This is a genomic window from Anaerovirgula multivorans, from assembly GCF_900188145.1.
Taxonomy (GTDB): domain Bacteria; phylum Bacillota; class Clostridia; order Peptostreptococcales; family Natronincolaceae; genus Anaerovirgula; species Anaerovirgula multivorans.
Genome location: NZ_FZOJ01000004.1, coordinates 1 through 230686, shown reverse-complemented (window position 1 = coordinate 230686; position 230686 = coordinate 1). Strand labels below are relative to the sequence as shown.

The window sequence follows — 230686 nt, the reverse complement described above, 5'->3', positions numbered from 1 at the left end:
AAATGGATTCACAAAAAAGGGGTTTTTATCAGTATCATGCTAGGGTTATGGAATCATGGGATGGCCCAGCCACTGTTGTATTTACTGATGGAAGAAAAATAGGTGCAACCCTAGATAGAAATGGACTTCGACCAGCCCGTTATTTGATAACGAAAGACGGTTTGTTTGTAATGGCTTCGGAAACAGGTGTAATAGAGGCAGAACCAGATAATGTGTTAAAAAAAGGTAGCTTGAAACCAAATGAAATGATTATCGTAGATATGGAAGAGGGCAAAATTCGGTTCGACGAGGAAATCAAGAATCAAATTGTAACCGCTAAGGATTACAATAACTGGATTAATGAGAATAAGGTATCTTTAGATGACTTTGAAGATTACGGAGAATTAAGAAAGATGAATAAAGACATCTTACTTAAAAATCAAATGGTTTTTGGATATACAGAAGAGGAATTGAGACATGTTATTGCCAGCATGGTAGATAACAAAGAAGAAACCATAAGTGCTATGGGAACAGATACACCGATAGCTGCATTATCAGATAGGCCACAACTATTATTTAACTACTTTAAACAGAAGTTTGCTCAAGTTACCAATCCTCCAATTGATCCCATTCGTGAAAAAAGTGTAATGTCATTAATACAGTTTATAGGCCAACATGGTCAGCTATTAGATGAAGTCGAAACAAAAAAAAGGAAAGCTTTTATTCAATTAGAACAGCCTATCTTAAAAAATCATAACCTTGAAAAGCTGAGAAACATTTATACAGAAGACTTCAAGGCGGTTACTCTACCTATTACCTTTGAAATCGATAAAGGGGAGAAGGGGCTACAGGGGGCATTAGATTATCTTTGTAAAAGAGCAGTTGATAATATTAAGCAGGGATACAACATTTTAGTGTTGAGTGACAGGAATATTGATAGATACAATGCACCTATTCCGAGTCTATTAGCATTAGGGGCAGTACATCATCATTTGATTAGTGAAAAGCTAAGAACCCACGTAGATATTATTATGGAGTGTGGAGATGCAAGGGATGTAATGCATATTGCTCTATTAATTGGCTACGGTGCAAAAGCTATCAATCCCTACATGGCCTTTGAGTCTATTTGGCACATGGTAAGGGAGGGAAAATATATTCAAGAAACCGATACGGAAAAAGCCTATGATCATTACTGTGAAGCTGTTGAAAAAGGGCTATTAAAAGTAATTTCAAAAATGGGGATATCAACTCTACAGAGCTATCATGGAGCTCAAATTTTTGAAGTTTTGGGAATTCATGAAGATGTAGTGGAAAAGTACTTTACAGGTACAACCTCGAGACTTTCTGGTATTGGCTTAGATGTTATTGCTGGAGAAGTAATAGCAAGACATACTCTAGGAAACAAAGGATTTCAAGCCCATAATGAAAAGTTAGATGTTGGAGGAGAACTTTTCTGGAGAGAAGGAGGGGAATATCATGTCTTTACTCCCAGACGGGTTGAAACTCTTCGGGCAGCATGTCGAACAAAAAATGATAGTGCCTATAAGGACTTTGTGCAGGATATCCATGGTAATGAAGAAGAGATCAATACGATACGAAGTCTATTGAAGTTTAAGACAGGTAAGGCCATAGACATAGATGAAGTTGAGCCATTGGAAGAAATATTAAAGCGCTTTACTACAGGTGCCATATCTTTTGGTTCCATTAGTAAGGAATGCCACGAGACAATGGCAATAGCTATGAATAAGCTTGGAGGAAAAAGCAATAGTGGAGAAGGAGGAGAAGATGCTAAAAGGTATTATTCCGATATTAATGGTAATGTACGGAAAAGCTCTGTAAAACAAATAGCCTCTGGAAGATTTGGTGTCACTGCTGACTACCTTGTAAACTGTGAAGAAATTCAAATTAAGATGGCCCAGGGTGCAAAGCCTGGGGAAGGCGGTCATCTGCCAGGAAGTAAGGTGACAGAAGAGATTGCCAGAGTTCGTCATTCGTTGCCAGGAATCGATTTGATTTCTCCACCGCCGCATCATGATATTTATTCGATAGAAGATTTAGCACAGCTTATTTTTGACTTGAAAAATGCCAATGAAGACGCTAGAATCAGTGTAAAGCTAGCGGCAGAAGCTGGTATTGGTACCATTGCTGCAGGGGTTGCTAAAGGTCATGCTGATGCTGTGTTGATTAGTGGGCATGATGGTGGGACTGGTGCGGCACCTATCAGCTCTATGAAGTATGCAGGGGTACCTTGGGAATTGGGCTTGGCGGAAGCACAGCAAACACTGCTTTTAAATAACTTAAGAAGTCGTATAACTTTACAGGTAGATGGAAAAATGACAACAGGACGAGATGTTGTTGTAGCTGCACTATTAGGGGCAGAAGAATATGGCTTTTCCACAGCTGCACTTGTAGTTAGTGGATGCATCATGTGCAGAAGGTGTCATCTAAATAAATGTCCGGTAGGTATTGCTACCCAAGATCCTATGCTTCGACAGAGATTTAAGGGGAAACCAGAGGACTTAATAGCATACTTTATCTTTGTAGCTGAGGAAGTTCGAGAAATTATGGCGGAGCTAGGCTTTAGAAAGGTTGAAGAAATGATTGGGAGAGTAGATATGCTGGAAGTAAGAAGGATACAAAATCATAAGGCGATGTATCTTGATCTCAGCTCTATTCTATATAGACCAGAATTGCCTTCTAGAATCGAAGGAAGATGTACCATGAAGCAGGAACATCCAACTGGTGATGTGTTAGATAAAAAGCTTATAGAGACTGCTAAGGATGCATTATCAAAAAGAAATTCAGTAAAGAAAACCTTTGAAATATTTAATACAAACCGTGCAGTTGGCACGATGCTAAGTGGAAAGATTGCAAAGCAATATGGAGAAAAGGGTTTGGAAGAAGATACGATACAATTCAAATTTGTTGGTTCTGCTGGACAAAGCTTTGGAGCTTTTGCTGCAAGTGGCTTAACTCTTCATTTAGAGGGAGATGCCAATGACTATTTAGGAAAGGGATTATCGGGGGGGAAAATTATTGTGACACCTCCGAAAAAAAGCACCTTTGATTCTAGTCACAATGTAATTGCTGGTAATACGTTACTTTATGGAGCCACCTCTGGAGAAGCTTATATCTCCGGTACTGTTGGGGAACGCTTTGCTGTTAGAAACAGTGGAGCTGTTGCAGTGGTAGAGGGAATTGGAAACCATGGATGCCAATATATGACAGATGGCGTTGTGGTGATCTTAGGTAGAACTGGCAAAAACTTTGGTGCTGGTATGAGTGGAGGAATTGCCTATGTACTGGAGGAGGAAGGCTTTATAGATCGAGTCAATCATGAAAGGGTAGAGGTGGAAGCTTTAAATAATAACGAAGATATAAGAGTGGTGAAAAGCCTAATTGAAAAACATTACAAATATACCAATAGTCAGAAGGCAAAAGTAATTTTAGATAACTGGAGTATTTATATAACTAAGATTGTGAAGGTTAGCTCTCCTGCTTATCGTGATATATTGAAAAAAGAAGGACAAATTACTGCATAAAATCGTATTTTCAAAAAATTATAGGGATAGCTCTATCTGTTGATATACAGTAGGGAGCTATCCCTATAATAATGCTCCAATTTTCAGTATGCAGAGGATTTTATTAGTAGAAATATGTGATAATGTAGAGGATTTTACAAAATTTTGAAAAAATAATTAATATATAAGTTCTGTGTATCCCTAGAACCCTTTAAAAGTGACAAATATGTCTTGGAATATATTGGTAGGTACACTCACGATGCTATTCGCCGCCACAGTTAAAAGAAAGAATAGCATAATTAAAAAACAATTAGAACTACCAAGGGATAAGAATGTGCTTTTTTAATAGAAGTAACTGAAAAATCAATAAAAATGGGAAAAAGTGTAATAAATTGAAGGAATTACAGGAGAAAAATAGAAATTATTATTTAAGTTATTAAAAGAAATCTATTAATTATATAACATTATTAGGAATTAAAAAGGGAATGGGGAAGATTGAAATCTCATAGGAGAGTGCTAAGGCGCTTCCGTCTAACTAGATCACATCTGAAATTGAAAGAGAAATAGTGATAAATAATGTTGTTATTACCCGAAGAAAAGTAATTATAGAAGGGTTAACTTATTATTCTTTCAACTTCAGATGCGATCCTAATCGTTATCTGACATTGCGCGCTATAAAAGTATTATGAATTAAAGGTTGTAGAAAGGAGAAATTCAATGAATAATATATCTAATATTAATAATATACCCAAGGAATATATGTATGACCCGGATTTTCAATCTAAAATGAAAACAGTATTAATAGGTGATGCCATTGGCTGTGAAAAAATTTATGTGAACATAGACTATGTAAAACCTGGTGCTGAAAGTGTAAAGTATCATTCGCATTCAAAGCAAGAAGAGTTTTTTCTTATAATAAGTGGAAAAGGTATTTTGAGAATAAACGGTGAAGAAATATCGATAATGGCAGGTGATGTAATTTCAAAACCTGCTGGTAAAGATATCGCACATCAGTTCATAAATAACAGTTCAGAAATATTACAAATACTTGATGTAGGAACTCGTGAAAATGATGATATTACAACATATCCAGATGAAAATGTAATGTATATAAAAAACAAAGGATTAGTTTTTAATATTAGCGATAATGTTAAAGGTTGGACTTCGGAACCAAATGAATAACTTATAGCTATAGAAAGTGTCTGCGCGCAACATCAGATAACAGGTTGTTGCCAACATTCATCAGCTTCTAGGGTAACAAATTCGTAAGAAACAGAGCTGATGAACATCGGCAACAACGAAATCGTTAAGTGACACCCCAATATCGGAGCAGGGCGCTGGGGTCAATTGATTTGTCTGATGTTGCTGAATATCAGATGAATTATGTGCAACATGGATTCTGTAGGAGTAGGTCTCCGTATCTACCCGCTGGTTTGATGAATAATATTCCTAAATAAGGTGATTTTATGAAGGAATTACCAAAAAGAAAGAAAATAAGGTTAAAGGATTATGAGTATAGGCAAAATGGTATATACTTTATTACTGTTTGTACCAAAGGCAGACAAAATTTATTATGGTGCATTAGAAAGTGCAGAGCCGACGGGACAGCATATAACAGAGGTTTAGCAGACATCAAATCATACTCTACGATTCTAAACAGGTTAAGAAATTATACGAATTAACATATAAAGCCAAAGCTAACATTGAAGAAATGAACAAAAAATATGATGACATGACAAAGATATCTAATGAGGATAGATTAGTTCAAGAAGAAATTAATGCTGAGTCTAATAATATACAATCAAAAGGTAAAATTATCGAAGAAAAAATAATGATGAAAAAATAATTATAGAGAATATATTTAATGAATTGAATCAGCTAGAAGGAAATTTTGTTGAACCACCTAAAACAGAAGAGATTATCGGTATTGTTTATCTAGATGATGATAAAGAATCCCCTTTTTATGCTAATGTAGATGATTCTTATTACAGAGATTTTTTGATTTTAGAAGACAATTATATTGCAGTTCCCTAATTAATGGAGGCTTCAAATGTGACAAAATTACAAATTAGATATCTCAAAGCTAAAATGTCTAGCGAGTTATCATTGACGCTTGAAAATCCTTTGAAATAATAAAAGGTACATTTAATTAAAGCGAAGGGAGAGTTTTTTATGACATGGTGTCCAAAATGCAAGGCAGAATATAGAGAAGAATTTAATATTTGTAGTGAATGTAATGTTGCATTGGCATCTGAATTACAGGTTGATCGAGAAGTGGACTACGACAAAGAAGCATTTTTAATAGCGGTTAATAGTGATCTTGAGGCACAAGTCCTAGAATCTCTTTTACTATCTAATGGAATTCCTGTTTTAAAAAAGTACAATCAAGCAGGTGGATATTTAAAGATATATATGGGGGCAACGAATTTTGGAGTTAATCTGTATGTCCCTTCAAGATTATTGAAAAAGGCACAAGAGATAGTAGATACTCAAAATGAAGTGGATATGGAGGGAACTAGCATTTCTGATGAAGAAAATATGACGGACTTAGAAAAGGCGTATCAAAAGCAAAGACGTATAAAGACATGGATTATCGTTCTGTTTATCATGCCAGGCTTTTTGTGGATCTACATTACGGTAGTTTGGACGCTAATGAAGCATATTTTTGGATGAAAAGTAATTTTATCGAGACGCAAGGATGCGGCGTTCTGCCGCAGATTCACGAAAGTTAGTCTCTACCGTAGAGGTTTGCTGAATAAAGTAAGTCTAAAATTAGGAGGAGTTGAGAAAATGGTTCAATCAATTGTTCATATAGCTCTAGTTGTGAAAGATTATGATGAGGCAATAGAGTTTTATACAAAGAAGCTTAATTTTACATTAGTTGAAGATACTTATCAGCCCGAACAAGATAAAAGGTGGGTCGTAGTATCGCCTCCCGGGTCAGTCGGTACCACAATATTACTTGCAAGAGCATCTAAACCTGAACAAAAATCATTTATAGGTAACCAGTCAGGTGGTAGGGTTTTTCTATTTTTAAACACTGATGATTTTTGGAGAGACTATAATGAAATGATCTCAAAGGGAGTAGAATTTGTGAGAGAGCCAAAAAATCAATCCTATGGAATGGTGGCCGTATTTAAAGATTTATATGGGAACTTATGGGATTTACTAGAACTGAAAGAAGATCATCCCATTATGAAACGAATTAAGTAGTTAATTGAGTTCATCGGAATAGAATACAGGCAACAGTAAACCTGTATAATATGGGTATGTCCTTCTTAAGCATGGTATTAGTTTCTTAAAGGGATTAGTTTAATAATTCACTGAAAAAATAAGAACTATCAGCGGCATTAGTTATTTGATATCTAATGGATTCACTACAATAGAATTCATTGGACTAATAATTGGGAATATATTAATGGCATGGGCTTGCTACTATATTCACACACTTTTTTCATGATTTATCTCCAAAGTGCCCCCAAAAACTACCAATTGTTTCGTAATAATATAATGAAACCTAAAAGAAGAAAAATTATTTAAGGAGGTTATAAAGCATGAAAAAAGTATTAGCAGGTATTTTAGTATTGATGATGTTCTTCACCTTGGCGTTATCAGCAGTAGGAGCCTTCGTGCCACCAGGATTGGCGAAAAAGGGAGGTTTACCTCCGGGGATTCAGAAACGATTTAGTTTAGAAGAAATAGAAGGAGACAATAGAATTATCAATGGAGAATATGAAACAGTAGTGAAAGAGATAGACTTAAATAAGAGAAGAATTACCATTGAAGAAGGAGAAGCTATTATTTCCTTATTGGTAGCCAATAGGGCTGAAATAAAATTAGATGACAAAGATGCTGTCTTAAAAGATATAAAAAAAGGCTACGAAGTCTACTTGGAATTAGACAAAGATAATGTTATCACCAAGATTATAGGAAAAACTGGGGATGTAGTGGAAGATGAAACTTGGAGTATTAGAGGAGCTACAGTTTATTCAATCAATGAAAAAGATCAAAAGATAGCATTATCCTACGACAACAAAAGAGAGACTTATTATGTAAATAGGAATACTGTTATAGAAATCAACGGAAATAAAAAGACATTTGATGATCTTTCAGTCAACATGAAGGTAAATGTAACCATTAAAGACGAAACTATCCTAAAGTTGACGGTAGTGAGTGAGACGACTAGACATGAAGGGGTATTGCTAGGAACTTTTAAAGACAATGATGGTCCCTACATCATATTGAATAAAGATGGGGCCCATTCGATTTTCGATGTTAAAGCAGGATTAGATATACCTGATAGTTACGTAAACCGAGAAGTTTATATAGAGGTCCAAAATGGATTAGTTACTGATATTTGGAGAAAATAGTAATGAAGCATCCCATGATTGTACAGCTATGGGATGCTGTTCTATTTAAAAAGTTTTTATTAGGAATATATAAAATTATCAATAAATTACAAAAAAACTCTTGACAGTTTCATGCATAAAAAATATAATTATTTTCAATAATAATTTTTAACGCTAGTATATGTTAAAGACGATGAAAAGAAGAGTAGATATGCGGGATAGTCAAAGCGAGTTGGTGATGGTGAGAGACCAATACGAAGACCATATCGAAGAACATCTTTGAGTTTCTAACCGAAATCCATTTGGAGAGTAGATTTAGACGGCACCAAACCGTTAACCTTGGAGGGTATCGAATAGATTTAGATTTATTCCGTGCTTACTGAGGAGAACTAATTGATTTAGTTAATTTGGGTGGTACCGCGAGAGATAACCTTTCGTCCCTTTTATATAGGGATGAAGGGTTTTTTTAATTTAAAAAATCATAAAAAAGGAGTGAAAGGAATGAAAAGAGTATTAGCAGCTGAATTAACTGAGATAATGGATGACTTGGTTTTATTAAAGGGATGGATTCATAAGATGAAAAGCTTTGGTAAATTTGCCTTTGTCTTTTTAAGGGATAAGTCAGGGGTTATACAACTGGTAATTGAGGATGAAAAAATTCTTAGTCAGTTAAAGCTAGAAATGTCCGTAGAGGTCAAGGGGATTCCAGTAAAAAATGGAAAAGCTCCTGGTGGTATAGAGGTACAGGTAAAGGAAATAGAAATCATCGGAAAAACCTATTATGATCTACTACCCTTCAGCATCAATCAAAAAAAGGTGGAGGCTACATTAGAGACAGAATTAGATTATCGATACATTAGTTTAAGAAGACCTGATCGAAGAGCAATTTTTAAAATACAAGCAGAAATTGTAGAAGCCTTTAAGGGGTATTTTAAAGAGCAAGGGTTTCATGAAATACATACCCCGAAAATCATCGCCTCGGGGACAGAGGGTGGCTCAGAGATGTTTACTGTAAATTATTTTGATAGAAGAGCCTTTTTAGCCCAAAGTCCTCAGTTTTATAAACAAATGATGGTGGGAGCAGGGTTTGAATCAGTATTTGAGATAGGTCATGCCTATAGAGCAGAGCTTCATAATACATGGAGGCATCTTAACGAATATGTCAGCCTTGATATTGAAACTGCTTTTATCAAGGATGAATATGATTTAATGGAATTTGAAATAGGCTTTTTAAAGCATTTATTTCAGCATTTAGAGGAAAACTGTAAAAAAGAACTGGAGATGTATAATGTTGTACTGCCGAAGATTAAGGAGATACCAAAAATTCCATTGTTTGAAGCACAAAAGATTCTACTAGAGAAATATGATAAAAAATCTCCATTGGGCAATATAGATGCAGAGGGAGAAATACTATTCTCGAAGTATATTCAAGAAGAATACAACAGTGATTTTGTTTTTTTAACAAAATACCCTGCATCTAAGCGACCAGTTTATACAATGCCAGATGACCAATATGAGGGAGCAACCAAAAGCTTTGATTTGATCTATAAGGGTTTAGAGATTACTACTGGTGGCCAGAGAATTCATGATTATGAAATGTTGAGGGACAATATGATAAAATTTGGCTTGAAGCCTGAGGATTTTGGATTCTATTTAGATAGCTTCAAATATGGTATGCCCCCCCATGGAGGCTTTGCTATAGGACTTGAAAGAATAACAATGAAGCTGTTAGGGCTAGACAATATTAGAGAATCAACCCTACTACCTAGGGATATGAACAGAATAACACCATAGGAGGAATATAGGATGAAGATAACCAGTGAGGAGATTCAATACATTGCCAAATTAGCAAAACTAGATTTTACTGAGGAGGAAGCTGTTGTCTTTGCAAAGGAGTTTGATAGTATTTTATCCCACTTTGATAATCTTGATAGAGAAGACTACACAAATACTGATATGAGGGAAAGAGAAAATGCTATCTCGGTATTTAGAGATGACGAAGTTCAACCTTTTAAAGATCAGGAGGAATTGTTCCAAAACGCTAAGAGTAAAAGAGAAAGTTACTTGGAACTTCCAAAGATTGTAGAATAGGAGTGATAAGATGAAGGTAGAAGCCATGAGAATACAAGATATACAAAAGGGATATAAAGAGAAGAACTTCTCAGCTATAGAAATAACAAAAGATTATTTAGATAGAGCAAGGAAGTTTGATGGTAGTATAAAAGCCTTTATTAGTTTAAATGAAGATGCCGCTTTACGGGATGCAGAGGCTATAGATGCAAGGATGCTAAAGGGAGAAGAAGTAGGACTACTGGCAGGGATTCCAATTGCCATCAAGGACAATATTTGTACTAGAGGCATGAAAACCACCTGTGCATCTAAAATGCTTGAGGATTTTGTACCTCCCTATGATGCAACAGTAGTGAAAAAACTAAAGGAGGCTGGAGCTATAATTATTGGGAAAACCAATATGGATGAATTTGCTATGGGCTCCTCTACGGAAAACTCCGCCTTTACTGCTACTAAAAATCCTTGGGATACGACGAAGGTACCAGGAGGTTCATCTGGTGGGTCAGCAGCCGCTGTGGCAGCAGGATTTGCTCCTCTCGCCTTTGGCTCTGATACTGGAGGTTCTATAAGACAGCCCGCCTCCTTTTGTGGACTTGTTGGGTTAAAGCCAACCTATGGTTTGGTATCAAGATATGGGTTGATTGCTTTTGGATCTTCCCTGGACCAAATCGGCCCCTTCACTAGAACTGTTGAGGACTGTGCTCTAAGTCTACAGGCAATTCAGGGACAGGATAGCATGGATACCACCAGCTATAAAGGAAAAATTGAAGGTCAATATGTATCAGAATTACAGGAGGATATAAAAGGATTAAGAATAGGTATACCAAAGGAATTTTTTCAAGCTGGACTAAATCCAGAGATTGCTAAGGCAATGAAGGATTCTATGGAAGTCTTAGAAAAAATGGGGGCTATATTAGAGGAATTCTCTTTGCCAATTATGGATTCTGCTTTATCAGCTTACTATATTATTTCTTCAGCAGAGGCTAGCTCTAATCTTGCCAGGTATGATGGGGTTCGTTATGGCTATCGATCTAATAGCTTTGAAGGAATAAACGAATTGATTGTAAACAGCCGTACAGAGGCATTTGGAAAGGAAGTAAAGAGAAGAATTATGATGGGGACCTATGTTCTATCCTCGGGATACTATGATGCCTATTACAAAAAGGCGATGCTACTGCGAAGTAAGATAAAGGATAGCTTTGCAAACGCCTTCGAAAGCTATGATATTATATTGAGCCCTACTTCTCCCATACTACCCTTTAACATTGGAGAAAAGCTAGAAGATCCATTACAAATGTATTTAGCAGACATTTACACAGTAAGCATCAATATTGCAGGGGTTCCTGCCATCTCCATACCTTGTGGGTTTAGTAGATCTAAGTTGCCAATAGGACTACAGTTTATTGGCAATCATTTTTCAGAAAAGCAATTATTGAAGGCAGCCTACAGTTTAGAGCAACAGCTAGGCATTCACCAAGTAATGCCAGTTTTAAAGGAGGTATAGTTATGGTATTTGAAACGATTATAGGTTTAGAAATACATGTTGAGTTAGCTACAAAGTCTAAGATTTTTTGCTCCTGTCCAACAACCTTTGGGAGTTCCCCAAATGAAAACACTTGTCCAGTTTGTACTGGCATGCCTGGAACCCTACCTGTTCTAAATGAAGAAGTGGTGACCTTAGCGGTGAAGGCAGGAACTGCTTTGAGTTGTGAGATAAATAGAATTAATAAATTTGATAGAAAAAACTACTTCTATCCAGATTTACCTAAGGCTTATCAAATTTCTCAGTTCGATTTACCCATTTGTAGTAAGGGTTATGTAGATGTAGCATTAGGTGAAAAAAGTAAACGAATCAACATTACTAGGATTCATTTAGAAGAGGATGCAGGAAAGCTTATTCATCTAGAGGATGAACCTATTAGTTTAGTGGATTACAATAGGACGGGCGTGCCTCTGATTGAGATTGTAACAGAACCAGATTTAAGATCGCCTGAAGAAGCTGTGGCTTTTTTGAAAACTTTAAAGTCCATATTACAGTATGCTGAAATTTCTGATTGCAAAATGGAACAGGGCTCCTTAAGATGCGATGCCAACATTTCCATTAGAGAGATTGGAACAGAAGTTTTAAATACAAGGGTAGAGATTAAAAACCTAAACTCCTTTAAAGAAGTTTTAAAGGCATTAGAAAAAGAAGAAAAAAGACAAAGAGAATTATATCAATACAAGGAAGAATACAAAATTCAGCAGGAAACCAGAAAGTGGGATGCTGCAAAAGGGAAGACCATACCTATGCGATCTAAGGAGGAATCCCATGATTACAGATATTTTCCCGAACCAGATTTAAAACCAGTTTTGATTGAAGAGGACTTCTTAAAAAGAGCTATTGAAAATATTCCAGAGCTTCCAGAGGAAAGAAAAAGAAGGATTATACAACAACATGGAGTAAAGGAAATGCAGGTAGATATCTTAATAGGACAAAAAGAACTGGCAGATTACTTTGAGGAGGTATTATCCTGTGGTGCTAACCCTATAGAAGCTGCTAACTGGATAACAGTGGACTTATTAAGAGTTTTAAAAGATATAGACATTAGTGAAGAAGGAGTACCAATAAAGGCAAACTATTTAGCGAAGCTAATAGAGCTAGTTCAGACAGGAAAAATCAGTCGCACCGCCGGTAAAGAGATCTTTGATGAGATGGTGCGTACAGATAAGTCCCCAGAGGCACTGGTGGAGGAGAAGGGTTTAAGTCAGATCAGTAATACAAGTGAGTTGGAAAAAATAGCAGCGGAGGTTCTATCACAAAATCTACAAGCTATAGAAGATTATAAAAATGGTAAACCTCAAGCAATAGGATATATTATGGGGCAAACCATGAAAGCCACAAAAGGAAAAGCCAATCCTCAGATAGTAAAGGAAATTATTGAAGAAAAATTAAAAAAAGTGCAAATTTAGGGTTGCATAATTTTCATTTTTATCATATAATCATTATCATAAAAAAATATATTTATTTCGGGCAAAGGCGTCCGCATCAAAAAGGAATCAAGTATCCCTTCTGTTGTGGTCGCTTTTTTTATTTTTATTATTAATAATATTAAGGAGGTCACTGTGATGAAAAAGAATTATAGTAAAGAAGAACTTTTAAAACATGCAGAGGAATTAGGGGTAGAATTCATTCATTTGCAATTTACAGATATTATGGGAGTAATGAAAAATGTCTCCATTACCATTGAGGAATTAGGAAAGGCATTAGATAATGAAATTATGTTTGATGGTTCCTCTATAGATGGATTTGTAAGAATTGAAGAGTCTGATATGTATCTTCGGCCAGACTTATCAACCTTTACAGTGTTTCCCTGGAGTGGGCAAGTCAAGGAAGCAAGATTGGTTTGCGATGTCTACAGACCTGACGGCACTCCCTTTGATGGATGTCCAAGAAATGCTCTTAAGAAGGTGCTTAAAGAAGCCGAAGAAATGGGCTATATTATGAATGTAGGTCCAGAATGTGAATTTTTCTTATTCAATACCAATGAAAAAGGAGAGCCTACCCTTGAAACCCATGACAATGCAGGATACTTTGACTTAGCACCAATAGACTTAGGTGGTAATGCCAGAATAGATATGGTGGCGACCTTAAAGCAAATGGGCTTTAATATAGAAGCTTCACATCATGAGGTAGCACAAGGACAACATGAAATAGATTTCCAATATGCAGATGCTTTAAAAACAGCGGACAATATTATGACCTTTAAAATGGCAGTAAGAATTATTGCTCAAAGACATGGATTGCATGCTACCTTCATGCCGAAGCCTAAGTTCGGTATCAATGGTTCTGGAATGCATGTAAATATGTCATTAGCAACATTAGAGGGTAAAAATGCCTTCTATGATGAGAATGATCCAATGAAGCTTTCAGAAACGGCGTATTATTATCTGGCAGGAGTATTAAAACACGCCAAAAGTTTTGCTGCTATAACGAATCCAACAATAAACTCCTATAAAAGACTTGTTCCAGGATATGAGGCGCCAGTGCTTATCGCTTGGTCAGCCAGTAACAGAAGTCCATTGATTAGAATACCTGCTAAGAGAGGAAATTCTACAAGAGTTGAATTAAGAAATCCAGATCCATCTGCAAATCCATACCTAGCATTAGCAGCAGTCTTAAAGGCTGGATTAGATGGAATAAAAAATAAATTGACTCCACCACCAGCTGTTAATAGCAATGTGTATCATATGAGTGAAGAAGAAATGAAGGAAAAGGGTATTGTAGGATTACCTGGCAATTTATACGAAGCCGTGCAAGAATTAGAAAAAGATGAAGTTGTGAAAGAAGCATTAGGTAAACATATTAGCAATAAGTTTGTGGATGCAGCATTGTATGAATGGAAGGAATATTCCAAGTATGTGACACAATGGGAATTAGATAGATATTTAAGAAAATTTTAGTGAAGAAGGGTGCCATTTATGGTACCCTTCTTGTCAAAATAGGTGTATAATAGATATTAAAACATTTGGTTAGTGCCCTGCATCATTTAAAAAATGCTGTAAGCTCTGAGGAAAATTTTCATAGAGCAAGGCGGAGGATTGAGAAATACCGTTGTTGTATTCCGATTGACGACAACGCAGTTATATGGAAATATAACCAGAGATTACACATAATTTTAGGTGACGCAGGGTACTAGGACTGAGGTGGTAACATGGACAATTACCGTATTGTTGTGGCGGACAGTGGTTCTACATCACGAAAGCAAATTTGTAATATATTAGCTCAAAAAGGATATAAAATCTATGAAGCCACTGATGGGTCAGGGGTGCTAAGAATTGCTCGAAAGATACTACCTCACCTTGTACTAATTGATGTAAACATATGGGGTATTAACGCTTATGAATTGGGGCGGATTATCGAAGGTGATGGTATATCAACGGTAGTCTTTATTACAGGTAATCCAGACAAAAGCTTTTATGAAATATTAGGAAACATGAGTATTTTTGCTTATATTACTAAACCGGTAAATGCAATTCATCTACATCAGATTATCGAATTTGCTCTAGCTAATCTCAAAAAAATTACTATGTTAGAGGCAAAGGTAAAAAAATTAGAAAAAACCTTGTCAGCTAGAAAAAAAGTAGATAAAGCAAAGGGAATATTAATGAAAAAAATGAATCTTTCAGAAGAGGAAGCATACCAATATCTTCGAAAAAAAAGTATGGATGAATGTACTACGATAGAAAAAATTGCAGAAAATATTATTTAAGCAGATATTTAATATCTGTCTTTTTTTGCTTTATAGAGTTTTTTATAATTATTCGGTTTAAAATATATGTTGATAATTATATTATAGCTATATAGACATATGCCTTTAGACTTAAAATTTAATATACACGGTTTACGGTTTCGCCCTTGATAGAACATGCGAAATAGAAATCATTGTTCGATGTTGTAGGGGCGACCTGTGGTCGCCAGGTCTTATTCATATTTAGGCGACCATAGATCGCCCCTACATTAATACATTGCTGTTTCAACGTTGTTGCACATAATCTTTCTTATAAGTACATACCCATAGAAAGCAAGATATAAAAAAATTTGAACTTTTTATATAGATAAACACTCTTATAAGTAGCAAAGGAGGGTGAAGGGTGGAAATCAATGAACTAGTAAAAAAAGCAAAGTCAGGGGATCAAGATGCATTGGTACAAATTATTATGGGTAAGAAGGAAGAGTATTATAAACTAGCCTATACTTATACCCAAAATCGTGAAGATGCCCTAGATGCCCTTGAAGATATGATCGTCATATTATATAAAAAGATAAAAACTTTAAAAAAAGAAGAAGCTTTTTATAGCTGGAGTAAAACCATATTAGTAAACAAATGTAGAGATTTGATAAGAAAAAGAAAGAAAGTAATACATTTAGAACAATGGGAAGTTGCTGATGAGAAGGATAGTATTAGGAATCGTGAAGAAGCGATGGATTTGGAGCAAGAATTAAAGAAGCTAAATATCAAACAGCAGGAGGCTATCAAGCTAAGATATTATATGGACTATGACTATGAAACCATTGCTGAGATCACCAATGCTCCATTAGGCACGGTAAAATCAAGGATATTTACAGGGATTGAGAAATTGAAGGTAGCACTAGGAGGTGGCAAAAGATAATGGACATAGAAAAAATGTTGCAGGAAAAGAAAAAAGAATACGATCATATAGAAGCTCCTATGGAGATGGAGGAGAGATTAAGAAGTGCACTGAAAAGGCAACAGTACAAAAAGAGATTTACATGGAATAGCAAGGCTATAGCAGTTGTATTAGTATTCTTTCTTTTTGTAGGGTATCACTTTGACACCTTTGCTTATTATGGCAAAAAAATCATGGGATATGATTCAGTTATGTCAGAAAGTTTAAAGGATTTAAATCAAATGGGAAAAGGCCAAGAGATAGGTCAATCCCATACCTTTGAAAATGGCATAGAGGTTATCTTAGATGGGATTATGATGGATGATAATCAAATGCTGGCCTTTTATAGGGTGAAGAATCTAGAGGAACATCTTCACAACTATCATGATCATATGGAATTTAAAGGATTGTTCAAGAGTTATTGGATGAAGAGTGGTATGGGAAATTATATAGATGATAATCAAGAGGAGATTGTATACATTGCAGCCTTTGACACTCCATGGATGTTTGAAAGAAAATTAACCTTCCAATATACCTTGGGTAAAGATGATTTTCAAGAAACTGCATCCCTTTCTTTTACATTGGATAGAAACAAAGCTATGGGACATACTATCAAACAAAACATAAACAAGACAATAGAAGTTGAAGAGATACAGGTGAAGTTCGAAAAGATAACAGCTACCCCTACTCAAACCTTGATAGAGGGAAGCATCAATAATCTATTGGAACTTGTTAAAGAACAGATGACAGGAGATCTAACTAGGATTGGCGATATGAATATAAAGCTTCTGGCCAATGGTAGGGAGATAAGAAATCAAGGTGCTGGTATGGGTATGAGTACGAATATGAAGGGCTATACCTTTAGATTGGCTTTTGAACCTCTACCACAGAATATGGAGAAGCTAGAAATTCAACTTGAGGGGTTATCGGTTCTGCGAAGACCGAATATGACTATAGATCTATTAGAAGTCGAACTTCCTCAAGTGATTGAATATGATCATCGAGAAATTAAAATAGAAAATATCAGAGTGGAGAAGGGCAACACCTATATAACTATTGAGACGGAAGAGGATATGACCCTGTTGGATGTTGACTTAAAAGGAGATAATAAGAGTTTGAAATTTATTAGAACAGATACGATAGACTATGATAAAAAGTTAGATGGAACCATTACCCATAGAAGAGATATAATCTTTGAAGGAGTAGAGGAAAATCTACAATTAAAAATAGGGCAAATTGTATATACAGCTAAGCTGCAGGATAATATTATTTCTGTAGAAATAAAATAGAGTAAGGGAGAGTCAATGGGACTCTCCCTTACTCTATGGAGTAAAGAGAAATACATTACAATATTATGATAATTGCTTTTATTGTTATTTGTATAGGTTTATTTGAAGTGTTAAAAAGAAGCACCTTAAGAAGGTTTAGGACCTTCAAACGGTAAAATAGTAAAATTATATAGAAAATTATGTCGAAAAAGCTTGTCATATAGAGTACACTATGGTATTATAATATCAATAATTTAATATAATTACACAACGGTGTGTAATGTTAATGAAGCGATGAAGCTTGCAAGAAAGAAAACACTTTTTTCTTTGCAGGCTTTTCTATATTTTTGCACTAAGATTATGAAGGGAGTGACTTGATGGCCGTAGAAGAAAAACAAAGAGTGGTTCAGGAATATGTACCAGGAAAGCAAGTCACATTAGCCCATTTAATTGCCCATCCTGAGCACAGTATTTATAAAAAGCTTGGGCTAACAGAAGATCGGTACAATGCCATAGGGATTTTAACCATAACACCTAGTGAGGCTGCCATCATAGCAGCTGATGTGGCTACTAAATCTGCCAGTGTGGAAATCGGTTTCCTAGATCGTTTTAGTGGTTCTTTAGTTATTACAGGGGATGTTTCTAGTGTAGAATCTGCTTTGATTGGAGTTATAGACATCTTGACTAACACACTAAATTTTACCCCTGCAAAATTAACTCGATCTTAGGAGGAATCTAGATGAAGAAAATTATTTTAATAGGAAGAAGCGGTAATGGGAAAACTTCCCTTAGCCAAAAATTAAATCAGCAAGAACTCAGTTATAAGAAAACCCAAACAATGGAATTTTCTAATCATGTTTTAGATACTCCAGGGGAATATATCGAAAATAGAAGGTACTATCATGCTATTATAAGTGCTTCTGTAGATTGTGATGTTATAGGTCTTCTGCAAGCTGCTAATGAATGTGATTGTATTTTCCCTCCTGGTTTTGGAAGCTTTTTTAATAAGTCTGTAATAGGTATTATTACTAAAATAGATTTAGAAAAAGATACTTCAGTTGTTGAAAAAATCTTATATGCTGCGGGAGCTCAGAGGATTTTTAAAGTAAGCTCTGTAACTGCGGAAGGGTTAAAGGAAATAAAAACTTATCTTGAAAAAAAGGAAACTAAAATTCAATAAAAAACGTCCTAGACACCTTAAATTAATTGTATAATCTAGAATAAAGGTGTAAGTAATCAACGGAGATTATGAAAGTATCAAAGGAGGAAGATGCCATGAAAGGGCGAGTAGTAATAGCCGACGACGAGCCTATTACTAGAATGGATATATTAGAAATGTTACATGAAGAAGGCTACGATGTTGTAGGAGAAGCCTCAGATGGATTTGATGCGATTGAGCTGTGCAAGAAGTATAAACCTGATTTAGTATTGCTAGATGTTAAGATGCCTTTGTTAAATGGTTTAAAGGCTGCTAAAATAATTAATCAAGATGAACTAGCAGAATGTATTGTATTGGTAACTGCTTATAGTAGTAGGGAATTTGTAGAAGAAGCTAAAAAAGCAGGAGCTATGGGATATGTTGTTAAACCAATTAATGAAAAGAACTTACTGCCTACCCTAGAGGTTGCGATATCTACAAGTAAAGAATTTAATGAAATGAAAAAAGAAGTAAAAAAAGCTCAAACCCAGCTAGAGGACAGAAAGCAGATTGAAAGAGCAAAGGGAGTTCTGATGAAAAATGAAGGACTTTCAGAGGAAGAAGCCTACAGCAAAATAAGAACATTAAGTATGTCTAAAAGGCGTTCTATGGGGGAAATAGCGAAGATAATTACAATGAATCAATAGAAGATGCTAAGGGGTGAAAGGATGTTAAGGGAGCTTTGTGAAACCTATACAAAATTATCCGACACAGATATTCTTATTCTAGAAAACCTAAAGCAAATGTTACCATTAATTGCGAGAGCTATTAAAGCTGATGTCTTCATTGATTGTCTAACCAATATCCCCAATATCGCTATTGTTGTAGCAGAAGCTAAACAAAGTCAAGAAGAGTCCATGTATCAGTATTCAGTTGTTGGAAAATTTGCTTTGGGAGAAAATGAACCTGCTGCTTTACGGACACTAGAAACTGGTGTTTCCTCTAGAGATTTAAAGGCACTAACACAGGAGAATAAGACAGTAAGACAAAATGTGGAGCCTATAAAGAATAAGAAAGGTCAAGTGATTGGTGTTTTGATTATTGAACAAGATATTACAAAGGACATTAAGCGAGACAAGGAAATGGAAGATTTATTAGAAATAACGGAAAAATTAACAGAAACCTTAAGCACTTTAAAAAGAGCAGAGAATACAATTATTCATCATGTCAATGAAGCCATTATTATGTTTAATAGTAAAGGCATTGCTACTTATTGCAATCCTGAGGCTTCCCAGCTTTATAAAAAGCTGGGGTATCAAGATGAAATCATTGGATTATCTTTTAATAACTTAACCCTAGGTGGTATGAGCTTCTCTGGTGTTATTCATAAAGATGTTGTTAATGTGGTGGAAGTAAAGATAGGAAAACTATCCCTTCGAGTAAAATATGTGGCTATGGAAGATGAAAATGAAGTTATTGGATTTATTATGATTATCAAAGACGTTACAGAGGTAAAAGAGAAAGAAATGGAACTGGTTTCAAAATCTGTTGCTATTAGCGAAATACACCATCGGGTTAAAAATAATTTACAGACAATCGCCAGCTTATTGAGGTTGCAGTCCCGGCGAATTCATGATGGTAAAGCAAAGCAAGCTTTTAATGAAAGTATTAGCAGAATTTTAAGTATTGCCATTACTCACGAATTACTAGCCCAGAAGGGACTAGATGATGTTGATTTACGAACCATTTTAGAAAAAATAAAGGAAAGTATCATGAGTTATGTACTATCTCCAGAGAAAAATATCCGTATTCATATAGAAGGAGATCCTATCATTGTAAACTCAGATAAGGCTACATCTATTGCACTAGTGGTTAATGAGCTTTTGCAAAATTCCTTAGAACATGGCTTTGATGGAAGGGAAGAAGGCAACATCCAAATTAGTATCCAAAAGGGGGAAGTTTATACCCAGGTTACTGTTATAGACAATGGCGTAGGCTTTGATACAAAAACAGTGAAAAGAAAAAGCTTGGGGTTAAGTATTGTTAAAAGTATTGTCCGAGAAAGACTTTATGGTAATCTTCAAATGAACTCTAATGAGGATGGAACAGAAATACGTTTTAATTTTAAAAATGAATAAAACAAAGCACAATGGCGTGTTTTTAAAAGGCAATGGGGCCAAGAATCTATACAATATATAGATCCTTGGCCCCATTGTCTTTATAGAGGAAGGAGGGGAAGCTTTGAGAGAAAATATTTTTAGTGTAGGAATTGACATTGGTACTTCAACAACTCAGTTAGTATTTAGTAAACTTATCATCGAAAATACAGCTTCCATAATGGCCATTCCAAGGATACAAATTATTGATAAAGAAGTTGTCTATAGAAGCGACATACATTTTACACCTTTATTATCAGAAACACAAATCGATGGAGAGGCTATCCGGAAAATTATCGAATTAGAATATAGAAAAGCAGAGATTCCCTTTGAAAGAATTGATACAGGGGCAGTAATTATAACTGGAGAGACTGCGAGAAAGGAAAATGCCAACGAAATCATTAACACCCTTAGTGGTTTAGCAGGTGACTTCGTTGTAGCTACCGCAGGGCCAGATTTAGAAGGTATTATTGCAGGTAAAGGCGCGGGGGCTGCAAAATTTTCAAAAGAAAGAAGCTGCACCGTCGTTAACTTGGATATTGGCGGAGGAACAACCAACATAGCTATCTTCAAAAATGGGGAAGTTGTTGACACTGCTTGTCTTGATATTGGGGGTCGGTTGATCAAGTTTGAAGATGATCAATTGAAGGTGGCCTATGCTTCTAATAAAATTAAAATTTTAGCTAAAGACATAGGCGTTGATATTCAAGTAGGCAAGAGATTATCAGTAGATGAGGTAGAAGGTCTATGTAAAAGAATGGGAGATATCTTAGCTGAGAGTTTAGGGATGATTCCCCAGACAACTTTACTCCAAGAAATGTTAACTGGAACACCTTTAAAATGGAAACAGAAGATTGATTATATTTCCTTTTCTGGAGGCGTAGCAGATTACATGTTTAACAAGAGTAGTGCATCTCTATTTAAATATGGTGACATCGGTATCCTTCTTGGGAAATCCATTGGATCCTCCTCTTGGTTAGAAAGCTCCAAGGTGATACAAGCTAGTGAGACTATTGGAGCAACTGTTGTAGGGGCAGGAACCCATACAACGGAGATCAGTGGGAGCACTATTACGATTGAATCATCAATCTTACCTATAAAAAACATTCCCATTCTACGGGTAAATCCAGAAGATGAAGAACTTGTGAGTGATCAGTTAAGCTGTAAAATTGCTGAAAGATTAGATTGGTTTCGACTAGAGAATGATCAGCAGTTGGTAGCTTTGGCCATGAAGGGACTTAAGAATCCAAGTTTTCAGCAAATACAACAATTAGCAAAAGCCATTATTAGAGGAGTAGAAGAGAAATTAAGAGATGGGGAACCCCTCATTATTGTGGTTGAAAATGATATGGCTAAGATATTAGGGCAGGGAATCCATGCTCACTTGGTTAGTAAAAGAGATGTAATTTGTATTGACTCCATCAAAGTGGATAATGGGGATTATATTGACATTGGCAAGCCTTTAGCCAATGGGAAGGTAGTACCTGTTATTATAAAAACCTTGGTATTTAATTATTGAGATAGAAGGGAGATAGGACATGATATTAAAAACAAAATTATTTGGGACAGTTTATCAATTCAAAAGCTTAAATGAAGTGATGGCCAAGGCCAATGAGGAAAGATCAGGAGACAAACTGGCTGGACTGGCAGCAACCTCCATCACAGAAATGGTGGCAGCGAAGGAAGTATTAAGTAATCTAACACTAAAGGACATAAGAAACAATCCAGCTGTACCTTATGAAACAGATGAGGTAACAAGAATTATTCAAGATGGGGTCAATGAAAAAATCTACAGTGAGATTCAAAACTGGACAGTCTCTGAACTAAGAGAATGGATTTTAAACAGTGAAACCACCGGCAGCGATATTAGAAGAATCAGCAGAGGACTAACTAGCGAGATGGTGGCAGCGGTTGCTAAGCTCATGTCTAATCTAGACTTGGTATATGGAGCAAAAAAAATCGTTGTTACTGCCCACTGTAACACTACTATTGGACAAGCAGAAACCTTAGCTTATAGACTTCAGCCTAATCATACAACTGATAATATAGAAGGCATCAAAGTATCTCTTTTTGAAGGTTTAAGTTATGGGGCAGGGGATGCGGTATTGGGTTTAAATCCTGTAAGTGACACAGTGAATAGCGTGAAAAATGTATTAAAATTATTTGAAGAAGTAAAGCAAAAATGGCAGATTCCAACACAAATTTGTGTACTGGCCCATGTAACAACACAAATGGAGGCTATTAGACAAGGGGCACCTTCAGACTTGATCTTCCAAAGTATAGCAGGAACAGAGAAAGGAAATGAAGCCTTTGGTGTAAATGATAGAATTTTATCTGAAGCTAGAGAACTTGTATTAAAGGAAGGAACTTCTACTGGACCAAATGTTATGTATTTTGAAACAGGGCAAGGCTCTGAGCTTTCTTCGGATGCTCACATGGGTGTTGATCAAGTCACTTTAGAAGCTAGGTGCTATGGATTAGCTAAAAAATACAGCCCATTCCTGGTAAATACTGTTGTTGGATTTATTGGACCTGAATATTTGTATAATAGCAAACAGGTAATTAGAGCAGGGCTTGAGGATCATTTTATGGGTAAGCTATCGGGCATTCCAATGGGGGTAGATGTATGCTATACCAATCATATGAAGGCTGACCAAAATGATATTGAAAACTTAAGTATTCTACTAGCTAGCGCTGGATGCAATTTCTTAATTGGAACGCCTGCAGGAGATGACATTATGCTTAACTACCAAAGCTCAAGCTTCCATGACGCTGCTACCTTAAGAGAATTATTGAATTTAACACCAATCCCTGAATTTCAAAAGTGGTTAGAAAAAATGGGAATTTATGAAAATGGCAGGTTATCAAAAAGAGCTGGAGATGCATCGATTTTTTTAAAATAAATAGAGAAAAAAGAAAAAGGAGGGCATTGGATTGATTTCAGAACAGGTAATCAAAGATATGGTTCAGCAAATTGTAGAGAAAATGGTCATGGATAAAAAGCAAAGTGACGAAGAAAATTATTTTACAGAAACAGACACAAATTCACAACCAAGAGGATGTATGGATGATGAGAAGTTAAAGGATTTAACAGAGATTAAAATACAAGATTATTTTACAGTATCTAATCCAGAGAACAAAGAAGCCTATTTACAACTTAAGGAAAGTACGCCTGCTAGAGTTGGAATTTGGCGGACAGGACCTCGTTATCTTACAGATACATTGTTGAGATTCAGAGCTGATCATGCTGTTGCTATGGATGCTGTTTTCACTTATGTTTCAGAAGAATTGCTAGAGGAAATGGGCTTGTTTTCAGTAAATACCTTATGTCATGATAAGGATGAATATATGACAAGACCTGATTTAGGCAGAAAATTTAGTGAAGAAAGTATTGAGAGAATAAAAGAAAAATGTATAAAAAGTCCTCAAGTACAAATTTATGTCTCTGATGGTTTGAGTTCAACTGCTATTGAGGCTAATATTAAGGATATTTTACCCTCCATTATGCAGGGATTGAAAAACTATGGATTGAAGATAGGAACACCATTTTTCGTGAAACATGGTAGGGTGCCAGCTATGGACGTTATTTCAGAAGTTCTTGATGCCGAAGTAACAGTGGTACTGATTGGCGAAAGACCAGGATTAGCTACGGGAGAAAGTATGAGCTGCTACATGGCTTATCGTGGAAAGGTAGGTATGCCTGAATCTAGGAGAACAGTTATATCTAACATCCATAAGGGTGGTACCTCTGCTACAGAAGCAGGTGCGCATATAGCTCAAATTGTTAAGGAAATGATAGAGCAAAAAGCAAGTGGTTTAGATCTTAAGTTATAAATAATAGAAATGGAGTGAAAAACATGAAAAATGATGCATTGCGTGCTTCTGTCCTAAGTGCAAAAATCATTCCTAATGTGAGCCTTGATATGGCAAAGGAACTGAAGTTAGAGGAGGGATATAGAAGTATTGGAATTGTTACTGCTGATAGTGATGACGTGACCTACACAGCCCTAGATGAGGCTACAAAAAAAGCGGATGTTAGAGTAGCGTATGCAAAGTCCTTTTATGGTGGAACTGCTAATGCCAATACGAAGCTGGCGGGAGAGGTAATTGGTATTATTTCTGGACCGAATCCAGCAGAAGTAAGAAGTGGGCTTGATGCAGTAGCTGATTTTATCGAAAATGATGCTTGTTTTTATAGTGCAAATGATGATGATTCCATAGCTTATTATGCCCATTGCATCTCTAGAACAGGATCCTATTTATCAGAAATGGCAGGAGTTAAAGAAGGAGAAGCTTTAGCTTATGTAATAGCGCCCCCTCTAGAGGCAATGTATGCCTTAGATGCTGCTATGAAAGCTGCTGATGTACAAATGGTATGCTTCTATGGTCCTCCAACTGAAACCAACTTTGGCGGTGGATTATTAACTGGAAGTCAGTCGGCATGTAAAGCTGCATGTGATGCTTTTGCCGAAGCTGTGAAGTTCGTGGCAGATAACCCTACAAAATACTAAAGTGAGTTGAGTTAATTATGAGGTATAATACACTGGGACTATTAGAGACCTATGGCTATATTCCAGCAATTGTAGCTTTGGATACTGCCTTGAAAACAGCAAATGTTACGCTAAAGGATCTTCAGATTACTGGAGGTGGTTTGGTGACCATCATGGTAGAAGGAGATGTGGCGGCTGTTCAGGCGGCAATTGAAGCTGGGGGTACTGCTGCAGAAACAGTAGGTTATGTTGTTTCTCAACATGTAATACCGAGGTCTGATCTTCAACTAAAGCTTTTCTTTGAGGCGGATGAAGACAACGGTCAACAGACAATAGAAGAATCCCCTTCTAGCAATTTAGCGGAAGCAGCTGATAAAGTAGAAGAAATAGAAGAAGCACAAGAAATCCTAGAAGTGCCAAAAGATCAAAAAGAGCTGGTACAAAGTAAAACTAAGGCTCTAGTGATTGAGCATAATGGAAAAGAGATCAGAATTACATCGAAAAAAGATCTCCATAGAATGAAGGTAGTAGAGCTTAGAAAAATCGCTAGGGGATTGGCAGGCTTTTCGATGGAAACAAAAAAAATCAAGTTTGCTAATAAATCAGAACTAGTACAGGCTATATTAAATTACACAAAAATGGAGGTGGAATAAGTGGAGCTACAGGATAAAGATTTAGTATCCATTCAAGAGGTAAGACATATGGTATCAAAAGCTAATGAAGCCCAGAAGAAATTTGCTAAATTTAGTCAAGAAACTATTGATAAAATCGTCTATGCTATGAAGGACGCCACCTATCCACAGGCAGAATTTCTTGGACAACTTGCCTCTGAAGAAACAGGATTTGGTAAGTGGCAAGATAAAAAAGTAAAAAATCAAATTGCCAGTGAGGGTGTATACAATCATATTAAAGGCATGAAAACAATTGGAATCATTCATGAGGACGAGGAAAAAAAGATTGTGGAAATTGGAACGCCAGTTGGTACGATTGCTGCTTTAATTCCTTCTACCAATCCAACATCTACTGTAATCTATAAAACATTAATTGCTCTAAAAGCTGGGAATGCCATTATTTTTAGTCCTCATCCAAGTGCATTAAAGAGTATTTTAAAAACAGTAGAAATTTTAAATAAAGCAGCTGTGGAGGCAGGGGCACCAGAAGGACTAATCCATTGTATGACTCAGCCCACCATGGAGGGAACCAGTGAGCTTATGAAACACAAAGGAATAGACTTGATTTTAGCCACTGGAGGATCTGCCATGGTGAAGGCAGCCTATAGTTCAGGAACACCAGCTCTAGGGGTTGGTCCTGGTAATGTTCCTGCATTTATTGAAAGAAGTGCTAACATAAAAGAAGCAATAGAAAAGATAGTTTCAAGTAAAACCTTTGATCATGGAACCGTTTGTGCATCAGAGCAGGCTATTGTGACAGAGAGATGTATTGCTGAAAAAGTGAAGGAAGAAATAAAATACCAAGGTGGTTACTTTTTAGTTGGAGAGCAGCTAGAGAAGGTGACAGCAATTATGGAGACGGTAACAGGAGGAATGAACCCTAGAATTGTAGGGAAATCTGCTCAGGACATTGCTAGAATGGCCGGGATTGAAATTCCCCAGGAGGTCAAAATACTTCTTTGCGAAGAAAAAAATGTTGGAAAAAATGCTCCTTTTTCTAAGGAAAAGCTCACTGCCCTCCTAGCATTTTATACGGTTGAAGATTGGCAAGAAGCTTGTGAGCTTTGCTATGCTCTATTGGAGAATGGTGGATTGGGACATACCTTAGCCATTCATTCTCAGGATGAAGCGATTATTAGAGAGTTTGCCCTAAAAAAGCCGGTTTCTAGATTTTTAGTAAATACACCATCAACCCAAGGAGCTATTGGGCTTACTACAAACCTTGCACCATCCTTTACTTTAGGGTGTGGAGCTATTGGCGGAAGTGCTACATCTGACAATGTAGGGCCCATGCATCTGATCAATATTAGAAGAATGGCCTATGGAATAGATGACTGTAAAAGAACTGGAGAGACAGCAGAATTAAGTAATATAGACATTGAAACAATTACTCGATTGGTAATGGAAAGCTTAAAAAATAAATTTAATTAATTTAAGGAGGAATTTTAAATGGCAACTTTAAACGCATTAGGAATGATTGAAACAAAAGGATTAGTAGGTGCAATTGAGGCAGCAGATGCAATGGTAAAGGCTGCAAATGTAACACTATTAGGTAAAGAACATGTTGGTGGCGGATTAGTAACAGTAATGGTAAGAGGAGATGTTGGAGCAGTTAAAGCTGCAACTGATGCTGGAGCAGCTGCAGCAGAAAGAGTTGGAGAATTAGTATCTGTACATGTTATTCCAAGACCTCATGGTGAAGTAGAAATCATCCTTCCACAAATAAAAGAATAAATAAAATCTCCCTCCTGGATCAATATTTGATCTGGGAGGGTTAATTGATAAAAGGGAGGGATCCTATGAAGGTTTTGACAGAAACGGGGCTTCGTTCGGAGTTTAAAAACAAGTTTCCGAAAACCTACTCAGTTAATTCTCAAGTGCTAATTACACCCTCAGCAAAGCAATACTTAAAGGAAAAGAAGATAGAGTTAATATTTGAAAAAGAAGATATAGAAAAATCAAATACAGTATCAAGAGAGTCTGTGGAAATAAAAGAAGATGAGAAAAATCCAGTAGAGCCTAAATATAAGTGTTATTATAGCGGAGGGCTTTTTGAGAGTAAGCCTGAGCATATGACACAGCTTTATGGAAACTTCCTAGTTAACAAGGATCATCCTAGAATTCAATTAAGAGGGAAGTTGGATAGCTTTCAGGCTCAAATCTTAGAGATGCAAGTATTTTTAGATCATCGAAAAGAGAAAAAACTTTTAGAAGATTTAACAGAAGTTCTCACCTTTGTCAGAAATCTTTTAAGGGCAGAAGTATTAGAGGAACCTTTTAACCATTACAAAATATTAGGATTAGATGAGGGACAATTGAGAAAAATGTCACATAATCCAGAAAAGTTTTTTGGGGTAAAGCATTTTTTGCCAGAGTATTCTATGGGAGCAATATTAATAAAATTAAATTCTTTAAGAAGTGCTGCCAGGGAAATGGAAATCGTTGGGATAAAAGCCTTTACTGGCAGTAATGGTGCAATAGAAAGACTAGATATCATTCAAGCCCTCAACCGATTAAGCAGCTGTCTATATATCATGATGTGCCGATGGCAAGGTGGTACTACAAATAGGGGGTGCAGAAGTTAAAAGTGAAGGAAGAGCTCATTAAACAAATAGTAGAAAAGGTCATGGAGAATATTGAAGGATGTCAGGAGAATTCAATAGAAATTCCAGTAGAGGTTTCTGCCAGACATATTCATTTAAGTAAAGAACATATGGAGTTTCTATTTGATAGTGAGGATCAATTGAAGGTTTTGAAGGAATTATCTCAGCCTGGCCAGTTTGTATACGATAAAAGAGTAACATTAATGGGACCTAAGGGAGTCATTAGTAATGTAGCAATCCTAGGGCCAGCTAGAAGGGATACGCAGGTAGAAATATCCTATACAGATGCTAGAACGTTAGGTGTTAACCCTCCTATTAGAGAATCTGGTGCTTTAGAAAATACAGAAGGCCTTATTATTGCTGCGGGGGTTAGGGCTATTAATTTAGACCAAGGGGTAATTATCGCAAAGAGACATATTCATATGACTCCCAAAGAGGCTGAAGCTTTACATGTAAAGGATGGACAGCATGTTAAGGTAAGAATTAAAAGCCAACGACCTGTTATTTTAGAAGAGGTTTTAGTAAGAGTTAGTGAAAAATATAAACTTAGTATGCATATTGATCATGATGAAGGCAACGCTGCTGCCTATCAAACAGGAACTGTTGGGGAAATTATAACTAAATTAAGATGTTCCCCGCCTCTATAGGCGGCGGGTTCCACTTAATTTTTCAGTGGGAGTTCAATCTCCCACTGAAAACGTTAAATGACGGGCAAAGCCCTTATTGAAGATAACAGGAGGATTTAAAAGTGGATTTCACACAGGTAGATCATATAGTTAGTCAAGTTGAAAAATCTATTTATGAAACCTTTCCTTTTGATCCTAAGAGTGAACTCCTGATAGGGGTTGATTTAGGAACAGCTTATGTGGTCATGGTGGTATTAGATCAAAAAAACAATCCAATTGCCTGTGAAATGGAGTTTGCTCAAGTAGTAAAGGATGGTTTGGTGGTGGACTATATAGGTGCTACCCAAATTGTACGGAGACTTAAGGAAAAACTAGAACAACGACTTGGACAGTCCTTACTAAGAGCAGCTATTGCTGTCCCTCCAGGGACTGGAGCAAAGGATAGCCAAACCCATCGTTATGTGGTAGAAGGAGCGGGATTAGAGGTGATATCCATCTTGGATGAGCCTACTGCTGCTAATGCTGTCCTGCAAGTAAACAATGGGGTAATTGTTGATATTGGTGGAGGCACTACCGGCTTATCTATTATAAAAAACGGTGAGGTAATTTACACTGCTGATGAGGCCACAGGAGGTACGCATCTGAGCTTAGTACTAGCCGGTAACTATCGTGTAAAGTTTGAAGAAGCAGAAAACATTAAAAAAGATCCTGCACAGAAAAAAGAAGTACTAGCCGTCGTCAGGCCTGTCATTCAAAAAATGGCATCTATTATTGAAACCCATATAGCTGATTTTGATGTAGATAGGATCTATTTAGTGGGGGGAACCTGTTGTTTAGAAGGTTTTGAAGATGTAGTTGAAAAAGAGATAGGTATTGCAACACAAAAACCCCATAATCCTTTTTTGGTGACCCCCTTAGGCATCGCTATGAATTGTAGAGAAGAGGAAGTGATTCAATGGAGATAGAAGCATTGGTTAAAAGCATAACAGAAGAAGTGATGAAACAGCTTCAGGAAAGAGAAACAAGTGAAAAGCTTCAATCCTCAAAGAAAGCACTAGTACTTTCTTATAGAGAACAAGTCAACAGGCAAGATATAAAGCAGTTGGAAACAATGGGAGTAGAATGTGTATTTTTAGAGGAATGTATTGAAGAGGAGATAAAGAATGTAGATTGTATCGTCTTACTTGCCTTGTCTTTATCCAGTTTGGCTTATATTGCCATGGGTATTGAAGGGGACGAAGTTTCTAAAAGAACAATCAGAGGGTTGTTATATGGAAAAGAAATTTTTGTTTTAAGTAAAGGGCTGGAACATCGAAATTTTGAGAAAACCAGTCATCCCCATTTTTATCAAACATATATGAATTATGAAAAGAAGCTTCAAAGTTTTGGTATGAAAATAGGAGATTTAAAAGAAATTTTTTCTCAATCCAATCAACAGATAAAACTGCCTCAAGTATCTATAGAGGAAAAGAATCAGATTGAGGAAACTTTCATAAGCAATAAAGTAATCACTGAAAAGGGTTTAAGGGAAATGGGCTGTGGAGAAAACAGCAGAATTTGTATAGGAGCAAAGGCAATCATTACGCCTATGGCAACGGACTATATAAGAACGAAGAAAATACAAGCAGTTAGAATCTAGTGAGGAAGGAAGATCAAATTGATTATTGGCAAAGTAATCGGTAATGTATGGGCCACTAGAAAAGATGAAACATTAAATGGATTAAAGCTGTTGGTAATTGAGGCTATAGATTACGAAAGTAATCAAAAAAAGGGGTCCTTTGTGGCAGTAGACAGTGTAGGTGCAGGTATTGGAGATCAAGTGTTGGTAGTAAAGGGAAACGCCGCAAGGAAAGCGCTTCAAAGAGAGGAAGCAGCTGTAGATGCTACAGTAGTAGGTATCATAGATGAAGTAGAAGTGAAAGCATAAAATAAAAGGTAGCAAGGGGAGGTAAAATGGATATTTTACAAAAAATATTTCAAGCTGGCGTTGTTGGTGCTGGTGGAGCAGGTTTTCCAACCCATATAAAATTTAATGGTGTGGCAGAATATCTATTGGTCAATGCAGTGGAGTGTGAACCCTTACTAGAAACTGACAAATTTTTAATACGGCATAAGAGCAAAGAAATCATTAAAACTCTAGAAATCTTAGCAAGACAGATGAAAGCAAAAAAAATTATTATTGGGTTGAAGAAAAAAAATACGAGGGAATTCAGAGCACTGAGTCAGGCAATTGAAGCTCTAAATTCTAGAGCAGAGCTTCATTTAATTGACAATTTCTACCCTGCAGGGGATGAACAAATATTAGTATATGAGCTGACCAACAGACAAATCCCCCCAGGAGGAATCCCAAAGGATGTTGGTGTTGTGGTGTGTAATGTAGGCACAGTCGTAAATGTTTACGAAGCCCTCAATGAAAAATCTGTTACTGATAAATTCATTACAATCCTAGGAGAAGTTCAAAATCCTTCTGTTCTTTATGCACCCATTGGTACTTCTATTGAGGCGTGTATTGAAATGGCAGGCGGAGCAACAATAGAGGATTATAACATTATTCTAGGAGGGCCTATGATGGGGGGAGTCATAGAAAAAAGCCAATTGAATGAGGCGGTAGTGACAAAAACAACAGGGGCTGTAATCCTTCTTCCACAGAATCATGTTATTTTCAAAAATAAACAACAAGATTTAGTACAAATGATTAACAGAAGTCGTTCAGCTTGTATCCAGTGCTCTCTTTGTACAGATTTATGTCCAAGAAACTTAATTGGGCATCCTCTACGACCCCATCGAATTATGAGAACCTTATCAATAGATAGACAGCAGTATGAAGTATTAAAGGAAGCCCTTTTATGCTGTGAGTGCGGTGTATGTGAGCTTTATGCTTGTCCTATGGGGCTATCCCCGAAAACCATTAATGGAGAAATTAAAAATCTTCTTCGTAAAGAAGGCGTAAAATATTCAAATTTGCCTATGCAAAAAGAAGTACATGAAATGCGAGAGTATAGAAAAGTACCAGCTGAAAGACTTCTTTGCAGGTTAGATCTTGCTGGATATTCAGATAAGATCAATGAGGATTATATCACTATTGAACCTCAAAGTGTGAAAATACCCCTGAGACAGCATATTGGTAAAGCAGCAACATCTATTGTAGAAGTTGGAGATGTGGTGGAGAAAGGGCAATTGATTGCAAGTGTAAATGAAGGCGATTTAGGAGCCAATATCCATGCTAGTATAAAGGGTATGATTAAAGAAGTAAATGGCTTTATTTGGATTGAGGCTGGAGAAAAGGTGGTGATGGAATGATAAGAACGATAGGATTTATAGAATTAAACAGTATTGCTAAGGGAATTGAAACAGCAGATACCATGGTTAAGGCGGCAGATGTACAGCTATTAAAGGCTCATTCTGTCTGTCCTGGTAAGTATATTATATTGATATGTGGAGACGTAGCAGCTGTTGAAGCCGCCATAAATACAGGAATAGAAATTGGTAGGTCCTATGTTGTTGATCAGCTAGTTCTGCCAAGTATTCATCCTCAATTAATTGAGGCAATTCATGCCACAAATAATGTACAAGAAGTGAATGCCCTTGGCGTGTTGGAATTTTTTAATATTGCTACAGCCATTGTAGCGGCAGATGCTGCAGCAAAGACTGCTGCAGTTACTCTTATTGAAGTCCGCTTAGGTCTTTCGATAGGGGGTAAATCCTTTATCATCCTATGTGGAGATATCAGTTCTGTTCAAGAAGCAGTGGAAGCTGGAGCAAACATTGGTAAGGAAAAAGGCATGCTGGTAGAAAAAACTGTAATTCCATCTCCACGGAAAGAGTTATTCGAAAAATTATTATAGAAGAAAACAGCTTGTATGTCTAAATTTAGGGGAATTTATTTGAAAATTTAAAGGAAGAGGTGTATTTGATGAATATCAATGAAATTATTGTTTATATTATGGTGGCTTTTATGGTATTAGGAGCTCTAGATAAAATCATAGGGAACAAATACGGCTTAGGAGAAAAATTTGACGAGGGTATCATTGCAATGGGTTCTTTAGCTGTTGCGATGGTGGGGGTTGTATCCTTAGCCCCTGTACTGGCCACAATTCTTGAGCCTATCGTTGTACCGGTTTATGCATTTTTAGGTGCAGATCCTTCTATGTTTGCAACCACGTTATTGGCTAACGACATGGGGGGATATCCTCTAGCTATGCAGTTGGCCCAAAGTCAGGAAGCAGGATTGTTTGCTGGGTTGATTTTAGGCGCTATGATGGGGCCCACCATTGTTTTTACAATCCCGGTAGCCTTAGGGATTATTAAAAAAGAAGATCATAAATATTTAGCAACAGGGGTTCTGGCAGGGATGATTACTATTCCAATTGGTTCATTTGTTGGTGGGATGGTAGCTGGCTTTGATATCTCCATGATTTTAAGTAATTTAGTACCAATTATTTTGGTATCCTTATTACTTTCCCTTGGATTATGGAAAATACCTGAGAAAATGATTAAAGGGTTCACTATTTTTGGTAAGGGTGTTGTAGTGGTTATTACAATAGGATTAGCAGCTATTATTGTAGAAACCTTAACAGGAATTGTGATTATTCCTGGGATGGCTCCAGTGACAGAGGGGATCGAAATCGTAGGGGAGATTGCGATTATGCTGGCAGGAGCTTTCCCAATGGTTTACTTTGTAACCAAGGTATTTAATAAACCTTTAATGAAGCTGGGAAAATTATTAGGAATAGGAGATGTAGCAGCTGCAGGAATGGTAGCTACTCTAGCCAATAATATTCCTATGTTTGGATTAATGAAGGATATGGATCATCGTGGAAAAATCATTAATGTTGCCTTTGCAGTTAGTGCTTCCTTTGTTTTAGGAGATCACCTTGGATTTACTGCTGGTGTAAATCAAGATATGATTTTTCCAATGGTGGCAGGAAAAATAGTAGGTGGTATTACGGCGGTGATGGTAGCTATAGTTATTGCTAATAAGAGTGCTGCCAGAGAAAACACAGCAAAACAACACTAAAAGCTATTTCTATTTATCCTTCGGTGTATAGAGGTAAAACTTATAACCAAATTAAGATGTTCCCCGCCTCTATACGGCGGGTTCCACTTAATTTTTTCAGTGGGAGTTCAATCTCCTGCTAAAAACGGTGAATGACGGGCAAAGCCCTTATTGAAATTATACTGGAAGAAGCAGGTGGTTTCTTGAAAAGCTTTAAAGAAATGACAGAGATTATTCATGGGATGAATGCAATAAAATATTTAGAAAAATTTAAAGGGAAAAGGGCATGCATTGTTACAGACCCCACAATGCTCCAATTAAAGATGATTGATAATCTAACGGAGATTTTTGATAGAAACAATGTACATTATGAGGTGTTTTCTGAGGTGGAAGCAGATCCTTCCTTTGAAGTGATCTACAAAGGATTAAATCATATTATTAAAAATAAGCCCCAAGTGCTTATTGCTATAGGGGGAGGCTCTGCCATTGATGCGGCAAAGGCTATCATGTATTTTTGCATCAAAATTAAAGAAGGTCTGATAAATACTCATGAAATACCTAAACCTTTTTTTATAGCAATACCAACTACCAGTGGAACTGGTTCGGAAGTGACAGCTTATTCTGTCATAACAGATAAAGAAAAAAATATGAAAATACCTATTGTTGATCCTTTAATGGTGCCAGACGTAGCCATCCTAGATCCTCAGTTCACCAAAAGTATACCATCACATATTACAGCAGATACAGGGATTGATATTTTAACCCACTGCATTGAGGCTTATGTTTCTAAGGGAGCATCAGACTTTACTGATGCTTTAGTAGAAAAATCTATAGCTCAAGTTTTTCAGTATTTATTGAAAGCCTATGAGGATGGGGCCAACATGGTGGCTAGAGAAAAGCTTCATAATGCCTCTTGTATGGCTGGAATCGCCTTTACTAATGCTGGTCTGGGCATTAATCATAGCATGGCCCATAGCTTAGGAAGCTTTTTTAAAATTCCTCATGGCCGTAGCAATGCTATATTGATGCCCTATGTCATTGCTTTTAATAGCAAAGAGCAGGGCAAGAAAGACTATAATCAAGCAGCAATCAAATACGTCCAATTGGCAGAACATTTAGGACTTCCTAGTGTAACGATTGAAAAAGGAGTATTGAGTTTGATTGAGGCCATAAAAGTGATGAAAATGGCTATGAAGATGCCTGCAACTATAAAAGAAGCAGGTGTAGATCGGGAAATCTTCATGAATGCATTAGAGGAAATGTCTACCATAGCATTAAAAGATATGTGCACTAGTGGTAATCCCAAAGAAGTTACAAAGGAAGACATCAAAAATATTTATTTAGAGGCATATGGTCATTGATATAACACAAGTTGAATAGATTTATAGGATTAAAAAATAAATGTCCCTCTAGCTAGAACAAAGAAAAATTCAAGCTAAAGGGACATTTGTATTTAGTGCAAAGAATTTCCAGAAGGACTTTTAGTTGTTGGGGCTCTTCCATACTCGAGAAGTAGTTTGGTTTAAATCTACTTCCTTTGATCTTAGATAAAGAAAGTTAAAGATAGGAATGAGATATAGATAAAATGCATAGGGAATAAATGCTGTGCTACTGACCATTAAGGTGGTAGTTGGAACAAAAGAGGCTATATTCCAAGGAATAAGTGGAGCTAAAACAACTGAGGTGTTCTCGATATCTACCGCCTGTTGATACTGATCAACATGATTTTCCCTATAGGAATTCTTTAAAAGGTGTGTAGTTAATACAATAGATATTGTCTGATTACATCCAAAGGCAGCCGTTATTAGTGCAGTGATACAGGTAAAAAAGAATAAGTGAAATCTGGGTTTTGCTTTTGAAAACACCCCTTCTAAGCCTTTTAACATCCCAGTTCCATCAAGAAGACCCGATAGAGAACTGGAAACAAATACAATGATAGCAGCTTTCCCCATCGAAAGGATACCACCTCCGTTGATAATCTCTCCTAGAGAACCAGCTGTATCAAGTCGAAAACCAAAAATAATATATCCTAAAACCTCATTAATCTTATATTGCTGTAAAACAACTGCTAAGATTGTAGCAGTTATAATACTTAAAAGCATGGATAGCTTTACATCTAATCGAAGTGTAGCCAAGATCAAGATTACCACAGCCGGCAGCAATGTTCTCCAATCTACTATGAAAGTATTGATAATCTCCCTATCCATATTGCTTTCTACTAGATTTAGAGGTTGGTGAATAGATAATAGGCCATACAGGATCACTGCAATAGAAAAAGGAATCGCTGCTGTTTTAAACATATTTTTAATGTTCCTATAAAGCTGGGTTTCAGTTAAGGTCGCTACTAGATTGGCGCTAGACGACATGGGTGAGGATCTATCTCCAAAATAGGCTCCAGCGATAATAGCACCAGCTGCTAAATTGACATTTACTCCTCCGCCCTTAGCCATAACAATTAAGGCTACCCCAACGGTACTGACAGTGCCAAAGGAGGTACCTAATAGAAAAGAGACAAAAACACAGATTAAAAAGGCATACAAAATGAAGAATCTAGGATGCATCAGCTGTATACCGTAATACACAATACCAGTCACGGTGCCAGAAGCCATCCAAGAAGCAGTAATAGCTCCTATTAAGAGGAAGATTCTTAATACAAGAAATACTTTTTTTCCGCCACCATAGGATGATTTGAGAATATTCTTTATGGCAAAGCCTCTCTTTAAGGCTAATAAAACAAAAAGAAGAAAACATACAATCAAGGCATAGCCTATAAAAATTTCCTTGTAAATACTAAAAACCAACAGAAAAAAAGATACTGCCAACGTAATAATAATACCCATAATTGTCCTCCTTATCCAGGAAAGTGTAACTATTCAATCCTATCATAACACGAAAGTAGCTTAATCGTATAGAGGAGGATAATATCTTCTGGAAGTAGTAAAACTAATGATAGGGCTTTTATATACTTGCATTTCTAGATATAATAGTATTAAATATGGATGTTTAGGAGGATTTTGCATATGAAGATTTTAAAAAATGATTGGGCACCTTTACTGGAAGAAGAGTTTGAAAAACCTTATTATTTGAAGCTGCGACAATTTCTTACAGAGGAGTATAACAGTAAGATAATCTACCCTGATAAATATGATATATACAATTCATTACACCTAACCCCTTACAATGAAACAAAAGTGGTGATTCTAGGTCAGGACCCTTACCATGGACCGGGACAAGCCCATGGTCTAAGCTTTTCTGTAAAGCCAGGAATACCGCTACCTCCATCTCTCCAGAACATATTTAAAGAGCTTAAGGAGGATGCTAACTGCTATATACCTAACAATGGATATCTCGTTGAGTGGGCAAAACAAGGGGTATTGATGTTAAATGCTGTTTTAACCGTTAGAAAAGGAGAACCTAACTCCCATAAAGGTGCTGGCTGGGAAATCTTTACGGATCGAGTAATACAACTGTTGAATGAAAGGGAAAAACCCATTGTTTTTATTTTATGGGGGAAAAATGCTCAAGAGAAGGAGAGTTATATTACTTCCCCCAATCATTATATTATCAAGGCGCCTCATCCCAGCCCCTTTTCTGCAAACAGAGGTTTTTTTGGCAGTAAGCCCTTTTCTAAAACCAATACGTTTCTTAGAAAGATAGGTAGTGAAGAAATCAATTGGCAGATTCCTAACCTTTAGAAATACACCGAAGGAAAAAAGGAGACAATAATGAAGAAACGAAACGAAATCATCAATCCAGCAAAAGTTATAGAAATGCAAGAAAAACTTATTGATTGGTATGAGAAAAATCATCGGCAGCTACCGTGGAGAGAGACACGGAACCCTTATTATATTTGGATATCAGAAGTAATGTTGCAGCAAACTAGGGTAGACACGGTAATCGACTACTATAACCGATTCATTCATCAATTTCCTACAATCAAGGATTTAGCAGAATCTCATGAAGAAGTGGTGCTGAAATCTTGGGCGGGTTTAGGGTATTATAGTAGAGCAAAACGTATCCACCAGACAGCAAAAATTATTTTGGAAAAGTACAAAGGACGATTCCCCCAAAATTACGAGGACATTCTTGCTTTACCAGGGATAGGCCCCTATACAGCTGGAGCCATTGCTAGTATTGCCTTCCATCAACCAGTGCCAGCGGTTGATGGGAATGTAATGCGGGTATTTTCTAGAGTATTCTATATAAGAGAGGACATTGTACTAGGCAGTACTCAAAGGCATATGCAGGAAATCGGGAGACAAGTTGTATCACAAAAGAATCCTTCATTTTATAATCAAGGCCTGATGGAGCTAGGTGCACTGATCTGCACTCCTATTTCGCCTAAATGTCTCGCTTGTCCTTTGTTTGATTTATGCAGTGCTAGAGAATTGGGAGTTCAAGAGGAATTACCTATAAAACAGAAGAAGCCAAAGCAAAAAAAAATAGCTATGGAAATGGCTTTAGTCTACAAAGGAGAAAAAATTCTGATAACTAAAAGACCAAGGGACGGCTTGTTAGCAGATTTATGGGCATTACCTTCTATAGAAAAAGAGGAGAGCTTTCAACCAGGAAAAACGATCCAGATAGAGTTGCAGGAAACCTATGGAATGCAGGTGACTAAGAGTACTTATCTTTTAGAAAAGCCCCATGTTTTTACTCATATAAAGTGGCATATGAGGCTTTATAAAATGAAGTTACTAAATGAAAGAGAAATTGATTATCCACAAATACAGTGGGTGGATAAATCCCAATTAAACGAATATCCTATAGCTAAAGCGTTTACGAAACTAATATTGCCTTCATAGCTAAATATTGATAATTTTTAATTTTATAACAATATATACTGAAATAGGTTATAATAGAAATCGAAAGCATATTTGTTAAGCATGTCACCTAAAAATAATGCGATATCTGTTCTAGTGATACTATAAGTAATGAAAAGGGGGAGGCAGTATGCATCATTTGTTTTTAGAAAAGGAAATGGGAGAACTGATAAATCAGGCAGATAAAATAGATCATAAGACACTCATGGCATATAACAAAATGATTGGCAACCCTAAAAAAGTAGGAGAATTTATAAAAATATTTCAAGAGGCTATAGAGAAAGGGACTTCATCTCAAACTATATGCTTTAAAATTATTGAAAAAGTTAGAGCAAAGAATTTTTTCTCTTTTGTCATGGACACTGTAAAAAACTCTACCAATGTTATTCAAATACAAACCATTTTTAAATCCACAGTGGCTTTACCAGATGAAGTGGAGGTGGTTAGAGAATATATTCCCATTATAGCAGACATGATGAAACGGAATATTGACACTGAAGTAATCTACCATGGAGTATGTCTTTTTTATAGAATAATTACTAAATATCCTGAATTGCATGAGGAACTGGAAAAAATCAATCTCACTTTAAACCACGATAATCTACAAAGTCTTTTAAGAAAGTTTGATATCCTTGATAAATGGGAAACAGAAGGCCACAGAGGGAAATCTAAACCTGGATATTTTCAAGATAAAACACTCTTTATCAATTTTGCGATGAAATTCATCAAATTTCAATAACATATTATTAAAATTCATGGATCTCCTGAATAAAATTATTATTGTTAAGCACACTAAATGTAGGAGGTGTTTTGAATGAATATACAATTAACACAAAAAGAAACAATGCTTTTACAAGATCAAAAAAGTCATGAGGAGATGTGTATTAAAAAGTATAATAATTATGCAAATCAGGCTCAAGATCCTCAGCTGAAACAACTTTTTAAGTTCCATGCATCTCAGGAACAGCAGCACCTTGATACCATCAATCAGCTTCTTAATGGGCAGCTACCAAATACAAATCAACAACAAAATCAACAACAAAATCAAATGCAAAGTAATGTGAATAGTAATGACAGTGATTTATGTCAAGATCTATTAATGACAGAAAAATATGTATCAGGTACCTATAATACAGTTATTTTTGAGTTTACCAATACAAATGCACGACAGGTATTAAATCATATTCAAAAAGAAGAACAGCAGCATGGAGAAGATATTTTTAATTATATGCAACAAAACGGCATGTATCAAGTACAATAGGATAGCTGTATGTACATATAAAATAGCGGAGAAAATTTTCTCCGCTATTAATCTTCCACAATATCCTGCAATTCTATAATGATTTCTCCTAAAGCTTCATATCTATCTTGATCTATACCTGTATCCTCTCTTGCTCTTTCGATTTCTTTTATACATTCAATTAAATTAGCTCTCCAAATATCCATTATAACATTCCTCCGAAAAATATTGATAGTATTAGAGTATCCTGGTTTCTATTTATTATGCAGTATTTTAGTAGATGCATCTGAATTAATCATTAAATTTTTTAGAAAAATAATGATTTTAGAGCAAGAATTAAATTGGATGGAGATATTATATCTACAAGGATATTAGAAAAGAAAGGGAAAGTGAAGTAACAAGTATATTTCTGAAGAATCGAATATATTATCATTTCATATAAAAAGGGAATAAAATTCTATTAAATAGAGTTTATTCCCTTTTTATATGTTATATAGTGAAAATAGTGCTATTTTTTTAATATGCCGAATGGCTTTCCAACAGGTAAAAACTCTCTATTAAAGTGAGCATTTAAAACAGAAGCAGCAAAACCATAAAAAGCAACAAGTGATATTAATAGTTCTGAATAACCTGCTAGCGCGTGTGAAAAGTGGGGTGCGATTCCAAAAGTACTAAGAGATAATCCAATGAACAAAAAGTCAATTAAAACAAAAATTGTAAATAATACTTTATGAGTTTCCATTGCTCCAATGGTCATGAAAACAGAAAAAACAAGGTATCCTACAAAAGCTACGCCTAATTGTCTTCCATCTGCTTCAGCCGCCATGGCCGCCCCAAAAACCCCCAGCTTAATTGCCCATGAGATTGCCATTGCAAACCAGAAAAAGGCATAACCTCCAAAGGCAGTAGTTCCAAAAATGTTATTACGTTTTGAATCATTAATACATGCAAATAGCTGAGCAAAAGCACCTAGAAAAATTGCCCATGGAATAATGAATGATGACCCTTGAGTAATCCCTAGCTTTTGTGAAGATGCTACCAATGTTACCATCGCTAGACCAAACAATCCTAAAGCTGAAGGATCTGCATTTGTTATTTTTATACTTTGTGTTTTAGATGTCTCAGTAGACTGAATTTCAGCTGTTTCAATAAGCCTAATCTCATTTGTTGTCATAAATATCCTCCTTAAAATATAGTTCCATATGTTAATATAAAACTTTTTGGAGTAATTGTCAATAGGTATTGAAAAAGCGGTGACAAGATAGGATGTTATTATTTCTTTATTTTCGCAATTGGCAAATTATGGAACATAATTTCTGCTAAGATGGAAAATTACTAGGAATCAGTCCAAAAACTAATATGTATCCTAAGAAATCCTTAGAAGTAGAAGGAAATATTTGAATAGTAGAGAATTCTAAATAATAAGAAGAAGATTAACATCATATTTATTATTGTGCAGACATAATCCTGGCCTCGTTACTGTAATTGATAAATAAATTTTTAAAATATGTATTAATCTAATGATAAAGTTATACAAACACAGTATAGAAGAAGTATTAATGATAGGGGGCAAGTACAATGGAGGAAATTAAAAAGGTAGCTATTGCAGGACTTGGAGCTATAGGAGCTATCTATGGCAGTAAGATTTATGAAATGAACCCACAGGGTTTCACAGTTATTGCTAACAAAGAAAGGGCAGAAAAATATAATAAAGAAGGATTAATAATTAATGGTAAAACCTATCACTTTAAATGCATTGATCCAGAGGAAAAGGTGGAAGCAGCGGATTTAGTCTTAGTAGCAGTCAAGTATCATCATCTTCCTCAAACTATAAAGGATATAAGAAATCATGTTGGACCTAATACGATTATTTTATCTTTAATGAATGGGATTTCAAGTGAAGAGATATTGGGTAGGGCATATGGAATAGAAAAAATGCTTTATGGTATATGTGTAGGTATTGATGCCGTTAGAACAGAAACTGAGATTCAATGCAGCACTATAGGTGAAATCCATTTTGGAGAAAGGAACAATAAGATATATACTCCTAGGGTAGAGGCAGTAAAGAATCTCTTAGAAAAAGCCAGTATACCCTATGTTATCCCAGAAGATATGTTAAGAGCCTTATGGTGGAAATTCATGGTAAACGTAGGTGTTAATCAAACTTCGGCTGTATTAAATGCACCTTATAAGGTTTTTCAGGAGATACAGGAAGCCAATGGGTTGATGGAGGCTGCTATGAAGGAAGTAATCCTTTTATCTCAAAAGGAAGGAACTAATTTAACAAATGAAGATATTCATACCTTTAATACGATCTTAAAAAAGCTTGCTCCTGAAGGCAAAACTTCTATGCTACAGGATATAGAAGCTGGAAGAAAAACAGAGGTAGAAATGTTTGCCGGCACTATTTGCCAATTAGGGAAAAAGCATGGGATAGATACTCCAATGAATAGAACATTGTTAAATATGATTAGAACATTAGAACAAATGAATCAATAAACTGGATTCAGTAATAATAGAAGTCTTTAAACAATAGGTAATAGAACTACTCTTAGATGTAAGTATGTGACTGAGAAATCCAACCTAGGAATGGTCATACACTCTTCCCTATGCAATTAAACCTTGTAGCAGGGAAGGGTTTACCACCATTTCTGGAAATGTTAGCATTTTCAATCACATATTTGTGTTGCTGATAAGAGTAGTTTTTATTTTAAAAAAATTTAAAAAATTATCAAAAATGTATTTTAAAAATACTAAAATTTTGATATAATTAATTCAATAACTGGAAACGTTACCGGAAACGTTACCATAAACGTTACCTAAGGAGCGGTGGATATGAAAAACGTAAATATAAAAGATATAGCCCAGATGGCGGGAGTTGGAGTAAGTACAGTATCTCGAGTCCTAAATGATCATCCAGATGTGAAAGAAGAGACCAAGGAAAAAATACTAAGTATTATACAAAAATATAACTATATTCCTAATAACAGTGCTAGAAATCTAAAGAGGAATGACTCTAAAAATATAGGTGTCTTAGTAAAGGGTATTTATAATCCCTTTTTCTCAAAGATTATCCAATCCATTGAAGAAAAAATCGATGCAGAAGGATATTCTATGATCATTCACTATAATGATGATAATGCAAATGATATAGAGGAAGCTATTGAATTGATAAAAGAAAAGAAATTAAAAGGGCTGATTTGTTTAGGGGGAGATTTTGACAATATAGATGAAGAACAGTTAATGGATTTAGGTACGCCTATTGTTCTTTCTTCTACAAATATTGTGGAAAACGTTAACAAAGAAATATTCTCCAGCGTCATTATAGAAAATGAAAGAGCCGCCTTTGGTGCAGTGAATTATCTATGTGGTTTAGGTCATAGAAGAATAGGAATGATTGCAACTGGGGAAGAAGATAGAAGTATAGGGACCCTGCGGATAAAGGGATATAAAAAGGCGTTAGAGGCAAACAAAATTCATTACAAAGAAGAATTCTTAGAAATTGGAGAATATACCTTTCCATCAGCCTTTGCAGCAATGAATAGGCTATTAGATAAACAACTGGAACTAACAGCGATATTCGCCACCTCTGATATTATGGCGATAGGTGCCGCAAAGGCAATACTCAGTAGAGGGTTGAAAATTCCTGAGGACATGTCCATTATAGGGTTCGATGGAATCGAGTTTTCTGAATTTTTTCATCCTTCAATTACTACAGTAAAACAGCCGGGAGAAGAAATGGGATATAAAAGTGTAGATATTTTATTTGATTTAATAAAAAAGAAGAAGAAGCATCAGCATCTGGTTTTGGAAACGGAACTGTTAAAAAGAGAATCATGTGTAGGAATCGATGAGGAGAAAAGACAGGATAATCATATAGCAGAATGCTATTAGATGGTAGTGGTCAAGTAAGCTTATAGTAGGTTCTAGCGGTTCTTTATCAGTAAAGCTTGTTGAAAAAGAATCGTTTAAAAAGATACAGGTGATTCTATTTAAAAGTAGATGACCAAAATCTTTGATTTGGTGTCAGTCACTTTCGCAGAGTGCAATAAGAGGGGGGTGGAATTTACATATCATCAAATTTAGCTGAGAGGGTTAGACACCCTATATAAACAAAAAAGTGGGGTTACATTAGACTTCGGGATATAAGACTGAAAAAAGCAAGCGCGTTATCGGTTTTAAAAATCAGTATTAAGGGGGAGAAATATAATGAGATTAAAAAGAAAACTAGTGTTAGGTATAGCTATGATGTTAGTACTTTCTACATTGCTGTTGGCGGCATGCTCGTCAAATCAGCAAGAAGCAGGTAGTAGAGAAGAAGTTGAAGAACAGGTGCAAGTAGATGTATTTCAATTTAAGGTGGAAATCGTAAAGGAATTAGAGGAAGCAGCAAGAGCCTATGAAGATGAGAATCCAAATGTAAAAATAAATATCCAAACAGTAGGGGGAGGAGATGATTACGGAGCGGCTTTAAGAGCTATATTCCAATCGGGAAATGAACCAACAATATTCAATATTGGCGGGCCTCAAGATGTGGAAGATTGGATGAGTAAGTTAGAAGATCTATCAGATCAACCATGGGTAGATTTAGCCTTGGATGGAATGTTATCTGGTGCTACAGTGGATGGCAAAGTCTACGCTCTTCCTTTTAACATAGAAGGCTATGGACTAGTTTATAATAAAGGGATTTTTGAAGAAGCAGGTATTGACGGATCTAAAATTGTAGATTTCGCTAGCTTAGAAGAAGCAGCAAAAACATTGGATGCTAAGATCAAGGCTGGAGAGTTAAAGGATCAATATCCTTTATTAGAAGCGGTATTTGAATATGCAGCCAGAGAAACTTGGTTAACAGGACTTCATACTTCTAATGCTTTCTTAGGTCAAGAGTTTGATAGTTCTATAGATAGCTATGATGCAAAAACAATTGAATTTAAATATGCAGACCAATTAAAGCAGCTAATTGATCTACAAGCCAATTACTCTTCTAACGCTAATTCCAAAAGAAACTTAAATACAGTAGATTATACAACACAGGTTGAAGAAGGCATAGCTATTGAACGTGTTGCTATTATCCAACAAGGAAACTGGATTTATGGTGGCGTGCAAGGTGTAGATCCAGAAGTAGCTGACAACTTAGACATATTACCAATACCGGTAATTGGTGCAAAGGAAAATTCGATTCCTGTTGGCGTTCCAATGCATTGGTCAATAAACAAAGGTGCAGGGGATACAGAAAAAGAAGCTGCTAAAGATTTCTTAAACTGGTTATATACATCTGATACAGGAAAAGATTTTATTGTTAATAAATTCTATTTTATACCACCATTAAAAGGTTTTGATAACTTCGAGCCTCAAGACTCCTTAGGCAGGGCAGTTAAGAGATATGCTGAAGCAGGAAATACAATTCCATGGGTATTCATGGGTTATCCAACAGGTTGGGGAATGGAGATTTTAGGAAGTAATATTCAAAAATATTATGATGGCTCTTTTACATGGGAAGAAGTAATTTCACACGCTAAAACGCAATGGGAGGATATGAGGTAAGTTTAAAGGGCACTAGGGGAGGATATTCCTCCCCCAGTTGTATAAGGAGGTCAACATGAAAAATTCAAAATTATCTTTTACCTTTTTTGTAGGGCCTATCTTACTATCTTTTGTTGTGGTGGTTATTATACCGATATTGATGGGAATATATTTTTCCTTTACCAATTGGAACGGCATCAATAACAATGCAGATTGGATAGGATTAAGGAATTATATCAATGTATTTACTAGAGACAAAGAGTTTTTAAATGCATTCAAATTCACCGCTAAGTTTGCCTTTGTATCTGTTATTACCATTAACGCAATGGGGTTTGGTTTAGCTTTATTAGTAACAAAAGGATTAAAAATCAGCAATTTTTTACGAAGTATATTTTTTATGCCCAATTTAATTGGAGGACTTATTCTAGGCTTTATTTGGCAATTTATTTTTACAAGAGCATTTCATTCCTTAGGAGTAAGATGGGGAATATCCTTTTTACAGGGATGGTTGGCTACCACAAGCACAGGGTTTTGGGGGCTAGTCATACTGATGTCATGGCAGATGGCTGGATATATGATGGTGATTTATATTGCCGCCATAGAAAATATACCTAAATCAATGTATGAAGCTGCGGAAATCGATGGTGCCAACAAACTACAAACCCTTAGGCATATAACCGTTCCTTTAGTAGCACCAGCCTTTACAGTAGGAATTTTTCTAACGCTATCTAACTCTTTTAAATTATACGATCAAAACCTTTCTTTAACAAGAGGAAACCCTTACAATTCTACACAAATGATAGCAATGAATATTTACAATACTGCTTTTACATTTAATAACTTTGGCTTAGCTCAAGCAAAGGCTGTTATTTTTCTTATTTCAGTAGCCGCCATAACTTTAACACAAATTTATTATAGTAAGAAAAAGGAGGTAGAAATGTAATGGAAACTAAAAGAATAGCTAAAACCGGTAATGTTTTTCCCCCAAAAGAGATAAAACCTGTTAAAAGTTCTAAAAAGAAAAATCAGTTAAAATTAAGCATATTCAGTATAGTTATAGCGATATTATTTCTATCTCCTTTTTATATTGTCTTAACAAACTCCTTTAAGACACAAAAAGGAATATTTACAAATGTTATCAACCTTCCCTTTGGGGAGCATTTCAGTAGTACCAACTATGTAGAAGCTTTCCATGAGTTAAATTTTATACGTGCCTTTACCAATTCATTGTTGATTACAGTCACTAGTACAATTATTATTATTGTTTTTGCTTCAATGGCAGCGTGGATGTTAGTAAGAACAAAGACAAAACTAAGCATATTTTTCTTTTTCTTATTTGCAGCGGCTATGCTGGTACCCTTTCAATCAGTTATGCTACCACTAGTGTTTATTATGGGTAAGCTGGGGTTTTTAAACCCTTATGGTCTGATCTTTATGTATTTAGGGTTTGGTTCTAGTTTAGCCATTATCCTATATCATGGATTTATTAAAAGTATACCTGTAGAGTTGGAAGAGGCTGCAACCATAGACGGATGTAATAAATTTCAAGTGTTTTGGTATATTATCTTTCCATTATTAAAGCCTATAACCGTGACAGTAAGTATTTTAAACGCAATGTGGATTTGGAATGACTTTCTATTACCCCAGTTGGTAATCAATAAGCCTCAATGGCATACTATACCATTAAGAATGTTTTATTTCTTTGGACAGTACTCTAAGAAGTGGCATCTAGCTTTAGCGGGATTGGTTTTAGGGATGATACCAATTATATTATTCTACTTCTTTGCACAAAAACATATTATTAAAGGTGTTACAGATGGCTCTATAAAATAGCTAGAAAATACACAAAAGGGTGATATATTTTGAAGACATATAAAGTAAATGAATTTATTATGAGATATAGCATAGGAAATCCCTTTGCTACAGAAGTAGTTGTCAATAAGGGAGAGGAAATAAATAGAAAAGATATAGACTATTTTCAAATAGACGAAAAGAAGGGCTTTCGATTTAGCCACAAGATGGATCCCAGAGATATCGTATGGGGTTTAGGAGAAAACCAAAGGGGAATGAATAAACGGGGAGGCATCTATATATCTTACTGTACCGATGATTCTCAGCATACGCCTGATAAAAAGTCTCTGTATGGAGCACATAACTTTTTGATCGTAGATGGAGAAGTAAAATTTGGAGTATTTGTTGATTATCCAAGCAAAGTAACCTTTGACATTGGATTTACTCATTCCGATGTCTTAGATATAGTCATTGATGGAGAAGATTTTGATTTATACATAGTAGAAGGAGTTTCTCTAAAGGAAATTACAGGTCAATTTTTAAATATGATTGGGGAAGGTTACGCTCCTCCTAAATGGGCCTTTGGTTACCAACAAAGTAGATGGAGCTATAAAAATGCTGAAGAAATTGAAAAAATTGTAGACAGCTTTTTACACTATGATATACCCTGTGATACTGTCTACTTAGATATAGATTACATGGAGAGATTTAAGGACTTCACAATAGATGAAGAAAGCTTTCCTCATATCGAAGGCTTTGTGAAAAGAATAAAAAATAAAGGTTTTAGACTAATTCCTATTATTGATGCTGGAGTGAAAATTGAAAAAGATTATGACATCTATGAGGAAGGCATAGCTAACGATCATTTTTGTGTTAATGAGGAAGGGAAACCTTTTGTAGCAGCGGTATGGCCTGGGAGAGTCCATTTCCCTGACTTTCTAAGGCCAGAGACCAGAAAATGGTTTGGATTAAAGTACAGCAGACTAATTGATTGGGGCATTGAGGGTTTTTGGAATGATATGAATGAACCAGCAATTTTCTATAGTAACAAGGGATTACAAAAGGCTGTGGAAAAAGCAAAAGCTTCAGAAAATGAAAATTTAGATATTTATAGTTATTTTGAGCTTAGGGACACCTTTGTAGGGTTATTGAATAAACTAGAGGATCATAAGGATTTTTATCATAGGGTGGAGGGTAAGCTTGTAAGGCATGATTTGCTACATAACCTTTATGGCTATAACATGACTAGGGCCGCGGCAGAAGGCTTTGAAGAAATACAACCAAACAAAAGATTTCTTCTGTTTTCTAGAGCCTCCTACGTAGGAGGCCATCGCTACGGGGGCATATGGACGGGGGATAATCATTCCTGGTGGCAGCATCTTTTATTGAACATCAAAATGATGGTTTCCTTAAACATGTGTGGTTTTCTTTACAGTGGTGCTGACACCGGTGGTTTTAGTGGAGATGTGAATGCTCAGTTAATGATAAGGTGGATGCAATTTAGCTTGTTCACACCATTATTTAGAAATCACTCTGCCATGGGAACTAGAAGACAGGAACCCTTTGCCTTTGATGAAGGAACACTGCATATCCTTAGAAATACCATAAGGATTAGATATGCTCTGATACCCTATATTTATTCCGAATATATGAAGGCACTGATTCATAAAAATGTATATATTGCTTCTCTTGCCTTTGAGTACGATGATACAAGGTCAAGAACAGTAGAGGATCAGCTGTTGATAGGAGATTCTTTAATGATTGCACCTATCTATGAAGAAAATGCTGTAGGTAGATATATATGGCTTCCAGAGGATATGCTTCTTTGGAAGGCAGAGGATTATAGGAATAGAAGCTACGAAATCTACAAAAAAGGAAACATCTATTTAGAGGTAGATATTCAAGAGATACCTATTTTTGTTAGAAAAAATAAAATAGTGCTTTTAGGAAAGCACGGCAGCAGTGTGGAAAATCTCTGCCATGATGAATTGGAGGCTATTGCATTTGTTGATGATAAGGCTGCCTATGTTTATTATGACGATGATGGCACCACAAAGAATTATAAAAATAAAAAGTATAATGAAGTATTCATTGAGATCGAAAAGGTAAAGAATGATTTTGAAATTACTATTACCAATAGGGGCAATGATACATTGAAAAAAATAAACTTTGAAATCCTCGATATACAAGGGAATGTCAACAAGAAAACAGTAGAGGTTTCATAGTAGGACTAGAATTATTCAAAAAGGGGAAGAGAACATGGAAAGAAGCAGTGGCATCTTAATGCATATTACATCTTTGCCTAGTCCTTATGGTATTGGTACCTTTGGAAAAGAGGCTTATAGATTTGTAGATTTTTTAGAAAAGTCAGGACAAAAATACTGGCAGCTGTTACCTATTGGTTCTACAGGATATGGGGATTCTCCCTATCAATCCTTTTCGAATTTTGCTGGAAATCCCTATTTTATCGACCTTGACTTGTTAGTTAAAGAAGGGCTCTTAGAGAAATCAGATTTTGATCAATTGGATTTTGGCAGTGATCCAGAAAAGGTGGATTATGAAAAGATTTTTATAAATAAATTACCTGTTTTAAAGGTAGCCTATCATAAAGGAAGGGAAAAGCATCAAGGAGACATTGAGAAGTTTAAGGAAGAAAATACTTTATGGTTAGAGGACTATGGGCTTTATATGGCATTGAAATTTGAATTTGGCTTGATATCATGGCAGGAATGGCCTGAAGCTATAAAACTACGTAAAGAGAATGCTATGAATTATTATAAAGAAAAGCTAAAGGAAGAAATCGAATACTGGATTTTTTTACAATTCCTGTTTTTTACCCAGTGGAAAGAATTAAAGCAATATGCTAATGAAAAGAATATAAAAATCATAGGGGATATTCCTATTTATGTGGCAGAGGACAGTGTGGATACATGGGGAAACAGCGAAATATTTCTATTAGATGAAAACAAGAGACCAATTCAGGTGGCAGGATGTCCTCCAGACGCCTTTTCTAAAACCGGCCAATTATGGGGGAATCCAATATATCGGTGGGATTTACTGGAATCGACAGGATTTGACTGGTGGATAGAAAGAATAGAAGGGTGTATTAAGCTATACGATATGATAAGGATTGATCATTTTAGAGGATTAGAGTCCTACTGGGCGGTACCCTATGAAGAAGAAACTGCTGTCAATGGAAAGTGGATTAAGGGTCCAGGGATGAAGCTGTTTGATGCCCTCAAAGAAAAATTAGGGGATGTAAATATTATAGCAGAGGATTTAGGGTACCTGACACCTGAGGTAATAGATCTAAGGGAAAATACAGGTTACTCAGGGATGAAGGTACTGCAATTTGCCTTTGATACACGGGAAGAAAGCGATTATTTACCTCATAACTATGATAAAAACTGTGTTGTTTATACTGGAACCCACGATAATGATACTGTCAATGGATGGCTTTTAAATGAGAAAAAATCAGACGTTGATTTTGCTGTTAAATATTTGAAATTAACCGAAGAAGAGGGCTATAATTGGGGCTTTATAAGAGGTGCTTGGAGTTCCGTAGGGAAGCTAGCCATAGCACAAATGCAGGATTTCTTAAGTCTAGGAAGTGAAGCCCGAATGAATATTCCTTCGACTATTGGTGGGAATTGGCTATGGAGAGTAAAAAGAGAAGATCTTACTGAAGCATTAGCCAAGAAAATCTATACAATAACAAAGCTATATGGAAGGTAGGTATCTAGATGTTTGATAGAGAAAAGTTTAAAGAAAGTGTCATTAGAAATCTTAAAATAGAATTTGGAAAGACGCTGGAAAAATCCAATAAGCATGAGAAATACTATGGTGTTTCTAAAGCTATTATGGAACAAATCATCGATCATTGGAACAGAACAGAAGAAACCTATAAAAAAGGAAAGCAGGCATATTATCTTTCAGCGGAATTTTTGATGGGAAGAGCTCTAGGAAACAACTTGTTAAACTTAGGAATTCAGGATGAAATAGAAAAAAGCCTAAAAGACCTAGGCATTGATGTCAATATGATCGAAGAAATAGAAGAGGATGCTGGTTTAGGAAATGGTGGATTGGGAAGACTTGCCGCCTGCTTTTTAGACTCCTGTGCCACTATGAATTTACCAGTTGTTGGATATGGACTTCGCTACCGGTATGGGATTTTTAAACAAAAATTCGTAGATGGGTACCAAGTTGAAGAAGGAGATCACTGGCTAAAATATGGAGATCCTTGGTCCATAAGACGAGCTGAAGATATTGTTATGGTAGAATTTGCTGATGAAGAGGTGAAGGCGGTTCCCTATGATACTCCAATTATCGGTTATAAGACGAAAAATGTTAATACATTAAGACTATGGCAAGCAGAAGCTTTAGAGGATTTTGACTTCAATTTGTTCAATGAACAACGATATGATGAGGCAGTAAGAGAAAAAAACCGAGCAGAGGACATATCAAGGGTGTTATATCCAAACGATTCTAAAAGAGAAGGACAGATTTTGAGACTTAAGCAACAATACTTTTTTGTTTCAGCTTCTCTACAGGATATGGTGAAAAAGTATAAAGAGAGAATTGAAGAGGGTTTTGAAGTTTTTTCTCAGTACCATGCAGTTCAATTAAATGATACGCATCCAGTAGTGGCCATTCCGGAGTTAATGAGACTATTGATTGACCAAGAAGGATTAACATGGGAAAAAGCTTGGGAGATCGCCAAAAAAACCTTTGCCTATACCAATCATACCATTATGGCAGAGGCTTTAGAAAAGTGGGATATCGATCTATATGAAGAATTTTTGCCTAGAGTCTATGAAATCATTGTAAAAATTCATAAACAGTTTATTGAGGAGTTAAAAAGAAAGAACTATACTAAGGAAATTATGAATAAGGTTCAAATTATATCTGATCATAGTATCCATATGGCGTGGCTGGCCATCTATGGGAGTCATACCATCAACGGTGTAGCAGAACTCCATACGGAAATCCTTAAAAATCAAGAGCTGAAGGATTGGTATGACTTATATCCACATAAATTTCAAAACAAAACCAATGGGATTACCTTTAGAAGATGGTTAGCCCTCTCTAATAAAGAATTAACTCAGCTAATTACTGAATTATTGGAAACAGAAGAGTGGATTACTGATTCCAATAGGATGAAGGAGTTAGAAAAGTATGCAGAGAATGAAGTGGTTTTAAAAAAATTTCTACAAATAAAATTATTAAAGAAAAAGGAATTGGCAGCTTATATCTATAAAAAGGAAGGCATTGAGATTAATACTGATTCCATCTTTGATATTCAAATAAAAAGGCTTCATGAATATAAAAGACAGCTATTAAATGCTTTGTATATTGTTGATTTATATTATCGTTTAAAAGAAAATCCAGCTATAGATATTGTTCCTCGCACCTTTGTTTTTGGTGCTAAGGCAGCCCCTGGCTATGTAAGAGCTAAAGCTATCATAAAGTATATTAATGAAATAGCTAGGATGATTAATCATGACGAAGAAGTAAAAGGAAAAATTCAGGTTGTCTTTGTAACAAATTACAATGTATCCTATGGAGAAAAGCTTTTCTCGGCAGCTGATGTCTCTCAACAGATATCTACTGCTGGTAAAGAAGCTTCAGGCACAGGGAATATGAAGTTTATGTTAAATGGTACGCCTACCCTAGGAACCTATGATGGAGCAAACGTAGAAATTGTCCAAGAGGCAGGAAAGGAAAACAACTTTATATTCGGTGCTAGAGTAGAAGAACTTGAAGTCATAAAAGATAGCTATCATCCAAAAGAATACTATGAAAAGGTGCCAGGACTGAAAAGAGCAGTAGATACGTTAATGAATGGTACCTTTGATGATGGAGGTACTGGTATGTTTGAAGAATTATATAATGCTCTGCTAGAAGGCAGTGATTGGCATCAAGCAGATAATTACTTCCTTTTAAGAGATTTTGAAGAATATAGAGAAGCACAACAAAGGGTAGATAGAGCCTATAGAGATAGACTGGGGTGGGCAAGAAAGTGTTGGATAAATCTAGCCAATGCAGGGAAATTTAGCAGTGATAGAACTATAGAAGAATATGCAAAAGAAATTTGGAATATTGAACCCCCAAAATATAATAGCTGATTCCCCTATATATAATAAAAATTGGTACAACACTTTAAGTGTCGTACCAATTTTTATTCAGACTGTTGAGAGACCACCATTTTCTTCGGTATTTCGAAAAAACTAGCACCCTTACGTATTTACGTATACGCTGTGGGTGCTGGTTTATTTGCACTTCGAATCTGAAGGCTTTTGAACAGTCTGAATTTTGTTGACTATTTCAACAACCTCAGCAATCTTAAAGATTGCTCCAATTTCCATTTTTAAAGATAGATTCAATTTTACCATCGGAGGTTTCTCCCAGCACATCCATTTCAGCAGATCCTATCATAAAGTCTACGTGTACCAAGCTGGTGTTAACACCATTTTTTGCTAGTTGCTCCTTATCCATTTTAGTACCACCCTCTATGCAAATAGGATAGGCGGAGCCTAGGGCAAAGTGACTAGAGGCATTTTCATCGAATAAAGTATTGTAAAAAATAATATTGGTATCAGAAACCGGAGATTTATGGGGTACTAGAGCTACCTCACCTAAATAATGAGCTCCCTCATCGGTTTCAATTAGCTTTTTCAAAGTATCATAGCCATTTTCCGCAGTAAAGTCTACAATTTTTCCTTCTTTAAAGGTTAATGTAAAGTTTTCAATGAGATTACCACTATAGTTTAGAGGCTTTGTACTAGCCACTACACCATTTATCCCATCCTTTAAGGGCATACTGAAAACCTCTTCTGTAGGCATATTAGGCACAAATTCTATACCTCTTTCAGATGCTAATCCACCACCAACCCATATATGGCCATTAGGAAGCTCCATGGTTAAATCTGTACCAGGGCCCTTAAAATGTAGCTTTCTAAACTTCTTACTGTTTAAATAATCTAGTTTGTTTTTTAGATTTTGAACATGTTGATTCCATGCTTCAACAGGATTTTCTTCATCTACTCTCGTTACTTTAAAAATATTCTCCCATAATTTTTCTACACTTGCTTCTTCACTTAATCCTGGAAACACTTTTGCTGCCCATTCCTTTGTGGGGACAGAAACAATATTCCAGTTGACACGGGCATTTTGAACATATTTTTTAAAGTTCTCCATAGCGGTAGCAGTGGTTTTATTGGATAAAGCGACTCTCTCAGCATCAGCATTCTTTAAAAGATCGGGGTTAGAGGCAGAGATAGATAAAAATGCTTCACCTTTTTCTGCCATCTCTTCAAATCCCTTCGCCCTCCAGAGGGGAAATTCCTTTAAACCCTCCTCGGGAGCATGCAATAGCTTAATTAATGTGATTTCTTCATCTGCCCATTCTACATGTACGTTCTTTGCCCCTAGTTCATAGGCCTTCTTAGCCAATCTTCTAACAAAGTCAGCAGAAGTAATAGGAGCATTAATCACCAGGGTCTGATTTTCTTGTAAGTTAACACCTACTTTTAAAGCCACTTCTGCATAGTTTTCAAGCTTTTTTTCAAAGTTCTCCATTTTGTAAACCTCCTAATTAATTTAGTGTAAGTTGTTTTGTATACATATGGAAGCACAACTTAAAAAAGTACTAAGGATATAGTTTAGTCTCTGATATTATATTTCCTATTCTACCAGAAATATTCAAAAAAGGAAATAAAAGGAGCGTGTCAACTCCTTTTAAATAGATCTATAATTCAATTTTTTTGTCATAGATCATGGCAGTTAGGAAAAACAGACCTGTAGAAATCAGTAGAATGATAGTTAACTGCAATAAAAAGAATTGAGTAGTTAAACCGCTTTCTACAAGGAATTGACCATCAAAATTTGTACTACCAATGATGCTAAGATGTCTATCAACAGGAGCTATCAATGCTTTTAGAAGGAATTCATTGATTTTTCCTATGAAAATATTGGTAAAGATAAAGGTGAAGAAAGTAATAAGCCATGAAAATTTCTTAAAGGCTCTTCCCACCATGGTGCTGAAAAAGGCTACCAGAATGATCTGAATGATTCCAAAGAATAAAAGGATGATTCCCATAACCAAAACCTTCAGCAGTTGATGCGTGGAGAAAAAACCAAAAACCTGTGCTATAATGTCAGCTCCTAAAAAATAGGAAGATAATAAGGATCCTACTAAGATACTAGCCCCGCCCAAAATAACTAATTGAGTCATCACAGCCAAAAGCTTTGAAAGAAAAATTTTCTTTCCCGAAACAGGTAAGGACATCACTAGATAGATGGTGTTATTACTCCATTCTCGACTGACAGAAGTAAAGGTACCTATGAAGATAACAAACATAACAATGAAAAAGATGGTACTAGTAACACCTAGAATAGTAGGCTCAGGCCATCCAGTCAAAATTTTATAGCTAAAATACAAATGACCTAAAAAGATTGTTGCTAAAATCATCAGGCTTTCAAATTTCACAGATAGTAAATCTTTTTTATATAAAGAGAAAAGAGTGTTTCCATTAGATGGTTTCATGAGTATATACCTCCTTCATTATTTCCACAAGAGATGCTTGACGTTGATATCTAAGCTCTTCGACATTGCCTTCAAGAGCAATCTGTCCACGACGGATAAAGATGACTTCGTCCAATATCCCCTCTACTTCTCGAACTTCATGGGTAGTGATCAAGATGCTTTGATCTCCAGCTCTATAGTCACGAATGATGGTTTCAATAATTTTGTCTCTGGTTAAAATATCAATACCGGAAAGGGGCTCATCTAGTAAAATCAGTTTAGCATTTCTAGAGAAGGACAGTAATAGTTTTGCCTTGGCTCGCATTCCCTTTGACACCTTCTTGATCACCATAGAAGGTTGAAGCTCCAAGAATTCTACTAATTCCTTATACTTATTCTCATCCCAATCTTCATAGAAACTCTTAACAAAATCCGCTGCCTGTTGTATGGTCATCCAAGGATATAAGTAATCTATTTCCGGCAAGTAGGATATGAAGCTTTTCGTTTGAACACCAATCTGTTGACCATTAATGAAGATGTTTCCATGATTGGGCTTATTTAACCCAACAAGCATTTTTAATAAGGTAGATTTTCCCGACCCGTTAGGTCCTAATATACCAATAATTTTGCCTTCTGGAATATTGATAGAAACATTATCTAATGCAATAGTGCTTCCAAAGGTTTTTGTTACACCTTTTAATTCAATCATTTTATTTCCTCCTTTAAATCCTGCTGATATTTTTCTACAAGTCCTAAAATTTCCTGATCATCATATCCTAAGGACTGCATTTCTAAAATAAAATTTTTTAGTAAAGTACCTGCCATTTCTCCTTGCAACTCCTTCAACAGCTCCCCTCTTTTAACAATAAATGTTCCTTGACCTCGAATGGTCTCTGCTAACTGCATGTTCTCCATTTCTCGATAGGCTCGTTGGACAGTATTAGGATTCACCTTCAATTGTTGAGCAAGCTCTCTTTGAGATGGAACCTTGTCGCCTATCTTCAGATTTCTCGTAATGATTTGCTTTTTTATATAATCAATAATTTGTAGATAAATAGGCCTACCATGATCAAAATCCAAAATCAGCACCTCCAGACTATAATAGTGCACTAATTAACTAGTGCACTATTATAATAATACTTTTACTTTAGATAGTCAAGGGATATTTAAAAAACTTATAAATTATTTATAGTATATGGATTTTAGTGGAAAATACTTGGCATAAATGTTGTTTATGTTCTATAAGAGTTTATTTATACTGCTATAAGAGAGGAAAAATTATAAAATCCATAAGTTGTGAAAAATGAAGGGTCCTATAAAAATTTAATAAAAAGCATAAAGAGTAGTTAAGTAATAGAAGTAAATAAGTGTGAATATTCAGAAAATACGCCTGGTGACGGTTTTTATTTGGAATGGTATAATTTTATCAAACTTAGTTAAATAAATATTCAAGGAGGAATGTAGAATGTTTGGTAAATTAGGTCCAACAGAATTAATATTAATATTAGTTATAGCTCTTGTGGTTTTCGGACCCAGCAAGCTTCCAGAAATAGGGAAAGCTTTGGGAAAAGGTGTAAAGGAATTTAAAGCCCATACCGCTAATATAACTTCTGAGATTACTGGTGAAGTTGATAAAAAAGATTAAGATGAGAAAATTGAGCTAAGCTGGTGATTATAAAATGAATGAAAAAAAACTTACATTAGTAGGACATTTAGAAGAGTTAAGAAAAAGAATCATATTCATTGCGCTGGTTGTAGTTATTGGAAGTGCTGTTAGCTATTTTTATGTTGACATAATTGTTGACTTCATTATACAGCCAGCTAAAGATTTGCATTTTATCTATTTGAGTCCAGCAGATTTGTTTTTGGCTTATATTAAAATATCATTGGTTTCGGGAACAATTGTAACTTTGCCAATAATACTGTACCATGTATGGCGATTTATACTGCCTGGAATGGCTTTAAAGCAAAAGATATATATCATATTGGCAAATTTTATGTCCATGATTTTCTTTATTGCAGGTGCTTCTTTTGCTTATTATTTAATTGTTCCTCTTACTATTCAGTTTTTCACCAAAATGTCTCGACAAGAAATTGAGCCTCTTTTTTCCTTTGCAAGTTATACAAGTTTTATGAGCTCAATACTACTATCCTTTGGGATAACCTTTCAGCTACCCATATTGATTTTGCTGTTAACTCAATTTAATTTAATAACACCGGCGTTTTTAAAAAAATCTAGAAAGATATTTATACTATTAATATTTATTGCAGCTGCTATACTTACACCACCGGATATAGTTTCACAGATATTACTGGCAGCACCAATGATACTGTTATTGGAACTAAGTATAATTATTTCCTCGGCCATCTATAAAAGAAAAAAATCATAAACTAATTTGGTCGCATAAAGCACTTTGATGAGCTGATTCAAAGGTCTCCTATAAGGGAATCGATAAGACAAATCAGGATAAATGAGTGCTTTTTTATGATATAATTATTGTAATATAATTAACTATTGATAAAGATATTGAAAAAATACTATTATAGATTAATTGAAACTACAGTATATGAGGGAGTGATTCAATGACATCTAGTAGGATTGAGGCTTTGAAGAAACAAAAACAAATGGAAATTAGAAAAAAAAATAACCAAATGCACTATGCTGTTTTGGGAACTACTATCACATTTATGATATATTTTATGCTTATTAATTATCATCTTCGTTTAAGTAGCTTCTGGATTATTGGTATTTTATTAGGAATTACCATGCAGCGCTCTAGATTTTGCTTTGCTTCTAGCTTTAGAGATCCTATTATGGTGGGAAGCACCTCTCTTTTAAAAGCAGTACTTTTAGCTTTTATCATATCAACTATAGGTTTTTTTATTATACAATACAAGACCATAGTCTTGAATCCTGATTATCTGATTACAGAAATTCCAGGGCAGCTAAGTCCTGTGGGAATCCATACTGCTATTGGAGCTGTTCTATTTGGAGTAGGAATGGTAGTGGCTGGAGGATGTGCTTCTGGAACGCTAATACGAATAGGGGAAGGCTATATGATGCAGTTGGTGGTTTTGATAGGTTTTATTATTGGGAGCACTCTTGGAGCTAAACATTTTGTTTTCTGGGATAAAACACTAATATCTAAAGCCCCGATTATATACTTTCCTAAGTATTTGGGATTTTTTCCTTCATTGATTTTACAATTAATATTGCTTTGTAGTTTATACTATATTGCTGATTGGTATGACAAAAAGAACAACATTACGATAACTATGTAGGAGGAAAATTATGGTCGAGTACAAATTGGATTGTTTATATGAAGCTTGTCCAATCCCCTTACTAAAGGCATTGAAGCAATTAGAGAAAATGAAGATTGGTGATATTTTAATTATGCATACAGATCATAACTGCTCTATTGTCAATGTAGTTGAATGGACAAAAAAGCAGGGACATTACATTGATTATGTTGAGATTGTAGAAGGTGAGTGGGAGATTTATATTGAGAAGGCTAGATAGTCTTGAAGAAGAGGGAGGAGAACATGAGGCTGTATGATAAAATAGTAAAAAAACCATGGCCATATTGGATAGGAGGTAGTATACTAGCAGTATTAAATGTTTCTTTACTGATTGCTACGGACTCTGTTTGGAAGATTACTACTGGTTTCTTATATTGGGGGGCAGCGGTTTTAGAAAAACTTGGATATAATTCTGCTGATTGGTATTATTTTAGTGCATACGACCATGGATTAAAGGAGAGCGAAACCTTTTTTAACAATTCTTATACAGTGCTAAATATTGCAGTTATCGTGGGAGCGCTTTTGGCGGTTTTATGGGCTAATGAGTTCAAATGGAAAAAGATTAAAAATACAAGGCAATTCTTTTTTGCCTTAATTGGTGGAGTTCTTATGGGCTACGGTACAAGATTAAGCTTTGGTTGCAATATCGGAGCTTATTTCAGTGCAATTCCATCTTTCTCATTGCATGGCTGGATATTTGCTGTTTTTATGTTTGCTGGAGCTTGGTTAGGTAGCAAAATATTATTCAAATATATTTTATAACTAATAGAAAACTTTAAACCTTATTAAGTAGACAACTATATTTAAATCTTCCAAAAGGAGAAATTTATTCTAGATGATAAACTGCATTATAATATTGAAAAAAGCAGCTTCTAATATTACTTAGAAGCTGCTTTTTTCAACAAAATCCACGCTTAGAGGATTTAATAAAGTCAATAAATTCCCTCTCGAAACTGGTAAACTGGTAATCTTTTCGATATGCTATATAAAAGTCACTTTTCATGGTGATATTTTCAATTTCTATTTCCCGCAGAACTTTATCTCTAAGCTCCCTCTTAATCGTTAATTCTGGAATGAAGGAGATCCCTTTACCTGATATAACAGAGGTTTTGATAGCCTCCATGGAATTCAATTCATAAATAATATTTAAATCTTCGATTTTTATATGATGGGGCTTTAAATGCTGTTGAATGGTTGCCCTTGTTCCAGAACCCTCTTCTCTAAATATCAGTGGTAGCATTTTAAGTTCATCTAGCGTAATTTTATTTTTCAAAACAGGTAAAGAGGTAACAAGTATTAATCTATCAGAAGTTATCTTTTCAGTCGTTATATTCTTTCGTTCTATGTAACTATGAATAATACCTAGATTAATTGTTCTATCGGAAAGATTATTCATGACTCCTTGAGAATTTGTTATATTATAGCTAATGTCCACATCTCTGTTATCTTGCTTATATATATAAATACTACAAGGAAGAGCATACTCACCTACAGCTTTACAAGAGCCAATTAATAAATCCTTCTTATTAGTTTTAAGATTCTGTAGGTCTCGTTCGATATTGTCCTGCATAGAAAGGATGGTATTAGCATAGTCAAAGACTACTGTTCCCGCCTCTGTAAGCTCTACCCCTTTATTACTTCTGGTCAGGAGAGTAACTCCAAGATCCTTTTCTAGAGATTGTATTTGCATACTAAGACCTGGCTGGGTTAAATGGAGTTCCTTTGCTGCTTTGGAAATACTGTTTAGTTTTACTGTAACATAAAAAGCTTTTAGATATTGAAGGTTCACGGATTTCTCTCCCTTAGATTAATCATCTGTGTATTAAAAACTATATTATGACATAACCAGTAGCAAGTTTTAAACTATAAGATAAACCAATAGTTCTAATTATTATTATATCATGAAATACTTTTTAGGGTAAATTTAATTTCGTTCAATATTAACAGTAAAATCTTGTTAATTAATAGACAAATATAAATCATTATTATGCATCATAAACAACTCTTATTATTGATGTAAGCTAATCTATAATATAATGATTACTAAGGCAAAGCAGTTATTCAATGATGGGTTACTATGTTAAGTTATTATCATTCAGTACATAAAGGAGGAAGATGAATCAATGACAATTGAAAAGAAAGACAAAGAAATATCAAGGAAAGATTTCTTAAAGGGTGTAGGAGTATCTCTTGCTGGAGTAACACTTCTTGGTGGAGTTGGAGGTGTTTTGACTGCCTGTTCAGATCAAGCTACAGCTGCTCCAGAGCCAATAGCAGGAGAATCTGAAAAGCCTCAATGGCCTTTTACTTATGTTAAGGTTGATCCTGATAAAGCGGCAATAAGAGGATACGATGCTTATAAAACAGGTGCTGGCTGAGGCTATGGCGTAGCCGAAGGGTTCTTCGGTACATTGGCAGACGAAATAGGATATCCCTTTAACCAAATACCACCAGAAGCATTTACTGTTGCAGCTGGAGGTTATGCGGGTCAAGCGACTCTATGCGGAGCGTTAGGGGTAGCTTCTACATGTATTGGTATGGTATGTGATGCTGATACTCAAAAAAAATTAGTAGGCGACCTATGGAGTTGGTATAGGGAAGAGCCATTTCCACAAATTCAGCCAGCTGGATTAGACCTAACTACTACTGTTGCAGAGTCTGTACTATGCATTGACTCAGTAGGTAAATTCATGGAAGCTCAAGGTTGTGCATATGGTGACCCTGAACGTAAAGAGCGTTGTGCTGGGGTTGCAGCAGAGGTAGTTAAGAAAATGGTGGAGATGTTAAACGAAACATTGTAGTACCTAAAATAGTAAAAATAATAGAAAAGTAAAAAGCAAAATATAAATGGATTCAATGATAAGGCAAATAGTGTCCTATATGTTTAGTATTAAATGAATTAGGAGGGATTATGAATGAAAAGAAAATTAGCTTTATTACTAATTCCCTTGCTTATAAGTGGACTATTAGCAGGGTGTGGTAACGGAGAAGTGGTTGCTAGTGAAGAATCCACAGAATCAACGACTGGAATGTATACAGATGGAATATATGAAGGCATCGGTACGGGATTTAAAGGAGATATTAAACTAAGTGTAAAAGTAGAAAATGGGAATGTTACCGAAATTGAAATAATAGAAATGAATGAAACTGCTAGTATTGGAGATGTAGCGATAGAACAAGTGATTGAAAAAATTATTGAGGCTCAATCTACAGATGTGGATGTTGTATCTGGAGCTACAATGTCAAGCCAAGGTACCATCAATGCGATTGAAAAGGCTTTAGAACAAGCAAAATAGTAGGTTGTAATGAATTAGCAGCAGAAGATTGGTTTTAAGAGAAACAACATAAAATAGTTTATATCTTCTTTCATAGGCGTTAACTTAACCCATGTTATTCCAAGGTAAAAATTACATTGAAAAACAACGCTGGAAATTTTGCAGGAGTACTTTTTGATCGAAAATAATTTCCAAAATATAGCTTAGGTTAACGCTTATGTATAAAATATATAACCTGAATAAGTAAATCTAAAAGTCACTTTCTTTACCTTGAGAAAGTGACTTTTGTCAGTAAATAAGGTAAGAAAGTATGAGAGATCAGTCTTGAAATATTCCTTTATTAGCAATATATTAAAACTGAGGAGTTGATTCATGATAAGAAAACCACGGATAGAGTACTGGATTTCATTTACCATGTAATGAGATCCAGTAATAATGGCAAAATAACAATACTCTAGCTGTTGTTCGTAGCATATATATTATATAGCAAATCCGATATTAAATTCTATTTTACCTGATTGTGTTTCAAAATCAATTGCCAGTGTTTCTAAAGGGTTTATATCAGAAGGCTTAAGCAGCACAGTGGGAGGACTAATCTGTAATGTTACCCCTAAAGGGGTTAACATTGCAGAAGCACCCCCAGCAATCATGCTTGATAATTCTCCAATAGCACTTTTTACCATATCGTCAATAACAGGAACAGCCATATCCATCATCATGGTAGAGGCTAATTGTTTAGCTGTATCCTGGGGCATGGATAACGCCATGTTTCCTTGAATCCCGCCTTTTAAGCATATGACCGTAGACACATCTAAATCAACATAAAATTTACTTTTCTTTTTAACGTTCCCTCTTTTTATATCCTTAACTCCTAACTGTTCTAATGTTCTTGTGAAAGCTTCTAGAAAGGGATTAATATATTTTACATCCATAAATTTCTCCAATCTACTACATATTCAGGAACCCACTGTCCTCCAAATAGTTGGATGCTAAATTCTTGAAATATAATATGTTTTTCAGTATTTTCAAATAAGTATTCAATATAAAACAGAAATTTTATGTAGGTTGAAATGAAATTCTTATCTAAGTTAGGTAACTGCAATTATTCCTTTGTATGATTAAAATAGCTTTCCTTGTGGTGTAAATCATCAATTAGCTGTAGGATTTTTATTTTCTGATAAGTTAAATACTGTACTTCTTTTAAATCAATAATATCCTTATTTTCTTCAATTGTAGTATCGAGATTATTAACCACCGCCAGTAAATCATTAACTGTCTGCATGCTTAACATTTTTTCATCTCCTTCCATCTTTATCTTTATCTTATTTCGCCATTTTTGATACACATCTTAATGCTTTTAGTTCAATGTTACTATTAAAAATGAGTATATAGATCTATGACGACACTGCCTTGCTTTCAAAAGTTTCAAAAACCATAACCAGTCTATAGACCCTCGGAACTATTTTCTGAGGGTCTAAGTTTTTTTAAAAATAGAATAGCTATAAAGTTATGGAAAAGAATAGAAGGGAGATATCAAATGGATTGGTAGATAGGAATAAATATTGTAAAATAGTAACTTAAACAAAAAAAGTTTATGTCTTAGAGACTTACTAAAGAAGATGGTTTTTCATTTTATAGAGGAGCATCTGTTAGAATCCTGTTAGAGGACTTTGATATAATAAAAAAATTAAATATATTGTATGAATTTGGTAGGTTGTATCTTTGTACCTCTTAGTTTTAGCAGTGTGGTACTAGGATGGAGTATGATCAAATAACAAAAGAGATTACGATTATTAAATAAGAGGCTTTTAATCAATAGGACTGGAGAGACATGGCAACGAACCAGACTCTCCAGTCCCTATTGTTTCCACTATATTTTTAACTCTGTTTAAAAATGTTTTGCTCTCTATTACATTATCAGTAGGCAAAGTGATTTCAAAAGAGTCCAAGGATTTAGTGGTTTCTTCCATAATAAAATTAAATGCCAGTTTTTCTATACCATCACTAACATCTATGTTTAAATCTATTGCAGTTTATAAAATTGAAGATAAATCTACCTTATAGTACTCACCTTCGAACCAAGCAATCTTTAAAACATCATCATATAAAATAACATTCTCAAGCAAAATAGCAACTTCCAAAGAATTAGTATTTGAAGGCTGATTTTTAAGGGAAAAGGCATAATAGTTTATATCTTTTTTAGTAATATTTTGGTTATCCTTTACTCTCGCCTCAAAGCTGGAAACAACATCGCTATCTGGAACAATTATATTGTCTTCTTGGATACTATCTAAAAGAAATTGAAAGTTTCCTAGAGGAATACGGTTTACTTGATTTGAATTTCCATCAATCAGACTGGTATGAAGGACTTCCGCTGAAGTGAAATTGGTTAAGTTACTTAGTTGAGCATCTATGTCTCCCAGTACTGTTTCCAATTCAGCTCCTTTATATAGAAGGCGTCCTTGGTGTGATGCAGATTCTTCAAACCCATTATCTCTCCAGCTCAATATTTTAGAATACCATTTTCCTGTGGAACGATAGTCAATCCATATAGTGCCTTGATGCCTGTTAGGCATATTCTGGGATTGATCAGATACTTCTACTAATTCTAACTGCCGAAGGGCTGCTCCAAACTGGTCCAATAACACTTCTTCATTTTGAACCCTTATATTTTTACCAAATGAAGTGCTAGATGAACCCCCGTGGTCTTCAGTAATGAGAAAGCTAACCCTTGGTTCTTCAAAATGAAGATCAAAACCCGTAGGATTAGCGGCTTCTGCAGTTCTCACATAATTAACTGCTTGAATACGAAAACTGACTATAGTGATAAGAGGTAATAATAACAAAGCTGTAATCCCTAAAGCATATTGTTTTTTGCATTTTTTGATGGAACATTTCTCGATAAACTTTGTATAAAGTAAATAACCTATTGAAGCTCCTATAATAGCTCCCATGATGGCAGTATAGAATGTAGGCAAGTGACGAGTATTGATAGGTGGTAACGCCCACAATAACATGTTCCACAGTATCCCACGAAACATAGATAATCCTAAATAATATCCTAATAATCCACTTCCACCTAAAGCAACGATTTTATCAATTTTTATCTTCATTATTTGATCCCTCCCCATACTTCCATAAGATGTGATAGTGTATCATCTGATAGCTGATGATATCGACGATTACGCATAAACATAGTTCCAGTGTCCATATCTACGTGGGCAATTACTTCCCCGCCCCCCTGGAACTGAATCAATAGCTCTAGGCCTTCTTTATGATTCATAGAAGGATAAGAATCTAAAGGAGTCGCTTCGGAAAGACCGGAAATAATACTATGATATCTTGCTTCATGGATGTTGTACGGGTCAATTTTTAATATCCAACTGCTGCTGTATTCTTTCTTTTCGTAGATGATAACAGATTTAATTCCTTCTAGGTTTTCTATTTTCGCAAGGGTATTACTATAGACACCATATATAGTACCAAACCAAAGGGCAAAGATGATTGCAGCAGATAGAATGAACCTAAGAATTTTCTTCCGCTGAAAAACCCTCTTGTCACTAGTCAGATAACCAATTCCCATGGCAAGAAACATAGCTACTAATGCTGGTGTCACCAGTTCCACAATAAGACCTAATATAGGATGATGAGTGAAATAGCCCATTCCTCTTTGAAAGTGATAATGCATTGAATCCCATTGATTTAATTTATTTCCTGAGAAAAAGATCCCTAGCATAAACTCAGCTAGCTTATAGGGTAAAGCCATAATAGCCTTCGTTACAATAAAGCTATCAGAGGTATATTTAAGTGAAAATAAACCCAATAAAAATCCTAAGAAACCATAGGCATAAATTCGCCGGACACCTTTACGATGGGATTTGATTTTCTCTACCAATACTTCATCGTCAATTTCTACAGATTGCTGTTGTAGTTGAAAAGAATTATTTAGCAGTTGATCCAGCTGTTGCTGACAATCATGGCACATATCGATATGATCCTCCATCTTTTTCATTTCTTCAGAGGAAAGTGTTTCTTCTAAATAATCCTGCATTTGATTCTCATGTGGACAAGTCATCTGTTATCCCTCCAATTCCTTGTAAATTTTTTGAAATTCGCTTCTAGCACGATAAATATTCACCTTCACTGTATTGATTTTCACATCAGTAATTTCACTAATTTCTTGATAGGATAAGTTCTGTATATCCCTTAGGATAATAAAGCTTCTATACTTTTCAGTCATATTATTTAAGGTTCTTTGAATTCGATAATGATTTTCCATGTTGAGAAGATAACTTTCAGGAATTGATTCACCATTGGTATTTTCTCGTTCTAACACACTGGCCTCACAGGTTAATACCTCTCTTTTATTTTTTCTTTTAAACTCTAGGAAGGTATTTTTAGCGATACGGTAAATCCAGGTTTTAAAGCTTGAGCGACCCTCAAACTTATCAATATTTAAATATACCTTCAAGAATACATCCTGACAGATTTCCTCTGCTTCCGCATGATTCGTTGAAAGATAATATATATAAGAGAAAATGGGTTCTTTATATTTTTGATATAACAATGTAAAATCCTTATCCACTATTACCGATCCCTTCTATTTTGCTGGCCAGCAAATGTAGTTCCATAGTATAGACTAAAAACAAGAAAATATGTTACAAAAAAATAAATTTTCTTTTTCCACTATTTATACAATGACATAGAAAAACCCTCTAGCTATATCAGAAAATATAGTAGAGGGTTCTTTTACTTTATATTATTTAATCCAGCGGCCTTAGCAGTCTCCATGGCATACTTGAGTTCTTCTCTTGTAATTCTTTTACTTAATGCTTCATATTCATAGGCCTTATAGGCAGGATAGTATTGTCCCATGATGTTGACATAGGTATCCGTTGAAAGCTCTTTTGCAATAAATTTCATGATTTTTTCAGTGCCAGCAAGATTTTGAGGTATCACTAAATGACGAATCAGCAACCCCCTATAAGCAATATGATTTTCATCAGTTTTTAGATCTCCCACCTGACGATACATTTCCTTCACAGCATTTTTAGTAACTGTATAATACTGTTTTACCTTTAAATATTTTTCAGCGACAGCATCATCAGCAAACTTTATATCTGGCATATAGATATCAACAATACCCTCTAACAATCTAAGTGTATCGGTTAAATCATAGCCATTGGTGTTATAGACTATGGGGATAGACAAGCCTTCTTTAGCAGCAATATAAATGGCCTCTACAATTTGAGGGATGATGTGTCCAGGGGAGACTAGATTAATATTATGACATCCACGTTTTTGTAGGGATAGCATTATTTCAGCTAAACTCTCAATTGTAAATTCATGACCTTCTCCACAATGGCTGATTTCATAGTTTTGACAAAAAACACATTTTAAATTGCAATGGGAAAAGAAAATGGTACCGGATCCATGACGACCTACAAGTTCCTTCTCTTCACCGAAATGAGCTTCAGCCCCTGATACTACTACATGATCTAAGGTTTTACAATATCCCCTTTCTCCTGCTAATCTATTCACCTCACACTGATGGGGACATAGAACACAATTTTTTAACATTTTCCTTAGTATATTTACTCTATTCTCTAGTGCTCCATTTTCTAATAATTGTAGATAAGTTGGTTTAAACATTTTTCACCTCTCTTTCTTAGGAAACATATACTTATTATTTACAGAGAAGAGCCATAGCATGATGACTATTTTAAATTGTCGATGAAAAATAGATAAATTTATCAGTAACTAAAAAATAACAAATGTTGTTCAAAAAATAGAATAAAGGAAATTGTAGAAATATGTAGAAATATGTAGAAACGCGGAAAAATATAGTGTATGAACTAGTGAAATATGTTATTGTTTAATTGATTAAATTTTAATAATAATTATACTTTCGAATTTATTCTTAAAACAAAACTACATTTTTCAAGATAACAGAGCAGACATATTTTTCAAAAAACAACTTATAGGGAGGAGTTAAAAATGAAAAGCATTAAAATGAAACTTATTGTCTATTTTTCCATCAGTCTATTGATAGTATCATCGGTGATGGGAGGAATATCCTATGTGCTGGCATCAAGGGCTGTTATCAATGAAGCAGAAGAAGCGCTAGAGTTACTGGCCCAAGAGGGTGCAAAGTTAGTGGAAAGTCGTACTGAAATAGGCAAAACAGCATTAATGTCATTAGCAATAGATAAAGATGTTGAAGGTATGGATTGGGAGCTGCAGCAATTGGTTTTGGAACATGAAAGAGAAGCTTTAGGTTTCTTAGCCCTTGCAGTGGTTTATCCTGATGGTACAGCCTATTACAGTGATGGTACAACAGCGGAACTAGGAGATAGAGATTATGTTAAAAGAGCTTTTAATGGAGAGGTAAATATATCTGATATCATTATTAGCCGAGTGACTAATCAAGCGGTAGTCATGTATGCCGCGCCTATTAAAAGTGGGAGTCAAGTAGTAGGTGTACTTATAGGTAGGAGAGATGGAAATGCGTTAAGTGACATTATTGATGATATGGGTTATGGTGAATATGGTTATGCTTATATGATTAATGGAGAGGGTACTGTTATTGCCCATGAAGATAGAGAGCTGGTATTGGATCAATTCAATCCTATAAAGGAATTAAATGATGATACTAGTTTAGCATCATTAGCTGAACAGTTTGAGACAATTATAACAGAGGAAAAGGGGATAGGTAGGTACCAGTTTAATGGTGAAAGGCTCTATATTGGGTTTACAGAGGTTAAGGATTCGGAATGGTCTATAGCTATTACTGCAACGGAAGCTGAGGTGCTAAGTGCTTTACCTACACTACAAAAAGCCATGGGAGGTGCTGCTTTAGTTATTATATTATTAGGAATACTACTGGCCTATGTTATAGGTAACTCCATAGGAAAGCCTATTAAATTAGCAGCTGAGCAATGTGAAGAAATAGCTAAGGGTGATTTTACAAAACTCTTAGAAGAAGAATGGACAGGTAAAAAGGATGAAATCGGTGCGCTAGCCCGTGGATTTAATGCTATTAGCCAAAGTATGTCTCAAATGATTAGAAAAATAATGGAGTCATCAGAGCAGGTGGCGACCTCTTCTGAAGAGCTAACTGCTATATCTCAGCAGTCAGCAGTGGCCTCTGATGAGGTAGCAAAAACCATCGAAGAAATAGCTAAAAGTGCAAATCAGCAAGCTCAAGAAACGGAAAAAGGAACAGTGGAAACCAATGAATTAGCAGGAATTATGAATAAGAACCAATTACACATAAAAGAGTTAAATGAGGCATCAGATCAAGTAATGAAACTGAAGGAAGAGGGCTTTGATATTATTAAATATTTGATAGAAAAAACAGCAGAGAGCAACGATGCTACTAAGGAAATCCACGAAGGAATTATTGAAACCAATAATAGTACTGTAAAAATTGATGCCGCCAGCAAAGTTATTCAAGGGATTGCAGAGCAAACCAACCTATTGGCTCTAAATGCAGCCATTGAGGCAGCGAGAGCTGGAGAAGCGGGTAAGGGATTTGCCGTAGTTGCAGAGGAAATTCGGAAGCTTGCTGAGCAGTCCAGTAAGTCTACTCAAGAGATAGAAGCAGTAGTGAGGGAATTACAAGCAAGGTCTGAGAACGATGTACAGATGGTTCAGAAGGTTATGGAAATCGTAATGGAACAGTCTAATAATGTGGAGCTGACTCAAAAAAAATTTCAGGGGATTGCTGAAGCCATTGAAGCTACAAAGAAAGTAATTGAGCTATTGAATCTTTCGGGTATGGAGATAGAAGAAAAGAAGAATGCGATGATAGATATTATACAAAGCTTATCGGCTATTGCTGAAGAGAATGCTGCTGGCACCGAGGAAGCTTCTGCTTCTACGGAGGAACAAACAGCCTCCATGGAGGAAATAGCTAGTTCAAGCGAAAATCTATCTCAGCTGGCACAAGAGCTACAGGAGGAAGTAAGCAAGTTTAAGATTCAGTAAAAAAAGCATAGTCACCCATAATAGAATACCCCCACATTAATTAAACTGTGGGGATATTCTATCTATATAAACTTTAAGGTTCAAAAGTCTTATAGGCTTCTTTTTTTGCACCACATATGGGACACTGATCTGGTAGACCATCAGTAGTAGTATGACCACATATATCGCAAACATAGATAGTACCTACATCCATATCTTTTCCTTGTCTTGCTATATCTTGAGCTTTTTGAAAGAGGGTAGCGTGTACTTTTTCAGCCTCTAATGCATAGTGAAAGGCTCTTTCAGCTCCCTTCTCTTTTTGGAAACGGGCGGTTTCTAAATATACAGGATACATTTGCTCAATTTCATGAAGCTCTCCATCAATTCCCCCTTGAAGATTTTCTACCGTATTTCCTACACCAAAGATCGCTCCGGCGGGAACTGTAAAATCTCCCTTCTTGTCCTTTAGCTCTCTAAAATGATTGTCTGCATGGGCGTATTCAGCATAGGCGATAGCTCTAAAGAGTCTACCTATATTTGGCATATTCTCTTTATTTGCAACATTTGACCAGATGAGATAACGCATATGAGCCATGCTTTCTCCACCATAGGCAGAACGTAAAAAATCAGCTGTCATAGCATTTTGTACTGACATCAACAACTTCCTCCTTAATAATAATATTTTTTCGGATTATTAACGTAACTGTCTCTTTTTATACTTAAAAGGAATTCCTTACTGAGAAAATCAACTTTCCCTTATACTTCCAGGAAAAACTATAGAGTTAGATGAATTCTTAGATAATATAGACATCTATATTCTTGATTGACATTTGATTTTTAAGGATATAAAATAACTATTATTGAATAAATATTTATTTGCAACTAATATTTATAACTAAGTATAATTAGTACAAAAAATGAATATTGTATTACGAAATCAAAGTGATGAGGAGTTGGGAAGATGCTAACGGTAAAATTACCTCAATATACAATTGGAGAAAATATCCTAATGGAATTAGGAAGTATTGCTACAAAATACGGTAAAAGAGTTTTAATTGTAGGAGGAAAGCAGGCTTTAGCAATAACGAAGGCTACTATAGAAAAATCATTAAAGGAAAAGGGAATAAGTATGATTGATTGCCTATGGTATGGCGGAGAGTGCAGCTATAAAAATATAGAGATAATTTGTGAACAAATAAAAGCCAATGATGTAGACTTAATCATCGGTGTGGGTGGGGGAAAGGCACTAGATACAGCAAAGGCTTCTGCTGCCAAGATGGAGATACCAGTTATCACTGTTCCCACTATTGCATCTACCTGTGCTGCAACTACTTCTCTATCGATAATTTATACAGATCAAGGAGATTATGAAACAATTTATTTATATGAAGAAACACCCCCAGCACATATTTTTATCAGTATAGATATATTGGCAGAGGCACCAATAAAATACTTATGGGCTGGTATTGGAGATACTATATCAAAATACTATGAAGTAGATATTGCTTCTAGGGGAGCTAGGCTATCCCATAGTGAGGCGATGGGTAAGAAACTCAGTGTATTATGCGCTGAACCTCTAATTAGTTATGGAGCTAAGGCTTTGGAGGATAATCAACAAGCAATTGTTTCCTTTGAGTTGCAGGAGGTTGTATTAAATATTATTATTACTACTGGCATTGTTTCCATGTTAGTGGGGGAGAACTACGTTTCTGCTTGTGCTCATGGTCTCTTTTATGGATTAACGATATTAGAGGAGATAGAAAAGTATCATCTACATGGGGAAGTGGTGGCCTATGGAGTATTAGTATTATTAATGCTGGATGAGCAGCATAAGGAAGTAGAGGGACTAATGTCCTTCTATAGAAAAGTCGAATTGCCAACATCCTTAAAAGATATGAATATAGAAAATAATAAAGAAATATTAGATGGTGTTTTAGACAAGGCAGTTAGTACAGAAGATCATCAAAAAATGCCTTATGAGGTTAGTAAAGATATGTTTTATCAAGCTATTCAAAAGGTAGAGATATTAAACAAATAAAAGTGAGGAGGATGATTATGAATACAGATTTTACGACAAAAAAGAAGAATGGAACAGCAGTAGAAATTAATAGCAGTACTGTCATGAAGTTTTTAATCCCGTCATTATTTGGTATTATTATGTTCTTATTCCCAGTGCCCTATGGAGGAGCCATCAGTACACCTGTTGGAGTGGTTTCAGAGTGGTTGGCAGGAGCTTTAAAGGCTTATCTTCCTTACGCAGTAGTGGCTATCACCAGTATTTCAGCTACTATGTCTGTTGTAGGTACATTGTTGAAGCCAGATTTTGTTATGAACAATCGTTTATTAAAGGCGAATTTTACCCCAAGCAATTTCTATTTATTTTGGAGAATTATTGGGGCAATTATAGCGATTCTTGTCTTAAATAAAGCAGGCTCTGAAATGATTTATTCAATTGATACAGGTGGTACCATGATGTCTTTAATGGCAACTTTGATTGTATGGTTTTTTGCAGCATCCTATTTAATGCCTTTTTTAATGAATTATGGGGCAATGGATTATACAGGTACTATTTTGAGAGGATTTGTAAAGCCATTATTTAAATTGCCAGGTCGTTCAGCGGTGGATTTGGTAACCTCATGGGTAGGTAATGTAAACGTAGGAGTTGTTTTAACAAGAACTCAATATAATACAGGATATTACACAGGAAGAGAAGCTGCTGTTATTGCCACCTGTTTCTCAGCAGTATCCTTACCCTTTTGTCTAGTGATAGCTGCTATGTTGGGCTTAGATGCAATGTTTGTTCCCTTTTATTTGACTGTTATGGTGGCAGGTATCATTAGTGCTATCATTATGTGTAGAATACCACCTTTGAGCACATTACCTGATGTGTATCATCCAGCAGTTGGTAAGCAAATTGATGAAATGGAGCCAGAAGGTATGAGCAAATCCCAATGGGCATTGCAAAAAGCTGTACAAAAGGCACATCTTACAGGTGGCATGCAAGAACAATTTCAAAGTGGTACAGATATATTTTTAGGTATCATATTTAGTTTAGTTCCAATTGTTATGGCATGGGGAACCCTGGCTTTAATGGTGGCTACCTATACACCGATTTTCACATGGATATCCTATCCATTCGCTTATTATCTACATTTTATGGGAGTTCCAGAAGCATTTGAAGCTGCCCCAGCTACGGTAGTAGGCTTTGCAGATATGTTTATCCCCGCTATTTTAGCATCAGGTTTAACCTCTATTAAAACAAAGTTTATTATTGGGGTTTTATCTTTAGTACAAATTGTATATATGACAGAAGTAGGTACATTATTGATTACGTCTGATATACCAGTGAACTTTAAGCATTTAGTATTGGTATTTATAGAAAAGACCATTATTGCGTTACCAATCATAGTAATTATGGCAAATATATTGTTATAAAAGAATTAGAGATACTTCTATTTTTAGTTTTCTGATACAATGCATATCAAAGAAGAATATTAAAAATGGGAAAAGGTAGGTGTCATAAAATGAAGCATCGATTTTTGTCTAAAAGGTATTGGAATGCCATTTCTACCCCTATGGGGGAAAGTGGAGATCTTACAAGAAAATATGAAGACCTTATCAACTTTAGTTTAGGGGATCCTGATTATACAACTGATGAAAGAATTATTGAGGCTGCTTTTCAGGATGCTAAAAATGGTCACACCCATTATACAGACTTTCAAGGAGATATAGAGCTGAGAGAGGAAATTACTAAGTATTATAAAGAGGTTTATGATTATGGTATTCAGCTAGAAGCGTGTATGGTTACTACCAGTGGCTGTCATGCTATGTGGCTGGTACTAGAATCTATACTAGATGACGATGATGAAGTAATTATTCATGAGCCCTATTTTACCCCCTACCCACAACAGGTTCGGCTAACAAGGGGAAAGCCAGTGATTCTAAAGACCTATGAAGAGGAAAACTTTCAGGTGGAGGTAGATAGGCTTAAAAACCTTATCACCAATAGAACAAAGGCCATTATTATTAATACTCCTAATAATCCAACGGGAACCTGTTTTACAGAAAAGACATTAAAGGCTATAGCGAAGGTTGCAATAGAATATGATTTAATTGTGATAGCCGATGATATTTATACTGCCTTTAGCTATGCTGAACCTTTTATCCCTATAACTACTTTAGCAGGGATGAAGGAGAGAACCATTACCATAGGCAGTTTTTCAAAGGACTACGCCATGACAGGTTGGCGGATAGGCTATGTATTAGCACCCACCTTTGTGATTCAAACCATGAAGGACGTAAATGAAAACAATGTTTTTACTGCTCCTTCTATTTCCCAAAGGGCAGCCCTGCATGCCCTGAAGATAAGGAAAGTTGTTCAGCCTCCTATGATTGAAGAATATAAAAAACGTATTTATTATGCTTATGATAGAATAAAATCTATCCCTAACATGTCGGTATTACCTCCTAGAGGGAGTCTGTACATGTTTATCAATATCAAAAACACAGGTTTAACCTCAAAAGAAGTAACCGAGAGGTTATTGGAGGAGGCCCATGTTTTGGTGTTGCCAGGTAATGCCTTTGGGGATTGTGGTGAGGGTTATATCCGAATTGCCTTAACAGTAGGAGTTGACAAACTAAAGGAAGCCTTTGATAGAATAGAAAAATTAAAGATATTTACTGAAATAAAATAGGGGAGACTTTGTCTCCCCTATTAATTAATAGATAAGCTTTGCAAGTTCTTCGAAGGAAGAAAAGTCTTCTAAAAGAAAATCCTGTTGGGTATCTTGAAATTTACTGTTATTATGTTTATTCCAATTAGTAATTCTTTGGTTATAGTTTACTCCAACGATTTGTGTATTTTCCCAAACCTGCTGCATCTCATTCTTTGTATGGTCGGTGGTATTAGCTAAAGGTATGGTTACTGTTTGGGTATATAAATCATTGCCTATTTTTACAGCATAGGTATATTGATTGCTTATAGAGTTATAGTCATATGACTTGGTTTCATCTGCCTTAGCAAACTGATTTATAGCATCTAAATCATACTCTGTGATAATCCTATAGATGTTCACGGTACCGACAGTAGCAGATGATACCTCAATATTTGCCAGACCGATTCTTACCTCATCTGTTTCTAGTAGGGCTTGAACATAATTTTTAATAATGTCATCGAAGTTTCTAGTGTCAAAGCCTGCCATCATCATTAGATTCATGTTATTGTCTTTTTGATAGGCTGAAACACTTTCTTGATTACTCATTCCTGAGTAATAATAAGTATCATAATAATAGTAATCATCATAGTACCCATAACCACCACTGTAAAAGCTGTCGTAGGTATGCCAATTCTTTGTTAAGTTTGCGTTGAAATTATATTTTTTTGTTTTAATCTCCTTTGAATCATTCCAATTAATTAAACTTGTTGGATCTAATATTTTTCCTAAGTATTTGCTCCTTTGATTTGTCAATTTGAAGGATTTTAACATGGTCTCAAAGGCTTCTCTAGTTTTAGCTTCATTATATTTCTTAACAGGTATATTGGCAACCACACTGTACTTATATCCGTTACCTATAACGTATAAAGTATCAACAATATAAGGGTTTTTAGGTACAGTATTGTACTTCACTTTTACACGATAAGCATCCATATTTCCTAAGTTCATTTTTTCCGATATAAGTACCTCATATACTTTATCATTATAGTTTTGCTGCAACTTTTCTATTTCTTCCTGTGCCCAATCTTCAGAGGTTTCTGTTGGGAGAGCAGAGCTTACTAAGCTAACAGTAATTCCCTCTCTAAAGGATTGATAGTTGTTGAAGTCAGCTTCCTTTTCATTGTCAGATTCATCGCTGCCATAAATTTCTTCATGACTATAGACGGCAGTAAAATGCTGTACTCTAGCGTTGGATATACCTTCTTCCTTCCAATAAGGGTTCACTGTAATCCTCCAGCCATAGCTGGTGTTCTCGTAATCACGGTGTTCACTGACAGAGTCAGAGAGCTCTTTAAGATAGGGATTATTTTCATCATAGTCTAGTATCAAAGAAGAAACCAATTTCCTAAACATTTCTGGATTTTCACGATAATATTTACCCTCCATACTTATTTCTAAGTTGTAAATATAATCATTTTTAATATAAATACGATTTTCGATATAAGAGCTGAATTCTTCAGCCGCATCATCTACAAGATAATAATCATAAAATGGATCCATCTTTACAATACGAATATATTTTTCTCCTTGTGCATCCTGTTCTATATTAAAAGTAAACTCTTTTTGAGAAAAATACCAATAATAAGAGTCTGGGTTATTCATTTGCTTGCTGTAAAGAATATCTTCTAAAGTATACTTCTGTTCATTTTTAATGACTTCTAAAGAAACACTAGATCGATAGCTTTCTGTGTACATGTTAAAATAATTTACTTTATCGGATTTATATACGATAGCATCATCGGGGAGGTGCATAGACCATTTAAAGATACGACTCCCTACTTCTGTTTTCATTCTGTCTTTTTTGTTGGAGAAAACTTCATATAAATCAATGGTTCCATCATCCTTTAAAGCTAATGCATAGGATGGGATAGATGCCGTAAAAACTAATAAGCAAGCTACTAAAATAATACATAGTCTTTTATATTTCAATGTTTTCAACTCCATTCCTATAATAATATTAGTCTAATAACGTTCCTTTAAGGTTACTTTTATATCAAAGTCCTCATTGTCTCTAGAAAAGGTGAGTGTTACTTGATTACCAGGAAGATGCCTTTTTAATATTTCATTATAAGCAGCTATAGAAGAGGTTTTTACTCCATCAATAGCTTCCAGTATATCTCCCTCTTGCAGCTGGTCAGAAGTCACTACTGCATCCTCTCTGAGGGTAACAACTCTAAGGCCTTGATCCGTTGGTATTCCCAACATAGCAGCCCAGTTTTCTTCGAATTGTATACCAGTGTAGCATCTTCGAATTCTACCAAATTGGTTATAATGATCTAAAAAGTAAGAAACATTTTCCACAGGAATGGCAAAGTTCATACCGGAATAAAACATGTATCCTAAAGTATTAATTCCAACAAGCTTTCCTGACATGTTGATTAAGGGCCCTCCACTATTACCGGGGTTGATAGAAGCATCAGTTTGAAGGTAGGTATAGGTTTGGTCCACAGGACGATTTAACCCACTGATAATTCCCTTGCTGGCACTATTACGATAGCCAAAATATAAAGGGGTTCCTATGGCGATAACAGTATTACCTACTTTAACGTTATCAGCTGTTTCTAGCTCAACTGGTTTCAATTCACTACGATTAATCTTAATTAGTGCCAAATCAATTTCTTCATCATTGTATAACAACTGTGCGCTATAAGCTTTACCGTCATACATAACTACATAGATTTCTTCCATATCCTTAACAACATGGTTGTTAGTAATAATCTGACCGTTAGAGGTAATCACTACACCAGAGCCATGTTGTAGATTGCTCGGCATTTTCGAATAAACATAATCCTGCTCTCTGTAGGATTTGTTTCTACCTATGATTGCCACCACCGATTGATTAATTTCATCAACCAGTTTTGCAACCTGTTGGTCTTCTTTTCCTTGATTCAACATTTCTTCGATGATGTCTTTCACCAATGCTTCAACATTCTTTTGAGTCCCTACAGCAGTATCTTCTGCAAAGACAGCCAATGGTTGGACAAAAACTACAGTGATAATCATAAGAAGTGCAATAAACTTTTTCAAAAAAATACCCCCTAATGAAAATATTAATAAATATTGTGTATGTTTCCAATGTATACCAATATTGATATAAAGTCAATTTGAAAAGATGTCATTATTTAAATATGCTGTGGATACAAACAATATGTATAAAGTATAACAGAAGAAGAAAGGCTGTTGGAAAAAGGAATTTTCCTATAGAGTATAGAATAACTTCCTTAGTTTTTAAGTTAGGACTTTGGTTCTAAAACATCTATATTTGTATTAGGAGGGGTTCTTATGAAGGTATTTGACGGTTACCCAGATATTTTGATAGATGTAGTTAGTAAAAGATTAATGGGAAAAGGAGATATTTTAAGGAAATACCATTAGAGAAGTATTGATGTAAAATTTATAAGAAGTGTTAGTACAAAAAGTACAAAGACCAGTAGAGGGGGAAACACTACTGGTCTTTAAGTATGCTATAAATCTGTAGCCACAGATTGGCCAGCTAATCTACCAAATACGATTAAATCAGTTAAAGCATTACCACCTAGTCTGTTACCACCGTGGATACCACCTGTTACCTCACCAGCGGCATACAAACCAGTAATTGGATTACCATCTTCAGTTAAAACCTGTCCTTTTGTGTTGATTTTCAAACCACCCATTGTATGATGAACAGCAGGACCTACTTCAATAGCATAATATTTAGCTGTTTCTAGGCTTCTTGGCATATCATCTCTACCAAAATCTTTATCATTATTTTCACCTACAAAGCCGTTATAAGTCTCAACTGTAGCAATTAAATTGTCAGCATCGATTTCTAACGCTTCTGCTAATGCTTCAAGACTATCTGCCTCAGTAACCAATCCTTGACGAATATATCCATCGATTGCACTTAGGCTTTCCTTGATTCCTTCATCAAAGAATAGGAATGAAGTTTCGCCTTCTTGCTCTAATGTAGCTTCGGAAACAACATCTCTTGTTCCTAATTCATTTACAAAACGCTTACCATCTCTATTGATTAGAATAGCACCATTACCTCTCACAGCTTCAGTAATCATATAACCATTACTTGGCACTACTGTTGGATGAGTTTGGATTTCCAGCATATCTACAAGATCAGCACCAACGGCTACTGCCATGGTGATGCCATCACCAGTAGCTCCAGAATGGTTTGTTGTACCAAATCCATCTAAGCTGACATCATATTCTGTTACCATGGTTATGTTTGCTCCAAAGCCACCAGTTGCAACAATAACAGCTTCTGCTTCAATGGTAAACTCATTGTCACTTTTATCTTTAGCAATAATTCCTGTTACTACGCCATCTTCAGCTAAAATTTCTAGTGCAGTCGTCTCTATAAGAATTTCAACACCTTTTTCTTCAGCAGATGCTTTTAAAACCTGTACAAGATGAGCGCCCACAGGAGCACCACCAGTAGGTCTATGGGATCGATCCTGGCTTGCTCCCGCCATTCTGCCTACATCGCTTAAATCTGCACCAAGTCCGATTAACCACTCAACAGCGTCTGCTGCTTGTGAAGTTAATACTTCTACTAAAGCGGGGTCGTTTTTATCATATCCACCCTTCATTGTATCTGTATAGTGAGATTCAGCGCTGTCTTCTATTCCTAAAGCAGCCTGGGAAGAAGTACCAGCAGCATTTAATCCTCCTGTAGCTCTAAGGGTATTTCCACCAACCATTGGCATTTTTTCTACAATAAGAACTTCTTTGCCAGCATCCCTCGCTTCAATGGCAGCAGCCAAGCCTGCACCACCAGAACCGATAACAACTACATCTACCACTTTATCACCAGTGGATTCAGAAACGGATTCATTTGCTTCTTGACTTGAACAACCAATAAAGGTAGTTAAAGTAAGGGCAAATATAAGAATCAATGTTACAAATTTTATAGATTTTCTCATGAATAAACCTCCTTGTTTGTATATTAATTAACAGGTTTAATCCTATCACATGACAAGGCGGTTGTTAACTTTTTGTTAATTTTGTTGATTTTGTTCATATTGGTCTTTTCAAAAAATATCGATGTTGGGGACGTCCTACAGTACCATATTGGATTTCTACCTCAGCTTCTCCAATTTCCACCAAATGCTCTAGGTAACGGCGGACGGTAACCCGTGCTAATCCTAAAGCTTCAGCAACTTCCAGAGCGGATTTAGCTTCAACATCTTGTAGAAGACAGGTTTTTATCTTTTCCATAGTCTTTTGATGCATTCCTTTATCTAAATCAAGGTGAGTAGATTTGATTTTCTTACCTAGAATAATTTGATCAATATCCTCTTGAGCTATCCTTTCCTTCTTTGAAAGCTGCAATTTTCTATTTTTATAATCCTCTAGAGCGGTTCTAAACCTAGCTAATTCAAAGGGTTTTACTAAATAATCCACTACTCCCCATTTAAAGCCCTCTTCAATACTAGACAAATCCTTTGCGGCTGTGACCAGTATGACATCAACCGCTAGATCTTCTTTTCGAATGTTTTTTAATAGCTGTAAACCATTGAGTTTTGGCATATAGATATCTAGAACAAGTAAATTAGGTTTAGTAGACTTTATCAATTTGAGAGCCTCTTCGCCGTTGGAGGCGGTTCCCACTACTTGAAAGCCTTCTACAGCTTTAATACATTTTCTATTGATTTGTGCCACCATTGGATCATCTTCAGCAATTAAAACTTTAATCATCAGTTCACCTCTAAATATTTAGGGATTCTTACAATAAAATGATATCTCTATTGTTTTCCTTTATTAAAATATCTACCCATTTTTTTTCTTCCATACCCTGCAGAGCATCAAAGGCATTCTCGATTAAGTTACCAAGAACAGTAATTATCAGGTTACTGGGAATTCTATCTGATAATTTACTTATAAAGCTTGCAGGATGAATATTCATATGGATGCCTAATTCCTTAGCTATACTAGACTTTCCTATTAGAAGGGCGGCTATATTGGTATCCTTAATGTTTTTAGAAAGGAGAATGATTTTTGTTTTAAGTTTCATTTTATTATGATTTACAAATAACATAAATTATCTCCATTAAGCGATAAGCGTTTGTCTGTCTATCATTTATTAGTATATGCTATATTAAGATAGGAAAAAAGTAAAAGTTTGCAATACACTTTTTATATTCGTATATCATAAAATATAATGGATGTACTTTTATTATGTTCTTTTGCAGGATTTAGAGAAGAACGATAGAATTTCTATATAGATAGCTAAGAAATAATAAAAGATAAGCAAATGGAATAAACTACATTATCATCTATTTATACATAGAAAGGGGATAGAAAAGTGAATTATAAAATCATTGGTAGCACCATGCCTCTATTACAGATAACTCTTGGCAAAGGAGAAGTCATCAAATGTCAAGCAGGAGCAATGAAATGGATGGATGCAACAGTAGAAATGAAGACAGAGATGGATGGAGGGATTGGGGGCTTCTTTAAGAGAAAGATAATGGGAGAGAGCGGATTTATGAACTTTTTTAGGGCTGAAAGAGATGGAGATAGAATTGCCTTTGGACATACCTTTCCTGGGTACATTATCCCTATTGATGTTACTCAAAGGTCTATTATTTGTCAAAAGAGGGCTTTCTTATGTGCTACAGAAGCTGTTGAATTAGAAATAGCCTTTCAAAAACGATTAGGCTCTGGTTTTTTTGGCGGAGAAGGGTTTATTATGCAGGAATTGAAGGGTAGTGGCATGGCATTTGTAGAAATTGATGGAGAAGCCGTGGAGATAGAATTAGAAAGGGGACAATCCATTAAAGTAGAAACCGGAGCAGTAGGAATGTATGAATCTACTGTGAACATGAGTATTGAGATGGTAAAGGGATTCAGCAATATCCTATTTGGAGGGGAAGGTCTATTCCTCACAACCTTGACAGGTCCAGGAAAAGTATGGCTCCAAACAATGTCAATTCAGAGCATGGCGGGTGAGATTTTCCCATTTTTACCGACACCATCTAAATAGGAGAGAGTAACCTCTAGTTAATAGAACTGGAGGCTATTTTTGCACTCTGTGAAAGTGACTGACACCAAATCAAAGATTTGGGTCATCTATTTTTAGACATAAGAACAAATGTTTGCTATACTAGAAATGATAGGAAAACAGGATATAACTTTAGCAGAGCGGGAGAAATGAGTGATGGAGAGGAAAATTATACATGTGGATATGGATGCCTTCTTTGCAGCAGTGGAACAAAGAGATCATCCTCATTTTAAGGGGAAACCTGTGATCGTAGGAGGAAGTAGTAAAAGAGGGATTGTTGCCACCTGCTCCTATGAAGCTAGAAGGTATGGGATTCATTCTGCTATGCCGATTTTTATGGCAGAGGAAAAATGTCCTCATGGTATCTATTTACCAGTAAGGTATAGTCGATATAAGGAGGTTTCTAGAGAAATCTTTAATATTTTTTATGATATTACTGATTTGGTAGAGCCTTTATCTATTGATGAAGCCTATCTAGATATAACTGATGTGAAAAAAGAAGCCATTGAAGTAGCACATTATATAAAAAGAGAAGTGATGAACAGAACTGGATTAACCCTTTCTGTAGGAATTTCTTATAATAAATTTTTAGCCAAGCTGGCCTCCGACTGGAATAAGCCAAATGGCATTAAAATTATTACAAAGGATATGATTCCTGAACTATTAAAACCGTTATCTATCAATAAGGTATATGGCATAGGGAAAAAATCCGCTAAGAAACTAAATGCAATTGGTATATTTACTATAGAAGATATGATGGACTTGACAGAGGAATATTTAGTACATTTTTTAGGGAAGATGGGAACTGAGGTTTATCATATGATTCGAGGTGTGGACAATCGACAGATACAGACAGGTAGAGAAATAAAATCTATTGGTAGAGAAACAACATTGCAAAAGGATACTAGAGATAAGGAATACTTAAAAGAAATATTACTAGTTTTTGCTAAGGATGTAGCAAACTCACTGGATAAAAGAAACCTATCGACAAAAACGATTACCATAAAAATGAAGGAAGCTGATTTTATCAATCATACCAAAAGTAGAACCCTTAACTATCATCTTGATGCAGTGGAGGACATATATAAGGTAGCATGTGACATTTTAGATGAGCTGGTCTTGGAGAAGGATCTAAGACTAATAGGACTTTCCGTATCAAACTTTGGTGAAGAAGAAATGCAGCAGTTAAGTTTTTTTGAATAATAGAAGTCTATTAATTAGGCTCACTTGAGTTATTAGAATACTAAGTGATAAGTGAAGGATTCATTAGAGATTTTCTTGGAAAAAGAAGACCTAAGCATTAGTTGATGACTAATGTTTAGGTCTTAAAATTTTTAAAATACATATTAAAAATTTTGCGTTATCTAGAATTAAGACTGGCACAATTATAAAAAAACTCCTGAAAAGCTGATAAATTTGAACTTAACATATTAGGTATTGACTCAATACAAAAAAAATAATATAATAAAAATAGCGCACAAATTTAAAAGATCGCATTAATATCCTAATTAATTATAACACAAATATAAAAATAAGTCAATATTTTTGTGAATTCATTGTGAAATGGAGGTATTTTTATGGGTTTTCTTGATATTATTCCTAAAATGGAGTTATCTTTTATTGAAGATGGGGCTCATGAGATCATGCTTACAAATGAGATTTCAAAAACTTTTGGATTAAATCTCTCATCCCAGGATTCGCGGGAAATTATCATTGCTAGGAATACTACTTTAAAAGACTATGGACGGATTGAAGTGGACACTGAAATCACTCGTAAAATAATTATGCAGTTTTGTTCATCTCCATATATTCAACAGGATGATTACATGGAGACAATAATAGAGATTCAGGATTTGTTTCATTATATTAAGAATGAGCTAGATGATAATATAGGAGATGATGAACTGATTGAAAAACTTGCGGATTTATATAACTATAAATGTTTTGGGGTGTTCGAACTATTAGAAGGAAGGGAAACGGAAAATATCATTAGACAATACAAATTTGGAGATGATTATGATCAAGAGTTAAAGGAAGAAATAGATGAGCTTAATTAGGAGAATAAAAAAAGTTTGGAGGGTTAATTATGAAATCGATAATTGGAATAAATAAAGAAGCATTAGATCAAAACCAGTATTTAGCTTCGCTTATAAATGAAGGAATGGCGGCGGGACTAGTAGGTGTAGAATTTAGTAAAAGCATCTCTTTTGATTTGATGGAAATTTTTAAAGAAGTTATGAGGATGTATACAAGGGGAGAAAGTACTACTTTAAAAGCTGAAACAGCGGAGGGGTTAATGCAATCCATTGTATATTCTCTCGATCTTTATTTAATGAAGTATAGTGCTCCAGAGGATGCCATACTTCATTTAAGGTCATCCAATACGAACATGTTCTATAAAGAGGCGATAGAGTATGTAAAACACTACATCGAAGAGACGAAAAATCTATACAGAGCAATTGAAACCAAACGGATAATTATACCAAATGTGGTCTATAACGAAACCTTTACAAAAGCAATACCAGATTTCTTTGCAAATTATGATGTGATTTTCTCTGCTCAAGATACGTCAACAGATATAGATTATCCTTTGGTTTTTGACGATATGTCTATAAAGGGGATAATGTACATCAGAAGATATCTTGAAGCTTTTCAATTAGAAAATGAATTTTGCCGTAAATTCAATCCCTCAAATATAACTGCTTTACTTGAAGCTTATGGAAAGTTTAATAGACTAAACTATGAACAATCTCCCATAAACATATTTGAGTTGATATTCAATAATATTGTTTTTTTAACATTGCTAGATAAAAATAAAAGCTATGAAAATCTTTTTATTTCGGCTATAGAATTTGAAATGATTGAAGAACAACTAAATAGATTAGAGAAATCTGAGATAAAAAATCTCATTTCGGAAGGCATAAACAGAGTCATGCATAACTTAGAGATTAATAGTGGTAACCTTAGGGATTTAATCTATAGGTATTCTGATTCTATGATGATCCGTTTAGAAAATGCATTAGAACACGGCAACCTTAGAAATATGGTTATTTTAGAAGTGGTAACGCAGTATAAAGAGCAGACAGTTTTAGAAATAGGATATAGAATGGATAATAAGGCCTTTAGGTTTGTCTATAGAAAAATAATGGATTGTTCTACCGCTGAAGATAAAATGATTTTGTTGGCGAAGTACGTCCATTCTTTAGGTGATTTTGTTGATTTGTTAAAAGCCGACTGCTTTTATGAAAAAGAATATGACTATGTCTTTGGAAGTTTAGGAAATTTAGAGCTAAGCACGTTAATTACTAGTGAGCTAAAGGAATATATACTAAGAGGTGAAGATAAGCTTTCAGTGCTATTTTCTAATACTATAGTTTACAAATATGCTTGGGAAAAAGCTTTGATTGATTGGTTAAGAGCTGTAGATAAAAGTCGTCTGCAAGATATTGAATTATTGGTTCATAAAAACCTAGTTAATGAGATTGTTTAGATGGAATTAGTGGAGAAACTTGGACTAACATAAAAGTTAAAGAACAAACATTGAGTTATCTACTTATAAATTAAGCTTCACTTTATAAACATATGTTTATAAGAAAATTCAACATCAATTTACAAAATTTCCACTAGAAAAATCATAATAAATAAAAGGATTTAAGAGAAATTTGTCTAATTTTAAGTAATAGATAAATTTTGTTGATAGAAAAGCTATCTTTGGGGAGGATACATTGTTGAAAAAGATATTAACCATTACTTTAATACTTACTGCACTAATTATTGCTTCAACCTTAGGATTTGCAAAATACATAGGCAACACCTATGTTTACGGCAAATCAGCTGCTATGGATACTTTGTTGAACTTTTTAAGGATTACCCATGCAATGCAGCTAGAACCATTAGAGGAAGAGGAACTAAAAGCGCTAGCAATCATCGCCGATGAAATGAAAAAGTTGGCCTATAGTGAAGATACAGATTCGTTTCAAGTATCTTATATGGAGAAAAAATACAATAACATCATAAGAAGCGTTCCAGTGAAAGAAGGAGATAAAGCGGAAGCTATTCCTGTCTTGATGTATCATCATCTATTATATGATGAAGAAAATACCTATATAGATAATGATAGTGTAATCACCGTTGAGAGTTTTGCTGAACAGATGAAGCTTCTGCATGAAAATGGGTATCGTACTATTACTTTAAATGAACTAGAAGCATTTCTAATAGGAGATTTAGAATTGCCTAAAAAAACTGTAGCAATTACCTTTGATGATGGCTATCTAAGCAATATTGCTTATGCCTATCCAATTTTGAAAGAGTATAACTTTAAAGCCAGTAACTTTATTATAAGTCATAAGCTAAAAGAAATCACTGAAGAGTTTGATCCTTATCAACTGCAGTATCTGGGTTGGAAGGATATGGTAGATACATTAGATGTGTTCACCTATGATAATCATACCCATGATTTACATAGAGTGGAGGATCACAAGGGTTATCTAGTTATTAAGCCATTGGAAGAGGTTGTTAGGGATCTAAGCATGAATATGGAGCTGATGGGTAGTCCCTACTTTGCCTATCCCTATGGACAATACAACACTCATACCCTTCAAATTTTAGAACGATTAGGTATGCGGATGGCCTTTACAGTTAAGCGAGGACATGTAAAACCAGGGGATGACTTACTACAATTGCAACGTTATGGTATTTGTCCTAAAACCACTATTGAGGATTTTAAAAAGATAATTGATTTGCATTAACAATATTGATATTGAATGTAAATATACGGCTGCAATAGAATGAAATATAAATAATACTTGTTTAATGGAACTGTAGTCACTACGAATGGTCTTTATAAAATAACTGATATTACTATAGAAGAAGCCACAAAACTTATCAAGGAGTATGGATTTGTGTCTGCAGACCACCAGAAGGAGCTGTATTAAATGGTGAAGAGATTGAAAAGGTGGGATATAGCTTTAACCTGATGGAAAGGATTGAATAAGGGGGGAGAGAAAATGAAGGAAAAAATTGAAAAATACATAAAAGAATTCGTAAAAAAATACCCAGAAGTAAAAGGTACTGAAACAAGATGGAAGGAGCCTTTGATAGCCTATGCTGATGCAAAGAATCCTATGTTTTTGGAACTAAAAAAGATCGTAGTTCCTACCCATGGGATACCGACAGATTTTCTTCAGGATGCTAAAACAGTAATCACCTATTTTCTACCCTTTGAAGGAGAGGTTGTGAAAAGCAATATTAAAGGAAAGGAAAGCTCCAGAACGTGGGGAATGGCCTATATAGAAACCAATCGATTAATATTGGATTTAAATACCTATCTACATGAAAAAATACAGGAACTAGGTTATCAATCTACGATTATTCCTGCCACCCATAATTTTGATGTGGAAACCTTAATAAGCGAATGGTCTCACCGACATGTTGCCTATATTGCCGGTTTAGGGAAATTTGGATTAAATAACATGTTCATAACGGAAAAGGGATGCTGTGGTAGAGTAGGAAGTATAGTAACTAACATAAAAATTGAAGCAACAGAAGTTAAAGAAGAAGAGTATTGTCTATATAAAACAAAGGCTATATGCAAAAAGTGTGTTGAAGGATGTATCAATGGAGCTTTAACGGTGGATGGATATGATCGACATAAATGCTATGAAATGTGTTTGCATAATGATGAGTATTTAGGAGATATAGGAGTTACCGATGTATGTGGTAAGTGCATGGTAGGAGTACCCTGTTCTTTCAGGAATCCAACAAATCCTCCAAAAATAAGCAATAACTAACAATGAAAATTCTGATAAGTATACACTATTATAGACATGTGACTCTATACTTGAATTTTAATATACACGGTTTACGGTTTTGCCCCTGGCGGGAAATCATAGCCAAGGACTGCAAATGTAGCTCTTAGTATATTAAAATTCATGATCACATATCTATAAAACTTACAAGGGTATATCTATACAATTAAGGGGGAAAAAGAGGAAGCATGGGACGAAGGACGGGCATTATAACATTGATTTATTTATTACTGGCAACGATGCCTATTTATGCTAATGTACCAGAAATAGACACAGTGTATGAAATGGAAATGGAAAATCAAAATGCTGAAGCAAGCTACTATCATCAACAATACAAAACATTGGATAATGAAACTGAAAAAAAAGTTAGGCTTTTTGATTTATCCTACGGTGAGGCTAAAAAGATACCGGTATTGATGTATCATCACCTTTTAATGGAGGAAGAAAATACCTATGGGAATAATCCTGCGGTGATAACAGTAGAAGCCTTTGAAGAGCAAATGGCATATATGCATAAGTATGGTTTTAATACGATAACTTTGCTTGAACTGGAGAAATTTTTAGAAGGAGAGTTAGAAGTTCCCAAAAGATCAGTAGTGATAACTTTTGATGACGGATATTCTAGTAATTATCATTATGCCTATCCTATATTAAAAAAATATGGATTTGAAGCCAGTATTTTTTTGATAACGCATAGTGTTAAGGAGGTTTCAGAACCTTTCACACCTATAAAAACCACTTCCTTGGGGTGGGATCAAATAGTCCATGGGATGGATGTTTTTGAATATGCAAATCATACCCATGACATGCATGTGCAGGATGAGAATGAAATTCCTTACTTGCTTACAAAGTCGTACAATAAGATTATGCAAGATTTAGCAATGAACAAAAGCATCACTCAAAGCAACTATTTTGCCTATCCTTATGGAAAATACAATGAGATGACTTTAGATATATTGGAAGAACTAGGGTATACATTAGCCTTTACAACAAGGACAGGCTATGTACAACGTGGAGATTCGTTGTTGCAGTTAAATCGTTTTGGCATATATCCTACTACCAGCATGCTGCGTTTTAGAGCGATAATACATGGTATTGGTTAGCAGAGTAGCTTCTTAAGCAGGATAGATGTGGAGAAAATTTAATATTTGGTGATATAGAAACCCCGTAAAGGGGTTCAGACTGTTGAAAAACCTCCATCTTCTTCGTTGCTTCGAAAATCCAGCATCTTTACGTATTTCTGTATACGCTGCGGTCGCTGGATTTTCTTGCGCCTCGAATCTGAAGGCTTTTGAACAGTCTGGATTTTGTTGACTATTTCAACAACCTCAACCCCGTAAAGGGGTTTTTCTTTTGGGAAAAAGCTGGTAAAAAATATGGTTTTATATATGGATACATGGGTATCAATTTTATCAAGCTAGAAGAAATAATAGCCATGACATCTTGATTTATGGATATACGCCTTTGGAATTTAGGGGCGTATACCTATAAGGGAATATATAGACCTTTACCATAATAAAATTACTCATAGAGTATTAGGAGGTGTTTTGTGTTGAAGTACAATATTTTAATTGGTGGTGAAGCTGGTCAGGGGATGGATACACTGGCGGTTTTACTAGAAAAAATCTTAAAGAGACAGGGATATTATGTATTCTCTAATAAAGATTATATGTCTAGAATTCGAGGTGGACATAACTTTATTCAACTTCGATTTGGTACAGAGACCATCGTTTCTCATCATCCAGTTTTAGATGTGATGATAGCACTAGATCAGAGGACAATAGAAACTCATATTGATAGACTTCAAGAAAAAGGCATAATTATTTGTGATGATTCATTGCAATCTGAGGATACTAGGGTAATCTCTATGGCCCTAAAGGAAACAGCTAAGGGAATTGGCAACATAAAAGTATTTGGGTCTATAGCTATAGGAGCTGTAATGAAACTGTTTGGGTTAACCATAAACCAAGTGGAGGAAGTATTTAAGGAGAAGTTTGATGGTGAGACAAGTATGGTTAATATCGCTGCTTTTCAGAAGGGATATGAATTGGTAGAGAGTTATTTTCAAATAGACAGTCCTGCAGAAGATAACCATATATTAATTAATAGTAATCAAGCAATAGCTTTAGGAGCATTGGCGGCAGGAGTAAGTTTTTATGCTGGTTATCCAATGACCCCAGCCACCAGCATAATGACCTATTTATCCGAAAAACAGGAGGATGCCGGTATTGTAGTAGAACAGGTGGAGGATGAAATTTCTGCGATTAATATGGCAATAGGAGCTTCTTATGCAGGGGCTAGGGCAATGACAGGAACCTCTGGAGGGGGATTTTCACTCATGGTAGAAGCATTGGGGTTAGCTGGAATAACAGAGACACCTTTAGTAGTGGCAAATATTCAAAGGCCAGGGCCAGCTACAGGGCTGCCTACCCGGACAGAGCAAAGTGACTTAAGTTTTGTGCTAACAGCATCCCATGGAGAAATCCCACGGATGGTGATTGCTGTAAGAAATCCAGAGGATGCCTTTTATCAAACAGCTAGAGCTTTAAATCTAGCGGACAAATATCAAATGCTAGTGATTTTATTAGGAGATCAATTTTTATCGGATGCAATGGAAACTATTGAACCTTTCGATTTCGGCAGAATAGCTATAAACCGATATTTAGCGGGAAAAGAGGTCGTTACAGAGGATGAATACATAAGATATCAACTGACGGAAAATGGACTATCTCCTAGAATAATTCCTGGTAAAAATGAAGGTCAAATTGTTTTGGTGGATAGTGACGAACATAATGAATATGGTCATATTACAGAAGCAGCAGAGATTAGGAGTAATATGATGGAAAAACGTATGAAACGAATGGTTTATCTTAAAAAAGAGATCTTAGAGCCAAATTATTATGGTGTGAAGCATCCAGAGGTTTTATTACTGGGATGGGGTTCTATGGATGGGCCATTGAAGGAAGCGATAGAGTTATTACAAAAGGATGGTATAGGGGCTGGCGCATTAGCATTTGGAGATTTATATCCATTGCCAACGAAGCTATTAGATAAGTACAGCAGCAGCGCTTTAAAAATTATTAATGTGGAACAAAATTATACAGGTCAGTTGGCTAAGCTTATTCGGCAAGAGACAGGAATTGTTTGCCATAACAGTATATTAAAATATGATGGCAGACAAATGAGTGGTTATGAAATTTATTTAAGGTTGAAGGGGGAGGTGTTATAGATGCTGGAAATAAAAATGTACGATTTCAACGATGAAATAGCATGGTGCCCTGGATGCGGAAACTATAGTATTTTACCGGCATTAAAAGAAGCATTGGCTGAATTAGAATTAAAGCCCCATCAGGTGGTGGTGGCTTCAGGTATAGGGCAAGCCGCAAAATTACCCCATTATATCAATGTGAATGGTTTTAATGGATTGCATGGAAGGGCAGTACCTCCCGCCAGTGGTATTAAAATCGCAAATAAAGACCTAAAGGTGATTATTCATTCAGGAGATGGGGACAGCTATGGAGAAGGTGGAAATCATCTGATGCATGGGATTAGAAGGAATGTAGATATTACCCATTTTGTCCATGATAATCAAATATATGGGTTAACAAAAGGCCAAGGTTCACCGACGACAGCTCAGGGTCAAAAAACTACCATGCAGTTGGATGGAGTAAGAATGGAGACCCTAAATCCATTGGCATTAGCTGTGAGCTTAGATTGTAGTTTTGTTGCAAGAAGTTTTTCAGGAAATAGAAAGCACCTTGTTTCTATTATGAAGGAAGCTATGAATCATAAAGGATATGCTTTGGTAGATATTTTGCAGCCTTGTGTAATCTTCAATCAAGTGAATACCTTTAAATGGTACAAAGACCGTGTTTATTATTTGGATGAAGGTTATGATCCTACTGACAGAGTAGCGGCTTTTCAAAAATCTCTTGAATGGGAGACTAGTATACCATTAGGGATTATCTATAAAACAGAAAAGCCTAGCTATATTGATAAAATATCTTATCTAGCTGGAGGATCAACTTTAGTAGATAGACAGTGGCAGCCTGAGGATGCGGAAAAATTTATGAAGGATTTCATGTAAAAGTTCATAGGATACAGTCCTAAATATTTATGCATAAAATCAAATAAACTTCCATATTCATGAGGTGCCTGTAGGATAATGGTCAAATACAGAGGCTACTATAATTATATGGAGGTGAAGGTTCTAGAGACAGGCATATGATGAGATATCTGGTATCACTAGGTTTTACAAAAATAAGGCTATAGGTTAAAATAAACTAGTACTGAAAGTTCTTTGTACCTAATAGGTAATTAGAGATTGATATAAATAAAGATAAATATGACTTATTATATTGTCTCTCAAAGTGAATTTTTAATGATTTTAAGAAGAATTTGTATTGATAAAAACAAAAAACCGTTAAACAATGCGGTTTTTTTTTTTATTTAATAGGAAACGATAAATATTACATACTTGAAAACAAGTTGCAGTTTGCAGTGCTAGTTTCTAATAAGCAAGTAGTTGATTTAGCTGTGCGGGTACTTGTTTTATCGAAAATCAAGCGATAAATCTTTTAAAAAATCTTTTAATTCACTTTGATGATGGTAGAGAGAACAGATTGGCAGTTTTTTAAAAATATAGGGGTGTCAAACTTGACACTACCCAAGAAAACAAGGAGGAAAAGAAATGATAGTAAGAAAAAAATTAGTATTAGGTGTAATAATGATTATTTTAAGTTTAGCAGTTGCTGGTTGTGGTGGAGAAAGTGAGGAACAGGCACCAACGGACGAGAAACCAACGATTGCTATAGGTGAAGTTCCCTATCCACATGAATGGGTTCCAGCAAATATTATAAAGCATGTAGCAGAAGAATTAGGATACTCTACAGAAATGGTTGAAGGAGATATTGGGTTTATGTTCTTAGGATTAGCTCAAGGTGATATTCACATATTCCCAGATGTTTGGTTACCTACACTACATAAAACCTATATAGACCGTTATGAAGACCAGATTCAATTGACAGGTATACTTTATGAAAACATAGATATGGGTTGGGCAGTGCCTTCTTATGTAGATATTGATTCTATTGACCAGTTAAAGGATAGAGCAGATGAATTTAACAATCGAATCATTGGAATAGAGCCTAGTGCTGGAATGATGGTGACCTCTATGGAGACGATTGAAGCCTACGGATTAGATGAATTTGAGCTTTTAGAAGGAAGTACACCAGCGATGTTAGCTGAAGTTGAAAAAGCAATTCAACAGGAAGAACCAATTGTTTTTTTAGCATGGAGACCACATACGATGTTTACTAGATATGATATAAAGTTGTTGGAAGACCCTGAAGGCATCTGGGTATTAGATGATGCGATAACAGGTGTTTATCCAGAACTAGAAGAAATTGCTCCTGATCTTTATGAATTTGTACAAAACTTTGAAATTGATATACAAGAAATAGAAGGTATGCTAGAAGAAATGGAATTAAACGATAGAGATATTGAGGAATTAACAAAAGAGTGGATAGAAGAAAATAGAGACAAGGTAGATGCTATGTTGGGAAATTAAAATGAATTTTGTTAGGAAAGTTAATGAATTGGTTTACACAGAATCAAAGTTTTAAATAATCTATTTAATTCAGATGAGGGACGCCTCATCTGAATTTTCACTGCTATAATCTATAAATAGGAATAGATCAAAGGATAGAGTGATAGAAAGGTGAAAATAATGATAAAAGTTGAAGTTGAAAATTTATACAAGATTTTCGGAAAACAACCTGAAAAGGCAATAAAATTGCTGGAAGAAGGTAAGAGTAAAGAAGAAATTTTAGAAAAAACCAGTCAAGTGGTTGGACTTATGGATGTTTCCTTCTCCATCTATGATAGAGAAATCTTTGTAGTGATGGGATTATCGGGGAGCGGAAAATCAACATTAATAAGATGTCTAAACAGGCTGATAGAACCTACTAGCGGTGATATAAAAATTGATGGCAAGAGCATCATGAAGGTACCTCACAATGAATTACTTGAAACTCGAAGGAAAAAAATGGCTATGGTCTTTCAAAGCTTTGCTCTACTACCCCATTTAACGGTAGTTGAGAATGCGGCATATGGATTAAAGATACAAGGAGTTTCTAAAGAAGAAAGGCTTAAAAAGGCAAAACAGGCATTAGAAACTGTAGGATTAAAGGGTTGGGAAGACAGTTATCCCCAACAACTCAGTGGAGGAATGCAACAGCGTGTAGGTCTCGCAAGGGCTTTGGCTAATGATACTGATATTTTATTAATGGATGAAGCATTTAGTGCATTAGATCCTCTTATTAGAGGAGATATGCAGGATGAGTTGATGGAATTACAGAGTAAAATGAACAAAACAATTATTTTTATTACGCATGATCTAGATGAAGCATTAAAATTAGGAGATCGAATTGCACTAATGAAGGATGGGAAGATTGTTCAAATAGGAACTCCAGAAGAAATTCTGCAAACTCCTGCTACAAGATATGTAGAACGCTTTGTAGAAAATGTAGATAGAACCAAAGTATTAACAGCAGAAAATATCATGATAAAACCAAAGCCAGTGGTTTATTTGAAGGATGGCCCACGTGTTGCTTTGCATAAGATGAAGGAGAATGGGATCTCCAGTATTTTCGTCGTGAATCAGAGTAAAGAAATACAAGGATTATTGATGGCTGAAAAAGCAGCAGAAGCAATAAAAGCTGGAAGTGACACTTTAGAAGCCTATTTAGAATCAAATTATACAAAAGTACCACCTGACATGATTGTAAGCGATATATTTGAATTAATGAGTGAAGGGCGCCCTATTGCAGTAGCTTCAGAAAAAAATCGATTATTAGGAATTATTGTAAGAGGTGCCATTCTTCAAGGGTTAGCAGGAGGGGGGAACTGGAATGAATAATTTTTCGATACCTCTAAGTGAAGTAGTGAACAAAGCTTTTGATGAAATTGTACCTTCTATTACGCCAATAACGAATACTATAAGTAGAAACCTTGCCACCATTATTGATAAATTTGAAGGCTATTTGCTGATATTACCTCCTTGGATTATGATTATAGTTGTAGGTGCGTTAGTAGGATTTTTTCTAAACAAAAAGCTAGGAATTTTTACCATTGCAAGTTTGACATTTTTGTTAGGGCTAGAGCTATGGAGCCAGACAATGAGCACATTATCTCTAGTATTAACGGGAACGATAATATCACTTCTCATTGGAATACCATTAGGAATTCTTTCATCACAAAGCGATGTTACGGAGAGAGTTTTACGACCAATACTAGATTTTATGCAGACATTACCAAGCTTCGTCTATCTAATTCCTGCTGTTATGTTTTTTGGATTGGGGAAGGTATCTTCTTTGGTGGCAGTTTTAATATTTTCTATGCCTCCAGCTGTTCGATTAACCAATCTAGGAATTCGGCAAGTACCAAAAGATATGGTGGAAGCAGCTAGGGCTTTTGGCTCCACAAGACTACAAATTCTCTTGGGTGTCCAGCTACCTTTAGCTTTATCTACCATTATGGCTGGCGTAAATCAATGTATCATGATGGCACTTTCTATGTCAGTAATTGCTGCTATGATTGGAGGCGGTGGTCTTGGAAGAGACATACTTCGAGCCATGCAGACGGTAGATATTGGATTAGGAGTAGAAAGTGGTATTGCTATTGTTTTATTGGCTATTCTATTAGATAGAATTACAGAAAATATAGCAAAAAGTAAAAATAATATTTAAAATATGGAAAAAAGAATTATTTTGGTTTGTGAACTCGTTTCATTAAGTTGGAACATTGAGGAATCAGATGGAGAAGACATAGAAGAGCGTTTCTTGTGTTGTGGTTAGTAGAGGATGTATATTATGAACGTAATTATTTTACAAGGAAATTAGAAGGTGCTGGTTACAGCAATGATATTTAATGATGTTCTAATAGAAGGTGTTAATATATTTGTTCAAGTATATTAATACCTTCTATTTTATCTTTTTAAAAACATAGGATAGTAGTATAATGAAATTACATTACTTACTTAATGCTTATGTATAAATAGAAAAATATTATAATAAAAAGCCTTCAGCCTAAGCAGATCAACCGCTAAAACGATAGAGATACCATCCTGTAAATCATTTTGCAATGGTGTTTTTTTATTTAAAAAAGAAAATAACAGGTTAAATTAACCAAAATAAGGATAATATATTAACTAGGAAGACGATATTATATAGGATAACTATATAATAGAAAGGTGGGTCATTTTATGGTAAGTATTACAAAGTTTTTGATAGGAACTAATCATTTTGGGGATTCCCTAAGATATAGACATGGAGCAAAAAAAACAGTAAATGGAACAAATGAAGGGCATGGACCGGTTGTTGCTTGGAATATGACAAGAAGCTGCAACTTGAAATGTATACATTGTTATATGGATTCAGACTGCAAGCGATATGAAGGGGAATTAACCTATGAAGAGGGAAAAAAGTTTATAGAGGACTTAGGTAGCTTTAAAGTACCAGTGCTCCTTTTTTCTGGTGGAGAGCCTCTTGTGCGAGAGGACTTTTTTAAATTAGCAAAGCACGCAATAGATTGCAATATTCGCTCTACTATCTCAACAAATGGAACCTTAATCAATAGAAAAACTGCGGAAGAATTTAAAAAAATCGGAGTAGGTTATGTGGGGATTAGTCTAGATGGGCTAAAAGATACAAATGATCAGTTTAGAGGACAAAAAGGAGCCTTTGATGCAGCTGTGAAGGGAATAGAAAACTGTGTGGCAGTAGGTCAGAGGGTAGGTTTGAGGTTTACCATTAATCGACATAATTATAAAGAACTAGGAGATATATTTAATTTAATAGAAGATTTACATATCAATAGAGTTTGTTTTTATCATTTAGTTTATTGTGGTCGCGGGAATCAAATGATGGAGGAGGACCTTTCCCACCAGCAGTCAAGAGAGGTGTTAGATTTCATTATTGAAAAAACCTTAGATTTTCATAGAAGAGGATTAGATAAGGAAATTTTAACAGTAGATAATCATGCGGATGCTGTATATCTATATATGAAACTAAGAGAAATAGATCCAGAAAGAGCGAGGGAAGTATATCAACTTATGCAAACAAATGGAGGAAATCGCTCTGGTATAGCTTTTGCTAATGTAGATAGTATGGGAAATGTACATCCTGATCAATTTACTCAAAATCATATTATAGGAAATGTACGTGAGAAATCCTTCAGTGAAATCTGGAGGGATACCTCTCATCCAATTCTAGCAGGACTTAAGAATCGAAAAGACTTGTTAAAGGGGAGATGCAGCACATGCAGGTGGTTAAAGGTATGCAATGGTAATTTTAGAGCTAGAGCAGAGGCTGCAACGGGGGACTTTTGGGAATCTGACCCTGCCTGTTATCTGACAGAGGAAGAAATTGCAATATAGGAGGGAGAAACTTTGATCATATCTTGGAATACAACCAATCAGTGTAATATGTATTGTAAGCATTGCTATAGAGAAGCGGGAGCAAAGGCTGATGAAGAATTAAGTACAGAAGAAGGTAAAAAGCTGATAGAGGAAATCGCGAAGGCTGGATTTAAAATTATGATTTTTAGTGGAGGAGAGCCTTTTATGCGGGAGGACATCTTTCAGTTGGTAGAGCATGCAAAAGAACAGGGGTTAAGGCCAGTCTTCGGTACTAACGGAACATTTATTACACTAGAGGTAGCGGAAAATCTAAAAAAAATTGGGGCAATGGGAGTAGGCATTAGTCTCGATAGTCTTTCCCCTAAAAAGCATGACGAACTCCGCTGTTATGAAGGTGCTTGGCAAGGAGCCATTGATGCTATGAAAAATTGTAAAACTGCAGGATTACCCTTTCAGATTCATACAACCGTAATGGATTGGAATCAAGAGGAATTGGAGGAACTAACAGATCTGGCAGTAGAGGTAGGGGCTGTAGCTCATCATTTCTTTTTTTTAGTGCCTACTGGAAGGGCGGTGACAATTGAAGAAGAATCCCTAAAGGCAGAGGAATATGAAAATGTTTTGAAGAAAATTATGATGAAGCAGAAGGAAGTTTCTATAGAATTGAAGCCTACCTGTGCTCCTCAGTTTATGCGAATAGCTAAGGAAATGGGAATGGAGCTTCGCTTTCAGCGGGGATGTTTAGCAGGAACTTCCTACTGTATCATTAGTCCTAGGGGCAAAGTACAGCCTTGTGCTTATTTAGATATGGAAATTGGAAATGTAAGAGAAGTTCCCTTTGATGAGATCTGGAATAAAAGTGAAGTTTTCCATAAACTCCGGACCCTTGAATATGGTGGAGGTTGTGGTAGCTGTAAATACAAAAAAAGCTGTGGAGGATGCAGGGCCCGGGCTGCTTTTTATCATGAGGGAGATTATATGGCAGAAGAACCTTGGTGTCTATACCATGGAAGAAAAGGGGTGTAGTTTTTGGATCTATTAGATAAAAAGTTGCTGACAATGATACAGAGCGATTTTCCTGTTGCTAACAAACCCTATCAGGTAATTGGAGACATGTTAGATATATCGGAGGCAGAAGTTATAGATAGAATAAAAAGATTAAAGGAAGCTGGAATCATTAGAAGGATCGGGGGGGTGTTTGATTCTAGAAAACTAGGCTATTATAGTACTTTATGTGCTTTAAAGGTATCTGAGGAAGAAATAGAGAAGATTGCTGCTATAGTGAATGCAATCCCAGGTGTTACTCACAACTATGTCAGAAATCATGCCTATAATATGTGGTTCACCTTAATAGGACCCTCTAAGGAGGAAGTAGATAATACGATAAAAGACCTAAAGAGAAAAATAAAAGTTAAGGAAATCATGAATTTACCTGCGGTAAATTTTTTCAAGGTTAGGGTGAAGTTTGATTTATATCAACAGTGTAAGTAAAACAAGTGGTAATGTTTAGGAGGGAGGTGTAGGATGGAGGTTACAGAATTAGATAAAAAAATTATTAGGCTGTTACAGGAGGATTTACCCATATGCGCTGAGCCCTATAAGCAGATAGCAAAGGAGTTAGCAATGGAGGAAGAGGAATTACTGAATAAAATTCAGCAATACGTTGATTATGGCATAATAAGAAGACTAGGAGCGGTGCTAAGACATAGAAAAGCAGGAATCACTGCTAATGCTATGGTGGTATGGGGGGTGGAGTCCCCTAGAATAGCGGAGGTAGGCAAGTCTATGGCCATGTTTCCTGAGGTTACTCACTGTTATGAAAGGTCAACCTACCCAGATTGGCCCTATAACCTATTTACTATGATACATGCTAATAGTAAAGAAGACTGTTATGAAATTGCAGATAAGTTATCGAAAACCTTTGATATAAGTAATTATCAATTATTATTTAGTAGTGAGGAACTTAAAAAAACCAGTATGAAGTACTTTTAGAAATAAAATTCGGCTACAATTCAGAGGGAGTTTTTACTCCCTCTGAATTGTAGCCGAATTTACTTCGAGGATGTAGTGCTTGATCTCTCGCTTTAAGTAGACAACCGAAAGTTTGGTTTCTAACTTTCGTGTTGGTCACTTAGTTTGTTTATCTATAAGCAGATAACCAAAATCTTTGATTTTGTGTTAGTCGCTTAGTTTGTTTATCTATAAGCAGATAACCAAAATCTTTGATTTTGTGTTAGTCGCTTAGTTTGTTTATCTAGAAGAAGTGGGAGTCTTAGCAATACACCGAAGGATAAATCTAATATTTCTACGATAATATTCACTGAGGTTACTCTTAATAAAGAGTTTCCCAGCGGCGAAACCTTTACACTGTGAAAAATAAATTGATGAAGGTGATTTGTTAAAATTCATAATCTTTAAGGGTTTTAAAGACATAGTCTTGTGAGATTAGGTAGTCAATAATCTCAGGCAGAGCCTCTACTGTAGTTTGCTTTGTATTACTGTCATGCATAAGTACAATAGCTTCTTTTTTATTTTGCAATGTTTCTTGAAGTCTAGTTAATTGCTTCTGAGGTGAAACTCTATGACCTTCAGCATCACCAGTTACTACATTCCAGTCAATGCTTATATAACCAGCCTCCCCCACCGCCTGACGAAAGGGTTGCAGTCTTTTTCCAAAGGAGCCACCGGGAAATCGAATAAATTTTGACTTATAATAGTCAGTACCTAATATTGATGAAAAAACCTCATCTGTCCTTTCTACTTCGTCCAAAAAGTTTTGAGGATTTCCATAGATGTGGCGAAAATTATGGGTATAGGTATGATTACCTACTAAGTGGCCTTCTTCCCATGTTCGTAAAAGTATATCAGGGTGTTGTTCAGCCAGATTGCCAATAACAAAAAAAGTAGCTTGAATATTGTATTCTTTAAGAATGTCTAGAATATGGGAGGTTACATCGGGAGAAGGTCCATCATCAAAGGTAAGATAGACAACCTTGGCATTTTCATCAATAACAATGGGATCCTCCTCTGTGGGAGTTTCCTCTTCTGTTAAATCATCAATTGCTTCTTCTACAACATCCTCTGCATCAACAATGGCTACTGTTTCATAAGGAAGGATTACTTCGAAACTTAAAACTCCAGTAAATACAATTGTTAGTAGAATGACTGTTATACTTGTTTTCAAATGCTGCATTGCTATGCGCCCCCATTATTTTTAATTTCTCTATGTATAATTTTATCGCATTTTGTCTCCAATTAGATTACAAACTGATTAAAAAAGGTTACGAAAATATTAAGTTTTTTAATGGAGATAATTAAAACTAGAAGTAGGAAAAAAACTATAATACAATAAGGTTAAAATAAAATTTGAATGATATTGGGTGATAATAATGGAGAAAAGTCAAAAAAAAGTGCTTGTGGTAGAGGATGAAGCTTCTATAAGAAAGTTTTTAGCTATTAACCTTAATAGAAGTGGATTTCAGATATTAGAATGTGAAAGCGGAGAAGAAGCCTTAAAACTAATAGAAGGACAGAATCCTGCAGTTGCTGTTTTGGATGTAATGCTGCCAGGGATGGATGGATTTGAATTATGTCAACGACTTAGAGAACTTATACCAGAGATTATTATCATTATGCTGACTGCAAAGGGACAGGATATGGATAAAATAATGGGGCTAGAATTGGGAGCCGACGACTATATGGTAAAACCCTTTAATCCTTTGGAACTCATTGCTCGTATCCGCGCTAATTTGAGAAAAACAGAGGTAGGTAGAACGAATAATCATAAATTTATTCGGTTTCAGGAGTTAAGTTTGGATTTAGAGGGGCAACGGTTCTATAAACAAAATATAGAAATTGAACTAACGCCTACTGAATTTGCCATCATGAAAGTTCTAATGACCAGGCCAAGTAAAGCTTTTAGTCGAGATGAAATATTGAATAAAATCTGGGGTGAAAACTATTTTGGGGACATGAAGACAGTAGATGTTCATATTCGACGAATTCGAGAAAAAATAGAAAATAATCCTTCGGAGCCCCAATGGGTTGAAACTGTATGGGGATTAGGCTACCGACTAAGAGGAGCAGAGAACAATGAAGAGTATTAAAAAAAGATTAGTTTTTAATTTTGTATTCATCATTGTGATTACTGTAGTGATCCTTGAAATCTTTTTGATAAGTAGTATTAGACAGTATTATTATAAAAATCTAGAAAGCACTTTACTTAATCAGATTCAGACTTCGGCAAACCTCTATCAAAAATATTTTTCCGATGCTACGCTGCAAGAAAATGTACTAAACAATGTCGATACTTTTTGGAAGCAGACTTCTGCCCAAGTAGAAATTATTGATATGGATGGAAAGGTTTTGATGGACTCTATTGGAGTGATGCCAAAGGACATCAAGGAAATGGAGGATGTGAAAAGGGCGATAGAAGGAGAAATAGGAAAATGGGTTGGTAGTGTAGAGTATGATACAGAAAAGGTAATGGCAGTTTCCTACCCCCTCTACTCAGGTGAGCAACAGGTGGGGGTGCTGCGGTTTATTGCTTCTCTTAGAGAGGTAAACAGAGATATTAAAAGGATTGCCTATGTTTTCATTGCATTTGGAGGGCTGGTAACATTGATTACCGGATTGGTTAGTATATTTTTGGCTAACACGATCACTGGCCCGTTGGAAGAAGTAACAATTGTAGCAGAAAAAATGGCTATGGGAGATTATCATGCAGAAAACAGGAAAAAAAGTGATGATGAGATTGGGAAGCTTTCTGATATCTTAAACTATATGGCAAAAGAAATAATAAAAAAGGATCAGATAAAGAATGACTTTATATCTTCTGTATCTCATGAACTTAGAACACCCCTGACTTCTATTAAAGGATGGGCAGTTACCCTAAAACAAGATAATGAAGATAGACAAATTTTATCAGATGGTCTTGAAATAATAGAAAAGGAAAGTGATCGATTGACCCTTATGGTAGAAGAATTACTGGATTTTTCTAAATTTGAATCTGGTAAAATTACGCTTAAGATGAAGCCTGTTAATCTTCCAGAGGTGTTAGGGCATATAAAAAAACAGTTAATGCCAAGGGCTATAAGGGAACAGGTAGATTTTCAGGTTGATTATATTGATGAATTCCCTTTGATTTACTCTGACGAAAATCGGTTGAAGCAAGTACTCATTAATTTACTAGATAATGCTTTCAAATTTACCCCTACCAATGGAAAAATCAGTTTATTGGCTAAGCTGGAGGGTAACAATATCATAATTACCATTAAAGATACAGGTTGTGGAGTACATTCACAAGATCTTCCCAAAATTAAAGAAAAGTTCTATAAAGGAAAATCTAGCAATTCTCAGAACGGTATTGGTTTATCTATTTCTGATGAAATTATCAAAATGATGGGTGGAAGCTTAGACATTGAAAGTCAAGTGGATAAGGGTACCAGTATCATTATTACACTGCCATTGCAGGAGGTTGTTTAGATGAAGCCCGTTAAATTAATTTGCATCTTGATATTGATTATTTTTTATTCTACTGGTTGTGTCAGTACAGACAATGATCCTAGTTTGCAAATTGTACCGCCTAAAAACATCGACATTTCAATTCAAGGAACTTGGGAAGTTTCTGGTGTATTAAGCCAGTCAGCTACTGCTGAGGAAGAGCAGGAATGGAGGGGGAGAAGGATTATCTTTTCTGATCAATACGCGATGGTAGGAGAATATTTATTAATGAATGCCGGTTATCAAACCAAACAAGTAACTGCAGAAGAATATCTTCTTTATCATTATCAGTCTTTCCACGAGGGGTTTAACTTTTCACAGCAGGAGATTGAAGTCATTACTGTTACGGATCAGGATGTTTTTTTCTGCGAAATTTTAAAGGAAAAAGATGAAGAATTAATACTGAAAATTTATAATGATAGTTTTATTCTAAAAAAGATTTCTGATGAAGTGAATGAGGAGCTGTTGAAGCAGCTGAAGGAAGAAAATTCTTGGCAGGAAAAGGTTGAGAATTTTCCACAAGATAATTTGACCCGTACAGGTGTACTGGTAGGTCTTCGTCAAACAACAGAAGAAAAGGGAGGACATCTACAGACCCAATCCTATAGAACCCTTTGGATTGCTTCAGAAAATAGAAAGTTGCATCCTTTTTTACAGACAGAAGATATTTTTTTCCCTAGGAGAAATGGCTTCTGGAAAATGGAAGTGAAAAGAATAACTAAAGAGAATAAAACAGAGGAGTTTTTAGTTGCCTATAATATTTTGATTAGGGAGAAAAGTCCAATAGAAGAGATAAATCCACAGTTGATTGTAGGTCAGGAAAAGGAAGAAGCTTTATATAGAACGATTAACTATATTAGTAATGACTATGTTTCTATTGAAGAGAGAAGCTTTAGAATGAATCAAGGAGACGACGTATTACAGAAGGAAGCAGTACATATTTTAGTTATTGATAGCCTCCCAACGATTAGAAAAGTAAACATCTTGGATCTATTAGGAAATGCAGGGGTAGAAGCAATAGAAAACGGAAGAAAGAGGGTGTTGAGTGAGAAAAAGGACAATAGTATGTTGCGAAAGGAAGAAGAGAATGAGAACTATGGACTTGAAAGAAGGCTTGGGCATTGGCTATTAAAAGGAAGAATCAGCTATTTTGAGGATGATGAGTTAGCCACCACCGACTATAATATTAACCTGATTCCACCATCGAAATTGGTTTTTTATGATGAACTAAGTATCCCTTGGACAATGGTAAAGGATAAAGTCCCTACTGCTGTCGATGTATATACTTCACCCAATAAAGATATTGCATTGGTAGTGACAAAAAATGAGGTGATAGTATTTGGCATCGAGGGTCAAAAACTTCAGCAGGAGCCATTAGAAAAAATTTACCTAAGAGAGGGAGAAACTGTTATTATGGCAGAATGGGCAATAGGGCCTTATGTAGAAAACTGGGAAAAAGCTCTAGAGAACTATATTAATAACTATATAAAAAATTAGGGAGTGATTATAATGAATGCTATGCTAAAATTGATTCAAAGCCATCGTTCCATTAGGAAATATCTTAAAAAACCTATTCCCGATGAACTCATTGAGGAATTATTAACCTCAGCTCAATGGGCTTCTTCTTCCCACAATGTTCAAGCCTATAGTATTATCGTAGTGAAGAAAGAAGATACCAAAAGAAAGTTGGCAGAATACTGTGGCTCTCAGCATTGGGTAGAGGTATGTCCTGTTTTTCTAGTTTTTTGTGCTGATTTTTATCGACTGAAGCTAACTTCAGATATGTATGGTACAGAATTTAAAATAGATGAGGTGGAAAATTTGATAGTGGGTTCGGTAGATACTGCTTTAGCAGCGCAAAACCTGCTGCTGTCAGCAGAATCCTATGGATTAGGAGGGGTTATTATTGGAGGTATTCGAAATCAACCAGTGGAGGTTGCGAAACTACTTAACTTGCCTCAACTAACTATACCGATTATGGGAATGTGCCTTGGCTATCCTGATCAAGACCCTGGTCAAAAACCGAGATTACCCCAAAGAGCTGTTGTTCATCAAGAGTCATACAACCGAGAGTATATCGTTGAAGATTTAGAAAAGTATGAAGCTATTTCTACTAAGTATTATATAGAAAGAACCAATGGAAAAATAACTGCTGGTTGGACAAAACAGATGGCAGAATTTCTTAGTCAGTCCAGAAGACCACAACTGAAGGAATTTATAATGAATCAGGGAATTAGATTGAAGTAATTAATTGAAGGTATAGACTAGAGAAAGGTTTCTATTCAAGAAACAATAGAAATTTTTCTCTAGTTTTTTCTCGCAAAATTATTAAAGTATATAAAAAATGATAGAATATAGAATATGGTTATAAAATGAGGCTTAATTCAGAGAAAATCTCTGTAATATAGTGAAGGATAAAAAAAGGAGTCATAGAAGATGGGAAAACAAGTGAATGTATTAGTGATAGGTGGGGGCGCAGCAGGATTGATTGCTGCAATAGCTGCTGCGAGAAATGGTGCAAAGGTAACTATTTTAGAAAAAATGGATCGAGTTGGAAAAAAACTTTTAGCGACAGGCAATGGTAGATGTAATTTTACGAATATCAATATAGATTTAAGATTTTTTCATGGAAGTAATGTAAGGTTTGCACAGGGGGTTTTAAAGGCCTTTGATGTGGAGCAAACCCTAAGCTTTTTTGAGTATTTAGGGGTTGCTCATAAAATAGAAGATGGTGGTAAGATTTTCCCTATGTCGGATCAAGCATCTAGTATGTTGGATTTACTAAGATATGAAATACAACAATTAGGCATAGAAGAATGCTGCAATGCTGAAGTTATTAAAATACAAAGGAATGATAGAGAATTCGAGCTTGTTCTTAAGGATGGAAGCGTAGTTGAGGGAGAAAAAGTGATCATTACTACTGGCGGTAAGGCAAGTCCACAGTTTGGTTCTGATGGAGATGGACATCGGCTAGCCGTGGATTTAGGTCATAGGAGTGTAGAAACTTTTCCAGCCCTCGTACAATTGAAGCTTAATGCGCCGTTTTTAAAAGCATTAAAGGGGGTAAAATTTATAGGAGAAGTCTCTGTTGTTAAGGAAGGACAAGTCCTACGGAGAGAAAGAGGAGAAATTCTTTTTACAGATTATGGGATTTCTGGACCTCCAGTTCTGCAACTAAGCCGTAGAGCAGGGGAAGCATTAATGAAGAGGGATAAGATACATATTCAAATTGATATGTTTCCTGATTTAGATGAAGATGAACTCATGGAAATGCTGGAAATACGTCTAGGATACCAACCCCAAAAGACTTTAGAATTCAGTTTTACTGGCCTGTTAAATAAACGTTTGACTCCTGTTGTGTTAAAGGAAGCAGGCATAAAGGATTCCCAAAAGAAATGTGGAGAAGTTTCTTTAACAGAAACAAAAAAAATCATACGCTTTTTAAAACAATGGAAAATAAAAATCACCGGAACCCAATCCTGGAAAAATGCCCAAACCACAGCAGGAGGCATTGATGTGGGCGAAATTGATGCAAAAACAATGGAATCCAAATTGATTTCAGGCCTGTATTTTGCTGGTGAGGTGATGGATATAGATGGAGATTGCGGAGGATTTAATTTGCAGTGGGCTTGGTCCTCTGGTTATGTGGCAGGAGAATATGCAGCTTTAGATTAAGTAAGGTGGAAGGGAGTAGAGCCATGATTCGTGTACCAGATATTAAAATATCGATTGATCAGGAAAAGACTGATATGAAGGCAACTATATTTAAAAAACTAAGGATAAGAGAAGAAGACTTAATCGACTATACTATTTATAAGGAGTCCATCGATGCTAGAAGAAAGGATAGGGTGGAATTCGTATATACGGTAGACGTAGAGGTGAAAAATCAAGACAAGCTATTAAAAAGAACAAAGGATAAGAAAATCATCTTAACTCCTGATATGAATTACAAATTTGTAGATAGAGGGAAAGTTAAGCTTGAACAGCCTCCCGTAATTATTGGAACAGGACCAGCGGGGCTATTTGCAGGTTTGATTTTGGCACAGATGGGTTACAATCCTATCCTGTTAGAACGAGGTAAAGATGTGGATCATAGAACAAAGGATATCCAAGAATTTTGGAGGAAAGGAGATCTAAACCCAGAATCGAATGTACAATTTGGAGAAGGAGGAGCCGGAACCTTCTCTGATGGGAAGCTAACCACACAAATCAAAGATATACGATGTCGGAAAATTTTAGAGGAATTAGTGAAGGCTGGAGCACCTCCAGAAATCATGTATGTCAGTAAACCTCATGTAGGCACAGATATACTACGGGATGTGGTGAAAAATATAAGACAAGAAATCATAGAATTAGGAGGAACCGTATTATTTGGCAAGAAGGTAACAGACTTTATAATACAGGATGGAGCGATTAAGGGAGTTGTCATTAATGGGAAGAATACCATTGAAACAGAAGCTGTGTTATTGGCTATTGGACATAGTGCAAGGGATACCTTTGAGATGCTTTATAAAAACAAAGTGGAAATTCATCAAAAACCATTTTCTATTGGGGTGCGGATTGAACACCCTCAAAGTTTGATAGATAAGAGCCAATATGGAGATTATGCAAATCATCCTAGACTCGGAGCTGCTGATTATAAAATAGCTCATCACTGTGCAAATCAACGCTCTGCCTATACTTTTTGCATGTGTCCTGGAGGGCAGGTGGTGGCGGCTGCTTCTGAGAACGGAGGCGTGGTCACGAATGGTATGAGTGAACATGCAAGAGATAAGATAAATGCCAACAGTGCTTTGCTGGTTGGAGTAGATCTCCAGGATTTTGAGAGCGAGCATCCACTAGCTGGCATGTATTTTCAAAGAAAATGGGAGCAAAGAGCTTTTGAAGCTGGAGGAGGAAACTATCGAGCTCCAGCTCAGTTAGTAAAGGATTTTTTGAAAAATCAACCCTCTAAAGAGTTAGGAATAGTTCGACCTTCCTACACGCCAGGCGTAGTACTAACGGATTTGAGACAATGCCTTCCAGGATTTGTAGTAAATACTATGAAGGAAGCTATTGTTGCTCTCGATAGAAAGCTTCATGGGTTTCAAATGGGAGATGCAGTTATGACAGCAATCGAAACAAGAAGCTCTTCACCTATTCGCATTAAGAGGAATGAAGATTATCAAAGTAATTTAAAAGGCCTGTATCCCTGTGGAGAAGGGGCAGGATATGCAGGGGGTATCATTTCAGCTGCTGTAGATGGAATAAAGGTGGCAGAAGCTATAGCTGGAAAATATAATTTATAAAAAAATAAAATCAACTAAAAATTTTTTAAAGATTCAAATTTTTTAGTTGATTTTTTAATGGTGATAAGATAAACTATATACAAATAAACACGTGTCAAATAGTACAAACTGTGCCATTTGACACATTCCAGTCTGTAAGAGAGATTCTTTGATTTATAATATCTAAAGTCTGAAGGATAATAATAAACAAGATTAATATACATGGATACAGAGTATATAATACTTGTGTAAACAATCTGAAAATTCAATGAAAATAATTTTAAGATCTTCCTCAGGAAGGTTTTGTTCCTTTATAAGGGCTGTATATTTATTAGTTATGCAAGAGTTTTTATTAGCTTGAATTTCTAGTAACGAGAAGAAATTATTAAGCTACTAAACTATATACAATCATGTGAAAGGAGTGGTGGGAAAAGAGATTATAGCATTTCCAAAACAACATTTTTAAAAATAAGGGGGAAATTTTTATGTTTAAAAAGCTATTAGCTTTGTTGATGATTGGCCTGTTAGTATTTGGTCTAGTGGCCTGTGGTCAAAATGAACCAGCAGCTGCACCGGAAGATGGTGAAGAACCAGCAGTTAGCGAAGGATTGGGTTTTAAAATTGGTTTAGCAACTTCAACTGTTTCTCAAAACGAAGAAGAATTTCGAGCTGCAGAAGAAATGGTAGCTAGATATGGTGCTGATGTGATCAAGCACGTTACATATCCTGACAGATTTATGCAGGAGCAAGAAACTACGATTGCTCAAATCGTTGCTTTAGCAGCAGATCCAGAAGTGAAGGCCATTGTTGTTGTTCAAGCTGTACCTGGAACAGCAGCAGCTATTGATACAATCAAAGAAACAAGAGATGATATTGTATTTATAGTGGGTAATCCTCATGAGGATCCAGATATGATAGCAGCTCGTGCAGACATTCTTTTAGACGTTGATCAATTAACCCGTGGTAGAACAATTGTAGAAAATGCTCAAAAAATGGGAGCAGAAACCTTTGTACATTATTCCTTCCCAAGACATATGTCTTATGAGCTTTTATCTCAACGTAGAGATATCTTTAGAGAAACTGCAGATAAATTAGGTATGAAATTTATTGAAGTAGATGCCCCAGATCCAACTGGTGATGCTGGTATCCCAGGAACACAACTGTTTATTTTAGAAGATATTCCAAGACAGGTAGCGACTAATGGAAAAGATACTGTATTCTTTGGAACCAACTGCGCTATGATGGAACCAATGATTCGTTCTATTATGACTGAGGGAGCAGTATTTACAGAGCAATGCTGTCCATCCCCATATCATGCATATCCAGGAGCTTTAGGAATCGAAGTTCCTACAGAAGAGGCTGGAAATGTTGCCTTCATGTTATCACAAATCAAGAATAAGGTTGGAGAAGCTGGTGCTAGTGGAAGAATGGCTACTTGGAAAGCACCTGCTAGTATGGCTATGGTAAGAGCTGGAGTAGAATATGGTGTTGCCTATGCTAAGGGAGAAGTAGATAAATTTGATGTAGCTAAAATGACAGAGCTATTAGCTCAAGAAACTGGTGGAGAAGTTGAGGTAACTGCATTAGATGGTCTACCAAACTTCTTGATGTTTGTTGCAGAGTTAGAAATATTCTAAGAAATAAAACTAAGTTTCTTAGAAAATAGTGGGATAAATTCTATTGAGGTTGCCCTTTGGCAACCTCAATATTTAGGACTTCATTTGTCAAAGGAGGGAACAGTGTTGACAGCAGAATATTTATTACAGATGAAGGATGTTAGTAAAGACTATTCCGGTAATAGGGTGCTAAAGGGTGTCAATATTAATATCAAGGCTGGTGAAATTCATGGCTTGGTAGGGGAAAATGGTGCAGGAAAATCGACTTTGATGAACATTCTTTTTGGCATGCCTGTGATTCATAGCACAGGAGGCTATGAAGGAGATATTTTAATCGATGGAGAGGTTGCTAACCCCAAGTCTCCTAAAGAGTCGATGGAGCTGGGGATCGGTATGGTGCATCAAGAATTTATGCTAATCCCAGGTTTTAGTATTACGGAAAATATTAAATTAAATAGAGAAATAACAAAAGACAACTTATTTAGTCGGATATTAGGGCCTAAAATGAAAACCTTGGACTTCAAGAAAATGGGACAGGATAGCCGTGAGGCCTTAGATAAGCTAGGAATGTCCATCGATGAATGGCTGCCGGTAGCAGGATTACCAGTAGGATATATGCAGTTCGTAGAGATCGCTAGGGAAATCGATAAAGACAATTTAAAACTATTGGTATTTGATGAGCCTACAGCTGTTTTAGCGGAATCAGAAGCCGATAGGTTTTTGAAAATTGTTCGGAAATTAGCAGATATGGGGATTGCAATCTTGTTTATTTCCCATAGATTGGATGAAATTATAGAAATAACGGATAACATTACTGTATTGAGGGATGGAGAAGTTGTTAGCAACTTAATAACGAAGGATGCTGATGTTCATAAAATTGCTGAGTTGATGGTGGGTAGAAAAATCGAGAGCACCAATATGGACAAAATCTTTAAAGAGGAAACAGAAGACGAGGATTATATTTTAAATATAAAGGATCTTTATGTAGATATGCCTGGAGAGGTGGTAAAGGGCTTAAACCTAAAGGTACGAAGAGGTGAAATTCTAGGTATTGGTGGTTTAGGAGGCCAAGGGAAAATTGGTGTTGCTAATGGTATTATGGGGCTATATCCTACAAAAGGTGAAATTTTGAAGAATAGTGAGTCGCTTCCTTTAAATCAGCCTAAAAAGTCATTGGACTTAGGCGTTGCTTTTGTAACGGAGGATCGAAGAGGTGTAGGCTTATTATTAGACGATTCGATAGAACACAATATTGCTATTTCAGCACTTCAAATAAAGGAAAAATTTATTAAGAAAACAGCCGCTATTCGCATGATGGATGAAAAGATGGTTAGGGAGCATGCTTTGGACATGATTAAGGAGTTGGATATCCGGTGTACAGGGCCAAAGCAGTTAACCCGTCGTCTTAGTGGCGGTAATCAGCAAAAAGTTTGTATAGCTAGGGCATTGACATTGGATCCAGATATCATTTTGGTATCAGAACCTACAAGAGGCATTGATATTGGCGCTAAAAAGATTGTTCTTGATTTGCTAGTTAAGCTGAACAAGGAACTTGGGATGACAGTTATTATCACCTCCAGTGAACTGGCAGAGCTCCGTTCGATTTCTGATAGAATTGCCATCATTTTTGAAGGAAAGCTAGAGGGGATTTTAGCTCCTAATGCCAGCGATGTTGATTTTGGTTTGATGATGGCTGGAGAATACGGCAAAGAGGGGGTATCATAGGATGGAGAGCTTTAAAAATTTCGTAGAAAAAGTAGGATATCCTAGACTGATCATTGGAGGATTTTTATTTATCCTTTCTATTATGGCGGCTATGCTGTCGATACCCATCCCTGGACTTATTGGGGATATCCTTACCCGTATAGGTATGAATGGTATATTGGTACTGGCTATGGTGCCGGCTATTCGAGCTGGGGTAGGTTTGAACTTTGCTCTTCCTTTAGGGATTGTATGTGGATTGATAGGAGCTTTAATTAGTATAGAATTTAAACTAACTGGATTTACAGGTCTTTTCATTACATTAATAGTGGCGATCCCTTTAGCTGCTATTGTTGGCTATTTTTATGGGCAAATGTTGAATAGAATGAAGGGCCAGGAGATGACAGTAGGAACCTATGTAGGTTTTTCTGTTGTATCGGCGATGTGTATCTTTTGGCTGTTGGCCCCCTTTAGAAGTCCAGAATTAATTTGGGCTGTTGGTGGTAGCGGCTTAAGGGTTACAGTTTCTCTTGAGTCCTCTATAGATAAAGTTTTGAACAGCTTTTTAAGTTTCAATTTTGCGGGTGTTCAGGTGCCTACGGGATTGTTGCTATTCTTTGGTTTATGTTGCCTTATAGTATGGTTTTTTGGAAAAACTAAAAGCGGTGTTATTATGAATGCTGCTGGATCAAATGAAAGATTTGCAACCGCCACTGGAATTAACGTAAATCAACAGAGAATATTAGGGGTAATCCTGTCAACAATACTAGGAGCAATCGGTATTATTGTTTACAGTCAATCCTTTGGTTTTTTACAGCTGTATAATGCACCTCTTTACTCTGCTATGCCTGCAGTCGCAGCGATATTGATTGGCGGCGCATCGATCAAAAAAGTTAAAATTTCTCATGTTATTATAGGAACTTTCTTGTTCCAAGCTTTATTGGTTGTGGCCCTTCCTGTGCTCAATATATTAGCCGATGGAAATATGTCAGAGGTTATTCGAATGATTGTTCAGAACGGCATTATTCTTTATGCCTTAACGAGAAAAACAGGAGGTGACTTAGCCTAATGGATCAGAATGTGAAACTAGATGAGATAAAAACCAAAAGACAGATGACATCAGACTATATCTTCCGATTCATTGTACCTATTGTCTTTATAGTTCTATGTGGAATTGGTTATAATTTGTCAGAACTTCAATTCACTTTCGTATTGAACGAAGTAATTACAAGACTAGCTAGGAACTCCTTCTTGGTAATATCCTTAATCATTCCTGTTATAGCAGGGATGGGATTAAATTTTGGAATTGTATTAGGAGCTATAGCTGGACAGATTGCTTTAGTCTTTGTTACAGACCACTCTTTAGGAGGATTAAGCGGTCTCTTGATAGCCTTTCTAGTTTCTACTCCTTTAGCTATTGTATTTGGTTATTTGGTAGGACAGGTTTTAAATAGAGCTAAAGGTAAAGAAATGATTACCAGTATGATTCTAGGTTTCTTTGCAAATGGTGTATACCAACTGGTATTTTTGGTGTTTGCTGGCACCATTATTCCCTTTAAAACCGAGAAGCTGATTATATCTACGGGGATGGGAGTTAGAAATAGTGTAGACTTGATCGGCGTTCGACAGGCGTTGGACAATGTTTGGAAAATTAGGCCATATCAAGGATTAACTGTTCCTATGAGCACCATTATTGTAGTAGGCTTATTGTGTTTGACATTAACCTTTTTCTTAAGAACCAAGTTAGGCCAAGAGATGCGTACTGTAGGACAGAATATGCATATAGCTGAAGTATCAGGAATCAATGTTGACAGAACAAGGATTACTGCCATCATTATTTCTACAGTTCTAGCAGCATGGGGACAAATTATTTTTCTTCAAAATATTGGTACCTTAAACACCTATGGAAGTCACGAACAGGTAGGACTTTTTGCTGTAGCATCTTTATTAATTGGTGGTGCTTCTGTTACAAAGGCTACCTATAGACAGGCGTTATTGGGAACCTTCCTTTTCCATATGCTATTCATTATATCTCCAATGGCGGGACAAAACTTAATGGGGGATAGCCAAATTGGAGAATTCTTCAGAGTATTTGTTGCCTATGGAGTTATAGGATTGGCGCTATTATTACATGCTTGGCAAAAAAGAGGAAAGAAATAAAATTTAAAAAAAATTCTTGACAAAGGGTATGAATCGTAGTAGGATATATTTTATATATATCAGTTACATAGTTGCCAAAATGCTATGAAAGAGAATAGTAAACGGGGATAAGGTTATAGAGAGCCAATGTTAGGTGGAAATTGGTACCAAAGACTGTTGAATCCGCTCCCAAGCAGACGGGGAAAAAACCCGTTCCGGTTAATACCGTTATTGAATTTGAGGTCATAATATTTTATGACAAAACAAGGTGGCACCACGTGAGTATAGCTCTCGTCCTTGGCTTTTTAGGCCAAGAACGGGAGTTTTTTATTTATAAAAATAGTTTACCACGTTAATGAGATAATGTAATAAATAGGAGGTTGGAGGGATGAAAGTTGTTAAAAAGACTCAATGAAAACCTAGAGAGGATCTTTCAAATCTGAAGCATGATAATTGGTTCTCAAGCGGCAGGAACAGGAGGACCAGAGGAGTTGAAGTAGAAATATAATTTTAAAGGGGGAAAACACATGAAGGTGTTAGTGACGGAAAAAATTGCTGAAAAAGGTATCGAGGCCTTAAAAAACTCTGGAATGGAAATAGATGTTGATATACAGTTAAGTGTAGATAGAGAAAGGCTACTGGATATTATTAAAAACTACGATGCTATTGTAGTCCGAAGTGTTACGAAAATTGATGAAGAATTTTATCAACATGCTACCAATCTAAAGGTGGTGGGTAGAGCTGGAAATGGAGTAGATAATATTAACATGGAGGGGGCGACAAATCGAGGAATTATCGTAGTCAATACTCCCGAAGCCAATACAGTATCTGCGGCGGAACATACGATAGGACTACTTATTGCATCATGCCGTAATATTCCTCAAGCTAATAGCTTTATAAAAAACAGAAATTGGGATCGAAGTGGCTTTAAAGGGACAGAGCTTCAGGGAAAAACATTGGGAATTGTTGGATTAGGTAGAATAGGTTCATTGGTAGCCACAAGAATGCAAGCTTTTGGAATGAGGGTTATTGCCTATGATCCCTATATTACAGATGAACGATTTAGTAAATTTAGTGTTGAGAAAATAAAGAAGCTTGGTGACTTAGTAAAGAAATCAGACTTCATCTCAGTCCATACGCCTAAGACAGAAGAAACCTTTGGCATGATTGGAGAAGAAGAATTTAAAACAGCAAAAAAAGGTGTCCGGGTTGTTAACTGTGCAAGAGGTGGAATTATTGATGAGGATGCCCTGGTCAAAGCCATTAGAGAGGGTATCGTAGCTAGTGCAGGAATAGATGTGTTGGTGAATGAGCCAAATACCACATCACCATTATTAGATTTAGATAATGTTATTATTACTCCTCATTTAGGAGCAGATACGGTAGAAGCACAAAATAACGTAGGGGTGACGATTGCCCAAGAAGTGATCAGTGCCTTAAAGGGCGGGATGGTGCCGAATGCAGTAAACCTTCCAACCCTACAGCACCAGGAGTTAGAAGCGCTAAAGTCCTATTTGCAGCTAGGGGAAGTATTAGGGAAGCTATATCATCAGCTGGAAAAGAAGCCTATTGAAAAAATAGAGGTAATTTATAGCGGTACAGTGGCTGATATGGAAACGTCAGCAGTTACTTTAGCAATATTAAAAGGGGTTTTCGAACCGATACTTAAAGAACGAGTAAATTATGTGAACGCTAGGTTAACAGCTAAGAACAGGGGTATAAGTGTTGTGGAAAGTAAGCAGACGGTAAATGGCGATTACATGAACAAAGTTCGAATCAATATTATTACGAAAGAGAAGACCTTTACAGCAGCAGGAACCATATTTGGTAAGAAGGATGCTAGAATTGTAGAAGTGAATGGTTTTGAATTTGATGCAACCCCTACACCTTATGTGCTAGTAGCGAATAATACTGATAAGCCCGGTATGATTGGACAAATTGGTACTTTATTAGGCGCTAGCAAGGTAAATATCGCTACCATGCAGGTAAGTAGAAACGTTAAAGGGCAAGAGGCTATGATGTTTTTAACGGTAGACTCAGAAGTGGACAAAGAAACTTTAAACATGATTGGCAATGTGGAAGGTATTTTGAAAATTAATCTTGTTAAGCTGTAAAGAGATAGGGGATGAGAAAAAATGAAAAAATTTAAGATAGCTGTTATTCCAGGGGATGGTATAGGGAACGAAGTCATGGCAGAAGGCATTAAGATATTAGACACTTTTGCTGCTATTAAAGGAGATATTAGCTTTGAGTATCAATATTTTCCATGGGGTTGCGAGTATTATTTAAAAACAGGAAATATGATGGATGCCAATGGTTTGAAAGTTCTAAAGGAATTTGATGCCATATTATTAGGAGCAGTGGGGGACCCATCGGTGCCAGATCATGTTTCACTTCATGGATTGCTTCTTAAAATAAGACAGGGCTTTAACCAATATATCAATCTAAGACCTATAAAGCTATTACCAGGGGCACCTTGTCCCCTAAAGGATAAAGGACCAAAGGATATCGATTTTGTAGTAATTCGTGAGAATGTTGAAGGGGAGTATGCAGGAGTAGGTGGAATCCGATTCCCAGATATGCCAGAGGAAATAGCCATTCAAACAGGAGTTTTCACTAGAAAAAACACGGAAAAAGTAATGGATTATGCCTTTAAGCTGGCACAAAAAAGAAATAAATTTAATAAAGTAACCAATGTTACGAAATCCAATGCGTTGAACTATAGCATGGTATTTTGGGATAAAATCTTTAAGGAAATCGCAGAGGGATACCAAGACATTAAAACAGAAACAAATCATGTGGATGCCGTAAGCATGTATTTCCTTCAAAGGCCAGAAACCTACGATGTATTAGTGGCTTCCAACCTCTTTGGAGACATTATTACTGATTTAGGGGCAGCATTGCAAGGAGGATTAGGCTTTGCCGCCAGCGGTAACCTGAATTTAGAAAAGGAATATCCCTCTATGTTTGAACCAGTTCATGGCTCAGCGCCAGATATAAAGGATAAGGGAATTGCCAATCCTATAGCTATGATTTGGACAGCAAAAATGATGTTGGATTTTCTTTTAGAGGATCCCGATACAGAGGCGATTATTGAAGCCATTACAGGGGTATTATTAGAAGGAAAGACATTGACACCAGACTTAAAGGGAAATGCTAAAACCCATGAAGTAGGGGATGCAGTGTGTCAAAAGCTAAAAATGCTTTTAGGTTAAGGTTAGGATATATAGAGATATGACAGTAGATTTGAATTTTAATATACTAAGGTCTACATTTGCAGCCCTGGGTTTGGGCGAAACCGTAGACCGTGTATATTAAAATTCTTAGTCACATGCCTATAGATAATCTGCCTCAATAAATAGGAGTGATGAATGAATGGATGGTAAAAAAATATTGAATCGAATAGCTTATGCAGCGACATTAGGTGAAGAAAACATTTTTACCGTGATTGATTATGCAGTAGAAAAAGGATTTTCTGCTATTGAGCTGAATCTAAATGTACCAGTTTTTTTTCCGGAGAGCTATAGTAAGGAGGAGAGACAGAAAATAAAGGAAAGGGTAGAGCAGGAGGGCATTGCCCTAAGCTTCCATGCTCCTGAAGATATGCCTCTATATCAGCTACATCCCTCTGTAAGAAGAGCAGGATTAGAAAGATTAAAGGAATGTATGGATTTTGGAGGAGAAATAGGAGGAGCAAAGATTACCTTTCATCCGGGAGCCTCTGTTTGTTTTACACAAACCGATAGCAAAATTTTCCTGCAGGATGTATATGTCGAGGAATTTGCAGGTTTATTTAAGGAGGCTTTGGAGGAAATAAGGGAGCATGCCAGGGGAAAGATTTTACCCTGTATTGAAAATGTAGGAAATTTTAATGGTATGATTCGAGAAGTACTGGAGGAAGTCTTACCTCAAGGAGATTTATATCTCACATGGGATATAGGGCATTCCTATGGACAACCAGAAAATGAAGCCTTTTTCTTGAAAAATATGCAATATATAAGAAATTGTCATATCCATGATCATAACGGCAAACAGGATCATCAGGTAATCGGAGATGGAAAAATAGATTTCCTATATTATTTTGGACTTCTGGAAAAAATTGATACATCCTTTGTATTGGAAGTTAGACCAGTGGAGAAGGCATTGATATCAAGAGATAATCTAGAGAAGCTTCTAAAATAAGCTCAGATAAAAACCGATAAAAACAAGAATTAATCATTGACAATGACTATGAACCTATGATAACATACTTTCAAATGTATAATCTATAAGCATGTGTATACCTTTAAATTGGTCCAGAGAGGCCAGGAAGGATGATGATCATGACAAGTATGTTAGAAAATATATTTCAAGTATTTAGTATATCCATAAAAAAATTGAAGGACAATAAAAAGATTGTTAAATAATAATCTTTTTATTGTCCTTTTTGTTTTTCTGTGGTAATTAGGTTAAAAGCTAAGGGCTAAAGGTATGCGCTTATGAATTTTAATATCCACGGTCTACGGTTTTGCCCTTGGCGGAAAAACTTCGCCAAGGACTGCAAATGTAGCCCTTTGTATATTGAAATTCAAACATCTAAGTATATGTTTATTAAAACAGTAAGGGAGAGGTGCAAATGAAACTATTGATCAAAAATGGAAGAGTAATTGACCCTATTTCTAATACTGACGAGGTAAAGGATTTATTGATAGAAGATGATAAAATTATTTTAATTAAAAAAAGTATACACACCAAATCAGATTATTTAATAGATGCCAAGAATTGTTGGGTAGTGCCAGGATTAATTGACATTCATGTGCACTTAAGAGAGCCCGGTTTTGAGCATAAGGAAACAATAGAAACGGGAAGCCAAAGCGCTGCCAAGGGAGGATTTACAACCATATGCTGTATGCCCAATACAAATCCATCTATAGATAGTAAAGCTATTGTAGAATATATTCAGCAAAAATCTTTAAAGGAAGCTATAGTCAATGTATTACCTATAGGGGCCATTACCAAAGGGCAGTTAGGCAAGGAATTGACAAATGTTCAGGAACTGGCAGAGGCAGGGGTATGTGGGATCAGTGAAGATGGAAAGACCGTGATGAATTGCACTTTGATGAAGAAGGCGTTGGAGCTGGCGGCGCAATACAAAATACCGGTTTTTTCTCACTGTGAAGATCATTATCTTTCTGGTGATGGTGTCATGAATGACGGAGAAAGGTCAAAGGAATTAGGGATAAAGGGTATATCTTCAGATTCTGAGGAAATTATTGCTGCTAGAGATATCTTTTTAGCAAGAAACTACAACGTAAAGTTGCACCTTTGTCATATCAGTACAGGGGGGACGGTAGATATTCTTAGAGATGCAAAGAAAAAAAGGAAAAATGTCACTGCAGAGGTATGTCCCCACCATTTTACATTAACAGAAGAAGCAGTAACCAGTGAAAATACCAATACAAAAATGAATCCCCCTCTAAGAACCTATAAAGATGTAGAAAAAATAAAAAAAGCATTAAGGGATGGCATTATAGATATCATAGCGACAGACCACGCGCCCCACCATGAAAGAGAAAAAAATGTTTCCTATAAAGAAGCAGCTTTTGGGATTGTAGGATTAGAAACAGCAGTAGCCTTAACTATTACAGAATTGGTAGATAAAGGGGTGTTAACTCCTATGCAAATGATAGAGAAGATGAGCACCAATCCTGCTAAATTGATTGGGATAGATAAGGGAATACTGAAGGTCGGTAAGACTGCAGATATAACGATTATAGATCCTGAAGCCTCCTATGACATTGATGTAAACACCTTTGTTTCAAAAGGTAAAAACAGCCCCTTCCATGGGAAAGAGGTAAAGGGAAAGGTAAAGTCTACCATCGTTGGAGGAAAAGTAGTAGTAGATCATGGTGAGCTAATAAAACGTTAATAGATATAGGAGGTTATATAGATGATAGACATGCTGATAAAGAAAATAGAAGAATTACAAAATCCAACTGTAGTAGGTTTAGACCCTAGATTAAATTTAATACCTTCCCATATTAAAGAGGAAGCCTATAACCTATATGGGAAAACTCCAAGGGCAGCAGCAAAGGCTTTTTTACAGTTTAATAAGGGAATCATTGACGGAATATGTGATTTAATTCCAGCTGTGAAGCCCCAGATAGCCATGTATGAACAGTACGGGGCAGAAGGGATACAAGCTTATATTGATACGGTGGAGTATGCTAAAGGAAAGGGATTAATTGTTATAGGAGATATTAAAAGAAGTGATATTGCCTCCACTGCTGAAGCTTATGCAGATGGACATATTGGCAGGGTGAAAATAGAGGAGGAGAGCTATGTTGTTTATAGAGAGGATACCATCACTTTAAACCCTTATCTTGGGTATGATTCCATTGAACCTTATCTAGGGCACTGTAAGAACTATAATAAAGGATTATTTATTCTTGTTAAAACCTCTAACCCCAACAGTGGAGAGATACAGGATTTGAATATAGGGGGAGAAAAGCTTTATGAGAGAGTGGGAAAAATGGTGCAGCAATGGGGAGAAGCCTTCATAGGAGCAAGAGGCTATAGCTCTATCGGGGCAGTAGTAGGAGCAACTCATCCTCAACAGGCAGAAAAACTTCGTAGCATTATGACAAGTACTTATTTCTTAGTACCAGGCTATGGAGCTCAAGGAGCCACTGCTGAGGATTTAAAAGGATATTTCAACAAAGATGGATTAGGAGCAATCATTAATTCCTCTAGGGGGATCATTGCAGCTTATAGTAAAGCGCCATATAAATCCCTATATAAGGAAGAAGAATTTTCCTTAGCGGCTAGAGCAGCAGTATTGGATATGAAAGAAGATTTGCAGAAATTATTCTAACATAATATGTGAGAATTAAATTTTAATATACACGGTCTACAGTTTCGCCCTTGGGTTAAAAATGTAGCTTAGTATATTAAAATTTATAACTAAATTAAGATGTCCCCCGCCTCTATAGGCGGCGGGTTCCACTTAATTTTTTCAGTGGGAGTTCAATCTCCCACTAAAAACGTTGAATGACGGGCAAAGCCCTTATTGAAGCGTATATCTATAATAACTGAGAGGTGAAAATATATGAAGGCAAAGTTGATTTTAGAAAATGGCAATGTTTTTGAAGGGGAAGCCTTTGGATATATTGAGGAAACAGTGGGAGAAGTGGTGTTTAACACAGGAATGACAGGTTATCAAGAAATTCTAACAGATCCCTCCTATTATGGGCAAATGGTGGTAATGACCTATCCCCTTATAGGAAATTATGGAGTGAATCTTGAGGACATTGAATCATCATGTCCAAAGGTAAAGGCACTAATTGTAAGAGAATGGGCTTCTAAACCAAGCAATTGGAGATGTGAAATGGGTTTAGAAGGCTACCTGAAGGAAATGAAAGTAATGGGTCTAGCAGGAATTGATACTAGAGCCTTAACAAAAATTCTTAGGAATCATGGAACCATGAAGGGGATTATTTTAGCAGAGGATGCACCTGTAGAAGAAATACAAAGAAAGCTTAAGATTTTTCATAATGATGATGCAGTACAAAAAGTGACAACAAAAGAAACCTATAGAATTGAAGGCGCAGGAAAGCATATCGCTGTGATAGATTTTGGCATCAAAGAAAATATTTTAAGGTCCCTTCGCAAAAGAAATTGCAGATTGACAATTTTCCCAGCAGATATAGAAGCGGAGCAGATATTAAAAGTAAATCCCGATGGTATTTTCTTATCGAATGGACCAGGGGATCCAAAGATATTAGTAAAGACCATTGAGACTATCAAACAACTAATTGGGAAAAAACCTATCTTAGGAATCTGTCTTGGACATCAGCTATTGGCCTTGAGTTTAGGAGGAGACACAGAAAGACTGAAATTTGGACATCGTGGGTGTAATCATCCAGTAAAGGATTTGATTAACAACAGGGTGTATATTACTTCTCAAAATCATGGTTACGTTGTGAACAAAAATAGCTTACCAGAAAATGTTATAATAACTCACATTAATCTAAATGACAATACAATCGAAGGAATGAAGCATAGGGATTTACCAATATTTAGCGTGCAATTTCATCCAGAAGCATCACCGGGGCCTCAGGATACTGCCCATATATTTGACACATTTATGAAGTCATTAGAAGGAGGATTCAAATGCCAAGAGATTATAGCATAAAGAAAGTATTAGTTATTGGTTCGGGTCCAATTATTATAGGACAAGCAGCAGAGTTTGATTATGCGGGAACACAGGCCTGCCGAGCGTTAAAGGAGGAAGGGGTGGAAGTCGTATTAATTAATAGTAATCCTGCTACCATTATGACAGATAAAGAAATGGCGGATAAGATTTATATAGAACCATTGACTATTGATTTTGTGGAGAAAGTTATTGTGAAGGAAAAACCTGACAGCATTTTAGCAGGAATGGGAGGACAAACAGGGCTTAATCTTGCAGTTGAGCTTTTTGATAAGGGTATATTAGAAAAATACAATTTGAACGTTATAGGTACATCTATAGAAGCCATTAGAAAGGGGGAAGATAGGGAGCTTTTCAAGAATTTGATGGAAAGTATTCAACAACCTGTCGTAGAAAGTGAGATTATCACAAACCTAGAGGATGGCTTTCAGTTTGCCACTAGGGTAGGTTATCCAGTGATTGTAAGGCCTGCCTACACCCTAGGAGGTACAGGTGGAGGAATTGCCGATGATGAAATAGCTTTGAGAGAAATTTTAGGGCAAGGGCTTCAGATGAGTCGGGTAGGTCAAGTGTTGTTAGAAAAGAGTATTAAGGGATGGAAGGAAATTGAGTATGAAGTGATGCGAGACCAGTATGGCAACTGCATTACTGTTTGTAATATGGAAAACATTGATCCTGTAGGGGTGCATACGGGGGACAGTATTGTGGTAGCTCCTTCACAAACCCTATCAGATAAAGAATATCAAATGCTGCGAACTGCCGCAATCAACATCATTAACGCTATTGAAATAGAAGGAGGTTGTAATGTACAGTTTGCGTTAGACCCTAAAAGCTTTCAATATGCTGTAATAGAGATTAACCCAAGAGTTAGCCGTTCTTCTGCCTTGGCTTCAAAGGCAACAGGATATCCAATAGCGGCAGTTGCTACAAAGATTGCTTTAGGCTATGGATTAGATGAAATAAAGAATGCAGTAACAGAGAAGACCTATGCTTGCTTTGAACCTACTCTAGATTATGTCGTAGTGAAAATTCCCAAATGGCCCTTCGATAAATTTCTTCAAGCCAATAAGGTATTAGGAACAAAGATGATGGCTACAGGAGAAATTATGGCAATAGGTAATAATTTTGAGGCAGCGCTATTAAAAGGGATACGGTCCTTAGAGATCGGTCAATATAATTTAGAAAGAAAAGTTTCAAAAGAAAAAACCTTAGAAGAACTCAAAAGGAAAGTACAGGTTCCGGACGACGATAGAATATTTGAGGTGGCAGAAATGCTTAGAAAAAGTTATCGTCCAGAAAAAGTTTGTGAAATTACTGGAATAGACAGCTTCTTTATAGATAAAATAATGAACATTGTAGTAGCGGAAGAAAAATTAAAAAAGACTCCATTAGAAGCGTTAACAAAGGAAATGCTAAGGCAGTTAAAGAAAAAAGGATTTTCTGACAAAGGGATAGCAGATTTAATAGGCTGTAGTCCTGAGAAAATATATGGATTAAGAAAACAATGGAAGGTTATTCCTACCTATAAAATGGTGGATACCTGTGGTGGAGAGTTTGAAGCGGTATCCCCCTACTATTATTCCACCTATGATCAGGTAGATGAAGTAGAAGTCAGCAGCAAGAAAAAAGTGATGGTAATTGGCTCTGGACCTATACGAATAGGTCAAGGAATAGAATTTGATTACTGCTCTGTTCATAGTGTTTTGACCCTAAGGGAAGCTGGAGTAGAGACAATCATTGTTAACAACAATCCAGAAACGGTAAGCACCGATTTTAATATATCCGACAAACTATACTTTGAGCCTCTAACAGAGGAGGATGTCTTAAACATTGTGGAAAAGGAAAATCCAAATGGTGTAATCCTACAGTTTGGTGGACAAACTGCTATTAAACTAGCAAAATTTTTCAGGAAAATGGGTATATCCATCCTAGGTACAAAACCTGAAGAAATAGACATGGCAGAGGACAGAGAAAAATTTGATGATTTAATGGAAAAACTGAATATTCCAAGACCAAAGGGAAAGACAGTTATGTCGATAGAGGAAGGAATCAGAGAGGCAAAGGTAGTAGGATATCCTGTATTAGTACGACCCTCCTATGTACTGGGGGGGCAAGGCATGGAGATCACTTATGAAGAAAAGGAACTAGAAAGATATCTAAAGGAAGCCTTTCTGCGGGATAAGAAAAACCCAGTTCTAATTGATCGGTACCTCATTGGACGAGAGATAGAAGTAGATGCCATATGTGATGGAGAAGAAATACTAATCCCAGGAATTATGGAGCATTTGGAAAGAGCGGGTGTTCATTCCGGAGACAGTATATCTATTTATCCTAGTCAGAAGGTTTCAATGGAAATAAAGGATAAAATCCTACAATATACAAAAGCTATTGCAGCTGCTCTAAAGGTAAAGGGTATGATCAACATTCAATTTGTAGAATTTCAAAATCAGCTGTACATCATTGAGGTTAATCCTCGTTCCAGTAGAACAGTTCCCTTCATTAGTAAAGTAACAGGGGTTCCAATGATTGCCCTAGCAACCAGAGTAATGTTGGGAGAGAAGCTAGAAAATCTAGGCTATGGCACAGGAATTTATCCAGAGGGAGATTTAATTGCAGTGAAGGTGCCAGTTTTTTCAACAGAAAAACTGCCGATGGTAGAGATGAGCCTAGGGCCAGAAATGAAATCTACAGGAGAAGTTTTAGGGGTTGGAAAAACTTTAGTAGAAGCTCTCTACAAAGGCTTTATAGGGGCAGGAATAAAGCTTCCTAAAAAGGAAGGAAAGATTCTAGTAACATTAAAGGATTATGATAAAGAAGAATTTGTAGTATTAGGAGAAGGCTTTCACAGAAAAGGCTATCAATTTATAGCTACAGAAGGGACAGCTGAGTACTTGAGAAATCAGAAGATCCCTGCAATAGAAGTTAAAAAAATCAATGAAGGGGTTCCAAACATATTGGATGTGATTCGAAGCGGTAGGGTTGAATTAGTGATTAATACCCCAACCAGAGGACATGATGCAAAACGAGATGGTTTTAGAATACGACGAACAGCGATGGAAGCCTCTGTCAATGTTCTGACATCTTTAGACACAGCAAAGGCAATGCTAGAAATTATAGAAAGCAATACTACAATCGATAGTCTGGAGGTTGTAGACTTAGGAGGGACAGCATGAAGACGATGGTAAAAGCAAGTATCATAAAAAACCTAGAGATTGCACCTGGGATTTATGAAATGATTTTGTTGTCGAAGGAGTTAGTAGAAACTGGATTTCCCGGGAAATTTGTAAATTTATATATAGAGGACGGACAACATCTGCTACCAAGGCCTATAAGCATATGTGAAACAGACAAAAATCAGCAAACCTTACGGTTGATTTATGCTGTCATAGGAAAGGGTACGAAAAAATTGTCAATTATGAAAGAAAAAGAGGAAATTAAAGTATTAGGTTCTCTGGGAAATGGCTTTTCAGTGGGAAGAGGAAATGGAAAAAACATTGTCATCGGTGGAGGAATAGGGGTTCCTCCACTGCTGGAGCTAGTAAAACAATTGGAGGGTAGTAAAACTGTATATTTGGGTTTTAGATGCAATCCTATCTTAGTAGAAGATTTTAAGAAATATGCAGACGAAGTATATGTAGCTACAGAAGATGGTTCCGAAGGATATAAAGGAAATGTGTTGGAGCTGATGGAACAGCATCAAGCTAAGGGAGATATGTTATATAGCTGTGGACCAAAGCCTATGCTAAAGGCTGTAGCTGATTGGGCAAAAGAAAACAACATAGATGGAGAGCTATCACTGGAGGAACGGATGGCCTGTGGCATAGGGGCTTGTCTTGTATGCACCTGTAAAACTGCAGAAAAAGAAGGGGAAGACTGGGAGTATAAAAGAGTGTGTAAAGATGGCCCGGTCTTTTCAAGGGACGAGGTGATTTGGGGATGATAAAACCAAGCTTAAAGATAAATATTGCAGGAGTAGAATTTAAAAATCCCGTAATGACAGCTTCGGGTACTTTTGGAAGTGGTAGGGAGTATGGAGAGTTTGTAGATTTAAATAAATTAGGTGCAGTAGTGGTAAAGGGGGTTTCCAGTGTAGCCTGGAAGGGGAATCCCACTCCTAGAGTAGCGGAGACCTATGGTGGCATGTTGAATAGTGTAGGACTACAAAATCCTGGAGTAGAGGAATTTGTTAAAAAGGATATTCCCTTTCTAAAGCAATATGATACAAAAATCATTGTAAATATTGCTGGAAAAACAGTAGAGGAATATTGTGCTGTAGCAGAAAGATTATCTTCGGAAGCTGTTGATATGATTGAACTGAATATTTCCTGTCCAAATGTCAAAGAAGGAGGTGTATGCTTCGGTACCGACAGTCAGATGGCAGAGTATGTTACAAGAGAAGTAAAAAAATACACGAAACAACCATTGATTGTAAAACTAAGCCCAAATGTAACGGATATTGTAGAGATTGCAAAGGCAGCAGAAGCAGGAGGAGCAGATGTCTTATCTTTAATTAACACCTTAACAGGTATGGCAATTGACATCCATAAGAGAAAACCTGTTTTAGCAAATATAGTAGGTGGACTTTCTGGACCTGCTATAAAACCAGTGGCAGTGAGAATGGTTTATCAAGTAGCACATGCAGTAAAGCTTCCGATCATAGGGATGGGAGGAATTATGTTGGGAGAAGATGCTATAGAATTCATATTGGCTGGGGCAACAGCTATTGCAGTTGGAACTGCTAACTTCATGAATCCTAGGGCTACAATAGATGTGCTTGAAGGGATGGAGGGCTATATGAAGCAATACGGTTATCAAGAAATGAAGGAAATACGAGGAAAGTTACTATAGATATAGGTTAAGGATAATTAAATTTTAATATATAAATATTTTAGGAGGGTTTTAATATGCTGAAAAGAGAAAGAGTAATAGAAATATTAGAAAAATCTGGAGTCTTACTTCAAGGACATTTTTTATTAACTTCTGGTCGTCATAGTAGTCAATATATGCAGTGTGCACAGATACTTCAATATCCAGAGTATACAGAGGAAATAGCACGGGGTTTAGCAGAGGATTTTCGTAATGATCAAATAGATGTAGTTATTGGACCTGCTATGGGTGGGATTATTATCGCCTATGAACTAGCTAGACAATTAAAGGCAAAAAATCTCTTTGCAGAAAGAGAAAATGGGAAAATGACCTTGCGTAGAGGGTTTATCATTCCAGAAGGAACTAGGGTTTTGGTGGCAGAAGATGTGATTACTACTGGAGGTTCTGTTAGGGAAGTGATAGATATCGTAAAGGAACAGGGAGGAGAAGTAGTAGGGGTAGCGGTGTTGGTAGATAGAAGCAATGGACAAATTAATTTTGATACAAAGCTAAGTGCTGCATTAACAACAGAAGTAATCTCCTATGAAGAAGAAACATGTCCTCTTTGTAAAGAAGGAAAGATACCTGCTGTAAAGCCTGGCAGCAGAAAAATATAAAACTGAAATTTTCCACTGAAAATTGAATGATCAATTCTATATTAGAAGATTAAATTTTTCTATTTCTATAAAAATACACTCCTTTCCAATGCAAGGGGTGTATTTTTGTGACACATAAAAAATCATGTACTTTCTAAGTAGATAAGTGTAAATAATGAAGATTTCTGATTTTGTATCAATCTCTTATATAAAATGCAAGTTTGATTTAAATAAATTGTTATAAAATCGTCAAAAAATTACGAAAAAATCATTGCATCCTATTTTTAACTATAGTATAATTTAGATACAATCGTTTGCATCGGATGTATTACTCATATACAATCGCTTGCATTTTTAAAACCCAATCACACAATCGTTTGCATGAGATAAAATAAGAAATACAATCGTTTACACAAGGAGGTTGGCATGTATTCACACGAAAAGTATCATTTTAAAGAAGTAGGAGAATTGATTCAGAAGATAAAAGACTTGAAACTGGATGTGCCTGTTTCAGAAAATCTAGACATTCTCAAAAGTGGTTGTCAACTTAGAAGAGGTGAGATTCAAAATAAGATGGTGATTCATCCTATGGAGGGCTGTGATGGTGAATTAGATGGTAGTCCTAGCGAATTGACCTTTCGAAGATATAAAAGATTTGCCAGGGGCGGCGCCGGACTCCTTTGGTTTGAGGCAACAGCAGTGGCTCCAGAAGGCAGAGCAAATCCAAGACATTTATACATAGGTCGTGAAAACGTAGGAACCTTTAAAAAAATGCTAGATTATTCTTTGAAAGAAGGTAAAAAAGCAAATGGGGAAGAATATAAACCCTATACCGTTCTCCAATTAACCCATTCAGGTAGATATAGCAGACCAATTAATGTACCGGCACCGATTATCGCCGTGAACAATCCTTATTTAGACAAGAAGGAAATTCAGCATTACCATATTATTACTGATGAGGAGTTAAGAGGATTAGAAGAAGCCTATGTAGAGGCTGCAATATTAGCAAAAGAAGCAGGTTTTGATGCTGTAGACATTAAGTGCTGTCACAGATATTTATGTTCTGAGTTATTATCTGCGCATACAAGGGAAGGAGAATACGGGGGATCCTTTGAAAACAGAACAAGGTTTTTGTTGAATATCATTGATAAAATCAAAAGTAGACTGGAAGATACTATAGGTATTACCGTTAGATTAAATGTTTTTGATGCCATTTCCTATCCCTATGGTTGGGGAGTGGATAAAGCTGATACAAATCAATATGATCTGAAAGAACCTATTATGCTGGTAAAAGAACTATCTAAAAGAGGGGTTGAAATTTTAAATATTTCAGTTGGTAATCCCTACTATAATCCTCATGTTGGTAGACCCTATGATTTAGGGCCTTATGTACCAAAGGAACATCCATTAGAAGCTATTGATAGGTTGATGAGGATGGCGAAGAACATTCAACAGCAGGTACCAACAATCATGGTGATTGGAACGGGTTTCAGTTGGTTAAGAAAGCTTGGACCCCATGTGGCGGCAGGTGGTATAAAAGATGGTTGTTTCCGTCTTGTAGGCTTCGGCAGACAATCCTTTGCATATCCTGATTTTGCAAGAGATATTCTTGAAAAAAATCAGTTTGATGAGAAAAGGTGTTGTATTGCCTGTAGTAAATGTACTGAAATTATGAGAGACGGTGGAAGAACAGGCTGTGTTATTCATGATCAAGAAATTTATATGGATATCTATAAGGCTGGCAGAAAAGATAAGCCATCTTTAGTTGGAACCCATGAAGCAGACCATATATAGTACTAGCATTTTTATTATTCAATGATAAAGAACAAAAAGGAAACGATGAAAGGAAAAGCTAATTATGTATACGATAAAAGATGTTGCAAAAATGGCAGGCGTGTCTACTAGCACTGTTTCAAGAGCATTGAGTGGAAACATCCCAGTGAATGATGATACCAAGAAGCGTGTTTTTGATGCGGTAAAACAATTGAATTATAAACCCAATTTTTTAGCTAAGGGATTAAAAGAAGGAAGATCTAGTGCCATTGGACTGATCATTCCAGATATTCGAAATCCTATCTTTCCAGCTTTAGCAAGGGGAGTTGAAGATACCGCTAGAAACAGTGGGTTTAATGTAATCTTTTGTAACAGTGATGAAAACATTGAAAATGAGATCGAATCTGTTAACATGTTAAAAAATAGATTAGTAGACGGCTTCATATTTGCAACTGCATCAGTGGATTGTCAGCATATACACCAATTACGAGACGAAAATATACCTGTTGTATTGATGGTTAGAAATATAGAAGAGCTTTTTGATGCTGTTGTTACCAATAATTTTGAAGCATCTTATCATGCGGTAAAATATCTTATCGATAGAGGCTTGAAAAAAATAGCAATCATAAACGGTCGATTAAATCTAAGTCTATATAGAGAGCGATACGCTGGGTATAAAAAGGCATTAGAGGATCATGGCATTGATTTTTCACAGGAGATTTGCTTTAATTGTTCTACTGCAGATGCTAATTGCTATAATATTGTAAAAAATTATTTTGCTACCCATAGAGATATTGAGGGGGTTTTTGCCACCAACGATTTAAGAGCAATTGAAGCTATTAGAGCTATAAAGGATGCAGGACTACGGGTACCAGCAGATGTTTCAGTAGTTGGCTTTGATGATATACAAATTAGCTCTTTACTGGATCCACAGTTAACAACAGTAGCTCAGCCTCTATATGAAATGGGGAAACTGGCTGTTGAAAAATTGATAAAAATTATTGATGAAAAGGGCAAAAGAAAGCAGAAGCCTGAGATTGATGTAGTTGAATCAAAGTTAATCATAAGAAATTCAACAATCTAAGTATAGGAGATATTTTACGATTACAATGCAAACGATTGTGCGTTTTACTGATAATTAATAATGGTAAACAAGATAATAAAACCATCGAATTAATGATAATCCATAGTTTTTAACAGCTAATTATAAAAAAAGCATCTTCGATGCTTTCGCTGGGTGAAACAACTAAGCGATCAGCACAATTTAGCAAGCTAAATTGGCTGCCTGCTTGTTTGAAACCAATTGCGGAAATTATAGCTTATTCACAACTACACAAAGTTTATAATTTCCTATTGGTTATAAAATAATAATCAAGGGGGCAATATGTAATGTTTAAAAGAAACAGAATTATGGTAGGGGCAATGGTACTAATACTTTTAATTTCACTTCTTACTGGTTGTGGAAAAACAACTTCAGAGGGAGCACCATCAGGTAATGGAGGCACTGCTGAAGGGGATCAACAAAACTATGTAATTAAGTTTGCTCATGTTGTTAGGCCTACAACAGCTAAGGGGATGGCAGCTGAAAGATTTGCAGAGTTAATAGAAGAAAGATCTGGAGGGAGAATTAGAGTAGAGGTTTACCCTGATTCTCAATTAGGTACAGATCAAGAAATAACAGAGCAAATGCAACTCGGAACCATTCAAATGAATGCACCTTTCACAGCAGTACTTGCACCTTTTGTACCGCAATTCCAAGTTTTTGACCTGCCGTTTATATTCCCAGATACCGTCACAGCATCAAAAGCAATGAATGGTGATATGGGAGAAAAATTAAATGAATATCTAATTCCAGCGGGACTTAGAGGGTTGGGCTACTGGGATGGAGGCTTTAAACACTTTACAAATTCAGTAAGACCTATTGAAACACCAGCAGATATTGATGGGCTAAAGATGCGAGCTTCTCAAAGTCAATTATTAATCTCTCAATTTAGAGCTTTGAATGCAGGAGGCATTTCTATTCCTTTTGCTGAGTTATATACAGCTTTACAAAACAAAACTGTTGATGGCCAAGAAAATCCATTATCCAACATTGTGTCTAGAAAGTTTTATGAGGTTCAAGATTATCTAACCTTAAGTAGTCATGGTTATTTAGGCTATGCCCTTGTAATTAGCAATGATTTTTATGAAAATCTACCAGTTGATCTACAACAAATGGTAGAAGAAGTGGCAAATGAAGTGGCTCAATGGCAGTGGGAAAAAGCAGCGGAAGAGGAAGCTGAATACATGAAGGCAGTAAAAGAATCCGGAATACAAATCTCAGAGTTAACTCCTGAAAACAAAGATGCCTTTATTGAGGCCACCAGTGGTGTTTATGATGAATTCAAACAGATTTCAGGCGGAGAAGAATTATTAGAATTATTAAAAGGTATCCGTGGATATTAATAACAAGAAGGGAGGGACCCGCTTGGGTCCTTCCTTTAAAAAGGGGGGATACATTTGAATAAATTAAATCATGTATTGAATCATATTGAAGAGTATATTGCATCTTCCTTATTAATCTTTACTTCTTTCTTAGTTTTTGTTCAGGTTGTATTTCGTTACCAATTCAATTATTCAATTTATTGGTCGGAAGAAGTTGCTAGATATCTAATCGTTTGGTTCATATTTATTGGTAGTAGTATTGCTGTAAGGGAAAAAGCTCATGTATCAGTAGATGCTGTTGTAACCTATTTGCCAAGTTGGTTAAAGAAAATTTTTGCTATTCTAGCCTCTTTGATATCAATCGCCTTTTCCATTATGATAATCATTGCTGGATGGGGAATGATTGAGAATGCTATGAAGTTTAATGCTGTTAGTCCATCAATGGGCTTGCCATTACTTTATCCATATCTTGCTATACCAGTAGGATCCTTTTTAATGATGATTAGATTTTTACAGGAACTATGGATCAACGTGAGAGATTTTATAAGCTCTTCGGCAGAAAAAAGGGGGTAAGCACAAAATGATGGTTGTAGTTATATTTTTATTGCTTCTTGCGGTGAGTGCTCCTATTGCCGTAGCTACAGGTCTTACTACGATTATAGCTATGTATCTTAATGATATTTCTTTGACAGTAGCAGCACAAAAAATGTTTGCTGGGGTAGATTCCTTTTCCCTAATGGCAATACCATTTTTTATTTTTGCAGGAGATTTAATGCTTGTAGGAGGCACCTCGAAAAGATTAATTAACATGGTAAATAAATGGGTTGGTTGGACAACAGGTGGACTACCAATAGCTGGGGTATTATCCTGCATGTTTTTTGCGGCTTTGTCTGGCTCCGGTCCAGCTACAGTTGCCGCTATAGGTGGTGTCATGATCCCTTCCTTAAAAGAAGCCAAATATACACCTAAGTTTTCTGTTGGATTGATGTGTGCAGCAGGATCTCTTGGAATCATTATTCCTCCAAGTATAACCATGCTGGTTTATGGTGTTATTTCTGAGGAATCCATCAGTAAATTATTTATAGCAGGAATTATTCCGGGAATTTTTATAGGTTTTGTGTTAATCCTTACCAGCTATGTCATTGCAAAGAAACAAGGACATCAACCGGGGGAAAGAGCAAGTTGGAAAGAAGTTTTCAAGGCAACAAAAGAAGCTATTTGGGGAATTATGATGCCTATCATCGTATTAGGTGGTATCTATTTAGGTGTTTTCACCCCTACAGAAGCCGCAGCTGTTGCCATTATTTATAGTATTTTTGTTAGTATGGTGATCTATAGGGAAATAAATATTAAAAAATTATTTCAAGTAGCAAAAAAATCAGTAGTAATTTCTTCTATGGTTATGTTTGTTATATCAACGGCAAAAATATTTAGCTGGTACTTAACGTTTCAACGAATTCCAATGATTGTTGCACAGCATGTACTGAACTTTGCTACAACCCCATTCCTTGTTTTAATTTCCATTAACGTTCTATTGCTTTTCGTAGGAATGTTTATGGATCCAAGTGCAGCTGTCCTAATTCTTGTACCGATATTTTTACCTGTTCTGGTAGAACTAGGGGTTAGTCCTATCCATTTTGGGGTTATTATGATTGCTAATCTAGCAATAGGGATGCTCACACCTCCTTTTGGATTAAATCTATTTGTTGCATCAGGAATTAGTAACATGTCTATGACGGACGTAACAAAAGGTGCATTGCCCTTTATCTTTGTATTAATTATAACATTATTGATCATTACCTTTGTACCGCAATTATCATTAGTATTACCTGAAATGATTTATGGAAGATAATCATGACAATTTATAAAAAAAATAAATAGCGATAAAGTATATTTTATTGACAGGATGGGTGAATAGATGAAGAGTAAAGCAATGGTATTAAAAGAGTTTATGAAACCGTTAGAAATGGTAGAAATTGAAATTCCTACTCTCAAAGAAGGAGAGGTTCTAATAAAAATTGAAGCAGCAGGGGTTTGTGGTTCTGATGTCCATATGTGGAAGGGGGAGGATCCTAGAACGCCACTACCAATTATTTTAGGGCATGAAGGAGTTGGAAGAGTTCAGGAGATTAAAGGAGAAAAACAAACAATTTATGGAGAAGAACTAAAGGCAGGCGATTTGATTATTTGGAACAGAGGTGTTACCTGTGACAAGTGCTTTGCCTGTAAGATACTAAAAGATCCCTCCCTATGTAAAAACAGAAAGGTATATGGGATTAATCAATCTAGTGCTGTTTTTCCATATTTAAACGGTTGTTATTCGGAATATGTAATCTTGAACGGAAATACAGACATTTTTAAAGTTGAAGAATCTATAGATCCAGCCTTATTAGTATCAGCTTCATGTTCAGGGGCTACTGTTGCCCATGCTTTTGATATGGTGTCAGGTATTTTGGGGGATACAGTGGTGATCCAAGGTCCTGGACCATTAGGGGTTTATGCTGTAGCCTTTGCAAAAAACATAGGAGCTTCTGAAATTGTGGTTATTGGAGGTTCTAAAGAGAGATTAGACCTATGTAAACATCTTGGGGCTACCCTAATATTAGATCGACATGAAACTAGTATTACAGAAAGAAATGAAATCGTTATGGAAAAAACCCGAGGAATGGGGGCAGACCTTGTAATCGAAGCTGTGGGAACTAGAGGCGTAGCAGAGGAAGGGTTAAAACTACTAAGAACAGGGGGAACCTATCTTTCTACAGGCTATGCTCAACCGGCAGGAAAAGAATCTATTGACTTCTATCGTGATATAGTTAGCAAGAACATCACCATCAAAGGAGTATGGGTTAGTGATACCAAGCATACAAAAATGGCTATGGATATCGTAATGAAAAATAAAAAGGATTTTGCAAAGCTAATTTCCCATCGATTTTCTCTTGAAGAAGCAAATAAAGCAATTGAAGCTATGAACTCTAAAGAAGCTTTAAAGGCTGTATTAATGCCAGATGAAGCTCTAGAAAGTAAAAAATAAAAATAAAGAAGATTGCTGGATTTAGATTGTAAAATCCTGAGACTAGGAAATAAAAGGAGGCGAGATTTATGATAAATTATTTTACAGAAATTATAGGTGCCAATATAGAAATACATTCAGTAAATACAGTAGTAGTGGGATCAGGTGCAGCGGGTTTTAATGCTGCTGATAGAATTTATTCCTTTGGGCAGCGGGACGTCATCCTAGTTACTGAAGGGATAAATATGGGAACTTCCCGTAATACCGGCTCCGATAAGCAAACCTATTATAAATTAACGCTTTCTGGTGATAAAAAAGATTCAGTATACGATATGGCTAAAACCCTCTTTGAGGGAGGAAGCATGGATGGAGATATTTCCTTAGTAGAAGCTGCATTATCACCCCAATGCTTTTATCGACTGGTGGATATTGGTGTACCCTTCCCTCATAATAGATATGGTGAATATATTGGCTATAAAACCGATCATGACCCGGGACAAAGAGCTACTTCTGTTGGGCCTCTTACATCAAAACTAATGACAGAAAAATTGGAAAAAGAGGTTATGAATAAAGGCATTCAAGTATTTGACGGCTATCAAGTGGTGGGAATTTTGACTAATAAGGAAAAAAATAGTGTTTTAGGTCTATTAGCCTTGAATATGAAGGAACTTCAAAAGGAAAATAAAAGATATACACTTTTTAATTGTAGAAATGTTGTCTATGCAACAGGTGGTCCGGCGTCTATCTATCAAGATTCTGTTTATCCAGAAAGTCATACAGGAACAAGTGGAATTGCCTATGAAGCTGGAGTAAAGGGTAAAAATGTAACGGAATCACAATTTGGTATTGCATCTACAAAATTTAGGTGGAATCTATCAGGCACCTATCAACAGGTATTGCCAAGGTATATTTCTACCAATCAAGATGGAAGTGATGAAAAAGAGTTTTTAGATGAATACTTTTCTAACACAGGAAAGATGTTGGATGCCATTTTCTTAAAGGGATATCAATGGCCCTTTGACCCAAGGAAAATACAAAATGAAGGCTCATCCCTTATAGACATTCTCGTATATCAAGAAAAAGTTGTAAAGGGTAGAAGAATTTATCTGGATTTTATGAATAATCCCTCTGCTGCCATCAATAATGGGGAAATGAATTTTAAATTACTAGGAGAAGAAGCCCATACCTATTTAAAAAATTCTGGTGCTTTATTTGGAAAACCTATTGAACGTCTTGCTTATATGAATCAACCAGCCATTGATTTATATTGGAATAATGGTATAGATATAACAAAGGAATACCTTGAAATAGCCGTTTGTGCACAGCACAATAATGGTGGGTTAAAGGGAGACATTTGGTGGCAAAGCAATGTAACAGGCTTTTTTCCAGTAGGAGAAGTAAATGGCAGTCATGGAGTCTATCGTCCTGGGGGGAGTGCATTAAATGCTGGTCAAGTAGGAAGCTTTAGAGCAGCTCAGTATATTGCCAACTGCCGAAGAGAAACTCCTTTACCGGCAGAAGAATTCATCATGTATACCTCTGATCAAATTCAAAACCTGGTTGAAGTTGGGCAACAGTTTCTATCTACTCTAGGAGACACCAGTAATGTGTTAGAGATAAGAAAAGAATATGCATCTCTTATGACACAATATGGTGGCGTTATTCGAAACCAAGAAAAAGTTAAAGAAGCTATTAAAAAGGTTAAAGTGGCTTTAAAAAATTTAGAAGTTCAAACCAAAATCAAATCAATTGAAGAGCTACCTTATGCCTATCAAAATCGTGATTTGCTTATCACACAGTTGGTATATCTATCTGCCATAGAAGATTATATGAAGCAGGGTGGAAAAAGTCGTGGTTCCTATCTAATAACGGAAGCAGAAGGGGAAATCAGTATAGATAGCTTAAGTGAGAATTTGAGTTTCTCCTTAGAAAATGGTTATTTAAGCAGTAAAATTCAAGAAATAAGTTATTTAAACGGTGAAGTAACTACCGAATGGAGAGAAGTAACTCCTCTACCTGAGGAAGAAAGCTGGTTTGAAACTATTTGGAATCAATATAGAAATAATACTATCATTACATAAAGAATAAAAGATGTTGAGTTAACTTAAATCCTAAAATGATGCTATAAGGATAATCAACCCAAAAAACTTAGGATCCCCAACTTTTTAAGCGGGGATCCTTTATATTATGAAAAGAAAAACCAAAAAATATAATTAGGGCTCTTTTCGTTGTATTAATCCCTATAAATAGGATTGATTTATTGGTATAATGATAATGAAATAAAAAGTAAAAGGATGATATCATGGATATTTATTATATGGATAGAAAAACAGGTGAAAAGAAAAAGGAAGTAGTAGCTGGAGATCGATTGATAAGGTGGATGTATGAGACTAAAAGGGGCAACGGTTTCTTAGAAATGATGATAAAGAAAAAAGTCTTTTCTAGTTTTTATGGAGGACTTCAGGACTTGCCCATAAGCAAAAAAAAAATTAAGGCTTTTATTAAGGAATTAGATATTGATATGAATGAAGCAGAAATTCAAGATCTATCTAGTTACAGAACCTTTAATGATTTTTTTGTTAGAAGACTAAAAAAAGAAGCAAGAATAGTAAGTGAGGCCAAAGAAGCATTGATTTCTCCAGCTGATGGCAGAATGCTGGTCTATGAAAATATTGATATAAAAAAGCTAATACAAGTAAAAGGACAAGAATACTCCATGGGGGAACTGATACAGAATACAGAGTTGGCTCAGCAATATGAAGGAGGAGTATGCATAATTGTAAGATTAAATCCTTCTGATTATCATCGCTTTCATTTCCCAGATGAAGGGATTCCAGAGGCTGCAGTAAGAATCAAAGGAGATTATTATTCTGTTAATCCAATCGCATTGAGAAAAAAAGCAAGGATATATTGTCAAAATAAAAGAGAAATTACGCTGTTTCAATCAGAGAATTTCGACGATATTCTAATGTTGGAGGTAGGGGCCACCTGTGTAGGTTCTATTATCCAAACCTACATCTCTAAGAAAAGGGTTGCAAAAGGAGAAGAAAAAGGTTATTTCAAATTTGGCGGATCTACTGTGATTTTATTTCTAAAGCCTGATACTGTAAAAATTGATGAAGATATTCTTAATTATACAAAGGAAGGATTAGAAACCAAGGTAAACATGGGAGAAAGAATAGGATTCGGCAAAACAAGTTAAGCAGAATGCTTAACTTGTTTTATTACACTCTTTAAAAGAGGTTGACACAAAATTAAATTTTAGCAATCTGCTTATATCTCTTGTAAAGTATGTGGACGCAGGGAAAAAAGTGTTGTATAATGATACAATAATAAAAATATTCATAACTATTTTAAAAATATTAATTGTTTGTTATTAAATCTTTATAATGTAGTATAAGTCTCAAAACTAAAAGGCAAGTTCTACAGTAGCTTTTGGTGATTATGTTATTAATGGGAAAGCTATATATTAATTTTACAGAAGTTTTAAAATTTAAAATTAATTGGGACGGGGGAGCTATATGATTAATAAAGGAAAGGTAGATCTTTACAAAAGAGATGATATCTTTGCAAACATTAATAATGTATTATCAAAGGAAGTCTATGAAAAAATAATTGAAAGCAATTCTATCCTCATAGAAAATGCTAAAATTTTTATGAATTACCTGCTTTCTTTCATTCAAGAAAAAAATTTCATTATTGTATTAACAGACAAGCATGCAAACGTTTTAGAAGCTGTTGGAGGAGAATATATTTTACAAAAATCAAAAAAAGATCTAAATTTTTTGAAAGGAGCAATCCTAAAGGAAAGCTTCGTGGGTGAGACTGCAATTAATCTTGCCATTAAACAAAACGTTCCTACTCAGATTTGCGGAGTGGAGCATAGTAATCCTGGTCATCAAGACTGGTCTTGTTATGCCGCACCTATTATGATTGAAGAGGATACTATGGGGGTCATCTGTTTAACTGAGTATAATAAAGAGCCTAATGAAAATGCACTGGGAATGATTATAGCTTCTGCTAAGGGTATCGAAAATCAAATAAAGAATCATATAAAAACTTTGAAAATCCAAGAACAGACTAAATATCAAAATGCAATTGTTGAAAATATTTCAGAAGGATTTTTGATGATTGATAATAAGGGAATCGTAACCTACATAAATGAAAAAGGCGGTAAAATACTAGGCATTAATAAAAAAGAAAGTATAGGAAAGCCTATAGGAGATTTAGTACCTTTTAAGCCTATTATTCTAGATGTTTTAGATACTGGAAGGGGATATACCGATAGAGAATATGTTTTAGAGAATTATGAGGGAACAAAATATCACTTACTAAAAACCGCAACACCTGTTAGAGATGAAAATGGAGAATTAATAGGTGTAATTGATATATTTAAGGAAATAAAATATGTAAAGAAGATGGTTAACAATATGGTAGGGGCAAAAGCAAGCTTTACCTTTGATGACATTGTCGGTAGTAGCAGTGAAATGGTGGAATGTATTAACCTCGCAAAAAAAGCTGCCCAAAGTTCATCTAATACATTGATATTAGGAGAAAGTGGTACTGGTAAAGAACTGTTTGCTCAAGCTATCCATAATCAAAGCGCCCGGAGGAATGGGCCTTTTGTTGCTATAAATTGTGCTGCAATACCTAAAGAATTAATCGAGAGCGAATTATTTGGCTATGCTTCGGGGGCCTTTACCGGTGGAATAAAGGGAGGTCGACCAGGAAAGTTTGAACTGGCCAATGGTGGAACTATATTTTTGGATGAAATCGGAGATATGCCTTTAAACATTCAAGCAAAACTTTTACGAGTGTTGCAGGATAGAAAAGTAGTAAGAGTTGGAGCAAATAACGTTTTTAGTGTTGATGTACGAATCATTGCTGCCACTAATAAAAATCTGTATGATGCCTGTAAAAACGGTGATTTTAGATGGGATATCTATTATCGGTTAAATGTTTTAACAATACAAATACCTTCACTTAGAGAAAGAAGCGAAGACATAGAAGAGGTTACAATGCATCTTATTAGAAAAATAAGCAAAAGGTTGGAAAAAACCACCAAAGAAATTTCAAATGAAGCTTTAAATCTTCTAAAGGTGAATTGCTGGAAAGGTAATGTCAGGGAATTGGAAAATGTATTAGAAAGAGCTATTAATATGTGTGAGGAGGAAAAAATTGATTTAAAGCATCTTCCACAACAATTAACTAATGAAAACAATAAAAAAATTGAGGAAAATAGAGGATTTCAAGAAATAATGTCTTTAGAGGAAATGGAACGAGAATTAATAGAAAAAGTACTCATGCATTGTGAAGGCAACATATCCAAGGCCTCAAAGCTGTTGAATGTTAGTAGAAACACTTTGTACAATAAGATGGGAAAATATAAATTAAGTGTCTAGACACGAATGATATGCCCAATTATTGAGCAGTGCTCAATAATTGGGCATATTTTTATCGACTTTGAAAAAACAAGATTTCGTCGAAAAAAGGAGAAAACACCTAAATGAATTGTTCAAAAAATTAGCAAATTTTTTACGTGGAACCATCTCACATTATAAATTTATTAGTACGTATCTTATGACTATACTGCAAATACTGGATTTTCCAAAGAAAATTTTTTTCGAAAAGTTTGGCATAAGACTTGCAACTATAATTAAAAAGAAATGATAGTTTATTTATATATTTATTCAATATATTTAGGAGGTGCTAGCTATGTATGACAAGGAGTTGTTAAAAGATTTTTATACAACTATGGTTAGAATCCGTTACTTTGAAGAGAAAATCGAGGAAATGTCATTAAAGGGAGAAATACCCGGTTTTGTTCATCTATATATTGGGGAAGAAGCAATAGCAACAGGTGTATGCAAAAATCTTACTCGTAAGGATTATATTCAAAGTACCCATAGAGGGCATGGACATACCATCGCAAAGGGCGCACAGCTTGATAAGATGATGGCTGAATTGTTTGGGAAAAAAACCGGCTATTGTAAAGGCAAGGGTGGTTCTATGCATATAGCAGATTTTAGCGTAGGCATGCTAGGAGCTAATGGTATTGTTGGCGGAGGTTTTAATTTAGCAACAGGAGGCGCCTTAGCAGAAAAAATGAAAGGGACCAATAATATAGCTGTTGTATTTTTCGGAGATGGCGCTTCTAATAGGGGAACCTTTCATGAAGCCATAAATATGGCGGCAGCTTGGAAATTACCTGTAATTTTCGTATGTGAAAACAATGAATGGGCTTCTACCACCCCCTATTTAGAGCAAACATCTGTAAAGGACATTGCGGATAGAGCAGTAGGCTATGGTATACCTGGAGTAATCGTTGACGGTAATGATATTTTTCAGGTTTATGAAGCCGCTAAAACAGCAGTGGAAAGAGCCAGAAAGGGAGAAGGACCTACTTTACTTGAAGCAAAAACCTATAGAATTAAAGGACACTTTGTTGGAGATCCAGAAATGTATAGAACAAAAGAAGAAGTAAAAGAAAGATTTAACAGCAATGATCCAATTAAACGATTTGAGGAAAACGTTTTATCTTCTGGAAGCCTGACAGGAAAAGAATTAGCAGAAATTCGTGAGAAGGTAATGTTAGAAGTTAAAAAAGCCGTAGACTTTGCAGAGAACAGTCGGTTTCCAGAAGTAGAAGAATTATATACAGACTTATATGTATAGGAGGTGATAGAAATGAGAAAAATTTCTTTTTCCCAAGCAACGCTAGAAGCTATGCAAGAAGAAATGAGACGAGATAAAAAGGTTTTCATTTTAGGGGAAGATATCGCTAGCCAAGGAGGTATTTTTGGACAATTTAAAGGCTTACCAAAAGAGTTTGGTCACGATAGAGTGCTTGACACTCCTATTTCTGAGACGGCTATAGTAGGAACTGCTATAGGAGCAGCATTGGCAGGTATGCGTCCCATAGCTGATATGCACTTTGCAGACTTTATGGGAGTTTGCATGGATGAAATATTTAATCAGATGGCAAAAATTCGGTATATGTTCGGAGGTCAGACAACAGTACCTATGGTAATTAGGGCCCCAGATGGGATAGTCCGTTCAGCGGCAGCTCAGCACTCTCAAAGTATTGAAGCTTGGTTTTTACATATTCCAGGGATAAAAGTAGTGGCACCTTCTAATCCTTATGATGCAAAAGGTCTTCTTAAAGCAGCTATAAGAGATGATAATCCTATTATCTACTTTGAAAATAAAGATCTGTTTAGACAACTAGGAGAGGTTCCAGAGGAGGAAGAAGTGTTAGTACCAATAGGAAAAGCTAAGGTAGCCAAGGAAGGAAAAGATGTTACAATTATATCTTACTCCATCATGATGCAGAATGCTTTAGAAGCAGCTACTCTGATGGAAAGGGAAGGAATAAGTGCAGAAGTAGTTGATCTAAGGACAATTTCACCCATAGATAAGGAAACTATATTGAAGTCTGTGGCAAAGACAAAACGACTACTTATAGCTCATGAAGCGGTTAAGACTGGGGGTGTTGGAGCAGAAATAGCTGCTATTGTAGCAGAGGAAGGTTTGGATTACTTAGATGCTCATATCGTAAGAGTAGGAGGTAAGTTTACACCGGTTCCTTTTAGTCCAACACTTGAAAAAGCATATCGTCCTAACACCGCAGATATTGTTAATGGCGTCAAGGGGATGTTTTAATATCCCTTTTTTATAACCAATAGGAAATTATAAACTTTACTTAATTGTGGATGAGTATAATTTCCGTTATTGGTTTCAAAAAAGTCGTCCTTTAAATCTTCAAAAGGAAGACTTTTTTATAAAATAGATTTAAATTTAGTTTTAAATTAAAAAGGAGGAGAATGTATGAAAAAAGCATTAAGTTTATTATTAGTTTTTATGTTGTTGGTATCGCTTATGGTGGGATGTTCTAAACCTGCTGAACCAACAGGAGACACAGCTGGCGGCACAGAGGAGAAAGGTAATGATTTTCCAACGATGACTTTAAGAATGAGTACAACAACTGCAGAGACATCACCTTGGACTAAAGGTGCTCAAAAATTTGCTGAGTTAGTAAGTGAAAGAACTGACGGCAAGGTTACTATTAATGTTTTTCCAAATGAACAATTATCCAATGGAAATCAGCCAGGTGGTATAGAGCAATTACAGAATGGTGTAACTGATCTATCCTATCACTCTACAATTATTTATTCAGTTTTAGATCCAAAATATTCTGTAATATCAATGCCTTGGATATTACCAAACAATGATGAGGTAGATGCGGCTCTAAATGGTGCTCCAGGAGAAGCAATCAAACAATTAACTAGAGAAAAAGGAATCGAGCCATTAGCCTTTGGCGAAAATGGATTTAGACAAGTAACCAATAGTAAAAAAGCTATTTCAAGTCCACAAGATATGGGAGGCATGAAGATCAGAATTCCTGCTATGCAGATGTATACAGACTTATATAAAGCACTAGGAGCTGATCCTACTGTTATGAACTTTGCTGAAGTATTTACTGCATTACAGCAGGGAGCAATCGATGGTCAAGAAAACCCATTAGCTATTATTGTATCTAGTAATTTATATGAAGTGCAAGATTATATTTCTCTATGGAACTATTCCTATGATGCGTTGATTTTAGGGATGAATAAAGCAAAGTTTGATTCATTAAGTCCAGCCCTTCAAGAGGTAATATTAGAAGCAGCTAAAGAGGCTAGCGCATACCAAGTTCAATTAAATAGAGAAGAAGAAGCAAAAAATCTTCAATTATTAAAAGATAAAGGTATGACAGTAACAGAATTTACAGATGCAGAGATAGAAGTGTTTAGGGAAAAAGTAGCACCTGTTTATGAAAAATATGAAGATATCATCGGAAAAGATTTAATGGATATGTTTAGATAATAATTTTTAAAAAAACACTGTGGCCTGCAAAGCAGGCCACAGGGATAAGGTGGTGAAAAAATGCTTAGGATCTATGACTGGATTGAAAAAATTTCAAAATGGTTTTTGATTTCTAGTTTAGCAGTGATGGCAACTATTAACTTTGTTAATGTGTTGTCTAGAAATATCTTTAAGGCTTCCTTTTCATTTACCGAGGAATTAACAATAGGCCTCTTTGTATTTAATACATTCGTTGCTGCTGCTATAGCGGCTAGAAAAGGTGGACATCTAGGCTTAACGATTATATATGATAGGCTCTCTGAAAGCAACCAAAGAAAACTTAATTTATTAATAGGAATAATGTCAGCAGGACTATTTGCACTATTGTCATATCATGGTTATTTTATGGTTGCATCCCAAAGTCGTTATGGACAAATGTCACCGGCGCTAGGTGTACCACAATGGGTTTTTGGATCAGCTATCCCGATAGGAGCCTTATTATGTGTGTTAGGATTTCTCGTTGGTGGAATTGAAGCATTTAAGCAAAAGGGGGGAGAATAAATGGGTTTTTCAGCTATTACGTTATTTGGTTCTTTTTTTATACTATTATTAATGAATATCCCCATTGCAGTGGCATTAGGTTTATCTTCTGTTATAACCCTAATTGCATTTGATGTGCCGATGTCAATATACTCCTTTACCATGTATTCGGCTACAGCAAAGTTTACACTGCTGGCTATTCCATTTTTTATTCTTGCAGGTATGATTATGGAACGATCCGGTATTTCTAAGAGACTTATAGATTTTGCCAATAAAGCAGTAGGTCATCTTCGAGGTGGCTTAGCAATCGTAGCCGTTATCACATCCTGTTTTTTTGCTGCTATTTCTGGTTCGGGACCGGCGACGGTTGCAGCGCTAGGCTCTATCTTAATTCCAGCAATGGATGACGCTGGCTATGATAAGGGGATGGCTTCTGCCTTAGTTGCATCAGCAGGTGCCATTGGTATTATTATTCCTCCTAGTATTGCCTTTGTTGTTTATGGGGTTGTTGCAGAAGTTTCAATAGGCAAGCTGTTTATAGCAGGGATTGTTCCTGGACTATTATTTGGGTTAGCCCTTATTGCTGCTAGTCTGATTGTATCAAAAAACTATCAATTCAAAGATGTAAAGGTAGCTACTGCTAGAGAACTTTGGGATGCATTTAAAGATGCTTTATGGGGGATTATGACTCCCATTATTATTTTAGGCGGAATCTATGGAGGAATCTTCACTCCTACTGAAGCTGCTGGTGTAGCTGTGTTTTATGGATTGTTTGTAGGAATTTTTATATATAAAGAACTGAAAATAAAGGAACTTTCAAAGTTATTAGTGGATGCCTCCATTAGCTCAGCAGTTGTAATGTTGATTGTATCTTCTGCCTCGGTATTTGCTTGGATTGTTACAACACAAGGAATTGCCACAAATATTGCACAAGCAATGATTGCTTTCACAACAAATAAATATGTAATCTTATTAATTATCAATGTTATCTTACTTATAGCAGGATGTTTTATAGATGCTATTAGTGCTTATTACATCCTATTACCTATTTTCATACCAATTCTTAATGCAATTGGTGTGGACTTACTGCACTTCGGTATTATTATGACTGTAAATTTAGCTATAGGACAATTTACGCCACCAGTAGGTGTGAATTTATATGTAGCCTGTGGTATCGGAAATATTAGCCTAAGTCGAATATCCAAGGCAGTAATACCTTTTGTTGTTGTATCAATCATAGCGCTTATACTTATTACATACATACCAGCTATTACAACCTTTATACCCGAATTATTAGGTATGTAATAATACTAAAAAGGACAAAAAAGGGGTGTAATATAGATGCATGAATTATGCTTTGGCACTAATGGAAGAGTCGTAATGGTAAGGCTACTACCTGGTAGTGATTTGATACAATCTATGAAGAAAATTGCAGAGGAAAATAACATTTCTTGTGGCTACATAGTAACTTGTATAGGTAGTTTAGAAAGTGCTTCTTTTGTTTACCCAATTCCAAAGGAAGATAGTTATTTCAATATGGTTTATAGTGAAGCAATAAATTTAAAAGGCCCCGTAGAATTTTTAGGAGGGCAAGGAATTTTTGCAAAAGATGAAGAAGGAGAATTTCAAATACATCTCCATGGTTCTTTAAGTGATGGAACGATGAGGGTTTATGGTGGACATATCTTAAATGAAGGAAATATCGTACTAGCAACAATAGATTTAGTAATTCAAGAGCTAGAAGGAGTCGATCTAAAAAGAACTTACCATAAGGAAAGTGGAATTTACTTTTTCACACCATCAAGTAAGAAGGAGGAATAACATGACTACTTTAGTACAAATGCCTAAATTAGGATTAACTATGGTAGAAGGTACGATAACAGCATGGTTAAAAAAAGAAGGAGATCTAGTGGAGAAAGGTGAAATCCTTTTTGAGGTTTCCACTGATAAAATAACCAACGAAATAGAAAGTGCTGTCAGTGGTGTTTTAAGAAAAATCTTAGTACAAGAAGGAGAAACCTGTGAAGTCAAAAAAAATGTAGCTATTATTGCAGAAGAAAATGAAGATATTAGTAGTTATTTAATAGAGGATATAGATGAAAAAGAAGAAATATCTAAGGAAGAAGGTGTAGTTCAGAAAAATACAGTAGTTATAGGCATGGATAATATTAAGGCATCTCCTTTAGCTAAAAAAATAGCTAAGGACAACAGTCTAGATCTATCAATAATAACAGGAACTGGTCCCAATGGAAGAGTGGTTGAGAGGGATGTTTTGGTCTTCTTGGATAGTAATCAGCATAAAGTAAAAGCATCTCCAATGGCTGTTAAGATAGCTAAAGAATTGGAAGTAGACTTAAAGGAAATAAATAAGGACTCAAGAATTATGAAGACAGATGTTTACCAATATGCTGAAGGACAAAAAAACATAACTACATTTGATACTGAAGAAAAAAGAATGCCGATGAGCCAAATGAGAAAAGTTATTGCTAAGAGAATGCAGCAAAGCTGGACAACGATACCAACAGTAACCTTTAATATGAAAGCTGATGTCACAAATTTAAAAAATCTTAAGGGGCAACTATCCAATGAATGGAAAGTTACTTATACAGATCTGTTGGTAAAAATCGTTGCGAAGACATTGTTGGAATTCCCATACATAAATAGTTCCATAGATGGGGATGAAATCATTTTAAGAAACTATGCTAACATTGGCGTAGCGGTTGCATTAGAGGAAGGATTAGTAGTGCCAGTAGTAAAATCGGCTGATAGCAAAGGATTAAAAGAAATATCCATTGAAGTAAAGGGGTTTGCTGATAAGGCTAGAAACAATGAATTAGCTGAAGAAGATTATACAGGAGGAACTTTCACAATAACCAATTTAGGAATGTTTGGAATGGAATCCTTCACACCTATCATCAATCCACCAGAGGCAGCTATTTTAGGGATCAATAATATTGTAGAAACTCCTATAGTTATTAACGGAGCAGTTACTATTAAACCTATGATGAATTTAAGCTTAACGGCAGATCACAGAGTTGTGGATGGGGCAGTAGGAGCGCAATTTTTAGCTCGAGTAAAGGAATATATTGAAAAACCGGGAAAGCTGCTGCTTTAGGAGGGATACTATAAAAATAGCTATCCCATGATGTTTATGATCGTTGCATCCACATGTTTAAGCAATAATCTCCCCCTTTCTATATAGACCCACGGCTTTGGCTATGGGTTTATCAATAGGTCTACTTAGCAGATAGATATATTGATAAGCTCGTAGATTATTTATAAAAAATCAGCAGTGCAGAAGGAAAGCTAGAAATAATTATAAAATGTAAAGTGGGTGAAGGATTTGGGTAACCTATTAATTGTTAAGCTATTATTATCTTTTTTCATCATCATATCTTTGGCGGAAATTTCAAAGAGAGTAAGTCTACAACTTGGAGGAACTCTCTCAGGACTACCTCTTGGAGCTGGGTTATCTGTCTATTTTATTTCCTATGAACAAGGAGTAGAGTTCACTGTGCAAGGAATTCCATGGGGGATAGCGGGATTATCAGCTTCTATAATTTTTTGTTTTGTCTATTTTATAATAGTGAGAGCAAATAAATCAAATAGTAAGCTGGTTTCTATTTTAATACCTTCCATAGCAAGCATCATAGTATTCTTGGCCTTTGGTCGATTACTTACTTTGATACCCCTTACTATGCTCAGAGCAACATTATTGTTTATGCTGGTATTTGTTTTAAATATTTTCATTATTAACAAGTTAATAGATAAAGAACAGACGACCATTAAATCTTCAACTACTATTATACAGTTAGTCATTAGAGGACTTGTGGTTGGGCTTATTTTATTGGGAATTACTGGAGCGGCATCGATGGTAGGAAGCAGATGGGCAGTAATTTTAAGCTCTTTTCCCTCCACTCTTTTTCCATTATTATTGGTCTTGCATTATGAGGCAGGTAACAGGTCAGTTCAATTTGTAATCCAAGGTTTTTCTTACAGCGTAAGTACATTAGTAGTATTCTATTTTTCTTTTATGTTTTTTGTCCCAAGTTTTGGGCTTAATGTAGGATATTTATTGATCTATGCAGTTTGTATTCTTTATATATACTTTTTTAGGAAGATACAGGCTAGATGGGAATCAGGTAAAATCAAGAATACTTATGGGATGAAAAACTGACATAAATATACCTTGTCATGCTTTGATTTTAATGCACATGTATATACGGTTTCGTTCGTGACTAAAAGAGATAGCTATAAACTGCAACAGTAAATTTAAATATGTGATAAGATATAAAAGAGGAGCGTGGTTTCATGAAAAAAGTAATATTAATAGACATTGGGACAATTAGATACGAACAGGGCTTAAAAGTGCAAAATATGGTGATGAGCCACATGAAAAATCATGATGACTTAGCTGGATTTTTATTATTGGTAGAACACGATCCTGTTTTTACTGTTGGGAAAAGTGGAGGCTTTGAAAATCTATTATGGCCAAAGGAATATATTAAATCCTTAGGTATAGATATTCACGAAACCAATAGAGGGGGTAATATTACCTATCATGGGCTAGGACAAATAGTTGGTTATCCAATTTTGAACTTAAAGCATTTTAAAAAGGATATTCATTGGTACATGCACCAATTGGAGGAGATCATAATATGTACGTTAAAAGAAAACGGGATTCTTGCTGGAAGAAAAAGCAAATATAGAGGGGTTTGGGTAGCTGATGAAAAAATATGTGCTATGGGTGTAGCGCTGAAAAGTTGGATTACAATGCATGGGTTTGCTCTTAATTATGATATAAATGAAGAACACTTTAAGTTAATCAACCCATGTGGCATCACAGATTTTGGTATCACCTCTATAAAAAAAATCAAAAAGGATGTAGAAAAAGAAGCTGTATTACTAAAGATAAGGAGTAACTTTGAAAGTCTATTTGAATGTAAATTAATAGAAAAAAAATTTCAACAATTAGAGGAGATGATTTCTATTGACAATAGATAGAAAACCTTCATGGTTAACCAAAAAAATACCAAATCAGAAAAGTTTATATGCTATGGAAAATATGCTTAAGGGCTTATCACTACACACAGTTTGTGAAGGTGCGAATTGTCCTAATATTGGGGAGTGTTTTGAAAACAAAACTGCTACATTCATGATTTTAGGGAAGCAATGTACCAGAAATTGTAGATTCTGTGCTGTTTCAAAGGATTCCCCCGAAGAATTAGATAGGGAAGAACCTGAAAATGTAGCTAAGGCAGTAAAAGAACTGGGTTTAAAGCATGTGGTAATAACATCCGTTACTAGAGACGACTTAAAAGATGGCGGTGCCCACCACTTTGTACATACTATCAAAGAAATCAGGAGAAATAATGTCAACACTACGATAGAGGTGCTGATACCAGACTTTAATGGTAATAAAGATGCGTTGCAAAAAATTATTGACGTTGAACCTGAGATCCTAAATCACAATTTAGAAACTGTTCCTTTTCTATATAAGACAGTGAGACCGGAAGGTAACTATAAAAGATCTCTGAAGATTTTAGAAATAGCAAAGAGAGAAAACCCTAGAATAATAACAAAAACTGGTTTAATGCTAGGCTTAGGCGAAAATGAAGAAGAGGTCACCTTGGTGATGGAGGATTTATTGCAAGTAGGTTGCGATATTTTGACTTTAGGGCAGTACCTACAACCAACAAAGAAACACATCCAGGTAGCAGAATATATTTCCCCTGAAAAGTTTCAATATTATAAAGAAAAAGCAATTAAGAAGGGATTGAAGTATGTTGCCAGTGGACCATTCGTAAGAAGTTCATATAAAGCTATAGAAGGGTACAATATATTAAGCGGAGAATAAAAATTCTCCGCTTAAATTGTGTGAAAAACTCTAGTCATCAATTAACAACAAGAAGAACAACAGGCTCCTTCGGGTTTAAAGGTTGTAAACATGCTGGTTTTTGCTTTGCACACAGGACAATCATCTTCTAACTCACCAACTAAGGTATAACCACAGATATCACATACATGTACAGTAGCTTCTGCATAATCTTTTCCAGCATCTACAGCTTCTTTAGCAGCTGTAAACAATGCAGAGTGAGTCTTTTCTGCTTCAAGGGCAAACTGGAAGGAACGGATACTACCTTTTTCAGATTGAAGATCTGCAACCGCTATAAAGGCAGGGTACATTTGTGCTACTTCATAATTTTCGCCTTCGATAGCTCCCTGAAGGTTTTCGGAAGTATTTGTCATGCCAAAGCCTGCACCAGCAGTTACTGAAGCTTCACCTACTTCTTTTCTCAACTCTCTAAAATGGTTACCAGCATGCACTTGCTCTGCATAAGAAACAGCATTAAAAAGATTAGCGACATTTGGGAAACCTTCTTTTTTTGCTGCTTCCCCCCATTGTATGTATCTCATATGGGCCATGCTTTCTCCGCCAAAAGCGGATTTTAAATTACTAGCTGTCATTGGGTTCATAAATATCTCCTCCTTAAATTTTCAAAATATATTTTATGTACATCAAAGCTTATCATGCATCCCATAGAATGTTTACCCCGTAAGTTATATCATAAACAGTCATTATAGGTTTTTCTAATGTTTTTTTAAAGTACAACTAATTGCTATAATGATTATATTTATACTTGTGAAAAATTAGACTATGAAATTCAAAATATGGAGAAAATATGAATGTTATGAAGGGAATAAAGAAATAAAATAGAATTCTAACATAGATAATAATTAAATATTCTAAAGGTGGGTTTATATGTTTATAAAACAGTTAAAGGAGATCTCTAAAAAGCTTCTTAATGAAACGATAGAAGCAGTAGTTCTAGTATCTGAAGTGAATATAAAAACTACAAAAAATGATAAGAAATATGCTGACTTAGTTATTCAGGATGCATCAAAGGTAATGGAGGTAAAATATTGGGACTATGAAGAAAATCAATATAAATTTCAAGACTTTAATAATTATCAAATAATGCAGATACAAGCTATTGTTGGGGAATATTCAGGTCAGCTACAGCTTACGATTAAAAGTCTGGAAAAAATTGAAGATGCTCAAGTCAATATAAAAGACCTTATGCCAGTAAGTCCATGGGATTATGAAAGCATGGAGAAGGGATTAGCGTTTTATTATAATAAAATAGAAGCACCGCACCTTAAAAAATTAATTGAGAAGATGATATTTTCTGAGGAATTTTCAAATAAATTTGGCACCTATCCAGCTGCCAGAAAAGTACATCATAATTATTATCACGGACTTTTACAGCATACATTAGAAGTCTTAAAATTTGCTAATACAGTAGCTTCTACAAAAAAGCTATCACAGATTCAAATGGATCGACTGATTACTATGACCATGCTCCATGATTGGGGTAAGATGATGGAGTACAAGGCATTGCCGGAAACAGGTTTTACTGAAGAAGGTATGATGGTAGGACATATTTTTTTAGGCGCCCATTATACATTAAATATAATAAATAAGATAGAGGAATTTCCACAAGAAGATAAGCTAGTTATTTTAAATGGAATACTAGGACATCATGGAAGCTTAGAATTTGGTTCTCCTGTATTACCTAAAACAGTAGAGGCTCAAATCCTTCATCAATCAGATAAAATGTCAGGGGATATAGAAAGTATTTTAGCCCATGTAAAAGAAAATGTTGAAGAAGAAGATACTTTTACTAAAAAATTATGGAATATGGGAACAGAATATTATAAAAAATAGAGAAGAAACTATGTGATCTTCTCTATTCTAACTACATCTTGTATAAGCCACAGACACAAAATCAGAAATTCCGGTTATCTGCTTAATAAGTTTTAATGCTCATCTCGATGCTCTATTAAATCTATGGCACCCAAAACTACATGTGCTAATCCAAATCCTATAATACCAGCTGATACTATTGGTTGGATGTTTCGTCTCTTCATCATTGTACCAGTTGCAGTAACAGCAGTACCTAAAACAGTTGGGATCAATCCTTCGTAAATCTTCATAAAATCCCTCCTAAATTTTTTTGAATAGCATTATTAGTATTAGAAAATTAAAAACAAATTATTAAAGCAAAATTTTCCCAACAGATGAATAAAAATAAATACTTAATCCTTTGAAAACACAAGGATTTCACAAAAACACAAAATTAACACTTTAAAATTCAGAAAAAATCTAATATAATAAATAGTGTTAAAATGCAACTATTGAAAAAATTCATTACATTTCTAAAATTGCTACTATAGATTTGCATTACTATACATATCATTGAAAATATAAAATAGGAAGTATAATTAAAAAATTCTAAAAGAAGGAATTATTGAAAATATATAGAATATTTTAATATATACTCAATAGGCTGAGTTCAAGAAGTCCATTATCACACTAGCTTTTATTATTATATTGACAAGGAATAAGATAAAGATAAGTAGCAAAAAAACAGCTTATTTTGTTAAAGGAGAATATACCTATCATTACATCTTATAGTAGGTATATAATCTTTTAAATAAAAATACAAAGGGGGATATTTTTTAATGAAGAAAAGAGGCATGCTACTTACGGTAGCACTAGTATTAATTATTAGTCTTATATTAGTAGGCTGTGGCGGCGGTGGTGGAGCAACTACTGACGGTGGCAGTGGTGGCGGTGGTGGTGGAACACAAGAGTTATTATTCGCTACTGGTGGAACCGCAGGTACATATTATCCATTAGGTGGAGCTATTGCTAGCGTATGGAATGAAAACATTGAAGGTGTTAATGTTACAATCCAACCATCTGGAGCTTCTGTTGAAAACTTAAGACTTCTTGACTCAAGAGATGCAGATATCGTAATGGCTATGAATAATATAGCTGATGATGCATGGAAGGGCGTAGGTTCTTTCGATGGTCAAGTTGTACAAGGCTTTAAAGCGGTAGGTGTTGTATATCCTGAGATTATTCAAGGTGTTGGACTAGTAGAAAAGGGCGTACTAACAATAGAAGATCAAGCAGGTAAAACTGTAGCTGGAGGACCTCCAGGAAGTGGTACAGCTGCTACAACACCACATATCTTTTCTGCTTATGGATTAGCAGATGGTGATATGACAGTAGTAAATGATACCTTCGGAGATGCAGTAGATAAAATGAAAGATGGGCATTTAGATGCTGCTTGGAATGTACTTGGAGCACCAGCTTCTGCTATCGTAGACCTTTTAACAACAAAAGAAATTGCTTTCTTAGAGATCAAAGGGGATGCTTTAACACAATTACAAGCTGACTTCCCATTAGTAGCACCACATGTAATTCCTGCTGGAACTTATAACTTTAAAGGAACTGATTATCCAGATATTCATACAATCGCACTACAAGCGGTGCTTTATGTACGTGATGATATGGACGAGGATACAGTTTATAATTTAGTGAAGTTCATGTATGAGAAAAATGCAGATATAACTAAATCACATGCGACAGGGTCACAAATTCTATTAGAAAATGCTCTTAACGGAATCACAACAGATTTCCATGCTGGAGCAATCAAGTACTATGAAGAAAAAGGTATGATGTAAAGGATTGACAAGGTAATAATTATGAGCCGAGCATATCTATGCCCGGCTCAATTTTGGAGTAGAAAAACATGAAAAAAAAGTACTGGATTTATCTTGTATTACTACTAACAGTTCTGCTTTATAGTTATCCTGTTACTTTATTACAAGTTGTAGATGGTGTGAAGAAAGATCAAATATTATATCAAGCTTTTGCTAAACCACATGATCGCTTTACTGTACAATGGGTACATTCTGTAAGTAAGCAACCTGTCATCGAAACCTATCAAATCAATTCTGATTTTACTATTAGTATATATGAGATGCTTTTCAATGAAAATGGACCTAATCTTCCTTCAGGTCCAGAAAATGGAACAAAATGGGAGATTAAGAATGGTATGTTTAGAGTGTACAATTACGATATCATTTTTGATGAGGTGCCGGTTAGGATAGGACAAGTGATTGCTAACCATACATTGATCTATAAGAATGATATAGTGGAATTAAAAAATATCAGCAGACCTGGGGGTTTTGTCACCATTAGAGCATGTAAAATTCCCCTTATAAAATACATGCATAAGGAGGTTAAATTGTGGCTAAAGATCAAGTAAACTTGACTCCTGAACTTGACGAGTCTAAACAAGCAGAAATTATGGCGAAATATGATAGAGAGTTTGCCTATAGAAAGCTAGAGGGTATCATGGCAAAAATTATATCGGTTGTAGCAATAGCTTGGGCATTAATACAGCTTCGTACCGCAGCCTTTGGGGTATTCCCTACAACCATTCAAAGGGGCCAGCACGTAGGATTTGCACTATTCCTCGTATTTATTCTTTATCCTATGAGAAAATCTAACAGAAGCAATAAAATATCATGGTATGATTATATTCTAGCAGCACTTGCTATCGTAGTAACTGGATATCATGTTGTATATTATCAGCCTATTATTCACAGGGCGGGGGCCTATACAACGACTGATATTTACATCTCAATTTTAGCTGTAATATTGGTTATTGAAGCAACCAGAAGAGTTGCAGGTCCAATTCTAGTATCTGTTGCGTCTTTTTTCTTAATTTATGCTTATATAGGGCCGATGTTTCCAGGACTTTTATCCCATCGGGGCTATGCGATACCTAGAATCGCCACCTATATGTGGATGTCAACAGAAGCAATTTTAGGGATTCCTGTAGGAGTATCCTCGACCTTTATTTTCTTATTCTTGGTATTTGCTACCTTCTTAAAGAAGACGGGAATTGGTAATTGGTTAACGGATTTAGCTATGGGGGTTGCTGGAGGTGCCACTGGAGGACCTGCTAAGGCAGCGGTTATTGCCAGTGCCAGTCAAGGAACCATCTCAGGAAGCTCTGTTGCCAATACTGTTGGTACTGGATCTGTTACAATTCCTTTGATGAAAAGTATAGGCTATAAAAGTGAATTTGCTGCAGCTACTGAAGCAGCTGCATCTACTGGTGGGCAATTAATGCCGCCTGTCATGGGGGCAGCAGCCTTCATTATGACAGAATTTACTGGATTACCCTATATAACAATTGCATTGGCAGCATCTATTCCTGCATTGTTATATTTCACTGGAATTTTCATTATGGTACATCTAGAAGCGAAGAAACAGGGATTAAGAGGATTAAAACGTAGCGAATTACCCAATCCCTTTAAGCTAATAAAGGAAAAATGGTTTTTGGCTTTACCGATCGTAGTTATTGTGTGGTTACTCATACAGGGCAAAACCCCTATGCTAGCAGCTCTATGGGCTATTATTAGTGCTATTGCTGTATCCTATATACGAAAGGATACAAGGTTGAAAGTAAGAGATCTATTTGAGGGGCTAGAGGAAGGTGCCCGATCAGCATTGCCAGTAGCTATGGCCTGTGCTACTGCTGGTATTATCGTAGGTATTGTAACTCTCACAGGTTTAGGAGTTAAATTCTCTACAGGGATCCTAATATTATCAGGTGGGAACGTATATCTTGCTATGCTGTTTACTATGTTTGCTTCTATTATATTAGGGATGGGTATGCCAACAACAGCAAACTATATTGTTCAGGCAACCATTGCAGCACCTGTATTAGTAGAATTAGGCATACCTGTAATTGCAGCCCACCTATTCGTATTCTATTTTGGTATTGTTGCAGATATTACACCGCCAGTTGCTTTAGCAGCCTTTGCTGGTTCTGGTATTGCAGGATCTAATCCTTTTAAAACTGGTGTTCAAGCATCAAAGCTGGCTTTTGCGGCTTATTTAGTACCCTATATTTTTGCAACAAACCCAGAGTTAGTATTGGTAGATACCAATGCAGTCGAACTAATTTTGGCTTTGGCAACAGCATTGATTGGTATGTACGCACTAGCAGGAGCAGTAAGTGGATACTTGAAAACCAACGCAAGAGCTTGGGAACGATTGGCTCTAGCAGCCGGAGGAATTATGCTGGTGAATCCTAGTATGTGGTCTAACGGACTAGGCATACTAATAACTGGTATTATCTTTGCACTTCAAGTAACACGAGCCAAAAAAGAAGAAACCTCCGTTATATTATAAAAAAGAAAATAATCATTAAATAAAGAATAGAAAGCCTCTACAACTGTTGTAGAGGCTTTATTATGTTTAGGGCAAGGGTATGGTATAATAGTATTAGGATGATATCATAGGAAAAAGAGGTGAGACTATGGGGATAACCTACATAACAGGGAGAGCTGCAGTAGGAAAAAGCCATTTTGTAATGAACCAGATGAAGGAGAGGCTACAGCAAGGAGAAGACCATCCTTTAATACTAATCGTTCCAGAACAATTTACTTTGCAGGCGGAAAGAGATTTAATAGAAAAACAACAGCTAAATGGAATTATGAGGGCAGAGGTTCTAAGCTTTACAAGGCTTGCCTATAGGGTTTTTAATGAAGTTGGAGGATTAACCAAAACTCCTATCAATGAGATTGGCAAAAATATGATCATAAAAAAGATACTAGAGGAATCTAGTAGACATTTGACAATTTATAAAAGTACTGCTAAACAAGACGGGTTTGTATCAAAGCTGAATGATATGATTTGCGAATTTAAGCAACAGGGTATTACTCCAATTGATTTATCATTAGGAATAGAGAAGGTAGAAGAAGATAGTATTCTAAAAATGAAACTGGCGGATATTGCCTTTATCTATAGTAAATTTAATAGTTATTTAGAAAATCGTTATGTAGACAATGAAGATCATTTAAATCTTTTAATAGAATCTTTAGAAAAAGCTAGCTTCTTAGAGGGGGCTGAAATATGGATTGATGGTTTTCATATTTTCACACCCCAAACCCTGAGGATCATTGAGAAACTACTATTAAAGGTAAAGGAAATATACATTACCTTTACGATGGAGTTGAAGGGAAAGGAATGGGACAAGGATTTATTCCACATATCTCAAAATACATTTTTACGAATTAGAAATATAGTACAGCAATTAAATATTTCAGAAAAAATTCTTGACTTTGATGTTGATAAAGTCAATGGCCTTGAGAAGTCAAAGGAGATAGTTCATATAGAAAAAGAATTTTTTAGATATCCTTATCAACAGTATAAAGGCGAAGTAGAGAATTTAAAGGTTTTTGCTGGTGCCAATCTGTATTCTGAAATAGAGCATGTGGCTGCAGAAATTAGAGGGCTTGTAAGAGATAAGAACTATAGATATAAAGATATTGCTGTTGTATCAGGAAATTTTGAAGGCTACAGGGAAATGATAAAAAGAGCTTTTGAAGAATACGGTATACCTTATTTTATGGATGAAAAAAGAAGCATTATGGATCACCCTATTATTGAACTGATTTTAGCAGCTATGGAAACCATTATAAAAAATTATCAGTACAAAGATATTTTTAGACTCATCAAAACAGGGTTTACAGATTTGTCAAAGGATGAAGGAGAGATACTGGAAAACTATGCACTACAGTATGGTATTAGAGGGGTGAAATGGTTAGAGGATTTTGATAGGGGAGAAGAGGAAGAGCTAAAAAAGTTTAATAACATTAGGGTGAAAGTCATTGATCCTCTAAAGAAGCTTCAAAAAAGAATTTACAAGAACAAAAATCCTAAAGAAATCACCGAAGGTTTGTTTGCTTATTTGCAGGATATGGATATTCAAGAGAAGCTGGATTTGTGGATAGAGGATTTAAAAGATAAGGGTAGATTTGACTATGTTAATGAAAACACCCAGATTTGGAATACTGTAATGGAAATTTTTGACCAAATCTATGAAATATTAGAAGATAGTAAAATTTCATTGAAGGAATACTATAAGCTTTTAGAGGCAGGTTTTTCCACCTGTGAAATTGGAGTAATTCCCTCTACCATTGATCAAGTATTAGTAGGAAATCTTGAACGTTCTAGAAGCCATGATATTAAGGGTCTATTTATAGTAGGAGTAAACGATGGTATTCTCCCCTCTCTCCATGGGGAGGAAGGTGTATTATTGGATCACGAAAGAAAATCCTTAGAAGAATTGGGGTTAGAATTGGCAGCAAGTGGAGACACAAAGCTCTTTCAAGAGAACTTCTCTATTTATTCGGCCTTTTCAAAGCCTAGAGAATATCTGTGGTTAAGCTTTGCCTTGGGGGATGAAGAAGGAAAGGCAAAAAGGCCTTCTATTTTGATTGATCGATTTAAGAAATTATTCCCTAAGCTAAAGATAGAGGGAGATGCTATAAAGGGTATAGATAATCAGCTGCATTTAGTATCTTCTCCCACCAGTACCTTCAAGTACTTAACGGAGAACCTTCGATTATATATGGACAATAAGCCATTTGATGAATTTTGGTGGGATGTTTATGACTGGTATCTGCATCAACCTCAGTGGCAGGAAAAGAATAACCTTATGCTTGAAGGTCTATTCTATGAAAATCAAGTGAAGTATATTGACAAAGGTAAAATCAAGGAATTATATAATCTCCCTATTCGTACTAGTGTTTCAAGGTTAGAAAGCTTTGTTAATTGTCCCTTCTCTCATTTTGTTACCTATGGATTAAACCCTAAGGAAAGAAGAGAGTATGAAATTAAAGGGCCAGATCTAGGAAAAATATTTCACTATTCCATGGAGCAATTTGCAAAAAAAACCAAGGAAAATAAGATAAACTGGCTAGAGATGAATCAATTCCAATGTGAAGGAATGATGGATGAGGTAATGCAGAAGCTGGCAGAAGACTTTCAATATGGAGTAATGCTAAGCACTCATCGATATAAATATTTGGTAAATCGTTTAACGCGGGTTAGTAAAAAAGCATTATGGACCTTAGTGGAGCATATAAAAAACGGAGAGTTTGTGCCCTATGGGCATGAAGTTATCTTTGGAGAAGGCTATACTATACCGGCTATTGCTATTGAACTAGAAGATGGGGAAGTCATCTACCTAGAGGGAAGAATCGATCGAGTAGATATATTAAAGGAAGAGGAAGATAACTATTTTAAAATTATCGATTATAAATCTGGTAATAAACAATTCAGTTTATCAGATGTTTACCATGGTTTCCAATTACAGTTGATGGTGTATTTAGAGGCTGTGATGGCACTAAAGGATAAGTTTAAAGATAAAAACAATCATCCAGCTGGGGTGTTTTACTTTAAAATCCACGATCCTATCATCAAAACACCGGATAAGGCTATTGAGGTTATAGAAAAGGAAATTAATAAAGAGCTTAAAATGAAGGGATTGGTAGTGAAGGATTTAAAAATTATTAAGGCAATAGACAAAGCAATAGAAAAAAGCTCAGACATTATTCCGGTAGCATTAAACCAAGATGAAAGTATAGGAAAGAGGTCATCTGTTGCTACAGAGGAAGATTTCCAAGGTCTTATCAACCACATTAAAAATCTTATTAAAGAAATCGCTAAAGAAATGTTAAAGGGAAACGTAAAGATTCAACCCTGTAAAAAAGGAAAACAGATTTCCTGTCAATATTGTGACTATCTGGCAATTTGTCAGTTTGATAGTGTGTTTGAAGACAATAAATATAGGGTGATTAAAGAATTAAAGCCTGAAGAGGTTTTAGAAAAAATAAGGAAGGAGGGAGATGTCAATGAAGAATTGGACTAAAGAGCAAAAGGCTGCTATAGATGCACGAAAAAGCAATCTATTGGTATCTGCTGCTGCTGGTTCTGGAAAGACAGCGGTACTTGTGGAACGGATTATTCAGATGATTCTACAGGATAAGATGGATATAGATAAGCTATTGATTGTAACCTTTACTAATGCTGCAGCAGGAGAAATGCGGGAGCGGATTGCAGATGCTATCGTAAAGGAATTAGAAAAGCAGGATGAAAATGAAGAACATCTTAGAAGACAAATGGCATTGCTGAATAAAGCTTCCATTACAACCCTCCATGCCTTTTGTATTGAGGTTGTTAAAAAACATTTCCATTTTATTGATATTGATCCTACCTTTCGAATAGGAGATGTAACGGAGACTAGCATCTTACAACTGGAGGCATTAGAGGAATTGCTAGAAAATGAATACGAAAAAAGCAATTCTTCCTTTATCGAACTGGTAGAAAGATTTGGAGGTACTAGAGAAGATACTCCGCTGCAGGATTTGATTTTAAAAATTTATCGTTTCATACAAAGCCAACCTAAGCCATACCAGTGGTTAAGAGATCGAGTAGAGGATTTTAATTTAGATTTAGAAAATTTTGAAAAAAGTCTATGGATGCATACTATTAAAGAAGGTATTGAGATTAATTTAAAGGGAGCCATAGATTTACTAAAAGAAGCAAAGGAAATATGCAATCGACCTGATGGTCCCTTCAAGTATACAGAGGCTATTGAAGATGATATAAAGCAAATAGAAGATTTACAACAAACATTAGAAGCGGGAATGGTTCCTTTTTATAAAAAAATCGGAGGCTTTAAACATAAAACCTTAGGCAGAGGAAAGCAGGAGGTTAGTGAAGCCTTAAAGGAAGAGGTGAAATCCTTACGGGAAAAGGGAAAGGATATTCTTAAAGCCATAAAAAAGGACATCTTTGCCCTTAGTCCACAGGAGTATATAGAGGATCTAAAAACCCTGTATCCCCTCATGCTGTATCTGTGGCAGATGGTGGAATCCTTTGGGAAACTATATAGTCATAAGAAAAATGAAAGAGGTATTGTGGATTTTAATGATTTAGAGCACTATGCTCTAGCCATATTAGAAAATGATAAGGCGGCTAAAGAATATCAAGATCGATTTCAATATATTTTTATAGACGAATATCAAGATAGTAATATAGTACAGGAAACTCTTATTCATTCTATAAAAAGGAATGATAATCTTTTCATGGTAGGGGACGTAAAGCAAAGTATATATCGTTTTCGATTAGCAGACCCTACCCTCTTTATAGAGAAGTATGAAAGCTTTCAGTTGGAGTCGGGAGCCCTCAATAGAAGAATTGATTTATCAAAGAATTTCAGGAGCAGAAAGGAAGTTCTTGGAGGAGTCAATTACTTGTTTAAGCATATTATGTCTAAAGCCCTTGGAGAAATTAACTACAATGAAGAGGCATATCTTTATGAGGGAAGAAGCTTTGAAGCTATTAAGGATCCTTCTATAGAAGTAAAGATTATAGAAAAGGATTTTGAAATTGAGGAAGAAATAGAAGCGGAGATAGAGGAACTAGAGGATATAGAGGTGGAGGCACGAATTGTTGCCAGTAGGATAAAAGAGCTTTTGAAGGAAGAAATCTATGATCCTGAGAAAAAGGAATACAGATCCATTCAATATAAAGACATTGTTGTGCTAATGAGAACAACTCAGAATTGGGCAGAAGCTTTTTTGGAAACTTTTATTCGAGAAAATATACCTGCCTATGCCGATGCCAGTACTGGTTATTTTGAAGCAATTGAAATCAATATGTTTATGAATCTCTTAAAGATTATTGATAACAAAAGACAGGATTTGCCGTTACTAAGTGTCATGCGTTCTCCTATAGGAAAATTTTCAGTAGATCAGCTCATGGAGATAAGGATTTGTCATAAGGAAGGAAGCTTTTATGAAGCCATAGAAGCCTATATTGATATTCAAGATAATGATTTAACAGAGAAGTTAAAAACTCTTATTATTCAATTAAGTCACTGGGCAGATGAAGCTAGATTCATGAAGATTGACGAATTTATTTGGAAGCTCTTTATAGATACAGGATATTTTTATTATGTAGGTGCTATGCCAGGAGGCCAACAAAAACAGGCGAATCTAAGGATATTATTAGATCGTGCCAGTCAGTTTGAAAAGACATCGATTAAAGGGTTGTTTAATTTTATCAAGTTTATTGAAAAGCTAGAACGCAGCAAAGGAGATATGGGGGCAGCAAAAATATTAGGAGAAAATGATAATGTAGTAAGAATTATGAGTATCCATAAAAGTAAAGGACTAGAGTTTCCAGTTGTGATCACTGCTGGCTTAGGAAAAAACTTTAATCTAAGAGACACAAATGCAGATGTTCTAATGCATAAGGATTTAGGATTAGGACCTAAGTTTGTAGATTTGGAGTTAAGAACCTATAGAGACACCATAGCTAAGCTTGCCATGAGGGACAAAATCAAGATGGAAAGCTTATCAGAAGAAATGAGGATTCTCTACGTTGCAATGACTAGACCTATGGATAAATTAATTTTAGTAGGTTCCATAAAAAACCTTCCAAAGCAGGTAGAGAAATGGAACAAAGGAATGAATCCCTATATGCTGTCTTCAGCTAAAAATTATCTAGACTGGATAGGGATGGTACTAACAAAACATCGGGACGGAGAGCCTTTAAGACAAGCAGCAGAAATAGAATTGCAACAGGATAAGATAGTAGAAGACAGCTCCCACTGGGCAGTTTCAATTTTAAATCGGCAACACATTATTTTAGAAGAACAGGAAAAAACAGATCATAAAAAAGAAATCAGGGAAAAATTGGAGAAATTTCAAAGGGAGGAATTTACTCCATTTAAAGAAAAAATAGATGCTATACTAAATTGGAGATATCCCTACGAGAGAGCTACAATCATACCATCTAAATTGTCCGTATCTCAAATAAAAAGATCTACAGCTGTAAACATGGATAGTATTAGCTATAGCATACCGAATCTAGTGAAAAGACCTAAATTTATGGAGGGCACTAAAGCTTTTACAGCAGCTGAAAGAGGTACAATCCTTCACTTTGTATTACAACATTTAGACTTTAAAATGGCAGAAGGTCATAACAATATAGAAGAACAAATTCAAATGATGGTAATAAAGGAGCTCCTAACAGAGGAGGAGGCAAAAACGGTAGATATTTGTAAAATCGAAGGTTTACTAAAAAGTGAATTAGGCAGACGTATGTTAATGGCTAACAAAATTTTTAGAGAAATTGCCTTCAATATCAAGAAAAAAGCTGTTGATGTCATTATAGATCTAGAAGATTGTGATGAGTCGCTGTTGGTACAAGGAATCATTGACTGTTATTTTGAAGAAAAAGAGAAGTTAATATTGATTGATTATAAAAGTGATTATGTTCCTAATGGGAATACTTCCATTATCATACAAAAATATGAAGTACAATTACAACTTTATAAAGAGGCATTAGAAAAAATAACAGGAAAAAATGTGAAAGAAAGCTATATATACCTCCTTGATATTGATACAGCAGTAAGATTGGAACAAACTTACAAGGGAAAAGATGAATATTTTTTCAAATAGTGACTTGATTTTTCGTGATGAATAGGCTAAAATAAACTATACTTTCTTAAAAAATTAATAAATTTTCGTATAATTTTGGAGATATGGTCCATAAGTTTCTACCAGACTACCACAAATGGTCTGACTACGGGAGATTTGTTTTGATACTGATTCATGTCACTTTTTATAGACAAAGCAATAATTACTTTGTCTATTATTTATTATTGACTATAGATGGCTCAAAGAATTTATTGGACCAAAGGGTATCTTAGATAAATCTTTTACAAACCCGTAGATACGTTTACGGGTTTTCTATTTTTTGAATAAAGGAAAGACGATCTATCGGCATTGATGCATACCTGTTGAGGAGGAATAAAATGGAGCTGTTAAAAAGAAAGATTATAGAAAAGGGAACAGTAAAGGAAGGCAATATATTAAAAGTAGATAATTTTTTGAATCATCAACTGGATATTGATTTACTAAATGAAGTTGGTAAGGAATTTAAAAGAAGATTTGCAGAGGAAAACATAACGAAAATACTAACGGCAGAAGTTTCTGGGATTGCTATTGCTGCTATAACGGCACAATATTTTCATGTGCCCGTTGTATTTGCAAAAAAGACAGAATCAAAGAATTTAGATGAAGAAACCTTTGAAGGGAATGTTTACTCCTATACGAAGGAAAAACAATATAAAATAAGAGTTTCTAAAAAGTATATTGCAAAGGGGGAAAATATCCTAATCATTGATGATTTTTTAGCCAATGGACAAGCAATCTTAGGTTTAAAAGAAATTGTCGATGCTGCTGAAGCAAATTTAGTGGGGGCAGGAGTTGTCATTGAAAAAGGCTTTCAAGAGGGTGGGAAAATACTTAGAGCCGATCATATCAATATTCAATCTTTAGCTATAATAGAGACAATGGAGGATAACAAAATTGTCTTCAGAGATTACAGAGATTAAATTAATCTGGTGTCAACAACCCCGTCCCTTTGACATGCTACATGAACATATTACTAAAAACAATTTCAAGATAGAACTATTAGGTTTTTTAAACACTTAATAGTTCTATTTTTAGATAGCTATTTTTCTGACACTGTTAACCACTTATCACTGGTGGCTCGAATACCGATGACCCCTAAAGGAGCTGTAACCAGGATAGATAATACTGCTATTGCTAAAATGATTTCACCAGAGGCTACTCCCATTGCTAGGGGAACGGCTCCAATAGCAGCTTGAACAGTGGCTTTAGGTACATAGGATATCACACAGAACAACTTTTCTTTTTTGTTTAGATCTGTTCCTGCTACTGAAACCAATACTCCAATACTTCTGGCAATTAATCCAATTGTAATAATGATTAAGCCTATGAAACCTGAATCAATGGCTACGTTAATATTTACTTCTGCCCCTACCAAGACGAATAATAGTAGTTGAGCAAATACCCATATCTTATTGAATTTATTACTTACACGTTTAGCAACTGATGGATAATTTTCTAGGAGGATAAAACCAATAGTCATAACACCTAATAAACTGGCAATAGGGATAAATCCTTCTAAGAACTCTTCAATACTGTTAAGGGCAATAGCAGAACCTAAGATAATGAGCACCTTTTTAGTATCTCGCATATGATAGTTTTTGAAAAGAAATACCATGAGAAATCCAACCATGACCCCTAAGCCTATTCCTAGAACAATAGAGATGGGAATATTTACAACCTGTCTAAGCAGATTCACATCACTACCACCATACAAACCCAAAAATGCAGTGAATAGGGTAATAGCAAAAACGTCGTCTACAGAGGCACCTGCTAAAATTAGTGTAGGAATTCCCTTATCTTCTCCAACCTTTCTCTCCATTAAGTCCAACATGCTTGGAACAATAACAGCTGGAGAAACTGCTGCTATAATGAAACCAAGAATACCAGCTTCAATTATTGAAATATTTAATAGGTGGGTTGCAACAAACATAATGGTTAATCCCTCGAATATTCCAGGAACACAACTCATTTTAATAGCAGGAATGCCAACCTTATTTAAGGTATCTTTATTAAGTCCTAAACCAGCCCTTAATAAAATAATAATTAAAGCAATTTTTCTAAGATCTGATGAAATCGTTAAGATTTCTTTGCTTATTAGATTAAAACCATAGGGACCCATTGCAATTCCTAAAAGAAGCATACCCAATAATCCAGGTAGTCTAATTTTTTCAAATGCTTGATTGAAGAGCAATCCCAAAAGAATAATTCCAGCAAGACTTAAAGCCATACAATGTTCCTCCATTCGTGTTATAGATAATATTTTTCCCATGAAAACAAAAACAAAAACTCCTACCTAAATTAAAAATTTAAGTAGGAGTCATTAATTGCCGTAAGCAATGGTTAGTGGTGAACTCCATCACCTTTCATTAAGTATACTATATATCAATATATCATAAAATTCTAAAGAATACAATATTATTATTGGAACTAACAATAGCTTTCATCTTAATTCTTTTTTTATTTGTATTATTATATTATACTTAAAATATAGAGATAGATATTTATATAGGGGGAATTGATAATGAAAATGAGTCCATTTAAGCTAGAAAGATATTTTGCTATTCATGAATTTACTGCTAAATATTTACTTAGCCCTTCTGATTGTGAAAGTTTAACAATGGAGGAATTGGTTAAAAAAGCTGACGAAGAAAGCTTAAGCCTATGGAATAATTTGAAACTAGGATATACAGAATCAAAGGGACATCCTGCCTTAAGAGAGGAAATAACTAAGCTTTATGATCATATCGTGGTTGACGATGTGATAACAATTGTTCCTGAGGAAGGAATATTTATAGCGATGCATGCCATTTTAGAAGAGGGAGATCATGTAATCGTTGTTGATCCTATTTATCAGTCCTTATCAGAGATTTCTAAATCTTTAGGCTGTTCTGTGACCAATTGGAAAGTAGAATTGAAGGACAATCAATGGCATTTAGATACGAATTTCTTGAAAAGTAATATTCAGAAGAATACAAAGATGATTATTATAAATTTTCCCCACAATCCAACGGGATATTTGCCTAACAGAGAGGTGTTTGATGAAATAATCAAAATTGCTGAGGAGCATGATTTATATGTATTTTCTGATGAAATGTATTGGCTATTAGAGCATCAGGAGGAAAGTCGACTGCCTTCTGTTGGAGACATTTATAAAAAAGGAATTTCTCTCTTTGGTCTTTCTAAAACCTTTAGTCTCCCTGGTCTAAGACTGGGATGGCTTATTACACAAGACCAAGACGTTATGAAGAAATTAGCCACATTAAAGGATTACACTACTATATGTGGCAGTGCTCCCAGTGAAGTATTAGGGATCATGGCGTTAAGGCAGAAAGCGAGGATTTTGCAAAAGAATAGAGAAAGAATTCAGTCCAACATAGAAGCAGTCAAGGAATTTTTTCAAAAACATAGTAAGCTATTTACATGGGTTGAACCACAAGCAGGATCTATTGCATTTCCTAAGCTAAATGACAAAATAAAAGCAGCTGAATTTTGTGATAAAGTTGTGAAGGAAAAAAATATTATGATTTTGCCAGCTAATGTCTTTGATTATTCAGAGAATCATATAAGAGTAGGCTTAGGCAGGGAAAATTTCAAAGATATTCTCAAGGAATTAGAAGAATATGTAACAAAATTGGAGGCGGAATTGTAAAGGACGGATTAAATGAAAAAACACGAAAAGATCATGATGGGGATGCTAATTATATTATTTTTGTCAACCATGAATATAAATAACAAAATAACAAGATTTGTTAATGATACTCAGCATAATCTAATTAGAAACGAGATGATTGGGTAAAGTTATTAATATGATAGAAATTCGACATTATGGGTATTTTAATAGATATAGAATTTAAATTGAAGGCGGTGATTTTATGTTGGCGAAGGACATTATGACAAGAGAAGTAATTACAGTGAGAAAAGAAGATACGGTGGAGGATGTAATTAAACTTTTATTAGATCACAATGTAAGTGGTTTACCAGTTGTTGACGAAGAAAATAGAGTAGTGGGAATCATTACAGAAGGGGATTTGATCTATAGAAGTAAAAATCTTCATCTGCCTGCCTATTTTACTCTGCTAGACAGTTATATCTTTTTAGAAAACCCCAAAAACCTTGAAACCCAGATTAGAAAAATGGCTGGTTATAAAGTTGAAGAGGTGATGACTGCAGAAGTAATTGTTGTTAATGAAGAAGAAACTATTGAGACAGTAGCAACCTTGATGACGGAAAAAAAGGTTAACAGAATTCCTGTAGTGAAGGAAGATGAACTAGTTGGAGTTATTAGTAGAAGAGATATTATTAAAGCATATGCAAGTAAGTGAACTCCTTTTAGAAAGTTGAAACATCGGGGCAGATGGAGAATTTGCTTCACCTGATTCAAAAGTCCTACCCATGCTAGTGATTAGAGGTAGAGGTGTATACCCTAAAAGAAAGATCTAGATAAATATATCTGCTAAAGAAGCTTCTGCAGAGTAATGGCGGGAGCTTTTTTAGTTGTAAATAATGGAAAACATTGTTAAATTTAAAACGAAGTGATTATATATAAGTAGGATATATGGGTAAATATGCAAAAAATAAATTAGAAACTTTTTTACAAATGAATTAATGACGAAATACTACTAAATTAGTACATAATGATTAATGTTTTAAAATTAACAGGTTTATATAAAACATAGACAATGTTTTGGTTAGAATGTTGAAAAAACAAGGAATGCTTCACGAATAATTAAGGATATTATAAAAAAATGAAAATTAAACAATATTGATTATTTCATAACGAATTGTTTGACAAAGTTATATCAAAGATGTAAAATAATAGAAAATGAATACTTATAATTTGCCAAATTACCTTGCAAAATTACCTTGAAAGGTTCTACTAATATAAATACCGTTAAGGAAATCGTTTTCATGTTTTCTTATTATAATTATTTACAAAAAATTTATGCCTTATACCTATAGTTATAGAATACGAATCAAGGTAGGTATAAAAATTCTATTCTACAAATTTAGCAAAAACTCTTATCAATAAACAATCCTTGAAACATTTCCAATATGCTAATTTTTTCAATCGCAAAAAACTGAATTTTACAAAATCAATTTTATTTTGTAAAATTATTAATATTATAAAATGTTTACTTTAACAAGCGTAAAGTTCTTTGAGATGTTATAGTATATATAGATAATTAACACTCAAAGAATTTAATATTAAACTTTTTTCTTTATTTAATTTAATAAGAAAGGATGTTGAAAAGATGATTAACCTTAAGATCAATGGACGTCCCGTCCAAGTAGAAAAAGGTACAACTATTTTGCAGGCAGCTAGTAAAATAGGCGTCGAGATTCCAACTTTCTGTAATGACCCAAGATTAAAGCCAGATGGTGCCTGTAGGATTTGTACTGTTGAGGTTGAAGGCAGCATCAAATTACCAACAGCCTGTACAACTCCAGCAGAAGAAGGAATGAGCATTTGGACAGAAAGCTCATCTGTTGTGGAAGCCAGAAAGGAAATATTACAGTTGCTACTGTCCAAGCATCCGATGGACTGTTTAACCTGCGGTAAATCAGGAATGTGCCAGCTTCAAGCTCTATGCTATAAGTATGAGGTTAAAGAACCCGCTTATACAGCGCCAACTAGCAGTTATCCAATAGATGAAAGCAATCCATTCTATTACAGTGAAGCAGACAAGTGTATTTCCTGTGGAAAGTGTGTTAGGGTATGTAATGAACTTCAAAATACAAATGCGATTTCTATGGTAGAAAGAGGAGCATCCACCAAAGTTTCTCCTCCATTTGGCATGCCATTAGCAGAATCTGAATGTGTATCTTGTGGAAATTGTGTATCCGTGTGTCCAGTTGGAGCTTTAATGCCAAAAGCTAAAGAAAAGTTCAGATATTGGGAAACAAAGGCAGTTACAACCACCTGTTCTTATTGTGGTGTGGGATGTCAAATGGATTTATTGGTTAAAGACAACAAGGTTGTAGAGGTTCAGCCAGCTATGGGACCATCTAATCAAGGGTTACTTTGTGTCAAGGGTAAATTTGCCTATAACTTTGTTAATCACCCAGATAGATTAAAAACCCCATTAGTAAGAAAAAATGGAAAACTACAAGAGGCTACTTGGGAAGAGGCCTTTGAAGTTGTGGCTAATAAGATAAAAGAAACTAAGAATCAATATGGACCAGATGCAATTGCTGCCTTCTCATCTGCAAGAGCATTGAATGAAGAAAACTATTTAATGACCAAATTAATGAGAGCAGTTATTGGTACGAATAACGTTGACCACTGTGCACGCCTCTGACATAGTTCCACAGTTGCAGGTCTTGCAACTACATTAGGAAGTGGTGCCATGACAAACAGTATTGCAGAGATTAAAGATGCAGAAGTTATCTTTATAACAGGATCTAATACAACTGAAAACCATCCAGTAATAGGTGCTCAAGTTAGACAGGCACTTAAGAAGGGTGCAAAGTTAATTGTAGCAGATCCTCGAGAAATTCCATTAGCTAAGGATGCTGATGTTTATCTAAAAATTAAGCCGGGTACAAGTATTGCATTATCTAATGCTATGATTCATGTTATTCTTGAAGAAAGCTTAGAAGCTAAAGAATACATTGCTAACAATACAGAAGGCTTTGATAAGCTACAAGAAGTTGTAAAGAAATACACACCTGAGTATGCTGCAGAAATTTGTGGAGTTGATGCAGAGACTATTCGTGAGGCGTCTAGACTTTACGCTTCAACAGTAAAAGCTAGCATATTATACTGTATGGGTATTACCCAGCATCACAATGGGACTGAATCTGTAATGAGTTTATCCAACCTTGCGTTGGTAACTGGAAACTTAGGTAGAGAGAGTTCAGGAGTTAACCCATTAAGGGGACAAAATAATGTACAGGGTGCCTGCGATATGGGAGCTCTACCAAACGTATTTACAGGCTATCAATCGGTAACGAATCCAGATATCGTAGCCAAGTTTGAAAAGGCATGGGGAGTTAAACTATCCGACAAGCCAGGTTTAACTATTCCTGATGCTGTACATGGAGCTGAGCATGGAGATGTCAAGGTATTATATGTATTTGGTGAAAACCCAATGGTATCAGATCCAGATACAGCTCATGTTAAAAAGGCATTAGAGAAAACTTTCTTAGTGGTACAGGATTTATTCTTAACTGAAACAGCTGAGTTGGCTGATGTTGTATTCCCAGCAGCTGCTTTTGCAGAAAAGGATGGAACCTTTGCTAATACCGAAAGAAGAATTCAAAGGGTAAGAAAGGCTATTAATCCTCCAGGAGAAGCCAAAGCAGATTGGGAAATATTCACCGAGCTTATGAATAGATTAGGCTATGAGGCAAACTACAGCAGTGCAGAGGACATCTTTAATGAAATAAGAACAGTAACTCCACAATATGCTGGAATTACTTATAATAGAATAGAAAAGGAAGGCATTCAATGGCCGTGTCCAACTGAAGATCATCCAGGAACCAAGTTCTTACATGTTGGTAAACCTGCAAGAGGCGCTGGATTATTTGTGCCTGTTGAGTTTGAAGAATCTCCAGAATTATCCAGTGATGAATATCCATTAGTAATGACAACGGGACGTGTTTTATATCAATATCATACTACTACCATGACAGCAAAAACTGATGGTATTAATCAAATGGCTCCTGGTCATTATATCGAAATGAATAGCAAACTGGCAACTGCTAAGGGTATCCAAGATGGGGACATGGTTAAGGTTACTTCCCGTAGAGGAAGTATAACAACAAAGGCTATTGTTACTGATATCGTGGATGAAAATGTAGTATTTATACCATTTCACTGGACAGAAGGTGCAAACGTCCTGACTAACGGTGAAGTGTTAGATAAGTATTGCAAAATTCCTGGATTAAAGGTAACCGGTGTTAAGGTTGAAAAACTAGCTTAATAACAATAGGAGGAGGGGCTAAAAAGCTTAGTCTCTTTCCTATACATGCTTAATCTAGTTAAAAGAATAACGTAATCTTTCTAAATATATACTGTGTGTATTGAAAATAGTTAAAACAATAACATGAATTATGAAAATACACTCTTCAAATTATCTGAAATATAATGTAAGAATCTTGTTTTTTTTCATCTACATCATAAAAAGGTGGCAAAGTAAGTATTTAGGATAAAAGCTTGGTTTGTATTAATTTTGAAAAGGAGGACCAATAATGTCTGGAATTAATGTAGTGATTAATAATAAATCCCTGACAGTTATGGAAGGGAAAACTATATTAGAAGTATGTAGAGAAGTTGGTATTAATATACCTACTCTTTGCTATCACCCTGATTTAAAGCCAGGTGGCGTTTGTAATCTATGTGTTGTGGAAGTGGCAGGGGAAACAGAACTAGTAAAGTCCTGTGAAACCGAAATTAAAGCAGGGATGGTAATCAATACAGATACTGAAGAAGTAATAGCTTCAAGAAAAGAAGTATTAAATGAAATACTTGTAAGACATCCAAATGACTGTTTAACCTGTGATCGTGTAGGTGGCGACTGTGAACTGCAAAATGCTGCTTACTACTATAACGTACACCCAAAGGAAAGAAACATTCCTGGTAGAGGATTAGACGTATCCAGCTTTGCCTTAACAAGAGATATGGATAAATGTATCGGTTGTGAAAGATGTATCAGAGTATGTGAAGACGTACAGGGAATCGGTATTTATAAAAAGGTAGAAACGGAAAATGGCTCCTATGCCACAACAAAAGAGGATGCACCTATTGCAGAAACAGATTGTATCAACTGTGGACAGTGCGTTAAGGTTTGTCCAGTTGGAGCACTGACAGAGAAAAATGAAATCCATAAGGTAATGGCAGTATTAAGAGATCCTACCAAGCACGTAGTTGTTCAAATGGCTCCAGCCATTAAAAACACTATGGGTGAAGAATTTGGATTAGCACCTGGTACAGATGTAACCTTTAAGCTGCCTACTGCTTTGAGAAAAATAGGTGTTGATAAAGTATTTGATACAGATTTTTCAGCAGACTTAACCATTATGGAGGAAGGAACAGAATTTTTAAATAGAGTGAAAGAAGGTAAAAATTTACCACTGCTTACCTCTTGTTCACCAGGCTGGATTAAATATATAGAGCATAACTATCCACAACTATTGGATAATGTGTCCTCATGTAAATCACCTCAACAGATGTTTGGTGCATTAGCAAAGTCCTATTATCCAGAAACAGCAGGACTAGATCCAAAGGATATATTCCACTTATCCATTATGCCATGTACAGCAAAGAAATTTGAAGCCAACCGACCAGAAATGGGTCATGGTGGTATTCAGGATGTAGATGTAGTATTAACCACAAGAGAATTAGCTAAGTTATTCAAGCTTGAAGGTATCCATCTACCTCAATTAGAAGATCAAGCTTTTGATAAACTAATGGGAGAAGGTACAGGAGCTGCTAGAATTTTTGCTACAACTGGTGGAGTTATGGAGGCGGCTTTAAGAACAGTAACATGGATTTTAACAGAAGGTGAAATGGATGCAATAGACTATCAAGTTGTAAGAGGATTAGAGGGAGTTAAAGAAGCGGAGTTAGAGGTAGCTGGTATGAAGGTGAAAGTAGCTATTGCCAGTGGAACAAGTAATGCTAAGAAATTAATGGATAAAGTAGCAGCGGGGGAAGCTGATTATCACTTTATCGAAGTTATGGGTTGTCCTACTGGGTGCATCGGTGGTGGTGGTGCCCCAATCCCAGATAATCAAGCAGTAAAACTACAGCGTATGGAAGGTATTTATGCAAGTGATGCTGGCAACCCAGTAAGAAGATCCCATGAAAACACTGAAGTACAAAAAATCTATAAAGATTATCTAGGAGAACCGGGAAGTCATAAGGCGCATCATTTATTGCATACTCATTATGTAGATAGAAGTAAAAAAACTGCTGAGACTACAGTATAAAATCCTTAAGAGGTGCTGTCTGAAAATAATTTTAAAAATTATAGAAAAAGGCAGCCTCTTTCTCATAGAAACATGAAAAACATCTTATAGTTGGATAAATATTCCAAATTTAGGATGTTTTTTCATTTTTCTACGCCCCACAAAAGCATCTCAACCTTAAAATTTCTTCTATTTTTAAACAACCTTTCTTAATTATATTTCCACATATTCACCAATCTGTATATAATGTATAATAAATATACTATATAATATTTCTAAGGAGTGGGTACAAATGAAAAATAAGCGAATTGGTGTCATCGGGATTGTAATTGATTCTCCAGATATAATTGCAGATAAGGTAAATCTTTATATTGGACAGCATTCCTCCATTATCGTTGGAAGGATGGGAATACCTTATAAAAAAAGAAGCATATCCGTTATATCATTGATTGTAGAAGGAACTACTGATGAAATAGGGGCTTTAACAGGAAAGCTTGGAAGATTAGAGGGTGTAACGGTAAAAAGTGCCTTGACTACAAAAGAATATGAGGAATAATATCTAAATGGCTTACTATTAGATTTTAAAATTATTGACATACCATAGGAAATAAAAGGTGTATTTCATCAATAGCTTCACATATAGCTATCTAAGCAGATTCATATGATGTCAGGTTTTACTAAACTGAAGAATATAGGTAATTAAAAAACCATGGCAAACTGAAAAATATGTGGAATTTTATGAAAAATATAGAAGTTACAAAAAAGATAGGAAGCTATAGATACTAGTAGCTATGCATATTATGAAATTTTTAACAAAGTTTCATCGAGCTTTTTAAAATATAAAACAAAAGGCTTTGTTGCAATATCAAGCTTTTCATGCTATATTAAGCTAAGACAAGCTATGTTTATGAAGCATTTTTGTGATGACATTTATTTTTTATAGTATGATTGATTAGAGGTGTAAAGAATGGAAATGAAAAAGTCGTGGTTCAACAAAAAAAATATTTGTTTATTTACCCTATTATTATTATTCTGGCTGATACTGTCACCTAAATTGACGATTGAAGCGATTTTGGTGGGGGCTATCGTCAGTTCCTTGGTAGTGCTTTATTCGCATGATATTGCCTTTGTAGAAAAGGAAATGCCTTTGTATTCCCTGAAAAAACTTAAAATCTTTATCATCTTTATAGGACACTTACTTGTAGAGATTGTAAAGGCGAATATTGATGTTGCATTAATTGTTTTAAAGCCAGCTATGCCAATACAACCAGCATTTATTCGGGTACCAATGATGCTTAAAAATGATGTTAACAAGGTGATTTATGCCAACTCTGTAACCTTAACTCCAGGCACTTTGACGGTGGATGTGAAGGAAGATGAGTTTATCATACACGCATTAACTGATAGTGCAGCTGAGGGTATGGTTAATTCAATTATTGAACAATATGTTTGTAAATTGGAGGGAGAGGCAAAATGAGTATAATAGCATTGCAAGCTGTGGCAATTTTTTTAGCCATTTTGGCTTTTTTTAGTTTATATAAAGCATATGATGGTCCAACAGCTGCAGATCGGGTAGTGGCTATTAATGTAATTTCCACAAAGGTAGCAGTCCTGATTGCTTTATTGGCAGTTGTTACAGAACAGGAGGCTTTTATAGATGTTGCATTAATTTATGCCATGATGGGCTTTATCGCCACCGTATGTGTTTCAAAATACATTGAAAAAGGTAAACTTTTTTAAGGAGTGAAATAAATTGCAATACATTCAGAGTGTTATGATGATCTTATTGCTTTTGTGTAGTGCATTCTTTTTTCTAGTAGGTACAGTAGGTTTGGTTCGTATGCCGGATGTATTTACGAGAATGCATGCCACAACAAAATGCGATACGTTAGGGGCAGGCTTAGCCCTATTGGCTTTAATGGTTAATCGAGGCTTGCACATTATCAGTGTTAAGTTGTTACTAATTATTATATTCATTTGGTTAACAAATCCAACAGCTGCCCATATTATCGCTAAGGCAGAATATAATAAACAAAATGCTAATAAGAAGGAACATTCTTCTGTAGAGAAGGGGTGAAGGATAGATGCAATTATTAAATATAATTTTAGTCGTGTTTTTAATTGTTTGTGCTATTGCAGTTGAGCGAACAAAGGATTTGTTAGGGGCGGTTATTATCTTTGCTGCCTATAGTTTAGTAATGGCAGTACTTTGGTTGTTTTTAAGGGCGCCAGATATTGCACTTACAGAAGCAGCCATTGGAGCGGGGGTAACAACCATATTATTTGTAGGTGTTATCAGTAGAACAAGGAGGATGGAGTAGTGAAGAAGATATTAGCTATTGTTGTTTTATCGGGATTGCTAATTTTACTATTGTCAAGCATCCTAGAAATGCCTGTGCTGGGAAGTATAGAAAATCCTTCTTATAATGAAACAACCCAATACTATCTTGATCATGCTATTGAAGATACAAATGCTCCTAATGTGATAGCTTCTATTATTACGGATTACCGAGGATTTGATACAATGGGTGAAACGGTTGTACTTTTCACTGCTATAGCAGCAGCAGTTTCAGTATTGAGGGCTTTTCATGATGATTCTAATAAAAAGAAGGTGGAAGAGTAAAATGGATGATTTAATTGTAAAGATCATTACCAGAACAATTATCCCTTTTATACAAGTATACGGAATTTTTGTTATCATGCACGGACATATATCTCCTGGAGGGGGTTTTTCAGGGGGAGCTATTTTAGGAGCTAGTCTCATTTTATATACTTTAGCTTATGGTTATAAAGATGCAGCAAAAAAAATGCCACATAAAGTTTCAGTGATGGTGGAATCAGGTGCTATACTTTGGTTTATGGCGATAGGACTGGTTGGAATTATTATGGGAGGCAATTTTTTATCAAACAAGGCTGCTGGTTTCTATATGGGAAATTTATCTATGCTTTTTAATGCTGGGTTGATTCCCCTAGTAACATTAGGAATTGGTATAAAGGTTGCTAGTACCATGGTTACCCTATTTCATACTATTATTGAGGAGGACTAATTATGAGCATATTAAGATCAATAATAGAGCACATCAATTATGTGGCTTCGGCTATTTTGTTTGTAATAGGTCTTTATACGGTTTTGACCCATTCAAATTTACTGAAGAAGGTTATAGGTATTAATATTATGGAAACGTCTATTTTTTTGTTTTTTGTTTCGGTAGGATATGTGACAGAAGGGCGAGCACCTATTGTAGAAGCTGGAAGCAACCATGCTATATATGTTAATCCCTTGCCTTCGGCCTTAATACTTACTGGAATTGTTGTTGCAGTAAGTATAACGGCCTATTCATTGAGTCTAATTATTAGGCTTTATGAAGCTTATGGCACCTTGGATATGGACGAAATTATGGAATTAAGGAGTGGGCAGACAAATGAGTAGTGTACATTTTCCTGTTTTTATCATACTTTTGCTATTAGGTACTGCAGTATCTATTCCTATAATGAGAAAAAACTTTGATCATATGATGAAGACCTTCGTTATAGGAGCATTAATGGTTGCATGGCTGTTTTCTCTAGGAACCTTGATAAATACCTTAAACAACGGTGCATATCTATATAACTTTGGAAATTGGACTGAAATAATAGGTGTGCAATTTTTAATCGATGAATTTTCAGCAATTATGACTTTTACAATTTTAACAATCGCTACCTTGATTGTCATCTATTCAATAAAGGACATGGAACATGAAATACCAGCCCAACAGTTTGGCAGTTACTATACCTTAGTATATATTTTACTATTTTCCATGGTAGGTATTACTTATACTAATGACTTATTTAATATGTACGTATTTATGGAAATTTTATCACTTACATCCTGTGGTATTATTTCTATTAAAAGGAAAAAAGAAAATTATCTTGCTTCCTTTAGATACTTAATGTTAAATACGATAGGATCCTTATCTGTGTTATTAGGAATCGCATTGCTATATATGGTAACGGGACACCTAAACATGGGAGAAGTAAGTAAAACCATTGCTGGAGTATGGCAGGCTTATCCTATTAATATCTTAGTCTCATTAGGATTTATGATTACTGGATTGAGTATTAAAGCAGCCTTATTTCCATTACACATTTGGTTGCCAGATGCCCATTCAACGGCTCCTACACCTTCGAGTGCATTATTGTCAGGTCTAGTGGTAAAGGTGTATATTTTCTGTGTAGCCAAAATTTTATTTCGAGTAATTGGTCAATCTATCGTCATTGCCTTAGATGTACCCACTTATTTGACCTACTTCGCGGCATTAAGTATGATTATGGGTTCCATATTTGCAATGGGGCAAAAAGATATTAAACGATTATTGGCATATTCTAGTGTTGCTCAAATAGGATACATTTTTTTAGGATTAGGTTTAGCAACGGTTCAAGGCTTTTCTGCGGCATTATTTCATATTATTTCTCATGCATTAATGAAGACAGGACTGTTTTTAAGTGCTGGTTCTATTATATACAACACAGGGAAACGTGATATTAGAGAGTTAGATGGCATAGGTTATGAAATGCCAATCACTATGGGTGTTTTCACCATATCTGTTCTGGGTATGATAGGAATACCAGGTATCAATGGGTTTATGAGCAAAATATACCTAAGCTTTGCAGCCTTAGAGGCAAATAAACCACTGTTTCTATTTGTGATTTTGGCAAGCAGTTTCTTAAATGCTATTTATTATCTACCGATTGTTATTGCAGCCTTCTTAAAGGAAGGTAAGGAAAGAAAAAATATTATGATGATGGATCGATTGCCTAAGTCTATGATTATTCCCATGGTAATGATTGCAGCTGGCTCCGTGATTATGGGGATTTTCCCACAATTGGTGATGAATGTAATAGAAAGAGTGGCTCCAACTTTTTTAACATTTTACTAGACTAGAGGTTAGTGTTATGAAATAAGGGGGATGTGTATGAAGTTAAGGACAAAAATAGTTACTACCTATATCATTTTAATTGTTATCACAACAGGTATATTAGGCTTTATAGCTATTAATAAATCGCAAGAGGCAGCATTGGAGCAGGAGGAAGAAAAGATTCAATTTGCCCTCCAATCAGTATATACTCTAGTGGACATGCGACAAGACTTGATTCAAGAACAAATTAAGAATGACTTAAATATTTCTATTAAGCTTTTACAGGAAGAGTACGGGGATGTTAGGATTGATAAAAGCAACTTAGCTCAAGTAGGGGAATATACTGTACCAGCCCTATATGCAGGGGACCTAAATTTAATCGAGGATACCACATTTGTCGATGAGCTGGAAGATTTTTTTGGAGGCACTTCTACAGTATTTGTATTAAATGACACCGAGTTCGTTCGGATAAGCACGAATGTTCGACATGAAAATGGTGACAGAGCAGTAGGAACAATTATTGATGAAAATTCTACAGTATATCAGTCAGTGGTCAACAAACAGCCTTATTACTCAAGAGCTTGGGCGGTAAATCGTTGGTATATTACAGCCTATAAACCTTTGATAGATGTCGATGACAATGTAGTAGGAATACTTCGTATTGGTGTACCTGAAATAGATGAAAAGTTAGAAAGTATTTTAGGAAACGTAAAGATTGGGAAAGTTGGAAAGCTTTATATAATGGATTCTACTGGCACGCTATTGTATCATCCAACGAAGCAGGGAGAAAATATAGCCAGATATGAATACGTTCAGGACATATTTGATAGAAAAAACGGTTCTATGGAGTTTCAATTAAAGAGTAATACGATGCTAGCTAAATTTCAATATTTTGAGCCATGGGATTGGTATGTTGTAGCTTTAGTAGACATTCATGATATTAAATCAAATGCTCAAGGGATAATCAATTTTATAATTACCATAGGATTGGTTATATGTGTTCTTGCCATGGCAATAATTGCAAGCCAAAAAGTTAATAAAATAGACAGGAAAAACTAAGAAAAATTTGATATGATGGACTTATTAAGAAAAAAAGGGTAAAGAATTTTACATTTTATCGACATAAACGAGGAGGGTTAGGATGGGGAACTATGAAGGAGTTTCACAAAACCATCAAAATGGAGTTGACCATAATAGTCAACAAATTAACAAGGGGTTAGATGTATTTTATATTAACAGTATTTTTATATTATTTGCTATAGCCTTTATAACAGGGGGCTATGCAATTATGACGACAGAAGTGGGAATTAAAATTTTAGAATCGGTTGCCAATTTTAGATATGCCCCCACTATGATTATTGTTTTAATTTTTGCGGCTGCACCACTTAGTGTTTTGATAGGAGCAAAATCAGAAAGCTACAGGGATATGTTTATTATCAATATTATTTTTGCTGTATTTATATTGACATTAACAATGTTTCCACAAGCATTAAGAAATCCAATTAACATTACGTTACCAAGTATTTTAGCCTTTGGAGTAAACTTAAGGGTAGATCAACTAAGCCTGCTAATGGTACTAGCGGCATCACTTTTATGGTTAATGGTGATGGTTTATGGACATCATTACATGATTTTAGAAGAAAACAGTCGAAGTCGTTTCTATTTTTGGTTCCTTGTTACCTTTGGTGGCGTAATGGGAGCAATGATGGCTAACGACTTACTAACTATGTTTTTGTTCTTTGAGGTTATGTATCTTAGTTGTTATTTTTTAGTTGCCCACAATCAATCAAGCGATGCTTTGAAGGCAGGAAATAGATATATTTATATGGGAATAGTGGGTGGTTTAAGTATACTCCTAGGCATTAGTTCACTTTATGTATATACCAATACCTTTATTCTTGGAGAGATTATGGCGCCACTACAGGTACAATATGCTAACAATCCAACGGTTATTACCTTTGCCATCACTGCCATCTTAATTGGATTTTCCATAAAAGCAGCTGTGTTTCCAATGCACTTTTGGCTTCCAGATGCCCATTCAAGTGCTCCGACTCCAGCTAGTGCAATACTATCAGGAATGGTTATTAAGGTTTATATATTTTCTCTAATGAAGTTTCTTTTTAAAGTAGTAGGGCTTGATGTTATCAGAAGTATTAGTTTAAATAATATACTACCTCCTCTAGCAATTGTAGGTATGATAATGGGCTCTATATTTGCAATAGGGCAAAAGGATATTAAGAAGATATTAGCCTATTCTAGCGTGGCACAGGTTGGATATATGATTTTAGGAATTGGTTTAATGAATGATAAGGGCTTTGCTGCCGCCATGTTCCACATTATAACCCATGCCTTAATGAAATCAGCTTTGTTCTTAAGTGCAGGAGCTATTATTTTACAAACTCATAAGAGAGATGTAAGAGAATTTCAAGGGATCGGATACCAGATGCCTATCACCATGGGGATTTTCACCATTGGAGCAATGTCTATGATTGGTATCCCAGGATTAAATGGTTTTATGAGTAAGTGGTATCTAAGTATTGCAGCCTTGGAGGCAGGAAACCCAATATTTGTTTTTATGATTTTAGTTAGTAGCTTTTTAAATGCCGTATATTATCTACCTATTATTATTACTGCTTTTTTGAAGAAAGCTCCTGATAGAGAAAATGTTCTGGTAATGGATCAATTACCCGCAAACATGTTAATACCAATGGTACTCATTGGGTCTGGCTGTATTCTACTAGGATTTTTCCCCCAATGGGTTATGAAGTTTATAGAACACGGTATTACAACTTTCCTTTAATAACAACTGAAGCTAATTAAATTATGGAGGAGATTTATTATGAAGAATACTGAAAGCGTTAAGGTTCTACACCATCATGATACCTCTTTAGGATACAAACCTTCAACGCCGCTGTTTATTAACAACTTAATTATTTTTTTGCTAACAATAGCTGCCTTTGTATTCTTTGTAAGCTTAACGGGTGGGGGAAAGGCTCCTTACCTTCACGAAACTATTAGGCAATTTGTTGCTAGCAAAACTTACTATCCTCTATTAATCGTATTCATACCTATAATAGGTGGTTTTATATCAGTTGTTTGTGGGAAAAAACATGAAAATCTTAGAGATGCTTTAACGGTTGACTTTACTTTTATAACGCTACTAATGGTGCTGTCTATGTATCCAGTAGTAGCTAGTGAGAAAATTGTTTTAAACTTACCTAGAATGATGGGCTATGGATTATTGTTGAAAGTTGATATGTTAAGCTTTATTATGGCTGCACTTACCTCCATCTTATGGTTAATGACGATGATTTATGCACCCCATTATATGGCGGTAGAAAATCATAGAAATAGATTTTTTCTATGTGTAGCCATTACCTATGGTGCAATATTAGGTACAGTTATGTCTGGTGATGTTTTTACCATGTTTTTATTTTTCGAAATTATGACTTTTAGCTCCTATATGCTGGTAGTTCACTGCGAAACTGAAGATGCTATAGAAGCGGGTAACAGCTATATTTATATGGGAGTATTCGGAGGACTATGTATTCTACTAGGAATGATCCTATTATATATGCACACCAATACATTAGAATTTACTCCAATGATTTCTGAACTAGTAAGTATGGGAAATACAAGATATGTAGTCATTGCATTATTTATGGTGGGATTTGGTGTGAAAGCAGGAATGATACCACTACATCTTTGGCTACCTAAGGCACATCCCGTTGCTCCAACACCTGCTAGTGCTCTGTTATCAGGGATCATGATAAAAATTGGTGGTTATGGTATGCTGAGAACCGCTACAAGCTTTTTCTTTCCAGCAGTTCATGAAATAGAGAACTATAAAGATATACTATGGTACTCCTCAAAAAACTTAGGAGCAGTTATCATCTGGATGGGTATAGTAACAATGGGAATTGGTGTATTTATGGCGCTGCAGCAGGGGAATATGAAGAAAATGCTTGCCTACCATAGCGTAAGCCAGATGGGCTATGTAATTATGGGTATTGGTGTAGGTATTTATCTAGGACATAAGGGAGCGATGGGCTTCACTGGCGGCGTTTTCCATATGATTAATCATGCCCTATTTAAGTCTTTATTATTTATGGTGGCAGGGGCGATCTATTTGCAAACCCATGACTTGGATATGTATAAAATGGGAGGTTTTTGGAGGAAGATGCCCTTTACAGCCTTGGTAGCACTGATAGCGGCATTAGGGATTACTGGTACTCCATTATTTAACGGCTTTGCCAGTAAATCAATGCTCCATCATGCTATTATAGAGGCTTACGAATACGGACATCCCTCTTTTTGGTATGCAGAGAGGCTATTTGTCATCATTAGCGCTGGTACAGTTTGCTCCTTTATTAAGTTAATTAGCTTTACATTTTTAGGAAAATGTCCCGAGGAGTATAAGAATATAAAAAGTGGTTATAGAATGATGGATATAGCAATGTTAGGTATGGCCGTCTTAATTATTGCAGTAGGCCTTAGACCAGACTATATTTTAAACTATTTCCTTATTCCAGCAGCCCGTAACATTACCTATGACCCTCATTTTATTGATAAGTATTTAGGACATATGAATTACTTTAATTCCCATGATATTTTAGGAATGATACCAGTGTATATAATGGGTGCAGTAATCTTTGTAGCTGGAATGAAATTTCACTTATTCCATTTGCATTTCCCACATTGGCTGAGGTTTGATTATATTTTGTTTTATCCAATATTTAAAGTTGCAAGCTTTATCTGTAATAGATTAAATAAAGGTCAGGAAAGAGTGTTAGAAAAGGGTGAAGGTTTAGTAGATGGAGTAAATTCTGCAATAAATGCTATTACAGAGGGATATGAAAGTCAGGTTTCTAAAGGAGAACGATTGGTGGAGGATGTGAGTTCAGCCATCAACTATCTGACGGAAGAGTATGAGACAAGACTTGAAAGAAGCGAAGGATTGATAGGAAGATGCGTTTATACCCTGAATTTGATTACCAATCGCTATGAATCCTCTATGATAAAAAGTGATGTTGTTATCTATGTTGTTATTTTAACCAGCATCTTAGGCATGCTACTGATTTTTAAATAAAATTAATAAAATATAAACCAATCACAAAATGCAGGAAAACATCAAAAAGTTTTCCTGCATTTTTATTATCAATATGTACACAAAAGGATCCATGACATTACGAAAATGATATAATAAGTAAAACATGTAAAAAAATACCTAAAAAAAAGTTAAATTGACCGAATATATTTGCATTTTGTCTATAAAGTTAAAAAAATCTTATTTTCTATGTTACTATTTTGTAGTAAGATGTAAAGATTTGAGGTAGCCATAAATTCAAGTTCTACCTAAACTATTTAAATAACATATGAAAGGAGACCACTAATGAAAAAAATAGGAACAAAGCTAATTCTCTACATATCGATATTACTGTTACTATTTGGGACGGTTTTAGGGGTAATGGTTATTCGAGATGTAAAAAGTTCTATTTCTGCAGTTGTTACGGAAAAGGTCATGTCAGATTTAAATTCTTCTTTTGAGATTATTAACTTAATGTATCCAGGACAATGGACCGTTGAAAATGGCAGCCTTTACAAAGGAGGAACCAGGATCAATGATAATACAATGTTAGTAGATAAGATAGGAGAAATGACAGGATATACCGTTACTATGTTTTTGGGGGACACAAGAATCGCAACAAATATCGAAATTGATGGAGAAAGAGCTGTAGGTACTCAGGCTGCTACTAACGTAATAGAAGCAGTAATTGACAAAGGAGAAGAATTTATCGGAGAAGCTGATGTCTTAGGGGCGCGTTATCAGACAGTATATCGGCCAATAAAAGAAAAAAATGGTAATACGATTGGTATGGTCTTTATAGGAGCACCTAAAGCCTTTGAAGAGGGAATCGTTAACAGATTTATTAAAGGTTTCTTATTAGTTCTTATTATTGCTCTTTTAATAGCTATTGCAGCAGCGGCTGTAATAGGGCGTTCGATTGCTAAACCAATTAATAATATTACACGATTGGCAGAAAAAGTGGCATATCTAGATATTAGTAGAGATGCATCCAATGAAACTGTCAATCGAAAGGATGAAATAGGATTGCTTGCAAAGTCTTTTCAAGCAGTCATTGACAGCTTAAGGGATATTGTTCATCAAGTAAAAGCTATCTCACAACAGGTTGTTGCATCCTCAGAGGAATTAGCCGCTATTTCTGAGGAATCGGCAGCTGTATCACAGCAAATTGCTTTATCAGCAGGGGGCGTAGCAGGTAGTATAAAAAATCAAATGAATGAAATCCAAAAAACAGCTTCATCTATTGACGAAATTAATGTCAGTATAGAAGAGGTGTCAGATAATACAAAAACGATTGAAGCTATGAGTAAAGAAGTGTTTATAAAGTCCAATATAGGTAAAGAAAAAATTCAAACTGCAAGTCTACAAATGGATAATATATCTAAAGGTACTAAAGCGGTTCAACGTTCCTTATTAGATATTACTGATAGTTCAAATAAAATGAATAGTATTATACAAGTGATTGATAATATAGCAGAACAGACAAATTTATTGGCACTAAATGCTTCTATTGAAGCTGCTAGAGCAGGAGACCATGGCAGAGGTTTTGCTGTGGTAGCTGAAGAGGTCAGAAAGCTTGCTGAAGGATCACAGGAGGCTGTAAAACAAATAAGTAGCTTGATAACAGAAAATCATATAAATATACAAAATGCTAATAATCTTATGAATAAGAGTGCAGCGAATGTAAAAGAAGGAACAGAGGTGGTCGTTGTAGCAGAAACCACTTTCTTAGAAATATCAGAGCTAATTGGAAGTGTAAATAACCAAATTCAAGCCATCACTACTACGATAAATCATGTAGCAGAAAATAGTGAGGAAGTTGTGAAATCTGCTAAGGCTATAGAAAACATATCACAGAATGTATCAGCAGAGATTGATAATGTATCGGCTTCAACAGAAGAGCAAACAGCTTCTGTTGAAGAGGTTGCTTCTTCAAGTCAAGGATTAACGCTACTAGCAGAAAATCTAGAAAAAATTATTGAAAAATTTAATCTTTAAGAAGAAAGTATCATCATAAAAGCCATCTGTGGAATTTTCAAAATTCTAAAGATGGCTTTTAAAAATAGAGATAATCTAAAGAAATAAATCCCTTTCTCCCGCTTCGATTTGCTTTAATTTTTCTATAGTCTTATGTTTGATGCTATGATTAGGAATATTTTTCAGATTGGTTTCAATTGTTTTAGTACCTATTTCCTGTAATGATTCATCTCCATAATCCTCTAAATACTCCTTAAAGGTTAAAATAGCATTTGGATAACATAGATTATGGATTTCCTTGCTTTTGGCAAACTCCATAAATCTATCACCAGTACGGCCAGTACGGTAGCAGGCGGTACAATAGCTAGGAAGATAGTTTTGTTCACATAAGGATTTTATGATTTCATTAGGACTTCTATGGTCAGCTACTTCAAACTGAGGATTAGACTTGCCTTCTACAAAAGCTTTATAGCCAGCTACTCCTGTACATGAACCGGCACTAATTTGCGAAACACCCAGCTTGATCACTTCTTCTCTAAAACTAGGTTCCTCCCTGGTTGACAAGATAATGCCAGTATAGGGCACTGCTAGTCGCAGTATAGCAACAATGCGCTTAAAATCATTATCAGAAACTAAATAGGGATAATCTTTAAGCTTTACATCATTTGCAGGTCTTATTCTAGGTACAGAAATGGTATGGGGTCCTACTCCAAAAGTATCTTCAAGATGTTTCGTATGAAGCATTAAACCCATTACCTCATATTTATAATCATACAAACCAAACAGTGCACCTATACCAACGTCATCAATTCCCCCCGCCATTGCTCTGTCCATGGCAGTGGTATGGTAATGGTAATCTCCCTTTGGTCCAGAGGGATGAATTCTACGATAGGTTTCTTGATGATAGGTTTCTTGAAAGAGTATATAGGTACCTACTCCAGCTGCTTTAAGCTTTCTATAATCCGATACTGTAGTAGCAGCAATGTTTACATTAATACGGCGGATCTCTCCCTTATCAAACTTTTGACTATATATATGTTGCATAGTATCAGTAATATAATCGATAGAGCAATTTATGGGATCTTCTCCTGCTTCTAATGCAATACGCTTATGACCCATACCAACGACAATTTCTATTTCCTTGGCAATTTCATCGGGAGTTAATCTTTTTCTCTCTATTTCATTGCTACATTTATAGCCACAATAAAGGCAACTGTTAACACAATAATTGGATACATAGAGGGGAGCGAAAATAACAATTCGTCTACCATAGATGTCCTCCTTAACTTGAGCCGCTGCTTGATAAAGCTCTTCCTCTAATTGGGGCTCTGTTATTTCTAATAAAGCAGCTACTTCCTCTAGTGTAAGCCCTAAGCCTGACTTTCCTTTTGTAATAATTTTTTTTATTTCATCAATGGTTTTTCCTCCACCAGCCTTCAGTAGAGAATCAATTATTTCATCCTTTATAAAATCAGCTTTTTGCCTATTATTCATTTTATAAAATCTCCTTTTTAATATTTTTTAAGCAAATTTAGAATTGTTCTTCTGGAATTGAATGCTATCTCCTCTGCCTAAATCCACCTCCATACCTGTGGAAGTAATCCTTTGCTCTATACAACCTCTACAATGGGCGGGTTCATCGCCGGTACAAATTTTGTTTTCATAGAGTTCATAAAGAGGCCTTACCTTTGTCGGAGAAAGATTTGGCATTACAACATTAGCACCAGCTAAAATCGCTTTTTCTCTACCATTTGGATCTAAGGTTCCCAGTGCAGTGGTGGCAGGAAGTAAGGCTTCGGGAATCATTAATCGAGCTAAAGCCACCATGACTAGTGTGTCCTCTAAGGAACCTCCTACAGCATCCCTTAAAGGAGTTTCTCCATGAGGGATAAAGGGGCCTATACCAATCATATCAGGGCTTAACTCCTTCAGAAAATGCAGATCTTCTGCTAAGTCTTCGGCTGTTTGACCTGGTAATCCAACCATAAAACCTGCCCCTACTTGGTATCCAATTTTCTTTAATGTATTCAAAGAAGTTCTTCTGTTTTTGAAGTCCATAGTAGGGTGAAGCTTTTCATACAAACTCTTTGATGCAGTTTCATGTCTTAGCAGGAAACGATCTGTACCAGCTTCAAACAGTTTTTGATAGACTGTTTTGCCTCTTTCACCAATAGAAAGGGTAACAGCAGTATCAGGAAACATTCCCTTAATTTTTTTTACAATACTTATTAACTTATCTTCTCCATACCAAAAATCCTCTCCGCTTTGTAGTACAAAGGTTCTATAACCCAGACGGTATCCCTCATTACAACACTGGAGGATTTCATTAATAGAAAGGCGATAACGTTCTACTTTTTTATTAGAAGCTCGAATACCGCAGTAAAGACAGTCTTGTTTACAATAATTTGAAAACTCAATAAGACCCCGCATAAATACTTTTTTACCGTAATGACGGATTTTCGTTTGTAAACTATAGTGGAACAGCAGTTTTTTACCTTCATCATCTAAGTGATTGATTAGTGCTACTAATTCCTCCCTTGTCAAATAATGATCCCTATAAAGCCTTTCTATTAATTCTTTACTCATTTTTATCCTCCCATCACAGACTCATTTTCTTCCCACAGCATCTTTACCTGTGGGAAAGGAGAAATAACTCGTTCTAAAATCCCCTGAACATGGGCTATTAAGACACCATAATTGACAATAGGAATTCCCGCTTCAACAGCCTGAGAAATTCTATAAACCATAGCACGACGATTCAGCATACAACCACCACAGTGGATAATTAGTTTGTATTTTTGCAAATCTCTAGGAAATTGTGTTCCTGCACAGTATTCAAAGTTTAAATTTTTTCCTGTCAACTGTCTAATCCATCGAGGAATTTTGACATGGGCAATATCGTCTGCCTGCTGATGATGTGTACAGGCTTCAGCCACCAAGATACTATCGCCATTTTGAAGAGTTTCAATGGATTTAGCTCCCTTTACTAATTCAGCTAAATCACCCTTATGTCTAGCGAATAAGATGGAAAAGGAGGTTAAAGGAATGTCTTTTGGAGTATCTGCTGCTACCTTTAAAAAAGCTTGAGAATCTGTTATCACTAAGGCAGGTTTTTTTCCAAGATTTTCTAGGGTATCTCGCAACTCATATTCCTTTGTAACAATTGTAATGGCATCGCATTCTAAAATATCCCTTATAGTTTGTTGCTGTGGTAGAATGAGGCGTCCCTTAGGAGCAGCTTTATCGATGGGTATTACTAATATAACAAAATCCCCAGAAGAAACAAGGTCCCCTACGATTTTAAATTTATCTTCCTCATTGGGGGCAATTTTAATAATTGCCTTTTTCAATAAAGAAATATTTTCACCAGTTGAAGCAGAGACCGATATAAAGGGGATACCTAATGAGGTTTCTAAAACCTGTAATTCTTCTTTATCCGCCGATTGAAGATCTATTTTATTTAGAATACCTTGGATAGGAATTTCTTTGGATTTTACTAGCTTTACAATTTCCTTATCATAAGAAGTTATCCCGATGGTGGCGTCAATTAAAATTAAAGCGATATCGGTTTTGTTTAAAACTTCAAAGGATTTTTCTTTTCGTAGTTGACCTAATTCTCCTTCATCATCTAGACCAGCAGTATCAATGAAAACAACAGGCCCTACTGGTAAAAGCTCCATGGTTTTATAAACTGGATCTGTAGTGGTACCCTTAACGTCTGAAACAATAGCAATGTTTTGGCCAGTAAGAGCATTGATAATACTGGATTTGCCAGCATTTCTATTGCCGAAAAGAGCAATGTGAATACGGTTAGAGCGGGGGGTTTGGTTCATACTCATAGTGTACCTCCTTATATTCCTGGAATGCCAGGCTTAGTAATTTCATAAGGGTCTAAAATCTTTTCGATATCTTCTTCAGACAGTATTTTTTCTTCTTTTAAAACAGTTACGATATCTTTGCTTTCCTCTTGAGCTTTCTTTACTAATTCTGAAGCATAATCATGGCCTATATGATGGACTAATGCCGTCGCTATAGCACAGGATTCTGATAGATGCTTTTTACATACTTCTTCATTAACTACAATGTTATCTATACACTTTTCTTTAAATAGAACAATGGCCTTTGTCATGATTTCCAGAGATTCTAGAAGTGCATCAGTAATTAGAGGAGTAAAAGCATTAAGCTCCAGCTGACCGTTCATTGAAGCTAAGGTAACGGCATAATCATTAGACATAACCTTCATAGCCATTTGGCATACCATTTCAGCCATAACAGGATTTACCTTACCGGACATAATAGAGGAACCCACCTGTACAGAAGGCAAAGTGATTTCCCCAATACCACCTTTGGGACCTGAGTTCAGTAACCGTAAGTCACTGGCAACTTTAAAAAGGTTAGTGGCAGCAGATTTTAGTAGCCCAGAAACTTCTACGAATACATCCATGTTTTGAGTAATATCCATAGGAAACTCACTCCGTGCAAGTCCTAGTTCTGTTATGTCCTGTAAAATATCCGTGATGGTATAAATATATTTCAAACTAGCATTCATGCCTGTACCGATGGCAGTGCCTCCAATATTGATTTGTCTTAATCTTTCTTCTACCTTATAAAGGCGCCATCGATCCCTGGCTATTGCTTGAGCATAGGCTCCAAAGCTTTGGCCAACCATCATAGGTAAAGCATCCATTAGCTGGGTTCGAGCTAGTTTAATGGTATGTTCGTATCGATTTTCCTTTAACTGTAAACTATTCTGCAGTTCTGCACATGCTTCACTAAGGGGACGTAATAAACGAATTGCAGCAATTCTCAAGGCAGTAGGATATACATCATTGGTGGATTGAGAGAGATTGACATGATGGAGGGGATGTATTATTTGGTAGTTGCCTTTATCATGGCCTAACAGTTCCAATGCTCGGTTTGTTATTACTTCATTAACATTCATATGGGTTGAGGTGCCTGCTCCCCCTTGAAGTGGGTCTAGGATAAATTGGTCAGAAAGAGCCCCCTGCAATATTTCATTACAGGTTGCAATGATAGCATTAGCTATAGTTGGAGAAAGATTTCCTAACTTCAAATGGGTCATAGCTGCGGCTTTTTTCACTACCACAATGGCATGAATCAAGTGGAGATTGGTGCTTTTATTACTTATTGAAAAGTTTTCTGCAGCCCTTTGGGTATGGATCCCGTAATAGGCATCCTTCGGCATAGATATTTCTCCTAAAAAGTCTTTTTCAATACGATAAGACTCCTCATGATTGGAATACATTTCTTTCGCCTGCCTTTCTTGATATAGAGTTGAGCTAGAAAGGGAGGAATGCAAATAAAAAACCCTTTTCTACAAGAAGAAAAGGGTATACTTAACTAAGGTAAACATAGTTATGTAGCAATTATTTTCCTTTCCCTCCCCTCAGGTACTGATAATCCCTTAGTTCAGATGTTGAAAAAAGATTCCTTGGTAGAAATATAAGATTTCTACCTCAGAAACTAGAATATTTTATTTGATAAAATTATATCAAAAACTAGAATAAAAATCAAACAAAAACTTAACTAGGAGAAGGATATATAAAGACAATTTATATATCCTTCTCCTATCTATATTTCAAAAAATCAAATCATGTTGATGTACAAAGGCTTCCTGCTATTTCATACTACCCTTAAAGGTATCCTGTATTAGTATAATATTTTTAATAACTACTGCGGCATTTGTCTGTATCAAATCAAAGTTTTCTGCAGCAATCTGCTTTTCTAAATCTGCGATAGAGAGATCAAACTTCTCAGCTGTATGTTGAGCATCTTTTTCTGCTAATTGCTGTTGCATTCCATTTTTTAGCTCTTTTGCTTTATCAATATGCTCCTGAGCATTTTCATATTTCTCCTCATGAGCATAGAGAACGCTTTGACGAATATGATATTTCATTTTATATACTGGACCTGGTACTTTAGAAGTAAAGGAATTTCTAAAATTAGCTAAATAGCTGGTAAGATTGTTAAGAGCGAATAAACTGCTTACTACGTCTTTCTGCATCATTGCCTCAGAAGCCTCTATAAGAGTCTCTTCAAATTTATCGATTTGATCCTGCGGAGCATGAACATCCCGCAAATCTGCCTCTAAAACGTTCCATTTTTTATGGAAAGATTCTATTTTATGGCCAATTTCAAACCAAACCTCATCTATCGCTTCAGGAGGCTCCGACATTTCAGCAGTAGTGCCTTCAATTTCTTCTTCCTTCAGCAGAGGAACAATAATTTGTTCTTCTTCAATTGCCATCCTTAGTTTTTGCCCATTTCCAGCTTTCTCCTGCTGAGGCTGCTGTACATTTACCTCAGGTTCAAGCTCACCTTCAGTTTCTACTTCAATTTCTGCTGCTTGAGGGGTAGTGGGTAACTCCTCTTTTTCTTTTTCCTCAATGGCCATTTCAATACCTTTAATAGCATCAATATCATACATTGTTTCCAGTATCTCTGATTCCATTTCCACAAGAACCTCTGGCACCTCAGGAGGCTTATTTCCTCCCTGCTCCTCTTGTGGTTTTTTGGGACTGGTATTACAGGCGGTAAAGAATACCATAAAAACGAATAAAAGAATTATGAGAAAGCAGAACCTTGTTCTAAGTATCTTGTTTATCATCATATCACCTCTATAATATTTTTTCCATAATCTTTTAAAACATAACACAAAATGAAACTTAATTCAGAAGGAGTTTTAACTTTCACTAAATAGTAACTGAATTTATTTCGAGGATGTAGTGCTTAATCTCCTGCTTATCATAAGTGAAAGCGCCAGGCTTAAAGCAATATACCGAAGATAAAAGATTACTGATTGGAATAATAGGAAAAAATAGTATAAAATGACTAGAAGGATTCTATAGGTAAGTAACGAATAAATTAGTAACAAGTAAATCATTGTAGCTCAATTTATTTCGAAGGATAAAAGGGATTTTAAAGGAGAAGAGGATGAATATGCTTTTCAGAAAAAATACAGATATTGAGGTAGATGAAAAGATAATAAAGAAGAATCGAGTTCCAGTCCTAATCAAAGATAAGGAGTGGAAAAATATTATTGCTAGTAGTCATACTAATAAAACAATTCAATTCTTCAGTAAACAATTAGAGGATTTAATCAATGAGGAAAAAGAATCGCTAAGGCAATTAAACAATAATAAGCAATATAAGACAAAGCTGATGAATAAGATTATATATTTATCAGATTTATTAAATAGACAGGGAAAAGAAGATGTCCTGCCAGAATTAGAGAAATGTAAAGAAGAAATTACGAAGGTAAATGAGATTATTGATGAAATTATGGATAAAACCCAAGATTATTCCAGGGAAATTGAGAGAGTAAATCTAGCGTTGTTAAAGGAGACGATTGTCATTGTTTATAAAGACATTACAATTGGTCACGATAAACTACTTGCGGTGGATCAAGAGATTGAGGAACTTAGAGAAAAGTTAGGGAACTTAAGGGATGAAAAGGATGAGCTAGAGAAAAAAAATGAAAAGCTATATTCCTTTTTACATACGGTTATTGGTCATAAGGAAATGGAAAAATTGGATGTACTTTTTTTGGAAGAATAGAGGTAAAAAGATGATTAAAGGCTCAGGAATTGATATTATAGAGATAAGCCGTATTGAGAGGGCTGTCAAAAAAAACCAAAGATTTATCGAAAAAATTTTTACAGTAGAGGAGATCAAATTATTTGAAGAAAGAAATTATCGCTATAATACAATAGCAGGTTTTTTTGCTGCAAAGGAGGCAACGGCTAAAGCTTTAGGAACAGGAATTCGTAATATACAGTGGAAAGATATCGAAGTAAAAAAAGATGCTATGGGGAAGCCCTTTATAAAATTACATAATAATGCTAGGAATATTGCATATAGTAAAAATATAAAGGATATACATTTATCTATATCTCATAGTAAGGAATACGCTGTAGCCCAGGCGATAGCCATATAACTGCTGTTGTTTTTGTGAAAATGGAAAAGGGAGGATTTAAATTGAAATATTGGAAGGTTATCATTCTATTAGGACTACTACTTATCTTAGTGGCGTGTAAACAACCTACCAATGAAGAAGTATACTATGAAATACAAAAGAAACTAAGTACAATGGAGAGTTATCAATGCATAGCAAAGATTCAAGTAATTAATCAGGATCAGGAGAGAGAATATATTTTTCAGCAATCCTTCAAAGGCCCTAATCAGTATAGGCTAGAGGTTTTGTCGCCTGAAGGTTTAAAGGGAAACTTAACTCTTTATAATGGCAAAACAGCATGGTTACGACATCCTGCTATCAATCAAACTTGGAGAATAGATAATTTCCAACAATCTCCAGAGCAGCTTATGTTTATAGGATATTTTCTAAGAAATTATGTTACTTCTAAGGAATCTAAATTTGAGATTGAGTCCTTTGAAGGAGAAGATTATCTTGTGATGGAAACAAAAATACCTGGAGGAAATTATTATTTTGACCATCAAAAACTATGGGTTGATAAAAAACAAAAAGTGCCAGTAAAATTATATGTATATGATGAAAAAAATAGTGTTTGTTTTAGGGTTTACTATGAGAATTTTGAATATAATCCTAAATTAGAAGATAACTTATTTCACTTGATGGATGAGGAAAGATAAATCAATATAAATCGAAGAGGAGGTATTCTTAAATGCTAACAAAAGATAACCTAAGGCCTGTATGGGCAGAAATTAATTTGAACAACCTAAAGCATAACATTCAAGAGGTAAGAAGAGTAGTAAAAAATAATACTTTAGTATGTGCAGTAATAAAAGCAGATGGTTATGGTCATGGAGCAACTGTTATTGCTAAAACTCTCTTAGAAAATGGAGCAGATAGATTAGCAGTAGCAACTTTATCAGAAGCCATAGAGTTAAGAGAAGCAGGATATGAAGTACCTCTAATGGTTTTAGGATATACAACGGAAACACAAGGGAAGGACGTATTAGATTATAATATTATTCAAACGCTATACTCTCTTCAACAGGCTGAATATTTCTCTCAATTAGCTGTGGAACAAGGAAAAGAAATGACCATTCATCTTAAGATAGATACTGGTATGTCTAGGCTAGGCTTTCAGGTGAATGAAGAGTCTATAGAAGAAATAAAAAAAATAATTCAACTACCTAATATAAATGTAGAAGGTATCTTTACACATTTTGCTGTGGCTGATGAAACAGATAAAACCGTTACCTATGAACAGTTTAAGCAGTTTATGCTATTAGTAAATGCATTAGAAAAAGATGGATATACTATACCTATTAAACATGTTTCTAACAGTGCTGCAATTATTGACTTGCCAGATATGAATTTAGACATGGTAAGAGCTGGAATTATGTTGTATGGGTTATATCCTTCACCAGATGTTAACAAAGATGCAGTAGAATTAAAGCAAGTGATGGAGCTGAAGGCAAAGGTTTCCCATGTGAAAACTCTTCCTGCCGATAGAGGAGTAAGTTATGGGTTAAAGTATAAAACCAATGGAGAAAGAAAAATTATTACATTACCTATAGGCTACGCCGATGGATTTACTAGGATGTTGACGGACAAGGCAGAGATTATTGCAAAGGGTAAAAAGATTCCAATTGTAGGACGAATTTGCATGGACCAATGTATGGCAGATGCTACAGGGTTAAACATAAAGCGAGGCGATGAAGTAACTCTCTTTAGCAATGATCCAAGGAGTCTTAACACTATAGATGACGTAGCTGCTAAGCTAGATACCATTAATTATGAGATTGTATGTATGGTTGGGAAACGAGTTCCTAGAGTCTATGTGGAAAATAATAACTTTGTGCACATAAAAGATAATTTGTTAAAATAATCTTGAATGTTTTTTAATGTCCTTGCATAATTTATTAGTAACATTGACACACTTATAGTAAATAATATATAATGATTGATATATAAGAGTATATAACTTTTAGAGAAATCATATATACTCTTAACGGAAATAGATTGTTAATTCTGGAGGTGCAAGATGGCTGATTCTAAAAGGATAATGATAAGTCTTCCTGAAAGTCTTCTTAAAGAGGTAGATTTTATAGTTTCCATGGAACAAACCAATAGAAGTGAGTTTGTAAGGGAGGCTATGAAATTATTTATTCGAGAGAAGAATAAAATTAAGCTAAGAGAAAAAATGAAGAAGGGTTATCAAGAAATGGCTTCAATCAATCTGGCACTTGCAGAAGTAGGCTTAAGCCTAGACGTATCCTCATTAGAAAATTATGAGGCGGAAATAGCGGAGTGTGAGTAACTTGGTGGTTAAAAGAGGCGATATATATTATGCAGATTTAAGTCCAGTAATCGGGTCTGAACAGGGAGGAGTAAGACCTGTTTTAGTGGTGCAAAATGATATCGGAAATCGCTACAGCCCTACTATTATTGTGACTGCTATCACCTCTCAAATTAATAAAGCAAAGCTCCCGACACATGTGGAAATAGAAGCCTCAGAATATGGTTTAACAAAGGATTCGGTAATATTATTGGAACAGATTAGAACAATAGATAAAAAAAGGCTGGAGGAAAAAATTGGACATTTAGATGACGAGATGATGATGAAGGTAAATGAAGCATTATATATAAGCTTAGGATTAGTAGATTTTTAAGACTTAAGACACTTACTTAAGTCTTTTTCAATGCTGATTTTAATATAGGGACGCTATTATAGAACTTCCATTCATAGGTAATATATAGTATAATAATGAATTATATTACCTAATTAGCTACTCAAGAAACAGGGGGGATGAAGAAAATGGCAAAGTTTAAAAAATTACCAATACTTACATTGATAATGGTGCTTATTGGGTTAGTTATCATTGGACAAGTTGTATATGCTAATACAAAGGAACCGGGATCTAGTGAGGATCCTATCGTTACGTTATCCTATGTAGAGCAACGTATGGAGCAGTTAAAGTTTTATATAGATGAAAAAGTTTCATCACCTCAATCTAATGGGGGAGCTTCAACAGGGACTAGTATTGATATTGTTTCTTTAAAAACTGGTGAAAAATTGATTGCCGATGAAGGAGCAGAAATTATCTTGCGGGGTGGTAGTGCTGTGGCAATAGATAGTCCTAGTGGAGGTCTTGCCAATGTAACAGCTGGAAGAGATATTCAAAAAAATCAAACCATTCTTCCTAACAATTTACACATTGTGCCTAAGAGTGATGGTAGAGGAGTTAGGGCTTTGGACGATCATGTAATTTTAATGGTTAGAGGTTCCTATAGAGTAGAGGAATAACAGGGTGATAATTATCGGATTTTTTAGACTTCCCATTATATAATAAGGAAGTCTTTTTATTGCACTATGGATATGCGCCTCTGTACTTAAATTTTAATACACACGAGCTACGGTTTCGCTAAAATTCATGAGCGCATTAGAGAACCTCTATACCAAAATTTGATATAGGTAGGGTGATTCATATGAAAAAACAAATAAATGAAGCAAATATATTAAGAGGGATTGCCTGCTTAGCAGTGGTTTTGGTGCATATTTCGGCTATCCCAGTATCCACTTTGCAAAGTGATAGCATACACATGAAGATATTCTCTTTATTGAATCGTAGTGTTAAATTTACAACACCGACATTTATTTTTTTAAGCGGGTTAACAATGTTTTATAGCTATAAGGATAAGACTTTCCATTATTTTAGCTTTCTAAAAAAGAGGTTTTCTGCAACATTAATTCCTTATTTTTTATGGAGTCTTATATATTATAAATACTTTATTGATCAAGGCTATTATATTTTTTCATGGGATTTTCTTATAGAAAACCTTTTACTAGCAGACATGAGCTATCATTTATATTTCATACTAACGATCTTGCAGTTTTATCTGTTATTTGGAGTATTTCTATATATTTTTAAACGATTTAATCATAACTACATTCTTATTTTTCTATTAGCCATTAGTATTTTTACTGTAAAATATGTTCGATTTCCTTATGCAGATCGCTTTTTTGCCAGATATGCATTTTACTTTGGTTTAGGCTGCTATACTGCTATGTATATAGATATCATTAGAGAAAAACTATTGAAATATAAGTATTTAATTACGGCTGGTTATATTAGTATAAGTTGTTATTATGGATACCAGTTTTATCAATATTATGGATTAGAAAGATCAATAGATAATTTCACGATAGAATTAACCTGGTTTAGCTTTTGTCTTATAGCCATCATGTTCTATTCTTTAGTAGCTTACCAGATAGCTACTAAAGAAAATAGTGTGTTGTATGGGGCATTAAAAAAAATTAGCAAAGCTTCCTACTATATATATTTGAGTCACCCTCTTGCAATTTTTGTTTCAGAAAAATTTTTGACGAATTTGGGAATGCTTTCTATTACAAGAAGATTCTTATTGAATATAATCATTGTATATGGGATGGTTGTTCCTTTAGCAGTACTATATAGTTCCTTAAAGTATAAGCTTACTCAGTATTTTAAAAGTAGAAAGAGAAAAAAAGTTACTTTACAGAGGGGCCTATAAGTAATATCATAATAAAATGAGGCTTAATTCAGTTCTTAGTGTATTAAAGTTAAGTATAGCTATATTACTCTGATATTCGGTTAAAATTAAGAAGTAATATAAATATTCTCCAAATGAAAAATATAAGTTGATGAGGTGCTTTTCATGAAGAAAAATGTTGTTTTACTGGCGGTGATCCTTTTAAGCGTATTTGCACTAGGTTCCACCTTAAGTGCAAGGATTGCTGTTGAATCCAATAATAAGGTTGTAGATGTGGTATTAGACTACAGTGAATTTGAGGGTATGGCAAATCAATCGGAGGAAACATTGGGTTGGTGGTTCGAAAAATTTAAAGGTTTAGGGGTACAGTATGTTGGACTGCAGGAGGAAAGCATAGAGTCCCTATTGATGGAGAATCAACAATTAGAAGTATTTATGGGATGGCAGCTATTTCAGGAGGCTGGATGGAGAGAAATCTATCCCTCTGAAGTAATAGAATACATTGATAATGAAGAGATTAGCGAGTATGATGTTGTGGTGACAACAAAGTCACAAGAACTTTTTGATTTTATTCTTAGTGGGTTAGAAGGGCGATACTCTTCAGAAGAATTTAAGGTTATATCTCGAGAAGAATACTTTGTGATACAATTACATGGGACAATAAGAGAGGCATTGTATAGAAATAATCTTAACCTGGTGGATATGGATGGGAAGCTATCAGCTCCAAGACATAAACCTTATGCATCTAAGCTAATGCAGGTAGGATTAGGTTTTGATGAGGGAAAAATAAGACTTATTGAAGAAAGTGGTCTAAAGGTACTTCCAAGACCCTATACCTATAAAGAATGGATGCAGGAAAAATATATAGAAGCGGTTTTAACTGATTTTGAGACCTATGAAATGAAGCCACCTGTTTTCATTTTTAGTGGAGGAGAGGTGCTAGGCTATCCTAATCATCACGAGATAGTAATAAAATACATGTTGGAGAATAATATAAAAGCAGGAATGATTGAGACATCTGTTCAAAGAAGTCATATAGAACAAGAAGGATTAAATTTACTGGTTAGAAGCTTAAATTATGATGCTGTAAGGGTTTTCTCTGTATGGCCTTACATTCAGGAAAATTTTGAATATTTGAACTATGAAGGTGCAGAGGAAATAGAAAATAACTTATATAGGGCAGTGACGGAACGAAATATACGTTTTATATTTTTTAAACCCTTTAAAAAGGATCAATTAACAACCAGGTTTGATCAGTTTATATATATCACTGACTATGATGAATATGAAAAAATGTTCCAGGGATTAGAGGCTAGAATTGCTGAACACGGTATGACTTTAGGTAGAAGTAGTGTAATGGAACCTATAAGAGTAAGAATTGCCAAGCAAACTCTGATGGGATGGGGTATTGTTGCTGCCAGCATTTTATTGTTAAGCTATTTGTTGAAATTAAACAGAAAAGTAAAATATGGACTATTGGCTATTGGATTGCTTATGGTGCCTGCTGCCTTTGTAGTAAGACCGATGTTGATGGACAAAGTAATGGCATTGATAGCAGCTATGGTATTTCCTACTTTGGGAATGCTATATTTTTCCCACAAGAGTCATCAGTATCTTTATAAAGAAAATCGAAACAATAAATTATATCATCAAATTTTATATGCAGCTAGAGATTTGATCATCGTTTCTGCTATATCACTTTTAGGTGGTTTATTTGTGGCGGCTATTTTATCTCATATTGAATATCTATTAGAAATGGACATTTTTAGAGGTGTAAAAATCAGTCAGATGGTTCCAATAGTAGCTTTTGTTGTAATTTATATTGCATATTTTGGATATAGGAGGAAAACTGCTGACAATCAAGAACCAGCTCTAAGGACTAAGGATATAAGAACCTTCTTATTTGAGGATATAAAAATTATTTATGTAATTTTTGCTCTAGTTATAGGGGCTGTTGGATATATCTATATGGCTCGAACTGGTCATGAAACAAATATTCAAGCTTCAACAGCTGAATTAATTCTAAGAAATATATTAGAAGAAAATCTATTGGCTAGACCTAGAAATAAAGAGTTTTTTATCGGTTTTCCTGCTTTAATGCTAGGTATATATTTCGCTAAAAATAAAATAAAAAGTTTAATGTTTTTATCAGGGTTGGCTGCTATTATAGGACAAACCTCTATTGCAAATACCTTCAGTCATTTAAGAACCCCTGTATATTTATCTGTAATTAGAACTGTGTATTCGCTGGCACTTGGTATCTTCATGGGCATTTTATACATTTTATTATTTGAAATAGCCAAAAGGTTGTTTTATCGAATCAAACAAATGAATCTATTTCAACAAGAACAAGGCTAAGGCTTTTCTTATAACAATCTATCCTTTTGTTTAGTTTGAAAGGGCAAGAGAGGAAGAAACAGATGAAAAAAATATTTTTGTTCGGTTATTATGGTTTTCAAAATACAGGAGATGAAGCAATTTTAGAAGCTATTATTGACCAAATTAAAAAGACATTAGCAGATGTAAAACTGACAGCTCTTAGCTACAAGGCAAAGGATACATTTCAGAAATACGGTATTGACGCTGTTAGTAGAAACAGCTTTAAGGAAGTAATAAAAGCCATTAAAGAATCGGATGTTGTTATTAGTGGCGGAGGTTCTATATTACAGGACGTTACCAGTAGTAGATCCTTAATCTATTATTCAGTGATTATTCTTTTAGCTAAGAAAATGGGAAAAAGAGTGATGTTCTATGGAAATGGATTCGGTCCAATCACTAGGTATTCTAATAAAAAACTTGTAAAGTATATTATTAACCAAGTAGATGTTATTACTGTGAGGGATTATCAATCAAAGGAATATATGCAATCCCTTGGTATAAAGAAGGATATTGTTGTAACGGCAGATATTGCTTTTGGATTAGAAGATATATCAGAAGAAAAGGTTGAAACAATATTACAAAAGGAAGCAATAGAAACGACGAAGAAATGGGTAGGAATATCTGTAAGAGAATGGAAGGGACAAACCCATTATAAAGAGGTGGTAGCTAAAACCGCTGATTATTTAATGAGTAGAAATTATGGTGTCGTTTTTATTCCAATGCAATTTCCTAGTGATATAGATACATCAAGGGAAATAGCTGCTATGATGAAGGGGACACCTAAAATAATTGAATCTCAATATAGTCCTAGGGAAATAATAGGAATGATAAGCAGACTAGATCTTCTATTAGGTATGCGGTTACACTCTCTTATTTTTGCGGCTATTGCTGAAGTGCCTATGGTGGGTTTGGAATATGATGCGAAAATAAAAAACTTTTTAAAGCTAGTTAACCAAAAAAATGGTGGAATCGTTGAAAAAATTGATATTATACATCTTTGGTCTACAATTGATGCTGTTATTGAACATAGAGACGAGCATATTCAACAGCTTAGGGGAGTAAAAAAAAGTTTGCATAAGAAAATGGAAATGAACATAGAGATATTTAGTAAGTTTATGCAAGAAGGAGAAAAGCAATGAGAAAACAAGTTAGAATATTGGGCGTACCAATAGACATGATTTCGCAGGAGGAGGCTTTTCAAAAATTGGTATTGTTTTTGGAGGGGTCTTCTATAAAGAAGATCTACACACCAAATCCAGAAATTGTTATGCTGGCTCAGGAGGATCAGAGATTATTAAAGGTTATTGAGGGAGCAGACTTAGTATTGCCAGATGGTATTGGTCTATTGATTGCCTCAAAGATAAAAGGATTAGGTTTGAAGGAAAGAGTTACTGGTGTAGATACAATGGATAGACTTTTAAACTACTGTGGAGACAAGAAGAGATCTATTTATCTATTGGGAGGTAAGCCTGGTACGGCAGAAATAGCATGCAAAAACATAGAACAGCAATATCCGGGAATTAAAATTGCTGGATTGCATCATGGCTATTTTCAGGAAGCGGATGAAAATGAGATTATTGCAGATATTAATGCAGCAGCTCCTGATCTTCTTTTTGTATGCCTCGGAGCTCCTAAACAGGAAAAATGGATTGATCGATATCAAGATCAATTGAATTGTAAAATTGCAATGGGGGTAGGGGGCAGTGTAGATATTTATGCTGGCACGGCAAAAAGAGCACCAGTAATCTTTCAAAAAGTAGGTTTAGAATGGTTTTATAGATTGATGAAAGAGCCTTGGAGAATGAAGCGGATGATGGTCCTACCAAAGTTTTTAATCCAAGTAATCGTGAAACAGTAGTATTTTAATTTGGAGGGATTTTCCTTGAGTAATAAGAAACATAGTGCTATCATTGAATATATAGGAATTACCATAGGCTGTGCTCTAATGGCAATTAGCCTTAACTTTTTTTTAAAACCCAATATGATTGCTCCAGGAGGAGTAACAGGATTAGCAATCATTATTGAAGGGCTAATTGGTATACCTATTGACATAACAAATCTTATCATAAACATTCCTCTATTTATTACAGGTTTAATCATATTAGGGAAAGCCTTTGGGGTGAAAACTGCCTATGCTATATTCATTTTATCTGGATTTATACGATTATTTCTAATCATTTTTGGAGAAGGAGCAATGATTACCCACGATGTGCTACTAGCTGCCATATATGGAGGTGTTCTTCTAGGAGTTGGGTTGGGAGCTGTTTTTCGGTTTGGTGGTACAACAGGAGGAACCGATCTAGCGGGAGCCATTTTAAATAAGTACTTTCCCACTGTAAGTACTGCTAAGCTAATGATGATTTTAGACTTGATTGTTGTAGCGACGGCAGGCGTTGTAGAGAAAAACATAGAAACTTCCCTCTATTCAGTGATTGCTCTTTATATAACTGTGAAGTTAGCAGATTTTATTGTAGAAGGTTTAAGCTATGCAAAAGCTTTTTATATCATTTCTAAAGATTCCAACATCATTGGAGACAGAATTATACAAGAAATTGGTAGAGGTGTTACCGCCTTAGAAGCCAGAGGACTTTATACTGGTAGCAAAAAAGATGTACTTATGTGCGTAGTAAATCGTGCACAAGTGGCAAAACTAAAGAAAATTGTGTATGAAATCGATGAAAAAGCCTTTATTATGGTAACCACCGCCCATGAAGTACTAGGAGAAGGCTTTAAAGAGGCAAAATAAGACTTAATTCATAAGTAGGCAACCGAAAGTTTGGTTTGTTTATCTAGAAAAAGTTTTTTTATCTGAATTGTAGCCAAATTTATTTCAAGGATGTAGTGCTTGGACTGCCGCTTGTGAAAGAGGGAGTCCAAGCACTACACTGAAGATAAAAAAGTAGGAGGGATATCGTTTGAGTATTGATTGCAATTTATTAAATCAAAAAGCAACAGCAATACGCAGAAATATTATTGAAATGCTGTATGAAGCTGGTTCAGGTCATCCAGGAGGATCCTTATCAGCTACAGATATTTTGGCAGTATTGTATTTCCATGAAATGAAGATTGATGTACAAAACCCAAAATGGGAAGAACGAGATCGATTTGTTCTTTCTAAAGGGCATGCTGCTCCAGTTTTATATGCTGCATTAGCAGAAAAAGGATTCTTCCCTAAGGAAGAATTAAAGAAGCTTAGAAAAATGGGAGCAATGCTACAGGGACATCCTGAAATGAAAGGTACTCCTGGAGTGGAAATGTCTACTGGGTCTCTTGGTCAAGGTTTTTCTTCTTCCTGTGGCATGGCTTTAGCAGGAAAGATTGATAAAAAAGATTACAGAGTATATGCTCTTCTAGGTGATGGAGAATTACAGGAGGGTATTGTATGGGAAACTGCTATGGCATCAGCTCATCATAAACTAGATAATCTTACTGCTATAATAGATTATAACAAACTTCAGATTGACGGACCCAATGCTGAAGTTATGGGTGTTCACCCGGTAGTTGATAAGTTTGAAGCCTTTGGTTGGCATGTAATAGAAATTGATGGACATTCTCTTGAAGAAATCATTAATGCTTTTCAAGAAGCTAGAAATACAAAGGGAAAACCAACCATGATTGTAGCCAATACAATTAAAGGTAAAGGAGTTTCCTTTATGGAAAATTCAGTGGATTGGCATGGCAATGCTCCTAAAGAAGATGATAAAATAAGGGCATTAGAGGAATTAGGAGGTGAAGGCAATGACTAAAAAAATTGCTACGAGAGAAGCCTACGGAGAAGCTTTAATTGAGGTTGGCAAGAAAAACCCTAATGTGGTTGTGCTTGATGCTGATTTATCTAAGTCCACGAAGACAGCAGGCTTCAGTAAAAACTTCCCTGAAAGATTTTTTAATATGGGTATTTCTGAACAAAATATGATGGGAACTGCTGCTGGTCTAGCAACAACAGGAAAAACACCCTTTGCCAGTACCTTCGCTATGTTTGCAACTGGAAGAGCCTTCGAGATTATCCGAAATTCTATTGGATATCCTAGTCTAAATGTTAAGGTGTGTGCAACCCATGCAGGTCTAACGGTAGGAGAAGATGGAGCTTCACATCAAGCGTTAGAAGATATTTCTTGCATGAGGACAATTCCAAATATGACGGTAATTGTTCCCGCTGATGCAGTGGAAACTAAAGCAGCTATTCATGCCATAGCAGAAATGGAAGGGCCTGTCTATGTTAGATTAGGTAGAGCAGGAGTGCCTATTATTAATGATGAAGAAAGTTATAAATATGAAATAGGTAAGGGTGTTTTACTAAAGGATGGAAAGGATGCTACTCTTATAGCTACTGGTATTATGGTAGGGGAAGCTCTAGAGGCTAGCAAGATTTTAGAAGAAAAGGGTTTATTTGTGAGGGTAATTAATATACATACGATAAAGCCAATCGATAAAGAACTCATTATAAAGGCTGCAAAAGAAACAGGAGCTATTGTAACAGTGGAAGAACACAATGTTATAGGAGGCTTAGGTTCAGCTGTAGCAGAGGTAGTTGTGGAAAATTATCCTGTACCTATGAAGAGAATAGGTACCCTAGACACCTTTGGAGAGTCTGGAAAGCCGGATGAATTGTTAAAGAAATATGGATTAACAAAGGAAGAGATGGTAAAAGCTGTAGAAGAAATCATAAAAAGAAAAGCTTAAATAGAAAGTAGAATACCAAAAGAAGAGACGCATGAACTGCTCTCTTCTTTTTTGAAGTTTTTTAACTTGTAACATTGAATAAATAGTACTCCCTACGAATACACATAGTTATATAGACTGCCTTTATGGCGTCAATTAAAGGGGGGTAGAAATTATGAAGAAAAAATTGAAATTACCTAAATTACCTAAGATAAATTGGAAATTATTTATTACCATTATCATAATTATTGTACTGGTGACAGTAGCGATAAAAGTTATTCCGAAGTTTATTTCAAGAGGTGATAAAGACGTGAGCTACGAAGTATTAGAAGAAAGTCAAGTTCCAGATAAAATACAGCAGATACTACCCAGATATAAGATGTTAGAGAGAGCTTTAGCTGCTAAGGTAGATGATGATATCTATGTTATTGTGACAAGAGGCGAGAAGCTAACAGGAGGTTATGGGGTAGAGATTGAAAGAATTCAACTGCTGAAAGAAGATAAAGAAGAGAGAATGATAGTTCACACTAAGTTTAAAGATCCTAAACCCGATGAGTTAGTGCCTCAAGTAATCACTTATCCTTGTGTAGTAGCTAAAACCGATCTAAAAGAATTGCCAAAGAAAATAGATTTAAAGGTTTATTATAACGAATAAAAAATTTTCTGTAGTCTATTAACCTCTCGAGTAATCGAGAGGTGTTTTCATTGGATAAGATGCAAAACATGGAGTTATGTGATATTTACATTGATGTACAAATTTAAGAAAATTATATAATAATATGAGTTCTTGCGTGGGAAAATAATACTGACGCTGTTTCATAGCTTGTACATCTAGATTTCTATTGGCGTAGAATAATTGAGATGAGATAGGGATGTTAGCATGGTCATAAAAATGTAATATTCCTGTAATTGAATTATCATTTTATTAAGATATAATAAAACTAGTAAAACAGGATAATTTTACAAGGCAAACCAATAGGAGGAATACTATCATGAAAAGGTTAAAAAAAGCAGTATCAGCAATAGGAATCGTAACAGTTATCTTTTCCAGTACATTTACGCATGCTTTTGCAGTTGATAGCACTGTATATGAAAAAATAAATAAAGAAGTCATATCTACTGGAGTGACCCATCAACATATATTAAGGTTTAACAAGGATGGGTGGCTAAATGCAAATGTTGTTTATGTGGATCTAGACAATCAAGATATAGCCTTAGATTTACTGAAAAGTTCAAATGGACTTGCTACTAAGGAAACTTTATCGACTATGGTAAATCAAAAGAACGATGTTGTAGCAGCCATTAATGCTGATTTTTTCTATATGACAACGCCGGATTCTCCATTAGGGGCAATGATTAAGGATGGCAAGGTCATCAGTAGCCCTATATTCGTAGAGAATTTTGCAACATTGTCTATAGATCAAAATAATATAGCTTCTGCTAATTATTGGGACTATGACATTTCTGCAACGACCTCTAGAGGAACGCTTGTGCCGATTACTACTATCAATAAATATACTCATGAATATCAAAGCATTATGTTAATTGATAAGAACTGGGGAGATAAAACGCCTGGCTATAATTCAAATCATTATGATATGGTGGAAGTGGTAGTAATGAATAATATTGTAGTAGAGGTTAGAAAACAACAACCTGCTACAACTATTCCTGAAAATGGTTATGTAATCTTGGCTTCTCAAGGGAATGCTCAGGTGCTATTAGATAATTTTCAAGTTGGAGACTTTGTAGATATTCAGACCAATATTACCCCTGGAAATGTGGAAAACATAAAGCTTGCCTTAGGAGGAGGAACATTATTGGTGAAGGATGGACAACCAGCTAACTTTACCCAAACAGTTACTGGCAATAGTCCTAGAACAGCTGTTGGTATAACCAGAGATAGGAAGCAGCTGATCATGGTTACGATTGATGGTAGACATAATTCTTTTAAAGGAGTAGACGGGCAGAAATTAGTTAATTTGATGATTGAATTAGGTAGCTATGAAGCCATTCTCATGGACGGTGGAGGATCCACTACCATGACTACAAGAGGTTTAGGTGAATTTAATTCAAAAGTAGCTAATTATCCTTCAGATGGAGGAGAAAGAAGAATAATAAATGGCTTAGCGGTGGTAACACAAGTAGGACAGGATGAACTAGGAGGAATTAAGGCGGAAATCAATGAAAGTAAAACCTTTATTGGAGCAGCAAGAGAAATTACGGTTAAAGCCTTCGATAAAAACAACAATCCTTTAACGGTTGATCGTGAACAATTAAAATACACAGTAAAAAGTGGAGAAGGAACTTTTTCAGAAAATAGGTTTGTACCTACAAAAGCAGGAGAAACCATTATAGAAGTAGATTATTTAGGAAAAAAAGCAGAGGTTTCACTTGAGGTATTAGAGGAGTTAGCTATGCTAAAAATAATGCCTGAGGGTCTCAGCCTAAACTATGGGCAAACTGCAACCTTAAGCATTATGGGAGTAGACAAGAATGGTTATAGTGCTGTTATTGATGCTAAGGATGTTGTATGGGAGGATGAAGGTGGCTTAGGTACATTTACTGGTGCAGCCTATACAGCAGGAAGTAATCAAGGAACAAGCACATTAACAGCGTCATTAGGTAACAGAAAGGCTTCAATACCAGTTGCCATAGGACAATCAAAGACATCTTTAGGTGCATTTGAAAACTATAGCTTCAAATTTACAGGATTTCCTACAGAATTTGTTCCAGGCCGTGTATTTCTTGATACCAATACAAAGGTTGGACAAAATTCCATAGGACTAGAATATGATTTTACTCAAACTGAGGCTACCAGAGCTGCTTATGTTGAATTTGAAAGTGGAAATGTTATTCTGCCAAATCAGTCTTCAAAGCTAGGGTTGTGGGCATATGCCGATGCAACATCCCCTGTTTGGATTAGAGGCCATGTGAAGGATGCAGAGGGAACTAGACATACAATTGATTTTAAGAACGGCATTGATTGGACTGGATGGAAATACTTAGAGGCAAACCTCCCTCAGAATATTTCAACAGCTATTGAATTAGAAAGAATTTACGTGGTGGAAACAAATGCAAATAATAAGACAGCAGGAAAGATTTTGTTCGACGGTTTAGATGTTACGAAAAGCGTAGAATTAGAGGGACTACCAGCAAGTCGAGAGACCATAAAGGACGATCTAAATGTAGCTTATAAAACAAAAGGAACTCAATTCTTTGTCCATAGTGGCATCACCTTTAATGGTATAGAAAACCAATCGAAGGATACGGTGGCTAAGAGAATTCACGAGATGGTCAATACAACATATCACATGTCTATTTTCACCAGTAGTATTGATACAGCTATAGCGGGGGGCATAAACAAGCCTAATGCTGTTGGTGGTTCAAGCTATGCTATGAAGGAACATGAGGAGAATTTAATTATACAATTGAACAATAGAAATGGAGGACTTCGAGCAGCTGACTTTAACCAATGGAGTTCACTAATAAATCAGTTAAACACCACAAATAAAAAGAATATTTTCATTACGCTGCCTAGACCAATTTGGGGACATAATGGGTTTACAGATGAATTAGAGATTAACCTATTCAAAGAAACCTTGACAAAAGCTGCAGAAACAGGGAAAAGAGTGTTCGTACTTTATAGTGGAGAGCCAGAGGTTAAAGTGGAATTAATCGATGGTGTAAGATACATTTCTACCGGAACATATAATACTAATGCACCTAAGGCTTCAAAATATGTGGAATTCAACATATTACAGGATCAAGTGACTTATCAAATAAAATCCTTGTTTTAATAATACAAAAGTTTATTTATGGATATATCTCTATAAGTTTTAAATTAAAATAATGGTGGTCTATACAGTAGGACATGGAGTAGAATTTCATTTTATTCCATGTCCTATTTTGTTTTATCTAAAGGTGTATATCTATATAACAATAGTTAATATAAAAGATTTAGAACCATATTCTATTAGGCATGCCTATCTGTGGTACTTATTCCAACATTTACATAGAGGAAATAGGGAACATTTTTTGAATTTATATAATAAAGGTTTAACAGTTATATAAATTACATGGATATTCAACTAAAGGAGGTAATTATGGATTCGAAGTTCAAAAAGATCATTATAGGAACAGCTTTAGCATCAACAGTATTTACTGCTACAATTACTCCAATCTTTGCTAACAGCACTCACCGAGTTGTTTCGGGGGATACCCTTTGGAAAGTTTCTCAACAGCATAAGGTGTCTCTAGAGGAAATATATAAACTGAATCCTCAGTATAGAAACAATTCCAACGTCGAGGTTGGCGATATTATTAACCTTTCTCAAACTACCTATACAGTTCAAAAAAATGATACACCTTGGATTATTAGTAACAAATTTAAAGTAAGCTTAGAGGAATTTTTAAAAGTGAATGGATTAAAAGAAGGACAGCATATTTATCCAGGACAAAAGGTAGTGATTCCTACTGTCTCAAGCACAAATAATACAACTACATATACAGTACAAAAAAGTGATACACCTTGGATTATTAGTAACAAATTTAAAGTAAGCTTAGAGGAATTTTTAAAGGTCAATGGATTGAAGGAAGGACAAGACATTTATCCAGGACAAGTGGTGAGTATTCCATCAGCTAGTCAACCAACATCCACTCCTACTGTGAGCAGAGGCAGCACCTCATCACCACGGATAACCTATATAAACCATACGGTAGCAAGTGGTGATGATCTTTGGAGTATTGGCATCAAATATGGTATTCCTATGACTGAATTACAAAAACTTAATGGTTTTAGTTCAAGTCATGTTCTTAGAATAGGAGATCAGGTAAGAATTCCTGTTTACAACATACCTATTAAACAAACTCCAGGTTCTCAATTTGGGGAGTTATTAGATTGGTGGACTGAGGCTCAGTATGTAGTACCAATAGAAAAAACCTTTATCGTTGAAGACTTCTATACCGGTAAGCGTTGGAATATGAAGAGAACTATTGGTGCAAACCATGCAGATGTTGAGCCTGTATCAGCTAGTGATACAGCTATTATGAAAGGGGTTTGGGGAGGCAGCTGGAGTTGGGCTGTAAGACCTGTTATCGTAGAAGTAAATGGAAGAAGATTGGCGGCTTCAGCTAGTGCTATGCCCCATGATGTTCAAAATATTACAAACAACAATTTTAATGGACACAGTGACTTATACTTTTTGAATAGTACACGTCATAAGGACGGATTAAAGGATCAAAATCATCAGAATGCTATTGTTGTAGCAGCAGGACAAAAAAAATAACAAGTGAACTTTGTAAAAATACCAAATCTTTTAACGGATTTGGTATTTTTTCTCTGTATAGCCCTTTTCAAACCACATAAAATATTACTATGTAGATTCGTCGATATTTTACTATGATGTTTCTAATAGACAATAAAAGGTATATATATTTAAAGAGAGTTTTTTCTCTGAATTGTAGTCGAACTTATTTTGAGGATGTATTCACCGAAGAGGAAACTAAACAATATTTTGGGGGAGGAAGCATGATGACAAATATGTTGAAATTAGAGCCGAATGCGCTTACTAGTCCATGTTATGTAGAGGACTTGGCCTTTGGAACAACAGGAGATTTGGAACCGCTCAAGGGCATTATTGGACAAGAGAGGGCAGTTGAAGCATTAGAATTTGGGCTAAGTATTAAAAAGAAGGGATATAATGTCTTTATAGCTGGACTAAGTGGTACAGGAAGAAATAGTTATTCAAACTCTATTACCGAAAAATTTGCTGAAGAAATGCCTATTCCAAATGATTGGGTATATGTATTTAATTTTAAAAATACTGATTCGCCTAAAGCTTTAAGTATGGAAGCAGGTACAGGACTGCATTTTAAAAAGAACATAGAAGGTATGATCACACAACTAAAAAGAGAAATACCTACTGCCTTCAGCGGAACAGAATATGAAACAAAGAAAAATGATATTATTAAAGAGTTTCATCAAAAAAATCAAGAAATTGTAAATGAATTGAATGAAACATCGAAAAAATTTGGGTTTGTTTTCAAAGAATCTGAGCAAGGTTTAGTGACGGTACCATTGAAGGATGGTAGGCCTATGACACAAGAAGAGTACAACACTCTTACTATAGAAGATATGGAGAATTTAAGGGAATCCTCCAATAACCTTAGTATGGAAACCTTAGGGATATTTAATAAACTAAGAGATTTAGAGGAACAGTTAACTAATACTATAAAGAAACTAGATGAAAAAATTGCTTATGATATTATTAATTATCATATCAATAAACTGATACAACGTTATGGACATAGAAAAGAAATAATCACTTATATTAATGACTTAGAGAAAGATATTATAGAAAACGTTGATGCTTTTAAAACAACGGATGATAAAAAAGATATGGAACAGCTTCTGATGATGCCTATGAAATCTAACGAGCAGTTTTTGAATCGATATAAAGTAAATCTTTTTATTGATAATTCAGGATTGAAGTATGCTCCTATTGTTAATGAAACAAACCCTACTTTTGCTAATCTATTAGGAACCATTGAATACAAAAATGAGATGGGAATACTAAAAACAGACTTTATGGAGATAAAACCTGGTTCTTTACATAGAGCAAATGGGGGATTCCTTATTATACAGGCAAAAGAAATACTCACTCAGCCCTATGCATGGGAAACTTTAAAAAGAGCCTTGAAAACAGAAGAAATCAATATAGAAAGTCTGAACAAACAAATGGGATATGTTGTTACCTCCAGTTTAAAACCAGAAGCAATCCCTCTTGATATAAAGGTAATCATTATTGGAGATGCCTATATTTATCATAGTCTGTATAGCTTAGATGAGGACTTTAAAAAGTTCTTTAAAATTATGGCAGATTTTGATGTGGAAATGATAAAAAATAAAGAAAATATATTGAAGATGGCTAAGTTCATAGCAGCTCATTGCAATGAAGTGGGATTAAAGGAATTTGATAAAACTGCTGTTGCAAGAATAATAGAATATAGCTCAAGGTTGGCAGACCATCAAGGGAAGCTAAGCTCGCGATTTAATCAAATAGTAGAAATCTTATATGAAGCAGATACATGGGCGCAACAGGAGGGTGTTACCTTTGTAACAAAACAGCATGTAGAAAAAGCTATACAGCAAAAGATTCATCGAAATAGTAAATATGAAGAAAAACTAAATGAAATGTTTAAGGAGGGTACTCTGTTAATAGATGTCGAAGGAGAGAAAGTGGGACAGATTAATGGACTAGCAGTCATGGGAACCGGAGAGTACTCCTTTGGAAAACCCAGTAGAATAACCGTATCAACCTATAGAGGTAAGCCGGGTATTATCAATATTGAAAGAGAAGTCAAAAAAAGTGGAAGCCTTCATGATAAAGGCGTATTGATTTTAAGCGGATATCTAGGCTGTAAATATGCACAGGAAAAGCCCTTATCTCTTTCAGTTAGTGTAAGCTTTGAACAGAATTATTCTATTATAGATGGAGATAGTGCCTCCAGCACAGAGCTATACGCTATTCTTTCTAGCATTGCTGAAGTTCCTATAAAACAGAGCATTGCTGTTACTGGTTCTGTAAACCAAAAAGGAGAAATTCAGCCTATCGGTGGAGTGAATGAAAAGATTGAAGGTTTTTATGATGTATGTAAGCTAAAGGAATTGACTGGAGAACAGGGTGTAATTATTCCAAAACAAAATATTAAAAATCTCATGCTTAAGGAAGAAGTAATTAATGCAGTAAGAGATAATAAGTTCCATATCTATGCAGTAGGTCATGTGGAGGAGGGTATAGAGGTACTAACAGGAATACCGGCTGGAACAAAAAATGAAAAAGGAGAGTATGCTCCAGGAACCATTAATTATTTAATTACTGAAAAATTGAAATATATATCAGATAAGGAAGAAGAATAAATTTCCATATGAACTAGACAAAGATCCTGATCGGGATCTTTGTTTTATTTACAATGACGAATACAAATAGAAAAAAATGGCGATTTGAAGAGGATTAGCAATATTTATGCCGAAATAATAAAGTAAGAAGACATAAAAAGTGAAGGTGGAAAATAGATGTTGACATTAAAAGATAAAAAAATCAACATAGATAGAAATTATATATTCTTATTCTTACTTTGGTTAGGGCTGTTGATTATATTTCAGTTAGTGGGGTTATACGGAGAAAAATACTACGTTATCTTTGAAACTCAATCTTTTTTATACTATCATACTTTTTTAGAGTTTTTTAGCATCGTCATCTATTTTACTATTTTTATTATTACTTACTATACCTATCTAAGAAATAGAAGGGTTAGACTAATTGTTCTTTTTTCCATTTTCTTCATAGTTGGATTTATAGATTTTTTTCATACGATGACCTATAATGGCATGTCTGGTTTTTTTGTAGATGCTTCCATTCCTATAGCAACTACTTATTGGATAATAGGACGACTGATATTTGCGATAGGGTTATTAGCTGCTGCTCTAGTCCCTGTTCATAAAAAGGGCACCCACAATAGATCCTATTACGTACTAGGCAGTATCACAATAACTTTTACAATCTTTTATTTAGTTGCATACCATATAAATATTTTTCCTCCTATGTTTATCGAAGGACAAGGATTAACTACTTTAAAAGTAGCATTGGAATATGTTGTGATGGTTCTCTTAGGAGTTGCAATTGTGGTATTTCTAAAGGATTATAAAAGTACCAAGAATGTAATTTTCATACAAATGGTGGTTGGCTTGTCTTTCGCAATTTTTTCAGAGGCTTCCTTCACTTTATACTCTAATGTGCATGACAGTTACAACATGGTGGGACATATATATAAAGTGATTAGTTCCTATTTGATTTTTAGAGCAATATTTATTAAGAATCTGGATTCTCCTTATATAAAACTAAGCTGTGCTACAGAGAAAATTAAAGAATATGCAGAGAATTTAGAAGAATTAGTGCAGGAGAGGACAAAAGCTCTTGAAGATGCGAATGAAAAAATTATAAAGGATTTACAATATGCTAGAAGAATTCAGCAATCATTATTACCACCTAAAACGTTAAAATTAGGGGATGTGACTTTTGCGTCTGAGTTTATTCCCTGTCAGAATGTTAGTGGAGATTTCTATGATGTATATGAGATTGATAGTGAAAATATAGGGATTTATATTGCGGATGTTGCAGGTCATGGTCCATCAGCTGCCATGATGACGATCTTCACAGAACGGGTAGTTGCTTATAAAAGCAATAATTTTGTTAAAAATGAAATGCTAAGTTGCCAGAAGGCTTTGCTGCATCTTTATAATGAATTTAATAAATCAAACTTTCCTGCTGAAATGCATATAGCTATTTTAAATGGGATATATAATAAAACTACGGGTGTTTTTTCTTATTGTTCTGCTGGAATGAATACTACGCCAATTTTGCTTCGTACTTCAGGTGAAGTAGAGATGTTAGATAGGAGCCAAGGGTTCCCTATTTGCAAGCTAGGTGATTTATATATGCCAGAGTATTTAGAAGCTCAGATTCAATTGGAAAAAGGAGATCGTATTATTTTTTACACAGATGGGTTGATAGGAAACTTTAATAATAATACCTTTTTGCAAAAAGAAACTTTAGAGGGAATATTATATAAAAATAGGAGTAACAGTAGTATAAAACTGAGGAAAGCTATTAATGAAGAAATTCGCGCCGTAGCCAAAACCAAGTCGATTGACGATGATATTACCTTTTTAATTATGGATATTGATACCAATACTATGTAATTCATTTTTTCAAATCTAAATACATGGATAGAGAAGACCCTGCATTCTATTTTTTAAAAATGAAGAAATAGAATGCAGGGTGTTTTTAGTTGAATTTGGCATGGAAATTGCAGTTTAAATACCTATGTTATAGTTAAAATTGAAGGGAGAAAAATAAATGAAACTATTATTTAGTATTGGAAGTTTCAACATACACTTATTTGGTATAACTATAGGACTAGGGATTTTAGCAGGCTTCTATATTATGTTGATGGAGGCCAACAGAAAAGGGCTGGATAGGGATAAACTGATGGATTTAGCTATTTATACTGTAATAATAGGTGTTATAGGTGCTAGAATCAATTATATATTGGCCTTTAATCCTGGTTATTACCTACAACATCCTAGAGAAATATTTATGATTAATCAAGGAGGGTTGTCCATCCAAGGTTCTTTAATTGCAGGTACACTTTTTGCTCTATGGTATATGAAAAGAAAAAATATACCAATATGGCAAACAGCAGATGCCTTCGCTCCAGCTATTATTATAGGCCAAGCAATAGGGAGAATTGGGTGTGATGTTTTTGGTATACCCATGATGAAACAGTACTTTTGGGGAATATCTGTGGGAGGGCAACTCCTCCATCCTGCACAAATATATGAAGCAGTGTTGAATTATGTACTATTCTTTGTGTTATGGAACAAAAGAAAGAATGTGAAGTATGAGGGTCAGTTATTTATTACTTACATCATCGGTTTTTCCATCAATCGATTCATTGTAGAATTTTTCAGAAGTAATCCATTGGTTGTTGGAGCTATATCCATTGCTCATGTCTATAGCTTAGCCATTATTGTGATAGCCTTTGCTGCAGGGCTATGGCTAAAGAGAAGGCATGAAAAACTACAATTACCTGTAGTAAATAATACACCTTTTATTGAAGAAATAGATTGGAAAGGTGCAGTTTATATCAGCATAGCAACAGTTGTTTCAATTATAGTATATTATGCTATTCATATCTTTCTTTAGTATAAAACAGTTTTCTGCATGATAAATGATTCTTTTAAACTAGAGGAAGCTGTGTAGATATGATATACTAGAGTAAGCAAAAAAAGTGGATAAAAAGTTACAAAAGATAAGGAGGAAATCAATCATGAAGAAGCTGACTATTATGTTACTTTTTATTATCATGATGATGAGTATAGGAAGTGTTGTTGTCTTTGCTGATGAAATTTTTGTGGAGGATTACGTAGAAGCGGAGCTTGTTATAGAAAGAGCTAAGGTATTAGATGTTGAGGTCTTAGATGAGGACACACTAGAAAATGATTTTTTTGAAGAAAATTTGCTTGTTACTTTGGAACTATTAACAGGAGAATATAAAGGTCAGCAATTTCAAGTAATCCATAGTCTTACGGGAAGCTTTGGATATGATATTCTTGTAAATCCAGGGGACAAGGTACTAGTTACAGTTGAAGATTTTGGAGAGGGAGCAGTAGAGGTTTATATATCTGAGTATTTAAGAGATATTTATGTTTATTGGGTGTTTGCTATATTCGTAGCTTTACTTATCCTTCTAGGTGGTTTTAAAGGAGTAAAGACAGTGGTTACATTGGCCTTAACAATTTTACTGATACTAAAGCTATTATTACCTGGATTGTTAGCAGGCTATAATCCAATACTATTAACCATACTCGTATCCTTTATTATAACATTAGTAACTATTATTGTAGTAGGAGGAGCCAATACCAAAAGTTATGCAGCAATCATTGGTGTCCTTGGAGGAGTATTTGTAGCTGGAATCATTGCTTATGTTATTGGATCAAAGGTTAGATTAACAGGGCTTTCTTCTCAAGAAGCCATGATGCTAATGTATATCCCACAAGGTGTGAACTTTGACTTTAGAGGACTGCTGTTTGCTGGTATTATTATGGGAGCATTGGGTGCAGTTATGGATGTAGGTATGTCTATCGCTTCTAGTATGGAGGAAATCAAAAATGCTAATCCTAATATATCTACAAAGGCACTTGTTATGTCAGGAATGAACGTAGGAAAGGATGTAATGGGAACAATGGCCAATACCCTTATTTTGGCCTATACCGGTAGTGCAATACCACTACTACTATTATTTACAGCCTATCAAGATCCTTTAGTGAAAATCATAAACCTAGATATTATTGCAACAGAAATAGTAAGGGCTTTTACAGGGAGTATCGGGTTAATATTATGTATTCCTTTGACTGCAATAACAGCGGGGTTATTAAAAGATAAATTTGACAAGAAAAAGAATACCGACGAAGATCATAAAGCTTTAAAATAGTATATGGAAAGCTGGATAAATACCTTTATAGAAGGATTTACCCAGCTTTTATTACACTGTGGAACATTTTAAATGAAACTACGTCTAATTTATAGAACTAGCGGAGTCCTACCCTATGCAGGGGATAGCAGTACAAATAAATATCTTGAAATAATAATTAAGCAACCTGTATCCTCTGAGATACAGGTTGCTTAATTATTAATATCTTTAAATTTCGTTATAGAATATCTCCTTTAAATAATCACAATATTTTTAGCGCTGTACTATGAGTTTTATTAGTATACATTGAAATTAGCATCAAGTGTGGTATTTACCACAGTCCATGTAGGATATCATAAGATAATAAGATTTGTAAATTGTGATGGATGTCTATAAGATAGTAAAAATAGCAAGGAAAACATTGGCATAATACTTGCAATTAATTACTAAAACAAAGATAAGGTGGGATAGAGATGATAAATACACCAAAAAATGAGAAAAATATTATGAAAGAAATCAATAGACTGAAGGAAGAATTAGAAAATAATTTACGAAAAGAAGATCTTTTAAGTAGAAAGAACCTAGAGCTAAGTCAACAACTAGACAGAATAATCAATATCTATTTAAGAGAATACTGTAACTATTAAGGAGAGGTGATTGTATGGAGAAAATTGGATTGGTTAAAAGTGTAAAAGAGAATACAGCGACTATTGAAATTAGGCGAGTTAGTGCCTGTGGCGAAAACTGTGCCTCCTGTAAAGGTGGATGTGCACCAACAAATCACTATATTACAGCAAAAAATACTATACATGCTTCTGCTGGGCAATATGTAAAGTTAGAGATGGAGAATAAACATGTTCTTGGGGCAGCCTTTTTAGTATATATTGTACCTCTTGTTGGAATGATACTAGGTATTTTGCTGGGTATAGCAGTAGCCGAATATTTGGGATATGTAACAAATAAAGAGTTGATAGGGTTTGCTGTTGGTTTATTATTCTTAGGGATCTTCTATTCCGTTATAAGCTTCATAGATAAAAAAATTAAACAGAGTAAAAAGATGGAGGTGGTTATAACAAAAATAATACATTAATTTAAAATTTATATAAGGCAGGGATTGTATTTAATGGATATAAAGTCAGGATTTAGTCAGATAAAGGTGACAAATCTATGGCGGGATATTGTGAAAAAAATCGAGATAATCAATTAAAAATGGCACGAAAATTGCATACTTATATAAGTGAGGAGGAAAAGGAGGGGATTATATTGAAAAAGTGGTTTCAAAAATTACTAAAGTCAATAGAAGATGCTAATAAAAAAAATTTTGGAGAACAAAAGATGGACTGCTGTGATTTAAATAAACAAGGAAAAAAAGAGTCAAATAATAAAAAATAATTTTAAATGGAGGAAGCAAAATGAATCATAAAGGTAAAAATCACGGGATGTTAATGCTATTATGTTGTTTAATTCCATTAGCAGCTATTTTATTACTACCAAGGTTAGGAATTGAAATAGGGTCGTTAGGAAGGCTGGCTCCTTACGCTATACTTCTAATTTGTCCTTTAATGCATGTAGGTATGATGCTATTTATGTTTAAGGGAAAAAAGAATGATTGTCATGGAGGAAGTAATCCAGAAGAGCAAAATCGGTAATTAAATCAGCGATTTAAAAAGAGGGCTTAGAAGCTCTCTTTAACTTTAATAGTTTTACAGGCCATTAGAAGTAGATAATTATAATTTTGGGGGGTGGATGGCATCACGGTGGAAAGTGTAAAAGTAGGATAGTATTTATGGGATACCAAATGGATTTTAGATCCACAGAAGGAAGTATTAATTTAGATGGTTCCAGAAGGGTTTTTCTATGATACCGCTATCAAGATCATAGGTCTGTTTATTGGAAGTATCATAACAACTGGAATCCTAGGATATCGATTCAAGAAAAATAAACCAAAACCAATAATGCGAAAGGCATATAATAATTAAGAAAAGGAGGAGTACACTATGGGATGCTGTGGAGGAGGTCACAATCATAGACGTCAGGAGAATCATCATCAAGAGGATCATCATCAAGAGAATACCAACAAACCATCAGGACTTATTTTAGTAGTTGGAAGTATATTGGTATTAGGCTTAATTGCTGTGTATCTTTTGAGATAAAATAATATAGACAATTTCTTTGCTAGTACTACCAAAGAAATAATGGGAATGAAGAGAATCCGTATTATTACGGGTTCTTTTTTCTACACTAGTAGAGTTAGATAATAGAAAAATAAAATCTTTATAGATTCTGAAAAATAAGATTTAAAAGAAAAAAGTTTAAAAAAATTTATAAAAAACCATTGACACCAATACCCCTGTAGGGTATTATATACATATGGGGGGTATAGTATATTGGATTTAGAAAACCTATAAAACGTTAAAAAGACAATTAAAAATTTCACGAAAAAGATTTTGTCCTTATTTTTTTAAAAAAGTTGCAGAGTATATTAATAAATAGATCTAAGGAGGGTATATATATGGGAGATTTAATTGTTGTTGCTATAGTAGCAGGGATGATATTTTTTATGATAAGAAAAGGTGGTTGCTGCAGTGGTGGACATGGCCATGGAGGTCATCAAAATAAAAGTTGTTGCCATGAAGATAATGAAAACCAAAATGAAAAAGATAAAAATTAAAATAGAAGGGAGTCTTAGAGATGACACAAAGCAAAAATGTTCAAAAAGTAGGGTTTAAAGTTCAGGGGATGTCCTGTAGTAGTTGTGCTAATAACGTTCAAAAAAAATTAAATTCCTTGGATGGTATTATTAACGCAAATGTAAATATAGCTACTGAAAAGGGACAGGTAGAGTATGATAGTACTAAAATTGATATACAAGCTATTTTAAAAGGGGTAGAGGATGCAGGTTATAAAGCAGTATTAGATGAAGAAAAAAATATTGAAAAAGTTACTCTGAAAATTAAAGGAATGACTTGTACAGCTTGCGCCAACAAAGTAGAAAAAATCTTAAGTAAAATGGAAGGAATTACATCAGCAAATGTAAATTTTGCAGTAGAAAAGGTAACCATTGAATATGATCCTAAAAAAGTTAGGCTAATAGATATGCAGAAAAAAGTATCTGGGCTAGGATATGAGTTGAATCTAGAAGAAGATGAAGATGATGGTGTAGATGAAGATGAGATCAAAATTAAGAAGACTGAAAGAACCATGAAAATATCTATTGCCTTGTCAAGTGCAATTATGGGTCTTATGATAATTCATATGTTTGTTAGACCTATTCCAGGATATTTACCAATTATTGCAGCGCTTGGATTCCCAATTATATTCGGAACTGGATGGCATGTCCATGTTGGTAGCTGGAAAGCACTTAAAAACAAAAGTCCTAATATGGATGTTTTAGTAACACTAGGATCTCTACCACCTTATATTATTGGATTGATGGGACTTTTCTTTCCAATACAAGCTTTTATTGAAATGGCTACAACCATTATGACTTTTCACTTAATTGGAAAATATCTAGAGGTTCGAGCAAAGGGTAGAGCTTCTCAAGCTATTAAAAAGCTGCTTCAAATGGGAGCCAAGACAGCAAAGATTATTGTTGATGGAGAAGAGATAGAAATTCCTGTTAAAGATTTACAGGTAGGAGACATCATGGTAATCCGTCCTGGAGAAAAAGTACCTACTGATGGTGTTATTGTTGACGGTAATGGTTTACTAGATGAATCTATGGCTACAGGAGAATCCATGCCTGTAAAACGTCAAAAAGGTGATGAAGTAATTGGTGCAACCATCAATAAACAAGGACTATTAAAGGTTGAGGTATCAAAAATAGGAAAAGATACCTTCTTATCACAAGTTGTTAAAATGATGGAGGAATGTCAAGGTTCTAAAGTGCCAATACAGGAGTTTGCAGATCGTATTACGGGATACTTTGTTCCAGCAATCATTATCATTACAATTGGTACTTTTATTTCCTTTAATCTGTTTCCTGAGTTTCATTTAAGAATTATACAGTGGGGAGCAACGTTTTTACCATGGGTAAATCCTAATCTTACACCGCTTACTTTAGCATTTATAACAGCTACTGCTGTTTTAGTTATCTCATGCCCTTGCGCATTGGGCTTGGGAACACCGACTGCTTTAATGGTAGGTAGTGGTATGGGAGCAGAGAAGGGAATTTTGATTCGAAATGGTGAAGCAATACAAACCTTTAAGGAAGTAAAAGCAATTGCCTTTGATAAAACTGGTACCATTACTAAAGGGAAACCAGAGGTAACGGATATCGTGTTGGCAAAAGGCATAAATGAACAAGAATTTTTATACTTTGCTGGCACAATAGAAAACGGTTCAGAGCATCCTCTAGCCCATGCTATTGTTGAAAAGACAAAGAATGAAAAGATTAAATTAGGAGAAGTAATTGACTTTAATGCAGTTGTTGGTATGGGTGTAGTAGGAATAATAGATGGAGAAAGAATACTTGTAGGAAATAGAAAATTAATGAAAGAAAATAAAATTCCCTATGAAGCCTATGAAGAAGAGTTAGTTAGATTAGAAGAAGAAGCAAAAACTGCTATGCTACTTGCTAAAGGAAATCAATTATTAGGTATTGTAGCGGTAGCAGATCCTATCAAGGAGGATTCTGCACAAGCTATAGCAGTATTAGAAAGTATGGGTATTAAGACAGCTATGATTACAGGAGATAATAAGAGAACAGCGGCTGCTATAGGTAAAAAAGTAGGAATTAGCCATGTTATTGCAGAGGTATTACCAGATGGTAAGGTAGAAGAAGTTGTAAAGCTACAAGAGCAATATGGTACAGTAGCAATGGTAGGGGATGGTATTAATGATGCTCCTGCATTGAAACAATCTAATGTAGGAATCGCCATTGGAACAGGAACAGATATTGCCATCGAAGCTGCCGATGTTACCCTAGTTAGAGGAGAGCTAAGTGGTATCATATCTGCTATCAAATTGTCTAGAGCGATATTTAGAAAAATTAAAGAAAATTATTTCTGGGCGTGGTTCTATAATGCCGTGTTTATCCCGGTAGCAATGTTTGGCCTGTTACATCCAATGATTGGAGCCGCTGCTATGGCTGTAAGTTCTCTAAATGTTGTTTATAACTCATTAAGACTAAAGAAAGCCGATATAGATCCTAGCTATAATAAGGCATAATTATTTAAATTTGATATTCGAGGGAATTTCATAGTTTTACATGGAACATGAAATTCTCTCTTTCCATAATGATAAATAGATGTTCTATTGTATAACTAGAAAATAGTAGCTTATAGCTTTTAAAAAGAGTGTAGGAGGAGAGAATAAGGATGTTTCTAGTTTGATTTTTTGTTACCTATACTCTATACTTAAATGAGGTAAAAAATAGTATGCTGGAGGTAAAGACATGAAAACATCTATGAAAGTACTAATCGGTATAGGAATTGCTATCCTTTTACTGATAGGGAGTATAGTAGGAAGCTATAACGGACTGGTAACAAAAAGTGAAACTGTTGAAACAGCCTTAAGTCAAATTGACAATCAACTGCAAAGACGAAATGATTTAATTCCCAATCTGGTTGAAACTGTAAAAAGGTATGCAGCACATGAAGAAGAAATATTCACCAATCTAGCGGAAGCACGAGCAAAACTAGCTGGAGCAGGAACTATTGCCCAACAGGCTGAAGCGGATGCAGCTATCAATTCTGCATTATCTAGATTACTAGCTATTGCTGAGAATTACCCTGATCTGAAAGCTAATGAGAATTTTATTCAGCTTCAAGATGAATTAGCAGGTACTGAAAATAGAATCGCAACAGCAAGAAGAGATTATAATGAAGCATCAAGGACTTATAATACGTCGGTTAGACGTTTTCCAACCAATATTTTTGCAAATATCTTTGGGTTTGAACGGGTAGATTATTTTGAGGCATCGGATGAGGCGCGTAACACACCAGATGTAGGTGATTTATTTGGCAACTAAATCAAGTAGAATATTTCAAATTGTACTGATTACTTGTATTTTGTTTGTACTATTCTCATCAACAGTGCTAGCAGTTGACTATCCTTCACCTACTAGTGCTTTCTATGTAAATGATTACGGTGGTGTACTGGATACTCAAACAAAACAGCACATAGAATCCACCGCTGCAGCCCTTGAAAAAGCAACCTCAGCACAAGTTGTAGTTGTGACCGTTAATGGTTTAGAAGATTATGCATTGGAGGACTATTCCGTAGGTCTTTTCAGGGAATGGGAAATAGGTGATAAGAAAGAAAATAATGGTGTTTTAATTTTGTTAGATATAGGTGGTAGACAGTCTCGTATAGAGGTTGGGTATGGATTGGAAGGGGCTCTTCCAGACGGGAAAACTGGTAGAATTCAAGACCGTATCATGATTCCTTACTTTCAAGAAGGAAACTATAGATCAGGTATCAAAGAAGGTTTTAATGCTATTGTAAATGAAATTTATATGGAATATGGCTACGAAGATCAGGTGATTGGGGATCAGACTCCAATATACAACCAACAAGCATCAGCGGAAAAAGAAATTCCACCCATATTCATTTTGATTGGTTCTATTATTCTAATATTATTTATTGCTTTAGATTTTAAATTTACAGGAGGAATACTCACTTTTACACTTCTACGAACGTTAAGCAGAGGAAACCACTCAGGAGGTGGTTCCAGACGTTCTGGCGGTGGTGGTAGTTCCGGTGGAGGTGGCAGTTCTCGGGGATGGTAGATTGTGGAATGTACAGGTATCAATAGAGGGAGATTGTTTTAAAAACGTTAAATACTACTCACATTTATATATGTAGATTTAAAAGGGTAGGATACAAAACTGTATCCTACCCTTTCTTAATTTCTTGCTGTAATTGTGTGAGGTTTTGAAGCTTTGTATCCCTTAATTGAGTGAAGAGCTGCCTTGCTTCAGGGTTGGTAATCTCTATCATATGTTTATTATACATGGTCTGTAATATCATCTCATCTTGTAGAGCATCCTGCAATAGATCTATGTTATTCATTTTATTTTATAACCTCCTTTAGACTATTCCAAACTTGGGCATTGTTTGAGATAAGGTACTATAGTGATTACGAGCCCCTTGCTCCATCCCTTTTAGCATTTGTTTAAGATTCGGATCGTTAATCTGCTGAGAAAGCTGGGCATACTTTTTAGCCATACTTTCTTCACGAAATAGCATTTCTTTAAATGCGTTGTTCATTATTTCTTGTTCAGTAAGCACTTTTTATAGCCTCCTTAATCTTGAGTTTTAACAGTGTAATATAGTTCACCTGAAGAATCGATCATTACTGCATAGACATTCTCTATATTTGTTATGCCTTTTCTAAGCAGCTGATTTTTTAACCATTCATTATCGTATCCTAATTCTTTTAAATTTTCTTCAACAACCTTCCCATCATTAATAAGGAGAGTAGGAAGACCACCACCCATTGTTTGAATATTTAGATCCTTTGGAGTTGCAGGCTGATAATCAGATTTTTTTAAGAACACTTACGTGACCACTGGTCTCTAAGACCGCTGCTTCTATTTCACTAATGTTAGGAGCATCTATAGTTCGCATATCAGATAACAAAAGCTCTAGTGGGAAAAATGCTTTTGCCATATTGAGTCGAAGGATTTTTCCTCCTAAAATTAATGGTATGGATTTTCCTAACACAATCTTTGCAAAAGGTCTATTTTTTACAGCGATATATGAAATAAGATAATGAAGAAGGTATATAACAGCAATAATAACGGCAGTGTTAGTAAAGCTTATTTTCGCCTCAAATAAGGGTGCTGCTGTTATTCCTCCCATCATCCAGAAAAATGCAAAGTCATATCCTGCAAATTGACCGCCAGACCTATGAGGTAAGATTTTTCCTTCAATATATAATAAAAATCCAACTGCAATGCTGCGTAAAGCGAATGCAAATGGGCTGATTTCTTGAGCACTTCCAAAAACATCTTTTAATAGTTCCAATTCTATCACTTCCTTAAGTTTAGACACTTACATAAACTGTGCCATCTGCCTCCAACATAGCTAAAAAAACATCTTTTAGATTAGAAATTCCCTTTTCCGTTAATGTTGTTATTATCCACTCATGGTCTAAGCCCATCTGATGAAGATTTTTTTCATCTATTTTACCATCATAAATAAGAATTGCCGGTTTTCGGTCAATTGCTTTAGGCCATTTTATATCCAAATAGGATAAAAAGATATTTACAAAGGCATATACAAAGACAATTACTAGTCCAAAGGTAAGAGAAGACTCGGGATTTATCATTCGGATAGCAGCCAAGCTGACGATACCAGCTGCTACCAGATAATTATGACCTGTTAAAATTCCTACTTGACGATGCCCCATCATACGAGTGGCAATAATCAATGCAATGTATAGGATGATTGCCCTCAAAACTAAAGCTAGTAGGGATAAGTCCTTGCTTCCTTCCATAAAAGATTTCCAGTCCAAAACATTTCCTCCTAAATAAACTGATTCTAATAATCATTTTTCAAGTAGTTCTGAAAGGATAAGCGTCAGGATGACAATTGCAATGCCAGTATATAAATGAACTTTTGACAGAACTTCAGCAGTCTTTGTGGTTTTTGCCATCTTCAATTGGTTTTCTTGATTTTTAGGTGTGGTTGGGCTAATAATGTTGCTCATTTTAGGACCGTAAACAAATACCTGAAGCAGTAATAAGTATTTCACAGTATATTGTGCCTTTGATCAGATAGCATTATTCATAAAAAACTATGGAGTATAATAGTAGGTATATTTAACACATATTAACATGTATAAGGTATCCGATAAAATCTTACATTCACTTTTTTGTATGTACTAAGAAAATGAAAAACATAGCATGTTTGATATTTTAAACGATAGGTTTCCCTCTTGTCGTTCTGCCTAATATAGTATATATTAAAGGACTTTTGCATGAATGCCTATGAATCAGTATGAAGGGGTGTTGCGTTATAGATAACAAATTTAGTAATTTCCAAGAGAAACGTATGTATATATTTGGTGAACTTGTAAAGCGGTATTGGAATGGAAAATTAAATCACATTAATGATTTGAATCAATTGGCTGATGAAATAAAAGATAAGTTCAGCTTTGAAAGCCAGGATATGCCTTTTATAAAAAATCATATTCGTATTGCAATGGGTCTAGATCCAAAAGGTGATGATGATTTCAAAAATGAATTGGATATTATCAAAGATGCTAAAGAGATTGGACAGCCTGTCGTTACAAAAATAGATGGTGCATGTGAACATTGTGATGAAGAAAATTGTAAATGCGTGGAAGCATGTAAATATGAGGCTAATATATATAAGAGACAAAAGGAGCCGGTTATAATAAATAACAAGTGTTTAAGCTGCGGTTACTGTGTTACAAGCTGTGATTTTGGTGCTTTAGCGGACAAAATAGAGTTTATACCTGTGATTGATTTGCTAAAAGATAACAAAGTTCAAGTATATGCTGTAGTTGCCCCGGCTATAGTAGGCCAATTTGGTGAGGATGTTTCCATGGGTCAGTTACGAACAGCGTTAAAAATTTTAGGCTTTCAGGACATGATAGAAGTAGCGTTATTTGCAGATATACTAACGATAAAAGAAGCCTTTGAGTTTAGTCATTTAGTCAAAACAGAAGAAGACTTTTTTCTAACCAGTTGTTGCTGCCCGGTATGGTTTAATTTAACAAAGAAAAGCTATCCTGATATTTTTCAATTTATGTCTCCAACTGTATCTCCAATGATTGCTTCAGGTAGAATTCTAAAGAAGTTGTATAAGGATGTAAAAGTGGTGTTTATAGCACCCTGTATTGCAAAAAAGGCTGAAATTAAAGAGCCAGGTTTAAAGGGAGATATCGATTTTGTTTTAAACTTTAGAGAATTGGATGAAATATTTAGAGCTCTTGAAATAAACCTACAAGATTTACCTTCCAGTGATAAGGATCAGGCATCTTTTGGAGGAAGAGTATATGCTAGAACGGGAGGAGTAAGCTTTTCGGTTAAGACAGTAGTAAATAGATTGGAACCTACGCGACTCATTAAGCTTAAAGCAAAAAAAGTTGATGGTGTTCAAAAATGTAAAATGATATTGGATGATTTATCTAATAAAAAGAATATTAATTATAATTTTATTGAGGGTATGGGGTGTAATGGAGGTTGTGTTGGAGGGCCAAGAACTAATATTGACATAGAGAAAGCAACTAAGCTTGTTAATGAGTTTGGGGAGGATTCGCTCATAATGACACCTTTTGACAATTTAAATGTTATGAAGATCTTAAAACAAATAGGAATTAAGTCTATTGATGAGATAATGGATAAAAAAGAAGTAATTCAATTACTAACCAGGGAATAATATGTTCACTCTCATAGAATAGTATGTTAGACATATCAGCATACTAATATTGGTGAATTTTTCAAAGGAAGACTTTTTTATATAACTAGATTAAACAATACTAGTTTCTGGAGGAATAGTCATATGGTTTGGTTATCCTTAATACCACCACTAATCACTATAGTCATTACCTTTAAAACTAAAAAATTAATACCTGCACTATTTATTGGAGTCGTTGTAGGAGCTTTTATTAATACTCGTTCATTATTTGGAGGTATTACAGAAATAGGTAGTTATATCATAGATGCTGTAGCAGATAAAGATAGTGCTTATACATTAGGCTTTCTAATTAGCTTTGGAGCATTGGCGGACCTTATTGAAATGGCGGGAGGGATTGCAGGCTTTAGTAATAGAGTAAGTAAATGGATTAAAAGTGAAAAAGGAGTTCTTGGATGGGCTTGGTTTTTAAGTATATTTACTTTTTTTGATAGTTCCTTTCATACAATTGCAGTGGGAACCATGTTAAGCCCAGTGTTACAGAAGGTAAAAGGGTCAAAAGAGAAATTTGCCTTTGTATTATCGGTCACAAGCTTACAGCTTATTTTACTGATTCCTATTGCCACAGCGTACTTGGGATATATGGTAACACTGGTCACTAATAACATTAGAGGTACAGGAATTACTGAAAACGCCTATATGATTGTTGTAAAAAGTGTCATATGGAATTTTTTCTCATGGTCTATGTTACTTTTAGCTGCATTAGTAACTTTGTTGGGATTAAGATTTGGGCAAGTAAAACTAGGAAAGGCTACTGAGGAGGAGGAAGAGTTCACTGAAGCCCATATTGAAAGGGAAGAAAAAGCTAGTGAACCAGTCGAAGAGTATCCTAAAAAAAGCAGAAATCTCCTAGTGCCAGTTCTTATCTTGTTGATGAGTACAATTTTCTTTTTTTGGTGGACTGGGAGAATGAAATCAGCTACCTTTTTTGGAGCCATAAGTGCTGCAGACTTCAACGCTTCAATATTTGCAGGAGTATTGTTAACCTTGTTTATTACTAGTATTTATTTTATGTTACAAAAAATTAGCCTTGCAGAAATTGAGGCTCATATTATTATAGGTGCAGAAAAGGTAATGCCTCTAGTGATTATTCTTGTATTAAGCTGGGCTTTAACGATTGTAACTGAAAAACTTGGTTTCAATAATCTTATTAGTGAAGGAATGATTAAAAATATTCCTAAGTTTCTAATTCCATCAGTAGTATTTCTAATTGCAGCAATAATAGCCTACACCATCGGTTCATCATGGGCCACCTGGGCACTGATTATGCCTTTAGCGGTCACCTTTGCAGTGAATTCAGAAATAAATATTGCAACCATGGTGGGGACAGTATGGGCTGGTGGAGCAGTGGCAGATGTGGTATCTCCATTATCAGCACAAATGGCCGATACATCCTTCGGAGATCATTTAATTACATCACTTCCCTATGTGATAGGGGGAGTACTACTATCTCTAATTGGATATTTACTGGTAGGATTTACTTTATAGAGAATACATTAGATAAGAAAAAGCCGTGTGATGAATTCACAGGCTTTTTTGTATTACATAGTAGGTGATTGAATTTCTTTTAAGGAAAACTGACATTCTTCTATGCACAGAGCCAGATGATGAGCGCCTTCTTTAAGCATTGACTTTACCTGAACATTTGTTTCTTGATTTGCCATATTTTCAAGTTGTTGTACAGTCTGCTGACATTTCTGGATACATTGTTGAATATCATTAGCAGAATTTGTTGTCATATAGTTTCTCACTTCCTTTTCATTAAGTTTAATAAAATTTAATATTTTTATGACTGTACATTTGTATTTTCACATTGACGAATACACATTTCGATATGACCTGCTCCTTGAGTAAGCATTTCCCGGATACTTGCCTTTGGAATAGCATTAGTTGTTAAACGAAGCATATTAGCTGCATCAGTACAATCAGTAATACATTGTTGAATTTGCTGTTTGTTTGCCAAAATATCACCTCCTCTAATTCAATACTATTATGCTAATATGTCTAACAAAATATTCTATAAGTAATCCAAAAGATGTATTTCATTTAAAAATAAAAAGTGACATAATTTTACCTATATCACTTATCACTTTTTTGTTCAAGTTTTACAACACTATCTAAGGAAATACAATGCTACAGCTGCCACTGCAATTACTACCATAACTATATATAGTCTAGTACCTCTACTATAATGGTATACAAAACGAATCCGATAGTATCGATATATGAGCTAATTTAATGTGTTACCTTTATATATATGTTCTCTTTCATTAATACTTCCTATATTTCTAAAAACTAAATTTAGATACTCTGTATTCTCAGTATATATCGGGTTACCATTATAGCTGTTCTTTATTTTTAAAGTTCCACTCATGTGATGACTATCCTCCTTATCTGCTTTCCAGATTAATTCATCTTTGATAATCACATCATCTTCTGTTTTTAGTTCTATAAAATTATTTAATTCTTTATACTGTGCTAAATCTACTGAATGGGTGTTTAACGCAATATCAAATACTAGGTTATCATTGTTATCTATAAGGGGATTTTTAAAAAATACGCCTATTTCTATATTACCTCCCGTGCTAGTGGTATAATATTTAGCTGCATTCTTTGTTGGACTTTCTTGCGTTTCGATAGTTTGCTTCTCTTGTGATAATAATGATAGCTCGTTACTATTACTATCTAAAATCTCCAAAATAGTCGGAAACAATAAAGTTAATATTAACCCGCCTGCAATAATAATTGCTAAAACTGGAAAAATCTTATTTTTTTTCTTACTCACAGTTTTTCCTCCTTATCTATTTTAAATTAATGCTATCTTCACGATTCTCCTTGTCTACATTCCAAATGGAATTTTTATTGGGATGATTCTAGATAAAAATCCTACCAACATGGTAAATTTATTGAAAATCATTAATATACCAAAGAATAGCAATATGGTACCGACACTATAGGATATATACTTTTGATACTTAGATATCCTTTGCAAAATACCTATTGATCGTCTTAGTGTTAATCCCACTAATAAATAGGGTACTGCTAATCCCATCGAAAATGAAAACATAATAAGCATGCCATTATATGCTGAGCCTGTACTTCCGGCAAATATTAACATTGAGTATAAAATAGGGCCTATACAATGAGAACAAGCAATAGCAAAAAATATCCCTACCAAAAAAGTAGTAAGATATCTAAATCGTGTACTAATTTTGTCCGTATTAAATAATTTTTCTAATTTATTACTTTTTAGCGATATGGCTTTAAAAAATCCTAGTAACTTTAGAGCTAGAATAATAACCATTGTACCACCAATTACATTAAAGATACGAATGTTATTACTTAGGAATTTTGCAGCTCGCCCTGCTGTACCCCCAGCAATAGTAAACACAATGGTAAAGGCTGCAATAAATAATAGGGTATTTATTATAATATGAATATGTGTACTTGTTTTTTTCTTTATTTTTGTCAGTTCTTCCATGGACATACCAGTAATAAGACTAAAATATACCGTGATCATTGGGATTATACAAGGTGAAAGAAAAGATACCAAGCCTGCTGCAAATGCAATTAATAATATTGATGTAGACATTATATAGCTCCTTTCTGCTTAATTTTTCTTAGCTTAGTTGTTGCTCTAATAACACCCTCCTTTTTTAAATAAATAATAATACAATTTCATAGGGGATATCGGGAAATTGAAAATTTCAGTTGAAATCCTCAAAAAATAATCAAGCCTATCGAATTTAGAGTTTATAATAACTCTAGACCTCGATAG

208 protein-coding genes, 2 riboswitches and 2 other annotated features (1 of these 212 cut by a window edge) are annotated in these 230686 nt (G+C 35.3%); of the genes, 170 read left to right on the top strand and 38 right to left on the bottom strand.

The annotated features are described in order from the left end of the window. The 34 genes from gltB to CHB72_RS05990 all read left to right on the top strand — a co-directional run. A protein-coding gene (gene gltB, locus CHB72_RS06150; RefSeq protein WP_089281988.1) for a glutamate synthase large subunit crosses the window boundary here: on the top strand, positions 1–3521 show its 3' portion. It extends 991 nt beyond the left edge of the window; the window shows 3521 of its 4512 coding nt (coding positions 992–4512); its start codon lies off the left edge, out of view; its stop codon occupies positions 3519–3521. A 696-nt stretch (positions 3522–4217) separates the two neighbouring features. Further along, positions 4218–4682, top strand: a complete 465-nt coding sequence (locus tag CHB72_RS06145; protein WP_089281987.1) for a cupin domain-containing protein — start codon at positions 4218–4220, stop codon at positions 4680–4682. Positions 4683–5369: 687 nt separating this feature from the next. After that, the gene (locus CHB72_RS26340; RefSeq protein WP_176431224.1) at positions 5370–5534 is read left to right on the top strand and encodes a hypothetical protein; all 165 of its coding nucleotides are present in this window, start codon (positions 5370–5372) and stop codon (positions 5532–5534) included. Positions 5535–5672: 138 nt separating this feature from the next. Next, positions 5673–6173: a putative signal transducing protein gene (locus CHB72_RS06140; protein ID WP_089281986.1), complete on the top strand. Its 501-nt coding sequence runs from the start codon at positions 5673–5675 to the stop codon at positions 6171–6173. Positions 6174–6290: 117 nt separating this feature from the next. Continuing rightward, the gene (locus CHB72_RS06135) at positions 6291–6713 is read left to right on the top strand and encodes a VOC family protein (protein WP_089281985.1); all 423 of its coding nucleotides are present in this window, start codon (positions 6291–6293) and stop codon (positions 6711–6713) included. 341 nt (positions 6714–7054) lie between these two features. Then, complete coding sequence (locus CHB72_RS06130; RefSeq protein ID WP_089281984.1) at positions 7055–7870, top strand: hypothetical protein; 816 nt, start codon at positions 7055–7057, stop codon at positions 7868–7870. Positions 7871–8033: 163 nt separating this feature from the next. After that, positions 8034–8294 (top strand) — a binding site (T-box leader). Positions 8295–8350: 56 nt separating this feature from the next. After that, entirely contained in the window at positions 8351–9643 is a 1293-nt protein-coding gene (aspS, locus tag CHB72_RS06125) for an aspartate--tRNA(Asn) ligase (RefSeq protein WP_089282058.1), read from the top strand. Positions 9644–9655: 12 nt separating this feature from the next. Further along, positions 9656–9940 carry an Asp-tRNA(Asn)/Glu-tRNA(Gln) amidotransferase subunit GatC gene (gatC, locus tag CHB72_RS06120; RefSeq protein ID WP_089281983.1) on the top strand — a complete coding sequence of 95 codons (285 nt, stop codon included), beginning with the start codon at positions 9656–9658 and terminating at the stop codon, positions 9938–9940. 10 nt (positions 9941–9950) lie between these two features. Further along, a complete protein-coding gene (gatA, locus tag CHB72_RS06115) occupies positions 9951–11423 on the top strand; it encodes an Asp-tRNA(Asn)/Glu-tRNA(Gln) amidotransferase subunit GatA (protein WP_089281982.1) in 1473 nt (490 codons plus the stop codon). Positions 11424–11425: 2 nt separating this feature from the next. Further along, positions 11426–12871, top strand: coding sequence for an Asp-tRNA(Asn)/Glu-tRNA(Gln) amidotransferase subunit GatB (gene gatB, locus CHB72_RS06110; RefSeq protein ID WP_089281981.1), 1446 nt, complete (start codon positions 11426–11428; stop codon positions 12869–12871). A 156-nt stretch (positions 12872–13027) separates the two neighbouring features. Continuing rightward, the gene (glnA, locus tag CHB72_RS06105) at positions 13028–14362 is read left to right on the top strand and encodes a type I glutamate--ammonia ligase (RefSeq protein ID WP_089281980.1); all 1335 of its coding nucleotides are present in this window, start codon (positions 13028–13030) and stop codon (positions 14360–14362) included. 251 nt (positions 14363–14613) lie between these two features. Beyond that, the gene (locus CHB72_RS06100; RefSeq protein ID WP_089281979.1) at positions 14614–15171 is read left to right on the top strand and encodes an ANTAR domain-containing response regulator; all 558 of its coding nucleotides are present in this window, start codon (positions 14614–14616) and stop codon (positions 15169–15171) included. A 382-nt stretch (positions 15172–15553) separates the two neighbouring features. Continuing rightward, positions 15554–16072 carry an RNA polymerase sigma factor gene (locus CHB72_RS06095; RefSeq protein ID WP_089281978.1) on the top strand — a complete coding sequence of 173 codons (519 nt, stop codon included), beginning with the start codon at positions 15554–15556 and terminating at the stop codon, positions 16070–16072. Then, positions 16072–17379 (top strand): DUF4179 domain-containing protein, encoded by a 1308-nt coding sequence (locus CHB72_RS06090; RefSeq protein ID WP_089281977.1) that lies wholly within the window; start codon positions 16072–16074, stop codon positions 17377–17379. The genes CHB72_RS06095 and CHB72_RS06090 overlap by 1 nt, the downstream gene beginning before the upstream one ends. Positions 17380–17735: 356 nt before the next feature. Further along, on the top strand, positions 17736–18086 hold the full coding sequence (eutS, locus tag CHB72_RS06085; RefSeq protein ID WP_089281976.1) for an ethanolamine utilization microcompartment protein EutS: 351 nt from the start codon (positions 17736–17738) through the stop codon (positions 18084–18086). Positions 18087–18097: 11 nt separating this feature from the next. Next, complete coding sequence (locus CHB72_RS06080) at positions 18098–18538, top strand: EutP/PduV family microcompartment system protein (protein ID WP_089281975.1); 441 nt, start codon at positions 18098–18100, stop codon at positions 18536–18538. A gap of 95 nt (positions 18539–18633) precedes the next feature. Further along, complete coding sequence (locus CHB72_RS06075) at positions 18634–19203, top strand: ANTAR domain-containing response regulator (RefSeq protein WP_089281974.1); 570 nt, start codon at positions 18634–18636, stop codon at positions 19201–19203. Between the two features lie 21 nt (positions 19204–19224). Then, complete coding sequence (locus tag CHB72_RS06070) at positions 19225–20634, top strand: sensor histidine kinase (RefSeq protein WP_089281973.1); 1410 nt, start codon at positions 19225–19227, stop codon at positions 20632–20634. A gap of 103 nt (positions 20635–20737) precedes the next feature. Beyond that, positions 20738–22171, top strand: coding sequence for an ethanolamine ammonia-lyase reactivating factor EutA (gene eutA / locus CHB72_RS06065; protein WP_089281972.1), 1434 nt, complete (start codon positions 20738–20740; stop codon positions 22169–22171). Between the two features lie 19 nt (positions 22172–22190). Then, positions 22191–23555 carry an ethanolamine ammonia-lyase subunit EutB gene (locus CHB72_RS06060; RefSeq protein WP_089281971.1) on the top strand — a complete coding sequence of 455 codons (1365 nt, stop codon included), beginning with the start codon at positions 22191–22193 and terminating at the stop codon, positions 23553–23555. Between the two features lie 31 nt (positions 23556–23586). Beyond that, a complete protein-coding gene (eutC, locus tag CHB72_RS06055) occupies positions 23587–24486 on the top strand; it encodes an ethanolamine ammonia-lyase subunit EutC (protein WP_330396985.1) in 900 nt (299 codons plus the stop codon). Between the two features lie 23 nt (positions 24487–24509). After that, positions 24510–25163 carry an ethanolamine utilization microcompartment protein EutL gene (gene eutL / locus CHB72_RS06050; RefSeq protein ID WP_089281970.1) on the top strand — a complete coding sequence of 218 codons (654 nt, stop codon included), beginning with the start codon at positions 24510–24512 and terminating at the stop codon, positions 25161–25163. A 17-nt stretch (positions 25164–25180) separates the two neighbouring features. Continuing rightward, positions 25181–25795, top strand: a complete 615-nt coding sequence (locus CHB72_RS27700; protein WP_089281969.1) for a BMC domain-containing protein — start codon at positions 25181–25183, stop codon at positions 25793–25795. After that, positions 25796–27244, top strand: coding sequence for an acetaldehyde dehydrogenase (acetylating) (locus tag CHB72_RS06040; RefSeq protein WP_089281968.1), 1449 nt, complete (start codon positions 25796–25798; stop codon positions 27242–27244). An 18-nt stretch (positions 27245–27262) separates the two neighbouring features. Continuing rightward, positions 27263–27547, top strand: a complete 285-nt coding sequence (gene eutM / locus CHB72_RS06035; RefSeq protein ID WP_089281967.1) for an ethanolamine utilization microcompartment protein EutM — start codon at positions 27263–27265, stop codon at positions 27545–27547. Between the two features lie 65 nt (positions 27548–27612). Then, entirely contained in the window at positions 27613–28398 is a 786-nt protein-coding gene (locus CHB72_RS06030) for a cobalamin adenosyltransferase (protein ID WP_089281966.1), read from the top strand. Positions 28399–28400: 2 nt separating this feature from the next. Further along, the gene (pduL, locus tag CHB72_RS06025) at positions 28401–29063 is read left to right on the top strand and encodes a phosphate propanoyltransferase (RefSeq protein ID WP_089281965.1); all 663 of its coding nucleotides are present in this window, start codon (positions 28401–28403) and stop codon (positions 29061–29063) included. Positions 29064–29164: 101 nt separating this feature from the next. Then, positions 29165–30007 carry an ethanolamine utilization protein EutJ gene (eutJ, locus tag CHB72_RS06020; protein WP_089281964.1) on the top strand — a complete coding sequence of 281 codons (843 nt, stop codon included), beginning with the start codon at positions 29165–29167 and terminating at the stop codon, positions 30005–30007. Then, on the top strand, positions 29998–30681 hold the full coding sequence (locus tag CHB72_RS06015) for a hypothetical protein (protein WP_089281963.1): 684 nt from the start codon (positions 29998–30000) through the stop codon (positions 30679–30681). Before eutJ ends, CHB72_RS06015 begins: the two co-directional genes overlap by 10 nt. A gap of 18 nt (positions 30682–30699) precedes the next feature. Continuing rightward, a complete protein-coding gene (locus tag CHB72_RS06010) occupies positions 30700–30969 on the top strand; it encodes a EutN/CcmL family microcompartment protein (protein ID WP_089281962.1) in 270 nt (89 codons plus the stop codon). 26 nt (positions 30970–30995) lie between these two features. After that, a complete protein-coding gene (locus tag CHB72_RS06005; protein ID WP_089281961.1) occupies positions 30996–32342 on the top strand; it encodes a 4Fe-4S dicluster domain-containing protein in 1347 nt (448 codons plus the stop codon). Continuing rightward, entirely contained in the window at positions 32339–32887 is a 549-nt protein-coding gene (locus CHB72_RS06000; protein ID WP_089281960.1) for a BMC domain-containing protein, read from the top strand. The genes CHB72_RS06005 and CHB72_RS06000 overlap by 4 nt, the downstream gene beginning before the upstream one ends. A gap of 68 nt (positions 32888–32955) precedes the next feature. After that, positions 32956–34059 carry an ethanolamine utilization protein EutH gene (gene eutH / locus CHB72_RS05995; RefSeq protein WP_089281959.1) on the top strand — a complete coding sequence of 368 codons (1104 nt, stop codon included), beginning with the start codon at positions 32956–32958 and terminating at the stop codon, positions 34057–34059. Between the two features lie 182 nt (positions 34060–34241). Beyond that, positions 34242–35399, top strand: coding sequence for a 1-propanol dehydrogenase PduQ (locus tag CHB72_RS05990; protein ID WP_176431230.1), 1158 nt, complete (start codon positions 34242–34244; stop codon positions 35397–35399). Between the two features lie 120 nt (positions 35400–35519). Here the strand turns inward: CHB72_RS05990 and CHB72_RS05985 are convergent, their stop codons facing one another. Continuing rightward, positions 35520–36878, bottom strand: coding sequence for a Na+/H+ antiporter NhaC family protein (locus tag CHB72_RS05985; RefSeq protein WP_089281958.1), 1359 nt, complete (start codon positions 36876–36878; stop codon positions 35520–35522). 180 nt (positions 36879–37058) lie between these two features. Between CHB72_RS05985 and CHB72_RS05980 the strand changes: the two genes are divergently transcribed. The 4 genes from CHB72_RS05980 to CHB72_RS05965 all read left to right on the top strand — a co-directional run bounded on the left by CHB72_RS05980 (position 37059) and on the right by CHB72_RS05965 (position 40122). Next, a complete protein-coding gene (locus CHB72_RS05980) occupies positions 37059–37733 on the top strand; it encodes a uracil-DNA glycosylase (RefSeq protein ID WP_089281957.1) in 675 nt (224 codons plus the stop codon). Positions 37734–37763: 30 nt separating this feature from the next. Then, positions 37764–38843 carry an A/G-specific adenine glycosylase gene (gene mutY, locus CHB72_RS05975; RefSeq protein WP_089281956.1) on the top strand — a complete coding sequence of 360 codons (1080 nt, stop codon included), beginning with the start codon at positions 37764–37766 and terminating at the stop codon, positions 38841–38843. Between the two features lie 148 nt (positions 38844–38991). Then, a complete protein-coding gene (locus CHB72_RS05970; RefSeq protein ID WP_089281955.1) occupies positions 38992–39600 on the top strand; it encodes a hypothetical protein in 609 nt (202 codons plus the stop codon). Positions 39601–39675: 75 nt separating this feature from the next. Beyond that, positions 39676–40122 carry a spore coat protein gene (locus tag CHB72_RS05965; protein WP_089281954.1) on the top strand — a complete coding sequence of 149 codons (447 nt, stop codon included), beginning with the start codon at positions 39676–39678 and terminating at the stop codon, positions 40120–40122. Positions 40123–40169: 47 nt separating this feature from the next. Here CHB72_RS05965 and CHB72_RS26335 read toward each other — a convergent pair whose 3' ends face one another. Beyond that, positions 40170–40307 carry a hypothetical protein gene (locus CHB72_RS26335; protein ID WP_176431223.1) on the bottom strand — a complete coding sequence of 46 codons (138 nt, stop codon included), beginning with the start codon at positions 40305–40307 and terminating at the stop codon, positions 40170–40172. A gap of 302 nt (positions 40308–40609) precedes the next feature. Next, on the bottom strand, positions 40610–41275 hold the full coding sequence (locus CHB72_RS05960; protein ID WP_089281953.1) for an acetate uptake transporter: 666 nt from the start codon (positions 41273–41275) through the stop codon (positions 40610–40612). A 404-nt stretch (positions 41276–41679) separates the two neighbouring features. Between CHB72_RS05960 and CHB72_RS05955 the strand changes: the two genes are divergently transcribed. From CHB72_RS05955 to CHB72_RS05920, 8 genes are all read left to right on the top strand, one after another. After that, positions 41680–42600 (top strand): ketopantoate reductase family protein, encoded by a 921-nt coding sequence (locus CHB72_RS05955; protein ID WP_089281952.1) that lies wholly within the window; start codon positions 41680–41682, stop codon positions 42598–42600. 336 nt (positions 42601–42936) lie between these two features. Beyond that, a complete protein-coding gene (locus CHB72_RS05950) occupies positions 42937–43995 on the top strand; it encodes a LacI family DNA-binding transcriptional regulator (RefSeq protein ID WP_089281951.1) in 1059 nt (352 codons plus the stop codon). A gap of 315 nt (positions 43996–44310) precedes the next feature. After that, positions 44311–45645, top strand: a complete 1335-nt coding sequence (locus CHB72_RS05945; protein WP_089281950.1) for an ABC transporter substrate-binding protein — start codon at positions 44311–44313, stop codon at positions 45643–45645. A gap of 55 nt (positions 45646–45700) precedes the next feature. Beyond that, positions 45701–46567 (top strand): carbohydrate ABC transporter permease, encoded by an 867-nt coding sequence (locus tag CHB72_RS05940; RefSeq protein WP_089281949.1) that lies wholly within the window; start codon positions 45701–45703, stop codon positions 46565–46567. After that, a complete protein-coding gene (locus tag CHB72_RS05935; protein WP_089281948.1) occupies positions 46567–47457 on the top strand; it encodes a carbohydrate ABC transporter permease in 891 nt (296 codons plus the stop codon). Before CHB72_RS05940 ends, CHB72_RS05935 begins: the two co-directional genes overlap by 1 nt. A gap of 29 nt (positions 47458–47486) precedes the next feature. Next, complete coding sequence (locus tag CHB72_RS05930; RefSeq protein WP_089281947.1) at positions 47487–49640, top strand: TIM-barrel domain-containing protein; 2154 nt, start codon at positions 47487–47489, stop codon at positions 49638–49640. 34 nt (positions 49641–49674) lie between these two features. Continuing rightward, positions 49675–51150 carry a 4-alpha-glucanotransferase gene (malQ, locus tag CHB72_RS05925; RefSeq protein WP_089281946.1) on the top strand — a complete coding sequence of 492 codons (1476 nt, stop codon included), beginning with the start codon at positions 49675–49677 and terminating at the stop codon, positions 51148–51150. A gap of 8 nt (positions 51151–51158) precedes the next feature. Continuing rightward, on the top strand, positions 51159–53540 hold the full coding sequence (locus CHB72_RS05920) for a glycogen/starch/alpha-glucan phosphorylase (protein WP_089281945.1): 2382 nt from the start codon (positions 51159–51161) through the stop codon (positions 53538–53540). Positions 53541–53757: 217 nt separating this feature from the next. Here CHB72_RS05920 and CHB72_RS05915 read toward each other — a convergent pair whose 3' ends face one another. From CHB72_RS05915 to CHB72_RS05900, 4 genes are all read right to left on the bottom strand, one after another. Further along, the gene (locus CHB72_RS05915; RefSeq protein ID WP_089281944.1) at positions 53758–54993 is read right to left on the bottom strand and encodes an aminopeptidase; all 1236 of its coding nucleotides are present in this window, start codon (positions 54991–54993) and stop codon (positions 53758–53760) included. Positions 54994–55162: 169 nt separating this feature from the next. Then, on the bottom strand, positions 55163–55960 hold the full coding sequence (locus CHB72_RS05910; protein ID WP_089281943.1) for a hypothetical protein: 798 nt from the start codon (positions 55958–55960) through the stop codon (positions 55163–55165). Beyond that, on the bottom strand, positions 55947–56648 hold the full coding sequence (locus CHB72_RS05905; protein ID WP_089281942.1) for an ABC transporter ATP-binding protein: 702 nt from the start codon (positions 56646–56648) through the stop codon (positions 55947–55949). Before CHB72_RS05905 ends, CHB72_RS05910 begins: the two co-directional genes overlap by 14 nt. Next, a complete protein-coding gene (locus CHB72_RS05900; protein ID WP_242975052.1) occupies positions 56645–57028 on the bottom strand; it encodes a GntR family transcriptional regulator in 384 nt (127 codons plus the stop codon). The genes CHB72_RS05905 and CHB72_RS05900 overlap by 4 nt, the downstream gene beginning before the upstream one ends. A gap of 376 nt (positions 57029–57404) precedes the next feature. Between CHB72_RS05900 and CHB72_RS05895 the strand changes: the two genes are divergently transcribed. The 5 genes from CHB72_RS05895 (at position 57405) to CHB72_RS05875 (ending at position 60001) form a co-directional block, all read left to right on the top strand. Beyond that, positions 57405–57584 carry a twin-arginine translocase TatA/TatE family subunit gene (locus CHB72_RS05895; protein WP_089281940.1) on the top strand — a complete coding sequence of 60 codons (180 nt, stop codon included), beginning with the start codon at positions 57405–57407 and terminating at the stop codon, positions 57582–57584. A 34-nt stretch (positions 57585–57618) separates the two neighbouring features. Beyond that, positions 57619–58329: a twin-arginine translocase subunit TatC gene (gene tatC / locus CHB72_RS05890; RefSeq protein WP_089281939.1), complete on the top strand. Its 711-nt coding sequence runs from the start codon at positions 57619–57621 to the stop codon at positions 58327–58329. 193 nt (positions 58330–58522) lie between these two features. Further along, entirely contained in the window at positions 58523–59221 is a 699-nt protein-coding gene (locus CHB72_RS05885) for a YeeE/YedE family protein (protein ID WP_176431222.1), read from the top strand. 10 nt (positions 59222–59231) lie between these two features. Further along, positions 59232–59459 (top strand): sulfurtransferase TusA family protein, encoded by a 228-nt coding sequence (locus CHB72_RS05880; protein ID WP_089281938.1) that lies wholly within the window; start codon positions 59232–59234, stop codon positions 59457–59459. 23 nt (positions 59460–59482) lie between these two features. Next, complete coding sequence (locus CHB72_RS05875; protein WP_089281937.1) at positions 59483–60001, top strand: YeeE/YedE thiosulfate transporter family protein; 519 nt, start codon at positions 59483–59485, stop codon at positions 59999–60001. A 136-nt stretch (positions 60002–60137) separates the two neighbouring features. Here CHB72_RS05875 and CHB72_RS05870 read toward each other — a convergent pair whose 3' ends face one another. Then, positions 60138–61028 carry a LysR family transcriptional regulator gene (locus CHB72_RS05870; protein ID WP_089281936.1) on the bottom strand — a complete coding sequence of 297 codons (891 nt, stop codon included), beginning with the start codon at positions 61026–61028 and terminating at the stop codon, positions 60138–60140. Between the two features lie 334 nt (positions 61029–61362). On the opposite strand from CHB72_RS05870, the gene CHB72_RS27955 reads away from it, so the two are divergent. Both CHB72_RS27955 and CHB72_RS05860 read left to right on the top strand, forming a co-directional pair. Further along, entirely contained in the window at positions 61363–62040 is a 678-nt protein-coding gene (locus CHB72_RS27955; protein ID WP_089281935.1) for a C-GCAxxG-C-C family (seleno)protein, read from the top strand. Positions 62041–62154: 114 nt separating this feature from the next. Continuing rightward, a complete protein-coding gene (locus tag CHB72_RS05860) occupies positions 62155–62535 on the top strand; it encodes an FMN-binding protein (RefSeq protein ID WP_089281934.1) in 381 nt (126 codons plus the stop codon). A 458-nt stretch (positions 62536–62993) separates the two neighbouring features. Here the strand turns inward: CHB72_RS05860 and CHB72_RS05855 are convergent, their stop codons facing one another. The 6 genes from CHB72_RS05855 to CHB72_RS05825 form a co-directional block, all read right to left on the bottom strand. Next, positions 62994–63446, bottom strand: coding sequence for a chemotaxis protein CheX (locus tag CHB72_RS05855; protein WP_089281933.1), 453 nt, complete (start codon positions 63444–63446; stop codon positions 62994–62996). Positions 63447–63616: 170 nt separating this feature from the next. Then, positions 63617–63805: a hypothetical protein gene (locus tag CHB72_RS05845; protein ID WP_089281931.1), complete on the bottom strand. Its 189-nt coding sequence runs from the start codon at positions 63803–63805 to the stop codon at positions 63617–63619. Positions 63806–64547: 742 nt separating this feature from the next. Continuing rightward, positions 64548–65627, bottom strand: a complete 1080-nt coding sequence (locus tag CHB72_RS05840) for a hypothetical protein (RefSeq protein ID WP_089281930.1) — start codon at positions 65625–65627, stop codon at positions 64548–64550. Further along, the gene (locus tag CHB72_RS05835; RefSeq protein WP_089281929.1) at positions 65627–66589 is read right to left on the bottom strand and encodes an anti-sigma factor family protein; all 963 of its coding nucleotides are present in this window, start codon (positions 66587–66589) and stop codon (positions 65627–65629) included. The genes CHB72_RS05840 and CHB72_RS05835 overlap by 1 nt, the downstream gene beginning before the upstream one ends. Before the next feature lie 3 nt (positions 66590–66592). Then, complete coding sequence (locus CHB72_RS05830; RefSeq protein ID WP_242975047.1) at positions 66593–67099, bottom strand: RNA polymerase sigma factor; 507 nt, start codon at positions 67097–67099, stop codon at positions 66593–66595. A 164-nt stretch (positions 67100–67263) separates the two neighbouring features. Continuing rightward, positions 67264–68166 (bottom strand): radical SAM protein, encoded by a 903-nt coding sequence (locus CHB72_RS05825; protein WP_089281927.1) that lies wholly within the window; start codon positions 68164–68166, stop codon positions 67264–67266. A 345-nt stretch (positions 68167–68511) separates the two neighbouring features. Here CHB72_RS05825 and CHB72_RS05820 point away from each other — a divergent pair, with 345 nt between their 5' ends. After that, positions 68512–70503, top strand: coding sequence for a methyl-accepting chemotaxis protein (locus tag CHB72_RS05820; RefSeq protein WP_089281926.1), 1992 nt, complete (start codon positions 68512–68514; stop codon positions 70501–70503). A 73-nt stretch (positions 70504–70576) separates the two neighbouring features. Here CHB72_RS05820 and CHB72_RS05815 read toward each other — a convergent pair whose 3' ends face one another. Continuing rightward, a complete protein-coding gene (locus tag CHB72_RS05815) occupies positions 70577–71137 on the bottom strand; it encodes a rubrerythrin family protein (RefSeq protein WP_089281925.1) in 561 nt (186 codons plus the stop codon). Positions 71138–71443: 306 nt separating this feature from the next. Here CHB72_RS05815 and CHB72_RS05810 point away from each other — a divergent pair, with 306 nt between their 5' ends. From CHB72_RS05810 to CHB72_RS05800, 3 genes are all read left to right on the top strand, one after another. Beyond that, the gene (locus CHB72_RS05810; protein WP_089281924.1) at positions 71444–72520 is read left to right on the top strand and encodes an iron-containing alcohol dehydrogenase family protein; all 1077 of its coding nucleotides are present in this window, start codon (positions 71444–71446) and stop codon (positions 72518–72520) included. Positions 72521–72537: 17 nt separating this feature from the next. Continuing rightward, on the top strand, positions 72538–73917 hold the full coding sequence (locus CHB72_RS05805; protein ID WP_089281923.1) for a YjiH family protein: 1380 nt from the start codon (positions 72538–72540) through the stop codon (positions 73915–73917). 89 nt (positions 73918–74006) lie between these two features. Next, positions 74007–75176 (top strand): pyridoxal phosphate-dependent aminotransferase, encoded by a 1170-nt coding sequence (locus CHB72_RS05800; RefSeq protein WP_089281922.1) that lies wholly within the window; start codon positions 74007–74009, stop codon positions 75174–75176. A 24-nt stretch (positions 75177–75200) separates the two neighbouring features. Here the strand turns inward: CHB72_RS05800 and CHB72_RS05795 are convergent, their stop codons facing one another. From CHB72_RS05795 to CHB72_RS05775, 5 genes are all read right to left on the bottom strand, one after another. Continuing rightward, positions 75201–77126 carry a hypothetical protein gene (locus CHB72_RS05795; protein WP_089281921.1) on the bottom strand — a complete coding sequence of 642 codons (1926 nt, stop codon included), beginning with the start codon at positions 77124–77126 and terminating at the stop codon, positions 75201–75203. 33 nt (positions 77127–77159) lie between these two features. After that, positions 77160–78224, bottom strand: a complete 1065-nt coding sequence (locus CHB72_RS05790) for a S1C family serine protease (RefSeq protein WP_207652507.1) — start codon at positions 78222–78224, stop codon at positions 77160–77162. Positions 78225–78661: 437 nt separating this feature from the next. Next, on the bottom strand, positions 78662–80110 hold the full coding sequence (locus CHB72_RS05785) for a flavocytochrome c (protein ID WP_089281920.1): 1449 nt from the start codon (positions 80108–80110) through the stop codon (positions 78662–78664). 94 nt (positions 80111–80204) lie between these two features. Further along, positions 80205–80885 (bottom strand): response regulator, encoded by a 681-nt coding sequence (locus CHB72_RS05780; protein WP_089281919.1) that lies wholly within the window; start codon positions 80883–80885, stop codon positions 80205–80207. A gap of 28 nt (positions 80886–80913) precedes the next feature. Beyond that, positions 80914–81225, bottom strand: a complete 312-nt coding sequence (locus CHB72_RS05775; protein WP_089281918.1) for a GHKL domain-containing protein — start codon at positions 81223–81225, stop codon at positions 80914–80916. Positions 81226–81492: 267 nt separating this feature from the next. On the opposite strand from CHB72_RS05775, the gene CHB72_RS05770 reads away from it, so the two are divergent. From CHB72_RS05770 to ahbB, 17 genes are all read left to right on the top strand, one after another. Then, positions 81493–82173 carry a TIGR00266 family protein gene (locus CHB72_RS05770; protein WP_089281917.1) on the top strand — a complete coding sequence of 227 codons (681 nt, stop codon included), beginning with the start codon at positions 81493–81495 and terminating at the stop codon, positions 82171–82173. Between the two features lie 174 nt (positions 82174–82347). Beyond that, positions 82348–83394 carry a DNA polymerase IV gene (locus tag CHB72_RS05765; protein ID WP_089281916.1) on the top strand — a complete coding sequence of 349 codons (1047 nt, stop codon included), beginning with the start codon at positions 82348–82350 and terminating at the stop codon, positions 83392–83394. Between the two features lie 374 nt (positions 83395–83768). Next, complete coding sequence (locus CHB72_RS05760; protein WP_089281915.1) at positions 83769–84248, top strand: DUF6323 family protein; 480 nt, start codon at positions 83769–83771, stop codon at positions 84246–84248. A gap of 29 nt (positions 84249–84277) precedes the next feature. Next, positions 84278–85681 carry a DUF6179 domain-containing protein gene (locus CHB72_RS05755; RefSeq protein WP_089281914.1) on the top strand — a complete coding sequence of 468 codons (1404 nt, stop codon included), beginning with the start codon at positions 84278–84280 and terminating at the stop codon, positions 85679–85681. A 238-nt stretch (positions 85682–85919) separates the two neighbouring features. Continuing rightward, the gene (locus tag CHB72_RS05750) at positions 85920–86939 is read left to right on the top strand and encodes a polysaccharide deacetylase family protein (protein ID WP_089281913.1); all 1020 of its coding nucleotides are present in this window, start codon (positions 85920–85922) and stop codon (positions 86937–86939) included. A 57-nt stretch (positions 86940–86996) separates the two neighbouring features. Then, complete coding sequence (locus CHB72_RS28215; protein WP_242975046.1) at positions 86997–87125, top strand: YddF family protein; 129 nt, start codon at positions 86997–86999, stop codon at positions 87123–87125. Between the two features lie 72 nt (positions 87126–87197). Continuing rightward, positions 87198–87980: an epoxyqueuosine reductase gene (locus CHB72_RS05740; protein WP_089281912.1), complete on the top strand. Its 783-nt coding sequence runs from the start codon at positions 87198–87200 to the stop codon at positions 87978–87980. A gap of 206 nt (positions 87981–88186) precedes the next feature. Further along, positions 88187–89101, top strand: a complete 915-nt coding sequence (locus CHB72_RS05735) for a polysaccharide deacetylase family protein (protein WP_089281911.1) — start codon at positions 88187–88189, stop codon at positions 89099–89101. 449 nt (positions 89102–89550) lie between these two features. Further along, the gene (locus CHB72_RS05730; RefSeq protein WP_089282053.1) at positions 89551–91227 is read left to right on the top strand and encodes a 2-oxoacid:acceptor oxidoreductase subunit alpha; all 1677 of its coding nucleotides are present in this window, start codon (positions 89551–89553) and stop codon (positions 91225–91227) included. Further along, positions 91228–92085 carry a 2-oxoacid:ferredoxin oxidoreductase subunit beta gene (locus CHB72_RS05725; RefSeq protein ID WP_089281910.1) on the top strand — a complete coding sequence of 286 codons (858 nt, stop codon included), beginning with the start codon at positions 91228–91230 and terminating at the stop codon, positions 92083–92085. A 603-nt stretch (positions 92086–92688) separates the two neighbouring features. After that, positions 92689–93567 carry a glycine betaine ABC transporter substrate-binding protein gene (locus CHB72_RS05720; RefSeq protein WP_089281909.1) on the top strand — a complete coding sequence of 293 codons (879 nt, stop codon included), beginning with the start codon at positions 92689–92691 and terminating at the stop codon, positions 93565–93567. A gap of 159 nt (positions 93568–93726) precedes the next feature. Next, positions 93727–94917, top strand: coding sequence for a quaternary amine ABC transporter ATP-binding protein (locus tag CHB72_RS05715; protein ID WP_089281908.1), 1191 nt, complete (start codon positions 93727–93729; stop codon positions 94915–94917). After that, positions 94910–95746, top strand: coding sequence for an ABC transporter permease (locus CHB72_RS05710; protein ID WP_089281907.1), 837 nt, complete (start codon positions 94910–94912; stop codon positions 95744–95746). Before CHB72_RS05715 ends, CHB72_RS05710 begins: the two co-directional genes overlap by 8 nt. 515 nt (positions 95747–96261) lie before the next feature. After that, positions 96262–97434, top strand: a complete 1173-nt coding sequence (gene nirJ1, locus CHB72_RS05705; RefSeq protein ID WP_089281906.1) for a putative heme d1 biosynthesis radical SAM protein NirJ1 — start codon at positions 96262–96264, stop codon at positions 97432–97434. Positions 97435–97446: 12 nt separating this feature from the next. Continuing rightward, on the top strand, positions 97447–98442 hold the full coding sequence (nirJ2, locus tag CHB72_RS05700) for a putative heme d1 biosynthesis radical SAM protein NirJ2 (protein WP_089281905.1): 996 nt from the start codon (positions 97447–97449) through the stop codon (positions 98440–98442). 3 nt (positions 98443–98445) lie between these two features. Continuing rightward, on the top strand, positions 98446–98907 hold the full coding sequence (gene ahbA, locus CHB72_RS05695) for a siroheme decarboxylase subunit alpha (RefSeq protein WP_089281904.1): 462 nt from the start codon (positions 98446–98448) through the stop codon (positions 98905–98907). A gap of 33 nt (positions 98908–98940) precedes the next feature. Beyond that, the gene (gene ahbB, locus CHB72_RS05690; protein ID WP_089281903.1) at positions 98941–99408 is read left to right on the top strand and encodes a siroheme decarboxylase subunit beta; all 468 of its coding nucleotides are present in this window, start codon (positions 98941–98943) and stop codon (positions 99406–99408) included. Positions 99409–99814: 406 nt separating this feature from the next. Here ahbB and CHB72_RS05685 read toward each other — a convergent pair whose 3' ends face one another. Beyond that, a complete protein-coding gene (locus tag CHB72_RS05685) occupies positions 99815–100609 on the bottom strand; it encodes a polysaccharide deacetylase family protein (RefSeq protein WP_089281902.1) in 795 nt (264 codons plus the stop codon). A gap of 196 nt (positions 100610–100805) precedes the next feature. Here CHB72_RS05685 and CHB72_RS05680 point away from each other — a divergent pair, with 196 nt between their 5' ends. The 39 genes from CHB72_RS05680 (at position 100806) to lipA (ending at position 149742) form a co-directional block, all read left to right on the top strand. Continuing rightward, positions 100806–101522, top strand: a complete 717-nt coding sequence (locus CHB72_RS05680; protein WP_089281901.1) for a response regulator transcription factor — start codon at positions 100806–100808, stop codon at positions 101520–101522. Then, complete coding sequence (locus CHB72_RS05675; protein ID WP_089281900.1) at positions 101509–102900, top strand: sensor histidine kinase; 1392 nt, start codon at positions 101509–101511, stop codon at positions 102898–102900. The genes CHB72_RS05680 and CHB72_RS05675 overlap by 14 nt, the downstream gene beginning before the upstream one ends. Further along, positions 102901–104415 carry a hypothetical protein gene (locus CHB72_RS05670; protein WP_089281899.1) on the top strand — a complete coding sequence of 505 codons (1515 nt, stop codon included), beginning with the start codon at positions 102901–102903 and terminating at the stop codon, positions 104413–104415. It begins immediately after the preceding gene. 12 nt (positions 104416–104427) lie between these two features. Next, positions 104428–105165 (top strand): oxygen-insensitive NADPH nitroreductase, encoded by a 738-nt coding sequence (nfsA, locus tag CHB72_RS05665; RefSeq protein WP_207652506.1) that lies wholly within the window; start codon positions 104428–104430, stop codon positions 105163–105165. A 189-nt stretch (positions 105166–105354) separates the two neighbouring features. Next, on the top strand, positions 105355–106593 hold the full coding sequence (locus CHB72_RS05660; protein ID WP_089281898.1) for a BaiN/RdsA family NAD(P)/FAD-dependent oxidoreductase: 1239 nt from the start codon (positions 105355–105357) through the stop codon (positions 106591–106593). Positions 106594–106616: 23 nt separating this feature from the next. Next, a complete protein-coding gene (locus tag CHB72_RS05655) occupies positions 106617–108206 on the top strand; it encodes an NAD(P)/FAD-dependent oxidoreductase (protein ID WP_089281897.1) in 1590 nt (529 codons plus the stop codon). Between the two features lie 464 nt (positions 108207–108670). Next, on the top strand, positions 108671–109822 hold the full coding sequence (locus CHB72_RS05650; protein ID WP_089281896.1) for a DUF3798 domain-containing protein: 1152 nt from the start codon (positions 108671–108673) through the stop codon (positions 109820–109822). 102 nt (positions 109823–109924) lie between these two features. Beyond that, complete coding sequence (locus CHB72_RS05645) at positions 109925–111526, top strand: sugar ABC transporter ATP-binding protein (RefSeq protein ID WP_334293324.1); 1602 nt, start codon at positions 109925–109927, stop codon at positions 111524–111526. Between the two features lies 1 nt (position 111527). Beyond that, positions 111528–112571, top strand: a complete 1044-nt coding sequence (locus CHB72_RS05640; RefSeq protein WP_089281895.1) for an ABC transporter permease subunit — start codon at positions 111528–111530, stop codon at positions 112569–112571. Beyond that, positions 112571–113662, top strand: a complete 1092-nt coding sequence (locus CHB72_RS05635; RefSeq protein ID WP_242975045.1) for an ABC transporter permease subunit — start codon at positions 112571–112573, stop codon at positions 113660–113662. Before CHB72_RS05640 ends, CHB72_RS05635 begins: the two co-directional genes overlap by 1 nt. A gap of 75 nt (positions 113663–113737) precedes the next feature. Then, positions 113738–113943: a binding site (T-box leader), on the top strand. Positions 113944–114168: 225 nt separating this feature from the next. Then, complete coding sequence (serA, locus tag CHB72_RS05625; protein WP_089281893.1) at positions 114169–115755, top strand: phosphoglycerate dehydrogenase; 1587 nt, start codon at positions 114169–114171, stop codon at positions 115753–115755. Between the two features lie 21 nt (positions 115756–115776). Continuing rightward, entirely contained in the window at positions 115777–116856 is a 1080-nt protein-coding gene (locus tag CHB72_RS05620; RefSeq protein WP_089281892.1) for a tartrate dehydrogenase, read from the top strand. Positions 116857–117016: 160 nt separating this feature from the next. Continuing rightward, on the top strand, positions 117017–117823 hold the full coding sequence (locus tag CHB72_RS05615; RefSeq protein WP_089281891.1) for a sugar phosphate isomerase/epimerase family protein: 807 nt from the start codon (positions 117017–117019) through the stop codon (positions 117821–117823). A gap of 433 nt (positions 117824–118256) precedes the next feature. Next, positions 118257–119549, top strand: a complete 1293-nt coding sequence (locus CHB72_RS05610; RefSeq protein ID WP_089281890.1) for a dihydroorotase — start codon at positions 118257–118259, stop codon at positions 119547–119549. Positions 119550–119570: 21 nt separating this feature from the next. Beyond that, positions 119571–120494: an orotidine-5'-phosphate decarboxylase gene (gene pyrF / locus CHB72_RS05605; protein WP_089281889.1), complete on the top strand. Its 924-nt coding sequence runs from the start codon at positions 119571–119573 to the stop codon at positions 120492–120494. A gap of 234 nt (positions 120495–120728) precedes the next feature. After that, positions 120729–121814, top strand: coding sequence for a carbamoyl phosphate synthase small subunit (locus CHB72_RS05600; RefSeq protein ID WP_089281888.1), 1086 nt, complete (start codon positions 120729–120731; stop codon positions 121812–121814). Further along, positions 121793–125005, top strand: coding sequence for a carbamoyl-phosphate synthase large subunit (gene carB, locus CHB72_RS05595; protein ID WP_089281887.1), 3213 nt, complete (start codon positions 121793–121795; stop codon positions 125003–125005). Before CHB72_RS05600 ends, carB begins: the two co-directional genes overlap by 22 nt. Then, positions 125002–125772, top strand: a complete 771-nt coding sequence (locus CHB72_RS05590; protein ID WP_089281886.1) for a dihydroorotate dehydrogenase electron transfer subunit — start codon at positions 125002–125004, stop codon at positions 125770–125772. Before carB ends, CHB72_RS05590 begins: the two co-directional genes overlap by 4 nt. Beyond that, positions 125769–126680 carry a dihydroorotate dehydrogenase gene (locus CHB72_RS05585; RefSeq protein WP_089281885.1) on the top strand — a complete coding sequence of 304 codons (912 nt, stop codon included), beginning with the start codon at positions 125769–125771 and terminating at the stop codon, positions 126678–126680. The genes CHB72_RS05590 and CHB72_RS05585 overlap by 4 nt, the downstream gene beginning before the upstream one ends. Positions 126681–126736: 56 nt before the next feature. Continuing rightward, positions 126737–127315 carry an orotate phosphoribosyltransferase gene (gene pyrE / locus CHB72_RS05580; protein ID WP_089281884.1) on the top strand — a complete coding sequence of 193 codons (579 nt, stop codon included), beginning with the start codon at positions 126737–126739 and terminating at the stop codon, positions 127313–127315. 405 nt (positions 127316–127720) lie between these two features. Beyond that, positions 127721–129088, top strand: coding sequence for an oxidoreductase (locus CHB72_RS05575; protein ID WP_089281883.1), 1368 nt, complete (start codon positions 127721–127723; stop codon positions 129086–129088). A 64-nt stretch (positions 129089–129152) separates the two neighbouring features. Further along, positions 129153–130151, top strand: a complete 999-nt coding sequence (locus CHB72_RS05570; RefSeq protein WP_089281882.1) for a LacI family DNA-binding transcriptional regulator — start codon at positions 129153–129155, stop codon at positions 130149–130151. Positions 130152–130456: 305 nt separating this feature from the next. Then, the gene (locus CHB72_RS05565; protein ID WP_089281881.1) at positions 130457–131512 is read left to right on the top strand and encodes a TRAP transporter substrate-binding protein; all 1056 of its coding nucleotides are present in this window, start codon (positions 130457–130459) and stop codon (positions 131510–131512) included. Between the two features lie 54 nt (positions 131513–131566). Next, the gene (locus tag CHB72_RS05560; RefSeq protein WP_089281880.1) at positions 131567–132064 is read left to right on the top strand and encodes a TRAP transporter small permease; all 498 of its coding nucleotides are present in this window, start codon (positions 131567–131569) and stop codon (positions 132062–132064) included. A 7-nt stretch (positions 132065–132071) separates the two neighbouring features. Then, positions 132072–133343, top strand: a complete 1272-nt coding sequence (locus CHB72_RS05555; RefSeq protein ID WP_176431219.1) for a TRAP transporter large permease — start codon at positions 132072–132074, stop codon at positions 133341–133343. A 66-nt stretch (positions 133344–133409) separates the two neighbouring features. Further along, positions 133410–134522, top strand: coding sequence for a zinc-binding dehydrogenase (locus CHB72_RS05550; protein WP_089281879.1), 1113 nt, complete (start codon positions 133410–133412; stop codon positions 134520–134522). A gap of 68 nt (positions 134523–134590) precedes the next feature. Further along, positions 134591–136582 (top strand): FAD-dependent oxidoreductase, encoded by a 1992-nt coding sequence (locus CHB72_RS05545; protein ID WP_089281878.1) that lies wholly within the window; start codon positions 134591–134593, stop codon positions 136580–136582. Positions 136583–136803: 221 nt separating this feature from the next. Further along, positions 136804–137703, top strand: coding sequence for a phosphatidylserine decarboxylase (locus CHB72_RS05540; protein WP_089281877.1), 900 nt, complete (start codon positions 136804–136806; stop codon positions 137701–137703). Between the two features lie 319 nt (positions 137704–138022). Beyond that, complete coding sequence (locus tag CHB72_RS05535; protein WP_089281876.1) at positions 138023–139903, top strand: sigma-54 interaction domain-containing protein; 1881 nt, start codon at positions 138023–138025, stop codon at positions 139901–139903. A 313-nt stretch (positions 139904–140216) separates the two neighbouring features. Further along, positions 140217–141176: a thiamine pyrophosphate-dependent dehydrogenase E1 component subunit alpha gene (locus tag CHB72_RS05525; RefSeq protein ID WP_089281874.1), complete on the top strand. Its 960-nt coding sequence runs from the start codon at positions 140217–140219 to the stop codon at positions 141174–141176. Between the two features lie 12 nt (positions 141177–141188). Further along, positions 141189–142163, top strand: a complete 975-nt coding sequence (locus tag CHB72_RS05520; RefSeq protein ID WP_176431218.1) for an alpha-ketoacid dehydrogenase subunit beta — start codon at positions 141189–141191, stop codon at positions 142161–142163. 165 nt (positions 142164–142328) lie between these two features. Continuing rightward, complete coding sequence (locus CHB72_RS05515; RefSeq protein WP_089281873.1) at positions 142329–143366, top strand: DctP family TRAP transporter solute-binding subunit; 1038 nt, start codon at positions 142329–142331, stop codon at positions 143364–143366. 60 nt (positions 143367–143426) lie between these two features. Continuing rightward, positions 143427–143906, top strand: coding sequence for a TRAP transporter small permease (locus tag CHB72_RS05510; RefSeq protein ID WP_089281872.1), 480 nt, complete (start codon positions 143427–143429; stop codon positions 143904–143906). After that, positions 143907–145190, top strand: coding sequence for a TRAP transporter large permease (locus CHB72_RS05505; RefSeq protein WP_089281871.1), 1284 nt, complete (start codon positions 143907–143909; stop codon positions 145188–145190). Positions 145191–145226: 36 nt separating this feature from the next. Next, positions 145227–145706 carry a PPC domain-containing DNA-binding protein gene (locus CHB72_RS05500; RefSeq protein ID WP_089281870.1) on the top strand — a complete coding sequence of 160 codons (480 nt, stop codon included), beginning with the start codon at positions 145227–145229 and terminating at the stop codon, positions 145704–145706. Between the two features lies 1 nt (position 145707). Continuing rightward, complete coding sequence (locus tag CHB72_RS05495) at positions 145708–147000, top strand: dihydrolipoamide acetyltransferase family protein (RefSeq protein WP_089281869.1); 1293 nt, start codon at positions 145708–145710, stop codon at positions 146998–147000. Positions 147001–147228: 228 nt separating this feature from the next. Then, positions 147229–148062: a hypothetical protein gene (locus CHB72_RS05490; protein ID WP_089281868.1), complete on the top strand. Its 834-nt coding sequence runs from the start codon at positions 147229–147231 to the stop codon at positions 148060–148062. A 134-nt stretch (positions 148063–148196) separates the two neighbouring features. Beyond that, on the top strand, positions 148197–148889 hold the full coding sequence (gene lipB / locus CHB72_RS05485) for a lipoyl(octanoyl) transferase LipB (protein WP_089281867.1): 693 nt from the start codon (positions 148197–148199) through the stop codon (positions 148887–148889). Then, positions 148876–149742 (top strand): lipoyl synthase, encoded by an 867-nt coding sequence (lipA, locus tag CHB72_RS05480; RefSeq protein WP_330396984.1) that lies wholly within the window; start codon positions 148876–148878, stop codon positions 149740–149742. Before lipB ends, lipA begins: the two co-directional genes overlap by 14 nt. Before the next feature lie 41 nt (positions 149743–149783). Here the strand turns inward: lipA and CHB72_RS05475 are convergent, their stop codons facing one another. Beyond that, positions 149784–150362: a rubrerythrin family protein gene (locus CHB72_RS05475; RefSeq protein ID WP_089281866.1), complete on the bottom strand. Its 579-nt coding sequence runs from the start codon at positions 150360–150362 to the stop codon at positions 149784–149786. Positions 150363–150648: 286 nt separating this feature from the next. Here CHB72_RS05475 and CHB72_RS05470 point away from each other — a divergent pair, with 286 nt between their 5' ends. Next, on the top strand, positions 150649–151614 hold the full coding sequence (locus tag CHB72_RS05470; RefSeq protein ID WP_089281865.1) for a 3'-5' exoribonuclease YhaM family protein: 966 nt from the start codon (positions 150649–150651) through the stop codon (positions 151612–151614). 92 nt (positions 151615–151706) lie between these two features. On the opposite strand, the gene CHB72_RS05465 is transcribed toward CHB72_RS05470, so the two are convergent. Next, positions 151707–151883, bottom strand: a complete 177-nt coding sequence (locus CHB72_RS05465; RefSeq protein ID WP_089281864.1) for an asparagine synthase — start codon at positions 151881–151883, stop codon at positions 151707–151709. A 528-nt stretch (positions 151884–152411) separates the two neighbouring features. Between CHB72_RS05465 and CHB72_RS05460 the strand changes: the two genes are divergently transcribed. From CHB72_RS05460 to CHB72_RS05435, 6 genes are all read left to right on the top strand, one after another. Further along, positions 152412–153422 carry a TAXI family TRAP transporter solute-binding subunit gene (locus tag CHB72_RS05460; RefSeq protein ID WP_089281863.1) on the top strand — a complete coding sequence of 337 codons (1011 nt, stop codon included), beginning with the start codon at positions 152412–152414 and terminating at the stop codon, positions 153420–153422. Positions 153423–153490: 68 nt separating this feature from the next. Next, positions 153491–154009, top strand: coding sequence for a DUF1850 domain-containing protein (locus tag CHB72_RS05455; RefSeq protein WP_089281862.1), 519 nt, complete (start codon positions 153491–153493; stop codon positions 154007–154009). Further along, positions 153991–155949 carry a TRAP transporter permease gene (locus CHB72_RS05450; protein WP_330396983.1) on the top strand — a complete coding sequence of 653 codons (1959 nt, stop codon included), beginning with the start codon at positions 153991–153993 and terminating at the stop codon, positions 155947–155949. The genes CHB72_RS05455 and CHB72_RS05450 overlap by 19 nt, the downstream gene beginning before the upstream one ends. 127 nt (positions 155950–156076) lie before the next feature. Further along, on the top strand, positions 156077–159475 hold the full coding sequence (gene addB, locus CHB72_RS05445; RefSeq protein WP_089281861.1) for a helicase-exonuclease AddAB subunit AddB: 3399 nt from the start codon (positions 156077–156079) through the stop codon (positions 159473–159475). Beyond that, positions 159459–163076 carry a helicase-exonuclease AddAB subunit AddA gene (gene addA / locus CHB72_RS05440; protein ID WP_089281860.1) on the top strand — a complete coding sequence of 1206 codons (3618 nt, stop codon included), beginning with the start codon at positions 159459–159461 and terminating at the stop codon, positions 163074–163076. Before addB ends, addA begins: the two co-directional genes overlap by 17 nt. A 45-nt stretch (positions 163077–163121) precedes the next feature. Continuing rightward, positions 163122–163223, top strand: a riboswitch (purine riboswitch). Between the two features lie 209 nt (positions 163224–163432). Then, on the top strand, positions 163433–164014 hold the full coding sequence (locus tag CHB72_RS05435) for a xanthine phosphoribosyltransferase (RefSeq protein WP_089281859.1): 582 nt from the start codon (positions 163433–163435) through the stop codon (positions 164012–164014). Positions 164015–164133: 119 nt separating this feature from the next. Here the strand turns inward: CHB72_RS05435 and CHB72_RS05430 are convergent, their stop codons facing one another. Beyond that, positions 164134–165321 carry a cation:proton antiporter domain-containing protein gene (locus CHB72_RS05430; RefSeq protein WP_089281858.1) on the bottom strand — a complete coding sequence of 396 codons (1188 nt, stop codon included), beginning with the start codon at positions 165319–165321 and terminating at the stop codon, positions 164134–164136. Positions 165322–165398: 77 nt separating this feature from the next. After that, positions 165399–165464, bottom strand: a riboswitch (Fluoride riboswitch). Between the two features lie 151 nt (positions 165465–165615). On the opposite strand from CHB72_RS05430, the gene CHB72_RS05425 reads away from it, so the two are divergent. From CHB72_RS05425 to CHB72_RS05345, 18 genes are all read left to right on the top strand, one after another. After that, the gene (locus tag CHB72_RS05425; RefSeq protein WP_089281857.1) at positions 165616–166743 is read left to right on the top strand and encodes an aminotransferase class I/II-fold pyridoxal phosphate-dependent enzyme; all 1128 of its coding nucleotides are present in this window, start codon (positions 165616–165618) and stop codon (positions 166741–166743) included. 12 nt (positions 166744–166755) lie between these two features. After that, the gene (locus CHB72_RS27695) at positions 166756–166890 is read left to right on the top strand and encodes a hypothetical protein (RefSeq protein WP_278277812.1); all 135 of its coding nucleotides are present in this window, start codon (positions 166756–166758) and stop codon (positions 166888–166890) included. A 76-nt stretch (positions 166891–166966) separates the two neighbouring features. Beyond that, the gene (locus CHB72_RS05420; protein ID WP_089281856.1) at positions 166967–167416 is read left to right on the top strand and encodes a CBS domain-containing protein; all 450 of its coding nucleotides are present in this window, start codon (positions 166967–166969) and stop codon (positions 167414–167416) included. A gap of 930 nt (positions 167417–168346) precedes the next feature. Continuing rightward, positions 168347–171019, top strand: coding sequence for a formate dehydrogenase subunit alpha (gene fdhF, locus CHB72_RS05415; protein WP_089281855.1), 2673 nt, complete (start codon positions 168347–168349; stop codon positions 171017–171019). A gap of 268 nt (positions 171020–171287) precedes the next feature. Further along, positions 171288–173027: an NADH-dependent [FeFe] hydrogenase, group A6 gene (locus CHB72_RS05410; protein WP_089281854.1), complete on the top strand. Its 1740-nt coding sequence runs from the start codon at positions 171288–171290 to the stop codon at positions 173025–173027. A 271-nt stretch (positions 173028–173298) separates the two neighbouring features. Continuing rightward, positions 173299–173562 (top strand): TM1266 family iron-only hydrogenase system putative regulator, encoded by a 264-nt coding sequence (locus tag CHB72_RS05405; RefSeq protein WP_089281853.1) that lies wholly within the window; start codon positions 173299–173301, stop codon positions 173560–173562. A 411-nt stretch (positions 173563–173973) separates the two neighbouring features. Then, entirely contained in the window at positions 173974–174483 is a 510-nt protein-coding gene (locus tag CHB72_RS05400; protein ID WP_089281852.1) for a Na+/H+ antiporter subunit E, read from the top strand. Beyond that, positions 174480–174746, top strand: coding sequence for a monovalent cation/H+ antiporter complex subunit F (locus tag CHB72_RS05395; protein ID WP_089281851.1), 267 nt, complete (start codon positions 174480–174482; stop codon positions 174744–174746). The genes CHB72_RS05400 and CHB72_RS05395 overlap by 4 nt, the downstream gene beginning before the upstream one ends. Positions 174747–174759: 13 nt before the next feature. Further along, entirely contained in the window at positions 174760–175083 is a 324-nt protein-coding gene (gene mnhG / locus CHB72_RS05390) for a monovalent cation/H(+) antiporter subunit G (protein ID WP_242975044.1), read from the top strand. A 7-nt stretch (positions 175084–175090) separates the two neighbouring features. Then, the gene (locus CHB72_RS05385; RefSeq protein ID WP_089281850.1) at positions 175091–175327 is read left to right on the top strand and encodes a hydrogenase subunit MbhD domain-containing protein; all 237 of its coding nucleotides are present in this window, start codon (positions 175091–175093) and stop codon (positions 175325–175327) included. Then, a complete protein-coding gene (gene mbhE / locus CHB72_RS05380; RefSeq protein ID WP_089281849.1) occupies positions 175327–175629 on the top strand; it encodes a hydrogen gas-evolving membrane-bound hydrogenase subunit E in 303 nt (100 codons plus the stop codon). Before CHB72_RS05385 ends, mbhE begins: the two co-directional genes overlap by 1 nt. A 1-nt stretch (position 175630) precedes the next feature. Continuing rightward, positions 175631–176053 carry an MnhB domain-containing protein gene (locus tag CHB72_RS05375; protein ID WP_089281848.1) on the top strand — a complete coding sequence of 141 codons (423 nt, stop codon included), beginning with the start codon at positions 175631–175633 and terminating at the stop codon, positions 176051–176053. A gap of 2 nt (positions 176054–176055) precedes the next feature. After that, the gene (locus CHB72_RS05370) at positions 176056–176436 is read left to right on the top strand and encodes a cation:proton antiporter subunit C (protein ID WP_089281847.1); all 381 of its coding nucleotides are present in this window, start codon (positions 176056–176058) and stop codon (positions 176434–176436) included. Beyond that, on the top strand, positions 176429–177922 hold the full coding sequence (locus CHB72_RS05365; RefSeq protein WP_089281846.1) for a complex I subunit 5 family protein: 1494 nt from the start codon (positions 176429–176431) through the stop codon (positions 177920–177922). The genes CHB72_RS05370 and CHB72_RS05365 overlap by 8 nt, the downstream gene beginning before the upstream one ends. Before the next feature lie 36 nt (positions 177923–177958). Continuing rightward, positions 177959–178960 (top strand): Cache 3/Cache 2 fusion domain-containing protein, encoded by a 1002-nt coding sequence (locus tag CHB72_RS05360; protein ID WP_176431216.1) that lies wholly within the window; start codon positions 177959–177961, stop codon positions 178958–178960. A gap of 82 nt (positions 178961–179042) precedes the next feature. After that, positions 179043–180701 (top strand): complex I subunit 5 family protein, encoded by a 1659-nt coding sequence (locus tag CHB72_RS05355; RefSeq protein WP_089281844.1) that lies wholly within the window; start codon positions 179043–179045, stop codon positions 180699–180701. Positions 180702–180740: 39 nt separating this feature from the next. Then, a complete protein-coding gene (locus CHB72_RS05350; protein WP_089281843.1) occupies positions 180741–182990 on the top strand; it encodes a complex I subunit 5 family protein in 2250 nt (749 codons plus the stop codon). A gap of 303 nt (positions 182991–183293) precedes the next feature. Further along, on the top strand, positions 183294–184985 hold the full coding sequence (locus CHB72_RS05345) for a methyl-accepting chemotaxis protein (RefSeq protein WP_089281842.1): 1692 nt from the start codon (positions 183294–183296) through the stop codon (positions 184983–184985). 75 nt (positions 184986–185060) lie between these two features. On the opposite strand, the gene hydG is transcribed toward CHB72_RS05345, so the two are convergent. The 5 genes from hydG to CHB72_RS05320 form a co-directional block, all read right to left on the bottom strand. Then, positions 185061–186458, bottom strand: coding sequence for a [FeFe] hydrogenase H-cluster radical SAM maturase HydG (gene hydG / locus CHB72_RS05340; protein ID WP_089281841.1), 1398 nt, complete (start codon positions 186456–186458; stop codon positions 185061–185063). Positions 186459–186485: 27 nt separating this feature from the next. Next, positions 186486–187550 (bottom strand): [FeFe] hydrogenase H-cluster radical SAM maturase HydE, encoded by a 1065-nt coding sequence (gene hydE, locus CHB72_RS05335; protein WP_089281840.1) that lies wholly within the window; start codon positions 187548–187550, stop codon positions 186486–186488. Positions 187551–187552: 2 nt separating this feature from the next. After that, positions 187553–188803 carry a [FeFe] hydrogenase H-cluster maturation GTPase HydF gene (gene hydF, locus CHB72_RS05330; protein ID WP_089281839.1) on the bottom strand — a complete coding sequence of 417 codons (1251 nt, stop codon included), beginning with the start codon at positions 188801–188803 and terminating at the stop codon, positions 187553–187555. Between the two features lie 11 nt (positions 188804–188814). Continuing rightward, positions 188815–190230 (bottom strand): aspartate ammonia-lyase, encoded by a 1416-nt coding sequence (locus CHB72_RS05325; RefSeq protein WP_089282044.1) that lies wholly within the window; start codon positions 190228–190230, stop codon positions 188815–188817. A 372-nt stretch (positions 190231–190602) separates the two neighbouring features. Continuing rightward, complete coding sequence (locus CHB72_RS05320; protein ID WP_089281838.1) at positions 190603–191592, bottom strand: hypothetical protein; 990 nt, start codon at positions 191590–191592, stop codon at positions 190603–190605. A 332-nt stretch (positions 191593–191924) separates the two neighbouring features. Here CHB72_RS05320 and CHB72_RS05315 point away from each other — a divergent pair, with 332 nt between their 5' ends. The 30 genes from CHB72_RS05315 (at position 191925) to CHB72_RS05175 (ending at position 223250) form a co-directional block, all read left to right on the top strand. Beyond that, positions 191925–192542, top strand: coding sequence for a hypothetical protein (locus CHB72_RS05315; RefSeq protein WP_141131326.1), 618 nt, complete (start codon positions 191925–191927; stop codon positions 192540–192542). Between the two features lie 10 nt (positions 192543–192552). Continuing rightward, positions 192553–192921, top strand: a complete 369-nt coding sequence (gene acpS, locus CHB72_RS05310) for a holo-ACP synthase (protein ID WP_089282043.1) — start codon at positions 192553–192555, stop codon at positions 192919–192921. Between the two features lie 41 nt (positions 192922–192962). Continuing rightward, positions 192963–193595, top strand: coding sequence for a germination lipoprotein GerS-related protein (locus tag CHB72_RS05305; RefSeq protein WP_089281836.1), 633 nt, complete (start codon positions 192963–192965; stop codon positions 193593–193595). A 32-nt stretch (positions 193596–193627) separates the two neighbouring features. Continuing rightward, a complete protein-coding gene (gene alr, locus CHB72_RS05300) occupies positions 193628–194800 on the top strand; it encodes an alanine racemase (protein ID WP_089281835.1) in 1173 nt (390 codons plus the stop codon). A 156-nt stretch (positions 194801–194956) separates the two neighbouring features. Beyond that, complete coding sequence (locus CHB72_RS05295; protein ID WP_089281834.1) at positions 194957–195232, top strand: CopG family ribbon-helix-helix protein; 276 nt, start codon at positions 194957–194959, stop codon at positions 195230–195232. Next, positions 195225–195584 (top strand): type II toxin-antitoxin system PemK/MazF family toxin, encoded by a 360-nt coding sequence (locus CHB72_RS05290; RefSeq protein ID WP_456297865.1) that lies wholly within the window; start codon positions 195225–195227, stop codon positions 195582–195584. The genes CHB72_RS05295 and CHB72_RS05290 overlap by 8 nt, the downstream gene beginning before the upstream one ends. Before the next feature lie 146 nt (positions 195585–195730). Further along, entirely contained in the window at positions 195731–196219 is a 489-nt protein-coding gene (locus CHB72_RS05285) for a hypothetical protein (protein WP_089281832.1), read from the top strand. A gap of 182 nt (positions 196220–196401) precedes the next feature. After that, positions 196402–197466 carry an acyltransferase gene (locus CHB72_RS05280; RefSeq protein WP_089281831.1) on the top strand — a complete coding sequence of 355 codons (1065 nt, stop codon included), beginning with the start codon at positions 196402–196404 and terminating at the stop codon, positions 197464–197466. A gap of 144 nt (positions 197467–197610) precedes the next feature. Further along, positions 197611–199803 (top strand): DUF5693 family protein, encoded by a 2193-nt coding sequence (locus CHB72_RS05275; protein WP_089281830.1) that lies wholly within the window; start codon positions 197611–197613, stop codon positions 199801–199803. 62 nt (positions 199804–199865) lie between these two features. After that, positions 199866–200963 (top strand): polysaccharide pyruvyl transferase CsaB, encoded by a 1098-nt coding sequence (gene csaB, locus CHB72_RS05270; protein ID WP_089281829.1) that lies wholly within the window; start codon positions 199866–199868, stop codon positions 200961–200963. After that, entirely contained in the window at positions 200960–201682 is a 723-nt protein-coding gene (locus tag CHB72_RS05265) for a WecB/TagA/CpsF family glycosyltransferase (protein WP_089281828.1), read from the top strand. The genes csaB and CHB72_RS05265 overlap by 4 nt, the downstream gene beginning before the upstream one ends. Before the next feature lie 24 nt (positions 201683–201706). Beyond that, positions 201707–202570 carry a YitT family protein gene (locus CHB72_RS05260; protein ID WP_089281827.1) on the top strand — a complete coding sequence of 288 codons (864 nt, stop codon included), beginning with the start codon at positions 201707–201709 and terminating at the stop codon, positions 202568–202570. Positions 202571–202745: 175 nt separating this feature from the next. Continuing rightward, positions 202746–203570 carry a transketolase gene (locus tag CHB72_RS05255; protein ID WP_089282042.1) on the top strand — a complete coding sequence of 275 codons (825 nt, stop codon included), beginning with the start codon at positions 202746–202748 and terminating at the stop codon, positions 203568–203570. Further along, complete coding sequence (locus CHB72_RS05250) at positions 203563–204507, top strand: transketolase family protein (protein ID WP_089281826.1); 945 nt, start codon at positions 203563–203565, stop codon at positions 204505–204507. Before CHB72_RS05255 ends, CHB72_RS05250 begins: the two co-directional genes overlap by 8 nt. Positions 204508–204661: 154 nt before the next feature. Further along, positions 204662–205141 (top strand): protease complex subunit PrcB family protein, encoded by a 480-nt coding sequence (locus CHB72_RS05245; RefSeq protein WP_089281825.1) that lies wholly within the window; start codon positions 204662–204664, stop codon positions 205139–205141. A gap of 337 nt (positions 205142–205478) precedes the next feature. Further along, a complete protein-coding gene (locus CHB72_RS05240) occupies positions 205479–208283 on the top strand; it encodes a phosphodiester glycosidase family protein (RefSeq protein WP_089281824.1) in 2805 nt (934 codons plus the stop codon). Between the two features lie 306 nt (positions 208284–208589). Beyond that, the gene (locus CHB72_RS05235; RefSeq protein WP_176431214.1) at positions 208590–209771 is read left to right on the top strand and encodes a LysM peptidoglycan-binding domain-containing protein; all 1182 of its coding nucleotides are present in this window, start codon (positions 208590–208592) and stop codon (positions 209769–209771) included. Between the two features lie 245 nt (positions 209772–210016). Beyond that, positions 210017–212404, top strand: coding sequence for a Lon protease family protein (locus CHB72_RS05230; protein WP_089281822.1), 2388 nt, complete (start codon positions 210017–210019; stop codon positions 212402–212404). A 156-nt stretch (positions 212405–212560) separates the two neighbouring features. Next, positions 212561–214246 carry an MASE3 domain-containing protein gene (locus CHB72_RS05225; RefSeq protein ID WP_089281821.1) on the top strand — a complete coding sequence of 562 codons (1686 nt, stop codon included), beginning with the start codon at positions 212561–212563 and terminating at the stop codon, positions 214244–214246. Between the two features lie 157 nt (positions 214247–214403). After that, positions 214404–215252: a prolipoprotein diacylglyceryl transferase gene (lgt, locus tag CHB72_RS05220; RefSeq protein ID WP_089281820.1), complete on the top strand. Its 849-nt coding sequence runs from the start codon at positions 214404–214406 to the stop codon at positions 215250–215252. A 124-nt stretch (positions 215253–215376) separates the two neighbouring features. Beyond that, on the top strand, positions 215377–216540 hold the full coding sequence (locus CHB72_RS05215; RefSeq protein WP_089281819.1) for a YibE/F family protein: 1164 nt from the start codon (positions 215377–215379) through the stop codon (positions 216538–216540). Positions 216541–216992: 452 nt separating this feature from the next. Next, positions 216993–217166: an aspartyl-phosphate phosphatase Spo0E family protein gene (locus CHB72_RS05210; RefSeq protein ID WP_089281818.1), complete on the top strand. Its 174-nt coding sequence runs from the start codon at positions 216993–216995 to the stop codon at positions 217164–217166. Between the two features lie 14 nt (positions 217167–217180). Beyond that, a complete protein-coding gene (locus tag CHB72_RS05205) occupies positions 217181–217609 on the top strand; it encodes a SoxR reducing system RseC family protein (RefSeq protein ID WP_089281817.1) in 429 nt (142 codons plus the stop codon). A 77-nt stretch (positions 217610–217686) separates the two neighbouring features. Then, entirely contained in the window at positions 217687–217911 is a 225-nt protein-coding gene (locus CHB72_RS05200; protein ID WP_089281816.1) for an LDCC motif putative metal-binding protein, read from the top strand. Between the two features lie 20 nt (positions 217912–217931). Further along, a complete protein-coding gene (locus CHB72_RS05195; RefSeq protein WP_089281815.1) occupies positions 217932–218168 on the top strand; it encodes a DUF2933 domain-containing protein in 237 nt (78 codons plus the stop codon). 348 nt (positions 218169–218516) lie between these two features. Beyond that, the gene (locus CHB72_RS26325; RefSeq protein WP_176431213.1) at positions 218517–218672 is read left to right on the top strand and encodes a hypothetical protein; all 156 of its coding nucleotides are present in this window, start codon (positions 218517–218519) and stop codon (positions 218670–218672) included. 359 nt (positions 218673–219031) lie between these two features. Next, a complete protein-coding gene (locus CHB72_RS26320; protein WP_176431212.1) occupies positions 219032–219190 on the top strand; it encodes a hypothetical protein in 159 nt (52 codons plus the stop codon). A gap of 20 nt (positions 219191–219210) precedes the next feature. Further along, a complete protein-coding gene (locus CHB72_RS05185; RefSeq protein WP_089281814.1) occupies positions 219211–221688 on the top strand; it encodes a heavy metal translocating P-type ATPase in 2478 nt (825 codons plus the stop codon). Positions 221689–221914: 226 nt separating this feature from the next. Next, positions 221915–222490 (top strand): LemA family protein, encoded by a 576-nt coding sequence (locus tag CHB72_RS05180; protein ID WP_089281813.1) that lies wholly within the window; start codon positions 221915–221917, stop codon positions 222488–222490. Further along, positions 222480–223250, top strand: coding sequence for a TPM domain-containing protein (locus CHB72_RS05175; protein ID WP_176431211.1), 771 nt, complete (start codon positions 222480–222482; stop codon positions 223248–223250). Before CHB72_RS05180 ends, CHB72_RS05175 begins: the two co-directional genes overlap by 11 nt. Before the next feature lie 106 nt (positions 223251–223356). On the opposite strand, the gene CHB72_RS05170 is transcribed toward CHB72_RS05175, so the two are convergent. The 5 genes from CHB72_RS05170 to CHB72_RS05155 are packed head-to-tail and all read right to left on the bottom strand — an operon-like array spanning position 223357 to position 224980. After that, positions 223357–223533 carry a spore coat protein gene (locus CHB72_RS05170; protein ID WP_089281811.1) on the bottom strand — a complete coding sequence of 59 codons (177 nt, stop codon included), beginning with the start codon at positions 223531–223533 and terminating at the stop codon, positions 223357–223359. Between the two features lie 18 nt (positions 223534–223551). Then, positions 223552–223752: a hypothetical protein gene (locus tag CHB72_RS05165; RefSeq protein WP_089281810.1), complete on the bottom strand. Its 201-nt coding sequence runs from the start codon at positions 223750–223752 to the stop codon at positions 223552–223554. A 14-nt stretch (positions 223753–223766) separates the two neighbouring features. Continuing rightward, positions 223767–224021, bottom strand: coding sequence for a YetF domain-containing protein (locus tag CHB72_RS27225; RefSeq protein WP_242975043.1), 255 nt, complete (start codon positions 224019–224021; stop codon positions 223767–223769). Beyond that, on the bottom strand, positions 224002–224490 hold the full coding sequence (locus tag CHB72_RS05160) for a DUF421 domain-containing protein (protein ID WP_242975042.1): 489 nt from the start codon (positions 224488–224490) through the stop codon (positions 224002–224004). The genes CHB72_RS27225 and CHB72_RS05160 overlap by 20 nt, the downstream gene beginning before the upstream one ends. A gap of 19 nt (positions 224491–224509) precedes the next feature. After that, entirely contained in the window at positions 224510–224980 is a 471-nt protein-coding gene (locus CHB72_RS05155; protein WP_242975041.1) for a DUF421 domain-containing protein, read from the bottom strand. Between the two features lie 539 nt (positions 224981–225519). Between CHB72_RS05155 and CHB72_RS05150 the strand changes: the two genes are divergently transcribed. Both CHB72_RS05150 and CHB72_RS05145 read left to right on the top strand, forming a co-directional pair. Beyond that, on the top strand, positions 225520–226872 hold the full coding sequence (locus CHB72_RS05150; protein ID WP_242975040.1) for a [Fe-Fe] hydrogenase large subunit C-terminal domain-containing protein: 1353 nt from the start codon (positions 225520–225522) through the stop codon (positions 226870–226872). 123 nt (positions 226873–226995) lie between these two features. Further along, a complete protein-coding gene (locus CHB72_RS05145; protein WP_089281809.1) occupies positions 226996–228396 on the top strand; it encodes a Na+/H+ antiporter NhaC family protein in 1401 nt (466 codons plus the stop codon). 53 nt (positions 228397–228449) lie between these two features. Here CHB72_RS05145 and CHB72_RS05140 read toward each other — a convergent pair whose 3' ends face one another. The 4 genes from CHB72_RS05140 to CHB72_RS05130 form a co-directional block, all read right to left on the bottom strand. Next, positions 228450–228647, bottom strand: a complete 198-nt coding sequence (locus CHB72_RS05140; RefSeq protein WP_089281808.1) for a hypothetical protein — start codon at positions 228645–228647, stop codon at positions 228450–228452. Between the two features lie 47 nt (positions 228648–228694). Next, positions 228695–228871 (bottom strand): hypothetical protein, encoded by a 177-nt coding sequence (locus tag CHB72_RS26315; protein ID WP_176431209.1) that lies wholly within the window; start codon positions 228869–228871, stop codon positions 228695–228697. Between the two features lie 267 nt (positions 228872–229138). Next, positions 229139–229693, bottom strand: coding sequence for a hypothetical protein (locus tag CHB72_RS05135; RefSeq protein WP_089281807.1), 555 nt, complete (start codon positions 229691–229693; stop codon positions 229139–229141). A gap of 54 nt (positions 229694–229747) precedes the next feature. Then, positions 229748–230500, bottom strand: a complete 753-nt coding sequence (locus CHB72_RS05130) for a cytochrome c biogenesis CcdA family protein (protein ID WP_176431208.1) — start codon at positions 230498–230500, stop codon at positions 229748–229750. Positions 230501–230686: the final 186 nt, after the last annotated feature.

What these genes read in the sequence shown, in the direction of transcription:
- CHB72_RS06145 (WP_089281987.1), top strand. Translation starts at nt 4,218, where the DNA reads ATGAATAATATATCTAATATTAATAATATACCCAAGGAATATATGTAT.
- CHB72_RS06140 (WP_089281986.1), top strand. Translation starts at nt 5,673, where the DNA reads ATGACATGGTGTCCAAAATGCAAGGCAGAATATAGAGAAGAATTTAAT.
- CHB72_RS06135 (WP_089281985.1), top strand. Translation starts at nt 6,291, where the DNA reads ATGGTTCAATCAATTGTTCATATAGCTCTAGTTGTGAAAGATTATGAT.
- CHB72_RS06130 (WP_089281984.1), top strand. Translation starts at nt 7,055, where the DNA reads ATGAAAAAAGTATTAGCAGGTATTTTAGTATTGATGATGTTCTTCACC.
- aspS (WP_089282058.1), top strand. Translation starts at nt 8,351, where the DNA reads ATGAAAAGAGTATTAGCAGCTGAATTAACTGAGATAATGGATGACTTG.
- gatC (WP_089281983.1), top strand. Translation starts at nt 9,656, where the DNA reads ATGAAGATAACCAGTGAGGAGATTCAATACATTGCCAAATTAGCAAAA.
- gatA (WP_089281982.1), top strand. Translation starts at nt 9,951, where the DNA reads ATGAAGGTAGAAGCCATGAGAATACAAGATATACAAAAGGGATATAAA.
- gatB (WP_089281981.1), top strand. Translation starts at nt 11,426, where the DNA reads ATGGTATTTGAAACGATTATAGGTTTAGAAATACATGTTGAGTTAGCT.
- glnA (WP_089281980.1), top strand. Translation starts at nt 13,028, where the DNA reads ATGAAAAAGAATTATAGTAAAGAAGAACTTTTAAAACATGCAGAGGAA.
- CHB72_RS06100 (WP_089281979.1), top strand. Translation starts at nt 14,614, where the DNA reads ATGGACAATTACCGTATTGTTGTGGCGGACAGTGGTTCTACATCACGA.
- CHB72_RS06090 (WP_089281977.1), top strand. Translation starts at nt 16,072, where the DNA reads ATGGACATAGAAAAAATGTTGCAGGAAAAGAAAAAAGAATACGATCAT.
- eutS (WP_089281976.1), top strand. Translation starts at nt 17,736, where the DNA reads ATGGCCGTAGAAGAAAAACAAAGAGTGGTTCAGGAATATGTACCAGGA.
- CHB72_RS06080 (WP_089281975.1), top strand. Translation starts at nt 18,098, where the DNA reads ATGAAGAAAATTATTTTAATAGGAAGAAGCGGTAATGGGAAAACTTCC.
- CHB72_RS06075 (WP_089281974.1), top strand. Translation starts at nt 18,634, where the DNA reads ATGAAAGGGCGAGTAGTAATAGCCGACGACGAGCCTATTACTAGAATG.
- CHB72_RS06070 (WP_089281973.1), top strand. Translation starts at nt 19,225, where the DNA reads ATGTTAAGGGAGCTTTGTGAAACCTATACAAAATTATCCGACACAGAT.
- CHB72_RS06060 (WP_089281971.1), top strand. Translation starts at nt 22,191, where the DNA reads ATGATATTAAAAACAAAATTATTTGGGACAGTTTATCAATTCAAAAGC.
- eutL (WP_089281970.1), top strand. Translation starts at nt 24,510, where the DNA reads ATGAAAAATGATGCATTGCGTGCTTCTGTCCTAAGTGCAAAAATCATT.
- CHB72_RS27700 (WP_089281969.1), top strand. Translation starts at nt 25,181, where the DNA reads ATGAGGTATAATACACTGGGACTATTAGAGACCTATGGCTATATTCCA.
- eutM (WP_089281967.1), top strand. Translation starts at nt 27,263, where the DNA reads ATGGCAACTTTAAACGCATTAGGAATGATTGAAACAAAAGGATTAGTA.
- CHB72_RS06030 (WP_089281966.1), top strand. Translation starts at nt 27,613, where the DNA reads ATGAAGGTTTTGACAGAAACGGGGCTTCGTTCGGAGTTTAAAAACAAG.
- CHB72_RS06015 (WP_089281963.1), top strand. Translation starts at nt 29,998, where the DNA reads ATGGAGATAGAAGCATTGGTTAAAAGCATAACAGAAGAAGTGATGAAA.
- CHB72_RS06005 (WP_089281961.1), top strand. Translation starts at nt 30,996, where the DNA reads ATGGATATTTTACAAAAAATATTTCAAGCTGGCGTTGTTGGTGCTGGT.
- CHB72_RS06000 (WP_089281960.1), top strand. Translation starts at nt 32,339, where the DNA reads ATGATAAGAACGATAGGATTTATAGAATTAAACAGTATTGCTAAGGGA.
- eutH (WP_089281959.1), top strand. Translation starts at nt 32,956, where the DNA reads ATGAATATCAATGAAATTATTGTTTATATTATGGTGGCTTTTATGGTA.
- CHB72_RS05985 (WP_089281958.1), bottom strand. Translation starts at nt 36,878, where the DNA reads ATGGGTATTATTATTACGTTGGCAGTATCTTTTTTTCTGTTGGTTTTT.
- CHB72_RS05980 (WP_089281957.1), top strand. Translation starts at nt 37,059, where the DNA reads ATGAAGATTTTAAAAAATGATTGGGCACCTTTACTGGAAGAAGAGTTT.
- mutY (WP_089281956.1), top strand. Translation starts at nt 37,764, where the DNA reads ATGAAGAAACGAAACGAAATCATCAATCCAGCAAAAGTTATAGAAATG.
- CHB72_RS05970 (WP_089281955.1), top strand. Translation starts at nt 38,992, where the DNA reads ATGCATCATTTGTTTTTAGAAAAGGAAATGGGAGAACTGATAAATCAG.
- CHB72_RS05965 (WP_089281954.1), top strand. Translation starts at nt 39,676, where the DNA reads ATGAATATACAATTAACACAAAAAGAAACAATGCTTTTACAAGATCAA.
- CHB72_RS26335 (WP_176431223.1), bottom strand. Translation starts at nt 40,307, where the DNA reads ATGGATATTTGGAGAGCTAATTTAATTGAATGTATAAAAGAAATCGAA.
- CHB72_RS05960 (WP_089281953.1), bottom strand. Translation starts at nt 41,275, where the DNA reads ATGACAACAAATGAGATTAGGCTTATTGAAACAGCTGAAATTCAGTCT.
- CHB72_RS05955 (WP_089281952.1), top strand. Translation starts at nt 41,680, where the DNA reads ATGGAGGAAATTAAAAAGGTAGCTATTGCAGGACTTGGAGCTATAGGA.
- CHB72_RS05950 (WP_089281951.1), top strand. Translation starts at nt 42,937, where the DNA reads ATGAAAAACGTAAATATAAAAGATATAGCCCAGATGGCGGGAGTTGGA.
- CHB72_RS05945 (WP_089281950.1), top strand. Translation starts at nt 44,311, where the DNA reads ATGAGATTAAAAAGAAAACTAGTGTTAGGTATAGCTATGATGTTAGTA.
- CHB72_RS05940 (WP_089281949.1), top strand. Translation starts at nt 45,701, where the DNA reads ATGAAAAATTCAAAATTATCTTTTACCTTTTTTGTAGGGCCTATCTTA.
- CHB72_RS05935 (WP_089281948.1), top strand. Translation starts at nt 46,567, where the DNA reads ATGGAAACTAAAAGAATAGCTAAAACCGGTAATGTTTTTCCCCCAAAA.
- malQ (WP_089281946.1), top strand. Translation starts at nt 49,675, where the DNA reads ATGGAAAGAAGCAGTGGCATCTTAATGCATATTACATCTTTGCCTAGT.
- CHB72_RS05920 (WP_089281945.1), top strand. Translation starts at nt 51,159, where the DNA reads ATGTTTGATAGAGAAAAGTTTAAAGAAAGTGTCATTAGAAATCTTAAA.
- CHB72_RS05915 (WP_089281944.1), bottom strand. Translation starts at nt 54,993, where the DNA reads ATGGAGAACTTTGAAAAAAAGCTTGAAAACTATGCAGAAGTGGCTTTA.
- CHB72_RS05910 (WP_089281943.1), bottom strand. Translation starts at nt 55,960, where the DNA reads ATGAAACCATCTAATGGAAACACTCTTTTCTCTTTATATAAAAAAGAT.
- CHB72_RS05905 (WP_089281942.1), bottom strand. Translation starts at nt 56,648, where the DNA reads ATGATTGAATTAAAAGGTGTAACAAAAACCTTTGGAAGCACTATTGCA.
- CHB72_RS05895 (WP_089281940.1), top strand. Translation starts at nt 57,405, where the DNA reads ATGTTTGGTAAATTAGGTCCAACAGAATTAATATTAATATTAGTTATA.
- tatC (WP_089281939.1), top strand. Translation starts at nt 57,619, where the DNA reads ATGAATGAAAAAAAACTTACATTAGTAGGACATTTAGAAGAGTTAAGA.
- CHB72_RS05885 (WP_176431222.1), top strand. Translation starts at nt 58,523, where the DNA reads ATGACATCTAGTAGGATTGAGGCTTTGAAGAAACAAAAACAAATGGAA.
- CHB72_RS05880 (WP_089281938.1), top strand. Translation starts at nt 59,232, where the DNA reads ATGGTCGAGTACAAATTGGATTGTTTATATGAAGCTTGTCCAATCCCC.
- CHB72_RS05875 (WP_089281937.1), top strand. Translation starts at nt 59,483, where the DNA reads ATGAGGCTGTATGATAAAATAGTAAAAAAACCATGGCCATATTGGATA.
- CHB72_RS05860 (WP_089281934.1), top strand. Translation starts at nt 62,155, where the DNA reads ATGAAAAGAAAATTAGCTTTATTACTAATTCCCTTGCTTATAAGTGGA.
- CHB72_RS05855 (WP_089281933.1), bottom strand. Translation starts at nt 63,446, where the DNA reads ATGGATGTAAAATATATTAATCCCTTTCTAGAAGCTTTCACAAGAACA.
- CHB72_RS05845 (WP_089281931.1), bottom strand. Translation starts at nt 63,805, where the DNA reads ATGTTAAGCATGCAGACAGTTAATGATTTACTGGCGGTGGTTAATAAT.
- CHB72_RS05840 (WP_089281930.1), bottom strand. Translation starts at nt 65,627, where the DNA reads ATGAAGATAAAAATTGATAAAATCGTTGCTTTAGGTGGAAGTGGATTA.
- CHB72_RS05835 (WP_089281929.1), bottom strand. Translation starts at nt 66,589, where the DNA reads ATGACTTGTCCACATGAGAATCAAATGCAGGATTATTTAGAAGAAACA.
- CHB72_RS05825 (WP_089281927.1), bottom strand. Translation starts at nt 68,166, where the DNA reads ATGTTTAAACCAACTTATCTACAATTATTAGAAAATGGAGCACTAGAG.
- CHB72_RS05820 (WP_089281926.1), top strand. Translation starts at nt 68,512, where the DNA reads ATGAAAAGCATTAAAATGAAACTTATTGTCTATTTTTCCATCAGTCTA.
- CHB72_RS05815 (WP_089281925.1), bottom strand. Translation starts at nt 71,137, where the DNA reads ATGTCAGTACAAAATGCTATGACAGCTGATTTTTTACGTTCTGCCTAT.
- CHB72_RS05810 (WP_089281924.1), top strand. Translation starts at nt 71,444, where the DNA reads ATGCTAACGGTAAAATTACCTCAATATACAATTGGAGAAAATATCCTA.
- CHB72_RS05805 (WP_089281923.1), top strand. Translation starts at nt 72,538, where the DNA reads ATGAATACAGATTTTACGACAAAAAAGAAGAATGGAACAGCAGTAGAA.
- CHB72_RS05800 (WP_089281922.1), top strand. Translation starts at nt 74,007, where the DNA reads ATGAAGCATCGATTTTTGTCTAAAAGGTATTGGAATGCCATTTCTACC.
- CHB72_RS05785 (WP_089281920.1), bottom strand. Translation starts at nt 80,110, where the DNA reads ATGAGAAAATCTATAAAATTTGTAACATTGATTCTTATATTTGCCCTT.
- CHB72_RS05780 (WP_089281919.1), bottom strand. Translation starts at nt 80,885, where the DNA reads ATGATTAAAGTTTTAATTGCTGAAGATGATCCAATGGTGGCACAAATC.
- CHB72_RS05775 (WP_089281918.1), bottom strand. Translation starts at nt 81,225, where the DNA reads ATGTTATTTGTAAATCATAATAAAATGAAACTTAAAACAAAAATCATT.
- CHB72_RS05765 (WP_089281916.1), top strand. Translation starts at nt 82,348, where the DNA reads ATGGAGAGGAAAATTATACATGTGGATATGGATGCCTTCTTTGCAGCA.
- CHB72_RS05760 (WP_089281915.1), top strand. Translation starts at nt 83,769, where the DNA reads ATGGGTTTTCTTGATATTATTCCTAAAATGGAGTTATCTTTTATTGAA.
- CHB72_RS05755 (WP_089281914.1), top strand. Translation starts at nt 84,278, where the DNA reads ATGAAATCGATAATTGGAATAAATAAAGAAGCATTAGATCAAAACCAG.
- CHB72_RS05740 (WP_089281912.1), top strand. Translation starts at nt 87,198, where the DNA reads ATGAAGGAAAAAATTGAAAAATACATAAAAGAATTCGTAAAAAAATAC.
- CHB72_RS05735 (WP_089281911.1), top strand. Translation starts at nt 88,187, where the DNA reads ATGGGACGAAGGACGGGCATTATAACATTGATTTATTTATTACTGGCA.
- CHB72_RS05725 (WP_089281910.1), top strand. Translation starts at nt 91,228, where the DNA reads ATGCTGGAAATAAAAATGTACGATTTCAACGATGAAATAGCATGGTGC.
- CHB72_RS05720 (WP_089281909.1), top strand. Translation starts at nt 92,689, where the DNA reads ATGATAGTAAGAAAAAAATTAGTATTAGGTGTAATAATGATTATTTTA.
- CHB72_RS05715 (WP_089281908.1), top strand. Translation starts at nt 93,727, where the DNA reads ATGATAAAAGTTGAAGTTGAAAATTTATACAAGATTTTCGGAAAACAA.
- CHB72_RS05710 (WP_089281907.1), top strand. Translation starts at nt 94,910, where the DNA reads ATGAATAATTTTTCGATACCTCTAAGTGAAGTAGTGAACAAAGCTTTT.
- nirJ1 (WP_089281906.1), top strand. Translation starts at nt 96,262, where the DNA reads ATGGTAAGTATTACAAAGTTTTTGATAGGAACTAATCATTTTGGGGAT.
- ahbB (WP_089281903.1), top strand. Translation starts at nt 98,941, where the DNA reads ATGGAGGTTACAGAATTAGATAAAAAAATTATTAGGCTGTTACAGGAG.
- CHB72_RS05685 (WP_089281902.1), bottom strand. Translation starts at nt 100,609, where the DNA reads ATGCAGCATTTGAAAACAAGTATAACAGTCATTCTACTAACAATTGTA.
- CHB72_RS05680 (WP_089281901.1), top strand. Translation starts at nt 100,806, where the DNA reads ATGGAGAAAAGTCAAAAAAAAGTGCTTGTGGTAGAGGATGAAGCTTCT.
- CHB72_RS05675 (WP_089281900.1), top strand. Translation starts at nt 101,509, where the DNA reads ATGAAGAGTATTAAAAAAAGATTAGTTTTTAATTTTGTATTCATCATT.
- CHB72_RS05670 (WP_089281899.1), top strand. Translation starts at nt 102,901, where the DNA reads ATGAAGCCCGTTAAATTAATTTGCATCTTGATATTGATTATTTTTTAT.
- nfsA (WP_207652506.1), top strand. Translation starts at nt 104,428, where the DNA reads ATGAATGCTATGCTAAAATTGATTCAAAGCCATCGTTCCATTAGGAAA.
- CHB72_RS05660 (WP_089281898.1), top strand. Translation starts at nt 105,355, where the DNA reads ATGGGAAAACAAGTGAATGTATTAGTGATAGGTGGGGGCGCAGCAGGA.
- CHB72_RS05655 (WP_089281897.1), top strand. Translation starts at nt 106,617, where the DNA reads ATGATTCGTGTACCAGATATTAAAATATCGATTGATCAGGAAAAGACT.
- CHB72_RS05650 (WP_089281896.1), top strand. Translation starts at nt 108,671, where the DNA reads ATGTTTAAAAAGCTATTAGCTTTGTTGATGATTGGCCTGTTAGTATTT.
- CHB72_RS05640 (WP_089281895.1), top strand. Translation starts at nt 111,528, where the DNA reads ATGGAGAGCTTTAAAAATTTCGTAGAAAAAGTAGGATATCCTAGACTG.
- CHB72_RS05635 (WP_242975045.1), top strand. Translation starts at nt 112,571, where the DNA reads ATGGATCAGAATGTGAAACTAGATGAGATAAAAACCAAAAGACAGATG.
- serA (WP_089281893.1), top strand. Translation starts at nt 114,169, where the DNA reads ATGAAGGTGTTAGTGACGGAAAAAATTGCTGAAAAAGGTATCGAGGCC.
- CHB72_RS05620 (WP_089281892.1), top strand. Translation starts at nt 115,777, where the DNA reads ATGAAAAAATTTAAGATAGCTGTTATTCCAGGGGATGGTATAGGGAAC.
- CHB72_RS05615 (WP_089281891.1), top strand. Translation starts at nt 117,017, where the DNA reads ATGGATGGTAAAAAAATATTGAATCGAATAGCTTATGCAGCGACATTA.
- CHB72_RS05610 (WP_089281890.1), top strand. Translation starts at nt 118,257, where the DNA reads ATGAAACTATTGATCAAAAATGGAAGAGTAATTGACCCTATTTCTAAT.
- pyrF (WP_089281889.1), top strand. Translation starts at nt 119,571, where the DNA reads ATGATAGACATGCTGATAAAGAAAATAGAAGAATTACAAAATCCAACT.
- CHB72_RS05600 (WP_089281888.1), top strand. Translation starts at nt 120,729, where the DNA reads ATGAAGGCAAAGTTGATTTTAGAAAATGGCAATGTTTTTGAAGGGGAA.
- carB (WP_089281887.1), top strand. Translation starts at nt 121,793, where the DNA reads ATGCCAAGAGATTATAGCATAAAGAAAGTATTAGTTATTGGTTCGGGT.
- CHB72_RS05590 (WP_089281886.1), top strand. Translation starts at nt 125,002, where the DNA reads ATGAAGACGATGGTAAAAGCAAGTATCATAAAAAACCTAGAGATTGCA.
- CHB72_RS05585 (WP_089281885.1), top strand. Translation starts at nt 125,769, where the DNA reads ATGATAAAACCAAGCTTAAAGATAAATATTGCAGGAGTAGAATTTAAA.
- pyrE (WP_089281884.1), top strand. Translation starts at nt 126,737, where the DNA reads ATGCTGAAAAGAGAAAGAGTAATAGAAATATTAGAAAAATCTGGAGTC.
- CHB72_RS05575 (WP_089281883.1), top strand. Translation starts at nt 127,721, where the DNA reads ATGTATTCACACGAAAAGTATCATTTTAAAGAAGTAGGAGAATTGATT.
- CHB72_RS05570 (WP_089281882.1), top strand. Translation starts at nt 129,153, where the DNA reads ATGTATACGATAAAAGATGTTGCAAAAATGGCAGGCGTGTCTACTAGC.
- CHB72_RS05565 (WP_089281881.1), top strand. Translation starts at nt 130,457, where the DNA reads ATGTTTAAAAGAAACAGAATTATGGTAGGGGCAATGGTACTAATACTT.
- CHB72_RS05555 (WP_176431219.1), top strand. Translation starts at nt 132,072, where the DNA reads ATGATGGTTGTAGTTATATTTTTATTGCTTCTTGCGGTGAGTGCTCCT.
- CHB72_RS05550 (WP_089281879.1), top strand. Translation starts at nt 133,410, where the DNA reads ATGAAGAGTAAAGCAATGGTATTAAAAGAGTTTATGAAACCGTTAGAA.
- CHB72_RS05545 (WP_089281878.1), top strand. Translation starts at nt 134,591, where the DNA reads ATGATAAATTATTTTACAGAAATTATAGGTGCCAATATAGAAATACAT.
- CHB72_RS05540 (WP_089281877.1), top strand. Translation starts at nt 136,804, where the DNA reads ATGGATATTTATTATATGGATAGAAAAACAGGTGAAAAGAAAAAGGAA.
- CHB72_RS05535 (WP_089281876.1), top strand. Translation starts at nt 138,023, where the DNA reads ATGATTAATAAAGGAAAGGTAGATCTTTACAAAAGAGATGATATCTTT.
- CHB72_RS05525 (WP_089281874.1), top strand. Translation starts at nt 140,217, where the DNA reads ATGTATGACAAGGAGTTGTTAAAAGATTTTTATACAACTATGGTTAGA.
- CHB72_RS05520 (WP_176431218.1), top strand. Translation starts at nt 141,189, where the DNA reads ATGAGAAAAATTTCTTTTTCCCAAGCAACGCTAGAAGCTATGCAAGAA.
- CHB72_RS05515 (WP_089281873.1), top strand. Translation starts at nt 142,329, where the DNA reads ATGAAAAAAGCATTAAGTTTATTATTAGTTTTTATGTTGTTGGTATCG.
- CHB72_RS05510 (WP_089281872.1), top strand. Translation starts at nt 143,427, where the DNA reads ATGCTTAGGATCTATGACTGGATTGAAAAAATTTCAAAATGGTTTTTG.
- CHB72_RS05505 (WP_089281871.1), top strand. Translation starts at nt 143,907, where the DNA reads ATGGGTTTTTCAGCTATTACGTTATTTGGTTCTTTTTTTATACTATTA.
- CHB72_RS05500 (WP_089281870.1), top strand. Translation starts at nt 145,227, where the DNA reads ATGCATGAATTATGCTTTGGCACTAATGGAAGAGTCGTAATGGTAAGG.
- CHB72_RS05495 (WP_089281869.1), top strand. Translation starts at nt 145,708, where the DNA reads ATGACTACTTTAGTACAAATGCCTAAATTAGGATTAACTATGGTAGAA.
- lipB (WP_089281867.1), top strand. Translation starts at nt 148,197, where the DNA reads ATGAAAAAAGTAATATTAATAGACATTGGGACAATTAGATACGAACAG.
- CHB72_RS05475 (WP_089281866.1), bottom strand. Translation starts at nt 150,362, where the DNA reads ATGAACCCAATGACAGCTAGTAATTTAAAATCCGCTTTTGGCGGAGAA.
- CHB72_RS05470 (WP_089281865.1), top strand. Translation starts at nt 150,649, where the DNA reads ATGTTTATAAAACAGTTAAAGGAGATCTCTAAAAAGCTTCTTAATGAA.
- CHB72_RS05465 (WP_089281864.1), bottom strand. Translation starts at nt 151,883, where the DNA reads ATGAAGATTTACGAAGGATTGATCCCAACTGTTTTAGGTACTGCTGTT.
- CHB72_RS05460 (WP_089281863.1), top strand. Translation starts at nt 152,412, where the DNA reads ATGAAGAAAAGAGGCATGCTACTTACGGTAGCACTAGTATTAATTATT.
- CHB72_RS05455 (WP_089281862.1), top strand. Translation starts at nt 153,491, where the DNA reads ATGAAAAAAAAGTACTGGATTTATCTTGTATTACTACTAACAGTTCTG.
- addB (WP_089281861.1), top strand. Translation starts at nt 156,077, where the DNA reads ATGGGGATAACCTACATAACAGGGAGAGCTGCAGTAGGAAAAAGCCAT.
- addA (WP_089281860.1), top strand. Translation starts at nt 159,459, where the DNA reads ATGAAGAATTGGACTAAAGAGCAAAAGGCTGCTATAGATGCACGAAAA.
- CHB72_RS05435 (WP_089281859.1), top strand. Translation starts at nt 163,433, where the DNA reads ATGGAGCTGTTAAAAAGAAAGATTATAGAAAAGGGAACAGTAAAGGAA.
- CHB72_RS05430 (WP_089281858.1), bottom strand. Translation starts at nt 165,321, where the DNA reads ATGGCTTTAAGTCTTGCTGGAATTATTCTTTTGGGATTGCTCTTCAAT.
- CHB72_RS05425 (WP_089281857.1), top strand. Translation starts at nt 165,616, where the DNA reads ATGAAAATGAGTCCATTTAAGCTAGAAAGATATTTTGCTATTCATGAA.
- CHB72_RS27695 (WP_278277812.1), top strand. Translation starts at nt 166,756, where the DNA reads ATGAAAAAACACGAAAAGATCATGATGGGGATGCTAATTATATTATTT.
- CHB72_RS05420 (WP_089281856.1), top strand. Translation starts at nt 166,967, where the DNA reads ATGTTGGCGAAGGACATTATGACAAGAGAAGTAATTACAGTGAGAAAA.
- CHB72_RS05410 (WP_089281854.1), top strand. Translation starts at nt 171,288, where the DNA reads ATGTCTGGAATTAATGTAGTGATTAATAATAAATCCCTGACAGTTATG.
- CHB72_RS05405 (WP_089281853.1), top strand. Translation starts at nt 173,299, where the DNA reads ATGAAAAATAAGCGAATTGGTGTCATCGGGATTGTAATTGATTCTCCA.
- CHB72_RS05400 (WP_089281852.1), top strand. Translation starts at nt 173,974, where the DNA reads ATGGAAATGAAAAAGTCGTGGTTCAACAAAAAAAATATTTGTTTATTT.
- CHB72_RS05395 (WP_089281851.1), top strand. Translation starts at nt 174,480, where the DNA reads ATGAGTATAATAGCATTGCAAGCTGTGGCAATTTTTTTAGCCATTTTG.
- CHB72_RS05385 (WP_089281850.1), top strand. Translation starts at nt 175,091, where the DNA reads ATGCAATTATTAAATATAATTTTAGTCGTGTTTTTAATTGTTTGTGCT.
- CHB72_RS05375 (WP_089281848.1), top strand. Translation starts at nt 175,631, where the DNA reads ATGGATGATTTAATTGTAAAGATCATTACCAGAACAATTATCCCTTTT.
- CHB72_RS05370 (WP_089281847.1), top strand. Translation starts at nt 176,056, where the DNA reads ATGAGCATATTAAGATCAATAATAGAGCACATCAATTATGTGGCTTCG.
- CHB72_RS05365 (WP_089281846.1), top strand. Translation starts at nt 176,429, where the DNA reads ATGAGTAGTGTACATTTTCCTGTTTTTATCATACTTTTGCTATTAGGT.
- CHB72_RS05360 (WP_176431216.1), top strand. Translation starts at nt 177,959, where the DNA reads ATGAAGTTAAGGACAAAAATAGTTACTACCTATATCATTTTAATTGTT.
- CHB72_RS05355 (WP_089281844.1), top strand. Translation starts at nt 179,043, where the DNA reads ATGGGGAACTATGAAGGAGTTTCACAAAACCATCAAAATGGAGTTGAC.
- CHB72_RS05350 (WP_089281843.1), top strand. Translation starts at nt 180,741, where the DNA reads ATGAAGAATACTGAAAGCGTTAAGGTTCTACACCATCATGATACCTCT.
- CHB72_RS05345 (WP_089281842.1), top strand. Translation starts at nt 183,294, where the DNA reads ATGAAAAAAATAGGAACAAAGCTAATTCTCTACATATCGATATTACTG.
- hydG (WP_089281841.1), bottom strand. Translation starts at nt 186,458, where the DNA reads ATGAATAATAGGCAAAAAGCTGATTTTATAAAGGATGAAATAATTGAT.
- hydE (WP_089281840.1), bottom strand. Translation starts at nt 187,550, where the DNA reads ATGAGTAAAGAATTAATAGAAAGGCTTTATAGGGATCATTATTTGACA.
- hydF (WP_089281839.1), bottom strand. Translation starts at nt 188,803, where the DNA reads ATGAGTATGAACCAAACCCCCCGCTCTAACCGTATTCACATTGCTCTT.
- CHB72_RS05325 (WP_089282044.1), bottom strand. Translation starts at nt 190,230, where the DNA reads ATGTATTCCAATCATGAGGAGTCTTATCGTATTGAAAAAGACTTTTTA.
- CHB72_RS05320 (WP_089281838.1), bottom strand. Translation starts at nt 191,592, where the DNA reads ATGATAAACAAGATACTTAGAACAAGGTTCTGCTTTCTCATAATTCTT.
- CHB72_RS05315 (WP_141131326.1), top strand. Translation starts at nt 191,925, where the DNA reads ATGCTTTTCAGAAAAAATACAGATATTGAGGTAGATGAAAAGATAATA.
- acpS (WP_089282043.1), top strand. Translation starts at nt 192,553, where the DNA reads ATGATTAAAGGCTCAGGAATTGATATTATAGAGATAAGCCGTATTGAG.
- alr (WP_089281835.1), top strand. Translation starts at nt 193,628, where the DNA reads ATGCTAACAAAAGATAACCTAAGGCCTGTATGGGCAGAAATTAATTTG.
- CHB72_RS05295 (WP_089281834.1), top strand. Translation starts at nt 194,957, where the DNA reads ATGGCTGATTCTAAAAGGATAATGATAAGTCTTCCTGAAAGTCTTCTT.
- CHB72_RS05285 (WP_089281832.1), top strand. Translation starts at nt 195,731, where the DNA reads ATGGCAAAGTTTAAAAAATTACCAATACTTACATTGATAATGGTGCTT.
- CHB72_RS05280 (WP_089281831.1), top strand. Translation starts at nt 196,402, where the DNA reads ATGAAAAAACAAATAAATGAAGCAAATATATTAAGAGGGATTGCCTGC.
- CHB72_RS05275 (WP_089281830.1), top strand. Translation starts at nt 197,611, where the DNA reads ATGAAGAAAAATGTTGTTTTACTGGCGGTGATCCTTTTAAGCGTATTT.
- csaB (WP_089281829.1), top strand. Translation starts at nt 199,866, where the DNA reads ATGAAAAAAATATTTTTGTTCGGTTATTATGGTTTTCAAAATACAGGA.
- CHB72_RS05265 (WP_089281828.1), top strand. Translation starts at nt 200,960, where the DNA reads ATGAGAAAACAAGTTAGAATATTGGGCGTACCAATAGACATGATTTCG.
- CHB72_RS05250 (WP_089281826.1), top strand. Translation starts at nt 203,563, where the DNA reads ATGACTAAAAAAATTGCTACGAGAGAAGCCTACGGAGAAGCTTTAATT.
- CHB72_RS05245 (WP_089281825.1), top strand. Translation starts at nt 204,662, where the DNA reads ATGAAGAAAAAATTGAAATTACCTAAATTACCTAAGATAAATTGGAAA.
- CHB72_RS05240 (WP_089281824.1), top strand. Translation starts at nt 205,479, where the DNA reads ATGAAAAGGTTAAAAAAAGCAGTATCAGCAATAGGAATCGTAACAGTT.
- CHB72_RS05235 (WP_176431214.1), top strand. Translation starts at nt 208,590, where the DNA reads ATGGATTCGAAGTTCAAAAAGATCATTATAGGAACAGCTTTAGCATCA.
- CHB72_RS05230 (WP_089281822.1), top strand. Translation starts at nt 210,017, where the DNA reads ATGACAAATATGTTGAAATTAGAGCCGAATGCGCTTACTAGTCCATGT.
- CHB72_RS05225 (WP_089281821.1), top strand. Translation starts at nt 212,561, where the DNA reads ATGTTGACATTAAAAGATAAAAAAATCAACATAGATAGAAATTATATA.
- lgt (WP_089281820.1), top strand. Translation starts at nt 214,404, where the DNA reads ATGAAACTATTATTTAGTATTGGAAGTTTCAACATACACTTATTTGGT.
- CHB72_RS05215 (WP_089281819.1), top strand. Translation starts at nt 215,377, where the DNA reads ATGAAGAAGCTGACTATTATGTTACTTTTTATTATCATGATGATGAGT.
- CHB72_RS05210 (WP_089281818.1), top strand. Translation starts at nt 216,993, where the DNA reads ATGATAAATACACCAAAAAATGAGAAAAATATTATGAAAGAAATCAAT.
- CHB72_RS05205 (WP_089281817.1), top strand. Translation starts at nt 217,181, where the DNA reads ATGGAGAAAATTGGATTGGTTAAAAGTGTAAAAGAGAATACAGCGACT.
- CHB72_RS05200 (WP_089281816.1), top strand. Translation starts at nt 217,687, where the DNA reads ATGGCGGGATATTGTGAAAAAAATCGAGATAATCAATTAAAAATGGCA.
- CHB72_RS05195 (WP_089281815.1), top strand. Translation starts at nt 217,932, where the DNA reads ATGAATCATAAAGGTAAAAATCACGGGATGTTAATGCTATTATGTTGT.
- CHB72_RS26325 (WP_176431213.1), top strand. Translation starts at nt 218,517, where the DNA reads ATGGGATGCTGTGGAGGAGGTCACAATCATAGACGTCAGGAGAATCAT.
- CHB72_RS26320 (WP_176431212.1), top strand. Translation starts at nt 219,032, where the DNA reads ATGGGAGATTTAATTGTTGTTGCTATAGTAGCAGGGATGATATTTTTT.
- CHB72_RS05185 (WP_089281814.1), top strand. Translation starts at nt 219,211, where the DNA reads ATGACACAAAGCAAAAATGTTCAAAAAGTAGGGTTTAAAGTTCAGGGG.
- CHB72_RS05180 (WP_089281813.1), top strand. Translation starts at nt 221,915, where the DNA reads ATGAAAACATCTATGAAAGTACTAATCGGTATAGGAATTGCTATCCTT.
- CHB72_RS05170 (WP_089281811.1), bottom strand. Translation starts at nt 223,533, where the DNA reads ATGAATAACATAGATCTATTGCAGGATGCTCTACAAGATGAGATGATA.
- CHB72_RS05150 (WP_242975040.1), top strand. Translation starts at nt 225,520, where the DNA reads ATGTATATATTTGGTGAACTTGTAAAGCGGTATTGGAATGGAAAATTA.
- CHB72_RS05145 (WP_089281809.1), top strand. Translation starts at nt 226,996, where the DNA reads ATGGTTTGGTTATCCTTAATACCACCACTAATCACTATAGTCATTACC.
- CHB72_RS05140 (WP_089281808.1), bottom strand. Translation starts at nt 228,647, where the DNA reads ATGACAACAAATTCTGCTAATGATATTCAACAATGTATCCAGAAATGT.
- CHB72_RS05130 (WP_176431208.1), bottom strand. Translation starts at nt 230,500, where the DNA reads ATGTCTACATCAATATTATTAATTGCATTTGCAGCAGGCTTGGTATCT.